At 48.6% G+C, this 230686-nt stretch carries 250 protein-coding genes, 3 tRNA genes, 1 other RNA gene, 3 pseudogenes and 1 riboswitch (2 of these 258 cut by a window edge); of the genes and pseudogenes, 118 read left to right on the plus strand and 139 right to left on the minus strand.

The annotated features are described in order from the left end of the window. From NWE93_00755 to NWE93_00790, 8 genes and pseudogenes are all read left to right on the plus strand, one after another. Window positions 1–501: the 3' portion of a hypothetical protein gene (locus NWE93_00755; GenBank protein ID MCW3998753.1), read on the plus strand. Its footprint begins 42 nt before the window's first position; only the last 501 of its 543 coding nucleotides appear in the window; its start codon lies off the left edge, out of view; it ends in the stop codon at window positions 499–501. A 1-nt stretch (window position 502) separates the two neighbouring features. Then, on the plus strand, window positions 503–2089 hold the full coding sequence (locus NWE93_00760; GenBank protein ID MCW3998754.1) for a hypothetical protein: 1587 nt from the start codon (window positions 503–505) through the stop codon (window positions 2087–2089). 9 nt (window positions 2090–2098) lie between these two features. Further along, complete coding sequence (locus NWE93_00765) at window positions 2099–2266, plus strand: hypothetical protein (protein ID MCW3998755.1); 168 nt, start codon at window positions 2099–2101, stop codon at window positions 2264–2266. A gap of 95 nt (window positions 2267–2361) precedes the next feature. Then, a complete protein-coding gene (locus NWE93_00770) occupies window positions 2362–2778 on the plus strand; it encodes a hypothetical protein (GenBank protein MCW3998756.1) in 417 nt (138 codons plus the stop codon). 274 nt (window positions 2779–3052) lie between these two features. Next, window positions 3053–3358, plus strand: coding sequence for a translation initiation factor eIF-1A (eif1A, locus tag NWE93_00775; GenBank protein ID MCW3998757.1), 306 nt, complete (start codon window positions 3053–3055; stop codon window positions 3356–3358). An 11-nt stretch (window positions 3359–3369) separates the two neighbouring features. Next, a complete protein-coding gene (locus tag NWE93_00780) occupies window positions 3370–3540 on the plus strand; it encodes a hypothetical protein (protein MCW3998758.1) in 171 nt (56 codons plus the stop codon). A gap of 17 nt (window positions 3541–3557) precedes the next feature. After that, complete coding sequence (locus NWE93_00785; GenBank protein MCW3998759.1) at window positions 3558–4082, plus strand: hypothetical protein; 525 nt, start codon at window positions 3558–3560, stop codon at window positions 4080–4082. Between the two features lie 118 nt (window positions 4083–4200). Further along, a pseudogene (locus NWE93_00790) lies at window positions 4201–4320 on the plus strand (hypothetical protein). A gap of 114 nt (window positions 4321–4434) precedes the next feature. Here the strand turns inward: NWE93_00790 and NWE93_00795 are convergent. Then, window positions 4435–4695 carry a 50S ribosomal protein L35ae gene (locus NWE93_00795; protein ID MCW3998760.1) on the minus strand — a complete coding sequence of 87 codons (261 nt, stop codon included), beginning with the start codon at window positions 4693–4695 and terminating at the stop codon, window positions 4435–4437. A gap of 144 nt (window positions 4696–4839) precedes the next feature. On the opposite strand from NWE93_00795, the gene NWE93_00800 reads away from it, so the two are divergent. After that, complete coding sequence (locus NWE93_00800; protein ID MCW3998761.1) at window positions 4840–5433, plus strand: hypothetical protein; 594 nt, start codon at window positions 4840–4842, stop codon at window positions 5431–5433. 8 nt (window positions 5434–5441) lie between these two features. Here NWE93_00800 and NWE93_00805 read toward each other — a convergent pair whose 3' ends face one another. The 4 genes from NWE93_00805 to NWE93_00820 form a co-directional block, all read right to left on the minus strand. After that, entirely contained in the window at window positions 5442–5717 is a 276-nt protein-coding gene (locus NWE93_00805) for a hypothetical protein (protein ID MCW3998762.1), read from the minus strand. 76 nt (window positions 5718–5793) lie between these two features. After that, window positions 5794–6717 (minus strand): YihY/virulence factor BrkB family protein, encoded by a 924-nt coding sequence (locus NWE93_00810; protein MCW3998763.1) that lies wholly within the window; start codon window positions 6715–6717, stop codon window positions 5794–5796. Between the two features lie 33 nt (window positions 6718–6750). Next, complete coding sequence (locus NWE93_00815; GenBank protein MCW3998764.1) at window positions 6751–7149, minus strand: hypothetical protein; 399 nt, start codon at window positions 7147–7149, stop codon at window positions 6751–6753. Then, a complete protein-coding gene (locus NWE93_00820) occupies window positions 7130–7372 on the minus strand; it encodes a hypothetical protein (GenBank protein MCW3998765.1) in 243 nt (80 codons plus the stop codon). Before NWE93_00820 ends, NWE93_00815 begins: the two co-directional genes overlap by 20 nt. Before the next feature lie 134 nt (window positions 7373–7506). Between NWE93_00820 and NWE93_00825 the strand changes: the two genes are divergently transcribed. From NWE93_00825 to NWE93_00845, 5 genes are read left to right on the plus strand one after another with little or no spacing between them, the layout of a single operon-like run. After that, complete coding sequence (locus NWE93_00825; protein ID MCW3998766.1) at window positions 7507–8214, plus strand: hypothetical protein; 708 nt, start codon at window positions 7507–7509, stop codon at window positions 8212–8214. Between the two features lie 10 nt (window positions 8215–8224). Beyond that, window positions 8225–8539, plus strand: a complete 315-nt coding sequence (locus NWE93_00830; GenBank protein ID MCW3998767.1) for a hypothetical protein — start codon at window positions 8225–8227, stop codon at window positions 8537–8539. A 45-nt stretch (window positions 8540–8584) separates the two neighbouring features. Beyond that, entirely contained in the window at window positions 8585–8770 is a 186-nt protein-coding gene (locus NWE93_00835) for a hypothetical protein (GenBank protein ID MCW3998768.1), read from the plus strand. 9 nt (window positions 8771–8779) lie between these two features. Then, window positions 8780–9331: a nucleotidyl transferase AbiEii/AbiGii toxin family protein gene (locus NWE93_00840; GenBank protein ID MCW3998769.1), complete on the plus strand. Its 552-nt coding sequence runs from the start codon at window positions 8780–8782 to the stop codon at window positions 9329–9331. A 37-nt stretch (window positions 9332–9368) separates the two neighbouring features. Beyond that, complete coding sequence (locus tag NWE93_00845) at window positions 9369–9884, plus strand: hypothetical protein (GenBank protein ID MCW3998770.1); 516 nt, start codon at window positions 9369–9371, stop codon at window positions 9882–9884. Here the strand turns inward: NWE93_00845 and NWE93_00850 are convergent. Next, window positions 9881–10279 carry an ester cyclase gene (locus NWE93_00850; GenBank protein ID MCW3998771.1) on the minus strand — a complete coding sequence of 133 codons (399 nt, stop codon included), beginning with the start codon at window positions 10277–10279 and terminating at the stop codon, window positions 9881–9883. The two genes, NWE93_00845 and NWE93_00850, sit on opposite strands and share 4 nt — an antisense overlap. A 522-nt stretch (window positions 10280–10801) precedes the next feature. Between NWE93_00850 and NWE93_00855 the strand changes: the two genes are divergently transcribed. Then, complete coding sequence (locus NWE93_00855; GenBank protein ID MCW3998772.1) at window positions 10802–10927, plus strand: hypothetical protein; 126 nt, start codon at window positions 10802–10804, stop codon at window positions 10925–10927. Window positions 10928–11092: 165 nt separating this feature from the next. On the opposite strand, the gene NWE93_00860 is transcribed toward NWE93_00855, so the two are convergent. Both NWE93_00860 and NWE93_00865 read right to left on the minus strand, forming a co-directional pair. Then, a complete protein-coding gene (locus NWE93_00860; protein MCW3998773.1) occupies window positions 11093–12523 on the minus strand; it encodes a hypothetical protein in 1431 nt (476 codons plus the stop codon). 69 nt (window positions 12524–12592) lie between these two features. Beyond that, complete coding sequence (locus tag NWE93_00865) at window positions 12593–15619, minus strand: hypothetical protein (protein MCW3998774.1); 3027 nt, start codon at window positions 15617–15619, stop codon at window positions 12593–12595. 164 nt (window positions 15620–15783) lie between these two features. Here NWE93_00865 and NWE93_00870 point away from each other — a divergent pair, with 164 nt between their 5' ends. From NWE93_00870 to NWE93_00885, 4 genes and pseudogenes are all read left to right on the plus strand, one after another. Further along, the gene (locus tag NWE93_00870) at window positions 15784–15909 is read left to right on the plus strand and encodes a hypothetical protein (protein MCW3998775.1); all 126 of its coding nucleotides are present in this window, start codon (window positions 15784–15786) and stop codon (window positions 15907–15909) included. 64 nt (window positions 15910–15973) lie between these two features. Next, complete coding sequence (locus NWE93_00875; GenBank protein ID MCW3998776.1) at window positions 15974–16852, plus strand: class I SAM-dependent methyltransferase; 879 nt, start codon at window positions 15974–15976, stop codon at window positions 16850–16852. A 245-nt stretch (window positions 16853–17097) separates the two neighbouring features. Continuing rightward, window positions 17098–19581: pseudogene (locus NWE93_00880) on the plus strand (cation-transporting P-type ATPase). Between the two features lie 102 nt (window positions 19582–19683). Next, window positions 19684–20265 carry a hypothetical protein gene (locus tag NWE93_00885; GenBank protein ID MCW3998777.1) on the plus strand — a complete coding sequence of 194 codons (582 nt, stop codon included), beginning with the start codon at window positions 19684–19686 and terminating at the stop codon, window positions 20263–20265. Here NWE93_00885 and NWE93_00890 read toward each other — a convergent pair. After that, window positions 20262–21791 (minus strand): PAS domain-containing protein, encoded by a 1530-nt coding sequence (locus tag NWE93_00890; GenBank protein ID MCW3998778.1) that lies wholly within the window; start codon window positions 21789–21791, stop codon window positions 20262–20264. The genes NWE93_00885 and NWE93_00890 overlap by 4 nt on opposite strands. Before the next feature lie 181 nt (window positions 21792–21972). Here NWE93_00890 and NWE93_00895 point away from each other — a divergent pair, with 181 nt between their 5' ends. The 5 genes from NWE93_00895 (at window position 21973) to NWE93_00915 (ending at window position 24022) form a co-directional block, all read left to right on the plus strand. Next, a complete protein-coding gene (locus NWE93_00895; GenBank protein MCW3998779.1) occupies window positions 21973–22281 on the plus strand; it encodes a UPF0175 family protein in 309 nt (102 codons plus the stop codon). 5 nt (window positions 22282–22286) lie between these two features. Continuing rightward, window positions 22287–22832: a hypothetical protein gene (locus tag NWE93_00900; protein ID MCW3998780.1), complete on the plus strand. Its 546-nt coding sequence runs from the start codon at window positions 22287–22289 to the stop codon at window positions 22830–22832. 61 nt (window positions 22833–22893) lie between these two features. After that, the gene (locus tag NWE93_00905; protein MCW3998781.1) at window positions 22894–23163 is read left to right on the plus strand and encodes a hypothetical protein; all 270 of its coding nucleotides are present in this window, start codon (window positions 22894–22896) and stop codon (window positions 23161–23163) included. After that, a complete protein-coding gene (locus NWE93_00910; protein ID MCW3998782.1) occupies window positions 23123–23392 on the plus strand; it encodes a type II toxin-antitoxin system RelE/ParE family toxin in 270 nt (89 codons plus the stop codon). Before NWE93_00905 ends, NWE93_00910 begins: the two co-directional genes overlap by 41 nt. A gap of 339 nt (window positions 23393–23731) precedes the next feature. Continuing rightward, window positions 23732–24022, plus strand: coding sequence for a nucleotidyltransferase family protein (locus tag NWE93_00915; GenBank protein ID MCW3998783.1), 291 nt, complete (start codon window positions 23732–23734; stop codon window positions 24020–24022). A gap of 201 nt (window positions 24023–24223) precedes the next feature. On the opposite strand, the gene NWE93_00920 is transcribed toward NWE93_00915, so the two are convergent. Continuing rightward, window positions 24224–24754 (minus strand): hypothetical protein, encoded by a 531-nt coding sequence (locus tag NWE93_00920; GenBank protein ID MCW3998784.1) that lies wholly within the window; start codon window positions 24752–24754, stop codon window positions 24224–24226. Continuing rightward, complete coding sequence (locus tag NWE93_00925) at window positions 24751–25596, minus strand: ParA family protein (GenBank protein MCW3998785.1); 846 nt, start codon at window positions 25594–25596, stop codon at window positions 24751–24753. Before NWE93_00925 ends, NWE93_00920 begins: the two co-directional genes overlap by 4 nt. Before the next feature lie 170 nt (window positions 25597–25766). On the opposite strand from NWE93_00925, the gene NWE93_00930 reads away from it, so the two are divergent. The 6 genes from NWE93_00930 to NWE93_00955 all read left to right on the plus strand — a co-directional run bounded on the left by NWE93_00930 (window position 25767) and on the right by NWE93_00955 (window position 30868). Beyond that, a complete protein-coding gene (locus NWE93_00930; GenBank protein ID MCW3998786.1) occupies window positions 25767–26177 on the plus strand; it encodes a hypothetical protein in 411 nt (136 codons plus the stop codon). After that, window positions 26174–26422: a hypothetical protein gene (locus tag NWE93_00935; protein MCW3998787.1), complete on the plus strand. Its 249-nt coding sequence runs from the start codon at window positions 26174–26176 to the stop codon at window positions 26420–26422. Before NWE93_00930 ends, NWE93_00935 begins: the two co-directional genes overlap by 4 nt. Before the next feature lie 84 nt (window positions 26423–26506). Further along, window positions 26507–26770, plus strand: a complete 264-nt coding sequence (locus NWE93_00940) for a hypothetical protein (protein MCW3998788.1) — start codon at window positions 26507–26509, stop codon at window positions 26768–26770. After that, window positions 26767–28128, plus strand: coding sequence for a phage terminase large subunit (locus tag NWE93_00945; protein ID MCW3998789.1), 1362 nt, complete (start codon window positions 26767–26769; stop codon window positions 28126–28128). The genes NWE93_00940 and NWE93_00945 overlap by 4 nt, the downstream gene beginning before the upstream one ends. Further along, a complete protein-coding gene (locus tag NWE93_00950) occupies window positions 28125–29570 on the plus strand; it encodes a GNAT family N-acetyltransferase (GenBank protein MCW3998790.1) in 1446 nt (481 codons plus the stop codon). Before NWE93_00945 ends, NWE93_00950 begins: the two co-directional genes overlap by 4 nt. A 47-nt stretch (window positions 29571–29617) precedes the next feature. Continuing rightward, window positions 29618–30868, plus strand: coding sequence for a hypothetical protein (locus NWE93_00955; GenBank protein MCW3998791.1), 1251 nt, complete (start codon window positions 29618–29620; stop codon window positions 30866–30868). Window positions 30869–30873: 5 nt separating this feature from the next. On the opposite strand, the gene ffs is transcribed toward NWE93_00955, so the two are convergent. Continuing rightward, an RNA gene (gene ffs / locus NWE93_00960) (signal recognition particle sRNA) lies at window positions 30874–31189 on the minus strand. 87 nt (window positions 31190–31276) lie between these two features. Between ffs and NWE93_00965 the strand changes: the two genes are divergently transcribed. Continuing rightward, window positions 31277–31438, plus strand: a complete 162-nt coding sequence (locus NWE93_00965; protein MCW3998792.1) for a hypothetical protein — start codon at window positions 31277–31279, stop codon at window positions 31436–31438. Window positions 31439–31546: 108 nt separating this feature from the next. Here the strand turns inward: NWE93_00965 and trpA are convergent, their stop codons facing one another. The 7 genes from trpA to NWE93_01000 all read right to left on the minus strand — a co-directional run bounded on the left by trpA (window position 31547) and on the right by NWE93_01000 (window position 37749). Next, window positions 31547–32347: a tryptophan synthase subunit alpha gene (trpA, locus tag NWE93_00970; GenBank protein ID MCW3998793.1), complete on the minus strand. Its 801-nt coding sequence runs from the start codon at window positions 32345–32347 to the stop codon at window positions 31547–31549. Continuing rightward, window positions 32344–33540 (minus strand): tryptophan synthase subunit beta, encoded by a 1197-nt coding sequence (gene trpB / locus NWE93_00975; GenBank protein ID MCW3998794.1) that lies wholly within the window; start codon window positions 33538–33540, stop codon window positions 32344–32346. The genes trpA and trpB overlap by 4 nt, the downstream gene beginning before the upstream one ends. Then, entirely contained in the window at window positions 33537–34313 is a 777-nt protein-coding gene (locus tag NWE93_00980; GenBank protein ID MCW3998795.1) for an indole-3-glycerol-phosphate synthase, read from the minus strand. Before NWE93_00980 ends, trpB begins: the two co-directional genes overlap by 4 nt. Beyond that, on the minus strand, window positions 34310–35362 hold the full coding sequence (gene trpD / locus NWE93_00985; GenBank protein ID MCW3998796.1) for an anthranilate phosphoribosyltransferase: 1053 nt from the start codon (window positions 35360–35362) through the stop codon (window positions 34310–34312). The genes NWE93_00980 and trpD overlap by 4 nt, the downstream gene beginning before the upstream one ends. Next, window positions 35359–35943 carry an aminodeoxychorismate/anthranilate synthase component II gene (locus tag NWE93_00990; GenBank protein MCW3998797.1) on the minus strand — a complete coding sequence of 195 codons (585 nt, stop codon included), beginning with the start codon at window positions 35941–35943 and terminating at the stop codon, window positions 35359–35361. Before NWE93_00990 ends, trpD begins: the two co-directional genes overlap by 4 nt. Then, window positions 35940–37343, minus strand: coding sequence for an anthranilate synthase component I (trpE, locus tag NWE93_00995; protein ID MCW3998798.1), 1404 nt, complete (start codon window positions 37341–37343; stop codon window positions 35940–35942). The genes NWE93_00990 and trpE overlap by 4 nt, the downstream gene beginning before the upstream one ends. A gap of 85 nt (window positions 37344–37428) precedes the next feature. After that, complete coding sequence (locus NWE93_01000) at window positions 37429–37749, minus strand: divalent-cation tolerance protein CutA (protein MCW3998799.1); 321 nt, start codon at window positions 37747–37749, stop codon at window positions 37429–37431. A gap of 71 nt (window positions 37750–37820) precedes the next feature. Here NWE93_01000 and NWE93_01005 point away from each other — a divergent pair, with 71 nt between their 5' ends. Further along, a complete protein-coding gene (locus NWE93_01005; protein MCW3998800.1) occupies window positions 37821–38591 on the plus strand; it encodes an archaeal proteasome endopeptidase complex subunit alpha in 771 nt (256 codons plus the stop codon). A 93-nt stretch (window positions 38592–38684) separates the two neighbouring features. Next, complete coding sequence (locus NWE93_01010) at window positions 38685–39185, plus strand: DUF5752 family protein (GenBank protein MCW3998801.1); 501 nt, start codon at window positions 38685–38687, stop codon at window positions 39183–39185. Here the strand turns inward: NWE93_01010 and tsaA are convergent. Then, window positions 39182–39640 carry a tRNA (N6-threonylcarbamoyladenosine(37)-N6)-methyltransferase TrmO gene (gene tsaA, locus NWE93_01015; GenBank protein MCW3998802.1) on the minus strand — a complete coding sequence of 153 codons (459 nt, stop codon included), beginning with the start codon at window positions 39638–39640 and terminating at the stop codon, window positions 39182–39184. The genes NWE93_01010 and tsaA overlap by 4 nt on opposite strands. Before the next feature lie 51 nt (window positions 39641–39691). Beyond that, window positions 39692–40333, minus strand: a complete 642-nt coding sequence (locus tag NWE93_01020; GenBank protein ID MCW3998803.1) for a hypothetical protein — start codon at window positions 40331–40333, stop codon at window positions 39692–39694. Between the two features lie 286 nt (window positions 40334–40619). On the opposite strand from NWE93_01020, the gene NWE93_01025 reads away from it, so the two are divergent. Continuing rightward, window positions 40620–40763 carry a DNA-directed RNA polymerase gene (locus NWE93_01025; GenBank protein ID MCW3998804.1) on the plus strand — a complete coding sequence of 48 codons (144 nt, stop codon included), beginning with the start codon at window positions 40620–40622 and terminating at the stop codon, window positions 40761–40763. A gap of 320 nt (window positions 40764–41083) precedes the next feature. Here NWE93_01025 and NWE93_01030 read toward each other — a convergent pair whose 3' ends face one another. Continuing rightward, window positions 41084–41263, minus strand: a complete 180-nt coding sequence (locus NWE93_01030; protein ID MCW3998805.1) for a hypothetical protein — start codon at window positions 41261–41263, stop codon at window positions 41084–41086. Window positions 41264–41405: 142 nt separating this feature from the next. Between NWE93_01030 and NWE93_01035 the strand changes: the two genes are divergently transcribed. The 4 genes from NWE93_01035 to NWE93_01050 all read left to right on the plus strand — a co-directional run bounded on the left by NWE93_01035 (window position 41406) and on the right by NWE93_01050 (window position 44445). Beyond that, window positions 41406–42185: a hypothetical protein gene (locus tag NWE93_01035; protein MCW3998806.1), complete on the plus strand. Its 780-nt coding sequence runs from the start codon at window positions 41406–41408 to the stop codon at window positions 42183–42185. A gap of 174 nt (window positions 42186–42359) precedes the next feature. Next, window positions 42360–43049 carry a glycosyltransferase family 2 protein gene (locus NWE93_01040; GenBank protein ID MCW3998807.1) on the plus strand — a complete coding sequence of 230 codons (690 nt, stop codon included), beginning with the start codon at window positions 42360–42362 and terminating at the stop codon, window positions 43047–43049. A gap of 427 nt (window positions 43050–43476) precedes the next feature. Next, complete coding sequence (locus NWE93_01045) at window positions 43477–43740, plus strand: hypothetical protein (GenBank protein MCW3998808.1); 264 nt, start codon at window positions 43477–43479, stop codon at window positions 43738–43740. Window positions 43741–43815: 75 nt separating this feature from the next. Further along, window positions 43816–44445: a hypothetical protein gene (locus NWE93_01050; protein MCW3998809.1), complete on the plus strand. Its 630-nt coding sequence runs from the start codon at window positions 43816–43818 to the stop codon at window positions 44443–44445. 108 nt (window positions 44446–44553) lie between these two features. Here the strand turns inward: NWE93_01050 and NWE93_01055 are convergent, their stop codons facing one another. Then, window positions 44554–44727, minus strand: coding sequence for a hypothetical protein (locus tag NWE93_01055; protein MCW3998810.1), 174 nt, complete (start codon window positions 44725–44727; stop codon window positions 44554–44556). Window positions 44728–45064: 337 nt separating this feature from the next. Here NWE93_01055 and rpsJ point away from each other — a divergent pair, with 337 nt between their 5' ends. Both rpsJ and NWE93_01065 read left to right on the plus strand, forming a co-directional pair. Further along, entirely contained in the window at window positions 45065–45373 is a 309-nt protein-coding gene (gene rpsJ / locus NWE93_01060; GenBank protein ID MCW3998811.1) for a 30S ribosomal protein S10, read from the plus strand. Between the two features lie 87 nt (window positions 45374–45460). Beyond that, window positions 45461–45628, plus strand: a complete 168-nt coding sequence (locus tag NWE93_01065) for a hypothetical protein (protein MCW3998812.1) — start codon at window positions 45461–45463, stop codon at window positions 45626–45628. Window positions 45629–45635: 7 nt separating this feature from the next. On the opposite strand, the gene NWE93_01070 is transcribed toward NWE93_01065, so the two are convergent. Beyond that, window positions 45636–46442: a hypothetical protein gene (locus tag NWE93_01070; protein MCW3998813.1), complete on the minus strand. Its 807-nt coding sequence runs from the start codon at window positions 46440–46442 to the stop codon at window positions 45636–45638. Between the two features lie 149 nt (window positions 46443–46591). Here NWE93_01070 and NWE93_01075 point away from each other — a divergent pair, with 149 nt between their 5' ends. The 6 genes from NWE93_01075 to NWE93_01100 all read left to right on the plus strand — a co-directional run bounded on the left by NWE93_01075 (window position 46592) and on the right by NWE93_01100 (window position 53999). Continuing rightward, on the plus strand, window positions 46592–46813 hold the full coding sequence (locus tag NWE93_01075) for a DUF4145 domain-containing protein (protein ID MCW3998814.1): 222 nt from the start codon (window positions 46592–46594) through the stop codon (window positions 46811–46813). After that, on the plus strand, window positions 46785–47183 hold the full coding sequence (locus NWE93_01080; protein ID MCW3998815.1) for a type II toxin-antitoxin system VapC family toxin: 399 nt from the start codon (window positions 46785–46787) through the stop codon (window positions 47181–47183). Before NWE93_01075 ends, NWE93_01080 begins: the two co-directional genes overlap by 29 nt. Window positions 47184–47272: 89 nt before the next feature. After that, on the plus strand, window positions 47273–48484 hold the full coding sequence (locus NWE93_01085; GenBank protein ID MCW3998816.1) for a DNA repair exonuclease: 1212 nt from the start codon (window positions 47273–47275) through the stop codon (window positions 48482–48484). Further along, complete coding sequence (locus tag NWE93_01090) at window positions 48481–50574, plus strand: SMC family ATPase (GenBank protein MCW3998817.1); 2094 nt, start codon at window positions 48481–48483, stop codon at window positions 50572–50574. The genes NWE93_01085 and NWE93_01090 overlap by 4 nt, the downstream gene beginning before the upstream one ends. A 422-nt stretch (window positions 50575–50996) precedes the next feature. Continuing rightward, the gene (locus tag NWE93_01095) at window positions 50997–52490 is read left to right on the plus strand and encodes a hypothetical protein (protein ID MCW3998818.1); all 1494 of its coding nucleotides are present in this window, start codon (window positions 50997–50999) and stop codon (window positions 52488–52490) included. A gap of 48 nt (window positions 52491–52538) precedes the next feature. Then, on the plus strand, window positions 52539–53999 hold the full coding sequence (locus NWE93_01100; protein MCW3998819.1) for a glycosyltransferase: 1461 nt from the start codon (window positions 52539–52541) through the stop codon (window positions 53997–53999). A gap of 4 nt (window positions 54000–54003) precedes the next feature. On the opposite strand, the gene NWE93_01105 is transcribed toward NWE93_01100, so the two are convergent. After that, window positions 54004–54753 (minus strand): glycoside hydrolase family 16 protein, encoded by a 750-nt coding sequence (locus tag NWE93_01105; protein MCW3998820.1) that lies wholly within the window; start codon window positions 54751–54753, stop codon window positions 54004–54006. A 295-nt stretch (window positions 54754–55048) separates the two neighbouring features. Between NWE93_01105 and NWE93_01110 the strand changes: the two genes are divergently transcribed. After that, window positions 55049–55555: a hypothetical protein gene (locus NWE93_01110; protein ID MCW3998821.1), complete on the plus strand. Its 507-nt coding sequence runs from the start codon at window positions 55049–55051 to the stop codon at window positions 55553–55555. Window positions 55556–55614: 59 nt separating this feature from the next. Here NWE93_01110 and NWE93_01115 read toward each other — a convergent pair whose 3' ends face one another. After that, complete coding sequence (locus NWE93_01115; GenBank protein ID MCW3998822.1) at window positions 55615–56445, minus strand: winged helix-turn-helix transcriptional regulator; 831 nt, start codon at window positions 56443–56445, stop codon at window positions 55615–55617. Between the two features lie 102 nt (window positions 56446–56547). Between NWE93_01115 and NWE93_01120 the strand changes: the two genes are divergently transcribed. From NWE93_01120 to NWE93_01150, 7 genes and pseudogenes are all read left to right on the plus strand, one after another. Further along, entirely contained in the window at window positions 56548–57513 is a 966-nt protein-coding gene (locus NWE93_01120; GenBank protein ID MCW3998823.1) for a helical backbone metal receptor, read from the plus strand. A 28-nt stretch (window positions 57514–57541) separates the two neighbouring features. Then, entirely contained in the window at window positions 57542–58618 is a 1077-nt protein-coding gene (locus NWE93_01125; GenBank protein MCW3998824.1) for an iron ABC transporter permease, read from the plus strand. A 4-nt stretch (window positions 58619–58622) separates the two neighbouring features. Next, a complete protein-coding gene (locus NWE93_01130; protein ID MCW3998825.1) occupies window positions 58623–59933 on the plus strand; it encodes an ABC transporter ATP-binding protein in 1311 nt (436 codons plus the stop codon). 108 nt (window positions 59934–60041) lie between these two features. Continuing rightward, window positions 60042–60695: pseudogene (locus NWE93_01135) on the plus strand (energy-coupling factor ABC transporter permease). A gap of 66 nt (window positions 60696–60761) precedes the next feature. Then, window positions 60762–61835, plus strand: coding sequence for a cobalt ECF transporter T component CbiQ (gene cbiQ, locus NWE93_01140; protein ID MCW3998826.1), 1074 nt, complete (start codon window positions 60762–60764; stop codon window positions 61833–61835). Between the two features lies 1 nt (window position 61836). Then, on the plus strand, window positions 61837–62691 hold the full coding sequence (locus NWE93_01145) for an ATP-binding cassette domain-containing protein (protein MCW3998827.1): 855 nt from the start codon (window positions 61837–61839) through the stop codon (window positions 62689–62691). 8 nt (window positions 62692–62699) lie between these two features. Beyond that, window positions 62700–63407: a nickel/cobalt transporter gene (locus NWE93_01150; protein MCW3998828.1), complete on the plus strand. Its 708-nt coding sequence runs from the start codon at window positions 62700–62702 to the stop codon at window positions 63405–63407. An 88-nt stretch (window positions 63408–63495) separates the two neighbouring features. On the opposite strand, the gene NWE93_01155 is transcribed toward NWE93_01150, so the two are convergent. The 10 genes from NWE93_01155 to hemA are packed head-to-tail and all read right to left on the minus strand — an operon-like array spanning window position 63496 to window position 71899. After that, complete coding sequence (locus NWE93_01155; protein MCW3998829.1) at window positions 63496–63750, minus strand: hypothetical protein; 255 nt, start codon at window positions 63748–63750, stop codon at window positions 63496–63498. Between the two features lie 39 nt (window positions 63751–63789). After that, window positions 63790–64506, minus strand: a complete 717-nt coding sequence (gene cobJ / locus NWE93_01160; protein MCW3998830.1) for a precorrin-3B C(17)-methyltransferase — start codon at window positions 64504–64506, stop codon at window positions 63790–63792. Window positions 64507–64517: 11 nt separating this feature from the next. Further along, complete coding sequence (locus tag NWE93_01165) at window positions 64518–65606, minus strand: cobalamin biosynthesis protein (protein MCW3998831.1); 1089 nt, start codon at window positions 65604–65606, stop codon at window positions 64518–64520. Continuing rightward, window positions 65607–66371, minus strand: a complete 765-nt coding sequence (cobM, locus tag NWE93_01170; protein ID MCW3998832.1) for a precorrin-4 C(11)-methyltransferase — start codon at window positions 66369–66371, stop codon at window positions 65607–65609. After that, complete coding sequence (gene cobI / locus NWE93_01175) at window positions 66368–67138, minus strand: precorrin-2 C(20)-methyltransferase (GenBank protein MCW3998833.1); 771 nt, start codon at window positions 67136–67138, stop codon at window positions 66368–66370. The genes cobM and cobI overlap by 4 nt, the downstream gene beginning before the upstream one ends. A gap of 12 nt (window positions 67139–67150) precedes the next feature. Continuing rightward, window positions 67151–67756, minus strand: a complete 606-nt coding sequence (cbiT, locus tag NWE93_01180) for a precorrin-6Y C5,15-methyltransferase (decarboxylating) subunit CbiT (GenBank protein ID MCW3998834.1) — start codon at window positions 67754–67756, stop codon at window positions 67151–67153. Beyond that, on the minus strand, window positions 67753–68433 hold the full coding sequence (gene cbiE / locus NWE93_01185; GenBank protein MCW3998835.1) for a precorrin-6y C5,15-methyltransferase (decarboxylating) subunit CbiE: 681 nt from the start codon (window positions 68431–68433) through the stop codon (window positions 67753–67755). The genes cbiT and cbiE overlap by 4 nt, the downstream gene beginning before the upstream one ends. After that, on the minus strand, window positions 68415–69515 hold the full coding sequence (gene cbiD, locus NWE93_01190) for a cobalt-precorrin-5B (C(1))-methyltransferase CbiD (GenBank protein ID MCW3998836.1): 1101 nt from the start codon (window positions 69513–69515) through the stop codon (window positions 68415–68417). Before cbiD ends, cbiE begins: the two co-directional genes overlap by 19 nt. Window positions 69516–69529: 14 nt before the next feature. Then, window positions 69530–70612 carry a sirohydrochlorin nickelochelatase gene (gene cfbA, locus NWE93_01195; GenBank protein MCW3998837.1) on the minus strand — a complete coding sequence of 361 codons (1083 nt, stop codon included), beginning with the start codon at window positions 70610–70612 and terminating at the stop codon, window positions 69530–69532. Next, complete coding sequence (gene hemA, locus NWE93_01200; GenBank protein MCW3998838.1) at window positions 70613–71899, minus strand: glutamyl-tRNA reductase; 1287 nt, start codon at window positions 71897–71899, stop codon at window positions 70613–70615. A 63-nt stretch (window positions 71900–71962) separates the two neighbouring features. Here hemA and NWE93_01205 point away from each other — a divergent pair, with 63 nt between their 5' ends. Genes NWE93_01205 through NWE93_01235 form a run of 7 tightly spaced genes read left to right on the plus strand, consistent with a single transcriptional unit; the run spans window position 71963 to window position 78918 of the window. Continuing rightward, a complete protein-coding gene (locus NWE93_01205; protein MCW3998839.1) occupies window positions 71963–73522 on the plus strand; it encodes an AAA family ATPase in 1560 nt (519 codons plus the stop codon). Then, window positions 73516–74172, plus strand: coding sequence for a bifunctional precorrin-2 dehydrogenase/sirohydrochlorin ferrochelatase (locus NWE93_01210; GenBank protein ID MCW3998840.1), 657 nt, complete (start codon window positions 73516–73518; stop codon window positions 74170–74172). Before NWE93_01205 ends, NWE93_01210 begins: the two co-directional genes overlap by 7 nt. Continuing rightward, complete coding sequence (hemB, locus tag NWE93_01215) at window positions 74169–75143, plus strand: porphobilinogen synthase (protein ID MCW3998841.1); 975 nt, start codon at window positions 74169–74171, stop codon at window positions 75141–75143. Before NWE93_01210 ends, hemB begins: the two co-directional genes overlap by 4 nt. Further along, complete coding sequence (hemL, locus tag NWE93_01220; protein ID MCW3998842.1) at window positions 75131–76444, plus strand: glutamate-1-semialdehyde 2,1-aminomutase; 1314 nt, start codon at window positions 75131–75133, stop codon at window positions 76442–76444. Before hemB ends, hemL begins: the two co-directional genes overlap by 13 nt. Further along, window positions 76441–77376, plus strand: coding sequence for a hydroxymethylbilane synthase (hemC, locus tag NWE93_01225; protein ID MCW3998843.1), 936 nt, complete (start codon window positions 76441–76443; stop codon window positions 77374–77376). Before hemL ends, hemC begins: the two co-directional genes overlap by 4 nt. After that, entirely contained in the window at window positions 77363–78118 is a 756-nt protein-coding gene (gene cobA, locus NWE93_01230; GenBank protein MCW3998844.1) for a uroporphyrinogen-III C-methyltransferase, read from the plus strand. Before hemC ends, cobA begins: the two co-directional genes overlap by 14 nt. Beyond that, window positions 78097–78918, plus strand: a complete 822-nt coding sequence (locus NWE93_01235) for a uroporphyrinogen-III synthase (protein ID MCW3998845.1) — start codon at window positions 78097–78099, stop codon at window positions 78916–78918. The genes cobA and NWE93_01235 overlap by 22 nt, the downstream gene beginning before the upstream one ends. A gap of 27 nt (window positions 78919–78945) precedes the next feature. On the opposite strand, the gene NWE93_01240 is transcribed toward NWE93_01235, so the two are convergent. Further along, window positions 78946–79377: a hypothetical protein gene (locus NWE93_01240; protein ID MCW3998846.1), complete on the minus strand. Its 432-nt coding sequence runs from the start codon at window positions 79375–79377 to the stop codon at window positions 78946–78948. Here NWE93_01240 and NWE93_01245 point away from each other — a divergent pair. Further along, complete coding sequence (locus NWE93_01245) at window positions 79368–80249, plus strand: hypothetical protein (GenBank protein ID MCW3998847.1); 882 nt, start codon at window positions 79368–79370, stop codon at window positions 80247–80249. The two genes, NWE93_01240 and NWE93_01245, sit on opposite strands and share 10 nt — an antisense overlap. 56 nt (window positions 80250–80305) lie before the next feature. Here NWE93_01245 and NWE93_01250 read toward each other — a convergent pair whose 3' ends face one another. The 4 genes from NWE93_01250 to NWE93_01265 form a co-directional block, all read right to left on the minus strand. Further along, window positions 80306–81025: a PH domain-containing protein gene (locus tag NWE93_01250; protein ID MCW3998848.1), complete on the minus strand. Its 720-nt coding sequence runs from the start codon at window positions 81023–81025 to the stop codon at window positions 80306–80308. A gap of 4 nt (window positions 81026–81029) precedes the next feature. Then, window positions 81030–81533, minus strand: a complete 504-nt coding sequence (locus NWE93_01255) for a hypothetical protein (protein MCW3998849.1) — start codon at window positions 81531–81533, stop codon at window positions 81030–81032. Window positions 81534–81674: 141 nt separating this feature from the next. Further along, window positions 81675–81752 (minus strand) — tRNA-Lys (locus NWE93_01260). A gap of 114 nt (window positions 81753–81866) precedes the next feature. Then, window positions 81867–82283 carry a very short patch repair endonuclease gene (locus NWE93_01265; GenBank protein ID MCW3998850.1) on the minus strand — a complete coding sequence of 139 codons (417 nt, stop codon included), beginning with the start codon at window positions 82281–82283 and terminating at the stop codon, window positions 81867–81869. Between the two features lie 112 nt (window positions 82284–82395). Between NWE93_01265 and NWE93_01270 the strand changes: the two genes are divergently transcribed. Genes NWE93_01270 through NWE93_01280 form a run of 3 tightly spaced genes read left to right on the plus strand, consistent with a single transcriptional unit; the run spans window position 82396 to window position 86770 of the window. Continuing rightward, window positions 82396–83601, plus strand: coding sequence for a DNA cytosine methyltransferase (locus tag NWE93_01270; protein MCW3998851.1), 1206 nt, complete (start codon window positions 82396–82398; stop codon window positions 83599–83601). Next, window positions 83598–85889: an ATP-binding protein gene (locus NWE93_01275; GenBank protein MCW3998852.1), complete on the plus strand. Its 2292-nt coding sequence runs from the start codon at window positions 83598–83600 to the stop codon at window positions 85887–85889. The genes NWE93_01270 and NWE93_01275 overlap by 4 nt, the downstream gene beginning before the upstream one ends. Then, entirely contained in the window at window positions 85886–86770 is an 885-nt protein-coding gene (locus NWE93_01280; protein ID MCW3998853.1) for a hypothetical protein, read from the plus strand. Before NWE93_01275 ends, NWE93_01280 begins: the two co-directional genes overlap by 4 nt. A 345-nt stretch (window positions 86771–87115) precedes the next feature. Here NWE93_01280 and rqcH read toward each other — a convergent pair whose 3' ends face one another. Beyond that, window positions 87116–89179 carry a ribosome rescue protein RqcH gene (gene rqcH / locus NWE93_01285; protein MCW3998854.1) on the minus strand — a complete coding sequence of 688 codons (2064 nt, stop codon included), beginning with the start codon at window positions 89177–89179 and terminating at the stop codon, window positions 87116–87118. A gap of 165 nt (window positions 89180–89344) precedes the next feature. Between rqcH and NWE93_01290 the strand changes: the two genes are divergently transcribed. After that, on the plus strand, window positions 89345–89638 hold the full coding sequence (locus tag NWE93_01290) for a hypothetical protein (protein ID MCW3998855.1): 294 nt from the start codon (window positions 89345–89347) through the stop codon (window positions 89636–89638). 10 nt (window positions 89639–89648) lie between these two features. On the opposite strand, the gene NWE93_01295 is transcribed toward NWE93_01290, so the two are convergent. The 4 genes from NWE93_01295 to NWE93_01310 all read right to left on the minus strand — a co-directional run bounded on the left by NWE93_01295 (window position 89649) and on the right by NWE93_01310 (window position 92813). After that, window positions 89649–90107: a hypothetical protein gene (locus tag NWE93_01295; protein ID MCW3998856.1), complete on the minus strand. Its 459-nt coding sequence runs from the start codon at window positions 90105–90107 to the stop codon at window positions 89649–89651. Window positions 90108–90109: 2 nt separating this feature from the next. After that, window positions 90110–91114, minus strand: coding sequence for a DNA repair and recombination protein RadA (gene radA, locus NWE93_01300; protein ID MCW3998857.1), 1005 nt, complete (start codon window positions 91112–91114; stop codon window positions 90110–90112). A 329-nt stretch (window positions 91115–91443) separates the two neighbouring features. Continuing rightward, the gene (locus NWE93_01305) at window positions 91444–91920 is read right to left on the minus strand and encodes a DUF2267 domain-containing protein (protein ID MCW3998858.1); all 477 of its coding nucleotides are present in this window, start codon (window positions 91918–91920) and stop codon (window positions 91444–91446) included. A gap of 86 nt (window positions 91921–92006) precedes the next feature. Further along, window positions 92007–92813, minus strand: a complete 807-nt coding sequence (locus tag NWE93_01310; GenBank protein MCW3998859.1) for a hypothetical protein — start codon at window positions 92811–92813, stop codon at window positions 92007–92009. Between the two features lie 210 nt (window positions 92814–93023). On the opposite strand from NWE93_01310, the gene NWE93_01315 reads away from it, so the two are divergent. Together NWE93_01315 and NWE93_01320 are read left to right on the plus strand one after the other, a co-directional pair. Further along, entirely contained in the window at window positions 93024–93686 is a 663-nt protein-coding gene (locus NWE93_01315) for a phosphoribosyltransferase (GenBank protein ID MCW3998860.1), read from the plus strand. 5 nt (window positions 93687–93691) lie between these two features. Next, window positions 93692–94333: a dienelactone hydrolase family protein gene (locus NWE93_01320; protein ID MCW3998861.1), complete on the plus strand. Its 642-nt coding sequence runs from the start codon at window positions 93692–93694 to the stop codon at window positions 94331–94333. Window position 94334: 1 nt separating this feature from the next. On the opposite strand, the gene NWE93_01325 is transcribed toward NWE93_01320, so the two are convergent. The 3 genes from NWE93_01325 to NWE93_01335 all read right to left on the minus strand — a co-directional run bounded on the left by NWE93_01325 (window position 94335) and on the right by NWE93_01335 (window position 96159). Beyond that, a complete protein-coding gene (locus NWE93_01325; GenBank protein MCW3998862.1) occupies window positions 94335–94763 on the minus strand; it encodes a hypothetical protein in 429 nt (142 codons plus the stop codon). 99 nt (window positions 94764–94862) lie between these two features. Next, window positions 94863–95180 (minus strand): hypothetical protein, encoded by a 318-nt coding sequence (locus NWE93_01330; GenBank protein MCW3998863.1) that lies wholly within the window; start codon window positions 95178–95180, stop codon window positions 94863–94865. Window positions 95181–95322: 142 nt separating this feature from the next. Next, window positions 95323–96159: a zinc-ribbon domain-containing protein gene (locus tag NWE93_01335; GenBank protein ID MCW3998864.1), complete on the minus strand. Its 837-nt coding sequence runs from the start codon at window positions 96157–96159 to the stop codon at window positions 95323–95325. 149 nt (window positions 96160–96308) lie between these two features. Here NWE93_01335 and NWE93_01340 point away from each other — a divergent pair, with 149 nt between their 5' ends. Beyond that, window positions 96309–96500 carry a hypothetical protein gene (locus NWE93_01340; GenBank protein MCW3998865.1) on the plus strand — a complete coding sequence of 64 codons (192 nt, stop codon included), beginning with the start codon at window positions 96309–96311 and terminating at the stop codon, window positions 96498–96500. A gap of 43 nt (window positions 96501–96543) precedes the next feature. Here the strand turns inward: NWE93_01340 and NWE93_01345 are convergent, their stop codons facing one another. Further along, window positions 96544–97278, minus strand: coding sequence for a creatininase family protein (locus NWE93_01345; GenBank protein ID MCW3998866.1), 735 nt, complete (start codon window positions 97276–97278; stop codon window positions 96544–96546). Between the two features lie 183 nt (window positions 97279–97461). Here NWE93_01345 and NWE93_01350 point away from each other — a divergent pair, with 183 nt between their 5' ends. Beyond that, on the plus strand, window positions 97462–98784 hold the full coding sequence (locus NWE93_01350) for a right-handed parallel beta-helix repeat-containing protein (GenBank protein MCW3998867.1): 1323 nt from the start codon (window positions 97462–97464) through the stop codon (window positions 98782–98784). Window positions 98785–98814: 30 nt separating this feature from the next. On the opposite strand, the gene NWE93_01355 is transcribed toward NWE93_01350, so the two are convergent. After that, on the minus strand, window positions 98815–99828 hold the full coding sequence (locus tag NWE93_01355; protein ID MCW3998868.1) for a hypothetical protein: 1014 nt from the start codon (window positions 99826–99828) through the stop codon (window positions 98815–98817). 636 nt (window positions 99829–100464) lie between these two features. On the opposite strand from NWE93_01355, the gene NWE93_01360 reads away from it, so the two are divergent. The 3 genes from NWE93_01360 to NWE93_01370 all read left to right on the plus strand — a co-directional run bounded on the left by NWE93_01360 (window position 100465) and on the right by NWE93_01370 (window position 104234). Next, a complete protein-coding gene (locus NWE93_01360; protein MCW3998869.1) occupies window positions 100465–102987 on the plus strand; it encodes a hypothetical protein in 2523 nt (840 codons plus the stop codon). A gap of 158 nt (window positions 102988–103145) precedes the next feature. Next, on the plus strand, window positions 103146–103577 hold the full coding sequence (locus NWE93_01365; GenBank protein MCW3998870.1) for a fasciclin domain-containing protein: 432 nt from the start codon (window positions 103146–103148) through the stop codon (window positions 103575–103577). Between the two features lie 480 nt (window positions 103578–104057). After that, window positions 104058–104234, plus strand: a complete 177-nt coding sequence (locus NWE93_01370) for a TRAM domain-containing protein (GenBank protein ID MCW3998871.1) — start codon at window positions 104058–104060, stop codon at window positions 104232–104234. Between the two features lie 411 nt (window positions 104235–104645). On the opposite strand, the gene NWE93_01375 is transcribed toward NWE93_01370, so the two are convergent. From NWE93_01375 to NWE93_01400, 6 genes are all read right to left on the minus strand, one after another. Then, window positions 104646–105320 (minus strand): hypothetical protein, encoded by a 675-nt coding sequence (locus tag NWE93_01375; GenBank protein MCW3998872.1) that lies wholly within the window; start codon window positions 105318–105320, stop codon window positions 104646–104648. 245 nt (window positions 105321–105565) lie between these two features. Beyond that, a complete protein-coding gene (locus tag NWE93_01380; protein ID MCW3998873.1) occupies window positions 105566–105709 on the minus strand; it encodes a hypothetical protein in 144 nt (47 codons plus the stop codon). 175 nt (window positions 105710–105884) lie between these two features. Beyond that, entirely contained in the window at window positions 105885–107315 is a 1431-nt protein-coding gene (locus NWE93_01385) for a tyrosine-type recombinase/integrase (protein ID MCW3998874.1), read from the minus strand. Window position 107316: 1 nt separating this feature from the next. Further along, a complete protein-coding gene (locus NWE93_01390; protein MCW3998875.1) occupies window positions 107317–107700 on the minus strand; it encodes a hypothetical protein in 384 nt (127 codons plus the stop codon). Between the two features lie 15 nt (window positions 107701–107715). Then, window positions 107716–107988, minus strand: coding sequence for a hypothetical protein (locus NWE93_01395; protein ID MCW3998876.1), 273 nt, complete (start codon window positions 107986–107988; stop codon window positions 107716–107718). A gap of 12 nt (window positions 107989–108000) precedes the next feature. Then, window positions 108001–108243, minus strand: a complete 243-nt coding sequence (locus NWE93_01400; protein MCW3998877.1) for a hypothetical protein — start codon at window positions 108241–108243, stop codon at window positions 108001–108003. A 704-nt stretch (window positions 108244–108947) separates the two neighbouring features. On the opposite strand from NWE93_01400, the gene NWE93_01405 reads away from it, so the two are divergent. Then, the gene (locus NWE93_01405) at window positions 108948–109439 is read left to right on the plus strand and encodes a hypothetical protein (GenBank protein MCW3998878.1); all 492 of its coding nucleotides are present in this window, start codon (window positions 108948–108950) and stop codon (window positions 109437–109439) included. Between the two features lie 34 nt (window positions 109440–109473). On the opposite strand, the gene NWE93_01410 is transcribed toward NWE93_01405, so the two are convergent. From NWE93_01410 to NWE93_01420, 3 genes are all read right to left on the minus strand, one after another. Then, the gene (locus tag NWE93_01410; protein ID MCW3998879.1) at window positions 109474–109848 is read right to left on the minus strand and encodes a hypothetical protein; all 375 of its coding nucleotides are present in this window, start codon (window positions 109846–109848) and stop codon (window positions 109474–109476) included. A gap of 331 nt (window positions 109849–110179) precedes the next feature. Continuing rightward, complete coding sequence (locus NWE93_01415) at window positions 110180–110374, minus strand: hypothetical protein (GenBank protein MCW3998880.1); 195 nt, start codon at window positions 110372–110374, stop codon at window positions 110180–110182. Between the two features lie 5 nt (window positions 110375–110379). Beyond that, window positions 110380–110646, minus strand: coding sequence for a hypothetical protein (locus tag NWE93_01420; GenBank protein MCW3998881.1), 267 nt, complete (start codon window positions 110644–110646; stop codon window positions 110380–110382). A gap of 283 nt (window positions 110647–110929) precedes the next feature. Between NWE93_01420 and NWE93_01425 the strand changes: the two genes are divergently transcribed. Continuing rightward, entirely contained in the window at window positions 110930–111076 is a 147-nt protein-coding gene (locus NWE93_01425) for a hypothetical protein (protein MCW3998882.1), read from the plus strand. Window positions 111077–111078: 2 nt separating this feature from the next. On the opposite strand, the gene NWE93_01430 is transcribed toward NWE93_01425, so the two are convergent. From NWE93_01430 to NWE93_01440, 3 genes are all read right to left on the minus strand, one after another. After that, on the minus strand, window positions 111079–112770 hold the full coding sequence (locus NWE93_01430) for a DUF262 domain-containing protein (protein MCW3998883.1): 1692 nt from the start codon (window positions 112768–112770) through the stop codon (window positions 111079–111081). A 102-nt stretch (window positions 112771–112872) separates the two neighbouring features. Beyond that, window positions 112873–113745 carry a hypothetical protein gene (locus NWE93_01435; protein MCW3998884.1) on the minus strand — a complete coding sequence of 291 codons (873 nt, stop codon included), beginning with the start codon at window positions 113743–113745 and terminating at the stop codon, window positions 112873–112875. A gap of 28 nt (window positions 113746–113773) precedes the next feature. Continuing rightward, window positions 113774–114028: a hypothetical protein gene (locus NWE93_01440; GenBank protein MCW3998885.1), complete on the minus strand. Its 255-nt coding sequence runs from the start codon at window positions 114026–114028 to the stop codon at window positions 113774–113776. Window positions 114029–114316: 288 nt separating this feature from the next. Here NWE93_01440 and NWE93_01445 point away from each other — a divergent pair, with 288 nt between their 5' ends. From NWE93_01445 to NWE93_01455, 3 genes are read left to right on the plus strand one after another with little or no spacing between them, the layout of a single operon-like run. Next, complete coding sequence (locus tag NWE93_01445; protein ID MCW3998886.1) at window positions 114317–117064, plus strand: ATP-dependent helicase; 2748 nt, start codon at window positions 114317–114319, stop codon at window positions 117062–117064. A gap of 2 nt (window positions 117065–117066) precedes the next feature. Beyond that, window positions 117067–120057: a site-specific DNA-methyltransferase gene (locus NWE93_01450; GenBank protein MCW3998887.1), complete on the plus strand. Its 2991-nt coding sequence runs from the start codon at window positions 117067–117069 to the stop codon at window positions 120055–120057. A 4-nt stretch (window positions 120058–120061) separates the two neighbouring features. Continuing rightward, window positions 120062–123232 (plus strand): DEAD/DEAH box helicase family protein, encoded by a 3171-nt coding sequence (locus NWE93_01455; protein MCW3998888.1) that lies wholly within the window; start codon window positions 120062–120064, stop codon window positions 123230–123232. 4 nt (window positions 123233–123236) lie between these two features. Here the strand turns inward: NWE93_01455 and NWE93_01460 are convergent, their stop codons facing one another. The 29 genes from NWE93_01460 to NWE93_01600 all read right to left on the minus strand — a co-directional run bounded on the left by NWE93_01460 (window position 123237) and on the right by NWE93_01600 (window position 146169). Further along, the gene (locus NWE93_01460) at window positions 123237–123674 is read right to left on the minus strand and encodes a DUF365 domain-containing protein (GenBank protein ID MCW3998889.1); all 438 of its coding nucleotides are present in this window, start codon (window positions 123672–123674) and stop codon (window positions 123237–123239) included. Window positions 123675–123730: 56 nt separating this feature from the next. Next, complete coding sequence (locus NWE93_01465; GenBank protein MCW3998890.1) at window positions 123731–125179, minus strand: ABC transporter ATP-binding protein; 1449 nt, start codon at window positions 125177–125179, stop codon at window positions 123731–123733. 7 nt (window positions 125180–125186) lie between these two features. Continuing rightward, entirely contained in the window at window positions 125187–126605 is a 1419-nt protein-coding gene (locus NWE93_01470; GenBank protein ID MCW3998891.1) for a terminase family protein, read from the minus strand. Further along, window positions 126598–127050 carry a hypothetical protein gene (locus NWE93_01475; GenBank protein ID MCW3998892.1) on the minus strand — a complete coding sequence of 151 codons (453 nt, stop codon included), beginning with the start codon at window positions 127048–127050 and terminating at the stop codon, window positions 126598–126600. Before NWE93_01475 ends, NWE93_01470 begins: the two co-directional genes overlap by 8 nt. Next, window positions 127047–127289, minus strand: a complete 243-nt coding sequence (locus tag NWE93_01480) for a hypothetical protein (GenBank protein MCW3998893.1) — start codon at window positions 127287–127289, stop codon at window positions 127047–127049. Before NWE93_01480 ends, NWE93_01475 begins: the two co-directional genes overlap by 4 nt. Then, window positions 127273–127686, minus strand: coding sequence for a hypothetical protein (locus tag NWE93_01485; protein MCW3998894.1), 414 nt, complete (start codon window positions 127684–127686; stop codon window positions 127273–127275). The genes NWE93_01480 and NWE93_01485 overlap by 17 nt, the downstream gene beginning before the upstream one ends. 8 nt (window positions 127687–127694) lie before the next feature. Then, window positions 127695–129305 carry a hypothetical protein gene (locus NWE93_01490; protein ID MCW3998895.1) on the minus strand — a complete coding sequence of 537 codons (1611 nt, stop codon included), beginning with the start codon at window positions 129303–129305 and terminating at the stop codon, window positions 127695–127697. Further along, complete coding sequence (locus NWE93_01495) at window positions 129302–129850, minus strand: hypothetical protein (GenBank protein ID MCW3998896.1); 549 nt, start codon at window positions 129848–129850, stop codon at window positions 129302–129304. Before NWE93_01495 ends, NWE93_01490 begins: the two co-directional genes overlap by 4 nt. Next, window positions 129847–130191, minus strand: a complete 345-nt coding sequence (locus NWE93_01500; protein MCW3998897.1) for an HK97 gp10 family phage protein — start codon at window positions 130189–130191, stop codon at window positions 129847–129849. The genes NWE93_01495 and NWE93_01500 overlap by 4 nt, the downstream gene beginning before the upstream one ends. Window positions 130192–130270: 79 nt before the next feature. Next, window positions 130271–130735, minus strand: coding sequence for a hypothetical protein (locus tag NWE93_01505; GenBank protein ID MCW3998898.1), 465 nt, complete (start codon window positions 130733–130735; stop codon window positions 130271–130273). Next, window positions 130732–130896 (minus strand): hypothetical protein, encoded by a 165-nt coding sequence (locus NWE93_01510; protein MCW3998899.1) that lies wholly within the window; start codon window positions 130894–130896, stop codon window positions 130732–130734. Before NWE93_01510 ends, NWE93_01505 begins: the two co-directional genes overlap by 4 nt. 11 nt (window positions 130897–130907) lie before the next feature. Then, window positions 130908–131771, minus strand: coding sequence for a phage tail tube protein (locus tag NWE93_01515; GenBank protein MCW3998900.1), 864 nt, complete (start codon window positions 131769–131771; stop codon window positions 130908–130910). Window positions 131772–131787: 16 nt separating this feature from the next. Beyond that, entirely contained in the window at window positions 131788–132804 is a 1017-nt protein-coding gene (locus NWE93_01520) for a hypothetical protein (protein MCW3998901.1), read from the minus strand. Then, on the minus strand, window positions 132801–134192 hold the full coding sequence (locus NWE93_01525) for a hypothetical protein (protein MCW3998902.1): 1392 nt from the start codon (window positions 134190–134192) through the stop codon (window positions 132801–132803). Before NWE93_01525 ends, NWE93_01520 begins: the two co-directional genes overlap by 4 nt. Window positions 134193–134194: 2 nt before the next feature. Beyond that, the gene (locus tag NWE93_01530) at window positions 134195–134545 is read right to left on the minus strand and encodes a hypothetical protein (protein ID MCW3998903.1); all 351 of its coding nucleotides are present in this window, start codon (window positions 134543–134545) and stop codon (window positions 134195–134197) included. A gap of 1 nt (window position 134546) precedes the next feature. Beyond that, entirely contained in the window at window positions 134547–135776 is a 1230-nt protein-coding gene (locus tag NWE93_01535) for a hypothetical protein (GenBank protein ID MCW3998904.1), read from the minus strand. Between the two features lie 68 nt (window positions 135777–135844). Continuing rightward, window positions 135845–136798 carry a hypothetical protein gene (locus NWE93_01540; protein ID MCW3998905.1) on the minus strand — a complete coding sequence of 318 codons (954 nt, stop codon included), beginning with the start codon at window positions 136796–136798 and terminating at the stop codon, window positions 135845–135847. A 5-nt stretch (window positions 136799–136803) separates the two neighbouring features. Further along, window positions 136804–137232, minus strand: coding sequence for a DUF2190 family protein (locus tag NWE93_01545; GenBank protein ID MCW3998906.1), 429 nt, complete (start codon window positions 137230–137232; stop codon window positions 136804–136806). 82 nt (window positions 137233–137314) lie between these two features. Next, window positions 137315–137980 carry a hypothetical protein gene (locus tag NWE93_01550; protein MCW3998907.1) on the minus strand — a complete coding sequence of 222 codons (666 nt, stop codon included), beginning with the start codon at window positions 137978–137980 and terminating at the stop codon, window positions 137315–137317. Window positions 137981–138176: 196 nt separating this feature from the next. Continuing rightward, window positions 138177–138521 carry a hypothetical protein gene (locus NWE93_01555; GenBank protein ID MCW3998908.1) on the minus strand — a complete coding sequence of 115 codons (345 nt, stop codon included), beginning with the start codon at window positions 138519–138521 and terminating at the stop codon, window positions 138177–138179. A 229-nt stretch (window positions 138522–138750) separates the two neighbouring features. After that, window positions 138751–139701, minus strand: a complete 951-nt coding sequence (locus tag NWE93_01560; GenBank protein ID MCW3998909.1) for a hypothetical protein — start codon at window positions 139699–139701, stop codon at window positions 138751–138753. A 167-nt stretch (window positions 139702–139868) separates the two neighbouring features. Next, on the minus strand, window positions 139869–140066 hold the full coding sequence (locus NWE93_01565; protein ID MCW3998910.1) for a LuxR family transcriptional regulator: 198 nt from the start codon (window positions 140064–140066) through the stop codon (window positions 139869–139871). Window position 140067: 1 nt separating this feature from the next. Continuing rightward, window positions 140068–140625: a hypothetical protein gene (locus NWE93_01570; GenBank protein ID MCW3998911.1), complete on the minus strand. Its 558-nt coding sequence runs from the start codon at window positions 140623–140625 to the stop codon at window positions 140068–140070. Window positions 140626–140774: 149 nt separating this feature from the next. Then, on the minus strand, window positions 140775–141725 hold the full coding sequence (locus NWE93_01575) for a hypothetical protein (GenBank protein ID MCW3998912.1): 951 nt from the start codon (window positions 141723–141725) through the stop codon (window positions 140775–140777). 276 nt (window positions 141726–142001) lie between these two features. Beyond that, a complete protein-coding gene (locus NWE93_01580) occupies window positions 142002–143444 on the minus strand; it encodes a hypothetical protein (protein MCW3998913.1) in 1443 nt (480 codons plus the stop codon). Then, a complete protein-coding gene (locus NWE93_01585) occupies window positions 143441–143800 on the minus strand; it encodes a hypothetical protein (GenBank protein MCW3998914.1) in 360 nt (119 codons plus the stop codon). The genes NWE93_01580 and NWE93_01585 overlap by 4 nt, the downstream gene beginning before the upstream one ends. Continuing rightward, the gene (locus NWE93_01590) at window positions 143793–145580 is read right to left on the minus strand and encodes a hypothetical protein (GenBank protein MCW3998915.1); all 1788 of its coding nucleotides are present in this window, start codon (window positions 145578–145580) and stop codon (window positions 143793–143795) included. The genes NWE93_01585 and NWE93_01590 overlap by 8 nt, the downstream gene beginning before the upstream one ends. Window positions 145581–145592: 12 nt before the next feature. Further along, window positions 145593–145964 (minus strand): hypothetical protein, encoded by a 372-nt coding sequence (locus tag NWE93_01595; GenBank protein ID MCW3998916.1) that lies wholly within the window; start codon window positions 145962–145964, stop codon window positions 145593–145595. Then, on the minus strand, window positions 145948–146169 hold the full coding sequence (locus NWE93_01600; protein ID MCW3998917.1) for a ribbon-helix-helix domain-containing protein: 222 nt from the start codon (window positions 146167–146169) through the stop codon (window positions 145948–145950). The genes NWE93_01595 and NWE93_01600 overlap by 17 nt, the downstream gene beginning before the upstream one ends. Window positions 146170–146276: 107 nt before the next feature. On the opposite strand from NWE93_01600, the gene NWE93_01605 reads away from it, so the two are divergent. Both NWE93_01605 and NWE93_01610 read left to right on the plus strand, forming a co-directional pair. Beyond that, the gene (locus NWE93_01605; GenBank protein MCW3998918.1) at window positions 146277–147719 is read left to right on the plus strand and encodes an SWIM zinc finger family protein; all 1443 of its coding nucleotides are present in this window, start codon (window positions 146277–146279) and stop codon (window positions 147717–147719) included. Between the two features lie 773 nt (window positions 147720–148492). Next, on the plus strand, window positions 148493–148714 hold the full coding sequence (locus NWE93_01610; protein MCW3998919.1) for a hypothetical protein: 222 nt from the start codon (window positions 148493–148495) through the stop codon (window positions 148712–148714). A 22-nt stretch (window positions 148715–148736) separates the two neighbouring features. Here the strand turns inward: NWE93_01610 and NWE93_01615 are convergent, their stop codons facing one another. Both NWE93_01615 and NWE93_01620 read right to left on the minus strand, forming a co-directional pair. Then, on the minus strand, window positions 148737–149501 hold the full coding sequence (locus NWE93_01615) for a TdeIII family type II restriction endonuclease (protein MCW3998920.1): 765 nt from the start codon (window positions 149499–149501) through the stop codon (window positions 148737–148739). An 8-nt stretch (window positions 149502–149509) separates the two neighbouring features. After that, a complete protein-coding gene (locus NWE93_01620) occupies window positions 149510–150895 on the minus strand; it encodes a hypothetical protein (protein ID MCW3998921.1) in 1386 nt (461 codons plus the stop codon). Between the two features lie 313 nt (window positions 150896–151208). On the opposite strand from NWE93_01620, the gene NWE93_01625 reads away from it, so the two are divergent. Next, a complete protein-coding gene (locus tag NWE93_01625) occupies window positions 151209–153002 on the plus strand; it encodes a site-specific DNA-methyltransferase (protein MCW3998922.1) in 1794 nt (597 codons plus the stop codon). A 22-nt stretch (window positions 153003–153024) separates the two neighbouring features. On the opposite strand, the gene NWE93_01630 is transcribed toward NWE93_01625, so the two are convergent. Next, complete coding sequence (locus tag NWE93_01630; protein ID MCW3998923.1) at window positions 153025–154296, minus strand: DUF2779 domain-containing protein; 1272 nt, start codon at window positions 154294–154296, stop codon at window positions 153025–153027. Window positions 154297–154730: 434 nt separating this feature from the next. Here NWE93_01630 and NWE93_01635 point away from each other — a divergent pair, with 434 nt between their 5' ends. Next, complete coding sequence (locus tag NWE93_01635) at window positions 154731–155033, plus strand: helix-turn-helix transcriptional regulator (GenBank protein MCW3998924.1); 303 nt, start codon at window positions 154731–154733, stop codon at window positions 155031–155033. Window positions 155034–155174: 141 nt separating this feature from the next. Here NWE93_01635 and NWE93_01640 read toward each other — a convergent pair whose 3' ends face one another. From NWE93_01640 to NWE93_01685, 10 genes are all read right to left on the minus strand, one after another. After that, on the minus strand, window positions 155175–155525 hold the full coding sequence (locus NWE93_01640; GenBank protein MCW3998925.1) for an ASCH domain-containing protein: 351 nt from the start codon (window positions 155523–155525) through the stop codon (window positions 155175–155177). A 549-nt stretch (window positions 155526–156074) separates the two neighbouring features. Further along, complete coding sequence (locus NWE93_01645; protein MCW3998926.1) at window positions 156075–157661, minus strand: hypothetical protein; 1587 nt, start codon at window positions 157659–157661, stop codon at window positions 156075–156077. Then, on the minus strand, window positions 157658–158428 hold the full coding sequence (locus NWE93_01650; protein ID MCW3998927.1) for a hypothetical protein: 771 nt from the start codon (window positions 158426–158428) through the stop codon (window positions 157658–157660). Before NWE93_01650 ends, NWE93_01645 begins: the two co-directional genes overlap by 4 nt. After that, window positions 158428–158790: an HK97 gp10 family phage protein gene (locus NWE93_01655; protein MCW3998928.1), complete on the minus strand. Its 363-nt coding sequence runs from the start codon at window positions 158788–158790 to the stop codon at window positions 158428–158430. Before NWE93_01655 ends, NWE93_01650 begins: the two co-directional genes overlap by 1 nt. Before the next feature lie 15 nt (window positions 158791–158805). Next, on the minus strand, window positions 158806–158988 hold the full coding sequence (locus NWE93_01660; GenBank protein MCW3998929.1) for a hypothetical protein: 183 nt from the start codon (window positions 158986–158988) through the stop codon (window positions 158806–158808). A 5-nt stretch (window positions 158989–158993) separates the two neighbouring features. Further along, on the minus strand, window positions 158994–159332 hold the full coding sequence (locus NWE93_01665) for a hypothetical protein (GenBank protein ID MCW3998930.1): 339 nt from the start codon (window positions 159330–159332) through the stop codon (window positions 158994–158996). Between the two features lie 16 nt (window positions 159333–159348). Continuing rightward, window positions 159349–160212, minus strand: coding sequence for a phage tail tube protein (locus NWE93_01670; GenBank protein ID MCW3998931.1), 864 nt, complete (start codon window positions 160210–160212; stop codon window positions 159349–159351). Window positions 160213–160230: 18 nt separating this feature from the next. Continuing rightward, window positions 160231–160689: a hypothetical protein gene (locus tag NWE93_01675; GenBank protein ID MCW3998932.1), complete on the minus strand. Its 459-nt coding sequence runs from the start codon at window positions 160687–160689 to the stop codon at window positions 160231–160233. Continuing rightward, on the minus strand, window positions 160686–162269 hold the full coding sequence (locus NWE93_01680; GenBank protein ID MCW3998933.1) for a D-glucuronyl C5-epimerase family protein: 1584 nt from the start codon (window positions 162267–162269) through the stop codon (window positions 160686–160688). Before NWE93_01680 ends, NWE93_01675 begins: the two co-directional genes overlap by 4 nt. A 2-nt stretch (window positions 162270–162271) precedes the next feature. Then, complete coding sequence (locus NWE93_01685; protein ID MCW3998934.1) at window positions 162272–162616, minus strand: hypothetical protein; 345 nt, start codon at window positions 162614–162616, stop codon at window positions 162272–162274. Window positions 162617–162873: 257 nt separating this feature from the next. Here NWE93_01685 and NWE93_01690 point away from each other — a divergent pair, with 257 nt between their 5' ends. Further along, the gene (locus tag NWE93_01690; GenBank protein ID MCW3998935.1) at window positions 162874–163554 is read left to right on the plus strand and encodes a hypothetical protein; all 681 of its coding nucleotides are present in this window, start codon (window positions 162874–162876) and stop codon (window positions 163552–163554) included. A gap of 51 nt (window positions 163555–163605) precedes the next feature. Here the strand turns inward: NWE93_01690 and NWE93_01695 are convergent, their stop codons facing one another. Continuing rightward, a complete protein-coding gene (locus tag NWE93_01695; GenBank protein ID MCW3998936.1) occupies window positions 163606–165207 on the minus strand; it encodes a hypothetical protein in 1602 nt (533 codons plus the stop codon). A gap of 252 nt (window positions 165208–165459) precedes the next feature. Between NWE93_01695 and NWE93_01700 the strand changes: the two genes are divergently transcribed. Next, complete coding sequence (locus NWE93_01700) at window positions 165460–166134, plus strand: hypothetical protein (GenBank protein MCW3998937.1); 675 nt, start codon at window positions 165460–165462, stop codon at window positions 166132–166134. 61 nt (window positions 166135–166195) lie between these two features. Here NWE93_01700 and NWE93_01705 read toward each other — a convergent pair whose 3' ends face one another. The 5 genes from NWE93_01705 to NWE93_01725 form a co-directional block, all read right to left on the minus strand. Further along, window positions 166196–167416 (minus strand): hypothetical protein, encoded by a 1221-nt coding sequence (locus NWE93_01705; protein ID MCW3998938.1) that lies wholly within the window; start codon window positions 167414–167416, stop codon window positions 166196–166198. A 60-nt stretch (window positions 167417–167476) separates the two neighbouring features. Beyond that, window positions 167477–168430 (minus strand): phage major capsid protein, encoded by a 954-nt coding sequence (locus NWE93_01710; protein ID MCW3998939.1) that lies wholly within the window; start codon window positions 168428–168430, stop codon window positions 167477–167479. Beyond that, window positions 168430–168855, minus strand: coding sequence for a DUF2190 family protein (locus NWE93_01715; protein MCW3998940.1), 426 nt, complete (start codon window positions 168853–168855; stop codon window positions 168430–168432). Before NWE93_01715 ends, NWE93_01710 begins: the two co-directional genes overlap by 1 nt. A 77-nt stretch (window positions 168856–168932) precedes the next feature. Beyond that, window positions 168933–169145, minus strand: a complete 213-nt coding sequence (locus NWE93_01720; protein ID MCW3998941.1) for a hypothetical protein — start codon at window positions 169143–169145, stop codon at window positions 168933–168935. Then, on the minus strand, window positions 169146–170000 hold the full coding sequence (locus tag NWE93_01725; GenBank protein ID MCW3998942.1) for a hypothetical protein: 855 nt from the start codon (window positions 169998–170000) through the stop codon (window positions 169146–169148). It abuts the gene before it with no gap. An 864-nt stretch (window positions 170001–170864) separates the two neighbouring features. Between NWE93_01725 and NWE93_01730 the strand changes: the two genes are divergently transcribed. Then, window positions 170865–171629, plus strand: coding sequence for a winged helix-turn-helix domain-containing protein (locus NWE93_01730; GenBank protein ID MCW3998943.1), 765 nt, complete (start codon window positions 170865–170867; stop codon window positions 171627–171629). Window positions 171630–171708: 79 nt separating this feature from the next. Here the strand turns inward: NWE93_01730 and NWE93_01735 are convergent, their stop codons facing one another. Beyond that, a complete protein-coding gene (locus tag NWE93_01735; protein ID MCW3998944.1) occupies window positions 171709–171834 on the minus strand; it encodes a hypothetical protein in 126 nt (41 codons plus the stop codon). 368 nt (window positions 171835–172202) lie between these two features. Between NWE93_01735 and NWE93_01740 the strand changes: the two genes are divergently transcribed. Next, window positions 172203–172766 (plus strand): CDP-alcohol phosphatidyltransferase family protein, encoded by a 564-nt coding sequence (locus NWE93_01740; GenBank protein MCW3998945.1) that lies wholly within the window; start codon window positions 172203–172205, stop codon window positions 172764–172766. A 251-nt stretch (window positions 172767–173017) separates the two neighbouring features. Next, window positions 173018–173419, plus strand: coding sequence for a pyridoxamine 5'-phosphate oxidase family protein (locus NWE93_01745; protein ID MCW3998946.1), 402 nt, complete (start codon window positions 173018–173020; stop codon window positions 173417–173419). 223 nt (window positions 173420–173642) lie between these two features. Here NWE93_01745 and NWE93_01750 read toward each other — a convergent pair whose 3' ends face one another. The 9 genes from NWE93_01750 to NWE93_01790 form a co-directional block, all read right to left on the minus strand. Then, entirely contained in the window at window positions 173643–175529 is a 1887-nt protein-coding gene (locus NWE93_01750; protein ID MCW3998947.1) for a PAS domain S-box protein, read from the minus strand. Window positions 175530–175667: 138 nt separating this feature from the next. After that, complete coding sequence (locus NWE93_01755; GenBank protein MCW3998948.1) at window positions 175668–176933, minus strand: terminase large subunit; 1266 nt, start codon at window positions 176931–176933, stop codon at window positions 175668–175670. Beyond that, window positions 176899–177198 carry a hypothetical protein gene (locus NWE93_01760; protein MCW3998949.1) on the minus strand — a complete coding sequence of 100 codons (300 nt, stop codon included), beginning with the start codon at window positions 177196–177198 and terminating at the stop codon, window positions 176899–176901. The genes NWE93_01755 and NWE93_01760 overlap by 35 nt, the downstream gene beginning before the upstream one ends. 261 nt (window positions 177199–177459) lie before the next feature. Further along, the gene (locus NWE93_01765) at window positions 177460–177864 is read right to left on the minus strand and encodes a GNAT family N-acetyltransferase (protein ID MCW3998950.1); all 405 of its coding nucleotides are present in this window, start codon (window positions 177862–177864) and stop codon (window positions 177460–177462) included. Continuing rightward, window positions 177861–178610, minus strand: coding sequence for an ABC transporter ATP-binding protein (locus tag NWE93_01770; GenBank protein ID MCW3998951.1), 750 nt, complete (start codon window positions 178608–178610; stop codon window positions 177861–177863). The genes NWE93_01765 and NWE93_01770 overlap by 4 nt, the downstream gene beginning before the upstream one ends. 13 nt (window positions 178611–178623) lie before the next feature. Then, complete coding sequence (locus NWE93_01775; protein ID MCW3998952.1) at window positions 178624–179190, minus strand: hypothetical protein; 567 nt, start codon at window positions 179188–179190, stop codon at window positions 178624–178626. 2 nt (window positions 179191–179192) lie between these two features. Further along, entirely contained in the window at window positions 179193–179537 is a 345-nt protein-coding gene (locus NWE93_01780; GenBank protein ID MCW3998953.1) for a hypothetical protein, read from the minus strand. A 343-nt stretch (window positions 179538–179880) separates the two neighbouring features. Then, window positions 179881–179958 (minus strand) — tRNA-Lys (locus tag NWE93_01785). 92 nt (window positions 179959–180050) lie between these two features. After that, entirely contained in the window at window positions 180051–180410 is a 360-nt protein-coding gene (locus NWE93_01790) for a PadR family transcriptional regulator (protein ID MCW3998954.1), read from the minus strand. A 375-nt stretch (window positions 180411–180785) separates the two neighbouring features. Between NWE93_01790 and NWE93_01795 the strand changes: the two genes are divergently transcribed. Then, the gene (locus NWE93_01795; protein ID MCW3998955.1) at window positions 180786–182528 is read left to right on the plus strand and encodes a CdvA-like protein; all 1743 of its coding nucleotides are present in this window, start codon (window positions 180786–180788) and stop codon (window positions 182526–182528) included. 80 nt (window positions 182529–182608) lie between these two features. Here the strand turns inward: NWE93_01795 and NWE93_01800 are convergent, their stop codons facing one another. Beyond that, window positions 182609–183343, minus strand: a complete 735-nt coding sequence (locus NWE93_01800; GenBank protein ID MCW3998956.1) for a hypothetical protein — start codon at window positions 183341–183343, stop codon at window positions 182609–182611. A 143-nt stretch (window positions 183344–183486) separates the two neighbouring features. Here NWE93_01800 and NWE93_01805 point away from each other — a divergent pair, with 143 nt between their 5' ends. The 3 genes from NWE93_01805 (at window position 183487) to NWE93_01815 (ending at window position 187042) form a co-directional block, all read left to right on the plus strand. Further along, window positions 183487–183723, plus strand: coding sequence for a hypothetical protein (locus NWE93_01805; protein ID MCW3998957.1), 237 nt, complete (start codon window positions 183487–183489; stop codon window positions 183721–183723). Window positions 183724–183822: 99 nt separating this feature from the next. After that, entirely contained in the window at window positions 183823–186297 is a 2475-nt protein-coding gene (locus NWE93_01810) for a valine--tRNA ligase (protein MCW3998958.1), read from the plus strand. Between the two features lie 10 nt (window positions 186298–186307). After that, window positions 186308–187042 (plus strand): DUF108 domain-containing protein, encoded by a 735-nt coding sequence (locus NWE93_01815; protein ID MCW3998959.1) that lies wholly within the window; start codon window positions 186308–186310, stop codon window positions 187040–187042. Window positions 187043–187135: 93 nt separating this feature from the next. Here the strand turns inward: NWE93_01815 and NWE93_01820 are convergent, their stop codons facing one another. Next, the gene (locus tag NWE93_01820; GenBank protein ID MCW3998960.1) at window positions 187136–188056 is read right to left on the minus strand and encodes a tRNA-dihydrouridine synthase; all 921 of its coding nucleotides are present in this window, start codon (window positions 188054–188056) and stop codon (window positions 187136–187138) included. An 89-nt stretch (window positions 188057–188145) separates the two neighbouring features. Between NWE93_01820 and NWE93_01825 the strand changes: the two genes are divergently transcribed. Continuing rightward, window positions 188146–188574, plus strand: coding sequence for a RidA family protein (locus NWE93_01825; GenBank protein MCW3998961.1), 429 nt, complete (start codon window positions 188146–188148; stop codon window positions 188572–188574). Between the two features lie 132 nt (window positions 188575–188706). Here the strand turns inward: NWE93_01825 and NWE93_01830 are convergent, their stop codons facing one another. Next, window positions 188707–189078 (minus strand): hypothetical protein, encoded by a 372-nt coding sequence (locus NWE93_01830; protein MCW3998962.1) that lies wholly within the window; start codon window positions 189076–189078, stop codon window positions 188707–188709. A 206-nt stretch (window positions 189079–189284) separates the two neighbouring features. Here NWE93_01830 and NWE93_01835 point away from each other — a divergent pair, with 206 nt between their 5' ends. Beyond that, window positions 189285–189473, plus strand: a complete 189-nt coding sequence (locus NWE93_01835; GenBank protein MCW3998963.1) for a hypothetical protein — start codon at window positions 189285–189287, stop codon at window positions 189471–189473. A 114-nt stretch (window positions 189474–189587) separates the two neighbouring features. On the opposite strand, the gene NWE93_01840 is transcribed toward NWE93_01835, so the two are convergent. Beyond that, window positions 189588–190439: a radical SAM protein gene (locus NWE93_01840; GenBank protein MCW3998964.1), complete on the minus strand. Its 852-nt coding sequence runs from the start codon at window positions 190437–190439 to the stop codon at window positions 189588–189590. Window positions 190440–190677: 238 nt separating this feature from the next. Here NWE93_01840 and NWE93_01845 point away from each other — a divergent pair, with 238 nt between their 5' ends. Both NWE93_01845 and NWE93_01850 read left to right on the plus strand, forming a co-directional pair. Further along, the gene (locus tag NWE93_01845; GenBank protein MCW3998965.1) at window positions 190678–192471 is read left to right on the plus strand and encodes a M3 family oligoendopeptidase; all 1794 of its coding nucleotides are present in this window, start codon (window positions 190678–190680) and stop codon (window positions 192469–192471) included. Between the two features lie 124 nt (window positions 192472–192595). After that, entirely contained in the window at window positions 192596–192958 is a 363-nt protein-coding gene (locus tag NWE93_01850; protein ID MCW3998966.1) for a hypothetical protein, read from the plus strand. Window positions 192959–192963: 5 nt separating this feature from the next. On the opposite strand, the gene NWE93_01855 is transcribed toward NWE93_01850, so the two are convergent. Beyond that, the gene (locus tag NWE93_01855) at window positions 192964–193842 is read right to left on the minus strand and encodes a hypothetical protein (protein ID MCW3998967.1); all 879 of its coding nucleotides are present in this window, start codon (window positions 193840–193842) and stop codon (window positions 192964–192966) included. A 214-nt stretch (window positions 193843–194056) separates the two neighbouring features. Between NWE93_01855 and NWE93_01860 the strand changes: the two genes are divergently transcribed. The 3 genes from NWE93_01860 to NWE93_01870 all read left to right on the plus strand — a co-directional run bounded on the left by NWE93_01860 (window position 194057) and on the right by NWE93_01870 (window position 195198). Next, entirely contained in the window at window positions 194057–194386 is a 330-nt protein-coding gene (locus tag NWE93_01860; GenBank protein ID MCW3998968.1) for a PadR family transcriptional regulator, read from the plus strand. A gap of 198 nt (window positions 194387–194584) precedes the next feature. Beyond that, window positions 194585–194920, plus strand: coding sequence for a hypothetical protein (locus tag NWE93_01865; protein MCW3998969.1), 336 nt, complete (start codon window positions 194585–194587; stop codon window positions 194918–194920). Window positions 194921–195063: 143 nt separating this feature from the next. Further along, on the plus strand, window positions 195064–195198 hold the full coding sequence (locus NWE93_01870; protein ID MCW3998970.1) for a hypothetical protein: 135 nt from the start codon (window positions 195064–195066) through the stop codon (window positions 195196–195198). A gap of 34 nt (window positions 195199–195232) precedes the next feature. On the opposite strand, the gene NWE93_01875 is transcribed toward NWE93_01870, so the two are convergent. Together NWE93_01875 and NWE93_01880 are read right to left on the minus strand one after the other, a co-directional pair. Further along, window positions 195233–195739: a 4Fe-4S dicluster domain-containing protein gene (locus NWE93_01875; GenBank protein MCW3998971.1), complete on the minus strand. Its 507-nt coding sequence runs from the start codon at window positions 195737–195739 to the stop codon at window positions 195233–195235. 4 nt (window positions 195740–195743) lie between these two features. Beyond that, a complete protein-coding gene (locus NWE93_01880) occupies window positions 195744–197600 on the minus strand; it encodes an aldehyde ferredoxin oxidoreductase family protein (GenBank protein ID MCW3998972.1) in 1857 nt (618 codons plus the stop codon). Window positions 197601–197857: 257 nt separating this feature from the next. On the opposite strand from NWE93_01880, the gene NWE93_01885 reads away from it, so the two are divergent. Together NWE93_01885 and NWE93_01890 are read left to right on the plus strand one after the other, a co-directional pair. Then, window positions 197858–198913 carry an aminopeptidase P family protein gene (locus NWE93_01885; protein MCW3998973.1) on the plus strand — a complete coding sequence of 352 codons (1056 nt, stop codon included), beginning with the start codon at window positions 197858–197860 and terminating at the stop codon, window positions 198911–198913. A gap of 50 nt (window positions 198914–198963) precedes the next feature. Beyond that, window positions 198964–199536, plus strand: coding sequence for a cysteine hydrolase (locus NWE93_01890; protein MCW3998974.1), 573 nt, complete (start codon window positions 198964–198966; stop codon window positions 199534–199536). Here NWE93_01890 and NWE93_01895 read toward each other — a convergent pair. Further along, window positions 199533–200660, minus strand: coding sequence for a hypothetical protein (locus NWE93_01895; GenBank protein ID MCW3998975.1), 1128 nt, complete (start codon window positions 200658–200660; stop codon window positions 199533–199535). The genes NWE93_01890 and NWE93_01895 overlap by 4 nt on opposite strands. Before the next feature lie 134 nt (window positions 200661–200794). Then, entirely contained in the window at window positions 200795–201004 is a 210-nt protein-coding gene (locus tag NWE93_01900; protein MCW3998976.1) for a hypothetical protein, read from the minus strand. Window positions 201005–201151: 147 nt separating this feature from the next. On the opposite strand from NWE93_01900, the gene NWE93_01905 reads away from it, so the two are divergent. Then, a complete protein-coding gene (locus tag NWE93_01905; GenBank protein ID MCW3998977.1) occupies window positions 201152–201931 on the plus strand; it encodes a hypothetical protein in 780 nt (259 codons plus the stop codon). 13 nt (window positions 201932–201944) lie between these two features. Then, entirely contained in the window at window positions 201945–202421 is a 477-nt protein-coding gene (locus tag NWE93_01910; GenBank protein ID MCW3998978.1) for a hypothetical protein, read from the plus strand. Between the two features lie 231 nt (window positions 202422–202652). Here NWE93_01910 and NWE93_01915 read toward each other — a convergent pair whose 3' ends face one another. Together NWE93_01915 and NWE93_01920 are read right to left on the minus strand one after the other, a co-directional pair. Further along, the gene (locus NWE93_01915) at window positions 202653–203531 is read right to left on the minus strand and encodes a hypothetical protein (GenBank protein ID MCW3998979.1); all 879 of its coding nucleotides are present in this window, start codon (window positions 203529–203531) and stop codon (window positions 202653–202655) included. A gap of 54 nt (window positions 203532–203585) precedes the next feature. Beyond that, entirely contained in the window at window positions 203586–203969 is a 384-nt protein-coding gene (locus NWE93_01920) for a CopG family ribbon-helix-helix protein (GenBank protein MCW3998980.1), read from the minus strand. A gap of 128 nt (window positions 203970–204097) precedes the next feature. Here NWE93_01920 and NWE93_01925 point away from each other — a divergent pair, with 128 nt between their 5' ends. The 4 genes from NWE93_01925 (at window position 204098) to NWE93_01940 (ending at window position 208769) form a co-directional block, all read left to right on the plus strand. Next, a complete protein-coding gene (locus tag NWE93_01925; protein ID MCW3998981.1) occupies window positions 204098–206080 on the plus strand; it encodes a cation-translocating P-type ATPase in 1983 nt (660 codons plus the stop codon). 316 nt (window positions 206081–206396) lie between these two features. Then, window positions 206397–207203: a class I SAM-dependent methyltransferase gene (locus NWE93_01930; protein MCW3998982.1), complete on the plus strand. Its 807-nt coding sequence runs from the start codon at window positions 206397–206399 to the stop codon at window positions 207201–207203. 65 nt (window positions 207204–207268) lie between these two features. Further along, a complete protein-coding gene (locus NWE93_01935) occupies window positions 207269–207772 on the plus strand; it encodes a hypothetical protein (protein MCW3998983.1) in 504 nt (167 codons plus the stop codon). Window positions 207773–207890: 118 nt separating this feature from the next. Beyond that, window positions 207891–208769 carry a RimK family alpha-L-glutamate ligase gene (locus tag NWE93_01940; protein MCW3998984.1) on the plus strand — a complete coding sequence of 293 codons (879 nt, stop codon included), beginning with the start codon at window positions 207891–207893 and terminating at the stop codon, window positions 208767–208769. Here NWE93_01940 and NWE93_01945 read toward each other — a convergent pair. The 5 genes from NWE93_01945 to NWE93_01965 form a co-directional block, all read right to left on the minus strand. After that, complete coding sequence (locus NWE93_01945; protein ID MCW3998985.1) at window positions 208759–209760, minus strand: AIR synthase-related protein; 1002 nt, start codon at window positions 209758–209760, stop codon at window positions 208759–208761. The genes NWE93_01940 and NWE93_01945 overlap by 11 nt on opposite strands. Further along, entirely contained in the window at window positions 209761–210309 is a 549-nt protein-coding gene (thiT, locus tag NWE93_01950) for an energy-coupled thiamine transporter ThiT (protein ID MCW3998986.1), read from the minus strand. Next, window positions 210300–210411: riboswitch (TPP riboswitch) on the minus strand. Its footprint overlaps the gene before it by 10 nt. A gap of 864 nt (window positions 210412–211275) precedes the next feature. Then, on the minus strand, window positions 211276–212340 hold the full coding sequence (locus NWE93_01955; protein ID MCW3998987.1) for an ATP-binding protein: 1065 nt from the start codon (window positions 212338–212340) through the stop codon (window positions 211276–211278). Window positions 212341–212450: 110 nt separating this feature from the next. Beyond that, entirely contained in the window at window positions 212451–213080 is a 630-nt protein-coding gene (locus NWE93_01960; GenBank protein ID MCW3998988.1) for an AAA family ATPase, read from the minus strand. Between the two features lie 14 nt (window positions 213081–213094). Beyond that, window positions 213095–213222, minus strand: a tRNA-Leu gene (locus NWE93_01965). A 154-nt stretch (window positions 213223–213376) separates the two neighbouring features. On the opposite strand from NWE93_01965, the gene NWE93_01970 reads away from it, so the two are divergent. From NWE93_01970 to NWE93_02005, 8 genes are all read left to right on the plus strand, one after another. After that, entirely contained in the window at window positions 213377–214204 is an 828-nt protein-coding gene (locus NWE93_01970) for a hypothetical protein (protein ID MCW3998989.1), read from the plus strand. A 54-nt stretch (window positions 214205–214258) separates the two neighbouring features. Continuing rightward, window positions 214259–215146 (plus strand): site-specific DNA-methyltransferase, encoded by an 888-nt coding sequence (locus tag NWE93_01975; protein MCW3998990.1) that lies wholly within the window; start codon window positions 214259–214261, stop codon window positions 215144–215146. 339 nt (window positions 215147–215485) lie between these two features. Continuing rightward, the gene (locus NWE93_01980; GenBank protein MCW3998991.1) at window positions 215486–215737 is read left to right on the plus strand and encodes a hypothetical protein; all 252 of its coding nucleotides are present in this window, start codon (window positions 215486–215488) and stop codon (window positions 215735–215737) included. 114 nt (window positions 215738–215851) lie between these two features. Then, window positions 215852–216160, plus strand: coding sequence for a hypothetical protein (locus NWE93_01985; protein MCW3998992.1), 309 nt, complete (start codon window positions 215852–215854; stop codon window positions 216158–216160). A gap of 600 nt (window positions 216161–216760) precedes the next feature. Then, the gene (locus NWE93_01990) at window positions 216761–220117 is read left to right on the plus strand and encodes a DNA-directed RNA polymerase subunit B (GenBank protein MCW3998993.1); all 3357 of its coding nucleotides are present in this window, start codon (window positions 216761–216763) and stop codon (window positions 220115–220117) included. A 1-nt stretch (window position 220118) separates the two neighbouring features. Further along, on the plus strand, window positions 220119–223955 hold the full coding sequence (locus NWE93_01995; GenBank protein ID MCW3998994.1) for a DNA-directed RNA polymerase subunit A': 3837 nt from the start codon (window positions 220119–220121) through the stop codon (window positions 223953–223955). Further along, on the plus strand, window positions 223952–224254 hold the full coding sequence (locus NWE93_02000) for a 50S ribosomal protein L30e (protein ID MCW3998995.1): 303 nt from the start codon (window positions 223952–223954) through the stop codon (window positions 224252–224254). The genes NWE93_01995 and NWE93_02000 overlap by 4 nt, the downstream gene beginning before the upstream one ends. Before the next feature lie 40 nt (window positions 224255–224294). Further along, the gene (locus tag NWE93_02005) at window positions 224295–224714 is read left to right on the plus strand and encodes a NusA-like transcription termination signal-binding factor (protein ID MCW3998996.1); all 420 of its coding nucleotides are present in this window, start codon (window positions 224295–224297) and stop codon (window positions 224712–224714) included. 197 nt (window positions 224715–224911) lie between these two features. On the opposite strand, the gene NWE93_02010 is transcribed toward NWE93_02005, so the two are convergent. Then, window positions 224912–225088, minus strand: coding sequence for a hypothetical protein (locus tag NWE93_02010; protein MCW3998997.1), 177 nt, complete (start codon window positions 225086–225088; stop codon window positions 224912–224914). 37 nt (window positions 225089–225125) lie between these two features. On the opposite strand from NWE93_02010, the gene NWE93_02015 reads away from it, so the two are divergent. Beyond that, a complete protein-coding gene (locus NWE93_02015; protein ID MCW3998998.1) occupies window positions 225126–227012 on the plus strand; it encodes a PQQ-binding-like beta-propeller repeat protein in 1887 nt (628 codons plus the stop codon). Between the two features lie 57 nt (window positions 227013–227069). On the opposite strand, the gene NWE93_02020 is transcribed toward NWE93_02015, so the two are convergent. Continuing rightward, window positions 227070–227300, minus strand: coding sequence for a C2H2-type zinc finger protein (locus tag NWE93_02020; GenBank protein ID MCW3998999.1), 231 nt, complete (start codon window positions 227298–227300; stop codon window positions 227070–227072). 214 nt (window positions 227301–227514) lie between these two features. Between NWE93_02020 and NWE93_02025 the strand changes: the two genes are divergently transcribed. The 3 genes in view from NWE93_02025 to NWE93_02035 are tightly spaced (each overlapping or abutting the next) and all read left to right on the plus strand, a layout consistent with a single transcriptional unit that may run on beyond the window. Next, the gene (locus NWE93_02025; GenBank protein MCW3999000.1) at window positions 227515–229434 is read left to right on the plus strand and encodes a hypothetical protein; all 1920 of its coding nucleotides are present in this window, start codon (window positions 227515–227517) and stop codon (window positions 229432–229434) included. Next, window positions 229434–230252: a hypothetical protein gene (locus NWE93_02030; protein MCW3999001.1), complete on the plus strand. Its 819-nt coding sequence runs from the start codon at window positions 229434–229436 to the stop codon at window positions 230250–230252. Before NWE93_02025 ends, NWE93_02030 begins: the two co-directional genes overlap by 1 nt. After that, window positions 230249–230686, plus strand: partial view of a hypothetical protein gene (locus tag NWE93_02035; protein MCW3999002.1) — the 5' portion only. It continues 195 nt past the right edge of the window; 438 of the gene's 633 nt are visible here — the first part of the coding sequence; it begins with the start codon at window positions 230249–230251; the stop codon falls past the right edge of the window. Before NWE93_02030 ends, NWE93_02035 begins: the two co-directional genes overlap by 4 nt.

A 230686-nucleotide genomic window follows, 5' to 3' on the forward strand; every position in this document is an offset into this window, starting at 1 on the left:
CGCGCCAGCAACGAGTTCAGCCGCATCCAAACCGACGCAGAAAACCTTGCTGCCCGCATCCGAACCGTGGGCTCCGCCATCGCAGGCATCGGCGCCGCAGGGACCGCCATCGGCTACGTCGCTAGCCAATTCGGCGTCCTTGACGACAGCCAAACCCGCGTCTTCACCAGCGCCATGATGGTGGTTTCGGTGATGGGCATGTTTATGCGGACCAGCGCCGGAGTCGCCGTTGCACAGAAGGTCTACGCCGCCGCAACCGCCCTTGCCACCGCCGTGCAGAACAGCCTCAACATCAGCTTCGCCACCTTCCTTGCATTGACGGGGGTAGGCATCGCCGTGATTGTTGCAGCCGCCGCAGCCATGTACAGCTTCGCCAACAGCATGAACACCGCCACCTCCAGCGTGGCAAGCTTCAACAGCCAAGCCGCCCAAACCCCCAGTCAAAGTCGAAGCATCGTCCGCAGCGGCGAAGCAGCCCTCTACCGTCGAGGAGTCGAATAAGTTGAGTCTAGATGCGCCCTGTGTCGCCCTTGTCTTGGGGTCGGTTGCGCCTCCGCAGGGGGACGTAGTGGATTTGTCGGTTCATCTGGGCTGCACCCGTGAAGTCGGTAGCTTCGAGGTGGTGCTGGCTAATTGGAACGGCAAATACAGCTCCGGCGGCAGCTACCCCATCACGGTGGGTTCGGATGGCAGCCTCTCGGTGGGCCGAGGCATCAACTGTCCCCTGCTTATGACTCTGCGCGTCGAAAACGTCAAGTACCAGTCCTCGCCCGTCGAGAACTACCTCACGGTGAGTGGCCGCTGCTGGGGCGAACGGCTCTTCCGCCGCGTCGTCACCAAAACCTACGTCAACGCCAAGGGCGAAGACATCGTCAAAGACCTCCTCGACTACTATGTTGGATTAAGCCATGTCCGAGGCGGCGTTGAACTGGTGGAATCAACCGACACAACCTACACGTGCCTCGAATACAGCGACACCCCCGTCATCGATATTCTGCGTGAGATCGCCGACAGCGCCGACAAATCAGGCGTCATTGGCTTTGACTTCCGCGTATCACCCGACGCCAAATTCGAGTTTTTCCCCAAAAACAGCAAAACCAGCGCCGTTAGCCTCTCTGAACGCATCGAAACCAGCGAGTACATCCGTGACATTACCCGCGTGCGCAACCGCGTAACCGTATATGGCGCAGCTGACAAAAGCGTCCCCGCCGACAAGGATCAGTGGACCGAAAGCCTCAGCCCCAGCGGCGGCGCATGGACCGCCCTCTCCGGCAGCCTAAGCCTCGACACAGCCACCCACGTCAAGGGCTCCGCATCCATAAAAACCACTGCCAGTAGCCTCTACTATGCCAGCTGCCAACTTACCCTAAACAGCGGCAGCGAAGTCGACACCGACGCCTACCCCACCCTTAACCTGTGGCTAAGCCGCGACGCAGCATTCAACGGCAACGCAACCATCGTGCTCCATGACATCTACGGCAACCTCGCCTCGCATGAAATGACGGTGGGCAACGAGAAGTGGTTCCAAACCCAGATCGCCGTGGGCGCAAAAAGCGCTGACCAGTGGCAAGCCGTCTCGGATTTCAACTGGAATCTAGTCAAGAGGGTGCAGGTTACGCTGTGGTTTACCGGGGTGGGGTCCGGTAGCTTTTGGGTGGATGGCTTATACTTCGGCGGCAACCGCTACAGCAGCGCTGTGGAAGATTCGGCAAGTCAAGCCACTGTTGGGCTGCGTGAGCTTGTGGAAGTCAACGAGGAACTTGCCAGCGACGCCGAATGCAGTTTCCATGCCAACGCGGTTCTCGTCAACCTCAAGGACCCCGCTGAATCCCTGGTGGTCGAAACCTCAGTGCTTGACTACGGAGCAGCGCCTATTTTGGCGGGCGACAAGGTCTCAGTGGCGTTGCCCAACGAGGGCGTCAGCGGCAGCTTTCGAGTTCAAACCGTCGAGTACCATGTGGACGGCAGAACCCAGACGCTTCACGCTACGCTGGAACTGGGACGCGAAAAACCGTTGCTTGCCGATTACGTCTATGCCCTGCGCAGCAAGACCAGTCAGCTTAGCAGGTACAAAACCGCTAAACTCTAAGGTGACGCTATGAGTAGACGGGTTGTCGTCGAAGTCCGAGAAGACCTGCATCGGGAACTGCGTAAACTCGCCGTGCTAAATGACCTTAAACTCTACGTTGTCACCAACGCGCTGCTTGAGGACATCTTATGTGATGAAGAAAACATTAAACGCTGCTTGAAGCGGCTAAAAATGTAGCTGCAGTATCCCTTTGCTGATTTGTTCCGCAACTTGCTTCACCATACAGATATTAGGTGCATCCGACTCTTCTTGTTTCCTTCAAGTGTTGTTGTATGGTTTGCAAACTACAGGCTTTTAGACGGGATGCAGTGGACAGCAATATGGCATCCAGTTACCGTTTCGCCGTTGTGGATTCCAGCAAAGCAAAAGAGTACCCTGCGAATTTCGTTTGCATGCTGCCCGTAAAGGTCGAGCAGGGCAAAGGAAAAACAGTAACGGTTTTCGGGGAAATATTCGGAGAAAAAAGCATAGAGCTAGCCTTGGATCTTTTGAAGAGCGCACTTGAAAACGAAAGTGACATGGCGATTAAAGCGGAGCTTAACCGCCGCATTAAACTGATTGACCCAAAACAAGCTAACCTAGTGAAGTGCAACGGGTGCAGCAAAACCTTTCAGCCCCGCAGAGTGAGAAAATACAAACAGAACTTTTGTGACGACTGCCTTAAAGCAAAATATGGCATAAAGCACTAGGGTCTTCTTGGATGCTCTTGCGGCGCATTTACGCTTAGTCACCTGCCGTGGGATAGGTAGAAAACAAGCCTTTTTGGAAAAAAGGAAATTTTTTGTTTCTTTTTCCTAAAAAAACCTCAGATGCTCATTATTTGCTGATTTTAAGGGAAAAACGGGTTTTTTCTCTGTATACACTAATATAGTTGATAGAACAATCTATCAGGTACTAGAATTCTTTAGAAGAAGAGGTCTGAGCGCGGCTTTTTCTCCAGATTATTCTTACTGAGGCTCTAAAATGGGTAAAAGAAAAATAACAAACGAAGGCAGCCTAGACAATATGGTTCTTCCCTCATCAAATGATGTCTTGGGCATGGCTATAAAAATGCTGGGCGCCGACCGAATCATGGTTAAATGCCAAGATGGAAACGAACGGTTATGCCGAATTAGAGGTAAACTAAAACGGCGCGTCTGGATAAGAGAAGGCGACATAGTTCTGGTTTCCCCCTGGGATTTTCAAAGCGAGAGTCGAGGCGACATCTTTTGGCGTTACAGAAAAAATCAGTCCGATTGGCTCAGAAACCACAATTACCTAACGATGTAGGAGAATTGTTAATGATTATTCTGAAGTGTAGGGAATGCGGAAATACCTTCCAAAAAGACGGAAACATCATCGAAAACCAGGCGGTATCTTGTCCCATCTGCGACTCTAACTATAGATTAGTAACCAAAGAAGGAAAAGTGTTTCTCGAAGATTTCGAAGAAGAAGACCTCGGCGAAATCTAAAGATAGAGGTGAAATAGATGAATGAAAACAAAACAAACTTTATAATTGCGGTGCGGGGCTACAAAAACGTAAAGAAAGAGAAAACCGCCAACTGCACCGACGTAACAGCCCTAGATAGCCTAAACAATAAAGTGCTTCTACGCGCAATCGAACCGATAGGCAGCGAATGCATCGGCGTCAACGACATTAAAACTATGGCGGAGTACATAAGGCAAGAAAACTTTGACTCGGCAATTCTGATTAGCAGAAAATTCACAGACACCGCTGTTGTTGAAATGGCAAAACATAAAATTCAGCATGTATCCGACGACTACATGCCGCCTTTCCAAATTGAAGAACTATACCATGCGATTATTGGCTGCATAAACAATCAATGCCTCAAAAAATGCGGAAAAGACACCGGAGCGGAATCCGAATGCGGAAAACTTAGTGCGCCATGCAAGATAAGGTCGCTTACAGGCTCAGTTAAATACAACTTTAAGCAGGGAAACGTTGGGTTGCTTAAAAACGACCTTAAGATGGCTTTGGCACTGAATAAATAATCACCATTTAACCTGAATTTTCTATTTCAGGATGCAAACGTTTAATTCCGCCGCGTCCTCTATGGGTGAAGTTAATCACCCGCTATTTTTCATAGCCTAAAATTAACAGGACCATAACATGTCAGAACAAGTCTCAACCGAAATAAAATGTGACGACTGCGGAAAAACCGCCACCGTTCCCTTCAAACCCACTGCCGGTAAACCAGTTTATTGTAGAGAATGCCTAAGTAAGCACCGGGGCGATCGGCGGCCAGAAAATGGAAACCGAACAGAAACTAAACCACAAAACGCGGAAGGCGAAAAACAAGCCTGGTCTAGACGCCGAGAAAGCTGGCGCTGAAAAAGTAAGCGTTTAGCTTACTAATTCAACGATGGTGCCTATCGCTTGGCCTGGAACGGGTCTTGCGAATTTGGCTCTAACCGTACCAGTTCTTCCATGTGTTCCAACAATTTTTCCTTTCCATTCGTCTTTGCCTTTTGTCCAAACTACTTTTTGCCCGACAAGTTTTCCGGCGCTGCCGAAGTCCATGTTGTCAAATTGGATTAAGCATTCTTTTGGCTGCTGGGATTTAGGTCCAGTTCGATAATTGGTTATGCGACCGATAATTTTCATACAATCATTCACCATCTGAGTGCCTCCATGTAATGGTTTCATGCATTTAAAGCTGCACTAAAATAAATGCCAAAGCAAGGCATGTTCAGGCGGTTTTTTAGCTAAATTTTATTTAAAGCGCCCACGCATAATTGTCTGATTACTTTGGCGCTAAACTGCTATCTCCCAGGCAACATGATACTCATCGACGCCTACGGTTGGGGCGATTTGCTACTGGGCGTTGTTGTCGGCGCAGTTAAGCCCCCCCAGCGCATGCTCCTTGAGCGGCGCATCCCCACCTCCGCTTTCCAACCCCCCAACTTCAAAAACAAAAAATACCTTGAAAACGCCAAAAAAATCGCCGACGAAATCCTCACCGTTATGCAGCCCGAAAAAGACACCTGCTTTAAGGTCTGCAGCGAATACGTGCTCTCAGGCGTTATCGGGCATCTGGAGAGCTTGGGCTTTAAGGTGCAGCGGGTCGAATCCACAGGCGAACTTAACCGGCTGGTGGAGGAGGCGTATCTGCGCTGGTGCGTGGAGGTGGGGGTGCCAAGGGAGATGCTTAAGGATCAGCGGCGGTTCTGGAGTTTTCTGGACTGGGTCGCCGAGAAACCGCATGTCCGCGAGGGCCTGGTGAAGACGGGGTGGGCAAGCTGGGAGCAGAAGTGGCGGCTGGAAATCTACCGCAAACACCAAAGCGAATTCCACCCCGACGAATCTAAAACTATCCGTGAAGACCGACAAAGCACCCTATAAGGGGGCGATTAGCTCCATTTTTTCAGGGCTGGAACCGGGATGGTTCTTGTCGCCACGACGCCTTCCACGGGACGCACGATGTCGCCCACGAAATGCAGCGCATTCTCGTTTGTATCCGCCTCAAAAAGCACCATAAAATCCCATTTCCCAAACGCCTGGCAAGCCTCCTGTAGCATCACGCCCTTGAGGGGAGATTGATTCCACTTCATGATTGCCTGGTAGATTCCATCAGCGCCTTTCGAGCCGATTTTTATGAACACAACAAATTTCTGAGCATTCTCCATAAAAAAGACACCATGAAAAAGTGGTTTGCGAGCGCTTTAAGGGTATGTGGCATCCACCCTGCAGCAACAGGCGCCGTTAGTTCCTGTCTGGGATAACTTTGACTTTAACCTCCGCCTTCATCTCCACGTGGTCTATCGGTTCAGTTTCACGTTTTTTGGGTGTTAGCGGCTTGTTTTTGTAGCTGCCAAAAGTCTGCGCGTACACCTTGGAGAATTGGGCGCCGAACAGCACGAAGAGGGCAGTTATGTATATCCACAGAAAAAGAACTATCAGGCTGCCCGCGGTTCCAGCCAACGTGTTGATGTAGAATAAGCTAAGGTAGAGACCGAAAAAAGAGTTAAGCAACGTGAAAACCAAGCCAGTTATCGCCGCGGCAACCCAGACGTCGCGCCACTGCACCTCGGTTTCAGGCAGCGTCTTAAAAACAACGGCGAAAAGCAACGTCGCCAACACGAAAGATAAAACGACCTCAAGCAGCCGGAGTAGAAGCGTGGGGAATCTGCCCAGCAGGGAACTAAAAAGGGCGATAGCTGCATCAGAGAGCACCGTGGAAAACGCGGTCCAAGCCACCACCAAAAGCCCCAGCCCGATGATGGCAGCGAAGGGCACCAGTTTGGCTTTTATGGATTCAGCGATGCCTCTTTTCGGGTGGATTTCCCAGATGACATCGATAGATTTCTGAAGCACCGAAAACGCCCCCACCGCGCCCGATATGGCAAAGACTATGCTAAAGAAGGAGCCGATTATGGAGGTGAGGGGGCTTTGGGCGTTGGTAAGTAGGTCCTCAAGCAGCGCCGCCACGGCTGGACCCACAAGGGTGCTTACTTGGCTAATCAGCTGCGCAAGCGCCTGCTCCTGCCCGTAGAACTGCGCAAACACCGCCACGCCAATCAGGGCTAGGGAGGGCAGCGGCAGGATGATGAAGAAGGCAAGGGCGGCTGCTCGCAGGGTGGCGTCATGTTTCTGCCATCGACTGTAGGTTTCCAGAAGAATTTTCATAAACCCTGCTTTATTCATGGCTTAGCCTACGTTTTAGATGAGTAGTTTTATGGCGGTGTAGAGGCTGTTGAGGGCAACCGCTCTTGTTTTAGTTACTGCCTGCAGAAGTGTCGGGTTCGCTTGGGCGCCTATGGTGACTATGCGGCGGCTCCTATACGACACCGTCAGGGTTACGCCGCTGCTTTTGAGGGTTTCAGCGACGTTTCGGAGGGCGGCAAGGGGGCTCTGAGGGTTCTGGGCGGCATCGGCTTGGCGCAGTTTGGGCGTGAGTTCGCCGCGCATGGCTATCAGTCGCTTTATGAAGGCTTTATCTTGGAGGTCAACTGCAATGAGGTTACTTGTCAAATCCACCCTTAACACCTGCAGCTTACCGGTTGAAAGCAGCACCGTTCCAGACTCGAAAGCCGGTAGGTTACTTTGGGGCGCCTGCATAGGTGGGTTCCTTCCAGTGACGGCTGTTTCTGTGTTTGACGTTAAAGTTGACTTCGCCGCTGACTTCATAGGTGACGTTGCCAAAGCGGAATCTTACAGCCTGCACATCGACCCGCAGGTTGTCTTTGTCGCCGACGATTTTATCGATAATCTCAGTAAAATTATCCGGTTTAATTTTCTGCAAAGTCTCCTGTAGAGAAGTTACCTGATAAGAATCTGCCATAAAACTCGTCTAGACATTAAGGCTGCAAGGGCAATAAATGTTTATCCGATGGCACGGCTGGGGTTTTTCTTGTTTCACCTGATTTAACTTGTTTAGTTTAAGGCGGGTTTTTATAGAACCTAGCTGTATTGGCTTTGCAAGAGAGAGGGATACATCCCAAGTTGACGCTTATCGTTGACGACGCTGGCAGCGGCGATTTACTTTTCGGCGTTGTAGTCGGCGCCTACCATGAAGAAACAGGCGAATTCAAATACGACTTAATCGACGTGAAGTTCTATCAGGACATCTTCCGCGAGAAAGAGTACCTGCAAGAGTCTTCCCGCGTCGTCACAAGACTCGTCGCCAAATTTCCCCTCAAAGAAGACGAGGTTATCCAAATCTGTCAGGGCTGCATCTTTGACGTAGCCGCAGTGGACCTCCAGAAAATCTATGGGGAAGACCGCGTGAAGCGAGTGCATGTTGAAGGCGAGACCCAGCGGCTAGTTGAAATCGCCTACCTCGATGAGATCCGTAACTTAGGCTATGAACCCCTCGCGGAGCGGGATGAGAAGCGGGGCAAAAGCTTCTTCCATATGATGCGCTGGCTCAAAGACAACCCTAAGATGCTACCATACGCCAAAACGGGTTGGCCCAGGCTAAAGAAGTATCAGCTCTTCAAAGCCGCCACAGCTGCAGCCACCTTCACCGCGGTCTGCAGTGAATGCGGCGCCCAATGCGAAGTGCCCTTCCAGCCTAAAGCCGACAAACCCGTGTTCTGCTCAAAATGCTGGTCTAACCATAAACCCGCCCGTAGCAATCGCAAACCCCGCAGAAGCAACAACCCAAGTAAACGTAAAAAATAGGTTAAAAAAAATGAATGTAATATTCGACTTTAACTCAAGCTGGTACATCCTCTTATTCGCGTTCCTTGGCGCATGGGCTCTTTTAATCGTTGCCCGCCGCAAATGGGGCGCAAAGCACGAAGTGAAAGAGCAGGTTTTCCTGGCCTTCGGCGGCATGGCATCGCTTGCTCTGATGGAGTTCTTCGCTGTCTCCACGGGGCTTTGGAACTACACGCCGGGTAACTGGCCGGTGATTCTGTGGCCAACCTACTTCGTTGCTATACTCTTCGGCTACCAGTTGCTACGCTCCATCGAGCATATGCTGCTGCGTCGGCCTGTGATGTAAATTTATTTTAACTACAAGCCGCCATATGCCATGTCGTGGCTCTGTATGGATGAAGAGTGGGAGCGGCTGGGGCATCTGTCCCCCGAAGAGAAAGTGCAGCTATGCATAGACATGACTGATGGCTGCATGCGGGTCTGCGCGGATGGCATACGCCAGCAGTATCCCGGCATCAGCGAAGAGGAGCTTTTAGAGAAGCTGCGTGAACGCATCCAATGGGCAAAAACTCACTGAGGAGTCGTCATGGAAGCCTACTACGCTTTTGTCGGAAAAATCGTTAAAGCGTTTGAGGCATCAGGTTTAAAGTATGCTTTCACGGGTGCGCTAGCTATTAGTTTCTATGGTGTTCCACGGACCACCAGCGACATAGACGTGATTGTCGCGGTCACCGATGAATCAAACCTTAAAGGTAAACTGGCTACTGCTTTACAAAAAGCAGGGATGCACTTTGAGGAACACAAAATTGACTCTGCTTTAACTTCAGGTTTTAGGATAGCGTCGTTTAAAGATAAAACATCCCCATACAGCATCGACATAATCTTTTCCGATTCAGAACTAAAGAGAAAAGCAGGTAAGATTGCGGGGTGTGACACTTTTTTTCAGTCACCTGAGGAGTTGATAGCTGCAAAGCTTCGCATGATAAAGGTAACTTTGCCGCCTGAGCGTGCAGCAAAAGACCGCAAGGACATAGAAGCTATTTTAAAATTCACCCCCGTTGATTTGAAGGCTGTTAGGAAGCGGGCAAAAGAAGACAACACATTAAATGTGTTTGATTCTCTGGGTTTGAAGGCTTAAATCGCTGTTTCACACCTATATTGGTTAGTGTTTTGTGTTGACTCATGTTTGCAGAGATACTTCTTTTGAAACCATCGTGTGGGCAGACCGACCCTGGGTGGTGCCCTCCGCCATCATGCGCACCTTTGCCGTGGTGATGGCTGCCCTATTCTTTCTTTTCCTCGAAATGTACCTAGGCGTCGCCGTAACATTAGTCTATGTTTTACCCATCTACCTCTGGACGCTCTTTATCTTCATCGCAATCTGGGCATTTAGTCTGCTTGACCTGCTTCTTTTCTGGGTGTCCAGCAGTTATGTGCTGCGCAAGGACGGATTGGAGGTGCAGCGGGGCATAATTCGGCTGGATTCCTTTGTGGTTACGCCGCTGGGCTTTGGCGATCTGCGGCTCTACCAGAGTGTAGGCGGCAGAATCTTTGACTACGGAGATTTAGTGATTAACTCGCAGGGGGAACGGCGGGTTCGGCTTGCGCTGGTGCGTTCGCCGTTTCGGGTTGCCCGGCTAATCCGCGAAGTCATGGCTAAACCCACCGTGCGCACACAAAACTCAGCCTAAAACATGGTGTTGCGGTTAGCATGGGGCTCGGGAACCTCTTCCACCACGTCCCAGTGCTCAACTAGTTTGCCGTCCTCTACACGGAAGATATCCACGATGGCTTCTCCGCGGCTGCCCGGATGGGGTTTTAGGTGACTGTGCACCGCGACGTAGTCGCCTTCAGCTATGATACGTTTGAATTCCACGTGGAGGTCGGGGTTGGCTTTTATGTAGGCGCCGGCGTAGGCTATTACGCCTTGGGGTCCGTCGGCTGCGTCGGGGTTATGCTGGCGGTAGCTGGGGCCTATGTACTGGGCGACGGCTTGGGCGGGGTTTTTCTGGTTAAAAATCATGTCGAGGCATTCTTTGGCCAGGCGCTTGTTTTGAGCTAGGTTGGTTGCGGTTTGTGCCTGCATATTGTTTCATCCATGTGTAGGTGGGGCAGTGGGGTTTTAAGGGTGTGTGGGTGTGGCGATGTGGCAGCGGCTTGGCGGCTGCTGTGCCGCGGGCGGGTGGGTTTTCTGTTCAACTGCAAGGTAACTTTTGCATTTGCTGTGCGGTTGTTGGGTTTTTATTAAATGTTATGAACATTTCTCAACACCCTTTATATCCGCCGCCGACCATAGAGGTTGACAGAGCAAAAAAAACCAATCCTCAAGAAAGGTTGGATGACGGCATGTTGGCTCTGGCAGCTATGATCTGCGGCACCTGTGCGCTTTGCCATTCAAATTCATGGGGTATGTCCGTTCTCGCGTTCGGCACGCGTAAACAACAGGCAAAGCAAACGGGACGCAGCATGATTACCGGCTGCCAAGCCAAAACAGCCGCTCCCTGCTCGCACCGCTATACCCCCGCATATGCGTCGCGATATATGTACGTGTTACATAGTTTTATAAACAAAAAATGCAGATGTGCAATGCCCCAACGGAGGCGAAGAAATGCTGAGTAGAGACTGCGACGGCTGCGAGATGCTGCATATGTGCAGCGAGCGATACCGCAAAGTAGGCACCAACGAGAAAGTCTACTGCCCCGACGGCACCGCCCACCTAGTAGACCAAAACTAAACTCCCCCCAACTTTTCTACTTTTATCTGATAACCTAACCGCTTGTTTTCTGTATTAGAATTTGCAGTGGATTGTTGGTTTGGTTTTTTATGACTACGCAAAGCTGCCTTAGTTTATGTTATCCTATGGTTAGGTCTCCTCACGAATTTATGGTTGGTTATGCGCCTAACGATGATGCTTTTTATAATACAAGACAAGAGCACTGCCGATACCAACAATCACTAAAGCAAAAACAACAGCGGCCAGTGTACTATCAAAAGATTCTGGCGAGTTTAATTTGTCTTTTTGAGACTCTGAATCAGGTGATGCTAATTGTGAATTTGACGAGTTCATGGGCAGGGTTATATCAGTGCTTCTAAGGGAAGTTAATGCCCAATCTGGCAGTGTAAAACTAACACTTGAAAAAGGCGCCATTTGGGGGTAATTATCGGTTAAGACAAGGGGAGAGATATTGAAGGAACCGATGTTATCGTAGTTTTTGGTGTCGTTAGCATAAATGATGTATGGGGAATCGCCTACTCCGTCTCTGTCGGTATCAGAACCGTTGTAGTCACTCCAGTAATTGCCTTCCTTGCCATTATCGAGGAAGAGCTCGTGAGTTGTTCTCCAAACCGTAAAGGTTCTCTCTTGGGGAGGCGACCAATAAGGATCGGTGACAAAATCAAAATTGTTATGGTAAAACATGTTATTCCATGCTGCAGGTCCAGCGCTGCCAATGGCTAAACCTTGAAGATAATTCCCCACATAAGTATTATTGCTCGCCAAAATCTTCAAGATGCCCTTGATTGTGTTTGCGGCAACAAAGTTTTGGGTGCTGTTGGGGGCATGTGTGCTTCCGATTTTGACAATAGTCGGGATTTCATTGCCGAGGAGGAGGTTTTGGTTTCCTTCGATTTCAACGCCGCCGAAAGCACTACTGCCGTTAGAAGTTATCATGTTTGATTGGATAACGTTTCGGTCGCCCTTCGCGCTGATGCCTCCGCCCTCGCCAGATACACGGTTGGATTCAATCGTGTTGTATGAACCGATACAGGAAATGAGGTAGCTGCCTGTCCCATTTACATTGTTACCTTTAATTGTCAGACCAGAGCCTATTGAATCGATGCCGCGAAGGGTGCTGTTGATGATTTGTGTTGAGTCAGCTCTTGCTATAACCTTAAGATTCATCACTACACCAATAACCTGAGTTCCCCGATTAGTCAAAGAAATATCGCCGTCGCCTACACTTTCGATTTCTATGTTCGAGATCCTAACATCTACGGCATTGACTTTGATGGCCGAATCATAAGCCATGTAAGAGAAGGTGAATATCTCTTTCTGGATTAATGGTGGAGTTAACATTATCTTGGTAGATTCAGCGCTTTCTCCATTGATGGTGATGGATTTTGTTATAAGCAGAGTGCTATTGGCAGGCCCCTCATAGACGCCGTTTCTAATATAGATCGAATCGCCATTTGTTGCGTTTCCAATAGCTGCGCTCAAAGTCGGGAAATCGTCTGGAACCACCAAAGTCCTAGAATCAGCCCTCACAAACAAGGGCATGATGCCTGATGAAATCAGAAGAAAAACCAGAGGAATAATGCTTAAACGATTCATGAGTAGATATTATCCACTTTTTATATATAAAATTTTGTCCAATTTGCTTAACTAAGGGAAAATGGGGGGCTACGAGTTATAGACTTTTACTGAATCTACAAACAAGTTCACGGGCATATACTCGTAGTTGATTTCAGCCACTATTGCAATGTACCTGAAGTCATTTACAGAGTATCCACCGTCAACCCATCCGGGGAAACCTGACCATTCAAGCCAGCCTTCTTTTGTTATCACCCAGTCATTGTTATTGTTGTAGGAGACGCAAACATAGTAGTGGCTCCAGTAGGTATCGATTGAATAACCGTAAAAGTAAATTTGACCGTGCGCTTCCCTGTTCATTGCGCCGACAATTACGCCTCCATCGCCCTCGTAATACCAACCCCAAATTTGCGCATAATCATTATCATTGCCACTTCCCACCATTCCTTCTGGGTTATCGACGTATCCACTGCCATAATTTGAGCTTGTAACAATCTCTGGTACCCAATAATGGGCAGAGAACTCATTTGGGTCTGGAATTACAAGAACTGAATCAACGTTGAGAAGTGAGGGCTGGCTATCTGCGTAGACGACTATCGCTATGTAATTAAAAAAGCCCTGGTATTCTCCGACATCGATCCATCCGGGCGTGGTTTGAGTTATCCAAAGATTGGAGTTGACTGGGACCCAACCGCTTCCACCATAGTAGGAGACCCATACTTGTACATGACTGTTATACCCCGTGTTGGTATTTCCATAAAGGTATATGTGGCCTATCGGGTTCCATGGTATGGCTCCAACAATTACTGCTTGATCTTCGTCGCCAATTGCATAAAGAGTGGTGAAGCTGTTATCGTTTGAGCCGCCTTCTATGCCGTCAGGATTACTTACGCCTGCATTACCATAAGATGTTGCAGGGCCGTGCTCATTTACAAAATACTGGTATAGATGTATATTTCCGTTGCCATAAACCACCAAAGTACTTCCAGTATACGGGGGATCGTCCCATTCCTGAGTTTGCCAGTTCCATTGCGGCCACACTGCTCCAAAACCGTTATGCAAGTCCGTACTCCCAAATAACTCATTGAAGTTTTTCAACGAAGACTCATCCAAGGCGTCATTAACTGAAATATCGCATGTTAATGCATACCAGAAGAAATTCTCAAGCCACGTCGCATACTTTGGGGATATTCCCTCTATCGTCTGGTCTAAAGCTGCTGAACCGAAAGGAAAGCCGATGTAACAAAAGTTACTCCCATCAGGGGATTGATAACCATCATCACTCAACTCGCCATAATCTTGACCAATCTCGTGACCCGTCCATGCATATGGCATTCCGCGCGCTCGACCAGCTACCTCTCCTTGCCAACTTTGACCAGTTATCGGATTGGTAAGGTTGGCGGAATAACAGGTATTTATGAACGTAAAGAAGGATTTTCCTGCAGAAGTCACGCTTGATATGTTCATATCATAGACGGCGTTTTCCTTAACCGTAGCTGGATTACTGGCAGTTCCAACACGTGTGCCAATATTATCTTCGAAGCAGAAATGAAATTCATTTGAAGCCCCCGGGAAGTTCCACTCGTTTCCGACACCATGGTCAAAATCGAGTACTGCAGTAAGGGCGTAATTTGTTTCAGCATCAGTGAGATTACTTATGATTTTAGTCGCGATTGATCCTGAACCCTGATAATTGTCAGCTGCGTAACCATCATCTTTAAAGTAGTTATTTATTGCGTTGCTACTTATTTGTTGGCGGTTAATTTCATTTTCAGTTTTACGCCAATTATCCCAATCGCCTGGTATTTGAGTATCATTTGCACCAGTACTTTCTGCACCCCAGATCAAGGACCGTCTCGTTGGCTCGACAGCCCCTACAGTATACATAGAACCCAACAGCGTCGAAAAAGACAACAAAAGGCAAAGCAGTAATCCGCTAAGCTTCAATGACTGTCTACGCACGTTTTTCTGCTTCAACCAAATAGGCGCAACTCCAAGCGTAAACAATACAAGGGCGAAAAGAGGCACAAAGATGCTTCCTACGGAACTTGTTTCGGCTGCATTTGGATTCTCTGTTGGGTCAACCGCGGCGACTTGATCTGCTGGTGGATCAATTGTTGATATTCTCTCATGAATATAACAGACTTCCCCCGTATCAGCCCAGACATAAACGTCTATTCCATAGACATTGCCCGGGTAGAATTTATCAAGGCTAATCCACACGTGCCGCATAGGGTAAAGCGCCAGTGGATCAAAACCCCGTGTCGTATTAGCATCGACGCTACTAGCAAAAACTGTCTGGATTACCATTGCATTGGCAATTTGGAAATTCATTACCTCAACAGTAGAGTTATCAGATTTCATGTTCCAATTGAAATTTGTGACTGCATTTGAAGCGATATCGATGGCTTGTTTTTCAGTGACCTTCACGGATGTGCTAGCAACGTTGTAAATGTCCCAGTTATCGATAAAGTAGCTTAAGACACCACTTTTGTAGCCCAAAGCTACGCATTTGTTGGGGGCCTCGATGCCGTTAGATATATATGTCCACTTATATACTGTTAACCCGTCTGTAACATTGACCTCAAGCTGTACGTTGTCTTTAGTTACTGTAATGTTATCGTCTTCTATGTTGTTAAGCATTGAGCTTAGTTGATCATAAAACGGTTTTCCACTCAGACTTCGATAGTTATTAAGAAAGGTTTTGGCTGTTTCAGCTACATCGATTACTCGCAAATTTCCGTTGGCGAATTCAAATTGTTTTTCTGCCAATTTGGTTATGACTGGTGTTCCCCGATTTTCCAGCATATACATCATTCGTAAATCGCCGTTTATGAAGGAACAGAGCGCATCAACTTTACTGTCATTGGCTTCTAATAGGTAGCGCACGTTGTCTTGGGGAACAACACCCATATAGGTATCTTGAGCGCCCTCTTTTATTGTAGCGTTGAATTTTGCCATGTTTAGATTTAAAGCATTGTGTAGGGTGGATAGCCCTTTTTCTTGAAGGGTAGGCTGTGCAGCTTGTGCATCAGGCATTATTGAGGAATAAACAATAGAGCTAATTAGTGCAGCAAGAATTAATGTAAAAAGTTGTTTTTGCGCTTTTTTCACCATTGTCTTTTTACTCCTAAAGCCAATGCTTTTCAATTATTCTATTTAGCCCATGTTTGCTTATAAAACATTCTATAGTTTGATTGTTTAAGTTCCTGTTTGAAGTCAGAAAAACTCATTGTGTTCTCCCTTATGCCGACCTGCAATGCCCCAACGGAGGCGAAGAAATGCTGAGTAGAGACTGCGACGGCTGCGAGATGCTGCATATGTGCAGCGAGCGATACCGCAAAGTAGGCACCAACGAGAAAGTCTACTGCCCCGACGGCACAGCCCATCTAGTAGACCAAAACTAAACTCTTTTTCTTTATTATGGTTTTATATACTTAACCGGTTATCTTGTTTTGAGAGGGGTATTCTTTGAGTAGGCTATCCTCGGCAGTAAGAAGGTTGCCTTTTGGGTTAGGGAACCATTTTCCCAGCAAACTCAAGGCTGCATACCGGTTCTCTGTGGCGAAGTTGGGGATAAAAAATGCTCGGCTAAAAGTCGATATTTACGATTTCAAGAAGCCGGAGCGGATCGGCCAGGTGTTTTTAGCACCCTCGGACATGCCCATATCTGATAGGCTGTTTCTTTACTCATTTATCCGATCAGTCAAGCCCCAGCGGGTGCTGGAAATCGGAGTTTTAGGCGGGGGCTCCGCGTTGATTATGACCAGCGCCATGGAAGACAACGGGGTTGGCCAGATGGCGGGAATCGACCCTGCACCGCAGGTTCTTTTTGATGCGAAACGGTTCTTTGGCAGGTACCATCTCATCAAGGGATATTCGCCTCAAGCCGTTGGCTCTGCGGTGGAGAAGCTGGGCGGCAAGGTGGATGTGGCGTTAATCGATGGGCTCCATACTTACAGTCAAGTTTCCGCTGATTTGATGGGCGTGCTCCCCTACATGGCAAATGACGGGTATATTCTGCTGCATGACTCCTTCCACTATGGCATCTACTGTGCAACCGAGCGGTTTCTCTTGGAGAACACGCAGGTGGTTGATTGCGGATTGTTAAGTGTGTCTCCGCAGCTTCATGAAGACCCAAATGTCGCTTACGGCGGAATCAGGGTGCTGCGTGTCTCCTCAAGCAAAGGACATGTGCTAAACAAGTTACATCAAGCATATTCTGCTGCAAAGTTAACGCCTCCCACTCTTGACGACGAAATCTTGGACCATGACGGCTATGCCTGCACAAAAATTAAGCCCTGCCCCCGATGCAGTCGAAAGCAGCAACAAAAAAGTAGCTTGTCTTAATTTATCGTAACTTAGCCGCAAAATCGGAAAAAGTCGCTCATGTAACCAGCCAGAGTGCGCTAGAACATCTACTTCCCGACTAAACATGGCCTAGTACCAAACTACCTTCCTCTTCGTTTTATTTATTCACCGTAAAACCGCTTACTATGCAAGATAAACTCCACAGATCAGCTTTTATTATGCCTAACGACACTACTTTTGGGGAATAACCAACGGAGAAGCCGCTCAAGCCCCCTCATGCTTTTTCAGCCGAAGAAGTGTTCAGTAGCCTTGATGCCACACCTCAGGGGCTCACAGAAGAGCAAGCTCAAAAGCGGCTAGCTCAATACGGAAAAAACACCCTAAAAGAAGAAAAAATCAGTAAAACCAAACTGTTCCTGCGCCAATTCGCCAACATACTCATCTATGTCCTGATAGCTGCAGCGGTGATTACCCTTATACTTGGCGAACTGGTCGATTTCGCCCTCATAATCTCGATAGTGCTAATAAACAGCTTCATCGGGTTCTGGCAGGAGCTAAAAGCAGAAGCATCCATCCTTGCCCTCAAGAAGTTAACGGAGAGCAAACTTCGAGTGCTGCGCGACGGAAAAATCGTTGATGTTGCCTCCTCTGAGGTGGTTCCCGGCGATGTTTTAGTTGTATATGAGGGCGACGTGGTAACGGCGGATGCGCGGCTTTTCGAGAGCCACAGCATCATGGTGGATGAGGCGTCGATTACCGGCGAGTCGCTTCCGGTGTCCAAGGATCCCTCGTTGGTTTTGGATGCTTCGGCGATGCCCTATGAGTGGGAAAACGTGCTGCTTACGGGCACGACGGTTACGCGGGGTTCTGGTAGAGCCGTTGTTACAGCCACAGGCCAAAATACGTATCTGGCGGGGTTGGCTGAGAAGTCTAAAGCTGGATCCCCCGACAGCCCGCTTACAAGATCCCTTAAGTCCTTTACAGAAAAGTACCTCGTGATTCTGCTGGTCTTCTTTGTTATCATCGGCGTCTACGATTACTTGAACGGCCGCGCATTAATCGATGTAGCCTACATCCTTGTAGCTCAACTGGTATCCTCTGTACCTGAAGGCTTACCCATAGTCGTCACTGTTATAATGGTGGTCGGCGCAGTTGCGTTAAGTAAAAAGAAAACGCTAACCCGCTATCTTCCATCCGTGGAAACCCTGGGCAGCGCAACGGTTATTGCTTCAGATAAAACCGGAACCATAACGCAGGGCAAACTGATAGTGAAACGCTCCTACACCAACCGCCTTGGCACATTAAAAATCGCGGCTGCCCTCTGCAACGACGCCAAAGACGGGGTGGGTGATCCACTCGACATTGCCCTGACTAAATGGGTGAAGAATCATCAAGAAATCAGGGAGCGGCATCCCCGCGTTTGGTCTTATCCTTTTGATACTAAACTCAAACTTATGGCCACAGTTAACGAGGTTTCAGGTAAGCAGCGGCTACTTGTGAAGGGCGCCTATGAGGAGTTGCTTAAACTGGCAGAGGACCGCGGCGAGTTTTCGAAGGCAGAAGCCATCCTGACTGAGATGGCGGACAATGGCCTGCGTGTAATCGCCTTCGGTGAAGGTGAATGGAGCGGGAAGGAGCCTTCAGGCTGGCGACTGCGCCTCATCGGTTTAGTTGGGTTTTTGGATCCGCCTAAAGACGGCGTTAAGGGTGCGGTGCTCACGGCTAAGAAGGCGGGAATCCGCGTGGTTATGATAACCGGCGACTACGCCTTGACAGCCCGCGCGGTAGCCAGGGAAGTGGGCATCTGGCATGAAGGCGACCAAGTATTAACTGGGCAGGAAGTTTCAAAACTCGACGATACCCAGCTCTACGCGGCCCTCAAGCACACCACGGTTTTAGCCCGCATTATCCCCGAGCAGAAATACCGCATTGTAAAGCTGCTGCAGTCTAGGGGTGAAATCGTGGCGGTTACCGGCGACGGAGTGAACGATGTTCCAGCGCTCAAAGCTGCTGATTTAGGAATCGCCATGGGTTCAGGCACAGAGGCAGCCAAAAGCGTCTCTAAGATGATAATCGTCGATAACAACCTCACCGTCATCGTTGACGCCATACGAACCGGCAGGGTGACTGCGTCGAATGTTCGCAAAGTAATCTACTACCTCCTCGCCACCAACATGCACCAAATCTTCTTGCTTTCCCTCGCCATTTTCTCGGGTTTGCCCCTGCCGCTGGACCCGATAATGATTCTCTGGATTAACCTTGTGACTGACGGCACACAGGACAAAACCTTCCCCTTCATCAAGGAGGAAGAGGGCGTTATGGAGAAGCCGCCTGTGAAGCCCGGCAAGCAGTTCTTTGATCGGCGGCAGATAGCCCGAATAATGGTTTTCGGCGCCGTCATGGGTATAGCGAGTTTTCTTCTGTTTGTTTATTTGCTGGGCGTCACCTCCTACGTGGTCGCGTCCTCGATCACATTTGTGGGGGTTGTTATTCCTCAGTGGGTGAACGGTATACAGGCGCAGAAGGAAAAGGAGCCTTTCTTTAAGAATATCCGCCGCAGCTTAACCATCAACCCCTACATTTTCCTTGGAGCCGGAATAGGCTTGATACTGCAGCTGTTCGCAATCTACCTTGTTCCCGGGTGGTTTAATATGGTGCCTCTTGGGGTTGATCAGTGGATTTATCCGCTTGCTCTTGTGGTTCTTGCCTTCTTGGTGATTGAAATAAGAAAGGCCGTCGAGTACTATGTGCTTGAGAAAAACAAGTAGTGTTACGCGGGGCATCCTTGAGAGGCGGCAGGCATTCTACTCTGGTTACATCCACCGTTTTGGCTCAATCCGTTGGGTGAAAACCGCGGCTATAGCTAACGAATGAAAAAGCAGAAATCTATCCCCTCCAAATATCATAGCGAAGTCGTGAAACGTTTGGATAAGCCTGATTATTTGATGTGGAGCAAAAAATACGATAAAGCCTACGGCTACTTGGCGCAGCGTGAGCGGGAACTGGGCGCGAAGTTCCGCAAAAACAAAGCCCTCACCATCAAGGACCTCTCGGCGGTGGCGGAGTGGAAATTTAAATCTGAACCCGACAAGCTCACCCGCGCCCTGGAGCTTGTGAGTCGCAACAGCGAGGAACGCGTCGTGCGCATCAGCAGCCAAATCCTAAATTTACCCGACGCCGACGACGCCTACCGCCTCACCTGCCTCACCTCGCTGGAGGGCGTCTCGCCGGTGCTTGCCAGCATCATCCTCTCGTTCTTTGACCCTGCCCGCTACGGAGTCTTCGACCACGCGGTCTGGAAGGCGCTTCTGGGCACCCCGCCGCCGGGGCTCTACACCGCCCAAAACTACCAGCGGCTACTGCAAGCATTGCGTAAAACCGCGGCGAAACATAACTTGGACGCACGCGTCATCGATAAGGCGCTCTACAGAAAAGCCAACGAGCAAACCTAAACGTGGCGTTCAAGGGGCAGCTCCACAAAAAACTTGGTGCCTACCCCCACCTTGCTTTGGAAGCTTATGGTGCCGCCCTGCGCCTCAACTAGCCGTTTCACCACCGCTAACCCCAGTCCTTGCCCCTTGGCTTTGGTGGTGTACATCGGCGTGAACAGTTTCGCCTGGACCTCAGGGGGTATTCCTACGCCTGTGTCGGCTACGGTGATGCAGACGAGGCGGGGTTTCTTATGTGCGGTGACGCCGAGTTCGCCGCCGCTGGGCATGGCTTGGATAGCGTTGTTGATGAGGTTAGTTAGGGTGCGCCTCAGAAAGGTGGGGTCGACACTTATGTTAGGCAGGTTTTCTGAGTGGATGGCGATTTTGATGTTTTCGGGGATAAGTACTGTCTGCATCACTTCCAAGATGAGGCTTTCCAGGTTTACCTGCTGGTACTCGGGGCTTAGTTTGCGGGAGTAATCCTGCAGGTCCGCCACGATCTTGTTGATGTAGGTGATGTTGGCTTCGATGCTTGCAAGGCTCTCGAAGATCTCCTGTTTTGACTGATTCTGCGGCAGCGCTTCCGCCTCGGTTTTTATAAGGTAAACATCGCCTGTGAGCGCCTGCAGCGGATTGCGGATGTCATGGCCCACCATCCCCGCCATCTGCCCAATAGCCGCTAACCGCTCATACTCAACCAGCTGCCTTGTACGCTGCTCCACCAGTTCCTCAAGGCGCCTGCTGTACTGCTCGATTTGCTGGCGGTCATGGGTACGCTGGGTTATGTCGCGGATGCCGCCGACGAAATGTACGGTTTTGCCGGTTTGGTCTTTTATGGCTTTCGCGGTGTCTTTGACGACTATGTAGACGCCGTTTTTGTGGCGGAAGCGGTAGGTGAGGCTGTAGCGGTCTATGTTGGGGTCGCTGGCGGCTTGTCTCCATTGGGCAACCACCTCTTTGACGTCGTCGGGGTGTATGCGGCTCATAACCCAGTCAATGGTAAGGTCCGATGAGGTGCTGTTAAAGCCCGTGACTGTTTCTTCGCCGCTTATCGCTTGTACCCTGTGGGTTTGGAGATCGTATTCGTAAACCATCACGTTCGCTGCCTCTGCCACAGCTCGGAACCGCTCCATGCTTTTCCTAAGCGCCTCCTCAGCTTCCCACTGCTCCGTCACATCCTGATCTACGCCGACGACGACTTTGGCTTTGCCCTCCCCTGTTACCTGCACCACCTGGCGCTGGGAATGCAGATGCCGCACTGAACCGTCGGGGCGGATTATGCGGTAATCAAACTCTTCCCGATGATTCAGCGGCGAATTAAACATGGTTTGAGCGTTCTTCATGGCTGCTTCTCGGTCCTGAGGATGGATGTAGCTTGTGTATTCTTCCCATCCTAATCCGGGGACTGTGGGTTTGACGCCGAAGACGCGGAACATCCCCGGAGACCAGAGGGCGCATGTTTGGGCGGTGTCGAGTTGCCAGCTGCCGAAATGCGCGACTTGCTCGGCGAGGGAGAGCAGCTTGGTGTTTTCGCTTGCAACCGCCAAAGGGACGGGGCTGAGGGGTTGTTGAGGGGATTGTTTGTTTTTTTGTTTTGACGAAGAATTTGCTGCTTCATTCAACGTGAAGACATGTATTCTAGGACTGAACAACTAAAAAAATCTTTCAAGGAGGAAACCCGCACAAGTTTTATGTATTACAATGTATTCTCGGTATGGTGTGGTAAATTTGACTGAAACCGAACAAACCAACATCGTCACCCTGCGCCTCAGCAAACAAAGCCTCAGCCGAATCCAAGCCATCCAGAAACTCGAAAACGTCGACCGCACCAGTCTCTTCAAAGAATTCATCGAAGACGGCCTACGCAAACGAGTCCTGCATTATTACCGGCAAGGCAAACTCACCCAGCGATGCGCCGCCGAACTCTTAGGAATCACCCTGCGGGAATTCCTCAAGTTGCTCGAAGCAGAGGGCATCACCATAAACTGGGACTCAGAGGGCATCAAACGGTACATGCAGGAAAAGTACGGAGAATAAGCCCTTTGCCGCGGGTTGTCTCTGACTCGGGACCGCTAATCCACCTATCCCAGATAGGCAGGCTCCAGATTCTAAAGCACCTCTTCGGCGAAATACTGGTAGCTGACAGAGTTAAAGTGGAGGTTGTTGATGAAGGCCTCAGCCATGGATATCTGGATGCAAAAGCTATCGGGGAAGCATTCGAAGCGGGATGGATAAAGCTGGAAACGCTGCCGGCGCCTGCATTAAAGAAGGCTGCAAAGCTGGCTGAGGGCGAAGGAATTTCCCTTGCGGATGCCCAAGTGATCCTCTATGCGGAGGAGAAAAAAGCGCTGTTTCTCACCGACGACGCAGTTCTCTCTAAACTTGCCGAGATGTATGGCCTAAAAACGTGGGGTACCTGGACGCTGCTTCTGGAAGCCCTGAGCAGAAAACTGATTTCCGCCGCTGAGTTGGAGAAGGCGATGGAGGAGCTGGGCAAAAGCAAGTTTAAGCTTAATCCCCAGCAGCAACAGGAAATACTAGACGCAGCCAAGCACATCCAAAGTCGAACAGGGGCAATAAACCAATGACAACTGTTATTGGTTAAAGTTATTAGGTGGCGTCGTCGATAATACTTTTGAGAGGGCGACTTTGACCACTGAAGTTAGTTTAGACAAAGTTTACCAAGAAGTCAAACGCATGCGCCGTGAACTCAAAACCATAGAGAACTCTTTAGACAGCCTGCTTGAATCCCTTATTCCCGAGGGCAGAGAACTCAGCGCCCAAGAAGTTAAAGAGCTTGACGAGATAAGCGCAGAGATGGATGCGGGCGAATGTGTTTCTTTAGAGGAAGTTGTGGCGAAATGCGAGGCGCCTAAACGTGGCAAAGTACACACTAAGGTTTCACAGAAAAATCGATAAATTCCTCTCAGAACTCGACTCGAAAAGGCGCCGCCAACTCGCCGAGGACATAATGTGCCTGCAGACTTTTCCCCAATTCAGCAAGCACCTTGACATCGAAAAGATGAGGGGCCGCAAAAACACCTACCGTCTACGCACCGATGACTTCAGAGTCCTCTTTGAGGTTAACAAGACGGCACAGACAATTAATGTTCTTAAAATCGATCGCAGAGAACAGGCATACAAATGACCAAGAAAAAGGTAGTTGCTATTAGATATTGGCAACAAGAAATTCGACTTGAATGTTATCACTTGCAGGGGAGAGACAAAAAACATGGTGCAGAAAGATGAAGAACTCATACCTTTAAAGGACCTGCTGGAAGAGTGCCCCCTAAGCCAGCAACCCGAGGAGAAAACCTTCTACAAAAAGCGCCCTCCCAAACACTGCCCAAATTGCGGCTCAACCAACATCCACAATCAAGAACTGGAGTCGCGCCACCGCACCTCCGAGCTCTACGACACCTACTGCCATGACTGCGGATGGAGCGGCGACATCTCACCCGACATACCACTCGACCAAGAGAAGACTCTGCGGGAAATAATCACAACAATACAAACCCTAAAGCCCACCCTATCCGAAAAATACGGCGTAGAAACCATCGGCGTCTTCGGCTCCTACGTCCACGGTGAACAAACCCCAAAAAGCGACATAGATATACTCGTAAGCTTCAAAAATGACTTCTCAATTGGGCTCTTTAAATTCATGGAACTGGAAGAATTCTTAACCGATAACCTCGGCGTAAAAGTAGATTTAGTATCCAAAGACGCCCTCAAACCCCACATAGGCGAAAACATCCAAAAAGAAGTAACAATAATTTAACGGTGCTGCTTGCAAAAAATGTTCGCAGTTAGCGAACAGATAAGCGCCAGCCAAATACGCCACCCCACCATTAAAAAAACAACCGCAAAAAGAGTTAAAATGGAGATTATCTATCACCAACATACTTTTAGGCGTAAAAATATTACAATCGTAATAGAATTAAAAGCAAAGTGCTAAAAAGACTATTGCTGTTAGCCATAGTTAAGGGCTTAAGGGCTTATTTGACCGAGCCATACCTTTTGTAATAATCTCACTCCACTGGGACAATGAACTATCTGACTGGCCCTGTTTAATCAATTCATCAAGCAGCCTCTTTAGTTGTTCAGGTTGCAGTTCCATAAGCGCATAGGTTAATTGCGAGATTACTTTTGACCTAGAATTACCCTTTATTTCAGGCAGATTATTTTCAATAGCAAACATTTGGACGTCTTTCATAGTAGATAAAATTCTACGTTCCTTAAACTCATCAAGGAACTTGTGTATTATTTGGTATTTCTCTGGTTGCGTTTCCTTTAGACTTTCAAGCCCCGGAGTTAAAGGTCTTCGGTTTGCTAAATTAGCGCGACCAACCGCGGCGGTAGTCAACAAGGCATTAGCTAATTTCTCTGTAAATTCAGGAGTGCAGATCCGCTTCGCCAATTTTTCAAATGGCTCTGGGCCGTATTTTTTGAGGAGTTTCGCGAGATCTGCTATTAGTTCATATTCCTTTTCTTTGCTTGTTTCTTCTATCATAGACCAACTATTCCAGCTACCTCATTTACTACTTTACTAAGTTTATTCACCTGAGTTATTCGAGAATATGAAGTCCCTCTGAGAGACTTTCCTTCTCTCGCTGATTTTGCAATTGACCTAGAGTATGGAATCTCATTCTTAAGAATGTACCACCCAAAATTATTACATTCCTCTGCAACTTCGGCTTTGGCCCTTTTTTCCTCAGGGGAGTAATTGGATGTGAAATTAAAAACTACCCCAGCGACCTTAGGCGCCTTCTTGCGAGTGTTGCTTTCGAACTCAGTCAAGGAGTTGTTTAGCAAGGGCAAGCCAATTGAGGATAAGTACTCAGGCTTTACGGGGATTAACAAATAATCACTCGTTAAATAGGCGGCTGTAGTAAAAACGGACTCGGTCGGTGGGCAATCGATCAAAATAACATCATAGTCACTTTCAATGGCAGACACAACCTGGGAAAGGAAATATTCTTTTTGACTAGGATTTCTAATCGAGAATGCAAGCTCAAGTCGTGATGGTATTAAATCGATCAAACTATTTGAATAATAGGGATACTTTTTTGCATGGAATAAGACGGACGTTGGATCAAGAGGTTTTGGCGGAGGATATCCGGGTACATGGACATTCTGTTCAAAAATATGCCAAGTTGTCGGAAAGTTGTTCGTCAATATGTCAGATTTATATCTAGTTGCCCCCAACAAATATTGGCTGACATTAAACTGAGGGTCCAAGTCTACCACGAGCACTTTCTTACAATTCATAGCTAACTCGTAAGCAAGTTGAGCTGTGAGCGTTGACTTGCCTACGCCCCCTTTCATATTAACCATCGAAATTTTCTTAGCCATCGCTTTACTCCTCCGGTAATCATATTGCTGCCAGAACATTTAAACTTTAAACATTTTACCGAAAAATCAGTCTACTTGGTTAATTTTTAAATTGCAAAATTTACGAATTGATGAATTTCGTGAGTATTTATATTTACGATTCACCATTGCTTCTTGAGGACGTAAGTACCTTGAAAGATAAACAAGTTGAATCTCAAATCAGAAGCTTAGCAGGCGGCGACCTCGTCTGCATCGAGTGGAGCGACGCCAGCATCGGCAAGTCGCTATCCAATGGCTTAGGCGGCATTGATGTGCCCGTGCGCAGCTGGGGCGTGTTCATCGGCGTCTTGGGCAGGCGTCGGGAGCATGTGGTTTTGGCTCAGAACTGCTTTCGCTACAGCGACGGCCTCTACGACATCGACTACACGGCGGTGCCGCTGTCTTGGGTGGCAAACGCGCAGGTCATCGAGCAGGGCTATGTCGGCGGCGAAGAAGCCCGCGTTTTGCTTAACAGCTTCACACTTAACCAGAAAGCCAAGGGCGAGGGTGAAAAGACCTTTAACCGGGGCAGATGTAGCCAGCGGAGGCTGAAGAATCATTGACGGATTGGGTTAAAAAGGCCCTTACCCGCAGGGGCAAAGGCCGAAAAGGGCTGTCGGAAGAGGCGGAGCCGGATGCGCGGCTGGTGTTGGGCACCAAATTCGCCATCGCCGCCATTTTCTGCCTGTCTGCGTTGGAGGTTGCCAATTTGGCTTTTTTGGGCGCCTGGAACAGTGAGGTTTTCGCGGCGGTTACAGGACTAACTGGAACCGTCACTGGGATTTTGATTTCGCAGAAGTCCAGCTAGGAGCGGGTTTTTTTGGCTGAAGAAGCCGCAGGCCAAACACGGGTTCAACCCCCAGTTGACTCTATAAATAGAGGGGGGGTAGACGTGGCAGAGCAACAGCAACGTTCCACCAAAGAACTCATCGAAAAAGAATGGAAAATAATCGAGGAACTCCACCAAATCGCCAAAAAAACAAACAGCGAAAAAACAAAGGCCTTCTACTATCAAACCCTCGCAGGCCACATCCGCACGCTTGCCATACTCCTAAAACTCCTCGGAGAACCAGAGCAAACCCAGGACCTCGCCAAAATCCTAAGCCAAATCACCAAAGAAGCAAAAACCATGGCAAAGAGGCTACGGCAAAAATGAGCCAACGAAACGCGCTACAGAGGCTAACTGAAGAACCCAGCCTCTTTGCGCAGCTGCTTTTAGACTTCAAACCCTTCCCCTACCAAGAACGCCTGCTAAACGACCCATCCGAGCGCATCATCGCCTGCATGGGGCGACAGACTGGCAAAACCACAACCATCGCCACCAAAGCCATCCACTACGCCTACACCCACCCCAAAACGACAACTCTTATTGTTTCGCCGTCGCTGCGCCAGAGCATGATAATGTTCGACAAAATCCTCAGCTTCACTCAGGGCAGCCCATATCTCAAAAAAAGCGTAAAACGCAAAACCCGCACCCTAATCAAACTCTCAACCGGCTCACAGATAATCGCCCTGCCATGCAGCGAGCACATGCTCCGCGGCTACACGGCTAATCTGGCAATCTGCGACGAAGCCTCCTTTATCCCCGAGTCAATAATTACCGAAATCATTTTTCCAATGATAAGCACCACAAAGGGCACCACGATTCTGCTCTCGACGCCCTGGGACAAAAACCACTTCTTCTACAAAGCCTTCCTCAACCCCACCTACAGCAGCCACAAAATCCCCTCAACCCAAAACCCCCTCATCCCCCCAGAGTTTCTGGCGGAAATGAAGCAAACCATGACGGAAGACGCCTACAAACGAGAATACGAGGCGGAATTCACTGAAGCGGCGTCTTGCTATTTCCAGCAGGAACTCATCCGCAGATGTATAGAAAAAGCCCAGCACCTCAACCTTGAACCATACCAAAACATCGAACAAACCATTCCAAGAGGCGACTACTACGCTGGGCTGGACTTGGGCAAGATGCAGGATTTCAGCGTCCTTGTAGTTGTTCAGAAAACGCAGGAGCACCTAAAAGTGGTTTATACCCACCAGTTCCCCCTAGAGACGCCCTACACTGAAGTCATAAACTTCCTCCTCGCCGCTGACCAGAAATTCATGTTCAAAAAGCTCTTAGCTGACCAAACCGGTATCGGCGAACCCATCCTTGAAAGCATCCAAACTCAAGGCATAACCTCAGCAGAAGGCTTAACCCTCACCCAGGACAGCAAAACCGAGCTCCTCACCTACCTTAAACTGCTCATGGAACAAAACAGCTTAGCCATCGCCTACAACAAGAACCTCTGCCAACAAATCAACGACCAACAGTACAGCTACGGCAAAAACGGCAAACTAACCTTCAACCACCCACCCAACGCACATGACGATATGCTCTGGGCACTGGCACTTGCCGTTTACGCCTCAAAATCGCAGGTTACACCGAAGCTTTGGGTTGTAGCCAAAACAAGCAGGCTGCAGAGGATGAAGCAGAGGTTAATGTCACGTAAAGTTGGAGGTGTAGGATTGTGACCAGACGCAGACAGGAACACTTCCATATTACACAGCTCAAACGCACCTATAACCGCGAAACAGACACCTTCACGGTTAACATAAGCTACGAAACCGCGCCTACAGTGCTAACTGAGCGCACCAAAGAGGTCGCAGAGGCTTTTGGGCTCGGAGCAGACCAAACCCACAAATTCATACTCTATGACAACGTCAACATCAAAATTCGACCCACCGATGTTGTCCTCATAACCGGCGACAGCGGAAGCGGCAAATCTGCGCTGCTAAAAGCCCTCAAAGCGGATTTAGGCGAGCAAGTAGCCGACGCAAAAGCCCTCTCCATCCAGCCCGAGCAGCCCATTATCGAAACCGTCGGCGCAAACACTACAGAAGCCATCGGAGCCCTCAGCCAAGTCGGCTTAAATGACGCCTTCATTTTTCTCCGCCCTTACAGCCAACTCAGCGATGGGCAGAAACACCGTTACCAAGCTGCACAGCTAGCCGCATCGATGAAGCCTTTTTGGGTAATCGACGAGTTTACAAGTACCCTGGATAGGGACACAGCCAAGATTTTAGCGTTTAACCTCCAAAAGTTAGCCCGTAAAAGTGGCAAAGTAATCATCGCAGCTACTACTCACCGTGACCTCCTCAAAGACTTTGCACCAAACGTACATATCCACAAACGCTATGGCAAAGAGGTAACTGTGCGTTATTACCCCAAAGCCAAAGCAAAACAGTGCTCACTCACAAAGCAGATGACGATAACACAGGGCACAGCAGCCGAATACAACGCCCTCTGCGAATTCCACTACCGCGCCCACCGAACACCGCCAACACGCAAAATCTTCACCCTTAAACGCAGAGGTGAACTTTGCGGAGTTATCGTTTACTGTTATCCGCCGCCGATGTGTTTTGGGCGAAGCAAAGTTTGGAAGGGCAGCATGGAGGAGCTGCAGCGGGAAATCAGCGTAATCAGCCGAGTAGTAGTCCACCCTAAGTACCGCAGCATCGGCTTAGGCGAAAAACTCGTCAGAGACACATTGCCTTTCGCTGGGACGCCCTGTGTTGAAGCAGTTGCGGTCATGGCAAAATACAACCCGTTCTTTGAGAAAGCAGGAATGCAAAAAATCGCAGAAAGCCGACCCAGCAAAGCCGTCACCCAAGCACTGGCAAAGCTGGAGGATTTGGGTTTTGATGTGATGCTAATGGGCTCAGCAACCTACAACCAACAAAAAATAGCCCAAACCGGCACCCAGCCCCTCCTAGACATCTTAACTGAGCTTTCCAAGAGCGACGGCGGAATCAGACGCAGATTAGCCTCCACCAAAAACCCCTACCCAAGCCACACCGAAGCCGCAGAGAAAATCGCCGCCTACACCCCCCAGGAGCTAGCAGAGGCGTTAAAAAGGCTCAGCTTCGCATGCCAAACAAAAACCTACCTATTTTGGGCAAAAGTCCCCATTTAACAGCTTTCCAAGTAAACGTTATAAGCAGAGCGGTCCACTCTGAAACTATGGATCGAAAAGCAGTTTTTTCAGGGTTTCTAATCCTAATAATCGCTTTTTCATCAATCCTTATGTTTTCGCAGACCTCATCGGCGCAGGCCAGCGGAACAGACACCAGAGGCAAAATAGCCTCAGATACCACTTGGACTAAAACGGGCAGCCCCTACAGTCTTAGCGGGCCTGTCGCAGTCATGGACGGCGCGACCCTAAGAGTTGAGCCGGGCGTAGTCATCAACCTTAACAGCTACTACATGCAGGTCAACGGCACCTTAACCGCTATAGGCTCAGGCTCGGAGCCAATCTACATTAACGATGGCAGCAGCTTCGACCTTCTTAATCCCTTTGGCCCAGCCGACCCCGCTGGTATAACCTTTTACACCCAAAGCACAGACTGCGCTTTAGACTACGTGGTATTCAATCACACACAAGTTGAGGTGGATAGCGCCGCCAGAATAGCACATTCAAAAGGCGGTTCGGTAATAATCAGCGGCAACCCCACATTAACGGGCAACTCAGAAATGTCAATCACCGCTTTCGGAGGCAGCCCCACAATAACAGGTAACACCCTAAACAGTCGAATCATCATTTATCAGGGTTCACCCATCATAACCAACAACCAAATCGCCTGCAACGGCATGGGGATCTTTTTAGGATTCAAACATGGTCTACTGAAAACCGATACACCCATCATCAACGGCAACACCATAACCGGAACTTTCACGCCAGCTATCTACGTGACTGGTTCAGCAACTGTTCAAAATAACCTTATTGTGGGCTCCGGCAGCTCCATAGGCATCACCGTTAATGGTGGACAGGACGGCGCAGGAGTAATCAGCATCCAGCACAACACCATAGTGGGCTGCCAAACTGGACTACAAATCGGAGAAACAACAGGCACTCTGACATTCAGCAACAACAACATCCAAAACATCACATCCAACTATGTCTACAGCCAATCCTCAAGCAGCTTCAGTCTAGCCAACAACTACTGGGGAACCACAGACACCCAAACAATCAACAACGGCATCTACGACGGCAAATACGACTTCAACATAGGTGACATAACCATAGACCCTATTTTAACCGTGCCAGACCAAACTGCACCCACAGCGCCAACACCCACAAGCACCACCCAACCGACGCCGTCACCCTCCGTCCCCGAATACCCCATCACCGTCATCTTGCTCTTCGCAATTCTTGCAACCACACTAACAGCTTCAGTTTACGCTAAAAAGTCAAAGCCGCGCCTTGAAATTTAGAGTAGCGATGGACCGCTGCGGTTTGACGCCTAGACTCCGCCTGGAGACTTCAAGCCCTACACTCGTACCCGCATCCCCTTGAGCGCATAACGTCCAAACTTAGGTTGCTCTCTCCCGAGCCTAGCCGGGTTCGCCTGCTAAACAACGAAACAGCTTCCCTACGGAAACTGCCCGTTGACCGCCAGCCCCAAAGGACAGATAGTCACTGGTTCGGAGGTGAAACTCCAGGCGGCCTTTGACGCCTCATCCGCAGATGTCAGCCCGTCATGTAGAGGATTTACGGATATAATGGACCCCTGACCCACCGCCTAAGATCCATCGCCGCAAATAGAGTGGCTAGTCCAACTTTAAAACTTATGCCAAAAGGAACAGGTGGCGAGACCTGAAACATCGTTTTTGGTTTGCTGGATGAAAATTCTAATTAAGCATGAAATTGTAGCCACATTGCAGTGGGACGCAATGAGCACAAAAACCAAACTTAGATGCAAAGCCTGTGGTCGACCAATAACCCAGCAGGTCCATGATAACTGCGACGGCATGTGCCTTGAATGCTGGGATGACGAAGGCTAACGGTTAGAGCGCAGCATCCTAGAACATTTTTTTATTTGTCCCATAGATATCGATTTTTTTAGATTGAATGTCAACTCAACCTAAAAATTATGCCAAAAAAAATGGGCGTTAGGTTTTCGCTGCGGTTTTGAGGGCGGAACCGGCGGCATGGAGCTGGCTAAGCATGTCGGGTTGGTTTTGGGCGATGATGTTGATGAATGCGCTGCCCACGATGACTGCGTCTGCGCCTGCCCCGATGACCCGCTGAACATGCTCGGGCTTGGAGATGCCAAACCCAACTGCCAATGGCACCTTCCCCTCTGTGTAGGGCTGCACCCTTCGGATAAGCTGCACTGTCGAATCCGCCATGCTGCTCTGGGCACCCGTGACGCCGAACCGCGACACCAAATACAGAAAACCTGAGGAGGCATCCACGATTCTGCTCAGGCGCTCATTTGAGGTAGCTGGAGACGCAAGGAAAACGGTGTCCAAGCCCTGCGCCGCCGCGGCTCTGCGGTAATCCGAGGCTTCCTCCACGGGCAAGTCGGGCACGATGAAGCCGTCTACGCCCGCATTTTTGGCTGCTGTCAGGAAACCGTCGAGTCCAACGTGCAATATGGGGTTGTAGTAGGTCATGATTACCAGCGGGATGTCATGCTGCGCTTTGATTTCAGCTGCGATCTCCAACACCCGCATCGGCGTAGTACCCGCGTTCAGTGCGCGTAGGCTCGCATCTTGGATTGTTGGCCCATCCGCTATGGGGTCGGAAAAGGGCAGCCCAAGCTCAAGTATGTCTACGCCGCCCCGTATGAGGGCATCGGCGATTTTGGGGGTCTGCTCGGGAGTGGGGTCGCCTGCGGTTATGTAGCCGATCAGCAAACCCTGTCTTGCCGCTTTGGCTTTCTGGAAGATTTGGCTTATTTTACTCATATTTCTGCACCTATGAATTTCGCTATGGTTTCCACGTCTTTGTCGCCGCGTCCCGAAAGGGTCACGACGACGGATTGATCTTTGCGCATCTGAGGCGCCAGCTTCACCGCATATGCCAGTGCATGCGAAGACTCCAACGCGGGGAGGATGCCTTCTTCTTTGCAGAGCAAAAGGAAAGCGTCGGCGGCTTCTTTGTCGGTTGCGTAAGCGTACTCTGCCCGCCGAATGGTTTTGAGGAACGAATGTTCGGGTCCCACGCCGGGGTAATCGAGTCCCGCGGAGAGGCTGGTGGTGTTCTGGATTTGCCCGTTTTTGTCCTGCAGTATGTAGGTGTACATGCCATGGAAGACGCCTTCGCTGCCCGCAGCCAACGTCGCCGCATGCCGCCCTGACTCGATGCCTTCGCCTGCGGCTTCTACGCCGATGAGCTTCACGTCCAAATCGTCTTCGAAGGGATAAAACGTGCCCATCGCGTTGCTGCCGCCGCCCACGCAGGCCACCAATGCATCTGGGATGCCGCCGGTTTTGGCTTTGAATTGCTGCTTGATTTCTTTGCCAATTACGCTTTGGAAGTCCCGCACAATCATCGGGTAAGGATGCGGCCCCATCGTTGAGCCGATGAGGTAATATGTGCTTTCAAGGTTGGTTACCCAGTCGCGGAATGCCTCGTTGATGCTGTCCTTGAGCGTTTTGGAGCCGGATTCAACCGGGTGCACCTCGGCATCCATCAGTTTCATGCGGAAAACATTTAGTCTCTGCCGCTCGCAGTCCTCGGTGCCCATAAACACTACGGCTTTAAGCCCCAAAGCTGCGCAGGCAATAGCTGTTGCCACGCCATGCTGCCCCGCGCCTGTCTCGGCGATAACCCGGTTTTTGCCCATCCGCTTAGCCAGCAGCGCCTGACCCAGCGTGTTGTTGATTTTATGTGCGCCTCCATGGGCGAGGTCTTCACGTTTAAGGTAGATTTTTGCCCCGCCCAGCTTGCGGGTGAGGTTCTCGGCAAGGTAGAGCGGTGTCGGTCGCCCCACGAATTCAGCCAGGTAATAGTCGAGTTGCCGCTGGAACTGGGGGTCAGCTTTGGCTTCCAAGTAGGCTTTTTCAAGTTGGGTGATGGCTTCCATGAGGATTTCGGGGACAAAGCGTCCGCCGTATTTACCGTATTTGCCATCGACTGGGTAGCTGCTTAACTTCATGCTTGCACAAACTCCTTAACTTTCAATTCAACATTCTCAGTTACCATGATGCTTGAGCCAACCAAAAACCCGTCTGCGCCGCATCCGCGGAGAAACTGCAGGTCAGAGGCCGTTTGGATGCCGCTTTCCGATATCACGGTTTTGCCGTGTTTGCCTTGACGCTGTAGGATGGTTTTGGTGGTGTCTAAGTTGATTTTCAGCGTCGCTAAATCCCGGTTGTTGATGCCTACCAAATCCGCTTTGGTCTGGACCGCTTTTAGGTACTCCTCTTGGGTGTGCGCCTCCAGCAGCACCTCCAGTCCGTAGCCGTGCGCATCCGCGATTGCCTCGTCAACGCCAAATGCACAGTAGCCCCGCTCAAAAAGCGCCTCAATCAGCAACACCGCATTAGCGCCCAGCTTGGAGGCGACCTCGATTTGTTTGTGCACCAAAACAATATCCTTCATGAGGATAGGCAAATTTGTGGCTGATCGCGCTTGGCTAAGCGCCGATAGGGAACCGTTGAAGTGTTTGGGTTCAGTGAGCACCGATAACCCTGCGGCGCCGCCCCGCTGCATCGCATGCGCCAGCGCTGAGGCATCTATGCTGCCGCGGATGGCGCCGGCGGAGGGGGAAGCCGCCTTAATTTCCGCTATAACCGCGTTGGCTTTAGCCGTTAAAACCGCTGCTTTGAGGCTGGCGCGGACGGGCTTTACGGTTCGGTAATGCTTGTAGTATCCGCCTTCGATGCTGTCTAAGGCATCCTTTGCGAGCATGTCTAGGAAATCTGTCATTGCTGCTCATACTCCTCAAGCTTCTGCAAGTCTCCACCTGACAATTCAACTAATCTCCTTAGTTTACTGTAAGCAGCACCGCTTTTGATAGATTTTTGGGCAAGCTCCCTGCCCTCCCCAAACGATGCGGCTTTTCCGCCCACCATGATGCCTGCGGCGGCGTTGACCAGCACAATGTCGGCTTTCGCCGTGCCCAAGTCCTCGCCGGCGATGATTTTAAGCGTAACCCGCGCGCTTTCTATCGCCGAGTGGCATTGCAGGCTGGCAACCTCAGCTTTTTTTACCCCCAAATCCCTCGGTGACAGCGTGGTTTCTGTGACTTGGCCGTCTTTTAAGTGGGCAACCGCGGTTTTCCCAACCGTGGAAATTTCGTCGAGCCCATCGAGGCCATGCACCACCATTGCTTCTTGGCAGCCCAGCTTTCCCAGCGCCGATGCCAGCGGAACCGCAAGTTTAGAGTCGTAGACGCCTAAAAGTTGCGAGGAGGCGTTAGCGGGGTTAGTTAAGGGTCCAAGCATGTTGAAGACGGTTCGGATGCCGATTTCGCGTCTCACCGGCGCCACGTGTTTCATGGCTGGGTGGAAGGCTGGTGCAAACATGAAGCCCACGCCGACCTCCTCGATGGCGGCTTCAATTGTTTCCGGCGATTGGGATAGGTTGAATCCCAGCTGCTCCAGCACATCGGCGCTGCCGCTGCAGGAGGTGACGGAGCGGTTGCCATGCTTAGCCACTGCAACGCCTGCGCCTGCAATCACAAACGCGGCGGCGGTGCTCACGTTAAAGGTTTTGAGTTTGTCACCGCCTGTGCCGCAGGTGTCCACTAGGCGCCCCGCGACTTTGGGGTGGATTTGGCGGCAGTGCATGCGCATCACGGAGGCGAAGGCGTAGAGTTCCTCTGCGGATTCGCCCTTGAGGCGTAGCGCGGTGAGGAATGATGCGGTTTGGGCGCTGGTGGCTTGTCCAGTCATGATTTCCGCCATAACCGCTTCAGCCTCGCTGGTGCTGAGGGATTTGCCTTCCATCAGCTGGGCTATGCTTTGCTGTATCATGGCTTTGCCTCCAGAAAGTTATGGATGATTGTTTTGCCGTCTTCGCAAAGTATGGATTCAGGGTGAAATTGGACTCCGTAAATGGGGTATTTTCGGTGGCGTACCCCCATGATTTCGCTGTCGTCGATGGCTTCAGCGATGATTTCAAGGCAACCTGGGATGCTGCTGCGTTCCCCAGCCAGCGAGTGGTATCTTGTGGCGTTGAAGGGGTTGCGGACTCCGCGGAAGATGCCTTCGCCGCTGTGGCGTATGCTGCAGGTTTTGCCATGCATGAGTTTTTTTGCGTGGATGACTTTGCCGCCGTAGCTGTAGATTATGCCCTGATGGCCAAGGCAAACGCCCAAGGTTGGAATGTCTGGGCTGAGGGTTTGGAGGATGGCTTTGCAGACGCCGAAGAATTTGTCGTCTTCTGGGTTGCCTGGGCCAGGCGAGATGACGATGCGGTCAGGCTTGAGCTTTGCGGCTTCCTCAAGCGTGATTTGGTCGTTTCTGTAAACCACCACTTCGGCGCCTTGCTCACCGATGTACTGGACGAGGTTGTAGACGAAGCTGTCATAGTTGTCGATTACCAAAACTTTCATTGAATTTTGCCTCCTGATGCATGCTGCAGCGCCTTCATGAGCGCTTCAGCTTTGTGTTCGGTTTCAACCCACTCTTTTTCGGGCACTGAATCTGCCACGATGCCTGCGCCCGCTTGGATATAGGCGGTGTTGCCTTCGGCGAAGAGGGTGCGGATGGTTATGGCGAAGTCTGCGTTGCCGTTGCAGCTAAAATAGCCTACGGCGCCTGCGTATGGTCCACGATGGGATGGTTCAAGTTCCTCGATGATTTCCATAGCTCGGACTTTTGGGGCGCCAGAAACTGTGCCCGCTGGAAAAACCGCCTTTAGTGCATCAAAGCTTTCTAAACCATCTTTGAGGTCGCCGACGACTTGGGAAACGATGTGCTGGACATGGCTGAACTGGTGAACCTGCATGAATTCGGGGACGGAGACGCTGCCGTTTTTGCTGATTCTGCCGATGTCGTTTCGCGCTAAATCCACGAGCATCACATGTTCAGCGCGTTCCTTTTCGTCCATCAGTAGCTCCTCGCCCAGGCGCCTGTTCTCCGCGGGATCCGCCGTGTAGGGTACGGTGCCTGCGATTGGGAAAGTCATGACTTTACGTTTGTCTACACGTATTAGCATCTCGGGGCTGGCACCTACGATTTGGCGGCTGCCCGATTTGTAGAAGAACATATAGGGTGAAGGGTTGATTTGGCGTAGGCTCCGATAGAAGCTGAGTAGGCTGCCGCTGAAGCTGAATTGGAAGCGTTTGGAAGGCACAACCTGGAAGATGTCGCCTTCAACGATGTACTTTTTAGCTTTTGCCACTGCAGCCTCAAAATCAGCCTTTCCGACATTAACGCTGGGCGCGGTGAAACTGAAATCTTCCTCCCCCGCAGGCGCCTCACTTAGCAGGGCCTCCAGCGCCTTCAGCCGATTTTCGCCCCGAAAATAGTAGTAAGCCTGATTTATGGTATGGTCAAAAACAACGCCATCCTCAAAAATCCCCATATCCACATCAGGGAACCCTAACACATCGGGTTTGTGGGATGGCACCTTTTCGATGTAGCGGATTGCATCGTAGCTTATGTATCCCAATGCGCCGCCGACGAATCGGAAATCCACCATGTCGTTGGCGTAGGGTGCCATGTGCTGCTGTATGGTTTGGAGGGGGTCGCTGGTTTGCTGGGTGGTGGTTTTGCCTGTTTGTGTGTCGGTTATGGTTAGGTTGCCGTTTTTGGCGGTTATGGTGGTTTTGGGGTCGAAGCCTATGAAGCTGTATTGGGCGAGTTTCTTGGGTCCTTCGATGGATTCAAGGAGGTAGGCGGTTGGGTATTTCTGGTGGAGTTTTGAGAATAAGGTGAGGGGCTGGTTTGTGTAGTTAAATTTGAGGTAGTTTAATGGTTTGGTTGGTGTTGGCGTGCTGCCAAAGGCGATTCCCCATTTTGATCATGCTCCAGTATAGTTCACAACCATACAGCAACGTATTATTTAAGGCTTGTCTGAACAGAAATGTACATGGCTACTTGAGGGTACTCCCCAACCAAGCCAAATAATCCGCCGAACCCGCCACCACAGGCAACGCCAAAACCTCCGGTACCTCATAACTATGCAGCGCCTTCACCCTCACCGCCACTTCCCCAAACAAATCCGCCCTTGACTTCATCACCACCAAGCACTCCTCAGTGCGGTCGATTTTGCCCATCCAGCTAAAGCAGGACACCACTGGGCTGATGATGTTGGCGCAGGCAATCAGCTTCTCGCTAAGGAGGGTTTGGCTGATTTTTTCGGCTTCCGTCTGATCTTTTGTGGTGACTAAAACGATGATGAACTCAGAATTCAAAGTTATACCTAAATGTAATCTGCGGTTTGGTCGTAAAATAGTTGCCTCTTTGTTGGTGCATGCTTATATGGGTGTCAACTCACGTTCTCTATCAGCTTAAAGAGGTTAACGATATGGCTGCATTTGCTAGACCGGGAGCATACGACTACACAAACACTACCTTCTCGCCTGACGGGCGACTTTACCAGGTTGAGTACGCGATGGAATTAGTTAACCGCGGAGCAACAATAGTGGGCATTCAATGCGTTGACGGCGTGGTTTTGGGTTCTGAAGAAAACAATGAAGAGCTTGAGGAAAATGGCAGTTCATGGAAGATATTTCCCATAGACCAGCATATCGGGGCAGTCATCGTCGGTTTAAGTTCCGACGCACGAGTGCTAATCAAGCAAGCCCGCATAGACGCCCAAAGCAACAGGTTAACCTACGATGAACCCATCGACGTGGAAACGGTGACCTCAAAAATCTGTGACGCCCAACAGGTCTACACGCAGCATGGCGGCGGCCGACCTTTCGGCGTTTCGATGATTTTGGGCGGTGTAGACAAATCCGGTGTACATGTCATCGCAACCCACCCCAGCGGTACGTACCGTGGATACAAAGCCACTGCGCAGGGCGCTGGCAGAGAAACCGCCTTAGCAATTCTTCAAGAGCAGTACCGTTCAGGATTAACGCTTCAGGAAGGCACAGTGTTGGCTGTGAAATGCTTGGTTAAAGCACTCAAGGCACGGCAGTTGCCGCTGGGAATCAAAATCGCGGTTGTGCCCACCTCAACCAAGACGCTGAGTATGTTGCCAGACGATACAGTGGCAGGCTACATCAAAGAGGTAAATTCAAACACCTAAACCCCCTGATGGTTCACCCATAAAATTCGAGTAATCGATGGATTGACACATTTAAATTACTCGTTTTCCATCTTTAGTATCGAGGCGACGTTCTTGAATGAGGAGCACCTTAAAATTCTAAAGACCATGCATGAAGCCACAAGCCGCATGGACATCAACATGTTCGCGCAAGCCATCAACCTGACCCCCAACCAAACGATGGCTCAAGTGCAAAAGCTAGCTGCCGAGGGCTTTCTGCACCGGGTCGGCGCAGGCTACGGCTTAACCGAGAAAGGCAAAAACGCCCTCAAACTCTCCCAGCAGGTGCCCGAGGATAAATCCTTCCAGTTCTACATCGGCATGGATTTGCCGCTGGGTTTTAGCGCACGTTCCCTGGAGGAATTCTATCGGTTGGCAAGGCAGGTGTGTTCTGACTCGCTTGATTTCCACCTTTATCGCGGCGACTTTGAAGGTTGGTTCCGCAGTGTGCTGGGGGATGGGGAGTTGGCGGATGAAGTGGCGGCTTTGAAGGCGGAGGCGCTTAATGGTGAGGCTCTGCGTAAGGCGCTGCTTAAAGTCATCGATGCACGCTACGGCATAAATGAGTTGCTTTAGGGTTCAGTGTAGAGTTTAATCCACCAGTTCGGCGCATACGCTTTTTCGGGTTTATCGTAGGGGTCATAGGGTTTGATGTCAAGGATTGGGGTGCCGTCGAATGCATCTAAGCCCTGAACGGTTAAAACGTTGCCTTCGACTTTTACGAGTTCAACGATGGTTAACCCCACGGGGTTGGGGCGAAACATGGTTCGGGTGCCAAAGAGCCCCATGAGGGGTAAATCCGCTTTGGCTTTAGGGTGTATCTGCATGTTTATAGGCTGATCTTTTGGCAGCTGGTTGAAGTAGAAGAGCACATAGATGTGGGAAAACCCCTCCAATCCCCGCAGAGCCATCGACAGCTGCGGCTGCAGGACAAGCTGGGAGGTGACCGATGAGGATTTGACTTCCTCTTTGGAGGCTGCGGTTTTCACGTAGCCGATGGGATGCAGGATAATTTGCGGGTTAGAAGACATGTTCTCGCCTATCCAGTGGAGACAACTGGCCTATTTAAGGGTCAGGGCAGCTTAGGAAATCGTGGCGAGCGGCTTAACCGCCGTGGACTCCTGCACGTTAAGTTGACCGTTTTTGCCCAGCCGCAACTGTTTTTCGCCGCGGAAAAGGCACACCTGCGCATTTTTAAGTTCAAAGCAGTCGCCGATGTTGATGGAGCCGATTTGGCCTTCCCAGAGGCACAGCTTGATCCTGCCGGTTTCATCCCCGACCAAAGCGTTTACGACCATGACGGTGTTTCCGAATTGGGTATGCACCTGTGCAGGCTTGGGGATTTCGATAACTTGGGCTTTGATGTTTATGTGCTTCATGCCTGCGCGTAAGTCGTTGATGTGGCAGTAGACGGCTTCGGTGTTTTGTTTAGCGATTTTCTTTTTGATTTTGTCGGTGCTCATCCAGCTTTCAAAGGGGTTGTCTTTGCGGAGCAGGAATTGTTCTTGGACGCGGAACTGCGCGACGACATCGTTGTCTTTGGTTATGAGGAAGATGGTTTCGCCCTTGACTTTGCCGCGGTACTCGATGGTTAGGGTGCCGCAGGTGGATTTTTCGTTTTTGCTGGCTTGGACGAGGGCTTGGAAGACTTCGTTGGGGTAAATGCTGTATTTTACTGACAGCAAAGCCAAATGTTCGCCTAAAGTGGATTTTTTCTGCCTCAATTAGCCTCTCTTATCCCTGCGGTTGTTATGAGAAAAAGCAGCTTGTTAGACCGCGTTTCGTTCTTTTTCTCATGATGTAGCTTCACTATATGGGTGTTCTTACTATATTAGGTTGACTATTCATGCTCTGGGCGCCTAGGGCTTTGGTTGGTGAGCGTTTAGGCGTGTTGCTGCACGTTTTTTGTGTCGGCGGAATCGGCTAATTTATAAGCCTCGAGTTGTTTTATGTGGAGGTAATGCGCGGAGAAATCTACGCAGCAATATAGTAGGAGTTGAAACAGCTAAAATGTCATATGGTAACAGAGAGATGCACAAGGCAACTTGCGCCGACTGCGGAAAAGAATGTGATGTTCCTTTCAAGCCAGACGGAACAAGGCCAGTGTATTGCCGAGAATGCTACTCTAAACGTAGACCACCACGAAGATACTAAGCGTAAGTCTTGGCATCTTTCCATAAAGTAAATTTTCTTTTTTATTTTTTGTAATTAATTTTTTGCGCTCTGCTGCTCCATTCCCTATAGCCCCCTCTATTTATAGTCTCAATGAATGTTAACTGCTCGGTTTGGTTTGCCAACAAATGCGGTATATGTGCGTAATGGCTTGGTTGAGTGTTGAAGAATACAGCTGGGGAGTGGGCAGTTGCCGCCAAAAGCTGTCGGAAAAAATTTGCTTCACCAGTTTCTGTTTGCGACGGCGATATGCAAGGTGTCTTGGTAGTCTAACTTGTTGTTCATTGATTCTACAGCGTTTGCTAGGTGACCTCTAAATAGTAATGTTGCTTCCATCGTTTCTCTATTTTCTCTCTTCCGTATTGATCGAGGTCTTCAGGCCATTCTTTTGCGTGTACTATGCCGTAGTATTTATCAGCTGTGGACTTTGCGTTCGCTCTTGGTTTTTTAGGCATTCTTGAGTCGCCTTTCTCTATCGTCAACTATAACTCTGCCCAGACTAATATTTGGCCTGAAATTAAAGATTCCCAACTAATCTGATCCCCAGCCCAGCTCCTGAGAAACATGAGCGCTAAATTCTTAAGCGTAGCTTGGCATGAAGATACCTGACAGGAGCAATCCAGTTTGAAGCAGTTTCTCTTAACTCCAGCGGCGGGCAAACGCCTCATCGCCAAAACCCTTGCCAATCACCCAGCCATACGCAAAGCCGTCAAAAGCGGAGTCGTCGTGGTCGTGGCAGGAACCACCAACGGCTACGTCGCCGAAGAAATCCTCAAAAACTACCGACTCGCCGACGACTTCTCCCGCAGGCACTTCTTCCGCGGCTTAAATTTGCCCCATAATCTGCCCGTGACGGCAGAGGGCAGGCTGACCGATGAAAGCAAGTTTCCCGGAGACGTCGTCATTGACCACGGCGTGTGGCAACGCGGCAAATCGCTGGGCGACGTTGTGGATAGCCTCCGTGAGGGCGACGTCATCGTTAAGGGCGCCAACGCGCTGGATTTAGCTCATAGGCAAGCGGCGGTGCTGGTGGGTCACCCCAAAGCAGGAACCATCGGCTTAGCCATACCTGCCATCGTGGGGCGACGTGTACACCTCATCGTGCCCGTTGGACTCGAAAAACGCATTGACGGCAACCTAGATGAGCTTGCCTCAAAGCTTAACTCGCCCGGCGCAGGCGGCTACCGACTAATGCCCTTGCCCGCGGCGGAAATCTTCACTGAACTCGACGCTTTGGCGGCTTTGACGGCGGCGAATGTGGAGTTGATTGCGGCAGGCGGCGTCTGCGGTGCGGAGGGGGCTGTGTGGCTGGCGGTAAGCGGTGAACCTGAGCAGGAGGAGTTTGCGGCGCAGGTTATCGCGTCGGTGGAGAATGAAGCGCCCTTCACCGCTGACCTTCTGTAACTTGAAGTGCGTTGCCTCTGGCTAATCAGCGGGCTTGGGCTTGGCTGATAGTCCTTTTTTGGGCATATTCTTTTTTCTGCAATATTTTGGCTTTTTTCTTAGGGCTTTAAAAGCCTGTTTCCCAGAGTAAAAGGTTAGGAATCGATAAGCAGGAATGTTTTCGAGGTATTCTTCATGGAACTAAATTCTAGCATATCCGTAGTTATTGCAACCTTAAACGAGGAAGCAGGGATAGGCCCCACCGTAGATGAAATGCAGAAAGTTTTAGTTAACCCCTACTTGGTCGTGGTTGACGGCAACAGCGTCGACCGGACTATAGAGATCGCCAAGAACAGAGGCGCCGACGTTATGCTCCAGCAGGGCAAAGGAAAAGGCGACGCCATGTTCCAGGGCATGAAGGGCTTAACCTCCAAGGTACCCTACATCGTGTTCACCGACGCAGACTACACTTACCCGGCGGAGTATGTTCCTGAAATGCTTGAGATACTGGACCGCGAACCAGACGTCGGCATGGTCATCGGTAACCGCTTTAAAGGTAACTATAACACTTCTAAGTCCGTTTTTAACCCGTTTTATGTTGGGAATAAGCTTTTGGCTTTTGCTCAGCTAGTTATGAATGGTGTTAAGCTTGAAGATCCACTGTCGGGTTTGCGGGTGGTGCGCAGCGAGGTTGTGGATGGCTGGCACCCTAAGAGTAAGGGTTTTGATGTTGAAGCCGAGATGAATGCGCTTGTAGAACGCAAAGGATACCGCATCGTTGAGGTCCCCATCGATTACCGCAGCCGGATGGGCGAAAAGAAGCTCAAGCTCCGACATGGCCTAGGCATCATGAAGCGCATCTTCTCTGAATCTTTCACCTACTAACCTAACCCCTTGAGGTAGCGGCACAAAGAGCACAATAGGGCCCCAGTGGGCAAAATCAGGTTTTGGCGGTTCATATTTCATCCAGAATGCTTCCGCCGCATCAGATTCTATATAGTTTATTTTGATATCTATAGATTATTTGTGCAACTCTTAATACTTTTCGAGCGTCAATATAGTTCGCCGAGAAATTGCAAGCCAACAACAAGTGTGTAGAGCCGCTCGGCGAATCCCGCTCGATAGACCGAGTAATCCCGAGTAGTTCCCTTTTCTGCCCAATTGTCGGGCGCGGATTCGCTGAGCAATCAATTTTTGCCCAATCAGCTGCGTGATGGTTTAGACCGGTTATTTCGGATACTGTTTCTGTTTCCAGTTTATCCCTTCACAAATATTAAGTATCAATAAAGCAGCAGTTTACTTTGCGGTAACCATGACGCTAACCATAGACGCCAAAACCACCATCCGCATACGCCTGCTAATTCACAGCGCAGGCCTCAGCTGTCTAGGCGGCGCCATCTTCCTGCAGATTCTGGTGTTCACCAACATTCTGGGGCAGGGCTACTTTAGGGCAGTGGAAACCAATTCCTCCATCCTTGCCTTCGAGTTGTTTCTGACGGCTTTCACCGCGGTTTACTTCATCTATCTCTACCAGGGCACAATCCGCCAGGCTCTTAAGGGCCACCCTTCCCGTTAGGTCTTAATCTGCAACATCAACATACCCTGAAACGCATGGGAAACTTCAAAAGTAACCCAAAGCCATTGATGAATAATGATTCCTGTTCTAAACGTTAATTGGCAAAGCCCAGCAACCGACTATTCCCCCAGCGAACGCGACGCAGACGTGCTCTCGCTGCTGGAAACCGAAGACCTCTCCGTCTTCACCTTCGATGGGCTTAAACGCAGAACAGGCCTTCACCCCGAAATCCTCTCCCGCATCCTCAATCGTCTAGAAGAGGAAGGCATAGTCAAAAAGGAAAGCGACGGCTACCGCGTAACCCCCAAAATCACGCAGCTAAAACTCCAGCCCCCTCGCACCGAAGTTCCCTCTACGCCGCTTATCCAGACGTTTCTGCCCTCGGATCTGCTGACGGCTCAGCTTATTGTTTCGCTTCGGGGCAAATGGTTTGGGTCTTTGCGGTGGATGGGTATGTCTGAGAACAGCCGGGGCGTGACCCTTAAATGGATAACGGAGGATGGCGCGATCCAGATTGCCGCTAACATCCAGGGGACAGCGCTTAACATAGAAGCCAAGTTCTTAACCAGCAACAACCTTAACGCGGCGCTTAAAGCCTCCTATCAGCTTATGTCGCTTATCGGCAAATTATGCATTGTTTCCAGTCGCCCTGCTGTTGCCCAAAACGTCGGGTACTTCGGCGGCGGCTACTACATGCCTGCTTAGCTGATTCTAGCAAGCAAGCGCCAACAGAAACCCACATGGGGATTTTCTTTAAATTATTCAGAAAAAAGAAGTATGGATGTTAATTGTTTTTTCTTGTTTGGAGCCGAGTTACTGGATTGCCGATATGAGGCACACCCTGCCGGGGCTGGGAAATACGCTGGAGTTGTCGATTAGGTGTGCGGTGCCGTCGGGGCAGTAGACTTTGTCGCCTGGTACGGCTCGCCGGTAACGTGTGATGCATTCTTTTAGTTTGGAGCATCCGTCACAGTCTCTTGAGAGCATTTTTGTTTCATCTCCACTTATTCAATTTTTAATGCCTCTGCGCCGCCTATAGAGGTAGCCCATATAAAATATATAGTGAATATAGACAAATATGGTTAAAATCTCCAAAACCAGCATCCAAAACACTAAATACAGCGTCAAAGCAAACACGAAACATCACCCGGCAGCAACCCACCGCTGAAGCCTCGGCTGCGCGGAGCAGAAAAGTTGCCTCGAAGAACTCCCCTGTTGAGTGCAGGGTTTATCTTTGTGCGACGAAAGGTTTTAATGTCCCCTTTAAGTCTCATAGGTGCACCAACGTATATTAAACGGCAAAACAATGGATTGATGGACCAATATGGTTAGAAAAGCAAGAATACGCCTCACAAGCACCGATTACGAGAAACTAGAAGAGGTTTGCGGAGAACTCCGAAGCATCGCCCAGAAAACAGGCGTAAAAATGAACGGTCCAGTCCCGCTACCGACTAAGCGCCTACGTGTCCCAGTCCTAAAAGCGCCCTCCGGCTCGGGCACCGCCACGTGGGACAGATGGGAAATGCGCATCCACAAGCGCCTCATCGACATCGACTCAGAAGAGCGTGTCATGCGCCGCATCATGCGTATCCGTGTACCTGAAGAGGTCCACGTTACAATCGAGCTAATCTAAAAACCCCTTTAACTTTTTAGTAATCGCTTCTCCCCTTCAGCGTACGCTTTAAATTCCCTTATTGCATGCAGCTTTTGAGGTGAACCTTTGAAGGAATGGCGATGCATAATAGTTGGGCACCACGATAACGTGGGCAGTGCGATTGCGGAGTGGGAAGCGCAGGGATGGCGGCTGCATACCTATAATACGGCCGGCATGGGCGGCACTTACAATTACACCGTTAACCATTACTTGCTGTTTGTCCGCGGCGAATAAGCCTCATCTAGAAGAAAACCAGCCAGCCCGTAATCGCCGTTAAAACCGCTGCGGGAATAAACGCTGCTACCCAAACCGCTTTGTTGAGCATGAATATCTTGTATCCATCCAGGATTCCAAAGGGAACAAGGTTAAAGATAGACATAAACGCGTTTAAGTAGGCTGCAAACACAAACACCAGGGTATATTCGCTGAAGGGTAATCCGAAAACAAGCGCAAGAAACGTCGTGGCAAGTATCATGTTGGTTATGACGCCTGCAACAGAGATTTTCACCATATCCTTAGCGGTGGGCGCGTTACCTCCAATCATCATCGCGCCGGGTGCAATCAGCTTGAAGGGCAAAAACACCGCGGCAAACGTTAAAACCGCTCCCCAGGTGGTTAATCGGAACTCTGCCCACATGCCGGCTTTCTGCGCGTAAACCTTGTGGGCGATTTCATGCACCAGAAAAGACGCCGTTAGAATCAATGCGAAAGCTGATATGGCAAGCCAGCTCCAGCTGAAACTGTAGAGCGCCATCGAGTAGCCGATTCCGATGACTAGCGCCGCTGCGATTGCGATGTGTTTGAGTTCTTTTTGGCTCCAGCGTATGTGGTATTTGGGTTTGTAGCTGTCGGGGCCAAGCGCGTAGCTGTAGTTGTAGCTGTTATATGCCTGCTGAGTCATCACCCGCTGCTGCGTCTGCGATTTGGCGTTGCTGATTCCTCGGCACAGGTGGTTTTCTGGCAGGCGGTGTGCACTGCAGAATTGTCCACCGCAGAAGGGACAGCGGAACGGCATCATGGTTTCTGTGTCGCAGACTTGGCATTTCATCGTTCTGGCGCCTTTTCCATGTTAATGGAAAGGGTATCTTATATTTTTACGCCAAAAAATTCCTCAATTTGCTGGATTTTTGCGTGGTGTCGTTATTCTTAAATACGCTGTATACAATATTGTCTTATCTGTATACGAAGGATGGATTGATGACAACCGAAGTCTTATCTGTTAGAGTCAAAAAAGGACTTAAAGACGAGGCAGAAAAATTGGGAATAGACGTTAAAGCAGTCGTGGAAAAGACCTTAACAGACTTGGTAGCTAACAAAAAATCAAAAGCGCAGCAAATCGCTAAGGAACTTCAAGAAGCCATGGACGTTACACCGGAAGAGTGGGCTGCCGATGTCAGAGCGACAAGGGACGAAATGTAAGTTTCTAATAGATACATCCGCGCTCTATCCTCTGCTGCTTTCAGGCGTTCCCCTTAACGCCGAGGATTATGCAGTAAGCGCCTTAACCAAGTATGAAATCGGGAATGTATTGTGGAAAGAAACCCGGCAGGGCAGGATGAAAAACCCTCAGTTAGCCACAACAGCTTTCTCAAAAGCAATGCAGACATTAACCGTTCTTGAACTTGACTCGATAGCTAACGTCTTGGCGCTTGCAATAGAGCGAAACCTCGCTTTCTACGATGCTTCCTATGCGTATTTAGCTGAAAAAGAAGGCTTAAAACTAGTTACACAAGATACCGAGTTACTAAAGAAATGCAAAGTCGCTATTTCAAAAGAACAAATACTGTAGGCAACCGCCCTCCCCCATATTGAACAGCTAGGGCATAAATGCTTTAAAATAACCGAGCCATAACAGAGAGCAGGAAATAGAGGGGAGTCTTGCCGCTGAAGCCATTTAGCTTTATCCACGCATCCGACCTGCATCTGGGTTACTCACAGTACGGCCTGGAAGCCCGCCGCCAAGACTTCGACAACGCCTTTAGCGAACTCGTCGAGAAAGCCCTCGAACTAAAACCTGACTTCATAATTATCGCCGGCGACCTCTTCCATCAGCCCCGCCCCAGCAACCACACCTTGGAAAACACCATCCGCAGCTTCAAACGCCTCAAAGACGCCCAAATCCCCGTTTTAACCGTCGACGGCAGCCACGACTCGGCGCCCAACACCATAACCAGCACCATCCTCTACCCCCTCGACAGCGCCGGCTTAATCTATCATCTGCCACGGCACCGCGGCGCATGCTGGAGCCTCCCGGGCTGCTGCTACGTCTATGGTATCCCTAACTACCATAACCGCCACAAAACCGACGAGGCCCTGCCCCGCTTCATGGAGGAAAACCCCCCCTCCCCCCAGACGGGCCTAGTCAACGTCTTTGTTCTGCATGGCGCCGTTGATTTGCCTGAGGTAAAGCCCCCTTACATCGAGGCTGAAATCAGCCCTGATTTGCTACCCGGCGGCTTTTGCTACTATGCGGCGGGGCATGTGCATGACCGCTACAGTTGCAGCTTCAAAGATGGCAGGCTAGTGTACAGCGGATGCACCGAAACCGTCAGCTACGGCGAAGCACAAATCCAGAAGGGCTTCTACCATGTCCACGTGGACGCGTATGGGCAGGTTAAACCTGAGCTTGTTGAGCTTACCACGCCGCGGCATTTTCTTATTCTGGAACAGGATTTCTCGGGGATGGCGGCTGCATCAATCACCGAGCAGGCAGCGCAGATGGTGCGGGAAGCCGACGAAGCCGACGCAGTAATCATCCCCGTTTTGAAGGGCATTTTGCCCGCGGAGGCCAGCCGCACCGAGGTGGATGTGCCTAAAATCCGCTGCGCCGCCCAGAAAGCGCTGCTGGTGCATCCTATCGTGCAGCTTAAGGAAACCGCGGTTGCCGACGAGGTGGTGCGCTCCATTTTCGAGGCGGAATTCAAGGACCTGCGAACCAAGGCACATGAGTATTTTGTGCAGATATTTTCTGACCGCTACGGCCCGGAGGAAGCTGAGCGAATCGCTAAGGGCGCGTTGGCGCTGATTGAGCCGCTTACCCGCAAACAAGACGAGAAGGTTAAGCAAGCCATCGAGGAGTTGACGCAGTGAAAATCGACGTCGTGCAGCTTGAGAACATACGCAGCCACACCAAATCCACCGTGCCCTTCACAAGGGGCTTTAACTGCGTCGTCGGCGGGGTAGGCTGCGGCAAATCCAGTTTGCTCTACGCCGTGGATTTTGCGCTCTTCGGAGACACAATCGGCAGCAAAAGCTTTGAGTATCTGCTCCGCGAGGGCGCTGAGGCATGCAGGGTTACTTTGCAGTTTACCCAAAACGGCGGAACCTACAAGCTTACGCGGGGACTGCGGAGAAGGGGCAAAAGCATCACTCAGGAGCCCGAGCAGCTTCGGCTCTACCAGGACGAGCAGCTCCTGGCCAGCATGAAAAACGAAGCCATCGCCGAGCAGCTTAAAGCCATCACGGGGCTGGACAGGGAGCTTTACCGCGAAATCGTCTGGTTCCGCCAGGAACACCTAAAAGAGCTGCTGGATGCTACGCCAAGGGATAGGCAGCGTAAACTCGATGGGCTGTTTGGTTTATCTGACTACGAGGTAGCATGGAGCGGTATAGCCCAGTATCAACGTGACTACGAAACCGAAAAGCGCGTCTACGAAAAAGACCCCGATGTCAACGGCATCGAAAAACTCAACGCGGAATACAACCGTGCCAGCGAGGAATTCACGTTGCTGGAGATGGAGCTGGAGGAGGCCGCCCAGAAACTCGCAGTGGCAAAGCATCTGCTGGAGGACGCCGAGGGCAACCTGCGGCGGATGGAGGAGAAAAAACTCGCCATCGAGGAGCTTAAGCGCAGAGAAGCCCGCCTCAACGCAGACATCGCTAACGTGACGCGGAATCTGTCTTCGCTTGCAGAGCGGGTTGAGGGCAAAAAAACCATACTTGCGAATTTGCAGTCCCGGCAGGTTTCGCTGGATAGTCAAGCTAAGCTGTGTCTGGGCAAACTTGAAGCCTCAGGGTTGCCTACAAACCTGCCTACCGAGCAGATATCGCTGTATCTATCTGGGTTTGATGAAAAAATCACTTCTATGCGTGCCGAGCAGGAAGCCACTTCTCGGAGTATCCAGCAGGACCAGAAGCGGCTGACGCAGCTCGGCAACGGCGAAGGCGAATGTCCCCTGTGCAGTCAGCCCCTATCAGGCGATTATCGAACCGAGCTTTTACACACTATCCAGTATGAGAATGTCGAGCGGCAAAAAGTCATCAACCGCCTCCGATTAGACGTTGCTGACCTGCAGAAGGCTAAATCAGTTGCCAACGATGCCTACCTGAACCTGCAAACCTGCCTAACCAACAGCGCCAACCTGAAGGCGCGGATCACCGAGGAGGAAGGCAACCTCAAAAACCTCGCCGGCGAACTTGAAGAGCAGCAACGCCAAGACGCGGTCCAGAGGCGCGAACTTGAGTTGCTTGTGGCTGAAATCGCCAAGTTTGACCTCTCTGAGTTGGAGGCGGCTAAGGGCAAAAAAGAGCAGGCACTGCGGGGAGTGTATTCGGTGGAGTCGGAGCTGCGCACCAAAGAGAACCGCAAATCCGATTTGTCCCGCCGCTTAGACGACACCAAAGAGCGCATTGACGCTGCGCAGGTGAAGCTGGACCGCATGGACAAGATCCGGCGGACCGTGGAGCTTCTGGGCGCCGTCCGTGATGCCTACCGTAGCATCCAGCCTAGGCTCCGCGGCGAATTCGTGAAGGTTCTACGCAGTTTTGTCCAGCAGATTCTTGACAGTTTAGTCGGCGGCGAAGCCCCCATGCTTAACGTGGTTATAGATGAATCCTACACGCCCTACGTTAGGAGCGAGGCGGGGGTGGACCGTGAAGTAGCAAACCTCTCTGGCGGCGAACGTACCCTTATGGCGTTTGCTTACCGCTTGGGGCTGGGGCAGCTGATTATGCAGAACCGCACGGGGCATGGGTTGAGCATGCTTATGCTTGATGAACCCACCGAGAATTTAGGCAGCGAAGACGGCAGCATCGAGCGGCTGGCGGAGGCTATTAGCCGATTCAAGGCGATTGAGCAGATTGTGGCGGTGACGCATAGTGAAGCCTTTGCAGCTAAGGGCGACCACGTGGTGGTCCTGGAGAAGGAAGCGGGTATTAGTAAGCTTTCGATTGAGCGGTGATTCGGGCTTTTTTTGGAATAAGTGCGCTTGCTTAATTGCTTGGTATGCATTTGCTGATGCGCTGCCTCGTTTGCTTATCCCTGAGGTTAATTTATGCGAATTGGCGTTCGCATCCATGCCTAATTGGCTTTGCTAAATCAAGAGCCAAAACGCAGCCTCCCTCTCGCCGCTGTGTTGAGCTTGGCAAAATCTGCAAACCTGGCTTTTCAAAAACCCTTAATTTCTATCCTCCCACATGGAGGCTGATATTGCAGCGTAGACTTCAACTCTTCCCCTGCAGAGTCGCAGCCGGTTAAGAAGGCTCAATTGGTATCTAGGAAAGGAAAAAAATTGGCAACCAAAACATCTCCAACTTCACATTCAGCAGGCAGATTCGGTGCCCGCGAAATTTCAGTTTACAGTTCCATGCAGGTTGAGCAGCCATGATTACCGTAACCTCTTTTGTTGCTCCCCTCATCGTCTTCTTCTCCGCCATGGTTATCGGCGCATTATTCAGCCTACTCCCCATAAAACCCCCCCAACGCAAACCCATCCCCCTGGTCTTCTTCGGCATGATAGCGGGTGTGCTCTCGTTTGTGTTGGCAGCGTGGTTTAGCGGCGCCATCTACTCGCTTTGGCTTTTCCAGAGCTTCGCGGCGCTATTTACCGAAGTAGGCATAGCGATAATCAAGTATAACTCTCAGCTAGTCGCCCTGGTCATTTTGGTGGCGGCAATCGAGGTGGGTTTAGCAGCGGGTTTTGGCATAGCTTTCAAGCTTGATTCCAACCGAAAACAGGAATCAGCAAATGGAAAAGACGCAGCAGCTCCCTTATCAAACGGCAACATCGCTGCCCCGCTTGCCCAGCCCCAATCCGCCGTCTCCCCCGTCGGCATGGACGAGGACATAATTGGCGCCGCTGAGGATCAAGCTCTCCGCAGAGACGAGCAAAGCATGATGGAGCTTTTCCTCTACGGCAAAGTCAACCAGATCGTACCCACCGTTGACCCCACTAAACCGGAAGGTTACAGCTATGAGGGTATTCCGCAGCTTGATTGGGACACCAAGCATTCACGTCAGGTTCTGGATGCGCTTGTACGCAAGGGCTTCCTCACCGCGGAACTCACTGACAAAGTCATCGTCTGCGGCACCTGCGGTTCAGGCAGCATCCGCATAAGAAAAACCTGCCCCGAATGCAACTCGCTGCGTCTGCATAAAGAAGCCCTCATCGAGCACTTCGCCTGCGGCGCGGTGGAGCGGCAAAGCGCCTTTGAAACCAAAACCGGCGATTTAATCTGCCCTAAATGCAAAGCTAAACTCAACCTCATCGGCTCCGACTACCGCATGCTGCCGCCAGCCTACAAATGCGCCAGCTGCAACAGCCTAAACAGCGAACCCCAGCTGATCATCAAATGCGACGACTGCGGCGCAACCGCCGACATCGACGATGAACCCGAAATCTTCCTCTACAAATACGCCGCCAACCCCCAGTTGCCCCTAAAGGAACTCCAGCAAATCAAACCCGTCGACGTCTGCGCCAAATACTTCAAGTCGCTGGGCTACAGCATCGTTGCCCCCGCGGTGGTTAGCGGCCGCTCGGGCACCCAGCATCTCTTTGATATGTTGGTTTTGGGCAGAGTCGGCTGGGTTGACCCCCAACAGAACGGGAATATGCCTCAGAAACCCGACAACGGCAACACCGCAGTGGAGGTAGTCATCTCAGGCAAACCCGTTAAACTCGAGGAGATCACGCGGATATACGGCAAAATCAGCGACATCGACAGCGACTTTCTGCTCTTCGTTATCCCGGGCCTTACGCCCAGCGCACGGAACTATGCGGAGGCATATGGAATGAAGGTTAGTGTTGGCAAAAACATCGAGGAAGCCTTGGCGAATTCCAAAATCCCCAAAGCCAACGGTGGAGAAGAAAAACCATGAGTACCCCCGACGCAGCCGCCTCAACCTATCCTTTTCCGGTTGATTAATGTGCAACGCCAAACCGTCCTCTACGGCGCACTCGTCGTCGTCACGTTATCGGTTGCCTCCCTGCTCATCGGAACCATCGACATCGTCGTAGCCATGGCATGCGCCTTAGGAGCCGACCTCTACGTCATCGGGTTATCCAAGCAGAAGCAAAGGCATTTTGTAGGCAGCCGCTTCGCGCCACTTCTGCTGGTCGCCGTGATTCCCGCCTGCGCCTCAGCGGTGCTTTACTTCTTTGGCTTTTTAGGCGGCTCCCTCTACGAGGGCATTTACCGCACAGCCACCACCACCGGCTTTAGCGTTGCCTTCTTCATCACCTCCTACCCCATCATCCCCGCCGCCAAATTCAAGCAGCTCGAAGACCACCTCCCCGACAACCATGCCTCCCCGTTGGTGTCGATTTTGGTGCCTGCCTACAACGAGCAGGGCGTTATCTCCCGCACCCTAACCAGCCTCGTCAACCTCAAATATGAACATAAAGAAATCATAGTCATCGACGACGGCTCAAGCGACCTCACGCGGTTTGTAGCTAAGGGATACGAGGACCAAGGCGTCAAAGTAGTCACTAAGCCCAACGGCGGCAAAGCCTCCGCACTCAACTATGGCTTGCTCTTCGCTAAAGGCGACATAGTCATCACCATAGATGCCGACAGCATGGTTACCCGCGACGCCGTTAACAAAATCGTGCAGGCGATGGAAAGCGACCCCAACAACGTCGCCGTCGCAGGCAACATAAAAGTCCTCAACAGCAAATCCACCCTCACCAAAATCCAGGAACTCGAATACATCATGGCAATCAACACCATCCGCCGCGCATTCGCCCTCTTTGGCGCAGTCATGGTTATACCCGGAGCCTTCGGGGCATTCAAAAAGAAAACCGTTATGGAAGTAGGCGGATACGACACTGATACCGTCACCGAGGACTTCGACATAACCATCAAGCTGCTGAAAACCCGCGGCGCCGTCAGCTCCAGCTCCACCGCACATGCCTACACAGAGGTGCCCTCGTCTTGGAAGGCGCTCTATAAGCAGAGGGTAAGATGGGGCACCGGCACCTTCCAAACCCTCATCAAGCACAAGGACATCTTTGCCAACAGCCGCTACGGCGCATTGCACAGCTTCGTGTTCCCCATTATGCTTTTCTCGCTGTTTAATCCACTGGCAAGCTTCATTGCGTTGGGCGCAGGGTTGATGCTGGCGCTCACCGGCGGATTTCTGTTGTTTGCGCGGATGATGGTTATGTTTATGCTGATTCAACTCTTCGTTTCGCTGCTTGCCCTCTCCATCGATAACGAGGGTAACGGCTTAGCGGTGTACTCGCCCTTCTTTGTCTTCATCTATAAGCAATTCATCGACTACGTTACAGTGGTCTCTATCATTAAGGCGCTTACTGGGAAAGAGAAAAAATGGCATAAACTGCAGCGGGAAGACGGCATGGAAGCCATCCGGGTCCGCGCAGGCTAAACCACTAGGGGATATACTGGAAGCTCTTGATGACAATTTCAACGGGTTGCCCATTTGAGGGCGCTTGGCCATTGTAGAGCCACAGGTTCATGTGGGCTTTAACGCCTGTAGCTGAGACTTGGCTGTTGCTGGTGAAGGACTTGATGATGTTGCCTGCTGGTTCCGATCCGAGGGGGTAGTGTCCTCCGAAGCTTTCAAAGTAGACTGATTTGGGGGTCCATTTGAAGTAGTGGGTGGTGTAGTCGCCGTATAACTGGAAGTTAAAGCTCCGCTGGTTTCTGTCCTCCACGTAGGGCTTAGGCTGCACTGTGAACCAGCCGTTTCTGTAGTTGCTTTCGCCCCATTTGGAGAATTCTATGTCCACTTCATGCCAGTCATCCTTGTAGGCGAATAAGCCCAAAACCACGTTTTTGTCGAGGTTGTCGGTGCGGCTGGCAAGGTAGAAGACGTAGGTGCCGTATCCGAAGGTTTGGGTGCAGGTTACCTCCGCGCAGTTCCATCTGCCGTTGCTGTAGGTGATTTTAAGATGCAGATAACCGTTGGAGTCAACCCAGACGTTTTGGGGGCTGCTGCTCCAGTAGTTGGGTCCGGGGTGGGCGCGTTGCTGGCTGTTTTCGATGTACCAGGTGTAGCCTGAGAACTGTATGGTGTTGGGTGCTGCGGCTGCGGTTGGTGTGTTGGATGTTAAGCCTAGGTAGAGGGGTGCAAGCAATGTGAGGGCCAAGATTATTGTGGTTGATGCGGTTTTTTGCATGGGTTTCACGGCGGCTATGTCTGCTTTTTTTGTACTTAAGGTATCTTATCAAGCGACTTAGGGTTTTGTTGCAATAAAATGAATTAACCTTGTCGGCTTGGAGGGTCCTAAATGGCTGGGTGTTTTACGCTAAAAATAGCCATTTACATAGCATTTTTTTCATGGAATAAATGCGTTTTTCATCGGTTTTTTATTTAAAACAGTCTTTTTTAGTAAAAGTTATTCAGGCTCTGAATAGTTTGGAAAAGCTTATATTGAATTTTAACTAAAAGGAAGTTAGCACTCGGTGATCTAGTTGAATAAAAAAACAATATACATTATCGTTGCGGTTTTAGTCGTCGTGATTGTTGTTGGCGTTGCAGGCGTTATGCTACTAAATAACGGTGGCACCCCCCCTGAAGCCACCCCCACACCCACTCCAGCGCCAAGCATTGCAGACGCGGAAACATTGACTTTCAGTGCCAACGTCACAAGCCAAGGACAAACTACAGAATACAAATGGTATGGCAAAGACATGCAATCAGATGCAGTAGTGCGTGTTGATCTAGCAACCTACGCCTACATCCTCGACACTGCTAGTGAAAAGTCATGGATAAGCACAGACAGCGGAGCGACATGGACAGCATCTACTTATGCAACTGACTATGCAGCATGGGGCGGCTATTGGACAGAATACACGGGTAAACTTGCCGGCTGGACAAGTGGCGACGTAAGCTACGAAAACTCCGCCGGAGAAGCAATCGTTCTCTTCAACATAACCATCGATCCCACAATCCCCGATACAACCTTTGCAACAAGTTAAACCGATTTGTTGGTAATCCACCAACATTTCTCCTTTTTTATTCTCATGATTAGTGTTAGTTATGTTTGGGTTGCATCTATAACTTCATACATAATGCTGCCCGCCGTTTTCATGTTGATTTGGTCGATTTCCTGAATCATGCGGTTCACCATCCGCCCCACCACCAAAACCAACACGTTAAGCCCACGCGAAGCAGCGATGGAGGCTGAGCGGCCGATTCCAAACTCAATATCCGCGTCCCTGCCCATCTTTGCCAGAACCGCCCTGCCCACTGCGCCCATGACGCCAACGCGGTCAGGCTTGAACTCTTCAAAGAGCGCCCGCACCTTCACTATGTCGGTTGCGTGGGAGCCGCCTTTGCGTATGCTGGGAAGCTTAACGATGAGAATTTTGCCCTGCTCAACGTGGACTGCGCCGTGTAGGTCTCTGAGCCCCAAATCTTCACCTGTCTGGGCGTCGGCGAGTGCGATGCCCCTGGCTTGGGTTTGGGGGCTGCTGGATGGTATGGTGTACATGACGCCTTCCCGCATGACCAGCCCCACTTCTTCCCCCGCCTTTACAGGCGCGGTGGCTATGGCGGGCCAGGCATGCTCGATTTTGAGGTCATGCTTGACTTCGTTAACGTAGGCTTCTAGGTTGCGCATGTCATCTCGGAGTTTGATGATGCCTTTTGGGGTGAGGCGGTAGTCGGCTCGTTCGCTGCCTGCTTCAAGGAGGCCTTCTCGGCTGAGTTTCTTGAAGTATTTGCTGATGGCTTGGATGGTGATGCCGAGTTTGTCGCTGATGTCTTTTTGTTTGATGTGGGGTTGGTTGCGCATGATTTCGAGGAGGATTTGGAATTTGGTGAATTCGCCTTTGTCTTTGAGGAGGATGTTTTGGGGCTGCTTCATGTTGTTTCAACTTGAATTTAACCTTAGTTAAACAAAAATTAATAAGCTTTGGGTTGGATAAACCAACCCCATATAGGGAACTAACATGAGGGACAAATCACCTTGAAATCATACATAAAATATGTAGCAGTATTGTTAACCGTAGTCATAATCGCCTCAGGCGCAGTAATCTACGTTAACTCCACAAACCCAAACACCACACAAAACGGAAGCATAACCATAGTAGACGACCAAGGGTACACAACCACCTTCTCAGAGGTACCCCAACGCATTGTCTCGTTGGCGCCCAGCGTCACACCCATCCTCTACGAAATAGGCGTAGGCGACAAAGTAGTCGGCTTAACACAATACGACGATTCCCCCTACAACTTCACCGCCTGGTTTGACGCTGGAAACATGACCTGTGTCGGCGGCTTCTCCACCCCCAACCTTGAAACCATCGCCACACTTGAGCCCGACGTAATATTCACAACCGATGTCAACGAAGAAACGATACCTAACATGCGTGAACTCGGCTACAAAGTCATAGTGCTGAGCGCTTCAAGCGTCGAAGACATATACAACGACATCGGATTAGTCGGAAACGCCACAGGCGCTGCCGCCAAAGCCACTGAAGTCATCACAGATTTGCGTTCACAGATAAGCGAGATACAAGCCACCATCGAAGCAGCCCACATCACCGAGAAACCGACAGTTTACTATGAGGTTTACTGCTCTGACTCAGGAATCATGACTGCTGGATCAACCACATGGATAAACGACGTCATCGGTCTCGCCGGCGGAGTCAACATCTTCAATGATCAAGCACAGGAATTTCCATACACCAGCTCAGAAGTCGTCGTTCAACGTAACCCAGGCGTCATCATTCTGCCGACTAACATGGGCACTGGAGCACCCTCCTACGGCAGCGTCGCTGACGTCAAAGCTAGAAGCGGCTGGAGCTCCATCGACGCCATCAAAAACGACCGCCTATACGTCATTGACCAGGATATCATGAGTGAGCCAGGAATAAGAGTCGCGGATCAGGTTCAAGCTGTAGCAGCTTGTCTTTACCCGCAACTTTTTTAGTTCCTCCTCCTCATTTTAGGGGAAAACCGTGACAAGCAACATAGAAACCGCGTATTCGAAGCGTTCAAAGCGTTGGAAACTAATCCTGGCTTTGCTTGTCATCGGCCTATTTTTCACAGTCATTGTTTCTTTAAACATCGGTTACGCACCGATCTCTTTCTCAGAGATCTTGGCAATACTGGGCAGGCAGATTCCCCTGCTTAACACCTCCATCCACTCCTCCTCGATTCTTCCAAGCACCGCAGCCATAATTCTCGACATCCGCTTACCCCGCGTTTTAGCCGCCGTCGTCATCGGCGCCGGTTTAGCCGCTTCAGGCGTCCTCTACCAGGGCGTATTTAAGAATCCGATGGCTGACCCCTACGTGCTGGGGGTATCCGCAGGCGCGTCAGTGGGAGCAGGCGTCGGAATACTGTTTGGTTCGGGCCTTAGCCTGCTGGGGTTCCCGATTGCCCAGACAGCGGCGTTCATCGCTGCATTAGCCACGGTGTTTATCGTCTATAACATCTCCCGAGTCGGCTCTAGGGTGCCTGAGATGACGCTTCTGCTTTCAGGAATCGCCATAACGATCTTTCTCTCCGCCGTTTACCAGATTATGCAGGTTGTTTCAACCAACTTTGAACTCCACGCGCTCGTCAGCTACATGATCGGCGGCATATCAAACGTGGGTTGGAGCGCTATCTGGAAGATAACTCCCTTCATCATAGTCGGCATAGTGCTCTCCTACATCTTCGCCCGGGACCTAAACATGATATCGCTAGGCGAAGACACTGCTCAGCATCTGGGCGTAAACACCGAGCGCACCAAAAAGATACTGCTGACTTTGGGTGCAATGATGACTGCCGCCGCGGTTTCAATCAGTGGCCTCATCGGGTTTGTGGGCTTGATGATACCGCATATTACGCGGTTGCTGATGGGCCCGGATCATAGGCTGCTGCTTCCCGCGTCGGTTGTTGTAGGCGCAATTTTCCTTGTTGTCTGCGACGCCTTAGCTAGAGTTATCACTGGCGCTGCAGAGTTGCCCGTCGGCGTGATAACCGCCATCGCGGGGGGACCCTTCTTTATTTTCCTGCTTCGAAGAAAGAAGATGAATTATAGGATGTGAGGGCATGGTGACGTTAAGCGTAAATGGAGTAGAATGCCGCTACGGCTCCATCAAAATCTTACAGGACATCAGCTTAGACGTCAAGCCCGGCGATTTCGTAGGTATCCTTGGCCCCAACGGCTCAGGCAAAACCACCCTCCTTAAAAGCATAAGCCGAGTGCTCAAGCCCCATGGCGGCTCCATACTCATCGACAAAGACGACATTTACCGGCTTAAACCGATGGATGTTGCTAAGAAGATGGCGGTGGTTCCCCAGGACAGCATGGTCGGCTTCAACTTCTCGGTGATGGATGTTGTGCTGATGGGCCGCAACCCCCATCTGGGGCAATTCCAGATGGAGTCAGCAAAAGACGTCGATGTCGCCCGAAAAGCGATGATGTTGACTAACACCTGGAAATTAGCCAGCCGATCCGTGCAGGAGCTAAGCGGCGGCGAGCGGCAACGTGTAATCATTGCCCGCGCGATAGCGCAGGAACCCAAAATACTGCTTTTAGATGAACCCATGAATAACCTGGACATAATTAATCAGCTGGAAATCATGGATTTGGTGAAGAGCCTCTGCGTTAAGCATGACTTAGCGGTTTTAGCGGTTATCCATGACTTAAACATGGCGGCTCGATACTGCACCTCGGTATTGATGCTTAAGGAAGGAAAAGTCTTCGCCGCCGGCGTAGTTGACAAGGTTTTGACCAGCGAGAACATACGCAGCGTCTTCTCAGTGGATGCGTTGGTGCGCAAAAACTTTGTAACTAACTCCCTTGATATTGTTCCACTTTCCCCCCGGAGAGCTAATGTGGAGCAGAAATGCAGTATCCACTTGATCTGCGGCGCCGGAACGGGAACGATGCTGATGAAGACTCTGGTGGATGAGGGCTACTCCGTCACGGCAGGCGTCCTCAACCAGCTAGACTCAGATTACGAGGCCTGCCAGATGCTTAAGGTCCCCGTGGTGATGGATGCCCCCTTCTCAGCCATAACCAACGACGCCTACAACTCGAACCTGGAAGTCATCGCCAACGCAAGCATCGTGGTTTTAACTTCTGTTCCCTTCGGCTTAGGCAACCTTAAGAACCTGGAGGCTGCCAAAGAGGCGCTGAGGCGCGGCATCCCCGTCTACGTTATAGATGAGGTGCCTATAGAGAATCGGGACTTCACTGGCGGGAAAGCCACGGAGCTTATGCGTGGTTTGAGGCGGGATGGCGCTGTTTTTGTTGCTCAGCCCTCGGATATTTTTGGGTTGCTTAAGGTTTCTGAGGCTAAGCAGGTTGGGTTGCCTGAGCGGTCTTTGGCGGGTCATTTGAAAGAGAAAGCTTAGTGCCGTTTGGCGGGCAAGAACATCAAGTAAACCTGAGGTTAACTTGGGTTAAACGAAAATTTATATGGGTTTATGGATGGATTATCCAAAAGAGAGGGAAACTAAAACCTGCACATAATGGAAGGCTTCCTACCCCACCCATGGTGGGAATTCTGGTGGGCAATCACCATACCCATCGTTGCCTACGGAATCTATCGGATGGCCAAAATCGCCAAAAACAACCCTGAAGCCAAACCGCTCCTAGCCCTCATGGGCGCATTCATATTCGTGGTCTCAGCGCTCAAGCTGCCCTCAGTTTTCGGAAGCAGCAGCCACCCCACAGGCTCCGGCTTAGCCTCCATTGTTTTTGGACCCGCCGTAGCCTCTGTATTATCCCTTATCGCACTGATCTTCCAAGCCACCCTGCTCGCACACGGAGGCATCACGACCTTGGGCGCCAACGTCTTCTCCATGGGCATCATGGGGCCAATCGTGGCATGGATTATATGGGTGATCTGCAAAAAAATTCGGGTTCCCACTCAAGCTGCAGTATTCCTTGCGGTAGCTCTAAGCGACCTCTTCACCTACGTTACCACTTCCTTCCAGCTGGCGCTTGCGTTTCCTGGCATAGGCTTTGCAGAATCCTTCCTTACCTTCGTTGGAATATTTGCCGTCACACAAATCCCCCTTGCCATCGGCGAAGGAATCTTAGCTATATTCATCTTTGAGTTCTTAACAAAATACAAAAGCCAAATCCTCACCTCACTAAAGGTTCTGCGTTCCCCCATCACTGGACTAGGCGAGAAAGAGTTCCACCTTAAAAAACAGCATTATGCAATCTTAATCATCATACTTTTGGCGCTGTTTATTCTGCCGCTTATCTTGGTCTCCACAAACATGGCTGGGACTGACGACGCCGCAGCCAACATTATCACCGCTCAAGGCTACACGCCATGGTTCACCCCGGTCCTGGAATTGCCTGAAGAGTTCATTGAGGTGCTTTTCGGGGTGCAAGCCCTCATCGGCGCCTCCATAATCGCCTACATAGTGATAAAGACAAGACGCAAAAACAAACAGCAACCCCGCGTCCACCATGGACATATGCACCGCCGCAGAAGCAATGAAGGCCATGCCAACCTATCCGCTCAAATCGACCGCTACGCCTACATCAACCAATTGGCAAAAACTAGCCCCGCCACCAAAATCTTCTTCGCAGCTTCCCTGCTCCTGTTAAGCGTTCTCTCACCCAACCCTGTGGTGCCTATAACCGTCTTTGTCATATCCCTTATCTTAATCTTGGCGGTAGCGCAGATTCCAATCCGCTTCTACTTCAACCTCTTCCTCTACCCCCTCGCGTTCGCCGGCTTAAGCTGCACATTTATCGCTTTGTTCTTCGGCAACCAGGCACCGCTTGTGGAGGTTCCGTTCCCATGGTTCACCTGGACCATCTACACCAACGGCATAACTATCGCCTTAGCCACATTCTTCCGGGTTCTAGGCGCCATCTCAGCCCTATTCTTTTTGGTGCTAACAACCACAATGAACGACCTCTTCATAAGCCTAAGAAAAATCCGTGTGCCCAAAGTGCTAATCGAAATCAGCCTGCTAATCTACCGCTACATATTCGTCTTCATGGAAGTCGCCGCCAAAATGACCACCGCACAGAAGCTGCGCCTGGGGCAGACCGGCTACCTGAAACGTATCCGCCAAACTTCGCTTCTCGCAGCCAACCTCTTTGTCCGCACGTTGGAGCAGGGAGAACGCACCTTTACGGCTATGAACGCAAGGGGCTACGATGGAAACATCCGTGTCCTTGAAGACCAACCTAAATCCAACTGGGTAACCATCGCAGGCATAATTGTTCTGGACGTTATGTTTACCCTTATCGCATTAAACATAATTCACATTTGGAGTTTCTGGTAAAATGTTGTTTAGAATAGAAAACCTTGTTCACGAATACTCCGACGGCACCGTAGCCCTCGATGACATATCAATAAGCTTTGACCATGCAGAACGCATAGCGCTCCTTGGCACCAACGGCTCAGGAAAAACCACCCTGCTAAACCACCTAAACGGCATCTTAAAGCCCACCAGCGGCAGAATCTTTTTCGATGACAAGCCACTACAATATAATGCCAAATCGCTGCTGGAACTGCGACGACGCGTCGGCTTCGTCTTCCAAGACCCCAACGACCAACTATTCGCCCCAACTGTCAAACAGGATGTTGCGTTCGGACCATTAAACTTGGGCTATACCTCCGAGCATGTTAAGGAACTGGTAGATGAAGCCCTCACAATTGTTGGCATGTCTGAGTATGCCGATAAGCCCCCTCACTTCTTAAGCGGCGGCCAAAAAAAACGTGTAGCTCTAGCCGGCGTGCTTGCTATGCAGCCTGAAGTCATCATAATGGACGAGCCAACCTCCAGCCTTGACCCACGCGCCACAAGCGAGATCCTGCATTTACTACTGCAGCTTAACAAAGAGAAAAGTATAACGCTGCTTCTGGCAACCCATGACGTGGATTTGGTGCCGTTGTTCGCCAGCAAAATGTATGTGCTTGACAAAGGCAAACTTGTATCTGTAGGTACTCCAAGGGAAAGTTTCTCGAACGCCGAGTTAATCCGCAAAGTTAACCTCCGCTCGCCCCGCTTAACCCACCTCTTTGAGGTGCTTAAAACCGAAGATCACCTGCCCATCTCCGATCAGCTACCCCTCACCATCGGTGAAGCCCGAAAAGAAATTCTTAGGCTTTTAAGCATGAATGACAATTCCAAATAGGCTGTAAAATGAGTGCCTTTGAAGCAACCTTAGTGGGCGTCGTAGTCATCGGGTTACTGCATGGGCTTGAGCCGGGGCACGGCTGGCCTCTGGCGCTGCTTTACTCCGCCAAAACCACCCGCCCCACCTTCTATGCGTTTGTAAGCTCCGCGATTCTGGCGGGAGCGCATTTCGTATCCTCCATTGCGGTGGTGCTCATCTACTTAGTGGTGAGTGTTTTCTATGATTTCTCCAGTCCCATCCTTAGCTACATCGCTGCTGTGGTTTTGGTGATTTTAGGCGTCCGGATGCTGCTGGAGAAAGTGAAACCCGAGTTGGAGGCGCAGCATGGGCACTTCCACGACAACGCCCGCGAATTAACCCATATCCACCAGCATGACCACGGCGAAGGCGAAGTCCACAGCCACGAGCACCTGCACCCCAAACGGCTGAATATGAGCCTCTGGAAGCTGGCGAGTTGCGCGTTTGTTTTGGGGTTTGCGCATGAGGAAGAGTTTGCGTTGTTGGCGTTGGCGGTGGGCGGGGTGAGTCCATTGTTGTTGATGGCTTCGTATGGGGTGGCGGTGGCGGCTGGGCTTATCGGTGTGACGCTGCTGGGCGTAGTGATGTATGAGCGCGTCAAGGACCGCATTGCTCGCTTCGAGAAGTATATTCCTAAGGTCAGCGGCGCTATCTTGCTGGCTATGGCGGCGGCGATGGTGCTGGGCGTTCTATGAATATCAATCACTTGTTTTTGCCATAATTTTCTTTAACTTCACATGTTTAACAAATCCCATGGATTATTCGAAAGCGCGAAGGAAACGACTAAAGGCTGCTTTGGCGGAGGCTGAAGCATTTAGAACTGAGCTTGCCAAGAAAACTGGCAATACCCGTCCCGCAGCCGAGATAATTAGAGAAGACCGCGACCACGGTCACTAAAAAGCTTGGTTTTTCCAGTCTTTTTTGTTCTGCTTGTGACAGGTTGCACAACCAGCCTGCAATATGCCTTAACGCCTGATGCCAAAAAGCATTGTTCTGTGCAATCCGCTGGTTGTTGTTGAGTAAAGAGGGGTCCTCCACAACAACAACTATAGAAAAAGGCTAACACAGACTTTGCTGTTATGTTTTGAGGTCGTAGCCTCTCTGCGTTACCATTTTTCCGTTAACCACCTTTGTCGCGGAGTTACCTACCACGATGGTTGTAACCATGTCGATGTCGCAGCCCAGCATCTCCTTAAGCGTGGTTATAGTGTAGGTTTGCCCTTCACGCCCCGCCTGGCGCACGATGCCAACGGGCGTCTCAGGCTTTAAGTGCCTCATCATGATTTCGTATGCCTTCGCTAAGGGCTCGATGCGTCCCTGACTCTGAGGATTATACAGCACAATCGACATGTCCGCCTGCGAAGCCAGTTCCAGCCGCCGCTCGATTTTCTCCCACGGCGTCAGCAAGTCACTTAGGCTGATAACGGCGAAGTCGCTTACCAGCGGCGCACCAAGAATAGCTGAGGCGGCGGTGGCTGCGGTTACTCCGGGCACGATTTCCACTTGCACGGGTGCTTTGTCCTGCGCGGCAACTTCAAGTACAATGCCTGCCATGCCGTAGACGCCGGGGTCGCCGCTTGAAACCATGACTACCTGCTTGCCCTCTTTTGCCCTGTCCACTGCGGTTTTAGCGCGGTCCACCTCTTTGCCCATGGTGCCTGAAACCACTTCTGCGTCGCTTCGGATGAGCTGCGCGATGAGTTTGATGTATGTGCCGTAGCCTACCACTACGTCGGCGGCTTGGATTTCCCCTTTAGCCTTCGGCGTGAGATGCTCGGGGCAGCCGGGTCCAATCCCGACTACGCTTACTCGCCCTCGGCTATCGCCACTGTGACTCCGTTGCGCTTGGTTTTCTTTAGAATCAACTTCGCATTTTTTCCCGCTATCAATATTGCTGCTCGTTCACATACTCCTCCTACACCGATTTTTTCTTGAACCATCGCTGAATCAGGCGACAATTCTGAACTGTCTACTGCCCGAAGAGCCTCTACGCTTAAAAACTCCAGTGGCGCCCCAAGCTTTTTAACTGCATCAAGCATCGGCAACGAATCCTGCTTGATATCCACCGTTGCAAAGCGATACACCCTTGCCAGCGGCACATGCACCTGCTCCAGCGCTGTGTCGACGGCTTCGATGATGGCGTCCATGGATGCGTCTTTGCGTGCGCCCAACCCAACCACCACCTGCCTTGTCTTAAGGATAGCAAAGGGCTTAACGAACTTGGTAATCGTGAGTGGTTCATGACTGATTATGACGCCTGCATCGTAGCTGCTATTGATGATATCCAGCGCCTCCACGCCATTCTCCGCCAGCTTCACCTCATAACCCGCCAACGCATTCGGCGGAATCTTTGCGTCGCCCACCAGCACAAGCACCAATCGGTCGCCGTTGACGATGGCGGAGTTGACGCCTACGAGGCTGTCGGGGTTCTGGATAATTAAGTGGAGGGCTTTAGCGAATTCTTCCACGCTGAGTTTTCCCACGGAGTCAGTGGCGGTGGTTACCACGGGGATGGCGTTTATGCCTTTGGCGACGATGTGGGCTAAATCGTTGGCGCCGCCCAGATGCCCCGAGAGGAGGCTGATGGCGAATTTGCCTGCTGCATCCACACTCACCACTGCGGGGTCGGTTAGTTTGCTTTCCAGAAGCGGCGCAACCGAGCGGATGATGATGCCGGTTGCCATAACCGCCACTAAACCGTCGACTTTGCTGTAGATGTCCTTGATGAACTCCGTCAGCTTCTTATCGATGGCTACTACGCCGTTTTGGCTGTATTTATGGGGCGCATAAACCGTGCATGGTACCCTAGCTATATCCAGCGTTTTTTGGATTTTAAGCGCGGTTTCGACGCCTCGTCTTGTAACTGCGATGACTGCTATGCCCTTTTCATACATTTACTCTTCGCCTTTACGGAAACCCGTGGTGAATTTAGGGTCATAAAGCTTAGATAAATCATACGCCTGCGGGTCTAAGACTTTTCCAACAAAAATCAGCGCTGTCTGCGTAATCCCCTCCGCATGGACCTTCTCGACGATGTCGGCGAGGGTGCCTTTAACGATTTTCTGGTCCGGCCATGTGGCTTTGTAGACCACCTGGCAGGGAGTGGTTTTGGGGTAGCTGCCCTTCACTAAATCCTCAACAACCCGGGCAATATGGGGGGTGCCCAGGAAAATTACCATGGTGGCTTGATGCGCGGCGAGTTTGCGGATGCTTTCAGCTTCGGGAACAGGCGTGCGTCCCTCGGGGCGCGTGATGATGACGGTTTGGCTGATGTTTGGAAGGGTTAATTCGCGGTTTAACGCGGCGGCTCCGCCGAGTAGGCAGCTGACGCCTGGGATGCGGAAGTACTCGATGCCCTCTTTATCCAGCGCAGTCATGACTTCCTGTATGGCGCCGTAGAAGCTTGGGTCGCCGTCGTGGAGGCGCACAACCCGTTTGCCAGCTTGGATGCCCTGCACCATAACTTTAAGCATTTCCGGAAGCCCCATCTCTGCGCTGTCATAGAGCTCCGCTTCTTTCTTGCAGTACTTGAGGTACTCGGGGTTAAGCAGGCTGCCTGTGTAGATGACTACGTCGGCTTGCTCAAGCCACCTTTTGCCTTTAAGCGTGATGAGTTCGGGGTCGCCGGAGCCGGCGCCGATGAATACAACCTTATTCATTTCCTGTAGCCTCCGTTTCCGTTCTTCCAGTGAATAGGAACCTGGCTTTTCTTGACGATGGCAACCGAGAAGTAATCCTCCGAGACATCCCAATCCTTAACCTCGCCGAGTTTGCCCACAACCACCTTTTCCTCGGGAAGAGTACAGCGTTTGACGAGGGCGATGGTGGAGTTCTCCGTGAAGCCAGATTTAAGCAGGATGGGAACGAATTCTTTGATGTGAAATGCGCATTTCATGAACACCAGGTTCTCGGCGTGTTTGGCTGCGTCTTCCAGGTGGGCTGGGCTTAGATCGGTGGGGATGATGGTGACGACTTCTTCTTTCTCCGCTAAAGGCAGCTTGCTGCTGGCTGCAACCGCGGTGACTGAGGTGACGCCGGGGATGATTTCCATCTCAATTTCAGGGTAAGTTTCCTTGACGAATTCGTAGAGGTAGAGGAAGGTGCTGTAGAGCATGGGGTCACCCAGCGTAATGAAGACCACGCTGCCTTTTCTGGCTCTGTCCGCGACTAGGGCGGCGTTTTCTGCCCAGAGCCTGCGGTTGTTAAGTTCATCTTTATTCATGGGGAATATGAGTTCAAGGATTTCAGGGGGCACGTCCCGCTCAGCCAAAATGGGCTGTATCATGCTTAGGGCCATGCTGGGTTTCTGCGCCTGCGATTTAGGTACGCAGATAACGTCTGCTGCTTTAAGTGCCTTCGCCGCTTTTAGCGTGATAAGTTCGGGGTCGCCTGGACCAACGCCGATGCCTATGAATACGCCGACCATACATGTTTTCTCCTAAATTTTTGTTGCGGAAACTATCGTGACTGGGTTTCTTGCCAGCATCATGGTTCCACTGTTAATCTGTTTTCCCTTAGCCACCGATATAGCTGCCACGTCGATGTCGACAAACCGCAGCGCCTTAAGCTCATCGACGGCGACGGTTGCCGTCTCTAGGAGGATGGCGTTCACCACGATTCTGCCGTTGGGGTTAAGTTTAGCGTTGGCAAACTGGAGGATAGGTCGCAGCGACACGCCGCCTCCGCCTACCAGAAACGCATCTGCCCGGGGCAGGCTAAGCAGCGCACCCGGCGCCTTACCCAACGTAACCGACACCTGGTTTTCGACGGCGAATTTATGCACGTTGCTTTTGGTTAACTCTACAGCATTGGGGTCTTCGTCTAAGGCGTAGACTCTGCCTTTGCTGCCTACCTGCAGCGCTGCCTCCACGGTTAAGCCGCCTGTGCCGCAGCCCACGTCAACCACCACTGCGCCCTCGCTTAGCCGTGCTTTGCTGATGGTGATTACCCTGATTTCCTCTTTAGTTGGCCCTGGAACCTTCTCGTTTTGGTTGAACGCTTCATCGGGGATCCCAGGCGTCTTGTAGATCCATTCTTTAGTCATTGCATTTTACTTCCGTTAACCTGATCCTGAATTACCATGATGCAAAGCGGCCAAAACCGCTGGTCCCCTAAATCGCCCAGGCGGGTGGAGAGCACTTTTTCGTCGGGCAAAGTGAGGTTTTCGCAGATAAACACATGGGTTTTGCTGTCGAGGCCCTCTTTGATGAGGTACTCTGCGATGTCGCTGGGCGAGAACCCCCGCATGTCAGGGAGAACCATTGCGGTTTTGCCCTCTTTAAGGCATGCTGCGAGTTGCTGCTTGTCTTTTTGGGTTTGTTTGCCTTCATGAAACGTGAATATGGCGGCATCTTGCCAGCTTAGGTTCAGCCGGGCGGCGCATGCCTGGATGGAGCTGATGCCTGGCACAACGCAGATGTCGCTTGGCTGGAATAAACCGCTCTCTACTGCGGTGTGAAGCAGCCCCGAAAACCCTGGGTCACCCACCGAAAGCAACGCGACGTTTTTGTCTTCTTTCAGGGCTTGGGCTGCCTGTTTTAGCGTGTCGTAGAGGGTTTTGGCGGTGAAAACCACTGCTTCGCCTTGGATGTCGCCGTGCATAAGCTCAACGGTTCTCTGGGAACCCAAAACCACATCTGCCTGCTGCACCGCTTTTCTGGCCGCTGCAGTCACATAATCCTGTGAACCTGGCCCGACGCCTACTATAACAAGTTTTGCCATGGCTTATTGCTCCGTGCATTTTGGTCCATGCCCAGGACTTCCCCGTCCATGGCGACGATTACCACGCTTATCTTTATCTTATTTTCCACTCGCTCACACACGCGCTCATGCACACGCTCTGCAACGCGGTTGTAGGTGGCTTCAACCAGTCCTGCCTTTTGGAGGATTTGGGTTGCTTCGTCGGTGGTGTTTGCCTTCAGCAGCTTCTGGATGGTTTGGGTGTCTGCTCCAGCGGCGCCCGCGTAGGCTGCGATGACTTCGTTGCGTGCGTCGCCGACTTTGTGGTGAGTGTTAAATAGCCGCGCCGCCAGCTTGACAAGTTTGCCTGAATGCCCCAGCATCACGATTTCGCCCACGCCCCTCTCGACGGCTTTATCAAGCATGTAGCCGACGAAGTCGCCGGTCTGCACAATCGCGTCTTCGGGCACCCCAAACTTTTCTTTGGCTATGCGTTCGCCGATGTTGCCGGGGACGCAGAGGATGCGTTTGTAGCCGCCTGCGAGGGCCACGTCGATTTGGGGAACCAGCGAGCGGCGGCAGGCTTCCATCGAGTAGGGCTTCACGACGCCTGTGGTGCCTAGAATTGAGACGCCGCCCTGTATGCCCAGTTTATCGTTCATGGTTTTCTTGGTGATGCTGGCGCCTTGGGGTGCGCTGATAACTACCTCGGCGCCTCTGCCCTCGGGGAGGACTTCTTGGACTGCCTGGATAATCATGGCCCGGGGCACGGGGTTTATGGCGCCTTCGCCGATGGGCACCTGCAAACCGGGCTTTGTGACTACGCCGATGCCTTCGCCGCTTTTAACGGTGACTTTTCCGTCGCCTGTGAGTTTGACGGTGGCGACGATTTCCATCTTGTCGGTGGCATCGATGTCTTGCCCCGCATCCTTCACCGTGACTGCCTCTGCGGTGTCCAAGGAAAGTTTGCGGCTGCTCTTCACCGTCAACTCAAACCGCAAGCCAATCGGCGTCGGGATAACAACGCGGTCCACTGGCATACCCAAGGCTGCGATTGCCGCGGCTTTAGCTGCTGCCGCCGCCGTTGCCCCCGTGGTGATGCCGTATTTAAGAAACCGCGCCATTCTGCCTGTCGCCCCTAAGGTTTTGCTTCTGCCATATTAAGTAGGGCATTAAAGATGGCGACGGCGATGGTGCTGCTTCCTTTACGTCCCTTAGTGATTATGTAGGGTACCTGCAGCTTGGTGATGGCCTCTTTAGATTCTGCAGCTCCGACATATCCAACGGGCACAGCCACAACCAAGGCAGGTTTCACTTTGCCTTTTTCAATTTGGTCAGCTAATTCGAAGGCTGCAGTAGGCGCGTTTCCAATTAAAAAGATGGCGCCTTCTGCTCCATCGGCTACAGCTAAACGTACCGCGGCGCTTGACCGGGTAATTTCTTCTTCAATGGCAAGTTTGCTAGCGCGTTGATCATCGATGAACGTTAAGATTCTCCCGCCGAACCGTTGTACTCTACCCTCGTGGATGCCTGCCTTAATCATCTTCGTATCCGTGAATACCTTCGCTCCAGCCTTAATTGCCGCAACACCCGCCTCAACGGCTCCGTCGCTTATGACGAGTAATTTAGCGAATTCTGGGTCGGCGGTGGTGTGCACGACGCGCTCAATGATGGGGATTTGGTTTTTTGGTGCTTTTGAGAGGACACCTTGGATTTCGGGGCGAATGAGTTTCATGCTTTGGTCGTAGATTTTGGAGGAGGTGGCAGGGTAAGTCGTGACGGGTGCGGCTTTGAAGGGTGCGTGGTGGTGGTTCCAGTCGTGGCCTAACGCTTTGAGTGCTTTCTCTTCGAGTATAACTGCAATGCATTCGTCTGCCCCGATGGGTTCGCCATAGAATAGTTGGATGCCTTTTTGGGAAAGCTGTGATTCCTTGTCTTTGACTTCAATCATTTCAGGAATCTCTTTGGTTGTATGTACCCCCGACGCTAGAAACACGGGAACTAACACGATTTTGTCGACTTTTTTTCTGGTTAAATTATCGATCGCTTCGGAGATGGTGGGGGGGTTGCGTATCATAAACGCGATTTCCACCTGTCTAAATGATGAGCGTTCCCGAAGTATATCGGCTAGCTTCTCGAGGTTTTCTTGGTTATGCGGTAGTTTGCTGCCGTGTCCGATGAGAATTAAACCGACATTGTCAAGAGCTAACGATTTTGGCAATTAATTCTTCTCCGTTTTCTCAAACAATTTAGCCGCTGCCTCAATGGCTTTTTTATCACCTGTCTTAGCAGCTGCTCTGAGGTTCTCAACTACTGGAATAAAGGTTTGCTTAAGCAAAATCGAGGTTAAATCGTTAAGAACACGCCTTTGGTGTTCATCGAGGTCACCCATCATGGTTAAGGCGGTGCTAAGTTCTCTCTGGCGGACCTGCTCGGCCTGCGAGAGAATCTCCGAGATCATGAGTCTGACGCTGAGGCTTTTCATGTCCTCCTCGAGCCCGGGCAGTTCTTGGTCGAGCAGGATTTGAGCGGCTTCTATGGCTCTTTGCCGCTGCTCCTTATTCTTGTCAGCGATCATCTGTAAATCATCGATGCAGTAGAGTTCGGTGCCTTTGACTTCGGCAACGCTTTGTTCGACGTTGCGGGGATTGGAGATGTCGATGATCATCATGAACTGGGGGTTTCTGCGCATTGCCATCAGCCTTGTGATGGCTTCTTTGGTTAACAGGTAATGCGGCGCGGATGTTGAGCAGATGACGACGTCAGCGTCAGTCATGACTTCGTCGAATCGGTCCCAATGCACTGCCTGCCCCCCGAGGTCGGCGGCGAGTTTGACGGCTCGGTCGTAGGTGCGGTTAGCGATGAAGATGGGACTTAAACAGCGCCGGGCAAGCGCTTTCGAAACCAGCGTTCCGATTTCGCCAGCGCCCATAACCAAGATTTTCTTGGATTCGAGGTTTCTCAGAATAGTGAGGGCAAGCTCGACGGCTGCGGAGCCGATGGAGACGGCACCTTTGTTGATGCCTGTCTCGCTGCGGACTCGGCGCCCAACTGTCATGGCTCGGTTGAAAAGGTGTTTAAGGATGGGCCCGAGGGTTTTTGCGTTATCGGCTAGGATGTAGGCGTCCCAGACTTGGTTTAGGATCTGGTCTTCGCCGATAACCATGGATTCCATGCCTGAGGTGACGCGGAGCAGATGGTTGAAGGCGTCGTTGTCGTAGCTGACCTCTAAGGCTTCTGCTATTTCCCCGCGGTGTTCTTTGGCTCGATTAAGCAGCCACTGTCTGGCTGATTCAGCGGCGCCTTGGGGGTTTTCGGCTACAAGATAGATTTCTGTGCGGTTGCATGTCTGCAGGTAGAGGCATTCTTCGATGCCTTCTATGGTTTTTAGTTCGGTGAGGGCTTGGGTTTTCTCTTGGAAGGCGACTGCTTCCAGTAGCATAACGCGGGCTGTTTTGTGCGTTATGCGGAGGTTGATGACGTGGTCTACCTTCGCCGAAGCATGCATGGATGGATAAACCGACCGGCTTAAATATAACGTTTGCGGTAAATACCCCGACGGGCAAAACCAATGAATCCACCACGCAGAATCGGCTTAGCATACCTACAAGGAGCGCTTCCATGCTTCGAAAACTTCGGAAACCTCCCCACCGACCTCCTAGGACCCACCGCACAACTCGACGGCAAACCCGCCTCACAAGTCCTCGACATGCTAATCATACCCGGCGGCAGCCTCGTGGAATCCGCAAGCGTCAACCCCGCCGTCACACGAGAAATCGTAAAGATGGCCGATGAAGGCAAATATATTTTGGGCATCTGCTCGGGTCTTCAGGTACTCGCCAAGGAAACCGACGTGGGGCGCCTCTCCACCATACCCATCAGGCGGCAGGGCATCGGCCTATTAGACGCCAAAGTTTCCCCCCTCATATGCACCGACCGCGTAACCGCCGACGTCGTGGAGGCCAGCTTCCTCACCGGCGAAGTCGGCGCGCAGGTCCGGGGGTTCCACTGCCACACCTATGGCGAGATGAAACTGGGCGGCGGCGCCAAACCCATCCTCATCAGCCACGCCCAGTACATCAACTACTTTGTCAAAGGCAGAGACCTGGTTTCAGGGGTTTCAAACAAAGCCGGCAACGTCGTAGGCGTCTTCATCCATGGTTTACTCGATAACAACCCCGCAATAACCACGGGCATTCTTAACTCGCTTGACCTAACCCAAAAGGACCTGTCAGCCATCAAGGCGGCTAACGCTAAACTGCTGGAGAGCATCAAGGGCGAAGTCGGCGTCTCCACAGGCATCCATCAGCCGCCCCCCGTGGAAACCAAGCCCAAGCTGCTGCTGATAACGGCGTTGGCTAGTGGTTCAGGGAAAACCTTTGTTGTAACAGGAATCGCTGGAGCCCTCAAGAAACGCGGCTACAAAGTCGGCATAATCAAGGTCGGCGGCGACATCCGCGACGCGGTGCCCTCACTCTATTTGCTGAAAGAGCCCATGCGGGAGTATTCCTCGATTAGGGTTGGGCAAAGCGGCTGGGTGACTCCCCGGCAAGCCATCGAAAACGCCTCGCAAGACTACAATTTTCTGATTGTGGAAGGCGCCATGAGTGCCTTCACTGGATTGCTAAACACCAAATACGATCGGCCCATGTCAACTGTCGAAGTGGCGGCGGCGTTGGGTGCCTCAACGGTTCTGGTGGTGGCCTGCGACCAAGAAGGCCTCGAAGGCGCCCTGCTTGATACCCTCAACAACATCGTTGCCCTCAAACGCTTAGGCGTTAACCCCACCGGCGTGATACTAAACAAGCTTCACGTCAGCTACATGACCAAAGAAACCGTGGCTATGATGCAGCGGGCCTTTGGAGAAGTCGGCGTGCAGATTATAGGTATGGTTCCCCGTTTGGACCTGCAGCGCCGCGGCATGATTCCCGAGGTGGAAATCCGCTATGAGGATTTCTGTGCACAGGCCTTGGAAGCTGCGGAAAAGAGCCTCAACTTTGATTTGCTCACCCAGTTAGCCCTGCCGCCTAAGCCCGTGGAAGTTGATTATGATGTTTTTCCGGAGAAATTCAAAAACCTCTTAACCAACTACCGCCTTAACGGTTCAGCAGGTGCAAGCAAAGAGTGCTAATCGACCTCAAATTAACCGGGAAAACCGTTATGGTAGTTGGAGGCGGCGCAGAAGCCCACCGTAAACTCCAAGGCATACTGGATTCAGAGGCGAAAATCTGGGTTATCAGCCGCGACTTTGTCGAGCCCATCCAAAAGCTGGGGCAGGAAAAACGGGTTGCGCTGCTCAAAACCGGCATCAAGGATGCCCAGGCGTTCGTTGATAGCCTCAGCCCCAAACCCTACATTCTGCTCGCCGCCACCAACGACGGCGCCCTCAACGCGGGGCTAATTAAAGCCGCCAAGTTCTATGGCTGCATGGTTTACAGCGTCGATGACCCCTCGGCGAGCGATTTTATTTTGCCTGCGGTGGCACATGTCGGCGACGTGAAGATAGCGGTTTCCACAGGCGGCAAGAGCCCAGCGGTGGCGCATGTGCTGCGGGAACGCATCGAGAAACTGGTCACGCCGATGGATCTGCTCTCGATTCAGCTGCAGGAGAAAGCCCGCGCGGTCCTCAAAGAGAAGGTGTCTGACTCGGAGAAGCGGAGCCAGATGTTATATGAAATTCTTGGCAGTGAAGAAATCAAAAAGGCGTTATCTGAGGGCAAATTAGCTGAAGCTGAAACTTTAGCGTTGGCATTAATCAATAAAGAGGAGAATCAAGTATGAGTTTTCCAACCGTGCGAATGAGGCGGCTGCGCAGAACAGCTGCGCTGCGTCAGATGCTAAACCAAGTTACCCTTAACCCCGCGCACCTCATCTATCCCATCTTCGTCGAGGAAGCCATCCAAAACCCCGTCGCTATCCCCTCTATGCCCGGCTACAGCCGACTTCCCCTCTCCATGGTTGCAGAGGAGGGCAAAGAGGCGCTGTCGCAGGGCTGCAGAAGCGTGCTGCTATTTGGCATACCCGCAAAGAAGGATGAGCAAGGCACCTCCGCCTACGCCAAAGACGGCGTGGTCCAAAACGCCATCCGCGAACTCAAAGCCGCCCGCGGCGAGGACCTGGTGGTAATCGGCGACGTGTGCCTCTGTGAGTACATGAGCCACGGCCACTGCGGCATAGTAAAGGATGGGCAAGTCCAAAATGACGCTACCTTGGAGCTTTTAGGCAGAATCGCCGTCAGCTACGCCGAGGCAGGCGTCGACATCGTTGCGCCCTCCGCGATGATGGATGGGCAAGTCGCCGCCATCCGCGAGGCACTTGACGAGGCAGGCTACGATCAAACCCCAATTATGGCTTACGCCGCCAAGTATGCCTCGGGCTTTTATGGTCCCTTCCGCGACGCCGCGGATTCCACGCCCAAGTTCGGTGACCGCCGCAGTTACCAGATGAGCCAGGGCAGCCCCGAGGAGGCGCTGCGTGAGATGGAACTCGACATCGAGGAAGGCGCCGACATGATTATGGTTAAGCCCGCATTGGCATACCTTGACATAGTGGCGCTTGCCAAAGCCAGCTTCAACGTGCCCATCGTCGCCTACAATGTCAGCGGCGAATACAGCATGGTTAAAGCCGCCGCAGCCAACGGCTGGGTAGACGAGAAAACCCTCATCCGCGAAATCCTGGGTGGAATGAAGCGGGCAGGCGCCGACCTCATCATAACCTACCACGCTAAAGACGCAAAAGCATGGTTGAAGTAGCCTTGACATCTAAATCTGAAGTGCTCTTCCGTAGAGCCCAAAAAATCTTGCCCGGCGGCGTAAACAGCCCCGTCCGCGCCTACGACCCTTACCCCTTCTTTGTCGAGCATGCAGCGGGCTCCAAACTCTATGACGCCGACGGCAAAGCCTACGTCGACTACTGCAACGCCTACGGCGCCCTGCTTTTGGGGCATGCCAACAGCGAAATCCTCGACGCAGTCAAAGCGCAAATGTCAAAAGGGACACTTTACGGTGCACCAACCGAGTTGGAAGTGGCCTTCGCCGAGGCAATCAGCAAAGCCTCGCCCTGCATGGAGATGCTGCGCCTCGTCAGTACAGGCACAGAAGCCACCATGCATGCCATCCGAGCTGCACGCGGATACACAGACCGCAAAAAAATCATCAAATTCGACGGTTGCTTCCACGGCAGCCACGACAACGTCTTGGTCAAGGCAGGGTCGGGAGCCGCCACTTTTGGCGCTCCAAACTCGCTTGGGGTTCCCGAAGAAACCACCCAAAACACCATCGTTCTACCCTACAACGACGTGGAAGCTTTAGAGGCGACGTTTAAGAGTGAGGGAAACCAGATTGCCGCAGTTATCGTCGAGCCCGTTATGGGAAACGTCGGCTTAATTTTGCCCAAAAAAGACTATTTGCAAACCCTGCGCAAAATCACCGCCGTCAACGGCACCATTTTGATTTTTGACGAAATCATCACTGGCTTTCGCCTCTCTTTGGGCGGGGCTCAGGAACTCTTCGGCGTTCAACCCGACATGGCGACGCTGGGCAAGGTGCTCGGCGGCGGGTTCCCTCTGGCGGCGTTTGGCGGCAAAAAAGAAATCATGCAAAACATCAGCCCCGTGGGCAAAGTGTATCAGGCAGGCACTTTTAGCGGCAACCCCGTGTCGGCATCAGCTGGCATGGCAATCCTTGGCTACCTGACCAAAAACAGAAGCCAAATCTACCCGCGGCTCGAAAAGAACGCCTCCACACTCAAAGCTGCCCTAACCGACCTATCCATCCAACACAAACTCCCCGCTCAGGTCTACAGCATAGCCTCGCTCTACCAAATCTTCTTCACAAAAGACGCGGTCACCGATTACGCCTGCGCCAAACACAGCGACGCAGCCATGTTCACTGCTTACTTCCATGCGTTGCTAAATGAGGGCGTGTTTATTCCGCCATCACAGTGCGAAACCTGCTTCCTATCCGCCGCCCACACCGAAGACGACCTTAAATTTACCATAAACGCCTTCGACAAAGCCCTCGCGGCGGCTGCGAAAACGAGGAAAACCCCATGAAGCTAACCGTCGGAACCAGAGGCAGCAAACTCGCCCTTGCACAGACAAACCGCACATTGGACTGGATAAAAGCCAAAAACCCAGACGTGGAGTTCGAAATCAAAATCATCCACACCATCGGCGACAAAGAACACGGCAAACCCCTCTTCACTATCGACTGCAAGGGCATCTTCGAGAAAGAAATCGACCAAGAAGTTGTGGCTGGAAAAATAGATTTTGCCGTACACAGCCTCAAAGACGTGCCCATCGTGGAGCAGCAAGCAGGCACGGTTTTGGCGGCTATTCCCAAGCGCGATTCGCCCTGTGATGTTTTCATCTCTAACAATCATGTTAAGCTTGCAGAGTTGCCTAAGGGCGCGGTTGTCGGAACAGGCAGCCTGCGGCGGCTAGCAGAAATCAAGTACCTGCGCCCCGACCTAGAAGTGGAGCCCATACGAGGCAACGTGGACACCCGCATCGGTAAAGTCAAAAAAGGCGCAATCGCAGGCATCGTTCTCGCTGAAGCAGGATTGGAACGCATGAACATAACTGGAGAAATCACCCAGCGTCTCTCGCTCGACCAGTTTCCATCCGCAGCGGGGCAAGGCGCGATTGCGGTCGTCGCCAAAGAAGGCAACAGCGAGGTCATCAAAATTTTGCAGTCAATCGAAGACAAAGCAACTCGTGCGGAAATAACCGCTGAACGAAGCCTCGTCCTCAAACTCGAGGGCGGCTGCCGCGTCCCAATCGGCGCAGTCGGCAAAGCAGAAGGCAACAGCCTCACACTCTACGGCAGCATATTCTCGCTTAATGAACGCAAAAAAATCAGTGCATCCGAAAAAGGGTCTCTGGCGCAGGCTGAGGAACTCGGAGCTAAAGTCGGCGAAGACCTCATAGCGCAGGGCGCAAAGGATTTTGAGAAGGAGTGGAGAGAAAAGTATGGCGTTTGGTAAAGTCTACCTTGTCGGTGCGGGTCCAGGCGACCCCAAACTGCTCACAGTAAAAGCCGTTGAAATCATCAAACAAGCAGACGTTCTAATTTATGACCGCTTGGGCGTCAGCGACGAAGTCCTCAACATGGCACCCGAAAAAGCTGAGCGGATATTCGTGGGCAAACGAACCGGTCTGCATGAGGTGCCCCAGGACCAAATTACAAACAAAATCGTAGAGAAAGCCAAAGAAGGCGGCAGGGTGGTGCGGCTCAAAGGCGGCGACCCCTTCATCTTCGGGCGGGGCGGCGAAGAAGCCGAGGCGCTGGTGGCGGAGGGCATTGAATTCGAGATTGTGCCCGGAGTCAGCTCATCGGTTGCAGCCCCAATGTATGCGGGCATACCGCTTACGCACCGTGATTACGCAGCCTCAGTCGCTATAATTACAGGTCACCGTGCAGGCGACGCTGAGAAACCCGTGGACTGGGTCAAAATCGCAGGCGCAGTAGACACCATGGTCATCTTGATGGGCGTCGAATCGTTGGAGGGCATCGTTGGCAAACTGCTTGCAGGCGGCATAAACCCAGACAGGCCAGTTGCCATGATTGAATCTGGCACGCTACCGCAGCAGCGCACCCTCATAGCCACCTTGGGCACCGTGATCACAGAAGCGCAAAAGCAGCAGATTAAGCCGCCCTCAGTCATCCTCATCGGCGAAGTAGCCACTTTAGGCAGGAAACTTGCATGGTTCAAACAGCCCCTCTGAAAGGAAGAGTCGTCGCCATCACCCGCCCAGCGGGGCAAGCTGAGGAAGCAGGCGAGCTAATCCGCGCAAAAGGCGGTGTACCCTACTATATCCCCGCCATAGACATCAAATCCCTAAGCAACCCCGAGCCAGTGAAGAAATTCATCGCTGAACTGTGCGCTGGAAAAGTGGACTACACTATTTTGATGAGTACCAACGGCGTTAAATACCTCTTCGAGGCAGCCCAGGGCATAGGGCAAACCCAAATGTTGCATGAGGGCTTAGCGAAATCCTGTGTTATGGCTGTTGGACCCAAAACCGCCGAGGCAATTCAGGCGCTTGGGCTGCGGGTGGATTTGGTGCCTCAGAAGTACAGCGGTGAAGGCTTGCTGGAGGCTCTCAAAGAAGCAGACCTTACAGGGAAAAGAATTCGCATGCCCAGAACCAGCAATGCCCCTCCGATGCTCGGTGAAGCCCTTAAAGCCAGGGGCGCGGATGTGGAGGAAATCTACGTTTACGAGTCAGGTTTACCGGTGGATGAAGCACTAAAAACCAAATTTTACGACGACTTGGTTAGTGGGCGCATAAATGCAGTTCTCTTCGGCAGCGGGTTGAGCGCCAAAAACATCTTCAAAATGCTCGCCGAAAAAGCAGACATAGAGCAGCTACGCAAAATCCTCGCCGAAAAAGTCACGGTCGTGGCCATCGGACCCACCACCGCGCGGGCTCTCGAGGAACTCGACGTGAGAGTCGATGTGGTGCCAAAGGATTACCTCTTCGAAAATGCGTTGAACGCTTTAGCTGGGCACTGGGCAGTTTAGGGCGCCGCTGTAGCTGCGTGGGCACAGTCACTTACGTTTAACTTCAAAGCCGCCCCCCATTAAATAGTTCATTAACAGGTTTTTTATGGAGGTGGATGTATGGAAGCAGCGGATAAAACTGGCAAAGTCAAATTGACCATGGAGCTTGAAATTAACCCTGCCGCGATGGAGCTGATCAAGGAGAATATGAGTCACATGATGGAGTATGCTTCTCAGATGGGTTGGCGGCAGGGCGGGAAAGGCAAGTCCGGTGAGGGCGGCATGGGCATGATGCATCATGGCGGTCAAGAGTAGCGCAGATTTTTTGCTCTCTGTATAGTCGCCGCTGGTGGCAGGTTTCCGTTTTCTTTTTTTAGTTTGATTGCCGCCTTGACCTGCAGATAAGCAGACTTTTTGATTTAAATTCAAGGCGACGCTCTGAAGTTTTATTAGCTTTGAGGCTATTACGAATGCCTGCAATGTCAAACCCCTTCTCTCTTGGTGAAAAAGCCGCTGCCTACGATAAAGTCGGCACCAGCAAACACGAAGTCACCCAAGCCCTAGCTGCGCTTAAACAGCTACGAGACAAGTATCCCTTCAGCGAGAACCTCTGCAGCATCGAGTGGCTTGACCCCGACCGACTCTACAAAGTTAACCCCGACGAAGTCGGCGAATTCTTCCAGCTGCTCGAGAAAGCCCTCCGACCCGTCAGCTACTCGAATCAGAGCAGCAGCAACATCTACCGCAACGCCCGCCTCCAAATCGGCGAATTCAAAAAGCTGTTGCGCCTCGCCGTGGATGACCGCAGATCCCTCTCTGAGAAAGTCGATGCCCACTGGGAACGCATAGGCGGCGTGGGGCAGGATAAGCTGTTGCCTAAACGGATTATTTACTGCTTTAACGAGGAGAAGGGGTCTGTGGCGCCTGTTTTTAGCAATCATCATCTGCGGCACTTCGTGGGGCGCATCGGCGATGCATCCACTGGGCAAACCAAGTATTACTCGCTGGGACAGGAATATCAGCATTTCACCGAGATGCTGCTGAAAGCCAAAAACAGCCTGCCCCAAACCAAAAGCTGGCACAGCCTCTACTTCGGTCGGTTCCTCTACGAGACCTATCCGCCCCCCGACAGCGAACGCATAGGCGTCAACGCAGCGCCCGAACGCAAAATCGCAGCCGCCGTAACCAACGAGCAGCTGGACCTGCAGGGTTTCATGCGGCTTCTGGGCGAGTTGCAGAAGCAGGGCAAAATCGGCGGTGACAAGTTTCGGGAGTACCGCAGCCTCTGGACCTGCCAGCCTAGCGAGCGGGAAGGGTTAACGCAGCGGCTGAGAAAAATGCTTAATCCATAAGCCTATCTGCGCCCAAAAGAAAAAGAGCCTAACAAAAAATCAAAGGAAAAAGGGGGTTAGCGTTGCTTAAGCAAATCACGGATCTCGCGAAGCGTCACCAGAATCTCGTCATCAAGCCCCTCCATGCTGGGAACAGGCTTCTCCGTCGGATAAACCACCTCGGTTCCAGTGGTATAGGGCTCTTTGAATTTGCGCAGCTCCAAGAGGATGAAGTCTCTGACTTCCTCGTAGAACACGATGCCGGCTAGGTTTTCCTCGGGGCCCTTTTGGCTTGCGCCAGAGTACCCTGCGGTTTCAATGTGCACGGAGCCGATTTTGAAGATTCGGTCGAAGGGTCCTGCTTGGCTGGAGATGTTTGTTATGGTTCGGAAGGGCACGTGTCGGCGGGTGATGGTGAATATGCCGCGTTTAGAGTAGATTTCTGGCATGGTGTCGCCGGATTCTGCTTTCACCGAGTACTCTATGCTTCTAAAGTAGATGGGTGTCAATGCAAGGGTGGGTAGGAGCCAAATCAGGTTTAGCCCCACGGTCCAGAGGTTAACGGGTAGGAAGTATTGGTTGATTGTTTGGGTGGCGCTTAGGTTGCCGGGTTCTCCTGCGCCCATATAGGCGATTGCGAGGAAACTTAACACTACGCTTAGGTAAATGATTATGAATGCCAGGATGTTTTGGGTCTGCATCTTGTGGAGGTACGCTTTAGAGGGCTTAAAGATTGTACCGCTTGTTATCTGCTGCTTGGGGGGTCGGATGACTTTTTCTTGAGTGTTCTTGGTCATTTTTTCAGTCACCTCCCCTTCGTTTGTAGCGGGGGATTTCTTTGGCGGCGAGTTTGTTAAAGACGGCGTTGGCTTGCTGTGTCATGGGCAGCTGTTTTTCGTCGGGGCGCAGCGTTAGGTTGTATTCTTCGATGACGGCGTTGAGGGTTTCTCTGCATTCGTTTTCTTTGGGGCATTTTGGGCATTGTTTTCCTGCGTAGGAGTCATGTTTGTACCAGATGATGACGCCTAGTTTTTCGGTGTAGACTATGTAGACTTGGCTGCTGGTTTGGTAGTCGAAGCCGATGAGGAGGCCTTTGTAGTCGAGGAGGGTTTCGATGTCGAGGCGGTGGCTGTTGGCGTGTTCTTGGAGGGTTTTGGCGATTTTTTCTCGGGCGCGGTTGAGGACGCGTGAGGTGTAGGCGGGGCTCCATTGTTGGGTTGGGTGTTGTTGGGCGATTGTGCTGGTGTTTTTTCCTTTTTGGAATTGTTGCCAGATGATTGTTTCGTCTTTTGAGAGGGCGCCCATGTACTCACCGCCATATATTTACCAAAATATAGTAAAGATTTACTATAAAAGCGTTGAGGCAAACAGCCCACCCCCAACCCCAAAACAAACCAAAAAACCATCAAACCCGCCAAAAAACACACCAACCCCCAAAACGGAAAATGGCGGGCCCGACGGGAATTGAACCCGCGACCTAAGGATTAAGAGTCCTCCGCTCTAGCCTGACTGAGCCACGGGCCCACACACTACAACTTCTAAAAACTGTTCCACAGCAAAATATAGAGATTGCGGTACCTCAAACGCGAAAACCTGTTTTTTTGTTTAGCCTATCCCTCGCGGTACAATTTAGCTTGGTTAATGTTGGCTTACCCATTTTCTTTCTTTTATAGTCTTGGCGATTTTCTCAACAACCGAATCAACACTTGCCAGTTCATGTTCCCAAAACCTCAAAACAACCCATCCCTCGTCCGCTAACTTGGCGGTTTTAACCTTATCGCGCTCCTTGTTCTTCTCCAGTTTCGGTTGCCAGTACCCCACGTTTGTTCCGATTTTGTGCGAATGAATAGGGCAACCATGCCAAAAGCAACCATCAACAAAAACAGCGACTCTTTGCTTGGGAAAAGCAATATCAATTTTAGATCGGCCGTACTGGACCCTGAACCGGAAGCCCCGCCGCCAAAGCGCTTTTCTCAGGAGCACCTCTGGTAGGGTGTCTTTCGAGTGAATAGACGCCATTACCTTGGAACGTTTTTCTTTCGTCAGGTTATCCATCGAAAAAGGATATTAAATAATGGTCTATTTGGTCTTTTTTACAAAAGGAATCCAAAACGTATTCATAACCAGACGAAAAATTATATCTACACCTTGCGCACCTTTAATAGGCATGCAAGTTACCAGCCAACGCTCTGCGCCTGTATATATTGATCTCTTTGCGGGTTGCGGAGGCTTATCACTAGGTTTATCAAATGCTGGCTGGCGAGGGTTGTTTGCGATAGAAAAAAACCCTATGGCGTTTAGTACACTGAAGCATAATTTGATTGATAAAGAAAACCACTTTGATTGGCCTGATTGGCTTCCAAAAAAGGAGCATAACATTAACGAAGTTCTAAATAAATTCGAATCAGAATTGTCCAACTTGGGCAGAGTCGATCTTGTGGTTGGCGGACCGCCATGTCAAGGCTTTTCTCTTGCCGGGCGCAGAAATAAGAATGATATTAGGAATACCTTACCGCAATCTTATATAAAATTCGTAAAGATTGTTAAACCTTCTATGGTTTTCTTCGAAAATGTAATAGGGTTTACTATAGGATTCAAGCATAAAAAATCACGAGGCAAAGCTTTTTCAGAGTATGTAGAAAGCGAACTCCGAGCGTTAGGCTATACTGTTAAAAGCGGTATTATCGACTTCTCAGCATATGGGATTCCACAAAGAAGAAAACGATTTATTCTTATAGGGATGCTCAACGGAAACCCAACGCAGTTCTTCCAAAAAATCGTTGAAATGAAAAAAGACTTTTTGACAAGAAAAGGATTAACCGAAAGCACCTCGCTCTATGAGGCAATATCAGATCTAGAAAAAACTCATGGCCAGCGATTTTCCTCGGATTGCCCCGCATTCATGGAAGGGGTTTATGGAGAAATAACAAGCCCCTATCAACAACTAATGAGGGTTCAAAGATCAGGTCTATTGCCTGATAGTCATAGGTTCGCTCGGCATAATAAAAAAACTGTTGATCGGTGGATACAAGTTTTAGCAAATTGCCCAAGAGACGTTGTACTCTCGGAAGAATGGAAAAAAACGTTCAATCTGAAAAAGAAAAGTATCACACCGCTTGATTGCAAATCAACTTGCCCAACTCTTACGACGTTGCCAGACGATTATATTCATTATTCGGAACCACGTATACTCACGGTTCGAGAGTATGCAAGGATTCAGTCCTTCCCTGATTGGTATGAGTTCAGAGGAAAATATACCACTGGTGGTAGACAAAGAAAACTCGAAGTACCCCGATATACGCAAGTTGGGAATGCTGTTCCACCATTGTTTGCTGAACTTAGTGGAGAAATATTGGAGAAAATGTTGAGTTGATTGAAGAGCAAGTACAGTTTAGGATAAGTTCAGAACTTAAAAATATAATCGGTAGGGACCTAATTACTGATGATTTTATCGCTATCTATGAACTTGTTAAAAATTCCTACGACGCTAACGCCCAAAATGTGGAACTAAATTTCAAACGAATTCGAGATTTTACCTGGCGTACAACAGCCAAAATTTTCGTCAAAGACGATGGCGATGGAATGTCATACATGGATTTCCATGAAAAATGGTTGTTAGTTGGTTACTCAAGAAAACGCGAAAACGAGAAAACTCTTGAGAGCGATGATTATCGTGATAAAATAATTAAAAAAAGAGCTTTGGCTGGTGCAAAGGGCATCGGTCGTTTCTCGTGTGATCGTCTTGGCAGCAAATTACGGCTTTACTCAAAGCGTGCTGACGAAAATTTCTTCCATTGTCTTACAATGGATTGGGATAAGTTCGAACAGGATCCAACAAAAGAATTTCAAAGTATCAACGTGAAATATGAACAAAGAGAAACACTTAACATTGAAATCGATGTGACTAATTTTACAAAAGGCACAATTCTTGAGGTTTCAGCTCTTCGTGAACCATGGGAAAGAGAAAAATTGCTAAAACTGAAATCCCAACTCCAACGATTGATAAACCCAGAAGCAATCGTTGAAACTGAAGGTTTCACTATCAAACTGATAGCGGAAGAGTTTATTGCAGAGGATAAAAAATATGTTGATTTTTTTGAGAAGGTTAATGGTGAAATTAAGAATATATTGTTTGAAAAATTGGGAATAAAAACTACACACATTAAGTGCACAGTTGATGCAGAAGGAGAAAAAATTACAACTGAATTAAACGATAAAAGCGTTTTCATTTATAACATAAAAGAGGATAATAATTATAAACCCTTGCATAACGTTATCATAAACCTTTTTTACCTAAATGTTCAAGCTAAAACCGCTTTCACTAAATTAATGGGTCTTGAACCTGTAAACTATGGCTCAGTTTTTTTCTATAAAAATGGCATTAAAATAAACCCTTGTGGAAATTTCGGTGATGACTGGCTAGGCCTAGATAAACGAAAAACACAGGGCACAAAACGGTATTTTGGAAACAGAGATGTAATGGGTCGTATAGAAGTAATTGGATATCAACCAAATTTTAAAGAGGTTTCAAGTCGAGACGGTGGCGTAGTTAGAACGCCAGAAGTCGAGCTTCTTATCGAACTGTTCAAGGAAAAAGTGTTGATTAGACTTGAGAAATATGTCGTTGAGGGCATTAATTGGGATTCAGAGACAGAACCAAAGAGCGATGAGGATATAAAAGTAGATACTTTTAAACTCGTTACAAAACTCGTCGAAAGTGCAAAAGAGAGCGGACAAACGATTTCTTTTAACAAAGATTTATTGGAAATATATTCGCAGAAGCAAATTGAACGCACTCCTGAAATCATGAAAAATATTGAATCGCTGAAAGAGCACCTCAACTCTGAGGAAGCAAAGGACTATTTGGATTTGCAAGCAAAAAGTGCCGTATCTTCATTTCGAGCGCTAAAACGAAAACAGCGCGATTTAGAAAGAGACATAAAGCTTAAGGAACAACAGGCATTGTTCTTGGATAGGGTTGCTGGAGAAGAAAAAAAAGAGATTTTAGCGGTTCAGCACCAAATAGGGCTTGGTGCTTTGTTAATACGGAAGTATCTCCTACCGCTGAGAGGAAAAATAGTAAGAGATGAACGAATACCACGCGATGAATTGTTGTTTGCTATAGAAAATGTATTGCTCCAAACTCAGATAATGGCTTCAATGTCAAGAGAACAATTCATTTCCAAAGCTAGATTTAAGCTTTCATCTGAGGAAATAAACGAAGACCTGTCGCTGTACATTCAACAGTACATCGAGCGTGTTTACATCCCCTTTAATAATAAAGAGCTTGACGAAAAGCAGGTAACCATTAAAGTTAATCGGCCCGAGAATGTTGTATTCAAGCGAATTTTTGACGCCATGAAAATTGTAGTCATTATTGATAATCTTATTAGCAATTCCACTAAAGCAAAGAGCAAAAACATTGAAATCAGTATTTCTTGCCCCGATGAGCGCTTTCTTGAGATTAGATTCAGAGACGATGGCATTGGTATTTCTGATAATGACTTGAAAAATATCTTCAAGTTCGGATATACGACAACCGGCGGAAATGGCATCGGCCTTTATCATATTAAAAAAATAATGGCTGAGTATGGTTCGATAAAAGTTAATAATCATCTCGAAAAAGGGGTAGAGTTTCTATTGAGGGTGAATAAGAATTGATTTTAGAATATAATATTCTTTGGTTTGAAAATAGAACTGACTATTATGAATTATGCAAGCCAAATATCGCAGAGTATTTATCGAATCTTGGATTTAGCCCATCATTCTTCTATTTTAAGGATGGTTCTGAAATAGCTGATCTCACAAAAAGAAAAGATTTAGACCTAATTTTGATTGACCAGAATTTGAGATTTAACTTTAGAGGCGACGATTTGGTCAGTTCATTGAGGAAGGAGGGTTTGTTTACCGAGGTCATTCTCTATTCTCAATATAGAGATTTTGAGGAGAATATTACAAAGAATCTTGACGGTGTATACTATACAGATAGAGAACATTTGGAAGAGAAAGCTCAAAAAGTTATAGAAATGACCTTGCGGCGAGATTTAGATATGAGTAATATACGCGGAACTTTTATCGCTGAGACAATTTATGCAGCCAGTCAAATGGAAGAGCTTATAACTAAAATTTTCCAATTATCTGAGCCCCTCTCTTCTTTTCTAAAAGAGCAGATGCAAGACGAGAATTTTAGTGACTTCTTAAAATACAAAATAATAAAACGTTATTTAAGTGAAGAGATAAAATTGGCCAACATGGAAATCACTGCATGCGGAAAAGCCGTGGACCCTAAGTTGATAGAAAGACGAGATAGGCTTGTTAAAATGGATGTAGATTTTAATAATTTCAAAGATGACATAATTGAATTTAGAAACCAGTTAGCGCATGGCAAAAAATGTGAAGATAAGCGAAATGTTTTAGTCATTAAAAGTAAGAATAACCACAATTTACATGAACAACCTTTTGATATAGAATACTGTAAGGGGAAAAGAAATCTGTTCAAGGAGTACTCAAAACTACTCCAAGAAATACACTCAATTATTTAATATGAAACAAGCGATCAAATGTTAGTAAAGAAAATATTCTAAATGTTGTTACAGTGTGGCGGGGTTTTTTGGGCCTTTCTGTGGGGTTGTGTGTGGTACAAAACTCTTTTTTTGTGTGTGGTGCTTTTTTGTTTTGGTGACGGGTGGACCTTGTCTGTTTGGGGGGGCCATGCTAGTGTCCCGTTGCATTGTGCTTGTCTTTGGTTTTCTGTTGTTTGCTTTGGTTGCTTTTTATAAGGGGAGGGAGGTCGTTGTGGAGTAGCTGACGTCGCTTCTATGTTGCTATAAATAGAGGGGGGGTAGAGGCTGCTGAGCACGCGCGGTTGGTCTGTGTTTGCTTGGAGGTTAGGGGGTTGTGGCTTTGGGGTTGAGGGCGCCTTTGGTGTAGGGGATGTATTCGCGGATTTGCTCTATGCTGGTTTTGCCGGCTTTGATGCGTTGCTCGCGGCTGAGTTTAGCGGTTAAGGCCCGCAGGACCAGCTGGAGCAGCTCCTTACCCTGATAATCCCCCGGCTGGATGACCACGTAGGTTTTGGTTTTCGCCCGCACCGAATCCACCGGGCCCCCCACAAACGCGGCTTCCTCGCCCACGCAGATGCCCACGGCAACCCGAAGCGGCGTATTGCGAAACCAGTTCCTTTTGCCAACCACAAAAAAGGCTCCATGCGGCACCGACTCCCCGCTGGGGCCACTCTTGCTAAGCTGATCCACCCTGACCCAGTACACGTCTGCGGCGCCGGCGCCCTCGCGCCAAGCACGCGAATAAGACGCAGCTGCCTCAGCTGCCTCCAACAGCGCCTGCCCAGAAACTTCGCGTCCCTCCGCCTTCACCACCACAAAGGGCGAACCCGCGATTTCAGCATGGAACACCACGTCCTCGGCGGATGTGTGCTTTTTTATCAGCACCTCGTTACTCACCGTGTCCTTGCCCGCCACCACCAAGAACCCGTCGGAGCTGGTGAAGTGACGGAATTTCTCGTACCACTGCCGCGTCTCCATTTCCTCTTTACGCTTCGAGAGCGCCTCCATGATTTCAGCGGGTTTAAGGCTCCTAAGCCTCTCCGCCTCCAAAAGCTCCGCCTCCGCCTCGCCGAGTTTGCGTCTAGAGTCATAGAGCGCCGCCATCGCGCCCTGCGCCTTCTGCTTAGCGCGTTTGCCCCGCTCATAGTACTCGTTAGCATTATCGAAAAGCGACAGACGCAAACAAAAACTCAAACGCAAACCCTCAAGATTCATGTTAAAAGCCATGTTTTTCCCATCAAAAGACTCCACATACGCCATCGGCAACTTACCCTGCTTTTTGGCAGCCAACACCTGCCCGACGATGGCTTCCCAAGCATACCCCTGAGAGCTGGCTTTAAGCAAAGTCTCCTGGAAGCTCTCAAGCTCATTGAAGTGGGCGTAGATGACATCGCCGATTTGTCGGTCATGCTCGGATTTGGCTTCGTCCTCAGCGATGGATTTCTCCTGCTCAGCAACCATCCGCTTCAACCGAGCGGCTTCAGCTTTAAGTTTATCAACCTCTATGGTTCCCGCCGCCCGCTCCACGGCGGTTACATGCAGATAGAACTCGTCGAGTGCCGCGTTGAAGGATTCAAACGGCTGGGTTCTGTAGCCCTCATAGCGCCTAAGCTTCAGCGGCGTAACATCAAGGTAGCTGCCTTCCGAGTCTTGGATTATGCCTGGCTCAAATTTGCCCTCCATAACAGGCGCAAGCAAGCTCTGCAGGGCACCGAAAACCGCGTCAGTCTCCTCTGGCTTGAGGCTTATGCAGGGCCTACTCTTCTCCACACCGGCCCTAAGCAAAATCTCCTCCGCATACACGCCGCCCACACCCAGAAACCGGGCCAAAAACCGCACTGCCTCCACCTCGCCTGCGGCATTTAGCCCCTCCTTGAGCACCTCAAGGGTGGCTTGGAAGGGGTTAATTCCGCTTTGAGGCGGATACTCCAGCGTCAAACCCCGTAGGATATCGCGGTCACGCATCTTCTTGAAAGCTAACGCCTGCACAATCACGTTTTGCTCGTTGATGAGGATAAAGTTGCCATCCCCGAAGAGCTCCACCACCAGCCGCAGCATCCCCGTTTTTGTTTCAAAACTCAATGTTACAATGCGTTCGAACCCGTATTGTTCGATGCCGCGGAACCAGGAGTCGCGGAGGTACTTGCGCAGCATCATGCAGAACGGCGGCGGCTCAGCGGGGCTTTCTTCGGCGTAGGCGGTTTGGTGGATGCGTTTGCCTGCTTCTATGGCGAGGCGGAGGGGGGCTTTGTCGGTTTTGTGGAGTTTGAACACGAGGGTTTTTTCTGTGAACTGGTAGATGTTGTTGACTCGGCTGTCGGCTACTGTGGATTGGAATTCTTTGACGGCTGCTGCTATGTCAAAGCTGGTGAAATCTTTTTTGCGCATACCTATCCGCTGCGTTACTTAGTTATCTGCCCTAAAAAACAGTTTGCACCAAACCCCTCTTTATGCGGGGTTTAGGGTCTTTGGCGTGGCAGAAACAGTTAATACTTAGGCATCTTTTTTAAGGGAGAACAAAATATATGTCTGCCAAGGATTAGGATTTCAAACATGACTCCTGTAGTTCAACTTTACTGGATTCGGGTTGCGTTGGGTTTAGTGGCTGCCGCCATATCCGCGGTGATAGCGGCGCTTTTTGGCACCTTAACTGACATCACCTGGCTGGTAAACAGCATAACCGTTGCCCTGCTCGTCTACTTCATAACCTACTATATCCTAAAAGCAGCGTATCAGAAGAAAATCGAGCAGGCCTCAAAGATCCTCAGCACAGGCATCGGCATGTACTTCTTCACCTGGATAGCCTTCTTTGTCCTCATCTACACAGCTATCCAAATCATGATCTAAAAAAAGAGATTTACTCTATTTTTGGTTCCTCGTCACCCTTGAAAAAGTTGGCGATGGTGGCTTGGCTCTTGTCACTGCGCAGCGTCTCGATCTTGTCCTCTTCGCCCTTGTCGGCCTTGGGTGCAGGAGCCTCTATGCGGCAGAGGATACGCATGCAATCTGCCCACGCGGAAAAATAGCCCCGATCGAAGTCGCCGTGTAACCCGTTTCCCATGTGGGCAAGGAACTCTTTGCGGTAGCTGTTTAATGCGACTTTATCAGTTAAATCCAGCTTGGAGAAGAAGGCGTAGTCGTCGTTGGTGTTTTTGCGGGAGAGATACATTCCGTAGAGTGCACGGAAGTAGCCGCGGTTCCAGTCGGTTTTCTGCATTTTCTGCTTAACACGTTCCAGTTCACGTTCTGCCTCAGCGAATTGCCTGGCGATTATAAGCTGGAAGTACCTTGTCACTAATGCTTGTGCAATCGGCATAGTTAGCGTCCACGGGTTGTTTTGGTTGCTTTCTCTTCCTCAGAGACATCTTCTATTCCGTTCTCGGTGACTTTAAGGATTTCCTCTCCCTCAGGCAAATATGGACTTGAAACCAGCCTTGCGATACGGATGGGTCCATGGGATGCACGGCGCAGGTAAACGCGGGTGTGGCTTGTGTGGCCGACGATGTTGCCGCCGATGGGGTGGATGGCGTCTCCGAAGAACTGGTCGGGTTTAGCCATAACCTGGTTGGTGACGACTGCGACAGCGTTGAATGCCCGTGCGAGAGCGACGAGTTTATGCATGTGTTTGTTTAGTCTCTGCTGACGCGAGGCAAGCATTTCTCTGCCGATGTATTCACTTCGGAAATGCGCGGTTAATGAGTCAATGATGATGAGGCGTATGTTGTTGGCTTTGATGATTTCGTCGGCGTTTTCAAGCAGAAACATTTGGTGGTCGCTGGTGTAGGCTTCAGCGTAAATGATGTTTTTGACGGCTTCCTCAGGGTCTAATCCAGCGAACTTGGCCATCTGCACGATGCGTTCCAGCCGAAAAGTGTTTTCTGTATCCACGTAGAGGGCTGCGCCGCTGAGTCCTCCGCGTTCAGGCGGAAGCTGCACGTTAATGCAGAGTTGATGGCACATCTGGCTTTTGCCGCTGCCGTATTCCCCGTAGAATTCCGTTATAGTTTGGGTTTCCAAGCCGCCGTCCACGATTTTATCCAGAGCTTTGCTTCCTGTGCTTAGTCGCAGGACGGTTTTGCGCATCTTGAAGAGTTCGTCTGCGCGGATAAATGCTATGCCCACAGAGGAGCGCGCTGCTTCGATGATTTGGAAGGCTTTCTTTTCGCTGACACCGACGGGCTCGAGTTCGCGGCTAGTCGCCATCGCCAACGATTCGACGGTGTGGTAGCCGAGTTCGCGGAGTTTCTGGGCGGTTGCGGGACCCACGCCGGGGAGATCCTCGATGAACTCGTATTTTTTCTTGTTTGCTTCCATCTGCAGCATTTTTTCGCTTTTTTCTTCTTCCTGCGGTTCCTCTGGCAGGTTAAAGTCGGTGTCTTCTGACATGGTTTTCACAGCTTAGCTTGATGTGTCGCTGGGCATATTTAAAACAATTGAATAAACTGCTTTTTCAATCAGTGGAGGGGTCACTGAAAGTGAACCTCACGACAAAATGAGCTTTCGTTTCGTTTCAAAAGGTTTGTTTGCTCTACAGGGGTCTCGCTTGCTCTGCCACCTCTACCCCCCTCTATTTATAGCAACATAGAAGCGGCATCTGCTGCTCCACCAACCTCTCCCTCCCCTTATATAAAGCCGCACAAAGATCCGTTTAGCTAGTAAACTGGGATTTCTGTTTTGCCCGAAGCCGTCTCTGCCTCCGGCGCAGTTTGAAACAGCCGCCTAATCTTATGCGGCATCGTCGAGGCGATTTTCTGTATTTCTCCGCCGCCCATCCGCCGGGTCAGCACCGCCGCCACAGCCTCAACCACTTCCTCTGCGTCGATGATGTCGCCCTGCGAATCATAATTCGCCTGCACATAGAGCAGAAACTCGTCGGCATCCCGCAGCTTCACTGGCTTCTCCCTAAGTGTATAGCCGTCAAGAAGCATCCCCTTCATGATAAGCGGCAGGTTCGCTGTGAGGTGCATGACTTCTTCGATGGTGGAGCGGTCGCGGATGGTTTGCAGCACGGCTTTGGTGGCTTTGTAGGCGTCGCTGCGGCGTTCCCAACCCAGCTCGGTTTGGATGTCGTCTAGCCACTCTATGGTGTTCTGGATTGCCCTGTCAAGAGCCAAAATTTTGGTTGACAAACATTCACGTCCAAGATGCTTGACAGGGGGTATGGCATAAAGGTTTGTGGGTGCATCATGTAGGCTACTTCTTTAAGCTGATATGGTTAGGCATGGGGCTGCCGTAGATTTCTCGGGCGTTTCTTGAAGTAAACCAGCAATATACCGCCAGCAATCGCCAGAGCCACTAACACTGCGGCTGCGACGGTGGCGAAGGGGAAAGGCTCTGGTTCCGCCACGTTAAACTCGACCGTCAGCGAATAGGGCCCCCTCACTGTGCCAACGGTGACAGTTACTTTGTGGTTTCCAATTGGTAAATCAGTTAAAGTAATGTTCCCAGTAATCCTTCCGTCCTTGACTGGGGCGCTATTAAAATCGTCTAGCAGATAAAGAACCCAGTTGATTTTTTCGGTGCTGGCAAATGTCAGGGCAACGTCGGTTTTGTTGCTGCCATCTACGGTGTAGGTTATGTTCTGGGGGGATAGCAAGGTGATTGGGTTTTTGAATTGCGTATCTATCATGAACTCCTTTGAGGCCGACATTTCGGTGCCTGCGTGGTCCTGCGAATAAACCGTAATCGTATGATTGCCTTCCATTAAATCCTTCAGAACCCCGGTGACTCGAAAAGTGTAACCGCCCACATCGTTCTCCCGCGTCAAATCAGTTAATGTAACGTTTGAGGCGCCGTCTAGGCTGTAGAGGAAACGCACGACCTCGGTGGAGCCGTTGCGAACCAACGCGGAGAAGCTCAGGGGGATGGTGGTGTTTGTGTAGACCTTCCAATCAGTCGGCGACTCCACAACCAGCCATGGTCCAACAAAGAAATTAGCTTGCGCCACCTCAAATTCGCTCAGCCCCGCGGATGAGATGAGAAGCACTGACAAGGCAAGTGCTATGGGAAGGGGTTTATTCAAGTCTTTGTCTCCACCGATATTGCTGATTCCGGGCTGGTTTTAAAGTGTTTTCGTCAAGAAACTTTGACTGGCATTCACAAACAATTTTGACTAACATTTTTTCTTCAGTTCAGAGGCATTACCATACTTTGTTGTCTTCTTGCGTAACTAACTAGTTTTATATCCAAACTCTCTCATAATTAATGTCGAATGTAGCTTGAGGTTTTGGTTATGACTTATTTTTCTGATCGCGTAGATGCTGGTAAGCGTTTAGCTGCTGCCCTTGAGGGTTTCTCCCGCGGCGGCGTTGTCCTTGCGATTCCACGGGGCGGTGTAGTTGTGGGCTACGAGATAGCTAAGGCGCTGGGGTTGCCGCTGGACATAATTATCCCGCATAAACTGGGTGCGCCCGACAACCCAGAGTTGGCGATTGGCGCCATAGCTGAAGACGGCACCGCCATCATAGACGATGACTTGGTCACCTACATGGGCGTCACCGAGGAATACATCGCTGAGGAAAGCGAGCGACAGAAACAGGAGATTCGCCGCCGCCTCGAACTATACCGCCAAACCCGCGCCGAACCCAACCTAACTGGGCGGGATGTGATTGTTGTAGATGATGGCATCGCCACGGGCTCCACGATGAAGGCGGCTTTAGCTTCGGTGAAGAACCGGGGAGCAGCAAGCGTAACCGTCGCGGTGCCGGTGGGGCCTCCCTCAACCATACAGGAGCTCAAGCAACTTGCAGACCGCGTCGTATGCCTCTATACCCCTGAGTATTTCCAGGCCATCGGGCAATTCTATCGGGACTTTAACCAGACCAGCGATGAAGAAGTCATCGGGCTTCTCAAAGATGGCAACCAGCGCCCAAAGCAGGGGGTGGCTGCGGTTTGAGCGAAATGGAAATGACCCTTAGAATCCCCGTTGGCTCCGCTGAGGTTGAGGGAAACCTGTTTTTGCCCTCTGGCACCCACGGCGTGGTGGTGTTTGCCCATGGCAGCGGAAGCAGCCGCTTTAGCCCCCGCAACCAATACGTCGCCAAAGAATTCAACAAAGCCCAGCTGGGTACGCTGCTGTTTGATTTGCTTACACCCGACGAGGAAGAGGAGGATGCGCTGACGGCGCAGTACCGCTTTGACATTCCCCTGTTGGCTGGGCGGCTGGTTGGCGTGACGCAATGGCTAAAAAATGATTCTAACACAAATCAGCTTGCCCTCGGCTACTTCGGAGCCAGCACGGGCGCGGCTGCAGCGTTGATGGCGGCTGCCAAGATGCCCAGTGATGTGGCTGCGGTGGTTTCCCGCGGCGGAAGACCTGACTTGGCAGGTGAATTTCTCTCTGATGTTCAGGCGCCGACGCTGCTGCTGGTAGGGGGTTTAGATGAGGAAGTTATCGATCTTAACCGTCAGGCTATGCGTCAGATGACAAACAAGAATCGCCTCGTCATAGTGGAGGGCGCCACGCATCTTTTTGAGGAACCCGGCAAACTCGAGGAAGTATCTAAGCTTTCGATGGATTGGTTTAGCCGCTACCTACGCTAATCTACTGGGCTTTAGGCTGATGCATCATCTTAAACAACGCATAATTCTCAGCCATATCCGCGGAGTAGAGGATGCTGAAAGCCAAAACCGCCTCCAATGGAACGTTCATGTACACTTTATCGCCTTGGGGTTGCAGCGCATTCTTCTCGGAAGTTAAAACGACGTTTAAGATGTCGCCTATTTCCAATTCGTCGCCTACAGGGTGGCCATCGGTGGTTTGCTCGTCGAGGGGGATGGCGGTTTTCCACGCGTTTGGACCGAAATCAATAATCACGTAGGGGCGTCCAAGCTGAAGCAGCGAGGAAACAGATATGGAGGGCATGCACTGTTGGCATTGGCCGGCAAGCTCGTTCATTTCGGTTTGGCTAAGGGGCACTACAAGAACTTTATGTTTTATGCTGGATTGATCTGTTACCGTAAAAAACTGCATATAAACCACAAATGGTTAATCATGTCTGGGGCTTTAACTTTTTCTATACGGCACCTCACGTAGAAGAGAGGAGAAAAAAAATGTGCGGTTCTTTGGCTTTTAGTTTTGGGGCGGTGGCGGCGGGGGCGAGTTGCTTGGGGCGTTGTTGTTGACGGTTACGTTGACGTGCACGTCTTGTTTCTTGTCTTTTTTAGTGAACATCATCAGAACCGTGAAGATGAGCCATGCGATGAAGCCGTAGATGACGCCGTTGAAGACCGAGATGATTGCGGTGACTGCGTCGACTGCGCCGCCTACAAAGTAGCCTGAGGCGGCTTCGGTGCCGGGTAATACCGTGTTGTAGATTGCTTGTCCGGGCGGTATTGCGGTGTTGCCTAGGGTTAAGACGACTAAAAGGGCAAAGATTGCCAGAAACACTAATGCTCCTTTAATACTCCATGCCTCCAAGCGCTTATTCAATTGCTGAAGATATAAGCTTTTTCGGCTTAACCAAGCCGCCTGCGACCCAGCATCCATTAAAACTCGTCAAATGCAAAACAAAAAAGGAAAAGAGGGCAAACTAAAACTTGATATTCACGGTCTTGGAGATGTAACCAAACGGCATCTTTACCCGATCGCCATATGCCCGTTTAAGCAGGTCAGTGTGGCCGCTGTTCTTGTCCATTCGAAACACATATTTGCCCATGCTGGAGCGGATTTCCGCTTCAAACTCATCCCGCTGATTCTGCTCGTAGCCGCCGCCTTTAAGGTGCACTTTGATTTCGTTTATGCTGTTGTTGTCGAGGGCAAAGTTGCCGGGGGTCTCCGATAAAATCGCGTCAGGAGGCATCGTGAGGTAGCGGCCGGTGAAGCCGAAGGTGTTTTTCAGCTGGTTAGCCCACTGCCCAAAGAAGCCTTTGCCATCCGCTTTAGCTTGATCTCTTGCTTGCTGCGCCGCATCCGTCACCATTTGGCTGGTGATCTGCGCAAAAATCAGCCGCTGAGACGTAACTACACCTGCATAGCTGTCGTATCGGCCAAGAGACTTCATCCTGCGCAACAAGATGACGCCATAGGTTTCTTCGCCGCTGGCCTGCGGCAACCGCTGAGGCGCTGGAGCTGAGGGCTGTGACGGCATCGCTGCTGGCGCAACTGACGAAGGCATGGCTGGCGCGGCGGGTGCAGGCGTCGGTGCTGCCGGCGGAGGCGGCGGTGGCGGTGGTGGAGGCACAGTGCTGAATGCGGGAGGCGCCGTGTAGTCTGAGGGGGGATTGTAGGCTGCCTGGGCTGGGCTGCTACTGATTTTGGGGCTAGGCTCGGTTGCTGGCGGCGGGGCTTGGGTAAGTGGGGCGCCGCAGCGTCCGCAGAATTTTGCGTTCGGAGTTATCTGGTTTCCACATTTTCCACAGTAAGGCATGCTGATTCACTGGTTAGCTATTGCTTTTCAGATACTAAAAAGCTTTCACCAACCTTCCTCCGCGGCTGCTGTCAACGGTTGCGTCCCCAGAAATCTTATATAAGGTCCCGAATTATTTTCTAGGTAGCGATTTTTTAGAAGGTGATTTTTTGGTTAAAAAACAAGGCGAACAATATCGTTGTGATGAATGCGGACTTGTCGTGATTGTTCAAGATCCATGCGGCTGCGAAGACACCTGTGAACTGGTTTGCTGCGGCGAACCCATGGAGGAAGTTAGCGCCTCAGAAAAGAAATCCTCATCAAAATCCTCTGCCCCCGCAAAAGCACCCAAGAAAGCCTAAGCTGCAGAGCATAAATCATCCTTTTCCTTTTTTCTCCTGAAAGTTACTCTTTTAGGGCACTGACCAATTTTTCCACTTCAGCGATGATGTACATGTTTAGTTTGTGTCCAATCTCCGCTGACGCAGCCGTGGGGTCGCCGTTGACTCCCTCGGGGAAGTACTCTTCAGGATGCGCCACCACCTCAAACCGTGGCAGATTCCAAACCCCCGCTTTTCCCTTTGACTTCACCAACTGGGGCGCAATATCCATCACCCTAGCCGTCTCAAGGGTGCCCGCATGTCCGTCTCCGGAAGCCGCATACTTGAAACCCACTTCCTCAGCGAAGTCAAAATCCGAAAGCACCATTATCCGCACCTGCTTCTGCTCGCCCTTAGCAACCACGTCCTGCGCCGCCAACCGAAGAGCAACCATATGCGAGTTGCCCGCGTGCCCGCTCATAACGATGATTCTGTGGAAGCCCCACCGCACAAGCTCCGAGAGCACATCATGTGCCAGATGGTAGAGCGTGTCGAATTGGATGGTGAGGGTGCCGGGGAAGTTGCGGGTGGCGTTGCAGATGCCGTAGCGGAGGGGAGGCGCGATTAGAGCGCCCGTTTTTTTAGCCACCTCTACCGCAACATATTCGGGTTGGATGCAGTCGGTGCAGAGTGGCAGGTGTTCGCCGTGTTCCTCGATGCTGCCTATGGGGAAAATTATGACTTTGCCTTCTTGGGCTGCTTGGGCGGCTTCGAAGGTGCTTAGCTCGTCAAGCCAGAGGTGCTGTTTTTTGGTTGCCATATCTGTAGTCAGAACGCGGCGCTTTTTCTACTTTTTGGCGCAGGTTATCCTCCATAAACCTCTGTTTTCGACAAGCCGCCGCATCCGCAAAATATGACACACCAGCTTTGATACGCTAAAGGCAATGGGGCATCCAAGCTCGATAATTTAAGCTTCTCTGAGAATAGATTAGTGGTTTTGGTTATGAGTCCTATTAAGAAGTATGAGCGTAGACGCTCCTCAGCTCTGTTTGATGTATCTGACTTTGCCGCGGCAGGCGACGGAGAAGCCGACGACAGCAAAGCCATAAACGACGCGATTTCAGCTGCAGCAGAAGCTGAAGGCGGAACTGTCCTTTTCTCCAAAGGCACCTACAGATGCCTAGCTATTCGACCTAAAAGCGCGGTTACCTTGCAGGGGCAGGGCTGGGGCGAAACCATCCTTAAGGGCTTTGATGACAAAAGCAACAGCGCCATAATCGACGGCACAGGCTACTTCTCCTACAAATCTCCTTTAACCGAATTTAACATGTATGACTTAGAGCTGGACGGCAAAGACATGAACCGAAGCGGCTACCACTACAACAGAAAAGGAATCGGCAACCAATGGATGAAAAACGCAGTTTTCAGAAGCGTCTTTGTCCACGACACCCCCGCCACAGCATTTGGCACCGACTTCACCATCAACGTCTACTTCATGGATTGCCTATGTACGGACTGCGGCACAGCTGGCGTTGTCGGCAACGGCGTGGGCAGCAACGGCTTTGGCATCGGCGTCAGCGACGTAACAGAGGTGGTGGTTTTCTCCGGCTGCCAAGCACTGGGGATAGCTAACAACGGCTTTACACTTGAGGCGCAGATAACGCAGGGCATCGGATACGCCAACATCACCGACTGCTACACTGAACGCTGTGGCAACGCGGGTTACTCGAATTCGGGGTCAAAGGGCGTAAACATCAAGGGTTGCACTGACAGCAGAAGCAAATACGGCGTGTACATAAGCTCGAATGCTTCCCAACCCGGCGACCAAACGATAATTACAGACAGCGAATTCATACATCAGCAGAGCCACGGCGTATACTCTGATTTGCCAATTAACAATCATCTTACCGTTAAGGGCTGCCTATTCACTGAATGCGGCGGCTCAGCCATCAAAAGCCTGGGTAGTTACTGCAGCTATTCAGATAACACCTTCAAAGGCTGCAGAGAAGCCACCGTAATCTGTCAGCCCGCCGGCGGCGCTGTGGGAAAAGGCTACCTGATAGCTAACAACCTGGTTTTAAACGGAGTTTCCACGGGTATACTTATCGACTCCTCTGATCAGGAAATCATCGGTTTACTAGTTAAAGGCAACATAATCCTCGATTGCAAGGGCGTGGGGATAAAGGCTGTATGCAAGCCCGGCGTTGCGTCCGGCAACTATACTGCTTCGGTTATCGAGGGCAACGTGCTAAACGGCAATGCTGAGCCGCAAGTGGATGTTTTAGGCGCTTCCGCTGGGCTGACTGTTAAGAATAACTATCAATGACCCCTCGTCAGTTGTTCAAAAAAAGCCAAGTTAACCTCTGAAGATATATAACAATAGGAAGAAAAGCAGGGGAATTATGATTGACAGAAGGAATCCCCAGCGGTTAACTGCCCTGGTTTGTTTCTCTTTTTTATAGTGGAAGTACTGCACGAAACCCGCGATGGTTACCATCAGGTTCAACGTTATGAAAACTAGGATAGAGAGCAAAAATAATCCGTAAATCGAGATGGTTGAAGAGGGTGGAACGCTGGCGCTTACCGTGAAATTGTAGAGCAGCGTGGTGACCAACATGGAAGTGTTCAAGCCTAGCCGTAACCCCACCGATGCAGGGTCTTTTAGGCTGAACAGGAAAGAAAAAGCTGAGACTATCGCGAAAATTGCTGGGGGAATCATGCTCTGGATGCTTGAGAGTATGAGTTGTCTATGCTGGGTTATTGTCATTTCTGCCCTGGGTAACTCTACCCCCAAGGGGTAAACATGGCTTGAGGTAGTTAAATTTACATTCGTGGTTACCCACCCTGAATTTTTAAAGCTTGAATCAAGGCCAGTTTGATTTACTAGCCATTCAAGCTCCGTATCGTAGCCGTGGGTAATTAGCTCTATGATTACTTTTATGTCGATGGAGTCAAGGGGGAAATCCTTGGCGTCCGGGGGAGTATTGCAGACCGCTGTAATCCGATAAATCTCATATTTCACTTGACTTGTCCGGTCGCTGCTTACCAGAACTGTAGTAGCAGGGTTAACGGGGTAGCCATTGAGTAAGTACCAATCGATGGTTGTTATGTTTGGGTCAATCCAGAAGAAATACAGAAACATATCCAAAGTGTAGGTGCCTGATCTATACTCATAAGTGTAGATGTTGTTTAACCAGACGCCTACAAACACTTGGTTATTTTCAAGGGTTCCGGATGGTGCTTCGAATGCGGGTGGCTGTGGGGTTTGAGCGCTTGTTTGTGTAGGCAGGAGAAAAAGCATGGAGGCGGCAACTAAGCACAGGCCAAGTTTATTGGCTATCTTTTTCTTTTCTCCGTGTTGTTTCTTCATGCTTCTCGATCCAATGGTTTGCTATAAAAGGAGATTATCTCTAACTGTGGGGGTTGCAGTCGATATCCCTTAAGTGCAGGATAAAAATGGCGATCAATCTGTGGAACAACAAGCATTGCCAAAGGTAAGACACGTTAACTTGGGGTATAAGCCTTTGTGGCTACTTCACATTACTTACAAAGCATACAAAGGCAATGACGGGGGCTTTCTGAATGGCTTGGACATCTATCGACGTGTGCAGTCACCTGGTGCTCATGATTATACTGTGATTGCGCCTGCAAACTCACCGATGGAGCAATAATCACTCGGTGCCTGATTCTTGTAGCGCTAAATTTTCTAGCACGGTAAAGTGGGGCTGTTTGAAGGAAAAGTTAGGGTCAGATTCTGTATATGAATAAAATGAGGGGGCGGTAAAGAAAGGGGCTGCGTAGTTGGCGGATGGTATAAAATTTTTATTCCCTTGGTTCGAAGCGTTCTTATTTTGTACTTTAATTATCTTCTATTTTCAAAATTGTATATTTAAACAACTATAATTTACTAAAGGATGCTTATTAGAAAAGCTTTTAAGCCAAACTCAATAGATGGAAAAAGGTATAGTTCCAAAAAAACTATACGTAATCTTTAGGAGAAAAATGAATGCATAAACACAAAATCTTAGTGGCAATTAGCGTAGTTATAGCTCTGACAATGATCCTGCCAATCAGCTTCATGCCAACAACCGATGCAGCCGAAATCAAAATGAAATCATACCCCTTCATAGGTGCAATGCCCAACCCCATCGGAGTAAACCAAGAAACATTACTCCATGTCGGTATATCAGCGCAGACAGCCTGGCCTCAAGTAGGCTGGGAAGGAATCACAGTAACAGTCACCAAACCCGACGGAACCAACCAAACCCTAGGTCCCTTTACTACTGACACAACAGGCGGAACAGGAACCAACTTTGTTCCAACAGTAGCAGGCACATACTACCTGACAACTAACTTCCCCGAGCAAAAATGCAAATATGCCGCAGCAGGCATACCCGCAAACACCACGATGCTCGCTAGCCAAAGCGAACCCCTAGCCCTAGTCGTAACAGAAGAACCCCGAACATTCTATCCCGATGACCCCTTACCCACCGAATACTGGAGTCGACCCATCAACACACAACTGAGAGGATGGGGCGCAATCGCTGGCAACTGGCTGACAACACCCAACAACAGATACGCACCCTACAATGACGCCCCCGAATCGCCGCACGTGCTTTGGGCACAACCCCTTGCAGAAGGCGGTGTAGTCGGCGGAGACTTAGGAGCAAACGGCTATGAAACAGGCGACGCATACGAAGGCAAATACGTCGGCAACGTAATCATCAACGGCGTAATATACTTCAACCGGCAAATCGCACAAAACGCAATGGCTGACTTCAACAGCTCCACCATCCAGCAAACCGTAGTCGCAATGGACCTGCGGACAGGCGAAATAATCTGGGAACAAGTTCTCGGAAACAATGAACGCGTTGCATTTGGTCAAACGATGTACTGGCAGACCATGAACATGTATGGCGGCTTTGCTTATCTTTGGACGACAGTTGGGACAACTTGGAATGCATACGACCCCTTGACTGGACGCTGGGAATGGAGCATAAAAGATGTTCCTTCAGGCACACGCGTGTATGGTCCTAACGGAGAAATCCTGATCTACACGGTAAACTCAGCAAGCGGCTGGATGACACAGTGGAATTCAACAACAGTCGGATACAAAACCTACTATGACTACTACATGTTAACTCCATCTACACAGGCAGTAGCGGGCTACTACTCGGAGCGATGGCGACCACAAGGCATAGTCTTCAACGCATCAAAAGGATACGATTGGAACGTAACCATATCTAAAGGCTTACCTGGAAGCGCAAACGGATACTTCCCCGGTGACGTGATCACAGGCGGAAACATAAACGCCACAGGAAAAGTCGTTGACGAAAAAATATCGATGTGGGCAATCAGCCTCAAAGACGGACAAGTCGGTACATTACTCTACAACAAAACATGGCAGCCTCCAGCGGGCGGATTAACATTGTCTTTCGGCGCAAGAAACGAAGTAGATGATTTAATAACCGTGCGTGCAAAAGAAATCGCAGCTTTCTTCGGCTTTAACATGCATACCGGCGAGTTCCTGTGGGGACCAACAGACTCCAGAGGATACATGGACTGGTTTATGGGTGGACCTGCAGGCGAAAACGGAATGATGGCTAATGGCATACTCTACTTAGGCACTGTCGCGGGCTCACTGCAAGCAATCGATGTTACAAACGGTGAAACCCTATGGACCTACAACATGTCGCAACCTTACACTGAACTAATGTGGGGCGGAGACAAATGGCCAATCGAATTCGGCTTCATTTCAGACGATAAAGTATACCTTTACCACTCTGAACACTCAGGTAACAGTCCCCTGCCAAGAGGCGCACCATTCGTTTGCCTTAATGCAACAACGGGCGATGTTATCTTTAGAGTCGACGGCTTAATCCGAGCTACCACATGGGGCGGCGACCCAATGATTGCAGATAGCGTCATAGTCGAATTCAACACATACGACAACCAACTATACGCTGTCGGCAAAGGCCCAAGCAAAACCACCATAACAGCCCCCAGCATAAGCGTTCCAGCAACCTCACAAGTTGTGGTAAGCGGCTATGTCACCGACATTTCAGCAGGCACAGAAGAATTCGCAAGAACCACAAGGTTCCCCAACGGTGTTCCAGCGGTTTCCGACGAAAGCATGGGTGCATGGATGAAATACGTGTACCAGCAATTCGCACGCCCCACTGATGCAACAGGCGTTCCAGTGACCCTTAGCGTGTTGGACTCAAACGGCAACTACCGAGACATTGGATCCACCACAACAGACGCTGACGGCTTCTACAGCTTCAACTGGACCCCCGATATACCCGGCAAATACACAGTCTATGCAAGCTTTGAAGGTTCAGCATCGTATTACCCCTCGCATGCAGTAGCATCTTTCGTAGCAGAGGAAGCACAGCCAACCGTAACTGCACAGCCAACAGCAACATTGCCACCACTTGACACCTACCTTATTGCTATGGGCGCAGCAATCCTGATCGCTATAGCAGTAGTCGGTGCTCTTATCCTGATGGCGATAAAGAAGCGGCCATAAAACAAAAACTTCCCTTTTCCTTTTTTTATTTTTTAAACTCGAAAACAATTTCATTTGTAGCATTCGGGTGTGATTGTCCTCCTGCAATCACATAATTTCTTTAGAGGCAACAGCTGCACAATCTGATGTTGTATTAGCAGAAAGTGAGGTGAATTTGTATGGCTGATATCGTTGATATCGCAATCTCTGCAGGTAACTTCAAAACTTTGGTGACTGCCGTTCAAGCAGCTGGATTGGTGGATACATTAAAAAGCCCCGGTCCATTCACGGTGTTTGCTCCAACCGATGAGGCCTTCGGAAAGCTGCCCGCGGGAACAGTTGATGGTCTCCTTAAGGATATTCCCAAGCTGAAATCAATCTTGACTTATCATGTTGTATCAGGAAAAGTCACTTTGGCTGATGTGGCTAAGCTTAAAACCGCCAAGACTGTTGAAGGCGAAGACGTTAAAGTTGACGCTCACCGATGGCACGGTCATAGTCTGCCCAAAATCAATGATGCAAATATTGTGAAAGCGGACATTATGGCAGATAACGGCGTAATTCATGTTATAGACAAAGTTTTGATGCCGCCGATGGAGATGGCACACTAAACTGCCGCAGCGTATTGATTCTACAGCTTCAACTGAATTCCTGGTGGGAAATAGGTCGCCCTATGCTATGAAGCATCGTTAATCCTGTTACATAAAGATTTTTTTTATACTTTTTATATCGAATGCTTATTCTGAAAACGAAGACTTCCGCGCATTTTGGCGATGAAAAACCAAGGCTTAATTTTTTCAAGCAAGTCCAAATAACCGCCCAATTATATCATTACAAATTTGATTTAACTAACACTTGAATAGCTAAGTCTAAGAATACTCTAGTGTCTACTTCCAAGACAATTACCCCTAAGAATCCTAACATAATTCTTAATTTTTGCCGAAAACCCCTGGCAATTTTACGTAACACTTAAGCAGTGCGAAACATTACATAACTGCTATTACGAAAGGAGAGCCCGTTTCATCAGTCCAAAAAAAAGAAGCCCGAGAAATGCCAAAAATAAACGCCATAAAGTAGAATGCCCCGTTGTAATTGGCGGCGAATATGAGGTCGAAATCACTGAAATAATGTCCAACGGTGAAGGTTTAGCCGCCGTTAAGGGCTTTTGGATTTTTGTACCTAACGTGAAAGTAGGGGATAAGGTTAACGTAAAAGTCACTTCTATTGATTCGGTTAGCGCCGACGCTGAAGTAATCAACCAAAATTGACCTCTTGGCAGGGCTCTGGGCCCCGAAAAAGGCGCAAACCCAAAACGGCCACAATCTTTCCCAAATCACAGAGGGCATATGGTGAAGAGTTTTATCCCCAAACGCAAAAAGTTATTCGCAAGATTCCCAGAAATTCAGTCCCAACTGCACTGAGAAGCACACAAAGGCTCATAGGAGAAATCGCGGCGCTTGACGCCAAAGTACCAAGACCCGTAAAAAAAGTGATACCGCTGATAATGCCCGCGTCGAGAACAGCACTTGCCCAATCAAACTTGCCTTTACTATCCCTGTGACCTTGCACGCTAAGATGAATCTTGGAAGCCAGCGCCTCATAGTTCAGTTTGAACATTGCCGTATCAAACAATCCCTTCTTAAAGTTGCCAATATAACACTTAACATATAAAACAAAGGTCACTTACTCAAGTTAGCGGTTTTCCGATACCTAACTATCAAAGTAACAAGCAAGATAGATAAGAGCAAAGGCACAATCACCAACCAAGAGAACTCTGGAACGGTTGGGGTAGGCGATGGTGAATCAGAGGTTGCTGGCATCTTAAAGGTCTGGGTTGGGCTCCAATCGCTTCTTTCACCAACGAATTTGAAATCATATGTAGGAAAGCCTGCGCCTCTCATGCCTGAGGGGTTCTTTTCGAAGTATCCAAGAAGCCCCTGAATCTGTATATCAATCTGCCCTTCCTCTGGAATATTCTTGGGCAAGAACGTTAATGATACAACCGTATAATCAGTAGTTGAAGCGTTGATTATGTTTGATAGGTCTATAGCACTTGGAATAATAATGTAATTGCCAAATTCGTTAAACGGATAATAGCTCCATCGGTCGTTCCCATAGGTAGGTTTGTATCTGAAGTTATAGAATGACGCTCCGTTATTTTTGATTGTCGCGTCTATTGTTTTGTTATCGACATGATAACCTGGAACTGTAGTTACCGTTGTTTTGTTCGTATAGGGATCTGTAGTTGATTTGGTTGTTGGTGGCACATCATACGAATGGTCTACAAGTTCCAAAGTAAATTCAGGCGGTTTAACGATTGTTTGAGCGAAAACTGGTTGGACAACAATAAACATAGGGATAACTAGCAAAATTATAAGTGACGAACAAAAATTTTTGCTAATTAAATCCATAATTACCAATGGAGAATGCTCTAATATGAAGTTTCCTGCAAAACGATTTCAACGCCGCTTAGTCTCCGCGTGAAATAAGGAATGTCTACGCAATTAAGCATGCCCAACAGCTACCCGGCGCCGGTGTGACCAGACTTGGCGAAATGGAACCTGCAAAACCTCTCCTGGCCGCACCCAGCGCTTTTTAGTCACGCCCACTCTAACTTGACTTTTTCCACCTGAATATGCGCTGGTATGCAGAAAAACGTTTTCGCCCGCACCTCAACCAACCCATCCTGCGCGCCAGAGAGAACCTCCACGGGATAAATGCCCTTGAGGTAAAACTCAGTCATGGAGTTTTCTCCTGCAGAGCATCCGCTGTAAATAAACGAAATTACTGAGAATTAAGGGAAATCTGCTTAAAAATAAAAAGAAAGGGAAAAGGACGGTACAAATGAATGTAAATATTGGCGGGTCCGACGGTTGTAGACCACATATGCACGAAAGAATACTAGATTTTTGGGGTATTTAGGTAGCCTCCTTACGGATAATCTGCTTAAGATTCTCTGCAAGAATCGAGAGCTGATGATTCTGCGTCTGATCCTGTGTTTCTGTGTGGTTGCCTCGGATGAGCGCGTCTTTGGATAGGATTTCTTCTGGGTTTCCTCCCCATGCACGTATGATCTCTTTGAGTTGGTCGATGCGGTTGGCTTGTGTTTTAGGTCTAATCGCTAATCCTGCAGTCTGGTAGAGATTTCTTAGGGTTTCTATGCCTAAGCTCTGCACGTCTTCATAGGTGTTGATTGTGTGTCCCATCATGTACTCGATGATTTCGCTGTCGATTTTTGCTGTGCTGAGTTGGCTTCGGAAGAATTTTCTTAAGCTGTGAGTCCTAACTGTGTACATCCAACTGTTGGGTAGTTTTTTAGAGACGTTGGTGCTGACTGCTAAAGTGTGTACTATGTGTCTGATGGCTTTCTCGCTGACGCCTAATACTCTGTCTGTGACTTGTTGGTTTCGGATGAGTGGGGATTCGTCTGTTAAGGTTTCTGGTGGCATTGATCTGCCGCCTCTTTGTCTGTCTTGAAGGTACAGTTTTAGCAGTTGGCATGCTTCTGCGTTTATGAAGGTGTCGTAGTCGTGGTATTTTCCTTTGGTTATTGCGGCTTCGACGTGTATGTGGATTGGTACTCTGCCTGCTTCGTAGTCTTCTTTTATATGTCGGTATTTGAGTTTGGAAAAGGTTCCTTCACGGAATGCGCCTGAGGTGATGGCTGCAATGATGAATGCTTCTCGTACTGCAGCTTTGTCTAGCATAGTCGCGATTTCTTCGGGTTTTGGCGCTCGGTCTTTGTAGGTTACTTTGCGGCTTAGCGGTTCGTCGAGTTCAACTTTTTTTACTCCATTAACTCGGTAGAAGGTTTTTATGGATTTTATGTGGTTGCTGACTGCGCCTGAGCTGAGGTCTTGGTCTTGGAGGTGGGCTAAGTAGTCGCTTAAGAATTCGCAGTGGCTTTGTACTTTTAGGGGGTCGGGGATTGCACCTACGGGTTTGACGTCTTGGATGATTGCATCGGGGTTGTGGCCTAACCATTCCGCGTATTTTTTAGTTTTAGTTGTGTAAATTATGCAGCTGGCGTGTGATGCTGAGCAGTGGCGTAGAAAGTGCCGTGCGATTTTTAGCATACTTTGGTATTCAAAGATGTATGGGATTATGCTTGACTGGTTTCTTAGGCATGAGCGTATGATGTAGTCTACGAGTCCTTTTTCTTGGGCTGCCAAGATTTTGCTGAGTTGTATGGTTATGGGCTGTCGGAGTTTCCAGCCGTCGATGCTTCGCTCAATGGTGACTGTGTCGCCTTGGATTATGAGCGGTAGGTTGAGGCTTTTTAGTTCTTCAACGGAGAGGTTGCGGTTGCGGGTTATAGCGGAGGCTAAAGGTGCTGTGCGTTGTAGCAATCTAGTTTTCTCCTTTGGAGCTTTTTGCTCTTTTTAGAGTTTTTCGCTCCGTTGGTCGGAACGCATACTCAGGTTCTTGTTTGTCGTGTTTGCTTTTTAAATTCAACTCAGACGAAAACAATACCATGCGCACAACATCCGATTTTAGCAGTACTAACCCCGAAGCTTTAGGGTCGCCTCCATGCAGCGTTGGAGGTCCAGCATCCCGATCATAAGAAATAATGATGTAGGTCTCCGCCTCATAGACCAGCCAGCCGACGGCTTCTCTGACTTGCGGTTGCATCGTAAGAGCGGAAGTGCGATTATACATGACGTGGTCTATGTACCTGACGAAGACTACTTTTTTAAAGAAAGAATCGGTTTGCTCGTCGGTGGGCTCAGGCATCGGTTTTGCTCCAATTTATTGGTTCAGGGTTTTGTGGTTGCCGAAAAAGAGGATAGGTTTGCCTTTGACGTCCTGCAGATAGGTCACTGGAAACATTTTTTGGAAGATGTCAAGGGCTGCCTGGTTCTCAAAGACCGGGACAGCGTACTGCGACGCCTTGTCTAAGTGTTCTTGGCAGAAAGGAGCGGCTAGCCGTGTTCTTCCGCTCTCGTAAAAGGCATATCCGCTAAGACCAGCCGTTGGGTTTCCGCAGACAATGCAACGTTTGCGATTCAGCCGTCTCCTCAAGGTCTTCGCTTCCTACTTGAAGAATTGGTCGTCTCGCATGTTTTCGCTGATTTGGATATAACGGCGTTTCTTGCAGAAATCCAAAATTTTAGTTAGCAACGGGTCATTGCCAGCCGTGAACTCTTTTTTGAAGCCGATCCGTCCGGTTTGAACTCTTATCTCAATGATTCCATCGTTGCTAAGCAGCTGGTAGAAACCCAATTTTTCTCCAGCATATTCCTCAAGGACATCCCAGTCCTCAATCAAATTTACCAACTTATTTGCACCTAAACGGTCTTGCAGGCTAGGCGTAAAAACTATCTATCAACGAAAAGCCATGATGGCTTTGTGAGTGCCGAAAAGCCAAGTGTCAAAAAACGTACATATAAAATGCAGTTAATAGGGCTACCTTGGGTTAGTTTGGAAAAGTGTGTCATTAAGCCTTTTGTAGTGTGATTTTGTCGCCGTCTAAAATCCAAACAACCCTGTCTGTTTCGGTTATCTGAAGTTTTTCCCTTACTTCGCTAGGAACTGTTGTTTGGAACCTGCTTGTTAAATTGGTCACGGCTAGAATTTTCAAATAGACCACATGTTGTACGTATGAAAATCAATATTAATTGTTAATGCAATGGAAACAATATAAGTATTGGAAATAATGAAAGTATTAATCAAGCGCTAAAAAGCGGGCGAGGCGATTAAAATTAGCGACAAAAAAGAAAAACCAAAAACCGAATGCATCGAAGTCACCGGCATGGAACCACACAAACGACGCCTAATATTCATAGATGGCATGAATAGAACTGGCTTTTCAGCTTTTATCAAACATACACAAGACAATCAAACCTATTACGTCTTCATTTACGAAAAAGCGCTCTGACCTAAAGGTTAGTTAAATTCTGCAGTAAAAGGCAGCAACGCAAAGCCTTTAAAAAAGGTTACAGCCTAGAATAGCCTAACTTAGCTTAAAAAAAGTGATTTAGATGAAGGCTGACAATCAGTACATTGGAGAAATAGGCGTTCATTTAGTCGCTGCCAAAATATCTCAGATGAAGTTAATTGCTCTAACTACATCAAGGAATTGCAAGGGCTATGATATTGTGGTTTTGGAACCAACGACAAATAAAGGCATAGGTTTACAGGTCAAATCCAATCTTGACAAAGATTTCCCTGTAATGCAAAGCTTTCTGAAAGATTACGACGTTGAAATAAAAAAGAAAATAATCATGGATTATGTTTTCGTTGACCTCTCAGATATGGAAAAACCCAGATTTTTTGTCCTCTCGAAAGATGAAACCAAAAGGGTTCTAAAAGAATCAATAGAATATTACATCAACAATAGCAAACACAGGATACCAATTGAAGAAATGATAAAGAATGAGACGTCTAAGCAACAATGGACAATTTATGTCGATGACCTAATTCCATTTGAGAATAACTGGAAAACCATAACTAACAATCTGCAAAGCAAATAGTAACAGGACAACCGCTGGAAACATCGCCTTGGAATCACAGTAAATCGATCAAGTTAGATAGTTGTTCGTCTGTGGCGCTTTCGAGAAATTCTTCAATGTTCCTCTGGTCTAGCTTCAAAGCAGCTTTTCCTTTAACTGTAATTCTGTATAGTTCTGAAGGCCACCCGGGTTTAGTGAGCTTCTCGCCTTCTTTGGCAATCCAGCCGCCCCCTTCCAAGAAATCTACACGTCTATAAATCGTCTTAACATCCTTATCCCTAAAACCCTTCGTACTCCTAACTATCAAAAACAAGTCATATTTGGCTAAAAGCTGCCCCGAGAAAAGAATCAGCAATATGACGCGGTTTAGGGTCGCCTCTTTCCCACTGAACACCTTAAGCGGCGTACCCCCGCATTTCTTCCGCGCCAAAGTTTTCTGCTCTCCCCTCAACTTTGAAGCGAAGATAGAGAGCGTTGGAAGTAGGCTATCACATTAACCCATAATTTTTCAGGCGCTAATCTCGCGGCAAAATGCTTCTAGTCTAGAAATGCCTTAGGGCAAAATTCAGAGACCCGCCTTTAAATAGCAACTTTGCTAGCTCTATGTAAAAAAAGCCGAGTGACCGCTGAATCTACACTGACTTTTATCGACGTTTTACCGAGCGCAATTTTAGGTATTTCTAGACTAGAAACGTTTTGACGGGTACCTTTCTAGACTAGAAAAGCCAAATCTCCCCTAGAAAAACAAGTGCGGCGGCAAATTATTGAGGCTGTTTTTCGATTAGCATGATATGGGTTATGTTGCCTTCACGGGTAGCCTTAATCTCCAACTGCCGATTCCTTAAGCACCTCACTAATTCATGAAGCTCCTTGGGCAAACGAAGATACACCTCTTCATACTCCCGCACGCCCCTCTTGCCATCTTTTTTGATAACATAAAATCCAAGTTTAACCAAAAACCTCACTTCCCAGTGGGCTGCAGAGAAAGCAACAACTCGATGATCTGAAGCTTACCCTTCTCAGTAATCTGAACAAGAGGCTCATCATCAACAGATGGATTGTAAACTATTTTTACGAAGCCAAGCTGCTGAAACCTTCCAAGAAGCGGCGTAACATCAATTGAGTCCTTAAGCTTGGCTGTTATACTCGATAGCTTAACTCCTCGGTTGTAGGCTTCCATGGCTGGTGCTTCTAAGTCATCAAGCATACAGAGAATATTACCCTCCATAATCCGCTAATCCCTCAAGACGCAATCATTAACGGAGAGCGCATAAAAAGCCAAAGATACAACTACTCTGCAGAACCGTGGAGGGTTGAGTGAAAGTAAGATGCCGTTTATTTTATAACTTAATGCAACAAATTATCGGTAGGTGTCCCTTTGAAGACCATACGGGTATCCGATAGCGTCCACCAAAAACTCACCCGCCTACTAGGAGAACGGATGGCTAAGACAGGTAAAGCTCAAACCTTCAATGATGTAATAAATGACCTGCTGGAAAGGAGTCAGGAATATGCAGCCCACTGAGAAGCATAAATGTTCAGTATGTGGTAAAGAAATCTCCAAAGACGAGTACGAAAATCATGACGAAATGTGTTGGGAATGCTGGGACGATCGGTTAACCGAAGAATCCGACAGCATGTTTGATGAGTTAATGTAACCTCACTCACGGTAAACCAGTATTTCCCTCACGATGTCATATATCATCTTGCGCCTGGTGTTGACAAAGCGTTCAAAATTTTCAGGCTTATGAAGCTCTGGATTTTCAGGGATACAGTTTCGTTTAAGGAAGTCAGGCTGCTCTGCAATCGCTTGTGGGAAGTACTCTTCAGGCATAATGGCTGTTTTTTGAATGTTGAGCGTTTTTTCCAAGAACATATAATTGCCTATGTTGTTCACCATTGCGCTAGGATACTTGTACTTGTTTGTCATTTTGCTTCTCGGAAAAATATGGTCGATTTCGGGAGAATTGCAGACAAGCGTAGGCTGGAAGTTCATTGTTTTGTTGCTAAATAGATACAATAGGTTAAGAATCAAATGATCGTGAGAATCGATCGTATACTGATCAACCGCTACATTGCGCTTCAGTTTGACCATTACGTCTTCGAGTTCTTTGTATGGGAAGTAATCTGGGTTTGGATTTGTCATAAGAACGACTTTGGTGTTGTCTATAACACGATCCGCTTGGCCGCTAAAGTTACCGTTTAAAAGCGTTTTATACAACCATGTCTGCATGTTATATTTGAGCTTGGGAGAGTTTACTTTGCAGTCATGGATTCCCGCAAAGACAATTATGGGAATTAAAGCGTTATAGCTTGGAAGTATAGCAGCGGAAGTTATCCTTGAGTAATCTAAGAAATCTTGTAACCAGCGAAAACTAGCTTCAAATTTTGGCCAGATATCCTTTATGTACTCAAGTGTTTTTTCTCCTTCTATGCCCTTGAATTTAGCAACTTCATATTTCGCACCTCTTCCTGACCAAACGAGGGCAGTTTTAAGAATGAAGTCCTTATCAAAGAAGAAAGTTCCTTGCCGATTCATTGAAGATAGTAGGTTCTCAAAGTTCTCCTCTGCGTTGTCCCAGTTAAGTTTGATAAGTGAGAACATCAAATCGGATTTACTTAACATCGTTCCGCCAGAATTGGACCTAACGAATATCTCAAGTACCTCATCGTAGGTATATTTATTTGCAACGCTATCGATCGGATAATAAAATATTAATTCTAAAGCGGAGAAAAGGTTCTTAATTTTACCTACGTTATCGTCAACTATTTCTTCTACAGCTTTTGTTTCCTCAGTAGTCCAACCCATCCCCTTAAGTATCGTTCTCTTTATTTCGGTTGGCGATTCATCACTAAGGACGATACTCTTCAGTAAAAACCAATAGTGTTCTTTTGACTTATTTTGAGTGTCTGCCTCTTCTTTGGTCATATATTCTACTAAATACTTTAGTTCATTCTTTCCATCAATGACGGTATTACGACCGCTAAGAAGGTCAAAATACAATTCTCGACCATTGTATGTACCCTTAAGGGCTATATACAATGCCTGTAGACGTTGCTGGCCATCTAAAACCAGCCACTTTTCTTTATTGTTATATTCGCTTGTTTTGAGATATGTTTCTTTTACATTCATTCCTTCGACATAATTATCTATGAATTTGCGTATCTGTACTTCTTCTCTTGTTCGCCAGAAGAGTAGAGTGTTAATAGGATATTCTCGCATTATGGAGTCAAAAAAACCTTTAACTTGATCGTATTTCCAAACAAACGGCCGTTGAATGTGAGGTAGCAATAATTTTTTTTCATCGATCATTTCTACCGCATGTCTCATACTCATGCTTTCATACTTCATCGTATACCCTCAGAATGACTGTTGTGTTGTGGCTTTTTTCTATATAAGACCTTGCACAGAATTCTGTCCTTGAAATCTACTTGTGAGAAGGTGTCTTATTCGCTATTTATTCAGAAGCACCAGTCTATCGGTTAGATTCTTTCGGTCTTGTTGATTTTTTTGCCACTGATCTCTATAGGTTCGCCATTCTTCCGCTGAGATTTTCTCTTTCCTTCTTAGCTCAGTCAGTAGATTCATGAATTTACCGAATTCTTGTTGCTGCTCAAGCACTGCTACGTCTCGTTTCTGTTTTTGCTCAGTCAGCGTTGAAGTGGTTTTTTGCGGCGGTGGATAAGTTTGGTAGAGGAACCAACAGAAGTAAGTTATTTCCCATTGTTTGGTTGCGAGAGTACTATCTTTTGCTTTGAATAGTTCGTCTGTTAGGAATTCGTATTTTTCTCCCAAACTAAGAGTATCATAATTAAAAGGAAATTGTGGCTTTTCTAAAATGGTGTTCATGAAGTATTCGAGATGAGCGGTGCTGAAAATGGGAAGCACCAAGCCGGTTTCATAGTTGAAGCAGAAGATGATTTTCTTTGCTATGTGGCTATCTCCACCCAAGCCCTTAATTTCTTTCCATGGGCCATCAACTTTTTCAGCCAATGTTTTTTCGGGGTCTACTACGATATAAAGCAGTTCCTTGAAGGTGCTTAATTGCCTTTGGATATTATAATAGACCTCATTTGTGTACAAGATGAGGTGCCCTAAGTTGTCAAGGTGGTACTGGATGTAGAGGAAAAAGTCTCCGGTGCTGCCATCGCTGTTAAAAACATCTTTCTCACTAAAGTTATCTATCGAGTCGGGGTTTTGCTGAAATGGGTATTTTTCTTTAAACACTTGTAGTTTTTCTATGGCAGCGTCAACTTTGCTCTTGATTACGCCTTCTTTGTCAAAAGTTTTTGCTTGGTCAATTACCGAGTGTTTCAGAACAGCCATATAACAACGCTTCCAATGGACTTGAAACCTAAGTTGCTAGAGGTTCCATTGCTTTTTCAAGAATCTCTTGATATTGGCTCCATTCGACTGTGTAACCATAATATAGACATTCGTTTGCCTTGTCAAAGAATGAAAGCTCATCTAGCGGAATGTTTCGAGGATAGAGTCTAGCGCTCTCAATATAGTATAAGTACTTACCATCAGGGTCTTTCTTTTTATTTCTAACAAATCCGTCGCCGATGAGGTACCATTTGTTTGTTTCATCTTTGAAGGCCCAAACCATAATATCCCCTTTTACCGCTAACTTGGAGCCATGACGATATGGTTGATCAGCAGTAATGAAATGTCGCGATAGAAAGGACCTAAATTGAGCTATACCATAAGGGAATTCTAACCGACCATCTTGACTTTTTATTACATTTGTAAATATTCGAATTTTCATAGACCCGTATTTATCGCGTTTAATTTTTAAGCTTTAAGGAGATTGACCTTCAAGTTATGGCTTACCTGTAGCTAAAATACGCAAATCTCTTATGTCTTAACGCTCGAATTGTTTAGACGGCAAACTCCCATGTCTGGTAACAATGCATTAGTAGAAAAAATCCTCAACACACCAAAACCATTATCCGACGACCAAAAAAAGGCTGTCCTGTCCGAATCCCGCTACAACCGCATAATTGCAGGCGCCGGTGCAGGAAAAACTGAAACCCTGACTAGACGCATTGTCTATCTTTTGGCAGTTAAAGAAGTGCCTCCCGCAGCGATTGTTGCGTTCACTTTTACTGAGAAAGCTGCGCAGAGCATGAAAAGCCGCGTTTACCAGCGTGTGGGCGAGATTTGTGGAGAGAAAGCCACCGCCAACTTGGGCGAGATGTATATTGGCACTATCCATGCTTATGCAAAAAGAGTTCTTGAAGACCATTTCCGCTTTGGAAACTACAACGTGTTAGATGATAATCAGGAAATTGCTTTTCTTTTGCGGCATGGTTGGGGAATGGGGCTTCATATTCCGGGTACTTCGTATTCTGCTTGTATTCGTGATTTTCTGCGGACTGTTAACATGGCTTGGGATGAGTTGTTAGATGAGAATGAACTCAAGAAGCGGGCACCTGAATTCTTTAGGAAAATGAAAAAGTACGAGGATCTTTTGAAGCAGCACCGCTTGCTGACTTTTGGCAGGATTATCTATGAGGCCGTTTTGAAGTTAAGGCAAGACCCGGACACTTTGAATCAGGTGAAGTATCTTCTTGTTGATGAGTATCAGGACATTAACCGTGCTCAAGCTGAACTAATAGAGTATGTCGGCAGAAGCGGCGGTGTTTTCGTTGTCGGTGACCCAAGGCAGAGCATCTATCAATGGCGTGGTTCAGATGAACGATTCTTTTCCTCGTTTACAGAAAAATTTCCCGATGCCTTACCAATTAGTATTAATGAGAATCGTAGAAGCACTAAACGAATAGTTAGAAATGCTAACAAGTTCGCTGATAGTTTTGAGCGAGCGCATTATGAAGCAATGGATGCCACTCGATCTGAAGAGGGTTTTGTTGCCATCGCTTGCAGTGAAACGCCTGAGACGGAGGCTGTCTGGATTGTTGATCAGATTCAAGCTCTTATGAAGGCGAATGAAGGCTTAAAGTTCTCGGATTTTGGTATTCTCACCCGAAGCGTCAGTACATCAGCGGGTCCATTGATTGATGTGTTCAAAGATAGACGTATCCCCTACATTGTGGGCGGCAAAGTTGGTCTCTTCAAGAGAGACGAAGCGCAAGCATTAGGGCGAATATTTGCTTGGTTCTCTGAGGACGGCTTTTGGACACAAGACCCATACAAATGGGGCGAGAAAATTACTGGTGTTGATTTGTTGATTTCAGCGCTGGTTTATTGGGATACAGCGCATGGTCATGGCCACCCGAAAGATGCTGAAAAAAGGTTACGAGAAATTAAGGCTGATTTGAACTCTGCTAAATCAACCTATAGCAACTTTACCAAAATCTACTATGACGTTCTGAATGCTTTAGGCTTTGATTGTTTAGATTACTCCGACCGCAACGATGGAGCTATAATGGCTAACTTGGGTCGGTTCAACAATCTCTTAACTGACTTTGAGTCGGCTAACCGAATTGGCGGTCACAGTCCAAAGTGGATTCGAGACCTCAAAGACTTATGCTGGTTCATGAGCACCTACGCGATTTCTGCATATGAAGAGCAACCCTCAGACGATATCAGAGGCGTTGACGCAGTTCAAGTAATGACTGTTCACCAAGCCAAGGGTCTAGAATGGCCTGCAGTTTTTCTTTTTGCCACAGTGAACACTCGCTTTCCGTCCCGCATGGTTGGACGTCCACAAGATTGGTGCGACGTTCCCCGAAACATGTTTGACGTTGCCAGGTATGAAAGTGATATTGATGATGAGCGTCGGCTTTTTTACGTCGCCATTACTCGTGCTAAGGATGCCTTGATCGTTAGTCACTTCTCGAAAATCAACAAGAACTGCTCACGTAGTGACTTTGTTGATTCAATGGATTTAGCTTATACTGTTCCGTTGAATGATGGAGAAGCGATTCCGCCTATTGTTTTGTATCCGGGCACTTCCTCCGATGAGATTCAGACGTATTCAGCAGGAGAAATAGTCACCTTTGGCATCTGTCCGCACATGTACCTTTTGCGAGAGCTTTGGGGTTACCAGCCACAGCTTGACCCCGCACTTGGATATGGAAATGCAATGCACTATTGTCTAAAGAGGGCGGGTGAACTTGTCCAAGAAGGTTACAGTCCTGTCAGTGCGGTTGCTACAAGCGTCGAAGAAGACTTTCACATGCCCTTTGTCGGCGGCAGTGTATTTGATAACTTTAAGAACAGCGCAAAGAAGCGTCTGGTTAATTTTTCGCAAAAATATGGTGATGACTTAAAGCGCATAGAAGAAGTTGAGTACCGAATCGAGTTTCCGATCAACGACGACGGCGTCACAAGCGCAACCATAATGGGCAAAGTCGATGTTATCCTCAAGAATGGCGGAGAACTAGAAGTCAGAGACTACAAAAGCTCAGAAGAAGCCCGAACCCTAGAAGAAGTCTCAACTCAAATCCAGCTGTACACAACAGGCCTAAAAACCATGGGCAGACCCGTTTCAAGCGGCTCCGTAGCGTACCTTGACGAAGCAGATGTGAAACCCGTTGATGTCTCCGACCAAAGTCTAACTACAGCGAAACAAAATGCACAAAAGGTTGTAGAGCATATAGCTAAACGCAAGTTTAATCCCACACCAGGCAAAAGCTGCGAGCGGTGTGACCAAAGCCAAATATGCAGATGGAGGAAGTAGTTGTGGTTCAGATTGAAGAGGATGTTAGAGAAAAAGTCAAGAGCTTGTTGCGGGAGCTTTTCCAGTTTGATAACCAAGACCTTGATTTTGGCATTTACCGCATTATGAATTTTAAACGCAAAGAGATTGAGAAGTTCATAGAGCAAGATTTGATTGCAGAAGCTGAAAGGCAGTTCCAGGAATACAGCCAAGTTGGGCAGGCTGATTTAAAGAATGAAGTCGAGCGGCTAAAGGCAGAGATTGTTCGTGATTTTGGTGAAGGCACAATAGACAGCGAAGGAAAGGTAAAGAAGAATTCGGATTCACCAAAAGTCAAGCTGTATGATGAACGAAAGAAGCTTCTTGAACAAGCTCAACTTACGCAAACTCAGGTAAGCGACGTCTTTAACCATATTTATGAATTTTTCTCTCGATATTATGATAGAGGCGATTTTATCCCCAAGCGCCGCTATGGTGGAAAAAACAAGTACTATATCCCATACAATGGCGAAGAGGTAGCACTCTACTGGGCAACAAAAAACATGTATTACGTTAAAACTGGCGAATATTTCAATAAATATAGTTTCAGAACTGGACGGTATTTAATAACGCTGGTTCTTTCGGAGGCCAAGGTTGAGGTAGGAAATTCAAAAGGAGAAAAGAAGTACTTCTTACTTTTGCCCGATAATCCTGTGACCATCAACGAGGAAGCAGGCTTAGTGGAAATTAGGTTTAATTATAGAGGACTAACTGATGAAGAGTCTTCAAGACTTGGCAAGCAGGATATTCAAGTAGCACTTATCAATACTGCCTTTGAACAAATTGCAGCTTCGGTAGCTAAAAGTTCGGTCGCAAGCATACTTAAACCCAGAGCGGAAGAGGAAAAGTCCCCACTAGAAAAGCACCTTAATAGCTATGTAGAGCGTAACACAAGGGATTTCTTCATCCATACCAATCTGAAAGGATTCCTTGAAAGTGAGATAGATTTTTACCTCAAAAATGAAGTGTGGAGCCTAAGCGAACTTGAAGCAATAAACGAAAATAAGGCTAGGCTTCTTGCAGCAAAAGCAAAAGCCATTCACAACATCGCAACAAAAATTATAGAGTTCCTTGATCAGATTGAGAATTTCCAAAAGAAGCTCTATGAGAAAAAGAAACTTGTTTTGAGTACCAACTATTGTATGACGCTTGACCGAGTGCCCTCTGAGTTTTATGATGAAATAGGAAAAAACGAACGCCAAGTTCAGGAATGGAAGCAACTTTTCAAACTTGATGAAATCACAAAAGGTTCATTTTATAATACTCGTAATAAGCAAACTCTACCAGTTGATTTCCTCAAACAATACAAGTATCTTGTCGTAGATACAGTATTCTTTCCTCAAGATTTCAAGGACCGCTTGCTACAACAAGTAGATAACGTTGACGAGTTCATCGAAGGGCTGATGATTAAAGGCGATAACTTCCAAGCATTACGATTATTAGAACCAAAATTTAGTGAAAAAGTAACTTGTGTCTACATAGATCCGCCATATAATTTAGGTGGAGACGATTTTCTCTATAAAGATAATTACCAGCATTCAAGCTGGTTAACGATGATGAAATCATGCCTTGAACAGGCTACGGCGTTATTGAAAGCTGAAGGATCCATTTTTACTAGTATTGACGACACAGAACAATCTCGTCTAAGAGAGCTGCAAAATACAATTTTTGGGCAAGATAACTTTGTTACAAATATTATTTGGCAGAAAAAATACTCACCGCAAAATGATGCTAAATGGTTTTCTGACAACCACGATTTCATAATTTGTTATGCAAAGAAAAAAGAACTTTGGCGTCCCAATCTACTGCCCAGAACTGATAAGCAGAACGATCGTTATAAAAATCCAGATAATGATTATCGTGGTCTATGGAAACCAAGCGGGCTGGATGTTAAAACATATTCCGCGGCGTATGACTATCCTATTACAACACCCTCAGGAAGAGTTGTGAACCCTCCAGCTGGTGCTTGTTGGCGTGTGCCTCCTAAAAGATTCAAAGAACTAGTTCAGGACAAAAGGATTTGGTTTGGAGAGGATGGAAACAATGTGCCATGTATTAAGAGATTCCTTAGTGAAGTTAAGGAAGGAATAACTCCATTAACTATTTGGACATATCAAGAAGTTGGACATAATCAAGAGGGCAAGCAAGAACTCAAAGCAATGATTTCTGAAGGAGAAATATTCAATACGCCCAAAGCCAAGCGATTGCTCAAGAGAATTATAACAATAGGTGCCAGTAGTAATTCCATAATCTTGGATTTCTTCGCTGGTTCAGGAACAACCGCCGAGGCAACATTGGACTTAAACATGGAAGACTCTGGAAAAAGGAAATATATCCTTGTGGAGACTGGCGATTATTTTGAGTCAACTATGAAACGGCGCATCCAAAAAGCAATGTTTTCAAGTGTATGGAAAGACGGAATACCTCAAGCAACCAATGGAAAAAGTCACTGTTTCAAATATCAATATATTGAAAATTACGAGGACACTTTAAACAACATTATAGTCAAAGAATCTGATAAAACCGCTCAAGAAACTCTTGACCGGTTCGAAGACTACTTCTTACGTTACATGCTTGATTACGAGACTAAGGAAAGCTCCACAAGACTTATGATGGACAGTTTCGAGAAGCCGTTTGATTATAAAATAAGAGTAGTAAATAGCATTGAGGAGAAGACAATTACTGTTGATTTGGTTGAAACATTCAATTATCTTCTTGGATTGTCGGTGGAAAAAATTCAACGGTTTGTCGATGGTGGACGCGTTTACAAGGTGGTAATTGGCAAACTGGAAAATAATAACCTCTGCATTATCTGGAGAGACCTATACCGTATCAACCCTGAAGAGGATAAAGCATTCATTGAAAATAAAATTTTATCAAACAAGGGCTTTGACAGAATATACTTGAACGGCGATAGTCTCCTTAAAAATGCACTTCCAATTGAGTCTGAATTTAAGAGGCTAATGGGAGCATAACCTCATGCCTAAAGCAAGCCAAGTATCCGCTGAACTAAAAACTCGATTTAACTTAGAGAATCATTTACTACTTGCTCAATTCATAGCTAATAAGATAGGTTTTCATAAAGTCTCGGACATCAAACAGTTCAGTGATGTTAATGAGGGCATTGGCGAAGACGGTAGAAGCTACATGTACCATAACCTTCTTTCAAAGAAAGGCAACACTATTCCAATAGACAAGCTAGGGCAGTACGATGAAAATATTTGTAGGTATTTTCAGAGATTAAAAAAGAATCGAGGAGATCGGTTATCATTCAAATATTATCAATATTTGGCGTTGCTTTTTTCTGAAATATATTTAGACAACTATTTCCAAAATCCTATAAAATTTCTAAACGAATTAAACCAATGGGTAGATGAGTCTAAATCAGATAATTATTTCTCTAGACGTCCAGACTTGCAAAAAATTGCATACTGGATGGCAACGGGTAGCGGAAAAACCCTGATCATGCATGCAAATTATTGGCAGTTTTTAGCGTATAACAAAGGGCCTAACAAAATAGACTATGAAAACATAATCCTCATCACAACAGGCGACCCAATGTCGAAACAGCACCTGGATGAACTCAAGGCAAGTGGAATACCTTCAATGCTCTTCCAAGGTGAAAATGGCGGTTATTTTGAAGCTGACAAAAGTAATGTCAAAGTAATAAGTATTCATAAATTGCGTGAAGAGAAAAAGGGCGAAGGCGTTACAATAGACATTTCTACTTTTGGTAGAAAAAATCTTCTCTTTGTAGATGAAGGTCACAAAGGCCAAAAAACCAGATCGGAAAAAAAAGACGAAATGAAATGGAAAAATATTCGTGAAAAATTAGGCAAAGATGGTTTTACCTTTGAATACAGTGCAACTTTCGGGCAAGTTGTTGATAACCCCAATGAGGAATCATTCAAGGAATATTCCAAAGCAATAATTTTTGACTACTCATACAAACACTTCCATGGTGATGGCTACGGTAAAGAATTCAGTATAATAAATATGGGCAAAAAAGAATTTACCGAAAAACAAACAAGAACCCTTCTTCTTGCCAATGCTATAGCCTTCTACGAACAACTCGTGCAATATAGACAAGCAGGTATTCAAGTTAAAGAATACAATATAGAAAAACCTTTATGGATATTTATCGGAAGCAAAGTGCAAAAAGAAGCATCTGATGTATTCAAAGTCGTCCAATTCCTAAATTGGCTACTTTGTGGAAACCAAGCTGAAATTCAAGAGTTAATCGGTAACATCTTGAAGGGTCAATCGGGAATAATAGCTAACAACAAAGACGTATTTGCTCTTAGAAACCCTGAAAGAAACTTCGCTTATTTCAGAGAAAAAGGCATATCCACTTACGAAATTTACAACGGCATCTTTACCGACATATTTTATACTTCTCCTCAAGACACCGGTAACAAGCTCCATTTGATAGACCTAAAAGAAACTGAAGGAGAAATCGGTTTAAGCACTGGAACAGCGCTGAAATATTTTGCCGTTATCAATATTGGTGATAAACGCGATTTCCTTAAGATGGTTGAAGAGGAATCAAAAGATATTATCGTTCAGAGAGCAGTGATTAGCAACTCTCTTTTTGAAGACATAAATAAACCAGACTCAACCGTAAACATGCTTATTGGTTCCAGAAAATTTGCTGAAGGATGGAACTCCTGGCGAGTATCCACGATGAGCTTGCTATATGTTGGAGAAGGCGCTGGACCACAAATCATACAACTATTCGGTAGGGGAGTGAGGTTAAAGGGAAAAGACTTTGGCTTAAAGAGAAGCCAACCACCACGTCCACCGTACATAGAACTCCTTGAGACACTTCATATCTTTGGTATCCAAGCAAACTATATGGAGAAATTCAAAAAAATTATGGATGACGAGGGCGTTTTTAACTATGAAATTCCACTCCCAACCAAAAAAATAGAACCCTTTCCAACGGACCTGCAAATCATAGGTTTAAAACAAGGCTGGTCATTCGACCAAGAACTCCTACGACTCGAACCGACTATAGACATAAAGCTTGACATGATGCCGCCTGCCTTCATTATGGATAGCAGAGGCGACAGCATGCATGACCGAACCAATAAAGCAACGACAATGGCACCGCAAATTATAAGGAAAGAAATTCTCGACATTCTAGATTGGGATGATATCTTTTACAGAATACTAGAATACAAGAATGAACGGGGATTCTTCAACATAGCCATCACCAAAGAAGCCCTAAAAAACATCATATACACCCAAAAATACAAACTACTCTGCGACCCTGAGTTAATAGAACCAAAAACATTCCAAGCCATAGAACAAACCACCGACATAGTTACGCTTCTGCTTCAAAAATACCTAATTCTCTACTACTCAAAGAAAAGAAATGCAGCCGAAAAAACCCACATAGAACTCAAACCACTCAAACAAGAAGACGAAAACATTCTAACCATGTACCGAATCCAATTAGATGAAGAAGACCAAGCCCTAGCTAATCACATTCAAAATCTTATTGATACCGGGATAATCTATTCCTCAGCAACCAAGCAAACACTTAGCACCGACCTCAAAACCTATTTGCCAGGTCAAACACCAGTAACCTTTGATAAGGCATACTTCCAAGGTCACCTATATCAACCTCTATTGGCAAAACAAGGTAACTCAAACATAGTAACGGTACCCACTGGTCTTAATACAGGCGAAGCAACTTTCGTTGAAGACCTTAAAAACTACATTAACACACACCAAACAGGCGCTGAAATCTATCTCTTGCGAAACCTTACAAGAAGCAAAGGCGTCGGCTTCTATGAAGCACACTCATTCTATCCTGATTTTATCTTATGGGTAAAGAAAGGGCAACAACAAATCATTGTTTTCATAGATCCAAAAGGCTTAATCCATATGGATATAGACGACCCCAAACTCAAGTTACATGAATTCTTAAAAAACGAGATAGAGAAAGAAATCGGCAACCCCAACATAAAGCTGGATGCATTCGTAATCTCAGTTACACCATTTAGAAGCTTTGCTGCAGTACATGGACCACACCTAACGATGGATAAACTAGAGGAGGAGAAACATATTCTATTTCAATCAACAGATGCATCTGTCCCCAACAAGTCATGTATAGACAGAATGTTCAAAATTATCGGAATTTAATTTCCTAGTTAGTTTTGAGCAATTCTCTATAGTTTTCTTTCGTTAAGTAAATGCCCGACATACTGATAGGTCTTTCAAAAAATTTAGGTTTCGCATATCTTCTTAATTTTGAAAGAACAAGAACAAGCATCTTTTTAGAGGAGTCCCTATTTGGTTGAAGATGAATATACTCTTCCAGTTCAGTCTCATTTAGAAATACCTGTCTGCCGTATTTTTGCAATACTTCAGTTGGTGTAAGTAAACTAATCTCTTCGATCGTTCCCTCTCCAACTATTTCCTTGGATGCTTCAGAAGCGTAGAATAAGACGCGATGCTTAATTGACAATCTCAAAAGACCATTCCTGGCAACATACTTAACGAAAACATTCCTTTTTTCCACTAACAATCTGTCAACTAAATGTTTGGGCACTGGAAAGATGATGCCAGCAACTTCCCCGCTCATTAACTGATCATCCTTTCATTTTGTGGCTTAACGTCTATATTACTTTGCCCTAGATTCTAAGCGCTGATTATCTTACGATCCCAAAAGAGGTAGACTTTTTTTTGGGAAAGCATTCCTACCAGTTTTATCAGTCTGCAAAGTTCGGGTAATTCGGCTTTATGCATAGAGGCAACATAGTCGGTGACCTTTCCAAAGGGCTGATGTCGGCTACTTGCAAATTCCCTTCTAAAACGGGTATGCTTGTTTTTGATAAAAGCTTCTTTGAGTTGGTTGAGCTGCTCTGGTTGCAGGCTCTCAAGCTTCGCCAAGACGTATCGTTCGCTAGCTAGGAGTTGCGTATCAAACCCTAATTCGGATAGCGCTTTAGAAACGCTGGATATACCTTCTACCGTTTGTTGCTGGGCTATTTTTTGCATCCCCGCTTTCTCAGCGAATGGGCTATACTTTGCCATAACTGCGATCAACTCGACGTATCGGGTGCCGACCAGCGGCATTGTCTCACGGATGAGTTTGGCGCCTAAGCCTACCGTGCGGTATTTTGGGTGGATAACTACTCGATTGATTATACTTAGTTGTTTGTTCATTTCTTGAATAGTCATTCTCGGCAGTACCATTCGTCTTCCGTAGCATGCGGGTGGTGGGTAACTATAGACTATGACGCCACAGAGCTCGTCGCCTCTTACTAGGCGGAAGATTTTTCGTGGAACCGCAACCTTGTGCCCTCGGTAATGGAAGCTGCTTAGTTTTTGCCAGTCTTCTCTGGTGCCTTCTTCAATCCGCATTTCTTGGATTAGGCTGCACTCGGCGGCTGGAGTGTTTGGGGTATATTCTATTTTGATTTCTTCCCCAAACCGCTTGCGGACCAATACGCTGGGTTTGAGGTCCTCTTGGAGGTCGCTGTGGGTTGTGGCTGCTATGACTGCTTTTCCTTGTTGTCGTGCAATCTTTTGCAGGTTGTAAGCGATGATTTTTGCGGTGTCTCGGTCTAAGCATGCGGCGAATTCATCCATAAGCCACCACTGCTTGCCGCTTTCGATTAGTTTGGCGATTCTGTAACGGTACTTCTGGCCATCACTCAATTGGCTGTATGTGCGCAGGAAAAGGAAAGCATCGTTTAAACCGACTTTGCTTAGCAGCTCTAAGCCTTCTTCGACTGTGGCGCCGACGGTCTCGATCAATGGCTTCTCCGTGTCCACTGCCACTTCTGACAAGTCAATAGCTTCATCGCCCAAATCTGCCTTGATCGCTCGTAGTAAAACGCTTTTGCCGCTGCCGCTATCCCCCGTAATGTAGACGATGTCTTGAGGCCCAATCTTCAGTTCAGCATCCAAGACCTTGAACTTCTGTGCATCGTCGATGCCTAATCCGAAAGCTTCAGCTACAACAAGGCTTCTTGGAGTCGGCTTGGTGTGGGTTTCGTAGCTTATGTTGAATGTGAACTTGCCTTCCGTTCGGTCGTAGATTCGTCGGAATTGTCTTATGTGAAAGTCTCTTTGTCGTCTCATTTCTTGGTCACCTTGGAATAACTGTTAAGAATGGTTCGGGTTCCATCTGCACTGTTGCGAATACTGCTAGCGCTATACTCCAAAATACGTCGTCATGGGTGCCGTTTGGGTGCGAGTAGCCTATTGCACCATCCTTGCGTAGGTCATAGCGTTCCACGTTTAGCTCGGTGCATAGGTCTCCTCTGTATGGTCGCTCCCAGTTGAGCAGTGGATAGTAGAATTGTTTGTTCATCATGCGCTGTTTGAGTAAGCTTGCCATTTCGCTTTTTCTGGGTACGCTAAAGTTGACGCCTTCAGCGTTCTCGATGCCTGCAGTTTGCATGTCGGCTATGATGCTTGGGCCTTCCCGGGTGAAGTCTATTCTTATTTTTTGGAATCCGCCCCATCTGTCCTGCAGCGCTTTTAGATAACCGAGAACTTGAGCGTAGAGTGTGGGCTGCTGGAAAATCTTCAGGTGCCGAAGAAATAGCTTATCATTTAGGCGCTCAACTACCGAGAGCACGCAGTAATCTCTGGTTTGTGCCAAGTCGAGTCCAGCAAAGAAATCCCCTTCACATTCAACCTCAGGATTGAATTCCTGCAAGTCAAACCCACAATTCTTCACTGTACCAACGCAAGAGACGATTAGGCTTTGAGCCAGCCAAACGTCTTCATCCTCTGCCCACTCAGCTTCCATCTCTCTACGCCAACGCTGGGGATCATCCCCGAACTGACGCTTAATCTTCTCAACAATCGCAGGCTTAAGCGGACCATTAGGTTCAAGGGCATTACTCCACCGAACATGCGACCGTGCAAAATCGGAATAGTCTTTGTGGTTGCACATTTTCCAAAACAGCGAATCCGTATTCCAAGGCGTTGACGTCGCGATTAGTTTGCCGTTGGTTGTTCCAAGCGTAAACAGGATTGCATCATAGAGTTCTTCGTCGTTTGGAACGAAATTGGCTTCTTCGATCCAGATTACTTTGAAGGTTGGTCCTCTGATTGTGTCGGGGTTGTTTGGGAAGGCTTCTATCATGCTGCTATTTGGCAATGTAATCCTTGTTTTTTGGATGTGCAAGCCGGGCTGCTGCGGAAGCTTTCGACAGAAACCGCCCATGCGTCGTATGTTGAGTTTGGTTTGGCGCCAGCTTGGACCAACAATCGCTATGTAACTGTCAGGATGCTCCCATGCATACTTGAGAAGCAACGCTGAAACTGAAAAGCTCTTTCCAGTCTGGCGTGCCCAACGTACAGCGGTGAACTGGTTCTTCTCAAACATCTCCGCAAGTTCCATTTGATAACGGTAAGGCGTAAAACCGAAGACTTGTTCAAAGAAGCTCTTAACGTCGCTCCTTAGACTTTGGACTTTGCGTTCACCTAGCTCTTCGGCAGCCGCTATGTCAGAACGTAGGCCTGCCCGTTCTTCAAGGAGTCGATCTTTATGCATTGCTCTGGGACTTTTTGAGAAGTTCCGCATACTTTTTTCTAGCCTCCATTAATTCCTCTTCCATTTCCCGATAGTGAACATACTCAGCAAACCGCTCCTGGTACACCTTAACACCCGCGATTATGCCGCGTAAACGCAAAACCTCAGCCTTATCCAGCCCCGGCGTCTTTAATGCCTCCAATGCGGCTGCAAGAATCTTTAGCGTCTCCTCAATGCTGGGCAAGTCTTGGGGAAGCGCTAGTTCGGTAGAACAACAACAATTGGAATTTTTCGGCTGTTGTTGTTCTTTCAGTAAACCGAATTTTAGGAGCTTTTGCCGTATGGCTTCTTCAGTATAGCGACCATCAAAACTGAACACTAAGACTCTAAGCTCAGTAGTCCCCGACTGGTACCAATCTCGGAGTTTACTCTCATCTTCTGCAGGCCAAGGTTTACCCTTCGTCATGTTTTCTGCCCCACAAACAACCCAATCACAGTACCGCTTAGTCCGGTGATTGAAGCAAAAATCTCAGCGTTCCAGGTATGCAAGATGATTAAGTGGGCCAGCTCAAGAGTTGACATAAACGCCGTCATGCCTATGGCGAATTTGACGCCCAACACCAACTTAGCGGGCGGCTCTTCTGCGATGTAGCGCCCTCTCTCAAAGCGTCTGCGAGTTAAGGCGCGTTTAATAGGGTCTGCCATCGATACTCAACCTCCGCTGCGCAAGTGCTCTTCGGAAAGTTCTTGGGCGATTCATGGAGCGGTGCCCGCCCATCATGAAACTGTTAACAAGCCTGCTAGCCGAATCGGTCGGAATATGCTCTTTAACCAAAACTGTTACGCCAAGTGCCCAACCGATGGGTATGGCGGTGTAGTCTAAGTCGAATAGGCCATCGGCATAGCGGAAACTGTTCTGTGCAATCACGATATGCTTAATTTTGTCACCGATTAAACCGACGAATATGCCCCAACTTTTCACTGGAACGTCGATGGTCATGCCTGAGCCGCTACTTTTACCGACCGATGCATCGCACCAGTCGACGGCGATTAGATCGCCGGGTTTAATGTTTTCAAAGAGTTTCAGAATTTGCTTACTCATTTTCGAGGTCACCGTCTTGCCTTGTAGTTGCTTAGGGCGTCCGTCCTAGCTCTCAAGGCATAAATCCAGTCAGCCATCAGCTGCTTCTGATAGCCAAGATTCAAAGCAACATCCAACGTGTTGTTGTCTGCCAACAAGTGATAGTCCACGCTTTTGACAAGGAAACTAACAGAGGAGATGCTTTCGTTTGGCAGAGTTACCGAAATCATATCGCCCGGCAAAATGGGCGAGGTACCATAATCGATTAAGGTGCTTTTTATGACCAACGACGTTTTAGCCTGTTTCTTGTAAGCCAGTATTGATTTGGCTCTGAGCATGCATTCGTTGTCGCTGTAGAGGTCCTCGACGATGTCTACGTATTGTCGTTCGCCATAGCTGGCAATGCTTGCCGCATCGGTTTGCACATTGCTGTACCTTGCACCGGTGAAGTAGAGTTGGCCATGCCACACTTGGCCGCTCACTCCAGGAGTAGCCAGATAAGCCGTGACGGTCACCGTGCGGATGTTCGCCCAATCAAAATCGCTGGGAGCGGCCCAGTCTGTTGCATGGTCGACGCCGACGTCTAGCTGGAATGTTGACCAATCGTTACTTGCAGATATGCTGTTGACGGTTGAGAGGTTACGCCCACAGACTCGCGACGAGGAATCGTGCAGGATCACCAAGAAGCCATCGGACTTGACAAGGTCGTCCCGTAGCAGTGCTAGGAACAGTTTGGGGTACATGTTGCCGTTTACAGTTGCAGTAAAATAGAAGATGCTCACGGCGTTGTAGGCGGCGCCCGTGGTGTTCTTGACGCTTGAAACGGCAGAACCATACACTTTGGTGGCGTCCAAGGAGAGGGAGCCGCCATAGCCTGTCCAGTAACCACTGGCTGGGTTGAGACTTTCGACCGTTTCGTCAACATCTATGGGCGTGCTTTTAGTGGCAGCACCATAAATGGTAACTTTGTTTCTAACAGAGAGGATATCCGATTCCGTTTCTGCCTCTTCAATGCGGTCAATTAGGCTGACGGAGCTTGTTTTGGCGCCTCTATGGAAGAATTCAAAGCGACCATCCGGTGCAACCCTGAAATCGTATCCGATTGCACCTGCTTTATCACTATCCTGAGCGATTTGTTTGAGGATTTCCCAAGCCTGCTTATTCTCATAATCCAAGCGGGTGAAGGTCGTATCGGTGTTTTCAACCAGCTCAACAGCGTTTCTCACATGAGGCAGACCCGAATGATAATCCAGCAGATGCTTGACTATGTCCTCGCCTTTCATGAGGGCGTAGCCTTCGGTGACGTATTCACGGAATAACCGCTCACCCCAGTCACGACCAGAAACAGTGACATAATGCTCGGTAGCGTTTGACTGGAACTTCATGTTCTCGTTTCGTGTGGTAATGAGCTGAGGACAATTAGCACCTCGACCCATCATAATGTAGCCGTCCTCGCCCAGCGCGATTGGAGAGCCGCTTGGGCTGTATTTGCCGTTCCAATTTTGGAGACGATAGGCGAAACTGCTGACTTCCTCGGTTCCGCCCAAGTGCACGGATAGCTCCTGAATGTCCGCTTGATTAATCGGACCGCCCATTGCCCCAGAATAGAGAGTGACGGAGGGCGTTGCTGGTTCGCTCATGTGTCCTCGACTCCTTGGCGGTAGATCGCCATGTCACCCGATCGCACAATGCCCCGAGTAGCGGTTGAGGTTTGGCTTGCTGTGGAGTTGAAGTTCTGCATGCTTGAAGTTGCCGCGTTCATGCTGTTGGCAAAGCTGTACATTGCAACTGCAGCAGCCGCTATAACAGCGATACCCACGCCAGTGAGAGCCAAAAAGGTTCCGTAACTGATGTTTAGGGCATTCTGTGCAGCTGTGGCAACCCAACAAGCAGCAGAGTAAACTTTCTGGGCAACAGCAACACCCACACTGGTAGTCATGAAGGTGCCCATGACCGTGACAACCATCATGGCGCTGTTGAAAACCTTAGCCTGAGCGTCATCGAGCAATCCGAATTGGTTGGCTATGTAGCCTATTGCCATGCCCGAAGCGCCGATTCCCGAGATTGCAGCGCCTAAACTCTTAATGCGGGCACTTAGGGCTTCAGCGTCAGTTCGGATTCTTCCAAACTCGTTACTTGCACGGTTAACAGCCCGAATAGTAACAGCTATTTCTCTAAAACTCAAAGTCCAGCCTCCGCTTTAGCTTGCTCGATAGCTGAGACTATGACTACTTCTAGTTCTGGCAGATACTGCTGAATTGCTGGGTAAAGGTAAGGATGTGCCTGCATGTATTTGGTGCCCAACTCAACGAAGAGGGCATATGTGGCGTCTGCCCCGATTTCAGCAACCCATTCCTGAATCTTTGCATAGATGCTACTTCGAAGATAACCTGTCCGAACGGGAACAAGGCGCATGGCTTCGGCTTTAACGTCTGCAGCCCAGCTAGCCAAAAAGCTGTGGACCTGACGCTGCATGCCTGAATCTAACCTTTGCATAGCTGTCTTGAATTCTTCTACGCCCTGAATGTCGCAGGTTACTTCTAGTGCCGTTTTGCTTCACGCTCCGCTTTCCGTTTCTCTTCTTCAGCAACTTCATCCATTACGTTCAAGATGTGGCAGAACTCCTGCACTGTTCGGGCTGGCTGTTTAGCGAGTTGGGTTGGTGTCCATCCGAAGGTTTGGCATAGCCTAAACTCGACAAGAGTGCTGTGCGGCTTTCCTCGTCTAATTGCTCTAGTAAAAAACGCAAATCCTCCCGCGACATGCCGTTTAGCTTGTTGACTACTTTAGAGAAGAGTTCTCCAAGCTCGATGGGTATGCCGTCTTCTTCGCCCAGCAGCTTTTCCAGCGTGATGGGATGGGTTTGGGGTTGTCCATGCATGCTTGCCATGATGGTTTCTGCTTGTATAGAGATGAAATCGCTGCTCTCCACATCGCCGGACAGCTTGTTGTATTTAGTGTGTTTTTGGATTATGCGGTTGCGTTTTGCCCAAGTTATCTCTTTGAAAACGTACTTGCCTTGGTATTCTTCGCCGAATCGGTTGTCAATTTCTAAGGTTTCTTGCTTCATGCTTGTGCCATCTCTAAAACTTTTAGACGTGCCTCTATCGCCGTCTCCAAATCAGCCAAAAAAGCCTCCTGTAAATCCAAAGGAAGCTGGCTAATCCGTTTGGTAAAACGGTTCATCAGAGCAATCGTCTGCACATAAATTCTGATTTCATTTTTTGGCATAATTTTTGCTCCTATGAAATCGTTAACGGTCCTCTAGCCGTGAAGGGCACCTTAGCGTAGATCAAGTCCTCGGATTTGCCGCTCAAAGAGAAATCTTCCCACTTGGTGTGCTCAACGCTCACTTTATTGGCACCGCCTAACCCAAATTCTAAACTGGATTGCTCAGTGTCAGCTAATACGTCGTCGGCTTCTTGCTTGCTCTCAAACTCAAAATTCAGTTCCCCAGTCAGTAGCCGTTTACCCCACGTGAGGTACTTTGCCAAGTGCCCGTTGGTTGACCTTATGACTGGGACAGGTTTGCAGCTGTTTTCTATCTGCAGTTTCCAAGAAGTGACTCGCTCGCAGGTTACACCGCCGATTTTGACATAGCTTTCACTACCAGAGACGGCACCGGCATAATCGGTGTATGAAGCTCCGGTAATTTTTGCGGTGGTGACTTCGACGTCTTGGGCTGGAAACTCGGCTTCGCACTCCAAAATGCCGTCAATGTCGCATGTTAGAGTAGCTTTGTCGAATCTGGCGCCTTTGTAGAGTAGGCTTATGATGTCGGTTGCTGTGGCGAAAATGTCTTTGTAGTAGAGCACTTGAAGGGAAAGGCTGACGTTGAGTTCTTGTTTGACGTACTGGAGAAAGTTGATGGGTGCATCCGATGGGATGGGGTACTTGATTTTTAGGAGCGGCTGTCTTAAGCCACGCTTTAATGCAACCAAATCGATGGCGCCGGTGCCTGAGACTTTGATGTTGTTTGGGTTTATGTCTGGGTCGAGGCTGCTGCAGGAGTGCCCAAGCATCGCTGGGCTAGCTGGAACCACGCCGAAGGTGCCCTCCGGTACATAATAGAACTTTTCTTGATCGCTATGATAGGTGTCCACCATGTTTTTTCACCTGTGACTATGAGATCGTAACTGACTCGAAGAGCCATGCCACGGTTACGATTTCTTCTTTGTAGAGAAACGGCTTAACGTCAACTACATCGACGTCTCGGTAACTGTGCACATCGCAGAACGTTATGCCCCGCACGTCAACGGTTGATTGGACAAAATCGCAGTACAAAACGGCAGGCGAGACCCCGTTTGACGGGTTGGTTGTCTTTGCCATCAGGTATAGAAAGCCGTCATCGTTGACGTAGTTCGTCAAGTTCGACGTTAGAGTGATAGTCAGGGTTTCATCTGTCCCTGAAACGCCGGTTTGTGGGTTGCTCCAAGCGCCTGCTAAGTTAGCCCATACTTTTAGGGTAACGCCGTTTCCCGTTGGAGATAGCCCAAAACCTTCAAACGCCAAAACTACACGCTTTAAACACTGCTTTCTGGCTTCGTTTCGACGCTCTCCAGCTTTGGCGCCCATTTTGAAGCGGAAAAACATAAACGCAAACTCGCCATTGCCAGTTGCGCTTTTGGAGTGCCTGACGTCGTCGCTTCCCCAAAGATTCGCATACTCGGGATTCGTCAATTCTGCCCAAGCAGCGTTTAATGGCTCTAGCTCGGTTGTAGATGCTGCACTATAGGCCTTGTGAGTTGTAGATGTCGAGTCAATCGGGTAAAAGTTGTAAAGTGTCCTATAGGGCAGGTTGCGGTTTTCGGGAATAATCAATAGCAGCTGCTCAAGCACTTTGTCCCGCATGACTCTGCCGATGTCTGAGCTTGCAGACGGCTTGTCAACGGTAGTTACGGTTGCTCGGAGGGAGTAAATGCGTCTTCTTAGTTTGCCGTCTAAGGTGTGTTTCTGCGCTTGGCAGGGCTCAGAGGTTTTGGAGACGGTGATTTGGGCGTCGTAGTCTTTGAGCAGTTCCCGATCATAATTTGCTTGAGAGCAAAGGACACGGGCTAAGCCGCCGTCATCCTTGACAACTCTTATTCGAGATTCGATTAATCGCAGAACTGTTATGACGGGGTTTTCTACTTCGCTCAACTTGCGATTAGCCTCCTTGCGACGCTTTTGAAGTAGAACCGCTGATTCGCAAACGTGAAGGGCGTTACTGTTTGGATTTCGTAGTCTTCGCCCTGGCGCCTAATCTTGTCGTGCACTCGGACTGGAAGAAAAGTGTACAATGCCAAGTAGTCGTTCAGGTAATAGCCCGCTTCCAACATTACTTGCTCGGCTTTGAGTGAGGAAACAGCCGCTAGCAAATCCAAAGATTCGCCATAAGTCACTGTTGCAGCGGCTTCTCTGACAGGATAGAGCGTGACTGTTTCGCCCTTAGCTTTCAGAATCTTGGTGAACTGGGTTACGGGTTCCTCGTAATGGAGGAAAAGCTCGGCTAGCCAGCTAACTGTAACCAAAGCCTGCTTGTTCTCTACGTAGCTGTAGTCTGTGTGTTTGGCGCCCCAGAACATGAATTCCGCTGCGTGTTTGCTGATGACTTCTACGCTGAGTTTTAGGCTTGGCTTGTCGTGGTTGCTACGGATTTTCCAAAGGATCCCACTTGTGACGGCATCGTAGTAGTCGCAGGCTGAAAATCGGCTAACGACATCTATGTAGCCAGCCCAGCAAACTGCAGGGTCATAAGCTGGATACTTGGCGCTAGCTCTAATGTTGTTCAGGCTGTTGTAGACCTTTTGGCAGCTAATACTCCAGCCCTCAACCGCATACATCCCCAGCAAGGCATAGGCGAAAGGGTCATCGTAAACCTCATTCTCGGTTAAGCCTACTCTGTGCCATTTGCCGTCTGCTGGGTCAAAGTTTAACCAGAGATTCTCAAAACCAAATCGGAGAAAGCCAATTGCTTTGCTCATTATGCTTTGGTAGACTGAAACGTTTGGGATGTCGTGCTTTTCGGCCAGCATCTTTAAGCCAATCAAGCCATAGAGGCATTCAACATCCAATTGCAGAAGCCATGCATCGCCAATCGTTACTGCTCTTGCAAAGCCGCCGTAGGCCTGCTGGTCCTGCATGATTTTGAGAAAAGTTCCTCCGGCTAGCTTAGCAGCTTCCAAATAACGGGCATCGTCGGTAAGTTCGTAGGCGCTAAGTAGTGACGGAATGACTCGGCAAGCATCGACACTGTAATAGTAGGTGCTTTCCTCTGCACTTTTGAAGCCGCCATAAGCCTTACGTGCAGGGTCAAGGCACTGCTGGGTTAAAGCCCAATTAGCTAAACTCACGATTTTGGCGTAAATGTCGGCTTTTCTATTCTCAAATTGCGGAGCAGAGTAGGCATCATAGAGAAAGTCTATGGCGAAGCTAGCCGCCAGAACTCCCTTGCCATAAGCTGGGTCAGGTGTGCTTGGTGGAATAACATAGACGTTGGGCGCGTAGTCCATAACGAATTGGTAGTAGGCTTCAGGAACATTTCCCATAGCTAAGCGCTCCCCACATAAGGTGTTTTTAGGCCTGCAAGAAGGCGCTCAAACTCTGCCTGCAACACAGCTAAGCTCGGTAATGAAGAGTTAGAACTGCTCAAATCGCCGACACTGAAGTTTAAGCCGATTACTGAGCCGCCTGTCAAATAGCAGACCGCATAAATGGCAGCCAAAACGGTGATGGCTTCTTTTTCTGTCTCGCCGCAGTTTGAATAATCAATTTGCGAGTTCAGTTCAAGCCCTAACGTGACTGCGGCACGCTTAACCATCTTGAGCACTTTGGCGTCGGGAATGTCTGAGTCGGCTATGTGCAAAACGTCTCTGACGTCATCGACAGTTACGCTTGCCATATTAGGTGCCTCCTTCGGTCTTAATGGCATTGGCTTCTTTAGTATCCCAGAGTTCCCAACCGAACTTGACAGCGTTCTTTCGGAACTCTTCGGCTCTTACCAGCCCAAGCTCAGCCGCTCTGATCAGATCGGCGGGCACAAGCTCAGGCGTTTCGGGACTCCCAAAATTCAGCCTAACCTTAGCCTTAGTAGCATCAAAACCAGCCTGCGATACCGTGACAGCGAAGATTTCTTTCTCAACTTGACGCTTGATGTACCGCTGGACGGGTTTTATGAGCATGTCCTGAAGGTCTAAGGCTGCCCTAGCCGACGCTTCAGTGAATCCTGGAGTGCTAAACAATCTTGGCAGAGGCGTCTCGCATCCGAGGTAGAACTGGTTTACCATGTGATCAATGTAATACTCAAAACGTGCCCTTGGGTCAATGGATACTGGGTAGACGCCGACGGATTTGGCGCCACTGAAAAGCCATTGCCCCTCTTCCGGGCGATTCTTAATCGCAGACTCATACTTTTTGATGGTATCCTCTTTCTGGCCTTCAAGTTGGACAACGACGTCAGGACCAGCGTACTTAACAAAGATGTTTGGCAGAATCTTCTCTATTTTGGCTTTCATCCAAGCATACGAGGGGCGCTTATCCGTGTCAACAGTCAAAGTATGCAATAGAACCTGCAGCAAGCCAACGCCGAACCCAGATGGAACATCACCGTTTAGGCGCCAGTGGATGACAGCTTCGGGCTTTAGCTCGTTTCCAGCGTTTCCGCTGTAGGTGGCTTGAAGCTGGTAGCCCGTGACTTTATAGGGAATTTTTAGGGTAGGAACAGAGCTTAGCCCAATGCGTTGGACTGAATCAATCGGCATACGCAGCATGTCGGCTAGCCGTTCAGGTGCGAGTTTTAGCCAGAAATCGTTACCACAAGCAATCAGAGGCTTAGCCATATCGTTTAGTAAGCCATCAAGGTTGACGTCTTCACAGAACCGGTCCACTGCTGCTTTGGCTTCGGCTGCTTTGTCGTATTTCTCGTCAACAGTGGTGTAAAAGCCCATGCCAACCGTTGAAGCCGCCAGCAGGTCCACGCTGCTTTTGCAGGTTGGGTCACGGTCATAGAGCTTCATGACGTCGGCTAGTGGGATGCATGAGGTGTCAAAGAATACTCTATCCTTTGGCGATGCCACGCCTGACGCGGGTACATAGGAGAGTACTTCACGGATTTTTCTTAAGACATTACTCATGCAGGATAAACCTCAAAGGATTGTTTGTTTCCCAAAAAAGAGGGATGAAAAATTGTCGTTAGAGCAGCTTAGGTCATGGTCTGCTTTACGTTGGTTATTCGGGCAATAGCTTTGGATCGGAGGATGCCAGCGCCAAATCGTGTGGTTCCACGCACGCCGTACTTACCTGTTTTGACGTCTTCCCAGTCTTCCACAGTAACGTCTCGCCGCAGAAGCATAACAGACGCCACTCTGGTATCAATTGCATACATGGTTCCATTGGGTACCAGAGTGCTCGATTGCACTGTCATGCCAAGTACGCTGCCGATGGTGCCTTGTGCGATGTCGGTTTCACTGCTTGGCAGGTACACGGATTTTACGAATTTGTCATCGTTTAGCAGCTGGTGCAGTTGCATCTCGTTAACAGCTAACACGTTGGGTCGCCAGTGTTCTCTTCGAACCGCCTCATGCAAACTCAACAGCGACGCCCAGCTAGCGACAAGACCTCCGCCAGCCAGTTCTGCGCCTGTTGCTAAATCTGCGGCTTGAACTGCAGCGTACAATGCCAAGATTACTTCGGTTTCGTTTTGTCCAAGTGCTCTACCTACGTTGTCAACGGCTTTGCTCATAACGTTCCAAGTGGCATCTTCGAGGTATTCGCGGGACCATTCATCAGAGGATTCGGCTAGCTGGTTAGTGTAGATGTCTACTGTGGAGGGTTTCTTTGAGCTTAGCCTTGTTACTGCGCCTTCTGCATAGCGGTAGCCAACTGCGCCTGCGTCAAGTGGAAAACGCTCCATCGCCTCGCTGGTGGGCATGACGGTGATTATGTTTCTGCCAATCAGCTCAGGCCATGCAGCATCCACCATCGTGTCGTGCATTCTGCCAAGGGCGCTTGCCATGTCGCTGAAGAAGCCTTCTTTGACACCCATCTGCGAGTAGCGTTTTAGGAATGGGTGATCGGCTTTCTGCTTGAGCTTCTCATAGACTTCTCGCTGATCGTTTTGCTTTGCCATTAGGGCTTCAAAAAGTCGAGGTTTCAATGTTATCACTTCTCCACGTCGATGAATAGTAGGTCGCCGTCTGTTGTTGTGGATTCTAGGGCTGTGCCGAGTTTGCGGTTGTAGAATATGGTGTAGGTTGCTGCGCCGCCTTCGTTGACTGCTTGGTCAACCAGTGGGGCTACTTTGTTGCTTCCAGCTGCGCAGACGGCTTTTCCGCGTGTTATGGCTCCATTTGCTGCGACTTTTACTCTGCCACGTTTGAGTACCGGACACATTTCCGCTGCCAGCACCGTTTTGGTTGCTACTCCGATGGCGTCGTCTCCGCCTGGACTTGATGAGACCTTGTCGTCGGCGCTCAAGTAGACGGGTGAGCCTTTGGTGATGCCGGCGGCGGCTTCAAAAGATTCGATTATGGCGTTTGGGTCGTCTGTTTCTCCTGCAGCCATCCAAGCTTTGCTTGTTCTATCAGTCATCTAATCAATTTGATTCTCTGTTTTGAATTTCCCAAAGTTCGTCCTTTGGTACTCTCCCTCATAGAAATGAGCATAAACACAGCTAGCTGCCTCCCGCCTTCTGCTCTAACTGCTGAACTACTCGCCGTAGCTCTTGACACATGCGCTGCGGTCCAAGACTCCAACTTCTCTGAACCATCGTCGAGGGCAGAACAGCTTCAACCATTTTGGCTACTTCAGATACAGCTATCATTTTAGGAGGATTCTTCAGCAAGCCATCAATGGGGACTTGTTTGCGCAGGTCCTCGATGGTCTTTTGCGCCTCAGTTAACTTACCCTCTGTTTGAGTCAGTTTTTCTAGAACTTGCACGTTAGTTTCGGGAATACCTGGTACTGCTACGAGGCTTAACTCGGCGTTATGCAAGCCATGGGGAATTTTGCCATCTACCAGATCGACGGCTTCGTAGTCTGCGCCGACGCTGACGTGCTGGATTAGGCCTTTGCGGATTTTCTCAACAGTTGGCTCATCGTAGATTTCTGCTTCATACCAGAGGTTGTGGCCATCCCAATCGGTCTTAGTCACCTTGCCGATAGCGTTGGGAACCGCAACATGCTCAATGTAGACTGGAGCGCTTGCCAATTTGTTCGTGAAGGCTTGCAGCTCCTCGCTGGTGTAGATGTTGTGGTTTCGACTCATGCCACTACACATGGCTACGCCCCGAATCTGCAAAGGTTTGCCGGACGCAGCCTCAAGAACTTTGAAAGGCAAAAGAGAAGCTACATGCTCCCTAAGCCGCTTGCACTCTTTACAACCAACGCCATCCTGAGACATAACAATCGCAAAATAAGCCGTAACTAAAGATTAATGGCTTGAGAGCCTAAACACGATAATATCACAAACACGATATTTCAGTATAGCTTAATAATCGTGCGGCTCAATCAATCAATAAAATTGGAAAAATGAATTAAAATAGTTGTTTGGCGTTTTTCAGGTCTCTCATTGCACTTTTAAGCGCTTTCGGCATATCTTCTAGATAAATTGAGTTGCGTCTAATACCTTCTTGAACCAATCCAGCCGCTATAAGTGAAGTGCCAAGAACATCGCTTACTATAGGTTCAGGAAATACGATTAATGCCATTCCAGCTTTAATGAGGTAGTTTTTATTTCCGCTCTTGGAAAGCTTGTTTATAGATCCGGCGCTTTTTTGGGTAGCTTTCATTGATTGCTTAACGTCATTAAACGTTTCAACGTGAGTTTGGGTTACCTCTTTGACCGTTGGAGCAAGTTTTCCAAGTTCTTTCGTGCTCATTATATTTCAATCCTTAAATCACAAAGTATTGGTCTTCGAAGGCATAAGCTTTCTTCAAGAATTGAACAAGAAATTGGCTCCTTTTAAGAACACGAAGCTAAATAGTTTAGCTTAGAATATCAATTCTGTGTAGCATAACACTCCTGTTTAACACTAAAACTAAATTTTATCCTGTGCTCTAACAAGTTTTAATTTAAGTTCAAAGCGATTTCTGGAAAGAGGAAAGAAATTAAATGCCAACCGCTTCAAACAAGTATTGAATCAGAACAAAAAGCGCATATGCCCCAATTAGTAAAATCGCATCTTTCTTGTTAAGATCGCCGTCTCTCGAACGTAAATAGACGAACACCGCTGACGCTGCCACAAACACTCCAGTAACTATTGGAGAAGCCAGACTAGGCAGTCTGATAGGGTGAATAATTGCGATAATACCTATGGTTAAAAGTGAATCAGCAAGTACGTTTCCCAAAATGTTACCGATACCAATGGAACCTTCCGTTTCCGAGGCACGTATTGCAAATGCCATCTCAGGCAAACAAGTGCCAATAGCAACAACAAGGCCAATTAAAAACAAGGGCAAACCAAGTACTTGACTTAATTCCTGTGCTGAATCAGTTACAAGTGAACTGCCTATGAATAAAACGGTAATTCCAATAATTAAAAGAAAGATAGTTATGCCTAATCGAACTACTCTTTTTGATAATCGCATTCGCTCGGCAACTTCTCTGCCTCCATGGCCACTTTTAAGCAGCCAAATAACATAGATCACAAAAGCAACTACCAATATTCCGCCGTCGATGGTTGATATTTCTCCATCAAAAAGCAGAAATACAGGAAGGAGTACAGCGATGAAAGAGATTCGCAAATTTTTGAGCATATCCCGTGTCATCTTTTGCTCTCCTGCAATCAAGACCACAACCCCAATGACTAATGTTAAGTCGGCAACGTTTGCTCCAAAAATTAATCCTAAACCGAAAGTTGATGACTCTCCAAGAGCCGACAAGATACCGATAGACAATTCGGGCAAAACTGCTAGTGTACCAGCTATGACTACACCCACAACAAATGCTGATAGCCGAAAGAATTTGGATAATCCTAAAAGCCGCTTGATTGCTTCATCAGCGCCATAAACAACTATGGCAATTCCAGCAAGAAGGATAAGAAGCGTTTCCCACGGCATTTTATATCAAAAGCAGTTCACACACATTTTATTTAAGTGAATCGCGCATGATGCCGCTATTAATCCATACGACGTGTAACTCGAAAACTTAATCGGTTCCCTCACCCAAAATTAGGTAGAACGGTAGCTCTATTAAAACAATCTCATGCACTCTGTTCTTGAAGTCTTCATGGAGGCGGCCGCTGGAATTTGAGTTGGTCGATAAACTCTAAATCAGCTCGTGCATGTTCTATCTTCTTTGATGCGTTCTTTCTTGAACGCTTTACATTTGGCATTTCCATATTCAATTTTCTCGCAATCCGATAATCGCTCAAGCCCTGTGCATGTAACCGTAGAATCTGCTTTTCACGCTCAGTCAATGCCAAACTATGTCTCCTCCTCAGAAGCGCTGTGTATAGTCACGCCTTCGGCTAGCAAGTCTTTCTCTGATGCTTTGTAGGCGTCTACGCCGAAGCTTGTCATAGCCCAGCACCATCCCCGCCGCTCAACAACCGCTGAATCCAATTCTTTAGCCAGTCGCTTATTCATGCGAACGATCCTGCGGGTTACCTGATGGCGGGCAATCTTGAATTCAGCAAGCTTGGCGGCTATGTCTTTAGGCAGCAATCCGGGAGCACCTGCTTCATACAACAGTTGAAGAATTGCCTTGTCAATCTCGTCTTTACATGCTGCCTCTTCGATAAGCGACTTCTCAAAATGCAAGGAATCCTTCAGGCCAGCAAAGATAACACGGAGTAGCAACTTGATTTCGGCAACATCGCGGTCGAGTTTCTTATCCTTGGCAAGTAGGTACTTGAGTTTCCCCACCTTGTCGGCTTGGCTACGCTTAGCTTTTGGCGCTTTTTGGGCTGAAATTGGCATGTTTTGAACAGGTTTATCGCTTGCTTCCATGTCAAAATGCACACTCCAAGGTTTTTGCTCCATTAACGCACGTGACTTTTAGCACTCGGCAATCTACACCAAGCAACCGTAGAACAGCAACTTCCAAAAAGCATGGACTTTTCCCATACCCTCGGCATACCGCTAAAAGTGCTTTTGAACAGGTTTCCACAGCCAAAAACACCCTAACCCGCCTAAGAGACATAGCTGTTACCTCCATCACCCGAAGCTTTAGCCACGCCTTGGCTGCCTTCGGGATCAGCAAGCTTGCAGAGGACCTCAGCAACTTTCGCTATGTCATAGCCCATCTTGTCAAGTTTGGTTAGGCTGCCCGCGATTTTTTCCAAATCGTAAAGGACGTTGCCCATTTGCCCCTCAAGCTTTTTGACGCGCTCCGGCATCAGCAAATACTCGACAGCGGCGTCACGGCCAAGGTGATCCAGTTCGCCTTCGTCTTCTCCCGGGCTATCATCAATAACCCGTTTAGGCGAACTCACTGTAAAATATCGGTTCAAGAGATTGGCGACTGGGTCATCAATGCCCAGTTCATGGCGCTTGTTAATCTGCCCCTCACCCAAAACGCAACCATACTTACTGGATAAGCCCTTAGCGACTCGGTCAGCCAAGTTCTTTGCCAACGTCACAAGCTCTCCCGGGCTGCGACCATACAGAGTTTCTACATGAACAATCCAAGACGTCGTCGTATGCCTCACTTTGACGCCTTGTTCTAATCCCAAAAGTGCGGTCCAGTTCTGCATCTCTATTCGCCTAAAATCAGCCTGTGGATAGACGCCCTCTCGTAACACTGGAAACTTGAAGAAACACCGATGCAACCGAAAGACGCCGCTGCTAAAGAGGACGCCCTCACATGATATGAGAAAGTTTTGACCTTTCTCGGTTAACTCGTAATCAACAAAGTTACTGCGCTTAAGTCGGCGGATTAAGCCTGCCTTTTCCATCTTTTTTACATAGTAATCGACGTGCTGTTTGCTCCATCCACGGGCACGCCCTATTTTGGCAGGGTACATTTTGACCTCTATACCCTTGAGGATGGGTAGGACACGGGAGCGTACAGTAGAGAAGTCAAATTTGACTTTGGACTTTGAAACGCCAATATTTTGACTTCTATCAGGTTGCTCAGCCAAAAACTTAGCGCCTCCTGGATTGCTTAAAATTATCGCAGGCATCAGAAGAAGCCACACGGCCTACTGAACGTCTGCCCTGCATTATTGGTTCACTGCAGCGCCCGCACCAAAAAACACAATCCATACAAAGAAAAACTTGGGCAGCTGACGATTTAGCGCCTAACGTAGAACCTTCTAAATGCTTAGAAAAACAAGTTAGAATAAAAGAAAAAAGGCTAGTATTATTTCGTACATATGATGGCGGGTCCGACGGTTATCGACCGTATATAGGTTCATTTATACCGCAGCCTCCTCTTTGATTAGCTGCCTAAGCTCGTTTCGCAGAACAGCCAACTGATGTTCAGCGATGTCTTTTTTCTCTGTAGTTGCTCCTTGGGTAAGTGCATCTCTGTTTAGAATCTGCTCCGGGTTCTCGCCTAAAGCCCGTATCATTTCCTTAATGGTTTCTAGTTTGCTGTGTTGGGTCTTGGGTCTTATAGCTAATCCTGCAGCTGCGTAGATGCTTCTGAGTTTCTCCATGCCTAAGCTTTGGATGTCGTGGTAGGTGTCGGGGATGTGACCCATCATGTAGTCAACGTATGATTCTTGGACTCCTAAGGCGATCATTTGTGTTTTGAAGTATTTGCGTATGCTATGGGTTCTAAGCTCGTAGTATCTGCCCATGGCTGGCTTGATTAAACCTGCTTCTAAGTAGAGGGTATGGACAATTTTGCGTATTTGTTTTGGCGTGACTCCTTTGACTCTGTCGTTCTTGTTTGCGTCTCGGATGAGCGGTGAGTTATCGGTGATTTCCTCTGGCTTCATGTATTTGTTTTTGCCTGCTCTGTAGTCGGCGCTGCCTTTGCGTCTCTGCTCCAAGTACAGTTTTAGGTAGTTTGCTGCTTCGGGACCGAGGAAGGTATCGTAATCGCCGTATTTGCCTTTGGTGATTTCCGCTTCAACGTGGATGTGAACGGGGATTCTGTTGGCTTCGAGGTCTTCTTTGACGTGTCGATAGAGTAGTTTTGAAAAAGTTTCTTCCCTAAAGCCGCCGAGGGCAAAGGCTGAAATGATGAATTTCTCTCTTAGGTCGGCTAAGTCAAGCAGTTTGGCAAGTTCCTCTGGTTTGGGTGCTCGGTCTTTGTAGGTTACGCGGCGGCTGAGTGGCTCTGAAAGCTCGATTTTTATTCCGTTGACTCGGTAGAAGGTTTTGACGCTTTTGACGTAGTTGTTTACAGCGCCCGGTTTTAGGCCATCGTCTTGAAGCTGTGCTAAGTAATCGTTGAGGTATCCCGTATGGTTCTGAACTCTTAATGGATCGGGGATGTTGCCGACTGGTTTTAGGTCTGCTATTAGGAGGTCTGGGCTGTAGCCGAGCCAAACTGAGTATTTCTGCACATGGACGGTGTAGCTGCGGCAGCTGTTATGGGATCCGCTGCAGTGTCGTAGAAAGTGTCTAGCCATTTTGATGATACTTTGGTTGTCAAATACAAATGGGAGTAGTGCTGGTCGCTCGCTGATAAAGGCGTTGATGATGTATGCAACTAAACCTTTTTCTCTAGCTGATAGCATCTTTTGTAGGTTGATCTCGACAGGTTGCTTGAGCTTGTAGCCTCTGATGCTTTGTTCGAAGAAGACGGAGTCGCCTTGGATTTTCATTGGTAAGTTTAGGCTTTTGAGTTCTTCAAGTGTTAGTTGGCGGTTGATAGTTATAGGCTTCGCTAATGTCTGCGGTATCATTTGGTTTTCATCTCTTTGTGAGTTTTTCGCTCCGATGGTCGGAACGCATACTCATCTACTTGTTTAGGCTGTTTGCAATTTAAATTCAACTCAGGACTTGCAGGCAGTTTTTGAAGTTCCAAGATGTCTGATTTTAGCAGGACAAGCCCTGAGGCTTTGGGGTCGCCACCGTGCAGGGTAGGTGGTCCAGCGTCTCGGTCCCAGCAAAGAGTGATGTAATTGTCGCATTCGTAGATGAGCCATCCGATTGCTTCTCGAACCTGCGGCTGCATGGATAGAGCTGAAGAGCGGTTGTAGAGAACATGATCAACATACCGGACAAATACCAGCTCTTGCTTGTCGGCGTTTTTAACCATTATTGCTCAACCTCTCGGAAAGTTTTACTCCGCAGGGACCGCACAGGAAGCCCCATGAATCGTCAAATTCGGTGACTTGCCAGTCCATTCGTCCTTTGGCTCCGCAGCATACACATGTCTCTATCCCGAAATCCATGGTTAGGCGGCATACGCTCTTAGCTTTCAACGCCAACTCGTCTAAGGTGTATGTTCCAGTGTTCCCAAGTTGCACAACTTTAGTGGAAGCCACCGCTGTTTCTTCAGTTTTCTGAGGTTCTAAAAAGGGCTTGTTTTGGTTAATACTGCTTGTTTCTTTGACTACGTCGTTTGGTTTAGGTGTGGTGGTCTCTGTGGGGGTTTGGATTGTTTGGAACTTTGGAACAAGCTGGCAGGCGTATTTCTTTGCGATACGCTTGAGCTTTTCTTTATCAAAACTGTAAACCCAAGCTGGGCCATCCTGCAGTCTAGCTTTGGTTTTTTTGCCGTTTAGCACTTCTCGAAGCCTGTAGCCTATCTTTTGCTTAGTTACTTCTCCAAACTCGGGGGTGTCCATCTTGTTGGGTTTTTTGTCGTCGAGTTTGCCTTCTAAATCCTTAACCAATCCATCCCATATGTCTGAGGAGGCAAGAGGGGTTTCTGGGTTGTATAGTTCGCAGATTACCTTAACGAGGTGGCCTTCCAGGGTGTTGGTTTTCTCGCTCAATCGGTCTTTTTGTAGTTGCTCTAGCTGTGCTCTGAGGTCTTTTTCGATGGTTAAGCCTGTAGTAACTTGGATGACTGGCTTCCATAGTTCTTTGAGGCGTCCTTTTACTGGTAGTTCGATTTCTGGGAGTTCTGCTTCTATGGTTGATAGACGCCATTTTAGGAGAATATTTCTTAGTTCTTTTAGGCGGGTTTCGTCGTCTTTGTTTAAGTCTGCCCAGTCTTTTGTTGGGTAGCCCTCTGTCATGGGAATGAATATGAAGCGTTCCAGTAGGCCTTTGACGTGGGGCATTTCTTCAGCTGCGCAGGCTTTGAAGCAGAAGACGCGGAAGTATTTGATGAAGCGCTTGTTCTGTGTAAGCATTGTTCGGGGGACGACGGCGCCTTTTTTGTAGCCTGCTTTGTAGATTTTGGCTTTATCGAGGTCCTTGTAGAGTCCCTGCGCCTCGTCTTCGAGGATAGTTCCGGGTGTGTCAGAATCGTCTAGGTAGCCGTAGACGTCGGCTGAGGGGATCGTGACGCCTAACATCGGGCGGTAGCATAACCAGTTAAACAGGCTTAAGGCGACAGTTTTGCCGCTCTCATTATCCCCAACAAAGTAGACGTAGGGAACTGTTCGCATTTTCTCCTGTTGATAACTTAGCAAAACACAGGCGGCCAAGTAGTCCTTCCATGTTGACTCTAAATCAAGGAACAGGCCAAACTCTTCTCTAACTTTCCAGTACAGTTCCTCATTGGTAGGCAGGTTGCCTTCATAGTAGCTGTAGGGTTCATAGGGGAACTCGTCTGGGTACTCTTTGGGCAAGAAGACTTCTTCTTCAACGGTAACTTCTTCACATATCCTGAAGTTGCCGTCTTTTACTGTCAAGAAGGCTGGTTTTCCGCTGGCATATATTGCCTCGAAGAATCCCTGCTCAGCATTGCCGCTTGATTTATGCAGTTTGGGCTTGTCTTTACCTTTGGGAAAAAAGTCTTCGCACGCGGGGTCCGTCTTTTTTATTATGCCTTTGACTATGTCGTCGTAGTATGTGCATGGGCTCTCTTTATCTTTCCAGTTGGCGCAGTCCCCGCATTTCTTACCTTTTCCCCGTTGGACCATTGTTATAGCTCCTTAGGATTTGGGTTTGAGTTTTTGGCGATAGATTTTGTCTTCTCCGTATAGCCAGTAGCTGTATTGGTAGCCTTCACAATGGTAGCGGTCTTGGATGGTTGCGTTGCCGCCTTTTAGGATGTTATAGACGCTACTCCACTTGTCAACTGGGTTGCTTTGTTTGTAGGCGATTTCGTATGTGCCTAGTTTGGCGCTTTGCTGGGCTTCGAATTTTAGGATGTTAAAGTTTGATTCTTGGACTACGATGGTTTGTTTGGTTTCTTCTGACTTGCATCCAGCTGGCGCTAGTTTGTCTATGTATTGGTTTGCTGCGTCGGCAAGCATTAGGCTGGCGTCTCTTAATTTAACCAGAAACTCAACTTGCTTGTCCATGGCTTATTCCTCGGTCGCTGTTTTCTCTGCGTTCCTCACTAGCGGTGTTTACTGGTTCTGGGAAAAACCCTAACTCTGTTAGTTGTTTTCGTACGGCTTCCCGTATGAAGTCACTTCTGTCGATGCCTCTTCTTTCTGCTATGCCGTCTATGAGGCTGACGAGTTTTGTTTCCTCTCTAAAGACTACCCATTTTTCCTTTTTCATGGGAATTCACGTTGTAAACATAGGCTTGGCGTCAGATTTCCTTTGCAGGTGATACTTTTACGGATAGAATTTATAAGAGAGGGTGACACTTTGTAAAATTTAGAGAAATGAAGCAAACGATACCTCGCAAAGAAGCTTACCTAAAAGAGCACGGCATATACCCGGAATCTTATAGAGGATTTAAGCGATCGCTTAAGAAAAATTTTAGAAAACGCAAAGACTTACTCAGTAAAACAAAGATAAGAGAATCAACGGGGCAACGTCCGGAAGTAGTGGAAAAATATCTTAAAGCTATGGTAGAACTCGGGGATATTAGGACATGTGAGGCTTTCTATCTTGGCTGCTCACTCCTTGAATTAATAATCGCGGATTTTCCGCATGGAATGGTAACTTTTTGTCCAACATGTAACGAGGAAATAATACTTCCGCCGAGTGAAATTGAGCTTTTATGTAAATGCGGCATCCATTATACAAAACAAGCTTCAAGATGGGTATACAAGCCTCGAATAGAATATTTAGGGAACGCTTCTTGGAGACTGGAGAGCCTTACTCACCCCGGTAAGGAGTTCTATGAAGTTAGGCCGTTTGATGATTACTGTTCATGTCCTCATCATTCCATTCGAGGAGCACACTGCAAACACCTAACACAGGTCACAGAACTGGTTGCAAACATAATCTCCGAAGAGATAATCGGAGACAGTAAATTCAAGGCTACTGGCGGCTTAATCGTAATTGCAACCGCCTTGGATAGACTATTGGACCGTCGCAAAAAATTAAAGCAATTGACTTACCGAATGTTGGGGAACGCTATGGAAAAGAGTGGACTAAACTCTTCCAAGGCAGCGTTGGCTCGAATTATTTCTGACTTGGCAAAAAAACAAGCTGTTAGCAGAACTCACCTTCCGCTATCATACATAGAAGGCAAAACATTAATTGACCTAAACCCAGCGATATTGAAGCGTTTTCGTGAGCTAGATAAATCGATTATTGACAGTTATACTAAAAGCTTCATAGTCCAGTTGCTGGAGCATAGGACGCCTTTTTTGAAGCTTGATAACGTTGAGTACCCAGATATAATTCTCCCAAATGGCGAGTTTGACCTTTCAGTGGATGTAAACTATTGTTTTCCCAAGCCTACCCCAGTCCGACTGGAGTTGAGTGATGCCCAAAGTCACACGATATTACGTTCCTTCACGGTACGCTTGAATGGTGAAGATGTAAGAAGTATTCCGTTAAAATTAAGCTCCCTTGAAATGCAGGCATGGGTTCCTCAAATCGAACTCTATTGTCAAGACGATAAAAAGGAGTGGCACTTAGTCGACCATTATTTAGCCGGCAGGCCAATTGTCGCCCCTAAAATAATAATGAGAAAAACTGTAGCTGGTCTCTATGAAGTCGAAAGTTTCACCCAACCAGGCAAGTTTTATGAAGTTGATTATATACGAAAAAAATGCACTTGTCCAGCTTATTCTTGGAACCAACCATGCAAGCATCTGGAGCTTGTAAAAGACCTACACTTTTCACATTTAACTAACGTTATGAATGGATAAGTAGGAATGCCTGCGAAATTAATTGGGGAATCTTTAGGCTAAAAGGATAGTTTGGGTTTCGAGAAAAAGAGAAGTGACTACTACAACCTCATTAAGACGTCGGCCTAATCTATTTGTCTGCAATTAAATAAGCCGCATACAAGCGGCCAAAAACAGGAAAAATCAATATAGTACCCATCGTTAGATTAGCTTACATGCTATTGTTATTCCTACCCCAAGAAACATTATTCCTAGAATTTCAGCTTCAAAACGGTTCAGGATGGTTAACCAGCCACCGTCTAATCCTATGCGAGCACCCCCGTGGCCAGCTAGAAGGACATACACCAGTTACTTATCCCCTTAAGGATTTTCAAAAAGCTCAACTAAAGGGTCCAATGCTGACTGTTTTTTTTAGCGATAGAAGAGACGCCAAAATCAAGTTGACAGAGAGTAATAATCTTCTTTTACAAGAAATTAAAGAGTATATTGAGAAAGCGAGCCTAAATTGGAAGTAAGTGACAAGTCAACAATAGTTTTAAGAACCGTAGAAACAGGCAGGCAAGCCATTAGGAATGGCCAATGAGCGCTCATAGGAGAGCGCTATGTTAGACCACCATATTGCACTCAAGCGAAAAATTGAGGAACTATCTAAAGGTGTTCTTTCGTTGCGAGTATATGACTCATACCTTTCATTTAGACGCCTTCATTGCCGCAACAACGAATATAATTAACTATCTATTGAATATCTTTAAAATAGCAAAAAAGATAATTAAAGTAAGAGAGTACTCCTTAACATGCGAAAATCTCCAAAACCTAAACGCTATTACTCTATTAATGTGAAGATACCAGAACCATTCATTAAAATAATTGATGCTAATCTCTTAGATGGTAAAGCCCTAAGTTCAGAGTATGTAAGCAGAGCGCATTTTGTAGAAATGGCGGTTCTTGAGAAACTCTTGAAGTTTAATTTAGTCGATGAAAAATTGGCGCTTGATATAAAGAAAAGACGTGAGTAAACTGTTGGGAGATAAAGTGGTTTTATCGACCCACAGCTTCGTCAATTTTTGGCTTAAGCATCAAGCCAACTTCCTTAAAAACAGCAAGTAAATCTTCATAAACTGGTTCTGCTGCAACAAAATTCCAAAAATCTGAACCAACCATTAACTCACCGTCATCATATAAATTGGTCGAAGTCCAACGCGCATAAGGTTGTGGGTGATACGGATTATAAGGAATTGCCAAACCAGTATTGACAATTGCTTGCTTGTTTATGCTGAGTCGCAGTGCCGTCCAGCGTAATAGCTTCTTTTTTAGCGTTCTAAACTCTTTTATGTTACCTTTAGGGCTCGTAACATCAAAATAAAACTCCTCTCCTGTAGGCTTTTTAATAAAAACATCAACAATACTCTCCGGGTCTTGATCTGCTTTGCCTGGTAATATGCTGCTTTTTATAGCGGTAACTTGACTTTCTTTTCGTCCGGATTGCCCAATTTTCAATATATCAAGATGCATTTGGTTGATTAATATTTCCGTTTTAACATCTATCTCACCCAATAAAACGTATTGTCGCTCGGCATGATATCCAGCATTTTTTTCTGCAAGTAGCACAGCCATTTGTTCATAGATCGAAGTGCCAAAGGAAGTATAAAATGATTGAATGAGAGATGCGGTGTTTACTATCTTTTTTGAAAAAATAGCCTCAAAGAAAGGCTTTGATTCGGACTCAGGGTTATAATTTTCGATTTTTTCTTCTATGCAATTGATCAGTATATTTTTTAATTCCTCTCTAACTTGATTTTTCATAACTGACTTTACTCCTCTTTACTCTTTTCCGCCAGTTGCTCTTCGAGTTTCTTTATTGTTTCTTCCAACTCCTGTATTTTGTGCGTTTGATCCTGACTAATTAAGTCTTCAACTTCTTCCAACCCTTTGATGTAGGGGTAATAAGTAACAGTATTATCGTCTCTCACGTCTTGCTTGCTATTCTTATCCTTTAGCGCACAAGCAAGATGGAAATGGTAAAGCTTTGCATCATATTCTAGATGCATAATATGGGTTTTTGGTTCTCTAATTCCATTTACTGATGCATAAGGGCAATCACCATGCCTTATCTCCTCAGGTTTGTAAATTGTGCATTTTTCAATGCAGTTTAGAGGTTCTGAGGGGTGTGTGATATGGAAATCCAGGTCTTTCCATTTACCAATCACTACTGGGCAAAAAAGAATCCATTTGCCACAGATGGGGCACCGTTTAGGATTATCAGCATTTGATTTAGTTGCGATTGTAATGCCTGTAAGGTTTGAGAATCTTGTTGATTGTGTTTCTTTTCCTCCACCCACCTCAACTCCAATTGCTTTTTTCCGTGGCGAAACCTCTATTTCTTCATCCTCTTCCGTTTGCTCCTCTTTTTCCGGTGCGGCTATAGCAAAAGTTTCATCTTTAAAATTGAATGGAACAATCACATAGTCTGGGACTTTTAATGAATTATCATAATCACCTGAAATGAGTTCTTGTGTGAGTAATAACGGCCAAACATAGCCAACTTTTTGTCTTAATAAATAAGCATAGACAAGCAATTCACCCCAAAGGCCTACTTGTTTTGGCAAAAGTGAATCATACCATTTAGCTAATCGATTGTGTGCCTCGTTTATGGCTTGGTCTGGTTTCTTTTTGGTAGATAGAAGCTTAATGACTTTTGCACTTGGTTCAAACTGCTCTAATGGCAATCCTATTGCACCATTGTAGGCTTTGAGTGCTTCGTTCTCTTCCTCCCTTTCATCATCCTTAATGTAGTCTTGACCAATGGATGACTCGAGCTCTTCTAATACTTTTTTTCTTAATGGCGCATTAACGGTTAAACTATCGAACAACATAAGTTGGTTGGTGAGAAGAAGAACTGTTTCTATAAATGATTGCATACTTTCCTTGCTACGTGTCGCATAGAAGTAGGCTCTTCCAGCTATAATATAGGTAATAACGTCTGAGAGAATCATTTGCCGGCCATAGCTTCGAGTTTTTCCGCCAACATAAAGCTCTTCTGATAATTTGGTTTTAATTTTACCCTGTAGTGCAAAGGAGTCAGCCTCATTAAGTCTTTTTCTTAAGTAAAGGTATAACTCCTTGTCATCATGCTCTTGCTCGGAAAAGACTTTATCAACCGTTTGCAGGTGCTTAACCGATTTAGTCAACTTCTTCAACAATACATCCATTAGGTAATACCAACTGAGCTACCGATACCTTACACAATCACTTCTTTTACCATTTAAATTTTGGCAAGAACTGGCAATCCTAATTAGAAAGTTTTGACAATCACCATTCGATAAAAATGAACAAAGTCATCAAAGTTAACGATGAAAACTACAAGGCGTTGCTTTCAATAATACATGAGTTAGAAAGTCAAAAGAACGAACGACTGAGCTTTGATGACGCTATTTCCCTTTTAGTTATTGAGCACAAACAGGGAAAAAATTAAAATAGTTACAAAGTAACTAAGTAACTCGGTGTACTGTAGTGCAGGAAAAAGATTTATTGACCATCAAGGAGGCTGCAGAAAAAGCCGCCGTATATAGGAAACGACCAGTTAAACCGCATAATATCGCTTATCTCGTTAACTACGCAAAAATTCACAGCTATGACAAAGAGGGAAATGAAAGAAATGCTCTAAACGGTGAAACACTGGTCTCTTGGAAGGAATTAAAGGAATATTACGATATTTACAGTAGAGAAAGAGAATACAAAGAAGCATTAGGTGACCATATAAATTGGAGCCTAAGCTTTGAGGATGTACCCGAATCAGAGAGCACAAAACATGTTCACCGTTTGCACCCCTATAAAGGAAAATTCATTCCACAACTCGTAGAATATTTTCTGAACGACAAAGTTAATGGTTTTAAAAAAGAAGTGTATTTCCAAAAAGGCGATACAATTTTAGACCCCTTCGCCGGTTCTGGCACCACTCTGGTAGAATGTTTCGAACTTGGCTTAAACTCAATTGGGCTTGATATTTCAAAATTCAACTGCATGATTATAAAAGCCAAGACCGAAAAATATAACCTAAATGGTCTTGATAAGACACTCTTGTCTGCAGCGAATGCAACAATAGACTTTAGTTTAAAAGGTACATGGGGCTTATCTCAGCAAAAGCTTGACGCAGAACTAAGCCGCGTAAACAAGGTCTATTTTACTAACCCAGAATTCAAATTCTTAGTTGGGAATTTACGCAAGTTTAGAGATGCAGTTCAAAAGACTGCTAAGGTGTCGAATAAACACAATGGAATCGACCCCCTAAGTGAAGCATTAAAAAAACTCGACTCTGAAAAAGAAAACTTGCTTCAAAAGGTCATAGACTTTATCACTGCAAGAGATGTTGATATGACCTTTACAATTGATGCTCAAAACATTATGTTCCTTGAAGATCAATTTACTAGTTTATATTCAACAAAAATTTTGGATACCTTGAAGATAACCCCAAGTAAGCAAAGTAAGTTAATGGCTGATTTTACAAGTGATGCTTCCGAATGTTTTCTCACAGCATGGTATACCCAAAGACAAAGGTCTGAAATGCAATACTACCTTTCTCAAATTGACCGTGTTACCAATCCAAAAGTTCAAGATTTAATGCGTGTAATCCTTTCAAGAACTATAAGGTCCTGTAGAGCAACGACTCATAGTGACTTAGCTACCTTAACAGAACCTCAAACAAAACCCTACTATTGCACAAAACATTACAAGATTTGCACCCCTGTAACGACAATTGCCAGCCATCTGAAGAGATATACTATTGATACTCTTACACGGCTTGAAGCATTCTCAAAGCTTAGACAAGATGTATTCTCTGACGTTATAAATGCTGACGCGCGAGTAGTTGATATCTTTTCTTGTGTTAGAGATAATAATCTAGCCTTCGCTAAAATCCTTAAGGAAAGGAAAATAGCTGGAATCTTTACCTCACCGCCATATGTTGGACAAATCGATTATCATGAGCAGCACGCATATGCATACGAACTTTTTGACATAGAAAGGAAGGATGCTTTGGAGATAGGACGGCAAGAAATGGGTACAGGTAAAAGAGCTCAAAATGACTACGTGGAAGGTATTTCAGAAGTTCTCATCAACTGTCAGAAGTATTTGAAAGATAATTTTTCAATATTTATTGTAGCAAATGACAACAGAAACTTGTATGGAACAATTGCTGAAAAAGCTAATTTGAGAATAATTGAGACTTTCTATCGACCAGTTCTTAACAGAACTGAGCGAGATAAACAACCATACTCAGAAGCGATTTTCCATATGAAAGCGAAGTGAGATTGGTACCTTTGTAAGGTCATCAGACATAGGACATCAATTCCTTATGAATCTCAACCATTGCAAGTGTATCACGCTCACAATATCTAAGAAGGTCTTGGCGAACTTTTTGCACTTTCTCACCTTTTATTTTTCCTAATGCCATGTAAGTAAAAGCTGCAGTAGCCACTCCACCGTTTCTTATTTCTAAATCGTCATATGAAAGCTTAGGTACAAGAGTGGGCAGAACTACTTTGATTGAGGTACTTCCATAAAAATTAGGATGGTAGAACGATTGGGTAATAATTGCAAGTAGATCGACCAATCGGCCTGTTACTTCATTAAGGGCTTGTGCGAGGTCGGGGTACAGAGACGCCATCGCTTTTATTTTTCCATTTTCAAAGCCTGAATATACTATTACGCTTCCCTGCCCAGCCAAGTCTTTGATTAAATTTTCTGCAAGTTCCCTTCTACAATCTTGAAGAGGATCAGCTAAATACTCAAGGTGGTTAGTTATTTTGCCTACTGTTGAACAGACGTGTATAGAGTATTGGGAGAGAATAGGTTCCCAGGGAGCAACATTCTGGTAAATTGGTATTGCTGTCGAAAGCGTTTCAAAGTCGAGATAATAAGCAGGGAAAATAATCCTATCGAGTGTTTCCTTTAATTCCTTCCCAACGAATGGTTTTTGGCTTCTAACGCAATTACGAACTCTCGATTGAAATGGCGAAAGATCGAAGTCTTCTGGTATTTGCTCTATACGCGAGTATCCTTCTTCCATAAGTTTTGTAAACTTAGACTTGCTTATCCGTGGAATCTCTAAGATGTAGTTCTTTATACCCGAACCAGTACATTGCTCAAAAACAGGGCAGGCTTTACACTCAAACTTTAATGCAGAAGTTGGTTTGGAATCAGTACTTGTTTCCAGGTCGATTTTTTGTCTTAAACCTTCAAATATTGCTGCTTTTTTCTGCACTTCCTCAGTATGGTCTATCTCTGTAAATAATTTTTCAGTAGACATGCCCAGTCTATATTCTTTTGATAATAACATCAATGAAACTTTTGAAATCGGAATATTGGCTCGTAATATGACCATTAATGTATATGCCATGTCATCGACAAATTCATTTTTATCATTCACGCTATCTTTAACTTCAATAATTTGCCACTTATCACCATCCCTCTTTAGTGCATCAACTCTTACATTCATATTATCGGCTGTAAAGGCTGCCTCAAAAATGACATTTACTTGGGGTTTTTTCATTAAGCGTATAGTTGTTTGAGAAGCGGTTACTATATTGGTATCCTCAATCAATATGCCTTCATGAAAAACGGAATGTGCTCTATTTCCAACGTCAATTCCTTGCTCCCTTTGGAGTTGGTCAAAAATAGTATCGTTAATGCTTAGATCGATCTGTTTATTCCGTATTAGCCATCCTAATGTCGTACAGAAGTTAACGCTTTTTAAGAACGTGAACTTGTTTAAGTTGGGCAAGCGGTAAGTCACTTAATGATATTATTTCGTTTCTTAGCTTAAACCTATTGTGAATGCCTTTTGATCAGTAACTGCGATCGTGAAACAAAGTTGTAGCATATACCTCTCGATCAAACACCTAACGGTAAATTTGGACGATGCCGGCCTATTGCACTTAATTGTAAAGAATTTATTGTTATTATTTTAAACTATCATAGAAGAGTTTATGCCACCGCTATAACACTCAAACGGGAAATCATGGTGGAAGATTGAAGTTGGCTAATGAACTGCGAGAAAATGAAAATAATGTGGAGCTTATTGATCGCTGGAACTTTCTTATCCTTTGGAATCTAAAAGACGAACCATTACGGTTTACAGAGTTCAAACGGATTGAAGGAATTAGTACTAAAACTATCTCAAACCGTCTTAAGGTATTAGAGAGTTATAGATTAATAAATAGAGTAATTTATGCTGAGGTGCCTCAAAGAGTTGAATATTCATTAACAGAGAAAGGTAAAACTCTTATTCCAATTATTGATGATTTCTTTAATTGGGGTAAAACCGTTTTAAGGAAATAGGAAACCCCTTGAATGTGTACTATTCACCCGAAAGTCTCACTTTAGTGCACAACCCATCCGAACATCAAATCAGTGTTCCCCGTCGAAGCAACCGAACTAACGCTGAATCAAAAAAAAATTTGAACAGGTGCGCTTTAATCATTAAGCCAATCGCACTTTTACTGAGCCATAGGAACGAGGATAAGTTAACCTGTCGGAACTGGGCTCGACCTTTGTGAGAACTAAAGCGTAGAGATACGGCTTGTCTCTCCAGCGTTGCTCAATAAAGTCGTTGGCTAAATGTTTGTTATTATACCGCTTCATTTGAAGAACGGTTTTTTTCTTAATCTCTGAAACCGTTGCATAACCCAAAACCACTCCACCATATCCAAGTGCAATTCTGTCGCCTTCTTGAAAAAGTGGTTTGGTTCTAATCTCCCAAACTTTCAATCCATCTAAGATCAAGTTAAGGTACTTCTTTTTAATAATCAAGCAATACTCAACGTTGCTCACAGATTTTTCCCGATTGGAATCTAGCAGGTTATCCTTTTAGCATTTTCCATCCTGCGCTCGTTAAAAAGGGAGTGAATGCTTCCAATTTAACGCAATTTTAGCCCCCAAACTTCAAAAGAATATGTGTGGATGCTTACTGATTGTTTACTTTTCTAGTAACAGGATCACACCAGTTACAGTAGATGCTAATGTAGTAGCCAGACTTTACTTTAATTTCCAGCGGTATCGGCAGGTTACATATGCTACACTGCTGTGACGCCTTCATGCAAGCGACCTTTTTAGGTTTAAAAGACTTATTACTACCTCTAAATTACACCGATAAATCCATTCCTAAGAAAAATTGTTTTTAGAACCACCTCTACCATCCTAAAAGCTCACTGCTGAGGTGCTTTCAATAGGAGCATATTTAATGACTTTGTGCTGCGGGCTTGTATCTCGCGTTAGGCTTAACGTACATAAGCCAGAAACCCGCACCCTGTGCTTCCAAAACATAGTTTGTCTCAGTTGCCTCTTGTAACGCTAAAACCATGTCAGCGTCCACTTTTAAGGTCACCGTCTTGTCTTTAGGGCATCAGTCCTAGCTCTCAAAGCATAAATCCAGTCGGCCATCAACTGTTTCTGATAGCCAAGATTGAGACTAATGTCCAGAGTGTTGTTTTCTGCCAGAACATGATATTCCACACTTTTGACTAGGAAGCTCACCGAGGATATGTTTTCGTTTGGCAGAGTTACCGCAATCATATCGCCGGGCAAAATGGGTGTAGTACCGTAATCAATCAGGGTGCTTTTTAGGACCAAGGAAGTTTTGATTTGTTTCTTGTAGGCCAGAATGGATTTGGCTCTAAGCATACATTCATTGTCGCTGTAGAGGTCCTCTACGATATCAACGTACTGGCGCTCGCCATAACGGGAAATACTGGCGGCGTCCTGTTGTATGTTGCTGTAGCGACCTTTGCCAAAATAGAGGTTACCGTACCAGATGTTGCCTGCAGTACCGGGTGTTGTGACGGCGCTGTAAATGTAGAAGGTTTTAACCTGCGTCCAGTCAAAGGAAAGGGGAATGTTCCAGTTCTCAGAGCTATCGCCCACGGCTATCTCGTAGGGCGTCCATTCGTTCTCGCCGACGTTACTGAGGGTTTGGCTTGCGGTAGCTCCCCAAGCGTCATAGATTACGATACGTGTGCCGTCGCTTTTCATGTTGGCGTCACGGAATAGGGCAAGAATCAGCGCAGGGTACAGGTCTGTGTTTACTGGCGTGATAAAAGTGAAGATTGTTACGGCTTCCAGATTCGCGCCTGAGTTATTTTTGACACTGGAGGTTGCGGTGCCGTATTTCTTGGTTGCATCGAGGCTAAGTGTTCCATAGAAGCCCGTCCAAGTGCCACTGGTAGGAGTGAGACTTTCAACCGTTTCATCAGCATCTATAGGTGTACTTTTAGTAGCAGCTCCATAAATGGTAACTTTGTTTCTAACCGAGAGAATATCCGATTCCGTCTCTGCCTCTTCAATACGGTCAATTAGGCTTACAGAGCTTGTCTTAGCACCTCTATGGAAAAATTCAAAGCGCCCATCTGGAGCAACCCTAAAATCGTAACCGATAGCACCCGCTTTGTCACTGTCCTGAGCAATTTGCTTGAGAATGTCCCAAGCCTGCTTATTCTCATAATCCAAGCGGGTAAAGGTTGTGTCCGTGCTTTCAACCAAATCAGCGCCATTTCTTATATGGGGAAGCCCTGAATGATAGTCAAGAATATGCTTGACAATGTCTTCGCCCTTCATGAGAGCATAGCCTTCGGTGACGTACTCACGGAATAACCGCTCGCCCCAGTCACGTCCAGAAACAGTAACATAGTGCTCTATGGGGTTTGACTGGAACTTCATGTTCTCGTTTCGTGTGGTGATAAGTTGAGGGCAATTGGCGCCTCGACCCATTAGGATATAACCGTCTTCGCCGAGGGCAATCGGAGAGCCATTGGGGCTGTATTTGCCGTTCCAGTTTTGGAGTCTATAGGCAAAGCTGCTGACTTCGTCGGTTCCACCTAAGTGCACAGTTAATTCCTGGATATCGGCTTGGTTTATTGGACCGCCTGTTGCACCAGAATAGAGAGTTATAGAGGGAGGCGCAGGTGAACTCAAGTATCTTCGACTCCTTGACGATAAATTGCCATATCGCCAGACCTCACGATACCTCGTGTAACAGTTGGGGTTTGACTAGCTGCAGAGTTATAGGAGTTAACGCTGTCAGTTGCCTTGTTCATCTGCGAGGCAAAGTAGGCCATGGCAGCCGCGGCGGCGATGATTACGCCGATACCCACGCCTGTTAGAGCTAAAAACGTAGCTTGGCTGATGTTTAGGGCATTCTGAATTGCAGTTGCAACACCAGTAATGGCGGATTTAACGCCGAGGGCTGCACCTGAAGCGGTTACGGCACCAGCGGTTGCCGTCTCGGTTGTGCCTTCAACAGCAACAGCAGCCGCGTGCCCCGTTGACATAACCGTCATAAAATTAATCATTTTAGCGCAGCTAGAGCCTATTTGAACCATCAATAGGACAGTGCGAATATACTTGCTTGTCTGTGAGTCAACCACGCCGAAATCTTGAGCTAAACTCGTAAGTTGACTACCTATGAGGGCAGTTTCCCTTATGCCGCCCGCTACTTTGGTAAGGCTAACAGTTGTTGCCTCTGCCTCGCTCTGCATGGTGTTGAAACTGGAACTTGCACTGCGAACGTTACCGCCCATCTCTGAGGCTGCGAAACCAACTTGGTTAAAACTCATCGATACGCCCGTGGAGGTTGCCCTGATATTCTCGCCCATGCTGGCGGCGTCTGTACTGATGTTTTCAAAAGTTGGCGATGCTTCGTTAACCATGCGGACGGTGCCAGTTATTTCGCCTAGACTCATTAAGCGACCTCCTCAACGGACCGCTGGATCGCTTCGCTGATGAAGGCGGGAAGTTGCGGCAGAACCTCTTGTAGGGATCGGGTCAAGAAAAGGTGCGGCTGAATGCGGCTAGTGCCCAACTCCTGAAAAGCAGCATAAGACGCGGAAGCGCAAAGCTCGATTTGCCATTGCTGCGCCTTAGCGTAAATAGTGCTCTGCAGGTACCCCGTCCGAACGGGCACTAACTGCCGAGCACGTAGGACCATGGCGTTTGCCGCCTGCACGAGAGCATCTTGAACGGCGTCCTGTATGGCCTGGTCTACCTTTTGGATTCTATCCCTGAAATCTTGGTCGTTAATCTCTAAGGTAAACTCAATGCTCACCTGCTGCACCTCATTTTAGTGGGTTTGCCGCTTGGCTTTGTCCAACTCTTCTTTTGCCTGTCTGTCCACTTCGCCGAGGATGACAAGGAACTCCTGCAAGACTTTGGCTGGCTGCTGGGCGAGTTGACGAGGAGTCCAACCGAACTCTTTGCAAAACCGAAAAGAAGTGATTGAAGGATGCGGCTTGCCACGTCTCATCGCCCTTAGGAGTTTTTTGTTTCCTCAAGCGAGACTACGTTAAGCTTGTTTACGGCTTTGCTTAGCAGTTCTCCGAGTGCAATGGGTATGCCGTCGTCGGCTTCACTTAGGAGTTTTGCGAGAGTCAATGGGTTGGTTTGGGGTTGTTCTTTGAGGCTTGCCCAGATGGTTTCCGCTTGAATGGCTATGAAATCGCTGTTCACTACCTGCCCAGTCACTGGATGGTACTTTGTGTGTTTTTGGATGATGCGGCTGCGCTTTGCCCAAGATAGCTCGCTGAAGATGTATTTTCCGGCGAATTCTTGGCCGTATTCTTTACCTACTTCTAACGATTCGGTTTTCACGTTTTTCACCTCAGTTTCAGCTAATGATGATGTCACGAGCGGTAAATGACGCCTTGAGGCTGACAAGGTCCTCAATTTTTGTGGGGATACTGGCTTTGTCCCATTTGCAGTTTTTGAAAAGGGCGCTGTTACTACCGCCAAGCCCAAATTTTAGACTAAATTCAGCGTCGTTTACTATATCGGTGTATTCTTGGATGCTCTCAAACTCAAAGACTAACTCGCCCGATAATCCACGTTGCTTTTCTTGAAGGTACTTCAACAAATAGCCGGTGGCGTTGATGACGGGGAGGCGTTTGAGGTTGTTTTCGATGGTAAACTTCCAGTCAGTCACGCGGTCGATAGCAACAAGGCTGGAACCATCAGCTGCTCCTTTCTGCACGTAGCTATCATACCATGGAACTGCGCTTGCATAGTCAGCGTAAGTTGCACCCGTGATTTTAGCAGTGCCAGTTGAGACGTTTTGCCCGATTAAGTCAGCCGTAGCTTTAATGACATCCTCGATTGAGCATTCAACGGTTACTTTGTCCATCCTGCAGCCAGTATGTAACAGTTCAATGACGTTGGTTGGGGCGGAGAAAACGCCTTTGTAATAGAGAACTTCGATGCTGGCGGAGTTCAGCGAGGTAATCAACTGCAAAAAGCTAATGGGGGCATCGCTTGGAAGAGCATAGGAAACTTTCAGCCCGACTTTTCGTAAGCCTTTGCGTAGTGTAGCGGGGTCTCGTGAACCCACGCCGCGAATAGCCATCAGTCCAGGGTCTAGGGATGGCTCAATGTTATCTGCCGTAGCTAGACCCAGCATTGTGGGATTGGACGGAGTGGTTCCGTATGTTGCCTCTTGGACGTAGTAGAGTTTTGATTCGTGCGCTCCATACGACATTTTTTACATTTCTCCTGTTTAAGTGACTGTGACATACTCGAAAACCCAAGTTTTCAAGGTAAACTCGGTTCGCCAAACAAACGGCTTCACATCCACGATGTCGGCGTCTCGGAAAGAAACAATATCGACATAGGCTATGTCGGGAACCTTGGTTCTGTTTTCTCGTATAACTCGGTTGATTTCTAAACGCATTTTTTGGCGAATGCTCTGCCCCGACTCCGCGCCGCCCTTCTCAGTTACCCAAACGTTAACCTTGGGCGAACCTACGATAAGCCGTTGAGACGCCGAAAGCCCCAACTTACGATCTACAACGCTGCCTAAGCCGACGGTAACCTGTGCATCGTAGGTTTTGAGGAGTTCTCGATCAAACCACTCGCGACTCACCGAGACTTTACCTAAGGACTCATCGTCCTTCACTAGCCGAATATTAGTCTGCAGAAAAGAAACCAGTGCCGCAACAAGATCCACGCTGCTCATGTGTTAAGAAGCCTCCTGCAGACGCTCTTGAAATATTCAGGGTCGCCATTAACGGCGAAAGGCTGGGCTGTCTGTACTTCATAATCAAAGCCAGCCCGCCGAACCTTGTCATGCATGCGGAAAGGTGCGAGGCTATAAACGGTGATGTAATCCTGCATTGTGTAGCTGACCTCAAAAATAAGTTCCCCCGCAGGGCCATTAGCAACGACAGCTTTGACCGTTAAAACATCGCCGTAACTGGCGTTATTGCCGATAGCCTGCAAAGGATAAATTGATAGGTTCTCACCTTTGCTCGCCAAGATTCGGGTAAAAGGTGAAGCGGGGTAGGCGTAGTTTAAGAAGAGCTGAGCAAGCCAACTGACATTCGCCATCGCTTTGGCAGGCGTAATGGATGAGTAATCCGTGAAAAGCGTTCCCCAATTCATAAACTCGGTCTGATACTTTTCGGCGATTAAGGCGCTAAAGTATAAGCTGGGTTTATCATGGGCTGTTCGAATTCGCCAAAGAATGCCGCTTGTGATGACGTCATAGTAGGAACAGGCGGGATAACGGTTTTTGACGTCAATATAGCCCGGCCAACAGATAGCTGGATTATAGGCGGGGTATTCAGCGGGGGCTCTGATGCCTTGAAGGTTGCTGTAAACGTTTTTGCAAGTGTTGCTCCAACCCTCGTAAACATAGAGTCCAAGCAGGGCAAAGCCTAGCGAGTCATCGTAGATTTCGTTCTCGTTTAAACCGACGCGGTGCCATTCGCCGTCTGCTGGCTCAAAGTAAAGCCAAAGATTCTCCATGCCCTCCCGAAGGAAGGCGATGGCTTTGTCTGCAATTGCCCGGTACTGCGAGGCGTTTTGGGCGTCGATGTCGGCGAGATTTTTGAGCCCTACTAAGCAATAGAGATTTTCGACGTCTAGCTCCAAAAGCCAGTTATCATCTATCGTTACTGCCCTGGCAAAGCCGCCGTAAGTCTGTTGGTTTTGGACTGTTTTGAGAAAAGATCCTCCGCATAGCTTCGCGGCGTCCAAATAGTCGCTATGGCCTGTAAGTTGATATGCTTCGAGGAGAGCGAGGATGCATCTGCTCGCGTCAATACTCCAATATTGTGGGCTGCCTTCAGCGCTTGCAAATCCGCCATAGGCTTTCTTAGCTGAATTGCTGCATTGCTGAGTTAAAATCCAGTCTGCTAACTCTACGATTTTGGCGAGGATTGCACTTTGCTGACCCGCGAATTGAGCGGCAGTGTAGGCTTGGGCTAAGAAGTCGATAGCGAAAGAAGCGGACATGACGCCTCGCCCGTAAGCGGGTTCAGGACTCTCCACTTTTCCAGCGTTGGCAGCATAGTAGGTTCTCTGCAGGTTGCTTTGCATAGTTACGACGTTACCCAAAACTGAGGCCACAGTGTTCCATTCGCTACCACCTGAGTCGCTAATCTGCACGGGGTAACCAGCCTCAAACTTCGAACTATCCGCCACCATGACGTTCTTTTGCCCAGCCACAGCACTAACCAAAGCAGTAGGCACAACGTAAACAAACGGCGCATAGTGCATCACAAACTGAAAATAGGCATCAGGCACAGTGCCCATGGCTAAGCCACCCCAACATAGGGCGTCTTGAGTTTGTCTAGCAGACGGGAAAACTCGCCTTGAAGCACATCTAAGCTGGGCGTATTAGAAGACTGAGTAACATTAAGGTCGCCCACTTGAAAGTTTAACCCCACAGCCGACCCGCCAGATAAGAAACAGACGCCATAAATGGCCGCCAAGAGTGTAATGGCTTCTTTTTGTGCGTCACTGCAGTTTGAGGAGTCAATAGTTGTCGAGGTTTCAAGCCCTAAAGTCAAAGCTGCACGCTTAATCATCTTCTGGATTTTAGCATCTGGAATATCAGAATCGCCAACATTGAGAGCATCCCAGACGTCCGCAACCGACACGGCAGCCAAAGCAAACTAAACCTCAAACCATAGTGAGTTTGAAGTTACGGAATGAACTGCATAAAAGACTTAACATATAGCCAGTTTCAGAAGTTCTTACTTCTAAGGCGGATACGTAACAAAGCCTCGCCTGCCTTAGCTATGTATGAACCCTTGAAGTACATAGAGGCCACCACAAACATACAGTTTACCGAAAAAAATATTGCCACGTATCAACATCTTGGAATAACACTCTTGGGACCACTATGGAAAGGCTAATGGAGAATGCATTCAAGCCATTTGAGGGACTTATAGATCAAAAGGATTTCAACGGCTTTTTTAATAGTTTTCCCAATGCTGAAGAGAAAAAACATTTTGCACGCGCAAGCTTCATGCTTCAACGGGCGACGAAGTGCAAGAAATGCGATTCCGATATAGCTATAGCTTTGCTCTGCTCCTCAGTCGAGGCGATTAGTGCCGGAAAATCAATCATATTCAAGGACTGGTTACTTGGGCAATCAATTAATAATCTCGCAAACAAAGACGAACGCGAAGTAAGGAATGAGATTAATAAGTCATATGAAGCTTTCTTGAAGTCCAAAGAACGAGAGGGTATAGCTTTTAACTTTTGGCAGTTCATAACGAGCCATTGCCCCACAGGATTGAGAAAGCCACCGATAATTGTTTACAAAGGTGAGGGAGATCCATTTGATATTACTATAAAGGGATTATACTCTCGATTTAGATCACTTTTCCTCCATGAAGGTGTTGGTTTCGCTGGAATCGCTGATGAGAAACACGTTGATGAAGAAGGCGAGGAGATTCAAATGATTGCCATTCCACTGCTTTTGAAGATGGGGAATGCGTATGTTTCAGTCGAATTAACAAAAATAAAAGATTGGTTTTATGAAGTCGTGGTAAATAGTCTATTGTCGTATCTTAAGGAACAGAAGAAATAGTGGAAATTAATGCCTGATTTTATTCTTGGCAATTATTTGCGTGGGATTGATTTAACTGCTCGGCGACAGTGGAACAAAGATATTTGGTTCTTCTTTTGACCATTGCATGAACGGCGGTCTGATTTTTTGAATAATCATTTCAGCTTCTTCCCACGCTTCATCCTCGACGCAGTATGTAACTTCCATTAGAGCATCTGCATATTTTGGATTTTCCAGTTTTGAGGATGACTTGAAGGCTTTTTCAATAGCATAGTTTTCCCATTTTCTGTCTTTAATTTCTGATGCTTCGTCAACTATCCAGAGGTAAGCTTTCATTATTAAAAAGTCGGAGAGGTTGGAATCCGTAATTGCCGTCTTTGACTTAGCGATTGCATCCAGTTCTTTTTCTTTATCGCCTCGAAAATGATATGCTTTGGCAATAAAAGCCCATTCCATTCCTACATCAAAGGAATCCTTAGTTTCTTCAAACACGGCTAGTGACTTTTTTAAGTAACTTAAGAATTTTTTTGGCTTGTTCTTGAGGCGGTAATTGCAGGCAATGTTGTGAAGACATATTCCTTTGTCTATCGGTTCGATGTTTGGCATTTTGAGGCATTCTTCGAGAATGTAGATCGCTGAGTCATACTGCTTCAGCGCAGAAAATGTCTCGCCAGCCTTGAAAGCATAGTCAGCTATCTTTACGGGGTTCTTTATCCAGCGAATGTTAGCCTTAATTGCTTCTTCAGCATCTTTTCTTTTGTACTTTATTGGATATTTTCTTTTGAGCAGCTGCTCCTTGATTGTCGCTGACTTGATAGTACGATACCACTTTAACGCTATCGAGTTTTCGATAAGAGTAAAGAAAATTTCAAGAAGTGAACCGCCATGCTCAATGTGCGGAACCAGCCATTGATTTTCTTTGGCTTGCCCGTATTTGTTGGTGATTATTTGAAGCGAAACTTTTTGGTACTCCCAGAAACGTTCGAGGCACGTTATATCTGTGGATTCGACCAGTCTTAGGGCAGCGGTTGAATAGTGTATTCTATCAACCATTGCTTCATACGGAAACCTTGCAGCCTCTTGAACTAACTGCAGTTCTAGAGCAACAGCACCCTCAAGCTCTCCAATTTCGGACATATCGCTAAAAGTTGTTGAGTATCGCCGTTCCTTCTTGCTTTGTTTACCTCGTCCTTTTTTGTAGACCATTAGAGGGTTGAAAAAGATTTCAGGATGGTCTTTTCTGACTCGTCTAAGGTTGCGGTCTGACTGCCATTTATCTTGAAGGCTTAATGGCGGCATGTTTTTCGTCGACTTGTCGGCTGCCTTATACGGCATTGCTTTTTCTGGATGGAGCAAGTCGAGGAGTACTAAGTAGCCTATTTCCCTGAGTTGATTATTGAACCAGTTTTTCCTTAAAAGTTCCCGTTTCCTTACGAATCGGTAGAAGCCAAAATCTACCTCTCTATTCAAGAGAAAGTTGGATTCGTGGGCAAAGTTAGCGAGTATCTTCTTTCTCGCTTCAGCGTCGCTTGGGTCTACTTCCTTAAGCTTCTCAGCTGAGTATAACGCACGCCTGAAGTCCATTCGCATGCCTGGTTTCTGAATAAATTCTTTGATCGGTTGACTTTGTTCAGCGCTCATCGGTATTACAGAAAAAGAGGGGGTATTTGTCATTTTGCCAAATCCCCTTTACTTGTGGTTCCTTGAAGCGCCGTATCGCCAATTGTTCGAGTTCATTTGGTTGCTTTTATTTTCATTTGATGCTTTTTGTTCTTGGTTGGTCACATTATTGGCCTCCAAGCTTAATTGGGCTAGAAAACTATTAGGAAAGTCGGACAGGATTCGCTAAAAAAGCCGAATTTTGCCTTTAGGCAAGCGTTATAAGCAGAATAGATAGAAAGACAAAGTCAAATAATGGGATACGCGGTGGATAATCAAAGGTTTGGAATTAAGCTCCCTGACAGGGATGTAGAAAAGGTACTTTATGCTGTTAGGAGTAGCTCTGGATTTGTTGTTGGAGTCCCAAACTCAAATCGCCATTTGACTTTAATTCCTGAAGGAGAGTCGTTATCAGTTCATTTGACCTATCCGCCCGACAAGAGAATTCATCTCGGGCGAATTGATATACCAAGTTTAGCAAAAAAAGTTCTTTCTGAGTTCATCGTTCCAACCGAAATCCCCGAACCGGCTAGGGATGATAATGTTCTATACTTCACTGAAGAGTTTTCCAATTTGTTTAATTCGCTTGAAAAGTCATTGATAAGGAAGTCAGCAAACAAAGATTTGTCCTATCTTGATATTGACGGCCTGACTTTAGCGGCACCATCGCTTTTTCAGCCGGTTGTTTCTTCACCTCAAAGATACTTTGGCAGAAGTTCGGCTTCGGATTTTCTATCTAACAGCGAGACCTCGTTTGGGCTACTTGATTATGCGATACCAGTTGTCAAATGTGACGGTGACCTTTTTCGAATGAGCTTGCCCTTCATCACCAGCCCTGACCCGATTTCATCTATGCTTGATAGTTTAGGCTTGAAGGGATTAGGGATGAATATCATAAGTGAAGATATACTCAAATGTCTGAATGTGGAACAACTTTTCTAGCTGCTCTGTCGAAGGGTTCAATGCTTAGCTCAGGATACTTCCAGATTAGGTACTTTCTCGGTCAGGGTGTTTTTGGCGGAGCGTTGTCGTCCCACAATTCCCAGCCTAAAACTTTCACTGCATTCTTGCGGAACTCATCCGGTCTAATAAGGTTCTTTTCAGCCGCAGCAATCAAATCAGAAGGAACCAACTCCGGCGTTTCGGGGCTACCATAATTCAACCTCGCCTTAGCCTTAACTGGATCAAGCCCAGCTTGAGTAATAATAGGCAAGAAAAGTTCCCGCTCCACTTGACGCTTAATGTAACGTTGAACTGGTTTTATGAGCATATCCTGCAGGTCGAGGGCTGCTCTAGCCGATGCCTCGGTAAAGCCAGGAGTGCTAAAAAGTCGCGGCAGAGGCGTTTCCAAGCCCAGATAGAACTGATTAATGATATGATCGACGTAGTAAGCAAAACCAGAGCGAGGGTCAATCGTAACAGGCTTCACATCGATTTTTTTGTTATAGAATAGCCAAGCGCCCTCTTCATCCCGATTCTTAATTGCCTGCTCAAACTGCTTGCAGGTTTGCTCATCGACACCCTCCAACATCGCCAAAACGTCAGGTCCAGCATATTTCTCAAAAATCTTGGGCATTATACGCTCGATTTTAGCTTTCATCCAAGCAACAGCCGGGCGCTTATCCGAATCAACGGTCAATGTGTGCAAAAGCACCTGCAGCAAGCCAACCCCATAGCCAGAGGGAATATCGCCGTCTAAGCGCCAGTGAATAACCGCTTCTGGCTTTAATTCCCCGTCTTGATTGCTATTGCCGCGATAGCTGCTTTTTAGCTGATAGCCTGTGACCTTGTAAGGAAGCTTTAGGTTGGGAACACTACTAAGCCCTATGCGCTGGACAGCATCGATGGGCATGCGTAAGGTTTCGGTGAGTTTGTCAGGAGTTAATTTAAGCCAAAAATCGTTCCCGCAGCCAATCAGCGGCTTAGCCATATCATTTAGCAAGCCGTCCAAGTTGACCTCTTCGCAGAAATTGTCCACGATGGCTTTGGCTTCCTTTGCCTTATCATAGGTTTCGTCCACGGTAGTGTAGAAGCCCATGCCAACTGTGGAGGCAGCCAATAGGTCCACGCTTGCCTTGCAGGTTGGGTCACGTTCATAGAGTTTCATAACATCAATTAGGGGAATGCATGAAGTGTCAAAGAATACTCTACCATTTGGCTTTGCCACGCCTGAAACAGGCGCATAATAGAGGACCTCACGGATTTTTCTGTAAACGCTACTCAATGCTTAGACCCCGAAAGATTTGATACCCAAAAAAAGGGAAAAAAACGGCGAATGCACCGCTTAAGTGATTGTCGTCTTGATGTTTGTCATTCTTGCAATGCCTTTGGAATCCAGGACGCCTAGTCCGAAGCGAGTTGTGGCTCTGACACCGTATTTGCCGTTCTTGACATCTTCCCAGTCCTCGACAGTTACGTCTCGGCGCAGAAGCATCGCGGAGGCAACACGGGTATCGATGGCGAATGCAACACCGTTGGTGACAAGTGGGCTTGAAACAATCTTCATGCCTAAAGCGCCACTAACAACGCCAGCTTCGAGGTCAGTTTGTGCGGAAGGTAAAGACTGTGCGTTTGTGAAAGTGCTATCGTTGAGGAGTTGCGCAACCTGCATATCATTTAGGGCGATAACAGTTGCTCTGCGCTTCTCAGACTTAACAGCATGCCACAAGCTAAGCAGTTTTGTCCAACTCATCACAGTACCGCCACCCGCCAAATCTGCGCCAGTAGCTAAATCAGCAGCTAAAACAGCAGTGTATAGTGCCAGAATCTTCTCGGTTTCTTTGACTCCTAAAGCGTTACCGATGTTCTGTGTTGCACGGTCCATGACGTTCCAAGATGCGTCTTCAAGGTATTCCCTGGTCCACTCGTCTGAAGAATCTGCCAGAATGTTTGCGTTGATGTCAACAGTTGAGGCTTTTTTGCCTGAGAGCCGGGTAACTGTGCCTTCAGCGTATTCGTAAGCAACTGCGCCTGCATCGATTGGGAAGCGTTCCATGGCTTCGTTGGTTGGCATTACGTTGATTATGCTACGGCCAATCATTTCGGGCCATGCAGCATCAACCATCGTATCGTGCATTCTGCCAAGAGCGCCTGACATATCGCTGAAAAAGCCTTCCTTCACGCCCAAAGCGGAATATCGCTTCAGGAATGGATGGTCGGTTTTCAGCTTGAGCTTCTCCATGACTTCTTTGAATCCGGCGTCTTTCTGCATCAATGACTCGTAAAGTTTCGGCTTCATTATCGCACCTCAATAAACAGTAGGTCAGTATCTTGCGCAGCAGTCTCTAGTGCATAGCCAAGTTTGCGGTTGAAGAAAATTGTGTATTTCGCCGCTCCGCCTTCGTCAACAGCTTGGTCGACAAGTTGAATCACTTTGCCAGCGGCAGCACTGCAAACCGCTGTTCCTCTTGTTATAGCGCCGCCAGCTGTCACTTTGACTCTGCCACGGGTTAGCACTGGGCACTGTTGACCAGTTAGAACGGTTTTTGTCGCAATTCCTATCGCGTTGTCTCCGCCTGGGCTGGTGGAAACCTTATCGTCTGCACTCAAGTAAACCGGTGAGCCTTTGGTGATGCCTGCAGCCGCTTCAAAAGATTCGATAACGGCATTTGGGTCGTCAGTTTCGCCTACAGCCATCCAAGATTTTCCAGTTAGATCAGTCATTTGAAATCAATCTCCCTGTTTTTGCGTTCACACCAGTTCGTCCTGGCGCTACTAGCCCCACACAAGTGAGCATAAAACTAAGGGCCTCCAGCTTTAGCGGCAGCCTTTTTTGGCTTCGCTTGTAGTTCCTTAACTTGGGCTTCTAACTGCTGAATTCGCTTGTACATATTGCGGACAACGCGACCAAGCATTTCGTTATGAGGTATTGCTCTGCTTGCAAATTCGATGACGGCGTCAGCTTCCGCATCATCGACTTCGTGAAGTTGTCCCTCGGCAGATTTCTCAGCCATTTACTTGCTACCTTCCATATCCTCAAGTTTATGGATAACACGCTGCAGGTCCTGACACATACGTTGAGGGCCAAGTCTCCATGAACGCTGAATCATTGGCGCAGGTAGCACTTCCTTAACCATCTTGACAGCTTCAGAAACCGGCATTAGTTTGGATGGGTTCTTGAGCAAGTCCACACCGGGTACAAGCTGCTTTAGCTGCTCAACTGTCCTGTTGGCTTCTGCAAGTTTACCCTCTGCAGCCACCAACTTACCTTCAGTTTCCGAAAGCTTCGTTTTTATACCGTCTATTTCAAGGGAATTTTTCTCGCCGATCTTAGCAGCGACTTTCTCAGCGACACTTTCAATGTCTTTTTCGTCCAACCCCTCAACTCCATTACGAAGGCTCTCTAAAACTTGGATGTTGGTTTCGGGAATACCGGGCACTGCAACAAGCGACATCTCCGCGTTATGCAATCCATGCGGCACATTCGCTGAATCAAGGGTGTCGTAGTCTGCCCCAACACTCACATGCTGAATCAAGCCATTTCGGATTTTTTCAGCAATAGTGGGGTCGTAAATCTCCGCCTCATACAGCAAGCCTTTGGTTTGAGCGTCAAAAGTGCAGTTAGTGACCTTTCCAATGGCGTTGTTAACGGTTACATGCTCAAGATAGAGAGGTGACCCGATGAGTTTAGGAGCAAAAGCCTGTAGTTCCTCAGGGGTGTAAACGTTATGGTTACGGGACATACCCGCAGTCATAGCAACGCCAGCAATCCGTAGAGGCTTGCCCTCAGTGGCTTCCAGCACTCTAAACGGCAGAATCGAAGCTATATGTTCATGCAACGGCTTGTTTTTTCCTGAACCTTCACTCAAGCGGCAACAGACCCAAATGCGGTCAACCCGGGGAAAAACAGCAAGCCCGCAGCCCCGGGGAGAGGTCAAAGCTTACCGCTTTCCCCAGAGCTGTCTACACAAAATAGCGCTATCACTAAACAGTCCTTATAAGAATTAACATATAGCTAAACGCCATTTCTGTCAAATCTTTGATAAAAACATCTTTAGATTGCTGACTTATAGTAGAGAACGCTGAAAAACTTGCTAATTTATTAGCTTGTAAACCACCGTTTCTCATCGAAGTAGGCTAGTTTTCCCACTTTTGACACTTTTATTTAAAATACAAAGGATTTTTCCCATGTAGATTGAGGACTCTATGGGGGAGTTTGCGGTGGGAGATTTCACACTTCTGGAAAGAGAACCTTTACTTTTTCTGTCACTTCAATAGCTCCCACCTGTTTGAAAATGTTGATTTTATCAGTTACATTCCAGTACTCTGCGAGTTTGCCATCAACGATGCCGTAGATATCAATAGCTTTCGATGTTATCTTTTAGCGTGCGCTTTCAAATATATAGCGCATTCCAGTACGTACCCATAACGTAGAACCGGGTTTCCAAGTAGCTATATTCTTTTTTCGAATCTTCACAAGCGTCTACGACAATATGTCCCATTTGTTTTTGCTTATACATATAGCTCACTCCAATACTTGCCCATTATGTAGAATCTGGTTTCTGTGTAGCTCGATTCTTCATTTGAAGCTTCACAAGCGTTTAGGACAATATGTCCCATTTGTTCTTGTTTATTCATTTTTTGCATGTGTTTTTCATCATCAAAACTACATAAAGCACCAATATGGATATATACCTTTAGGGAAGTAGAATATACAAAAAGAGATGTAGAAAATGGTAACTGCAACCCAAAACGAGGAGTCTATGATCGACTTATTGAATGACCTCAGGCAAGAGGTAAAGAGCTTAAGAAATGACATGAATCTAATCGAGGAATCAGTCTTAAAGCAACGCTTAAAGGCAATCGAAGAAACCCTATCCCAAAATCACCTAGTGGTCTACGCTCAGCAAAGATCTGAAAACATTAACGAAGATCTTTCACGCAGCCTTAAACCAGATTGCGATAATAAAACCAAATGCTTAGAATATTTTCAAGCAAAAATTGACGACAGCACCCGAGCAATTAAAGAATCAGGAGCAAAAAAAGCAATATCCGATATTGAGGACAAAATTGCCGAGAACGAGTTAATGCTTGAAAAAACCAGAGGTCAAAAATGCGAAGCTTGTTTTGGGAACTTCCACAAGAAACTAAAACGTGAAAAGAGGGCCTATCAAGAAATCGTTCTAGTAGAAGACATAAACAAACCCGAGAGTGCTGAGGCGTTAGATATTCAGTTTCTCGTGAACGATTTGTTTGAACCACTCGCAAATTGTTCGCGCCTTAAAATTCTCTTGTCAGTTTGTGAAGGGAAAAAGAGCTTTTCTGAATTGTCTAAAATTGTAAATCTTAAGGCAGGTCACCTGGCTTTTCATCTTAAGAAACTTGCGGATGCAAGGCTGATAGCACAGGAAGCATCCAAAGGAGATTATGTTGCTACTCAAAGGGGACTTGGTTTCATTAAGAAAATGAGTTCTTTTTCAAACCTTGACACAGTATAAATAGTCTCCAATTTACTTTCTTTACTTTATTGATTTTAATGGATTGCCGGGCATCCATCCTTCACCGCCGCTTAACTTTTTAAGTATATAGCTCATTCCAGTACTTACCCATAACGTAAAATCTATTTTCCAAGTAGCTTGATTCTTCTTTAAAATCTTCACAAGCGTTTACGACAATATGTCCAATTTGTTCTTGCTTATTCATTTTTCCACCTCTATTTCTCTTTTTATCAAAGGAATAATGGAAGATTAAGCTTTGTTTGCATGGTTCACCAGCTTTTTGGTGTCTTACACTGCTGGCATTCCACTTGTTGAGAAAACGAATGCTTTCTGGTCGGTGACTTGAATTGCTTCTGCTACTTTCTGAGTATGATTATGATGAAAAGGGATAGCACTTTATTTCCTTTTTTTAGATCGCGCGTGCGTTTATAACTCAAGTAAATGGTCGGATGGAATTCCGCTTCCCCAACGATAATTTGAGTAGGGAATTATTTTTCCCTAAAAGTATATTATGTGTCACTTATTGTTTTTCACAAAAAGGGCGACAAACAGAGCGGGTATAGAGGATACAGGATGACTACTTGCAAACCTGACCGATTAGTTACTTTATGCACAAATAATGTATGTAAGAAACGTTTGCGTTATTTACCATCGGTCATTACCAGTTTGCGGTTGTTTGCTCTGCCACTAATTATTTATTCATTGAGCATGAACATTACTGTATTCGGCGCTTTTTTCGCTCTTTTTGCCATAGCCACAGACGTTGCCGACGGCTACCTAGCCAGACACTTAGGTTTTTCCTCGCAATTTGGCGCAAATTTTGATGTTGCAGTTGATTTTGTTTTCATTGCAGGAGTATTCTACTACTTTTTATTACAAGGGCTATATCCGATATGGGTGTTTGTATGTATTATATTCATGTTTACGCAGTTTGTAATTACGAGCAAACTTTCTAAAGTATTTTATGACCCGTTAGGCAAATACTATGGCAGTTTCCTCTATGGAGCAATAGTATTAACTATTTTTTCACTCGGAACATTTGCGAATGACCTAATAGCGTTGTTACTTGCCGGTCTCACATTAGCTTCTGTGACTAGCAGAACTCTTTACTTAATAAAACGGCTTAACAGGAAATGACGCCCCTCAAAAGTACGTGGGAGTGTGGTTTATTTGCTTAAAGAGCTTCTTCTACCCTGTTAATGTCTGCTCTGAGGTTTTTGACTTCTTTTCTCAAATCGTTTAGTGCTTCAACCAAGTTATCTTGATTCAGGTCCTTACTGCTTTGTTCCATTAAACTCTGTTTTCTTTACCAGCGTTGAGTATATTTTAATTACCTAAAAGTATATAAGAGTATTTCAGTTTGCTTTCATTAGTAGGATGTGTGAATTTTGGTAAATATACCTAAAGAAGTAATGGATGTTTTAAGTGCAAGTGATTCAGCGAAAATGATAGCAACTGTAGACGCTAAAGGCATTCCAAACGTAGTTCCAATGTGGAGCTTTGTAGCAGTGGACCCCGAAACTATTGCGTTCGCAGAAGTTTTCATCATAAAAACAAAAGAAAACCTTGAAAAAAACAAGCAGGTTGCTATTGCCGTGTTCAAAGGACCAATGACAGGTTACCAGCTAAAAGGAACCTTCGGCGGTTTCCAAACAAGTGGACCAATTTTTGAAGACTTCGCAAAGAAGAGTATGGAAACCTCGAAGATGAAAATAAAAAGTGTTGGCATAATAAAAGTAGACGCAGTTTTCGCTGCTTCGCCAGGACAAGGTAGCAAAAAGTTGGCATAACCTAAACCAACACACCTTTTTCCTTTTTTTAGACAGTATTGAAAGTTTAGGACTCACACTACAGAGTAAGAAAATGGGTGAAGATTCTAAACCAGTTCTAGTAAAGTTTGTCCCGAACCATTTGATAAACCAGTTAAAAGTTTTACATTCGTCTTTTGAAGGACAAGTCAAAACTAATTACCACTGTGATTGAAAGCCGGAGGCTCAAATCCACCCTATTCCATCAAGGGTTCAATGGAAACTCGATAACGAATTTTGTTCCCTTACCCTCTTCACTCTCAAAATTTATTCTACCATTCAAAGCTTCTACCATCCGTTTGATTGACACCAAGCCATATCCTTGTCCCTTCTTCTTAGTGGTAAAAAGTGGAGTAAATAACTTCTTTTGGGTTTCCTTTGACATTCCTACTCCAGTATCTTGAACAGTAATCACCGCATTATTCGCTTGTTTTGATAATGCGACAATTAATCTACCACCATTGGGCATAGCTTGGACAGCATTGTTTATCAGATTAACCATAATACGTCTAAGGAAATCCAAATCGACCTTAACAGTGAGCGAGGGCACATTACAAATCGTTTGCTGCTCAATAGCGCTCGGTATTTGCACTGAGGAAACAGTTTCGGGTACTGCTTTGCAAATGTTAACTTGAACTAACTCAGGCTTGAGAGGTTTAGACATTTCCTGAAGGTCCCCAACGATTTTTTCAATATACACAGTTTGCTTCTCTATATCTTCGACGTTTTCTTTAATTGCCTGCCCTTGCTCAGTTATAGGAAGCTCTTCCAGTTCCATCTTTGCCAGATAAACATCGCTTGCAATGGCTTGAAGCGGATTGCGTATGTCATGACCGACCATACCCGCAACCTGTCCAATGGTTGCAAGCTGCTCAGTAGCTCTTAACCTATCAAGCCTTTCTTGGGCTATCTTTTCCAGATTATGCGAATACTTCTGAATCTTATCTTGGAGTTTTCTCAACTCAGTGATGTCTACGTTTGATTCAAAAATTTCTGCAATATTCCTACCAGTGCCAAATCTAGCAAGCCAATAGCTTCTGACAATTATAGATTTACCATCTTTAGTTCTATGCATAAGTTGTCCTGTCCAGAAGGTATCTCTTGTTAGTTTATTCATAATCTCTTCGAATGGCTCTGGAAATTGCGTTTCAAACAGCCGATGAGTCTTCTCGCCGATGGCTTCTTCTTTAGTCCACCCATAGACACGTTGAGCACCTTTACTCCAAAAAGTAATAGTACCATCTACCTTTCTCACGATAGTAGCGTTAGGGCTAAGATCAATAAGATCAGCTTGTTTTCTGATAGCTTCTTCATTTTGCTTGCGTTCGGTTACATCGTTGAGTGTTGTTAGAAGGTGCGGAGTGCCTCTGAAGCTTATAACCACTGACGAAAATTCTATAGTTATTTTCTTTCCGTTTTTATGTTTGCTTTCTATTTCCGCATTATAAACGGCACCTTTTTCAAAAATATTTTGATACATAGCCGCCGCTTTTTCCGGATCAACGTCTAATCCCAATTCGGCGGTGTTGCGACCGATGAGTTCTTCTCTGCTATAGCCATATAGTCGGAGAAAAGCGTTGTTGACATCAACAAAAGTTTGGTCACTTACACATTGAATAACCATTGGCTGTGGGCTGTCATAGAAAGCTTTAGAGAAACGTTCTTCACTAGCCCGTAGGGCTTCTTCAGCTTCTTTACGTTCTGCTATATCTTCAAAAATTTCAATTGCTCCCACTACTTTGCCGTTGTGATCCTTGACTGGAGTTGCACTACCAAGTATAGGGTAACTTTTCCCATCAGGTCGTTCAAGTGTTAACTCAACATCTTGTACATTTTCGGCGCGCAGAGCCCGATATACTGGTAACTCATTTAATGGGAAGGGTGAACCATCAAGTCTTTTTGGCTTAACCTTTGCTACGTTCTCTTCTAAGGTTTGGTGGGCTGAATTGAACCCATACAGCTCAGCAGCACGTTTGTTGACAAATGAAAACTTGCCATTCGGTGATTCTGAAATAACTATCGCTACGGGAATGATATCCAAAATAGCCCTAGAATCAATGTTTTCAATAAAACTTCGCTGCTGCTTCGTCATCAAGTTTACCAGAAAAAATTGCTACTAACAATTGATTAAATACTCATACTAAAGTACTTCGCTACTGGGTTGAGGGCGCACGCTAAAATGTGTCCCAGTCTACACCTTTTCTGTTAGGACGTCGCTATTTAGAGGGCTTCAACGCCTAACAACATACAAAAACGGCTTCTCTTCCTGTTCAAGCGGTAAACTGTATCGCAAAGCATCGGTCGCATGGTCGTTTTCCTTAACGTCTTCCCGATACTCCAACAATTCACTAATTAGATTGACGCAACGTTTACCTACAAACTGGCGGGGGTTCCCGTCGCTCGCAGGTGTTAGGCGGCTTCCAAGTTCCCGCAGCCCATCTTCACGTTTGAAAGTATAGGGCTTAGCGTCTAACCCTGCACGGCAAAGCTTCAGAATCGACTGAGGAAAGCGGGCGTCACACCAAAACGTTCCCTTCCCCCATTCTTCTTGCAATTCTTTGGCTGCCTCAGCTAATTCTTCATCTGTGGTCTCGCGTTTATAAAATTCATCTACTGCGTAGGCTCTGCCGTCAGGGTCAAAAGCGTTCACCACAATAGCGGAGGGTGCACTCCAACCGAAGTCAACGCCAAAGCTAACCCTATCAATCAACGCCTTATCGGTCAATTCCCGAATATGCTTTGAAGAGTCAAAGGGCAAGCTACCTGCGGCGACGGTGGCGAATTTGCCGTAGATGAAGCGGTCAGCTAAGCCGCCGGTGTGGGTTCGCACAATTTCTGTTAGGAATTCTTTGGGTAGGGTTGGGTTTTCAAAGATGCTCCACCGGTAAATTCGCATGTCAGGCGAATTAGTCACAGGGTTTTCAGTGATATTGTAGAGTGGGCTGCCGGGGGAATCGGTTGTCGTAGTGAGCCAAACAGCCGGGTTAATCGAAACCATACAGCGGCCACTTTTGCGAAGCCTACGCACAACTGTAAGCCATGCAGTATCGAAATGGCGGACTAGCCGTGCCTCATCGATATGCGCATAATCGACGTTTGGGCCCTCGGCTTTTTCTGGATCGTCCAGCGAGACAAACCACCATTGCGAACCGTTAAACCAATCCAGCCGCAAGTCGCCACGGTTAAAGTCCGCTACATAGGGATTTTGGGTAAACGGGTAGCGGCAACCAAAGAAGTCTTTGCTCTCCAACGTTGGGAAAAGAATGCGCTTCATCATTGGGTAAGATGGCTCAAAAATGAAGCCAACGCTCTCAGGATAATCTAGAGCCCAGCGGATGTCTTCGGCTAGTCCGCATTTTGTCTTTCCTGAACCGGTTCCACAGAGGCAGGCCCGTTGGCTATAGACGCCTTTACCAGCGTGAAAAGGAAGCTGTGCAGGATGCGGACAATACCGCAGAAAATCAGTGCCCGGCGTCAGATTCAGCTTTTGCGGCATCCTTCTCAGCCCTTTGTGCTTCAGCAAATTTGGCGTAGGCAGCCTTTATTTCAGGCGACGCCTCAAATGGCATAGCCAAACTAACCGCTGATTGAATAATCTCGGGTTTTCTCTCAATCAACCCGAGTTCCTGCCCAACCTTAATTTGCTCGACGGTAATTTTGAGAGCAGTATTTAGAGCTCCAATCTTCACAAACTTATCTTTGACACTTAGAGGCTTCTTATCATCGCTCTCAGTTAGAAGACCCATGGCTTCGCGGTTCAAGAAGTCCAACCGCGCTCGCAGAATAGACGCTAGTACCTCATCTTGTTCGAAAGCATGGACCCAGGTTTTCATCCGTTTATGGTCTTTGTAGATTACCCATTCGCTAACATGGAACTCAGCACTTAAAGTCTGTACAATAGCGCTTAGCGAGTTCCCAACGGCTAATAGCCGAAGCATTCTTTGGCGTCGCTTAAACAACTCAGGTTCCATTGGGTACCCCCATATTTTGGACACAATTGTCCAATAAAACGAAAGAAAAAGTCATGGTTTAGGCGCTCCCATATTTAGAACATACCTTAACGTGACTGTCAAACGACCTCTACTATTCGCTTTAACAAGCCCCCGGTTTATTCTTGTGTTACCTCTTCCAAAACTACCATGCCCAAACCGCTTAACCTTCCAATTCGACAAACCACGTGCAAGCTGAGGATTGCTTGTTACAATATAGAAAGGACGTTTAGTCTGCCGTGTATAGAGATCTGCCATAAAATCCAGCAGACGCTTACCTACGCCAATACCTTGATAATCGGGCAGGACAACAAGCCTGCTGACCCGATAATACTGAACCTTCATGTGCACATTAGCAACTGCAATAAACGCAATGGGTTTACCCCCATATTTGGCGACATAACACCTGACGCCAGCCCCAAGCTTTTTGGTATTCAAATAGTGATGTTCCCTAAACACCTGCCACATGGCAAGGTTGCACTTATGCACTGATAGGTTGATTGGCGGGTGACGTCGTTTTTTTTTACAACCTTAACTTGGGTTCCTGAAGCCGTTTTATGGTCCTGTAATGTGCCCGTGAAATCCCAAAAAACGTTAGCGTCCACATCATAGACCCAGTCAGGCTCAAGCCAATCGAGCACATCAACATGGCAGGTTACGGCGATAAACTGTTTCCCAGTGTGCTTGCGAACAGCGTGGCTAATCGCGTAGCTGCCAATTTGGGCAACAGTGCGATCTACCGTGCTTGTGAACTCATCGAAGACCACCAAGTTCTGGGGAAGACAAAGCGCATGGGCAATATCGACGCGCATCTTTTGCCCTTGGCTCAATACCGCATAGCTTTTCAGCCATGAAGGCGGCTCGTTAAAGCCACTACTAGACAAAGCGGTGCCGATGTCCTTGACGCTAAGTTCAGGTGGGAAATCGTTGAGAAAACACGATTCTTTATAGCGCTCGCGCAAATCAGCAAAATAAGCTTCAGGCCACTGATGACGGGCTATGCTTGTTTTCCCGCTACCGCTGGACCCTACAATAACGCCGATCTGCCAATTCAAACCCTCAATTGGAAGGCTTCCGCAGATGTGTTTCTCTAACTTGACATCTTTGAGGTCATAGGTGCCTTTAACGGCTTCTTCACGGAAAGAATTGCCAGCTTGCCACCGGTGAGTAAAATCAAAATCCAATCTGAAAGCCCTCCTAAAGGTTTAGAACCCGAACCTTCCAACTCTTGCCCTGCAACTCTTCTAGCTTGGCTTTCTGGTCGGTTTCATCCTTGCATTCCACAACTAACTCGTAAGTTTCAGGGATAATGGAAACCTTCTCGTGCTCATCCCTTAATGTTTCAGGCAGCTTTTCCCCGATCGAATCAAGAAAACATTCTAACTCTTGGCGTTGGCCTAACTCGATGATGCGCTGCCATTCCTCTTCTTCCAGTTCCTTGTTGTGCTTGCCCTTCAATTCGTTAGCGATCAATCTAAGTCGGCGTCGCTGCACGTCAGTAAGGTCTTTCATACGGTATACTGGCGCATAAAACTCTCCATGGGCAATGCAGACGCTAACCCGCTGCTCCCCATCAGTAAAAACGCCATCTTGGTTTGTTAGGATGGGGTCAGTCCAACCAAACTCCTGTAAACTTTTCCAAAGTTCTTCTTTTTGTTTGTTCGTCATCCTGTTTGGGTTGTTGCCATCCGACCGCAAAAGCCTAATGTCTTCAAGAATAGGCTTCATGAAGTCAGGTACACGCAAAGTTGTCTTAGCTTCCAAGTCTAGCAGCTCCCAACGGTTTTTTGGACAAGCCCTCTTTTAGTCGCTAAGATCCCCAGAAACTCAGCCCCAACTGCGCTGAGAAGCACACAAAGGCTCATAGGGGAAATGGCGGCGCTAGACGCCAAAGTACCGAGCCCTGTGAAAAATGTGATACCGCTGATTATAGCCGCATCCAAAACCGCGCTGGTCCAATCGAACTTTCCCTGTTTATCTCTATGACCCCGCATACTGAGGTGAATCTTGCAGACGAAGTTCTCATAGTTCAGTTTGAGCATTGCTGTATCAAACAATCCCTTCTTAGGCGTTGCCAATATAACAGTTAACATATAGTCAAGCATGCCCAAGAGCTACCCGACGCTTATGTGACCAAACGTGTCTAAAGGGGACCTTCAAAACCTCGCCCTTTCTAACCCAGCGCTTCTGCGTTACACCGACTCGAACCTGGCGTTTTCCATCCGAATATGCGCTCGTGTGCAAAAAAGTGTTTTTCGCTCGAACCTCAACTAACCCATCCTGCACGCCAGAAAGAACCTCCACGGGATAAATGCCCTTGAAGTAAAACTCAGTCATGGAGTTTTCTCCTGCAGAGCATCCGCTGTAAATAGGGTTAAATTATGGAGAATTGGCGGAAATCTACTAAAAAAGAAAAAGAAAGGGAAAAAGGACGGTACAAATGAACGTAAATATTGGCGGGTCCGACGGGAGTTGAACCCGCGACCCTCGGATTAAAAGTCCGATGCTCTAGCCTGACTGAGCTACGGACCCGCGCTTATTCGTTGCGGCTGATAGGAAAATACGTGGGGGTTTTTTAGTATTTCGTTTCTTACTTGGACAAAAAGTGATGGTTGGGGGCTTGTTTAGCCTTTGAGGATAGTGGCTAGGAAGCTTTTGATTTTTTCGTGGGAGTTGAGGATGGTTTGGATGGTTTTGGCGCCTTTTTCGGTGAGTTTGTAGACGCGTTTGCGTTCTATCCAGGCTCCTTCGACGAGGCTGTTTCTTTCCAGTGAATAGAGAAGTGAGTAGACGGTTCCTGAGCTGACGAGGAAGCCGTATTTGAGGTGGATGAATGAGATGACGTCGTATCCGCTTATGGGTCCGTTTTGGAGTTCTGCCATGATGATGGTGTCTAGGAAGCTTTTGATGACTCGTTCATGCATTTTTTTGATTATGCGTGCTTCGGATTTTTCTCCGTTTACTGTTATTGTTAACGCTACCATGTTTATACACTCACTTGGATGTTTAATCATGTTTAGATATATAAGGTTAATTCGGATTTAGAATAAACAAGTAATAACAAAGCAAAAAAATGATGATGCGCCGAGCACAGAAAACTTATCCGAAAACGTGCCGCAAACGGATTTACAGCGACCTACAGAAAACCAAAAAATACACAAAAACATGTAAAGAAAACGTGGCCCTGCCCCAAAAAAATTTACTTAACTATGACCAAAAAACCCTGAGCGCAAGGCAGCTTTTAACATCAACATATCCAAATTCAGGCGCCCAAAACGGTTTCTAATAGCTACCGATATATGTACATGTTAACAAACGTTATCTCCTATTTTGCAATAACCACTTGCGGTGCCAATAAATTGATTTCATGGAAATACACATTCAAAAAATTAAATGAAGAATACCAACTCGCCACAAAAAAGAAGCAAGCTCTAGACAACCTTTGCTCATCAGGAAAAATTTCTCAATCAACCCGTGACGCATTCACAAACGACATAGTTAAAGCAATCGAGGAAATCGAAAGGCAACGCCAAGACCTCGCAACGAAAATGCAGGCAAAAACCCAGGAACTGGAAAACCAAATCAAGACTCTGGAAATGTTGTTGGCAAACTATGAAATTCAGCATGTCGTAGGAGAAATCGACGACGAAATTTACACTCGGGAATTAACGCTCCTCTCAACTAGCCTTGAAACAACACGTAACGAGCTGGGCGTAATTAAGGATGCAACAAACCAGCTTTTTCCCGCTCCCGCAGTAGAAGCTCCAATTGCTTGTGCTCCGGTAGCTGCTGCTCCAGTCGTTGAAGCTTCAGTTGCGCCAGTAGAATCAACTCCTGTTGAAGTTCCGGTTGAAACTGCCACAATCGAACCCGCACTAGTGGAAACAGCTACAGCCGAACCAGCACCAGTTGTTGAAGTAGCCGTCGAAGCTGCAGTCGTTGAGGCTCCAGTCGAAGAAGCTCCAGCAGTTGAAGTCGCAGTTGAAGTTGCCCCCGCAGAAGCAGTTGTTGAGGCCCCAGTTGAAGCTGCCCCAATAGAAGCTCCAGTTGCTGAGGCGGCGGTGGTTGAGGCCACTGTTGAAGCGCCCGCAGTCGAGGCGGCTCCAGTTGAGGAAGCTGCAGTCATCGTTGAGGAAGCGCCAGTAGCAGTTGCCGCTCCGGTTGAAATGCCCGTTGAGGCAGTAGCTGTTGAAGCTCCCGCAGTTGAGGAAGCCCCCATTGAGGCTCCAGCTGAAGCAGTCATAGTTGAAGAAGCAGTAATCGAAGCCCCAGTTGAAGTAGCCCCTGAAGCTGTAGCTGTTGAGGCTCCAGTGGAAGAGGCAGCGCCGATTGAAGCTCCCGTCGAGGCAGCCCCAATCGAAGCTGCACCCATCGAGGCTCCAGTAGAAGTTGCCCCCGCCGAAGCGCCAGTTGAAATCGCCCCCCAAGAAACAATCGTTGCAGAAGCCGCCCCAGTTGAAGCTGCTCCAGAGGAAATCGTGATCGAAGCTCCCGCAGTTGAGGAAGCCCCAATTGAAACGCCAGTGGCTGAGGCAGCCATTGTTGAAGAAGCTCCAGCTGCACCTGCTGAAGAGATCTTGGTAAATCAAATCGAGGCAGAAGTAGCTGTTGCTGAGCCAGCAGTCATTGAAGTTCCAGTTGAGGAAGCCGCTGTCATCGTTGAGGAAGTTGCCCCAGTTGAGGAGGCTGCAGTTGAGGTTCCAGTAGTGGAGGCCCCAGCAGTTGAGTCTGCCCCAGTTGAGGTTCCCGTCGAGGCTGCTCCAATCGAGCAAGCACCCATCGAAGCCCCAATCGAGGAAGCTCCCGCAGAAATCGTTGCACCCGAAGTAATCGTAACCGAAGCAGCGCCAGAGCCAACTGTTGAAGTTCCCCTGCAGGCATTCGAAGTCACTGAGCATGCCTCCGTCGAAACCACCCTTGAGAAACTGATGGAACAGGCAATTGAAGACCAACTTGTTGAACCAGTCGTCGTGGAGGAGGCCCACATTCCAGCCCACCCTTTAGAAGCGCCCACGGAGGCGCCTTCCGAAGAAGCGGCGACCGACGAGGCCGACCAAACCCCCCCAGCAGAAGAAAGCGAAGAAGACACAACTAACCAATAAGCTAACTTAGCTTCTTTTTCTTTTTTGTTTAATTTCTCTTTTGTTTTTATTTGATTAGTTTTGCTGAAATTGTCGTTTTGCTAGGTGAATCCTGTTTTTTCGTCTATCCAAACTGCCCATTTAGGCTTGTTAAAGCCGTTGCGTTTACCCATCCAGTACCCCCAAGCCGCACCCAACGCAGGCGCAACAACCAGCATGAATACCCAGTATTCGGTGGTCCAGAAGTACCTGAGCATTGGACGGGCAAATGTGGCCACCACTAAACCCACCCCCAAGAAGGCTATATCAAAAGCCAAGATTGCTCCGCCGAATGGGTACACTATACGCATACGTTTTTTCATGCGGTCCGAGCCCGGCGGAGGCGGATTCACCATCGATCTGTACCCGAAATATGACATAGGCAAAAACATGGCGCAGGCGATGCATGCTTGGATAAGCCGCATAGAGGTCACGTACCCCAGAAAATACAATACCACAAAGCTTGCCAGGATCACAACTTGCCCCACAGCTAAAAGGGACCAGTAGATTTTTTGGGCTCTGCGTTTGCGTGCCACATCGGCTTCCGCGGGGAAACTATGCAGAACAGATGAGGCGACTTTTCCTTTTTCGGTAAGCATGTACTGCCCCGACTCGTTTTTGGCGATGAGGTCGCCGAGGACTTTAAGGTGATAGTTTAGGAGTCCGGTGCTGCCTGTTTCGCTGGCTTCAAGCAGCTCGGTGTAGGAGACTGCGCCTTTGGCGTCGAGGATGCCGATTATGGTTTGGCGGTTTCCGTCTTTGAGTATCTTGTGGAGTGAGGATAAACCAGAGTCCATAGGTAACCTTTGGCGTTGTCGAATTTAGGGGTTTTTGACTAAATCCGCAGTCAAAGCGCTTCGAGGTGGGTTCCACCCAAAAACTGCCGGTCAAGATTACTTTATATGTTGCCGTGTGCTCCAAGCAGATGGAAGTTTTCTTTATGCCAAATCATTTATCAGCTGCACTTAAGGTCCTTGGCCAAGCAGCCTTCGTTTTTGGGCTGCTATCATGGTCATATGGTGTGCTTGTGCAGGTCACCCATCCCGAATGGCTGCCCCTGGGGCTATCACACCTAACGCGGTGGATTCGAGTTGACACTTTTACAATGGTTTCCTTTGTGGTTGCTGCTTCAGGCTTTGTCGTTTGGCGAGTAACTGAAGAAAACCATCTCCTGTAAACCTTGCGGTATCTATGATACGGTGTTGCATCGGGGTAATGTTTTTAGGTGCTATTTCCGTCTTGCTAAAGTCAAACAGTAACATCTGGACTGATTTGCATGCAGCCTATGCCTAAAGACTACAACTTCACAGAGATCGAAGCCAAATGGCAAGCTAAATGGGAAGAAATGGGCGTTAACCACTACGACTGGAACGACACAGCCCGCGTACCCTTCAGCATCGACACTCCTCCGCCTTACCCCTCAGGCGAACTCCACATGGGCAACGTTTTGAACTGGACCTACTTTGACATGGTAGCCCGATTCAAGCGTATGCAGGGTTTTAACGTGCTGTTTCCGCAGGGCTGGGACTGCCATGGCCTCGGCATAGAAATCCAAGTTGAGAAAGCCAATAACATCCGCAAACGCGACTTGCCCCCTGACCAGTTCCGGGGCATGTGCATGGCGCTGGTGGAGAAGTACATTGCCATGATGAAGGAAGGCATCCTCAAACTGGGCTGCAGCATCGACTGGTCCACCGAGTACAAAACCATGAACCCCGATTACTGGCGTCGCACCCAACTTAGCTTCATCCAGCTTTACCAGAAGGGCTTCATGTATCAGGGCACGCACCCCGTCAACTGGTGCCCAAGAGACGAAACCGCCATAGCCGACGCCGAAGTCGACCACATAAAACGGGAAGGCACCCTCCACTACATCAGATTTCACCTTGCCGGCAGCGACGAGTACCTGCTCATCGCCACCTCCCGCCCCGAATTCATCCCCGCCTGCGTCGCAGTCGAAGTTAACCCCAAAGACGAGCGCTACGGCAAATATGTGGGCAGAAAAATATCGGTGCCGCTGATGAACCGCGAGGTCACCATCATCGCCGACGAAGCCGTCGACCCCAGCTTCGGAACCGGAGCGATGCAGATCTGCACCTACGGCGACAAAGAAGACGTGAAAACCGTCATAAAACACAAGCTCCCCGTGATTCGCCTCATCACCCAGAATGGGCAAATCAGCGAGGCAGGCTGCAAATACGCTGGGCTCTACGTTAATCAGGCACGCGCCGCCATCGTGGAGGACCTTAAAGCCGCGGGTTTGCTGGAGAAAAGCGAGAAGACCCAGCAGGAAGTCGGCGTCTGCGACCGCTGCAAAGCCCTCGTTGAAATCCTCGAGGTTAAGCAGTGGTTCATGAAGACCATGGAGTTAACCGACGCCGTAGAGAAGAACGCTAACGAAATCACCTGGTACCCCGATTACATGCGTAACCGCCTCATCGACTGGGCAAAAGCGCTGGACTGGGACTGGGTTATCAGCCGCCAGCGGCTTTTTGCGACTCCGATTCCAGTGTGGTACTGCCGGGGCTGCGGCGAAGTCATCGTTGCCAAACCCGAATGGGTGCCCATCGACCCTAAACTTGAAGGTCCACGCATCGAGGCATGTCCCAGATGCGGCGGCAAAGACTTCCGCCCCGAAGTCGACGTCATGGACACGTGGATGGATAGCTCCATCACCTGCGCCGTTCACGCCGGCTGGCCGGACCGAGCGGATTGGCGTCGCCTCTTCCCCGCCAGCATGCATCCCTCCGGCACCGACATCATCCGCACCTGGGCATACTACCTCATGGTCCGCCACCTCGCCCTCTTCGATCAGCGCCCCTTCAACAGCGTACTGATAAACGGTATGGTGTTGGGTGCGGACGGACGCAAAATGAGCAAATCCCTCAAAAACTACGCTGCCGCACCCGAAACCCTGGGCAAATTCGGCGCCGACGCGGTTCGTCAGTGGGCAGCGGGTGGAGGAGCAACCGGCTCAGATATTCCCTACCGCGTGCAGGATGTGGAGTATGGCAGGCGTTTTCTGGTGAAGCTCTGGAACGCCTCTGGCTTTGCTAGCAAACTGCTGGAAAACTATAAGCCAATTAACTCAGAGGGTATCCCCGGCGAAATTGCCCTTGAAGTTCTCGATAAGTGGATGATCAGTAAAACAGAAAAGCTCACCCAGAAAGTAACCGAGGAACTCGAGAAATGCCAGTTTAACGTAGCCATCGAGGATGTACGTAACTTCTTCTGGCATGTTTTCTGCGATTACTATTTGGAAGCTGTTAAAGACCGCCTCTACAACCCCTCCTTAGAGGGCTCATCTAAGAGACTGGCGGCTCAGTACACGCTCCACGAAGTGATGTATCGTATGCTCCAGTTGCTGGCGCCGTTTGTGCCCCATGTTACCGAGGAGATCTATCAGTACATGTACAGAGAAGCCAAAGGCTTTGAAAGCATCCAAATATCGAAATGGCCCAAATTCAACCCCTCACTGGTGGATGAGGCCGCTGAAAAAGACGGCGACTTAATCACCGCAGTCATGAGTGAGGTGCGCCGGGACAAAGCAGAAAAGAAGCTGCCGCTAAACGCCCCCGTCAAGAGCCTCAGAATCTATGTGCCCGACGATGGAGCAGCCGTCGCCATCCGGCAGGGATGCGCCGACATAGCCGCCACCCTAAAAATCGAGACCATCAGAGTTATGGCTGAGAAGCACAGTGAAGGCAGACGCGTCGGCCAAAGCGAAGTCTACCTTGAAACCGACTACTGAGGCAAAGCATATGACCGTTAGGGTTGGCTTGATTGGATGCGGCGCCATCGGCACAGTGCTCGCGGAAGCCATCGAACGCAAACTTGTAGTCTGCGATGAACTGGTAGTTTTCGATGTGGACGCCGCCAAAGCCGAAAAACTCAAAGCGGCACTTCGGTTTCCAGTAAAAATCGCCCAGAGTTTGGAGGAGCTGCTCTCCGCCGAGCCAAGAGTGGTTGTGGAAGCCGCGGGGCAGGGCGCAGTCCGCCAGTACTACCAGATGCTCCTCGATTCGGGTGCAGAGCTGATTTTCATGAGCACCGGTGCGCTTCTCGAATTCGACACCTCTAATTCCCGGGTGCATTACCCCGCGGGCGCCATCGGGGGCCTAGACGCCATTGCCGCAGCAGCCAACGCCGGCATAGAGGAAATCACGTTGACTACCCGCAAGAGCCCTAAGGCGCTGGGCAAACCCGTCATGGAGGAAACCGTTACCTTCCAGGGTTATGCAGAAGAAGCCGCCCGCCAGTTTCCACGGGAAATGAACGTCGCCGCCACCCTGGCTTTAACTGTGCGACCCGTAAAAGTCCAAGTCAAAGTCGTCATCGACCCCCAAACCACCCGCAACACCCACGAAATCCACGTAAAGTGGCGTTACGGCGAAATGAACCTCAAATTCGCTAACATGCCCCACCCCGACAACCCGCATACGAGTGCACTGGCGGCATGGGCTGCCATTAGGCTGCTGCAAACTTTGCTTCATTAATGAATAGGTGACAATGAAAAGGAGCTTTACCTAAACAGGCACCGTCACAGGCCCTTACGCGGTGAACCTCAAATCAGCCGAAGCAACAACCCCTTATTCCAGCGAACTCACAAAATCCTCCACGGCCCTTATGGTTTTGCAGTTCATAACCGCCCGTGTGTTCTGCGTTGTCTTGAAGCCCTTGAGCATCCAAAACACGTGTTCACGCACTTCCTGAGCCGAGCCTCGACGCTCAAACTCGCGGTAAAGTTCGATGAACCGCAGAATCTGCCGCTTAATTCCCCCGTTGCCAAGCTGGGCTTTGGTGGCGTCAAAAATCCATGGGCGATCCCGGGCGCCTCTGCCCACCATCACCAGATCGCAGCCTGTCCGCTCCAAAAGCGAAACCCCCTCGGCGTAGCTGGTGACGTCGCCGTTAGCCATCATGGGGATGGTGAGTTTCTCTTTTATTTGCTTCATAATGTTCCAGTTTACTTTTCCGCCAAGTTTCTGCTGGGCGTTCCTGCCGTGAATGCAAAGCGCCGCTATCCCCGCGTTTTCCAAGCTCTTAGCCACCTCCATAGCGACAATGCTTTGACTATCCAATCCTATGCGCATCTTCACCGTCACGGGCTTCTCAGTGGCATCCACCATAGCTCGGACCAAGGTTTCGAGGCGAGCGGGGTCAGAGAGCAAGTAGGCACCGTAGCCCTTTTCCAAAAACTCCTTTTCGCTACAACCAACATTTAGGTCAATAATGTCAGCGAAGTCCTCTACAAGCTTGACGCTTTTTACTAATGATTCCTTGTGGTTGCCGATTAGCTGGACAGTGACAGGGCGTTCGGCGTCGTGGATGTTTAGGATTTCTTTAACTTCGCTTTTTTGGCGGTTTTTGACGATGTCAGTGTCGATCATCTGTGTATAGATGAGGGCAGCGTGGTTTTCTTTGCAGAGCATTCGAAAAGCGGTGCAGTTAACCGCCGCCATAGGTGCAAGAACGAATCGCCCAGATATGTCTACGTCGCCGATTTTCATGGTGGCTTAAATTATGTTTGAGCTACGCTTTAACCTTACGTCAAACAACAAAAAAGATTAACGCCAACGCAACTTTCTAGAACAGGGAAGTGAGCATTTTGGAAATTAACCACATCAACCCACAAAGCTTAGCTGCCCCAAGAGGCTACTCACATGCCATATCCGTCGAGGGCAACTACAGAACCATCTACATCGGCGGGCAAAACGCAGTTAACGAAAAAGGAAACGTCGTCGGAGAAAACAGCCTAAAGGAGCAGACAATAAAGGTCTTAGAGAACATCGAAAAAATCCTCATGGAAGCAGACGCTAAACTCGAAGACATCGTGAAATTCAACATCTACCTTGTGGAAGGTCAAAAGCCACAGGAGGGCTTTGAGGCTTTCCAGCAGAAATGGCGCAGCCAGAAGGCTCCTGTAATTACGGTTGTGTTTGTGGCGGGTTTAGGTAATCCCAATTGGCTGGTGGAGATTGAGGCTGTAGCAGTTACACCAACAAAGCATAATGCCAAACTAGTTTAATGCCGCTTACTACCAAAGCGGTAACGCTCAGTTTAATTCGTAGTATTTCTTGAATTTCGGCGTTTCCAAAGTAGATAATACAAGTTCCCTAATATCAGCGGGCAAATGGCTAATTTGCCATTCCCGTTCCGCTTAAACCCTGCCCCCCGCCGCCGCCACCGCTTTAAGCCCATACAGTGCAGGGCCAAGCGCGTGGTCAGCCATATGCGCAGTTGCCGCCGCGTGGCCGACGGCGCGGGCAACCGCTGCCGCCGCTGGACTGGATGATTCACGTGCCACCGTGTGTGCAGCAACAGCAGACGCCCTCGCCATGCCCACCGTTGCCTCTCCCCGAGCCCATGCCTCCGCGGTGTCAAGCGCTTTTTGCAGCTGCATGTCAACTTCGCCGCCTAGAAGAGGCAGCACATGTGTTGCGCAGGCGATTGCCCACTGCATCAGCAGCTGATGCTGCATCGGCGTAAGGGAGCCGCCTCTGTGCTCTGCCACAAACCGTCTGTCCCGCATATGCTTCACATCCTGTTTTTTAAGGGTAGTTAGAGCCTTAAGGCTTTCCGCTGCGCAATGCAGCAAAATAAGAGGGTTTACAGAAAGGTTAATACCTCAGATCTGCTATATGGTAGCAGACAAGTAAGCTGTTTCTATATAGTTGATAACAACTACACTCGACATGCTTAATTGCTTAAGAAACAAAATTTAACGGAGGAAAAACCATGAAAAACAGAACCATACCTGTAGCATCGATGCTGTTCACTTGCCCTCAATGCGACGCAAGATTCGAATTCGACGCTGTCGGCGAATACGAGCTGGTTCCCTGCCCCGTCTGCGGAACCCGCCATGTCACCGTCAAAGTAGGCAGCAAACTAACGCTGCAACCATCAGAGATAGCACTCCTGTGCTAAAAACCAGCAATCGGGCAAAACCCAATTGACTTGGCCTCTCCATACCTTTTTGTTAAATCCCAAAATTTTTTGATAATTAATTACTGAAAAGAGAAGGCTTCACTTATAGCCGATCTATGCATCACCCAAAAATGGGGAAGGGTAGAGGCGAACCTCAGTTGCGCAGACATCTTCACAGGCACGGCAAACCCGCCTAAGCTCCTGCGAAGTCGGCGCTGCTAAACCCGCATATGCTTCTGCCTCAGAGAGGGGTACCACATTCATTCTGTAAGCGCCTAAGCTCCTCACGATCCTTGCAACCTCAACCAGATGCGCCGAATTCACCTTGGGGATGTAGGTGCTGTCCACTTCCACCATCATGCCTGCGTCGGCTGCGTTGCGGATGCCCTCAAGCTGATTCAGACTCAGCACCTCAAAGGCTTCCCCGCCACGCACTGTCCTGCCGTTTAAGCGGACAAACGAGTAAATCTTCGCGCCCACCTTAGCGTCAACGGCGTTTACCGAGACTTTGATTGCGCCTACACCTAAATCCTCTAGGACCGCGAGGTTTCGGGGGAGCAGCAACCCGTTTGTAGCCACGCACCTTGTCAGGTAGGGGAATTCCCGCTGGATTTTCTTGAGTACCTCAAAGGTGACTTCGCTGGCTAAGGCTTCGCCTGACCCCGAAATCTCTACTGTCCGCAAATCAGGGTTGCTTTTAGCTGCATACCTGATTGCCGAGAGGGCTTTTCTGGCGCTTGCCACTTCAGATTTATAGTTGGAATCGCAATAGCGGCAGCCGACGTTGCTTGGGGAGACCAAAGCTATGTTCAGCCTGCTAAATCCGTAGCGGACTTGGCCGTCTATTCTCGTATGCTCCTTACGCATGCGGGCGCAACTGGTTTTTTGCGCTTCGGATTCTAGGTAGCCCAGCATGGGGGCGCTGAGGGCTACGCTTTCTTCTTGGCATACTGCGATTTGTTTCATGTTTGTTTACCTCGGTAGCTATTGGAGGGCGTTGACTTTTAAAAGGATAGTTGAGAAGAATTCACAACTGTGCATAAAAATGCATATTTGCTGCACATAATTACGCAACACTGACGTCTGAGCATGCAAAGATCCATTGCTGCAGCCCGTATCTAAACACATGCAAACAATTCAAAGCTTAATGGAAAGCATAATGCAAAATAACCCAGCCAGCAACTATCATAGAGAGGCACATAAAATGAGCACACAGCAAACCAGATGGAACCTAAATGAACTCTACAGCTGCATAACAGACCCCGAAATCCAAACAACCATAACAAAAACCACCGCCCAAGCAGACAGCTTCGAGCAGAAGTACCGCGGCAAAATCGCATCTCTCTCCGCAGAGCAGCTACTGGAGTGCCTCCGAGAAGTAGAAGCCTTCAACTTGGCCTTCAGCAACTTAACACTCTACTCAAGCCTATGCTTCGCAGCCGACATGACCCAGCCGCAGGCACAATCACTAAACGACAAAGTCAACAAGCTGGAAGCCCAAATCAGCAAACAACTCGCCTTCTACACATTGGAACTGGGCACTCTCCTCAAAAACAGCCCTCAACTTATCCAAGCACCGCAGTTGGCAAACTATAGGCATATGCTGGAGCGCATGCAACGACGCATTCCGCATCAGCTCAGCGAAGTCGAAGAGCAACTTATCATCGAAAAAGACCAGTTCGGCGTGTATGCTTGGGAGGAACTGCAGAGTAAGTGGCTGAACACGCGTCTCTTCGAAGTGAACGTGCAAGGCGAGAAAAAAACCCTCAACTATGGTGAAGCCAACGGGCTACTGCCTCATCCCGACCGCGCCACCCGCGAATCCGCCAACCGCTCCATCTATGGATTGCTGGGCAAGGACGGCGAGATATTTTCCGCGGCGCTGCGCAGTATTTGTAACGACTGGGTCACCGTATGTAAGCGTCGCAAATACGGTTCGCCCATGGAGCCCAGTCTCATCAGCAACGACACCCAACAGCCCATAATCGATAGTCTTCTATGCACCGTCGAGGAGGGAGCCTCGGCTTATAGACGCTACCTTAAACTGAAGGCGAATTTGATGGAGCTGCCGGTTCTTGCTAATTACGATTTACTTGCGCCCCTGCCGGAGGCTAAAGAACTTAAATTCAGCTACCCGCAAGCCCAAGACATCATAGCTCAAGCCTACAGCCGCTTCGACCCCCACTACGCCTCGGCGGTGAAGGAAATGTTTACCAAGTGCCACATCGATGCGGAGCCACGGTTTGGTAAACGCAACGGCGCCTTCTGCGCAAGCTACGCCAGCGGCAAATCCGCCTATATCCTGCAGAGCTTCAACGGCACCCTAAGTGACGTCTTCACGTTGGCGCATGAACTGGGACATGCCACCCACGACTGGTACATGACTCGAAACCAAACTTTCCTCAACATCCACGTGCCCTCTATCGTCGCGGAAACCGCCTCCATCTTCGGCGAACTACTACTCACCGACTTGATGCTGGAGAACGCCAAGTCCGATGCTGAACGCAGAACCCTGCTCTGTCTGGTTTTAGATGAGGCGGGGATGACGGCGTTTCAGGTTACAGCCAGGGTTTGGTTTGAGCAGGCACTCTACGCATCTATAGAAAACGATGAGTTCCTCGATTACCCAACCATCTGCCGCCTCTGGACCACGGCGCGAAACCGTATCTTCGGCGATGCGGTAACGTGGCTGCCTGAGATGGATGCGGAATGGACCATGAAACCCCACTATTACATGGCGAACTACCGCTTCTACAATTACCCCTACGTCTACGCCCAGATGTTTGTCTACAGCCTCTACGAACGTTACCTCGAGGAGGGCAAAGCGTTTGTGCCTAAACTTGTGGAGTTGCTCTCGGCAGGCAGCAGTAAATCGCCAACTGAACTGGGCGCCACCGTCGGATTAGATTTGGCGAAACCTGATTTCTGGCGTGGAGGACTCAGGGTGTTTGAGCGTTTCATCGGTGATTTGGAGAAAACGGTAACTGGGCAACGTTGAATTGATATTTTAAAACCAGATTTATTCATGTTCGAAATGACAAGTATTTTTGCTTCATAAGTTATTATTTACTCTAACGCCAATGGGTAAGGGGGAACCTATAGGTATGGCTGTGGAGTTGAAGATGGAAGACCAAGGTGAACAGCTTAAGACATTCGATGAAATCGTCTTGGAATCCATCGATGAAATCCTTAATGCAATCGGCGGTTCAGCGAAAAACGCGATTTATCTCTACATTACCCGAAGGCTCGGAGTAAGCAGAGAGCAGTTGCCATACAGAATCACCGCCTTAGCCGAAACCTTAACAGGCATTTTTGGCGCTGGTTCACGACCCCTTGAACTAGCCATAATCAGGAAAATTGAGGAAAAAGCCAAAATCAGCTACCCCTTGCCTGCCCAAGCAATTTCCCTCCAAGACTGCATAGTCTTTCTAAGACACCAGTATGAATCATCAAAACGGTGCTATCCAAGCAGCATAGATCGCTAACGCGGTTATTCATAACTGACGCTGGACAGCAGCTTAGCGAAGAGCCAATCTAAAACCGATACCAAAGCACCATAATTGGTCCATATGGCAACTTTTTTCTGTTTCTTTTTATGGCCCATCTCGATTACAGCGTCGTTTCCATTGAAAGCAATCAACAGCTCGTTTCTGTCAGAAACTATAAAGCTGGAGACGTTTTGGGCCTCAACAACTTGATGTTTCTCGTGGGGCCACTTGATTTTCCCCAGAAAATAGGTGCTTTTCTGTGAAAGCGACGTCAGCAACTTCACATTGAGCTCTTGCCGCCATTTTAGCTTGTCAAAGAATCCGCCGAAGTAGAAGTCAGCTATGTACTCGTCGGATATGAAGATCTGCAGCTCCTTGGAGGTTCGCTCAAGGATTTCGTTGGCTTTTTGAATTATCTGCTGTTCACTTTCAAGTTTCTGAAAAAGCTCCTTTTTGGCAGCTTCACATTTCCCCAGAGGCATAACTGCCCAAAGCCCCGCTATAACCTCCTTTTGGTTCTCGAGCAAACGCAGTTTTGTCCGCTGACCTTCGATAAGCAAATCTATTGCTTCGTTTATGGGGACCGCCGAGAACTTTATGGGTTTTTTAAGTAAGAGAAAAACCAGACCCTTCTTTTCTAGGTGACGAAGTATCCGGTAGGTTTCTGTGCGGCGGATTTTTACTTCATTAGTTATGTCTTTGGCTTTTCTGGGGCCGGTCTTGGCGAGGTGCAGATAAACCCTGGTTTCGCTTTTAAGCAAGCCGAAGCTTTCCAGCGCTTCCTCGACTGAGGGCACGGTAGGGGGTCTATCGTTTGGAGCTATGGTGGTTTTGGGGTGTATTGGGTTGGGGGCGTTAACTGGGGTTGTGGCGAGCTCCATTTGGCATCACGGGTTGGTTAGTCTAGGTTGATGCCTGCTATACTATAGTCTTATTAATTTGGGGTCTTAACTGGAAGGCTTTCACATTCCAAATAATAGTATGAACCGAAATAGCCAGATTGCGTCCAGTCGCCGCGCACACCTGTGTGCAGCGGAGATGATACACACTTATCGTCAAATAAAATAACCCAATAAGCCATAAGAGGCACAGCACATGAAACCCAAAACCACAGAGGACCTAAGAGCAAGAACCATCAAGACCTACTCAGACATACTCATCCTAAAATACCTAAACCATCAGCCCCAAAGCAGCGGCTACGACATCCTCAAACACTTCTACGGCGCACACAACCTCGTTTTTAGCCCCGGAACCATCTACCACGAAATCTACAAGCTTGAACGACAGAAGCTAATAACAAGCGACGGAGACGAAAGCGGAAGGATGTATAGTCTAACGTCGGATGGGAGCCGAGCTCTTGCAGCAGCGGTCGGCGAAAAAAAGCATATTCAGGAATTAATCTCAGCGATTTTCTCGGAAAACTAACCAATTTTAGAGGCAAAATGAAGCAGAAGCGTTTTCATATTTAGCATAGGCATGTACAAACGCGGCTAGTCAGAATGAAAAAGTTTATAGTGTTACCATAAAGATGCGGACGCAAAAAAGTGAAATGGCGGATAAAATGGAGAGTTGTTGCCGCTAAAGCTTTTGTTCAGGTACACCGTAGTAAGTGTGTGATACAAGTTGGAAACCGCCAAGCACACCGCTAAAGCGCTGCATGAGTTAACAGACACCTACGTAGAAACCTACCATGCAATAAAAACCACAGCGAAAGACACCGCAAACACCAAGAAGCTCTGGCGGGAAGGCAACAAATCCAGCCTCATAAAAATTGGCGTAGCATGCATCGTGTTCCCTGATCCCTCTCCAGTAGGGGAAATCATAGGTGCAGGCTTTCTGGTCGCGGGAGCTGTCCAGACGGGCATACGGAACAGGGCAGCATACGTTGGGGACATCAAAAAGAACATCGAGGGCACATTAAAAGAGATAAACCGCACTAATGGCGAAATCCGAATTTAACGCAATAGGCTCTTTGCGGTAAAGCGCCATCTACCAGTGCCTGATCCGAGCAGTTTATGACTGATTTGAGGCAGCCACATACATTTATCAACGCAGACTACTCTGGGTTTGCGTTGCTTTGGCTTCTTTGGAGGTGACTTGTTTTGGTGGAAAAGAAGGTTCCTGAACCCGAAAGGACCATCGAAGGCAAATACAGATGCCGCGCAGATAAACAAGAATTTAAATCACGTGAAGACTATGAAGCACACTGTGAAGAAGAGCATCCGGGTGGAATGTAGAAGAAACAAAAATTTGTTGGGCAAAAAAGCCCATTTACTGTTGCTGTTTCTCTTCTTTTTCTTGGAAGAGCTTCTTGATTGCGCTGATGCGGGCCTTCTGCGCGAGGACATCGCTTGTAACGACGGTTAAGGCTTCTTCAGGGCACCACTTAACGCACTGTGGGCCTTCCTCTTTGTCCTTGCAGAGGTCACAGACATAGACTACCTTGGTTTCGGGGTGCAGCATCATGGCGCCGTAGTCGCAGGCTTCAATGCACCAGCCGCAGCCGTTGCATTTGTCTTTGTCGAGCACGATGTTGCCTGTGTCCTCGGCCTGTGAGAGCGCATCTCGTGGGCAGGCGGCAACACAGGCGGGGTCCTCGCAGAGTCTGCAGGTAACGGCCATGTTAGCCAGTTGGTTAACGCGGACTAGTCGGATGCGTGATTTGATTGGGTTGAAGGCTTTCTCCTTGTTCATCGAGCAAGCGTATTCGCAGATTTGGCAGCCAACACATTTTTCGGGGTCAGCGGAAATGAATTTTCTCTGGTGGATTTTAACCATTTTTTTATGCCTCTTTTCCTTCGACTATACTTGCGAATTCCTGTAACCCTAACTTTTGGAGTTTAGTTTTAGGTGGAACTCCCTCAACGGTCCAGCCGCGCGCTTGATAGTAGTCATCAAGCATCAAATCCAACTCCTCCTGAGTGACAACGGAGCCCTTGGCGGGTCCATCGTCGGGAACAGGCTGATTCATTACCTTCCAGGGAAGAGTGTCGTCGCTTCGGCTTAAGCCCTCTCGGAGGTTAATGAGTTTAGCAAGGGTGTTGACACGTTCACCTGCCATAGCGAGTTCATCGGCGGTCATCTCTACGCCTGTGGTGGCGCTGTAGAGTTTAGCCATTTCCGCCAGCTCCTTGTAGAAGGTGCCCTTAGAGTTCTTGCACACGATAAGCGAATCGATTACTGCAAAGATGTCCTCGTTGTCCTTGACAAGTTGACCTCTGCCCTTCTCAGCTTTGAAGCGATCCACCTTGCCTTTAATGTCAAGTGCGTAGACGCCGCTTCGGTTATGGTCGGCTCCTCGGAAGGAAACCGCAGCAGCCAACGCGGCTGTTTTGAGGCATCTTAAGTCGTAGCCTGTGACTTCGAGACCCTTGATTTGCTGGGCGAGTTCAGCGGCGTTTTTGCCGATTTTGGCTGCGGCAGCTTTTGAGCCGTCTGCGAGCCATTCGCCGATGCCTTCGCGTTTACCGATTTTCTCGATGAGTGTGATGACTGCTTCTGCGTTGCCGAAGTGAGCATCGACTCCGCCGAGTTCTTCATGTGTGATGAGGCCTTTTTCGTGGCAGTCCATCAGAAAACTGATGGTTACTCCGGTGCTTGTTGCGTCGAGGCCATAGTAGTTGCAGAGGTCAGCGGCTTTGATGATGGCGTCGAGTTTGTCTACGCCGCAGTTGGGGCCAAGCGCCCAAAGGTTATCGTATTCCATGCGGGCTACGGTGCCTTTGTAGGGGCCTTCCCGTATGAGCGCTTCGTGCTCACAGCGCATGGCGCAGCTGTTGCAGCCGATGATTTTGGCGATGAATCGTTCGTTGAGGACTTCGCCGCTTACTTTTTCTGCTTCATCGAAATGTGCGTTGGTGTAGTTGTTTGTGGGCATGCAGAAAAGCGAGTTGTTAATCATGACGTTCTCAACTGAGCCCAACGTGCGGTACTTCTGTGCTGCGGGACCCTTCATGCGTTCATGGAATTCCTTAACCATTTCCATGAATTCTTCAGGTTTCGCGACGGCTATGTCGCGTGTTCCGCGTACAGCTATGGCTTTAAGGTTCTTGCTGCCCATAACAGCGCCTAAACCGGTTCTGCCTGCCGCACGTGTTTTCTCGTTAATTATAGAGGCGATCTTGGATTGTTTTTCTCCTGCTAAACCGATTGATGCGACGCGGATGTAGTAGTCGCCGATTTCGTCTTTTATTGCGTCCTCGGTTTCTCCGGGCGACCTCCCCCAGATGTTTGCGGCGTCAAGCAGTTGGATGGATTCATCATCTATCCAAATATAACTGGGCTTCTCGGCTTTGCCGGTTAAAACGATGGCGTCGTAGCCTGCTCGTTTGAGTTCAGCGCCGAATGTGCCGTGGCTGACTGCTTCGGCGACACCGCCTGTTTGGGGAGATTTAGATATGAAGGCGTGACCGTTGCCTCCGGTGGGAAACATTGTTCCCGATACGGGTCCAACGGATAGGACGAGCGGGTTGTCCGCGCTTAGCGGGTCAACTCCTGCTTTTGAGTTGGATAAGTAGAGTTTCATGCCTAAGCCGATGCCGCCGACATATTTTTTGGCGGTTTCCTCGCTTAGTTTTTCAATGCGGGTTTTCCCTGTTGTTAAATCAACGTATAGAACTCTTCCTGCGTAACCGAGCAAACCTTGCATCTCTCCAAGAGTTTTTAAGGAATATTTAGGAAGTTGAACAGTATATTAAGCTAATGGGTTCTGAGGCTAAAAATTCATGGCTTTTTATGCAAAAGCGGCAGCTGCAACTCACAGTTTGACACATAAACAAGTAGAATGCGGCTTGCTAAAAAAGGGCAAAGTCTTTACAGAGCAGCCACAAACCCAAGACAAAGAAGCGAAAACTTAAACCAACCCCGCTATATCTGCCTCAGTAAAGGCGAATTACATTGAGGCGAACCGACAAATTTTGGCATCTGGCCGCAGAACAAAGTAAACCCGAAACCTTTGCAGTCTTCAATCCAGTCAACATCATCTACTTCACGGGTTTCTCGGGTGCAACCGCGTTGCTTCTCACCCCGGAGGGGGAAGGCGTCCTTTACGTTTCAGGCACCAACTATCAGCAGGCTAAAGCCGAAGTCAAAGGCTACACTGTGGAACTGATAAAACGTGGCGAGCAGGTCATGCAGAAAATCGCGCAGCAACCCCGAATGGGGAAACTTGCTGTAGATACGCTGTCAATTGAGGGCTGGAGGCAGCTGGCCAAAGAGGTCGGGGGAGAAGAACACCTTGAATCAGTCTTCCAGGTTTTTCGTCAACTACGAGAAGTAAAGGACGCAGAGGAAATCGGGCTTATCTGCGGGGCATGCAGGATGGCTGACGCCGGCATAAAAGCCGCATCAGAAATTATCCGGCCGGGGGTAACCCAGAAGCAGATAGCAGCCGAAGCCGAATACGCCATGCGCAAAGCAGGATCAGATGGCGTCGCATTCGAAACCATCGTTTCAGCAGGTGAATGCTGCGCTTTCCCACATGGCACCAGCCACGATAAAGTGGTCTGTGAAGGCGACTTTGTCACGGTTGATTTAGGCGCCACCAACCAGTTTTACCGCTCAGACATCACCCGCACCTTCATCGCCGGCAAAGCCACTGAGAAGCAACGGAAAATCTATCAGGCAGTGCAGCTGGCGCATCAGCGCGGCTACGAAAAGATTGCATCGGGGGTTTTGGCGCAGAAGGTAGATTGGGCTGCTTGGCGGGTTATCGAGCGGGCTGGGTACGGCGACTATTTCGTGCATAACCTTGGGCATGGCGTGGGCTTAGAGGTGCATGAGGCGCCGGTTCTGGGCCCCGAAAGCAAGGATGTGCTGCAGGCAGGTAACGTTGTTACGGATGAACCGGGGATTTATCTGCCGGGTTACGGCGGCGTACGCATCGAAGACACCGTGCTTGTCACCAAGTCGGGCGCACAGAAACTCACGACCGCCCCCTACATGCAGCTGTAGGCAAAACCTAAAAGGGCACAGCAGGCTTTCTATAGTGGGCGAATTTTTTGATTGCAAACCCAGCAGTTATTCTGGTAGATGTCCAAAACGACTTTGTCACGGGTCCGCTTAAAACCCGACGCGCCCCCAACGTAATCGAGCCCCTAAAGCGGCTGGTGGTGGCTGCCCGCCTAAACAGTGTGCCCGTCATATTCAGCATCGACGCACATTACCCGCAGGATGTGGAGGTGGTGGAGAAATGGGGGGTACACGCCATCAAGGGCACCGAGGGCGCCAAGGTAATAGCTGAGTTGGCGCCTCAGGAAGACAGAGACTACATCGTGGAGAAACGCACCTACAGCGGCTTCTACGAGACGGGGCTTGATCCGCTTCTGCGCAGCCTATATGGCGGCGACGGCGTTAGAACCGTGATTCTGGGTGGCTTGCATACTAACATGTGTATTCGACATACCTCGGCGGATGCGTTTTTCCGTGGCTACCGCATAGTCGTCGCAAGCGATGGCGTGGAAGCCTTCACCGAAAAAGACCACATCGAGGGACTCAAGTATTTAGAATATGTCTACAATGCCAAGGTCATGGCTGTTAACGAAATCATCAGGGAAATAGTTCGCCAGCCAAGCTAGGTTACTGTGCTGTTCCACAAATAAGTTTGGCTGTACTTGCCCGCGTAGCTAAAATGGGGGTCCTCGTAGATCACGTCAAGCTTCAACCCGTACTTGTCTATCAGCGTATTTAGGTTAGATAGGATTTGGGGTGCCTTCTCATCTTCATCCCAGAGCCCCCAGATGCGGTCGCTGGAGATGTACTCGTTACGCCTCATGCCCCAGCCATAGTCCCTTGGCAGAACCAGCGCCGCCTCCGCGTGCCCGCCATTTTTTCTTGGGGAAGCCTGTATGTCATTCCAGAATTGCTCCATAGCCTCGAAATGCTTCTCGGATAGGATGCCGTAGGGGTTGCCGGCGGGGGCAGTGGGGTAGTTGAAGACAACCACGTATTTGGCGCCTGCCTGATACGACAGCTGCATTTCGCGGTAGATTTCCTGCGGGGCAGCCAGGTAAGGCTGCGTCGAGTAAGTCCACGTTATTATGGTGCCCCAGTCTTTGCCCTGCACGTTTGCGGCGCCCCGGCACAGCGCAATCTGCTGAACTGAACTGGCGTTCCAGCCTAACTCAGCAAACACCGTGTCGTATCCCGCCTGGTAATCCCACCAGTAAAGGGCAAAATCGGAGGTGAACAGATTGATCCCATGGGTTTTTGCATCTAGGGTGCTGTTGGTTGAGCTTATGTTTTCGATAAACTGGTTTGCGGCGTCGCTGTAGTCGGCGGCGGATGTTACGGTGTTGTTAACCATCTCGATTTGTTTTCCTCCCGGTTCATCTCGGAGGTGAATGCCTAAGAATTTGTCGCCCCATCGCTGATGCGCTGACTCTATCCACTCCTGATGCCAAGGGTAACGTATGCGGGAAATAAAATCGAAGTAAACCACGAACTTGAGGTTAGCCCCCGCGGCGTAGTCGCAGACTTCAGTTAACGCTGTTTCGTTGGTGGTTAAATCAAACGAGTTGATTAGAAAAAAGTTCGTGTATGGTTTTACTTTGTCAATTAAGGCTTTGGCTTGCTCTGCGTCTTCGCCGCCGTAGGAGACGCCGAAGTAGAATTCGTCGCCTTTGACGCCTAGCTGCATGTAAACGACTGCTATCGCTGCAACGCCCACTATGGCTGCCAAAACTGCGGCTTTAAATTTCATGAGTATCTAATTGGAAACCACGAATTGCACATAAAAACGTTAGCAAAATCCAAGGATGGTAACGATTACGCTCTTGAGTGGCCAAGACTGCTTTACTGCTACAGCGCAAACCAAACCCCTCGGCGGAGAGCATGCTAAGAGCTTCTGGTTCTGTCGGTTTCTGTCACCGCGGAGCCAATCAGCGCCCCCAGCCCCAACGCCACCGCGGCTATGGCGAAGGTTTCATGATGCAAATCGCTGATTTGGAACCACACCCCAAAGCTCAGCTTCTGATCGAGCAGTATCAGAAACCCTAAAACGAAAAAGACGGCGGCGACTAAACCTGCGACCCAACGCTTAAACACCTAAAATCTCCCCATATAACTTGGGGGCGGATGACTTTAAAGCTAACTGCCAAAACGATTATTGGGGTGTTCTTTTTGAGAACGGCTTTGTTCTGAGGGGAGCATTATATGCCGCCTTGCCTGATAGGGTAGCGGTGAAAAACCAAAATGAAAATCGAAAAAAAACTAATCCTATGCAGCATACTCGCCATAGCAATCGGAATAGCAACCGTCATACCATTAGCTTATCTGATGTCTCCTGCGCAAGCGCAAACAGACACCAACGACCAACCCCAATTCAACTTTGACATGCCATACGCCTATGTCCGCGACGTCTGGGACAACAGTACTCTAACCCAGGATACCTACGGATGGGCATTCGCATTTACCTTTAAAACATCACCCGCCTTCGAGCTGACCGACGACTCAGTTGCCTACTACGAAACCTACAGGGCCGAATTAACCTCAGAGAAAGGCTCAATAGCAAATATTAGCCTAAAAGCAATGGCTACCTCATATACCCCTCAATCAAACACAAACGGAAGCGTATCAGTATCTACCTCATATACCGGTGAAAACATCTCAGATGCCAGTGCGTTAAACGACTTCGCACTATACTATGACCAAAGCTGGCATAACTTTACCTACGGCGATACAGAAGGAAGCGCAGGCGGCTACAACGACAGCGTAGCTACCAACTACAGAAACGGTTTCGGCGATAACTGGAACCTATCTTCTGGCTCACCAGAGTCCTTAACCCTAACGATTTACCGCGAAACTTGGATAATCCGAACTGTCAACTCAACTGAGATACATGTTGCAGGACCAGAAGCAATCCAGACGATTCAACTGCAGAGATACGGCAACGGCTTCATCTACAACACCGTTATCCCACAGGACGAAATGGATGCGATCAATCCTCTGTTTCCAGCATATAAAATCAAGTAGTGAGGCTACATGCATGGCGGGTGCGAACAGCGAGGAATTAGAAGGCAACACATTAAGCGTCTACGCATACATCGTTCGCGCAGCTAAACCAGTCGGCACCAGAGACGTAACCCGAGGCGCAGAACTCAGCAGTACCAGCGTCGCATTTCGGCACCTGCAGAAACTTGAAAGCATGGGGTTAATCGAGAAGAACAGCTACGGCGACTATATCCTTAAGGAAAAAGCAAACATCACTGGGCACGTGTGGGTCGGCAAAAACCTCGTACCCAGACTGATGTTTTACTCCTTCTTTTTTATGGGCGCATTCGCCGCAGAAGTAAGTATACTATTGCTCAGTTTAGTAATTAAGGGTTTAGTGATTCAGAGCAGCTTCCTTTTCCTCACTGGCATGACGGCGGTGGCGATGGCGCTGTTCTTTGCCGAGGGCATGGCGCTGTATCGCAAGAGCAGCCCAAGGGGCAACGGCGAATCCAAAAGCCCCCAGAGCTAACCAAGAAACCGCACCATCCATAGCGTCACACGTACATAATAAACACTAAACCCGAACGAAAAAGCTTTAAACCTTAACAGCAAAATTGCTGCGCGGAGAAGACCTAAAACGAAGAGAATCCCGCTCTTCGAGTTCGAAGTACCAAACTACAAGAAACGGTCAATCGGACTCGCAGCAAAAAAACAAACACGATAAAGCCGCCACTTGAGGCGAATCAAACCTAAGTGTGCTTTACTTAGGGTTTTTCCTCGACTTATTAAATGAACTCACCGCTTTTCGCTTCACTAAAATAGCCGCTGCCACCAAAACCACACCGACCACAACAGGAATCAGCCAAACCAAATCAGCGTCGCCGCCGGTCGGAGGCAAAGTGGCGCCGGGAACCTCGTCTACATCAGCGCCCGAGAAAACCACCGCTAAATCCCCCGGCAGCGCCTCGCCAAATTGAGAATGCATCTCCACCAAGACCACAGATACATTTTCCTCGGTGGTTTGGCTGAAGTTTTCGGGTTGCCACTGATTCGGGGCGGATTGCGGCGGTGCAGTGTAAACTTGGACCTCGCCTGGGGGTTTTTGGAAGTAGAAGGTAAAGTAGGCGGTGGATTGGGGGCTCTGCGCTGAGAGGTAGGGGCTTATGTTTAGGTCATAGAGGAAGATGGAGCTGCCGTTTATCTGCTCGATGGGGTGCTCGTAGTGGATGCTGAGCAGAAAACTTTCTTTTGCATTGTCGATGGTGCAGTAGATCATGGTCCAGTTGCCGATGGCTGTTTGATGCCGCTCTGAAGCGGGGTAATCAGACCAGCCGAGTTCATGGCCGTCAACGGAGACATGGATGTTGGTTGCGTTAGGCGGCATCGGATAGAGCATCGGTAGAGCTGCGCTAAAGCCGCAGTCATTGCCTTTCAGGCTGATGGGGTAGGAACCGTCGATTTTTGCCCACCAAACCCCGTCTACATCGACGATGGTGTAGTTAACGTACTCAACAGGCATGCTCAGAGGGGGAAATCCGCCGCCTGGGTTAGCGGATGTGGATTCATAAAACGTTAGGCTGCCCAACGCTGAAGTTAACAGCGCCAAAACCAGAGCCGCCGCCAACGCATTTTGCTTCATAAGCAACAACGGATAGGAAGCGGTGGTTGCTTTTTATTCTTTTGCAAACTTGCCTTAGAGCAGCATAAACATGGATTTAACCTGTTCAATCCCATGCATGCCCCGCAAACGGTTTATAAGACTTAGAATTCGGCCGTTGTTTCCCTGTGTAATGAAGATTTCTAAGCAGTATCTCTCGCCGATGTGGCGATGCACATTCTCGATTACCACATCATCGAATTCGTGGCGTAACTCGGTTATTTTTAAATCAACGTCTTTTCGGGCATAATCACAGGTCACCATTATGGTGGCTGCGACATCGTCGGTCTGTAGCAGCGCTAATTCGGATTCGGAAATTAAGCCGCGTATGGCGTCCCGGAAGGCTTCTGAGCGGCTGTAGTAGCCTTTGGTTGCCATGAAGTCTTCAAATTTTCGCAGTAATTCGGGCGGTAAGGTTATGCTGATTACGGTCGTTTATATCCACCATCATGTTTTTATTAATATTTACATTAACTGTTAATAGCTAATTAATATTTTTACATAGCGGTTTAGCACTAACCTAATATAACCTGCTTAGTTATGGGAAAATGATTAACATGGGAACCTGCGAAGAAAAACCTGAACCCGAACCAGTCATTATTGGCGAGGAAGAAGAAAACAGGCGGGTGCTGGTGGCATTCGCAGTCTGGTTAGGCTTAACCATGCTCATCGCCGGCGCCTTGGACATCTTTTTAGGCGGCATCCCGCTGGGTTTCAGCTTGCCACTCCTAGGCGTCCCAGTTACCGTATCCATGATTCTCTACTACGGCGCCGTCTTAACAGTAGCCATCTACATCGGCGTAGTAGGCATAAAAGAACTCGCCATAGAACGCCGCTTCAGCGTCGAGTTCCTCATGGCAGTCGCAGGGTTAGGTGCGTTGGCGCTGGATTACCGCTTCGAAGCCGCCACGGTGCTGTTTCTGTACTGTATCGCGGAGTACTTTGAAGGCTACATCCAGACAAGGGCTAGACGGACAGTGGAGAAAATCAGCAAAGTCCTCCCCGAAAACGCACGTGCCATCCGCGGAGGCAAAGAAACCAGCGTTAACGTAAAAGAAGTTGAAATAAACGAAATTATCCTCGTTAAGCCAGGGGAACGCATACCGCTCGACGGCAATGTAGTCGAGGGCTTCTCGCATGTTGACCAGGCGTTGGTGACGGGCGAATCGGTTCCTGTGCCTAAAAGAGTCAACGACTGCGTCTATGCAGGCACCCTAAACAGCGGCGGCGTATTGAAGATTCAAATCACCAAAAAAGCCAGCGAAACCCTGGTTTCCCGCATCGTGCAGCTTGTGGTGGAATCCCAGAAGAGCAAAGCCTCCATCGAGCGTTTGGTAGACCGCTTCGCCAAGTTCTATGTCCCAATCGTGATTTTGCTGGCGGTTTTCACGGCGCTGGTTTTACCGTTTATTTTTCCGTTGCCTGAAAATAACTTTCAAGAATGGTTTTACCGCTCACTGATTCTGCTGGTGGTATCTTGCCCCAGCGCCTTCATCATTTCGGTGCCCGCCACCATCTTCGTCGCCATCACCGTTGCAGCTAAACGCGGAGTCATAATCAAAGGCGGAGTGTTCATCGAGAAACTAGCAAGGGTCAAACGTGTAGTCTTCGATAAAACCGGCACGCTCACGCTTGGGCGGCAAGCGGTGCATGAGGTGCGCCGAGTAGACATTTCCCGCGCGGAGGATGAGGCGGTGATGTATGCGGCGGCGCTTGACCAGTACAGTAACCACCCAATCGCGCAGGCAATTGTGCGACGGGCCACCCAACGCGGCATCGACCTAAGCAAAGTTAAAGTCACAGACGTAGTGGAGGTGCCCGGTAAAGGCATCGTGGGCCAAGTCAACGATAAACACGTGGCCATCGGTAACCCAGAGTTTATGCGGGAGCTGGGCTGCGACTGCGCAGAGGCTTTCGAGATCACCGCTGGCGACATACATACGGCAGTCTGCATTTCCGTGGGTAAAACGGGGCTGGCCACTGTGTGCGTGGTGGATGAGGTGCGGGAGGACGCGTTGGCCTCGGTAAGTCAACTTAAAGCGCAGGGCATCAAAACCGCCATGCTAACAGGTGACAAACAATCCATAGCCCAGGACACCGCCAATTCAGTCGGCATAGAAGAAGTGTATGCTGAGCTGTTTCCCGAGGACAAGCTGAGGTGCATACAGGACATGAAGGGCAAAGATGGCTTGGTGGCGATGGTGGGCGACGGCGTCAACGATGCACCTGCCCTGGCATCGTCAGATGTAGGCATCGCGATGGGTGCCCGCGGAGTCGACGTGGCGCTGGAATCCGCCGACGTGGTGCTTGTGAGAGATGAACTTGCGCAGATTCCCTATCTGCTAAGGCTCAGCGAGAAAGCCATGGTGGTGGCTAAACAGAACATCGCTGCCTCGCTGGTTATAAAATTCATTTTAGGCGGCTTGGGATTGTTGGGGCTTACGCCGCTGTGGTTCACGGTGGCGGCAGGAGACGACGGCGTCACGATGCTGCTGCTCCTAAACACGTTAAGGCTGGAACGAATCAAGTAGCCTCGTTTCTCAGCCAACCAATCCTCGCTACAATAGAAATCAAATATTTTGGTTCTGCTTGTGGCAGGCTCCACAACCAGCCTGCAATATGCCTAAACGCCCGACGCAGAAAAGCATTGTTTTAGGCAAACCACAGGTTGTTGTTGTGTAAAGAGTGGTCTCCCACAACAACAACTAAAGAAAAACTAACAGTCAACTGAAAAGTCGGCCGCCATCAGTCTTGGCTGCAAAACCATTTCTGGGCAACCTGGAAGGATTCAAATATAAAGCTGCATCTAGAAATATCGTAACTATTTTTAGTCGGGAGCGCCGGCAAATGCAGAAAGCAAGCATTCTTTCAGTTTACATGAAGCAGCATGGAGTAGCTAAAACAGCCTCTTTAATCTATAACCTAACGGTTCACTCCAACAAAAAAAAGTTGCCTAACTACCAAAGTTACCTGCCGCTGTTTACAGAAAGGACGGGGCTGGAGATTGGTGGACCGAGCAGGTTCTTTGAAAATAGGCTACCCATATATGAGGTTGCGAAATCGGTGGACTGCGTGAATTTCTCGTCAGAAACAATCTGGCAGGGCAAGGTTTTGGAGGGTCAAAGCTACCGATACCACAAAGACCAGGTGGGGCACCAATACATCTGTGACGCAGTTGACTTATCAGGTATTCAAGATAAAAAATACGATTTCTGCTTATCATCCAACGTGCTGGAGCATATCTGTAACCCCCTAAGGGCAGTTGAGGAATGGCTAAGAATCCTAAAAGACGACGGCTTACTTTTGCTTGTGCTGCCCCGAAAAGAATTCAACTTCGACCACAACCGCCCCGTCACATCCCTTGAGCATCTGCAGAGCGACTACCACAACCGTGTCGGCGAAGACGATGCAAGCCATGTAGATGAGGTCCTTAACCTGCATGATTTAGCCCTAGATCCCCTGGGCGGCAGCTACGAGTCGTTTAAGCAGCGATGCATGAACAATTACCAGAACCGCGCAATCCATCAGCATGTTTTCGACTTAACGCTGCTCCATCAAATATTTAACCTCTATAAACTGCGCTGTTTGGAATCCACCACCGTTAGAGATTCCTACGTTATAGTCGGCAGAAAACAGGCTAATCAGGTATCTTGAAGGCGCCTACTATCTGGGTCGCCGCTGTGAAATATTAATAAGGGCTGGTTCTGCATTACACCCTTATGCCCAAGCAGCCCAACAGCAAACCTAAATCCAAAGTGAAGCCTAAAGCAAAACAGAAACCCAAGGTCACTGAGGCTCCAGGGATAACAACCTCGAAAACCTACTGGATCGTGCTGGTCGTTATCATGGCTGTTTTTGTCTCTATTTTGGGTGCGGTGTCGGGTTTGGAACTGGCACAGATTGCGGCTTTGGACATCGCCGTTGCCGTCGCGATTGCGCTTGTAGGCTACCTCCGCGTGACGCCATCTAAGCTATCTATCAGCAAACGCGCCACCTTCATCTTCGCGGGCACCTCAATCATCGGCTTTGGCATATGGGCCCTCGTCTCGCTCTTAATAACAGCCGGCGGCGGGTTAATGCAGCTGGGAGAACTCCTTGGTGGACAACTCTTTATCGTAGCCAGCCTTGCCATTTGCCTCTCGCTGGGAGCCTTTGCAGGCGAATTAATTGGGCAGAACCGCAGGGTACAGGAGCGGCTTTTCCCGCCAAAAATGGATAACTAAGCCAGCAGCCAAGCGCAACTGCTTTTCCTTTGATGAAGCCCATAACTCGAAGCTTTGCCTCCGCGGAAGCTTTAAGAGCACAGCCATCAGCATTTCCTATCCATAAGGACCGACCCCAATGAAATTCGGCATCATGACACGCAACCCAGAAGCGTGGAGCAGCACACAGGTCCGCGAAGCCCTTACCCGCCGCGGAATCCCCTATGAATGCTTCACGTTTCCCCGTTTAGTAGCGCGATTAGCCTACAAACCCTACTTCAAAATTAACAATACAAGCATCATTGATGACCTTGACGCCCTCATCATCCGCCCTATCGGGCGAGGCAGCCTCGAGGAACTGGTTTTCCGCATGGATATGCTCTACAAGCTCGAGCGACAGGGCTTCTACATCGTGAACCCGCCCGCGGCGATTGAGCACTGCGTCGATAAATACGATATCCTCGCGTTGCTCGAAGACGTCGGCGTTCCTGTTCCCCGCACCCTCGCCACTGAAAGCGTCAATGAAGCCATCAGAGCCTTCAACGAACTCGGAGGCGACGTAGTCGTTAAACCCATCTTTGGCAGCCGAGGTCAAGGCGCAACACGCGTCAACGACATAGACATCGCAGACACAATTTTTAAAGCAATAACCTTCCATCACGGCGTCATCTATATGCAGGAATTCGTCGAGCATGGCTTTAGCGACATCCGCGCCTTCGTCATCGGCGACCGCGTGGTAGCATCTATGCGTCGGGTGGCAACAGGCTGGAAAACCAACTATAGCCGAGGTGCGCGTCCTGCACCCGCAAAAATAAGCAAGGAATTCGAGGACCTCGCCGTCAAAGCCTCCAAGGCGGTAGGCTGCAAGATCGCTGGCGTAGACATCCTTGAGGGACCAAAAGGACCATGCATCGTGGATGTCAATAGCCAACCCGGCTGGAAGGGACTGCAGGTGGTAGCGGACATAAACATCGGTGACGAAATCGTCGAGTACGTGCTGGCTGAGCTTAAGAAGTAGCGGCAAGCATCATGGTGTAGGGGTCGTCGGCGGCGGCTGGAAAAGGCCCCTGCAGGTTATCCCTATGCAGAACCCGCGCTTTTTTGTTTGTGAATTCGCCTATGAAATACGCAGTTAAGCCCAGTTGCTGCAGCGCCTTTGTTACACTCTGCTTTGCCTTTGGATGAATCGCCCCCAGAATCGTGCCGGTTGAAGAGAACGCCAGCACCTGCGCGTCGCTGAGCCCAAAATGCCCCTGCAGCGCCAACGCCTCAGATGGAACCGCAATTTCGTTCCAGTGAACTTCAAAGCCGACTTTTGATGCAGCCGCCAACTCGTTTAGCGCCGCCACAAAGCCGCCCTCCGTCGCGTCATGGAGGGCATGTACGCCTTCGATTTTCGCCAGCACCTGCGCCTCTTTAACGCAGCTTTGCATGGCGATAAGTTGGGCGTATTTTTTCTGTTTTTCTGCCCCGAAGAGCTTCTGCGCCATCTCTGGGTGGGCTAATGCATAGTTGGTGATGGTTTCGACGCCCAGGGGCTTGGTGCATAAAATTAGGTCGCCTGCTTCTGCATCCCCCGAGGTTTTCAAATGCTTTGGGTCAACTTCGCCGTAGACAGTGCAGACACCCAGCAAATCGTTGAGGCTATCATACATGCCTGTGTGTCCGCGGACGATGGCTACGCCGAGTTCGTCGGCGGCGCGGCAGGTTTGCTCCATAACCCTCTGGAACCGCAAGGGGTCGGTTGGGCGGGGCCCCAGCAGCGTGATGGTGCAGAATTGGGGTTTAGCGCCTGACAGCGCCACGTCTGAGGCGGCGTAGTTTATCAGCAGCCACCCGAACCATTCCTCAGGTACGCCCGTGCAGGGGTCAGCTGCAACCGCCACCATGAGGTCGCCGATGCGGTGTATGCCGGAGTCGTAGCCGATTTGGGGCGGCACCAGCACTCTTTGGTCGCATTGGATGCAGTTGAGCATTTTCTGTAGGTCTTTAGCTGCGAGTTTTCCCATTTACATGTACGCCTTCAATGCTTTGCTTGCCTGCAGCAGGAAAACCGCAAAAACGGTGATTCCCAGCTCAGGCAGCATGTAGCTTCCATTGTAGACTGCCGAGTAAACGTAGGGGTCTATGTTTGGCGCATAGATGGGTGCCCAGTACACGACGCCCGAGATGAAACTTAGCATAAACCGCAGTGAAACAGCCACGGCGGCTCCGAGCGCGGGGTACTTTGGGAAGAAGCCAGCCAAGCCCAAGACGCCGAATGCAAGGGGATAATCCAGCAGCACCTGCACGGGGTCGATTGCATAGGGCAACAGGGCGAATTGGATAAGGCCGTAGATGACGGCGGTGACGACTCCTACTTTGGGTCCTCTGCGCAGCGAGAGCCAAATGATGGGCACCATCGACGCCAACGTTATGGAGCCACCCTGCGGCATCACGTAGACCACTATGGTGCTAAGCGCCGTAGCCAACGCGGTGAAGATTGCGGCTTCAGCTAAAACTTTAGGGTTTCTAAAGGAATTTGGGTTCTTATATTCACTTTTATACGGTGTGTCCACTTGTGTTTCCCTCCGCCAGTATTACCTGGTTCAGGTTCGTCGGGTCGACAGAAGGTACTGTCCTCTCAGCCGGATCATTCACCAGCTCCCCAAGAACTAAACAAACAATGCAGGCTTGAGCCATATAGGTTTTGCGTGATTAAGCGGGCGGGCTTTCAGGGGCAACCTGTCAGAGCTGACTCAGCCAAGAGCTCCGCAAAAACCAGCTTTTGCTCCCGCTCTGCTCGATTCTATGTTTTCTCCATGCCAACGATGAATATCCTTATACACAAAAACACCGAAAAACAGCACACTCGGCGTCAATAGGGTTTTGTGGCTACAAACGGAGGCACCCGACGACAAAAGGCGTCTGCTCTTGCCAGCCCCATTTTTTGTATAGTTGTTGTTGTGGGGGATCCCTCTTTATTCAACAACAACCCGCGGACTGAGCAAATCAATGCTTTTTGGCAGCAGGCGCTGGGGCCTATTGCAGGCTGGTTGTGCAATCAGCCACAAGCAGAACAGCACCCAATTATGGCGCTTCAAGCCGATTCTGCAAGAACCTTGGCTCTTTTGACTGTTAACGGTCCTGCAAAAACATTACCGACAACGAGGCGCCTCCAACGTAGTTGCCCGCTGAGTTTTTCGGTTTTCCGACTCTATTACGCTGTTCCATTAGAGGCATAATGGGGTGATGTTGAAAAGGGTGGTGCTAGGGGCAGGATTCGAACCTGCGAACCCCTGCGGGAAAGGAGTTGCTTTATGTGTTGTAAACTTTTCTGCCAATAATCCGAATAATTACCTTTTGATTTGATACTTGGTAGATTTCCCTATAAACGCCAGTTTAGGCAACTCTTCCGCAACTACTTTTGAGTTTTATGTCTTGGCGTGTTTTTTCCACCAACCAATCGAGTTTTCCAGAACGAAAATGCCTTAAAATGCAGCATCTACCGATAGCTTGCGTATGTCTTGGCTTCTTCAAGGACGTTAAATATCATAAAAAGAATTTAAATTATCAATAAAATTCATCTTTAGCTCATTCATGAACTCTTCGTCTTTTTCAATATCTTCCTTAAGAATTTTTTCGCAAATTGACTTAGCTATTGTGGTTTTACGTCCTCTTTCTTTAATTTTCTTGATTACTTCTTCGTCAGTTTTTTGTTCCAGTTCTTCTTTAGGGATATGCAGTACCTCGGATAAGATGTCTCGAGGTATATAATTTTCAATCTCTTTTCTTTTTAAAACCCAAGTCTTGATTCCTGAAGCTTTACATTTATTCGTGAATGTCATCAGAAGCTCTTTGTTTTTATCTTTTTCAATGTTATCCAAGTCAATGATGAATAGGGATTTTCTGGCAATTTTTTTTATAGTTTCCGGTTCAAGGAATTCAAGATTTCCTTTTCCACCAAAATGTATTAAGCCAATATTCGTTGATGCCATCTTAATATCGTCTACAAAAAATTGTAACCACTTGCAAATGTATTCCTTGTCAGCCGGACCCTCGTACCAAATTATTGCATCGTATAAGATTGCATCCAACCCGTTGCTTCCTATTTCTCTTAATGCTAAGTCGATTTCTTTTCCTGAGATATTTCTCACCCTTTCATTCGTGTGAAGAAAGATAGTATCTACATAAGACGGATCGATAAAAATTGGAGAATGGGTAGCACAAATGATTTGAATATCATGTTTACGTTTGAAAAGAACTTCTCTGAGTGATTTTGCAGCGCCAGGATGTAGGTGCGATTCAGGCTCATCTATCGTCAGAATGTCGCCAGGACAACATGAACTTAATTGTAAAATAGTTTTTAGGCCAAAGAGCATTCCATCTGACAATTTTTCGAGAGGGAACCATTCTTCTCCGTCGCCAAGCTTAACAACAATATTGGTGTCATCCGGCTGGCTGCCTTTCCTTGGCTTCTTAATTTCTATTTTGCTTCTAAAAATCTCTTTAAACATCTCACTGACTGCAACCAACCTTTCGCTGCAGCACAACAAACAATATTCTAAATGCTCTTCGAGGTTAGAACCATCTGACTCTAGTTTTGCCATTGACCAAATATTTTTCTCTTGTTTAAAAGATTGTAAACTTGATACTGATTTAATAAAAACAGATCCAATAACAAAAGCTAAAAAAATTGAGTCTACGCAGTCTGTTTTTTCTAACCACTCATAAAATAGTTCTTCCGAAGCAACACCTCTTTTTTCTCATTATTTAACAAGGTAAATTTGAAGCGGGGCCCATCAGATAGACTGAGACTCATATCGATGCACAGGTATTTCGCCTGATCCAAAACGTCTCGGTACGTAAGCGTGCCATAGTTATTCCTTGATGTTTTGATTGCCGTATGTAGTGCATCAGTCATTATGTCTTTAAGAGGTTTTTTCTTTATTACTTCAATCTCCATTTTTATTTTTTTATCTATAAAATCATCCTGTTTACCACTAGTTCTTCTTAACGAATCTTCATATGACAAAAGTAACGTTTCTAATACTCTTTCGTCTGAGAATACGTCCAAGATGCTCGAAGTTAATCTAAAAGTATAGGCTGTCTCTATCGAAATTTCCCTTAGTGGTACTCTATTCGGCTTAAAATATGCAGAAACGTCTTGAATGTCATGCATTCGATTTGAACCAAGTAGGGATAGAGCGCTAATAATGGTCGATTTTCCGCTGGAATTAGGTCCTGTTAAGGATGTCCATTTTGAGAATCCTTCGCTTGTATAGTTACTCAATCCTCTAAAGTTGCTAATCTCCAGTTTCTCGAGGAATACACCCAATTTTCCTTCCACCGAAATAGTACTTGTGGTGCTACGGGCAGGATTCGAACCTGCGAACCCCTGCGGGAAAGGATATCCCATCCGTGGGGCCAGACCTGCCGGCCAAACGTTGATCTTGAGTCCTTCACCTTTGACCTGGCTTGGTTACCGTAGCCCAGTGCAGTACAAAGGTTTGGGTTCTGGCTTATTAATCATTTCCCATCCCCCCAGTTGGCAAGCGTTGGGGTTTGTCAAGAAATGTAGACTAAGCCTTGTCAAGAAACCTATACAAGAACCCATAAATCCAAAAGAAAACTCTGCCATTAACCATGAAACACGCATGCAAAATCTTCACGGTTGCCCTTGTGCTTGTACTGGCAGCTTCCACCTCACTGCTGGCTGCCATGGCATCAGCTGAGGTATCGGTTCCTTCGGTTCCCCAGTTCAGCCTCCCCGTCGTCGACAACTCCCGCTATGTACCCGAAACCTTCACCACCGACTCCTACACCGGCCAAACCACCAGCCAAGGCGGCTACACCTTGGAGAACATAACGGTGCAGGTTACGATTAAAAATCAGCCTTTCACCTCCAGCCTCCTCCCAGACGGCAACGTAACCCAGCTCCGTTATGCGGTACGCTTCAAGGGCCACTTTGATGGCTGGTCGGGTTCCTCTGAGCAGGTTGCCTATGCAGTTCAGGTCTCCGGCAAGGGCGAAACGGTGGTTGAGTATTTCAAGGGCTGGAGCGGATATTCCAGTTCCGGCTATCAGCAGCTGCCCAACATAGACGGAGCCCAAGTTGACTTCCAAGTGAAAGCGCAGGTAGGCTACGACTACAGCTACAACTCAGGCGACGGCTACCCCTTCCCCCTCCACGACTTCAATGTTCTAGCCGAAAGCAGCTGGAGCGATATCCAAACAGTAATTCTCCCCGGCGCAGATGACCCCGCCCCACAGCCGACCTCTACTCCCCTGCAGGTAACATCGCCGCAGTATCCCCAGCCCACCGAAAACGCCGCGTTGCCCCCTCAGCAATCTAATCCAGAAGGGTTCGCTGAAATCAACCTTGACAGCGATGTGCTCCTTCAGGCAGCGGTGTTGGCCGTGGTGCTTGTTGTGGTCGCCGCCTTGATTGTTGTCATGGTGCGTCCCCGCTAGGCTGCCGGCTTTAACCGCAAAGGTAAAAACCTCATATGGCGATAGTTAAGCTGCATGCCCACTGCGCACCGTATTATCTTAGGCAGCAGCCAAAACATGAGTGAACTCAGCAGCGGCTCCGTCGAGTTGATGGTGACTTCGCCGCCTTACCCCATGATTGCGATGTGGGACCAAATTTTCTGTCAAGCTGACCCCCAGATTGCCGCTCTTTGGCAAAAGCTGGAGGCGAACGGCAGCGATGGAGCGGTGCGGCAAATCTACGATGCCATGCACAGCTACCTGGGCAAAGTCTGGGCTGAAACCTACCGCGTCCTCGTCGAGGGCGGCATAGCAGCCATAAACATCGGCGACGCTACCCGCCGCATAAACGGCAGATTCCAGCTTTTCCCCAACCACAGCCGCATCATCGAGGTCTGCGAGCAAATCGGCTTCACCACCCTACCATATATACTCTGGAAGAAACCCACCACCAAACCAACCTACAAGGGCAAAGGCGCCTTTCTAGGCTCAGGCTTTCTGCCACCCAACGCCTACGTTACTTTGGACTGCGAGTTTATTCTGCTGTTCCGCAAGGGGGCACTGCGCAAGTTCCCGCCTCACCATGAGTTGCGCTATGAGAGCCAATTCAGCAAGGCGCAGCGGGACGAGTGGTTTAGCCAGATTTGGGATTTTAAGGGTGCCCGGCAAACTGACTCTGAGCTGGAGCGGCGTACAGGGGCTTTTCCCGATGAGGTCGCAGAGCGGCTTATTCGGATGTTTAGTGTACGCGGCGAAACTGTGCTTGATCCCTTTTTGGGTTCGGGCACCACTATGAAGGCGGCGATGCAAACGGGGCGCTGCTGTGTGGGGTATGAGCTTGATGTGCGGCTTTTGAATGTGATTGAGGCAAAGATCGCTGGCTGCAGCGGTGGAGAAGCCAAAGTTACCGTTACACAGCGGTAGACGCGTGTCGGCGATTGCTGCAGGCCTGGTCAGGTTCCTTTATCGTTGATTGTGGTGTTGCTGGTGGGCACCAACACAGATTTATTAGCTGTTTTCCAGTGCCTTTGAATGGTGAATACTTTGCGTTTAAAGAAAATACTGCTTGTCGCCGGCCTCGGCGCCGCCGTAGGCGTCGGTTTAGGGTTATTTGTTGCATCCGCTAAAAAAGAGAAGCACAAACGCAATTTTTTCTGCTAAGCTTCTCCTCAATGGCTCTTGGCGGAGCCTGCCTGTTGCTGCTTGCATGCACCCACATACGTTAATACCCCTAAAAGCCCCTGCATAGACTGAGGTTTTGGTTTGTCAGAAAACACATCGGACGATTTAGTCGGTTCAGAAGGCAAGGTGGGAGAACCCAAGCATACAACGGGCCACAGCACAGCGGTTGCCAAGATGGGCGAGGGCGAGTTCATGTGCCCAGAATGCGGCAAAACATTCACTGTCCAAGACGCCGCGGAGAAGCACCTGCATCTAGTCCACATGAAGCATCTGCGCAGTGAACACAACGAATTCCACGATAGAGACGTCGACACAATGCATGTTGAGGCGTAGCCTAAAAATCGGCAGATTCTGCAGGTTCAAAAAAAGCAATTTATGGAAAAAAAGAGCCGTTCGGCAAATTTTTAATATTCCCCCTACCTCTTTTAGGCGAAAGAGCCGCTAACCATGGGCAAAGACCGCTCGGAGAACAAACCATACGGCTTTGGCAACACCAACCGCCGCTTCCCCAACCCCAAACGCCAAAAAGCCAGCGTAGCCAAGGACCGATTCGCATTTGATCAAGCGTTGGCGGGGCATGATTGCCGGAAGCTGGGGCGGGGCGGCGACTTTGTGGTGCAGCGGCGCGATTTCTTGGGTGAGAAGGAAGGGGACCCGACGGTGGTGGAGGTTAAGTCGGGCGGTTCGAGGTTGACGGAGGCGCAGATGCAGCGTAAGAGGCAGCTGAGGGGTCGCTACAGAATCGTTCGGTACTGAGCCGGCGGGGCAGTTGACTGGAAAACTTTTGTTTTTTCATGCGTCTGCTGGAGGGATGTCGCTGTTGCTTTGCATATGCAGTCCCCCTGCGTTTCCTGCTCATCAGTTGCCTATCTATAAATAAGGGGGGTAATGTCTGCAGATGCGCTTAACGTTTATCAAATAAGCGTATGCAGCATTTTTTCTCGTACCCCATGCTTTTCGGCTGCTGTTTGCGCCCTAAACTGCCCTGTTTCCCCGCGTCATCTTGTTAACCCGCCGCTTTTAGGCTGCATTTTTGGTTTCAGAGGCTTATGCTTTCTCTTTTAGCCTTTTTGTCCCTGCAACGCGGGCGCCGCTGGTTTTTTTCTACTGAGTGCTCAAGGAAAGTTTAGGCGCCCTTTGCTTCTCGCGCATTGTGAACGACAAGGTTTATTAGTTAGCTACGCAGCTTCTGTTTGTGCTCTTGAAAAACTTTAGTGAACCCTTTTGTCCGTTGGATGATTCCAGCATCGGGGGAACTGCAAGGTTGAAAAATATGCCAAGTTACAAATCTCAATCACAATTATCAACTTATTTTAACTGCATGGGAGAAAAAAGAAATTGACAACTCTTCAGAAAATCCAAAAAGAAGACCTTCAATACCTCCTCAAAACGTTCTTTAACGAAAAAGGGCTCGTCCGCCAGCACCTCGACAGCTACAACGAATTCATCGACCATGGACTCCAAGAAGTCGTTGACGAAGTAGCTGAAATCCCCATTGAAGTGCCCGAGAACCCCTACAAGGTTAAACTCGGCCAAATCTGGGTCATCGACCCCCAGAGCCGCATCACCGGTCCCTACGCCACCGAAGTAGATGGCACAAAACATGAAATTTACCCTATGGAAGCACGCCTCAGAAACTTGGCGTACTCCGCCCCCATCGCGCTGGAGATGACCCCCGTCATCGATGGCCGCGAACAGGACACAGAGTTAGTCTTCATCGGCAACATCCCCGTTATGCTGAAGAGCAAACTTTGCTTCCTCAGTCAGCTTAGCCGCGAGGAACTTATCGCTGCAGGCGAAGACCCCGATGACCCCGGAGGATACTTCGTGGTAAACGGCTCAGAACGCGTCATCGTCGCCATGGAAGACCTTGCACCTAACCGCGTCATCGTCGACATAGACGACAAAGGCACCAGCCCCGTTTTCCAAGCCAAAATCTTCTCCACCACCGTGGGCTTCCGCGCACGCATCGAACTTAAACTCAAATCAGACGACGCAATCTACGTCACCATGCCCGGTGTCCCCACCGAAATCCCCTTCGTCGTCATCATGCGCGCACTCTCCATGGAGAAAGACAAAGACATCGCCGAAGCCGTCTCGCTGGACAACGAGCTCCAAACCCAACTGGGCGCATCATTCGAAAAAGCCATCGGCGTAGACACACCCCAAGACGCCATCTTATTCATCGGCAACCGCGTTGCCCACGGCCAAGTTGAAGAATACCGCCTCCAGAAAGCCGAAACCGCCTTGGATAAGAACTTCTTGCCTCACCTGGGCAGAAGCGACAAGAACCGCAAAGAAAAAGCCATCTTCCTAGGCGAAATGGCATACCGCGTCATCCAACTTAAAACGGGCAGACGCCAACCAGACGACAAAGACCACTTCAAAAACAAACGTCTCCGACTCGGCGGCCCACTCCTAGCTGACTTGTTCCGCGTATCCTTCCGCAACCTCACACGCGACATCAAATACCAGCTTGAACGCATCGGCGTTAAAGGCCCCATCATCACTGTCTCCGCCGCAGTGCGCCCCGGCATCATCACAGAACGTTTCCAGCATGCGCTGGCAACGGGCAACTGGGGCAGAGGCAGAGTCGGCATCACCCAGCTTCTGGACCGAACCAACTACATCTCCACCTTAAGCCACCTTAGGCGTCTTCAGTCGCCGCTGAGCAGAAGCCAACCTAACTTCGAAGCCAGAGACTTACACCCCACCCACTGGGGACGCTTATGCCCCAACGAGACCCCTGAAGGCTCAAACTGTGGCCTCGTAAAGAACCTCGCCTTATCCGCATCCATCGCCGTCGGCGTTAACCCCGACCGCATCCGCCAGCTACTCTTCGAAATGGGCACTGTCCCAGCATACGAAGCCTCAAACGAGCTGCGCATAAACGGCGCCAAAGTCTTCGTTGATGGCAACATCATCGGCTACTGCAACAATGCAGCGGCGATGGTGGCTTCTTTCCGCCAGAAACGCCGCTTAGGCGAAGTCTCAACGGAAGTCAACGTCACCTACTTCTCGAAGCAGCAAACCGAAACCGAGGAAGTCCATGCTAACTGCGACGAAGGCAGAGTCCGCCGCCCACTCATCATCGTGGAAAACGGGATGCCTAAGCTGCAGAGCAAACACTTCGAAAAAATCGGTTTGGGCGAATGGACATGGGACGACGTCGTCAAAAACGGCTTAGTCGAATACCTCGACGCTGAGGAAGAAGAAAATGCCTACATAGCCCTCGACTACGAAGCCGTCACACCCGAAACCACCCACTCAGAAATCGCCACCTTCACCATCCTTGGCATCTGCGCCTCCACCATCCCCTACCCTGAACATAACCAGTCGCCCCGCAACTCATACCAAGCCGCCATGGCAAAGCAGGCGCTGGGCGTCTACGGCACAAACTTCCATCACCGCGTCGACAGCCGCAGCCACATCCTCCACTACCCCCAGGTGCCGCTGGTGCAAACCGAAAACATGGATGTGATGGGCTACAAGCAGCGCCCCACAGGCCAGAACTGCGTTGTTGCAGTGCTCAGCTTCGAGGGCTACAACATGGAAGACGCCATCATATTCAACAAAGCATCAATAGAACGCGGATTGGCACGCAGCACCTTCTACCGCATCTACGAAGCCGAATGCCGCCAGTACCTGGGTGGCTTAAAGGACCAGTTCAGAATTCCCGAGCCGGGAACCCGCGGCTACAGAGGCGAACAATACTACCGCCTGCTGGAACCCGACGGAATCATCGGACTCGAATCACAAGTTGTCGGCGGAGACGTGCTTATCGGAAGAATCAGCCCGCCAAGGTTCCTTGAGGAATACAAGGAATTCGAAGTTAAAGGCCCCAGCATGCGCGACACCTCCGTGGACATGCGTCCCAGCGAAACAGGCATCGTCGACGGCATCTTCATCACCGAAAGCGGCGAAGGCAGCCAACTCGTCAAAGTCCGCGTACGCGACCAACGCATCCCTGAACTCGGCGACAAATTCGCCAGCCGCCACGGCCAGAAAGGCGTCATCGGACTCATCGTGCCACAGGAAGATTTACCCTTCACCGAAGACGGCATGGTCCCCGACCTCATCATTAACCCGCACGCTATCCCCAGCCGTATGACCATCGGACAATTCATCGAATCCTTAGCCGGAAAAGCAGCCGCAGCCCGAGGCAAACCAGGCGACGGCACACCCTTCGCTAACGAAGGCCCCGACGAAGTACGCAAAAACCTCACCAAACTCGGCTTCAGCCACACAGGCAGCGAAGTCTTCTACAACGGCACCAGCGGCGAAAAATTCGTCGCCGACGTCTTCGTGGGCATAGTTTACTACCAGAAACTCCACCATATGGTCGCTGACAAAATCCACGCTCGCGCCCGAGGTCAAGTGCAGATGCTTACACGGCAGCCAACTGAAGGTCGCGCTCGCGGTGGCGGTCTGAGATTCGGAGAAATGGAGCGAGACTGCCTCATCGGCCACGGCGCCGCTATGCTGCTGCGTGACAGGCTGCTGGAGGAATCCGACAAGTACACGCTCTACATCTGCGAGAACTGCGGACAAATCGCCTACTTTGACATGAAGCAGAGGCGTTATGTCTGCAAGATCTGCGATGAGAAAGCAAAAATCGCCCCAGTTATCGTGTCATACGCTTTCAAGCTTCTTCTGCAGGAGCTTCAGAGCCTATGTATCACACCTAAACTAAGACTTAAGGAGAAGGCATAAGATGGCATCGGAAGAATTAATCCATAAAGTAGTAGATGAAATCTCATTCGGACTCATCTCACCAAAAGATCTGCGTAAACAATCCGTCGTGGAAGTGCAAACCCCCGATACATACGACGAAGACGGCGCCCCCATCACCGCTGGCCTCATGGATGGACGATTAGGCACTCTTGAGCCGCGTCAACGCTGCAAAACCTGCGGCAACACCGCCATCAGATGCCCCGGACACTTCGGACACATCGAACTCGCCGTTCCCATCGTACACATTGAATTCACCAAAATCATCTTTGACATGCTTAAATCCACCTGCCGCACCTGCGGACGAATCCTGCTCAGCGAAGACGCAGCTAAAAAGGCTCGCCAGCGCATTGAACGCTTCAATGAACTTTTGGGCAACATACCTGACGAAGTCTACAAGGAAATTATGACTGACATCAAAGCTAAACAGTGCCCCTACTGCGCTGCGCCCCAATTCAAAATCACCTTCGAGAAGCCAACTAAATTCATCGAGCAAACCGAAGCAGGCTCTGAGCCGCTTACCCCCAGCATGATCCGTGAAAGGCTCGAGCGTATCTCAGATGAGGACCTTGAAGTTTTAGGTTTCAACCCCAAAGTCGCCCGCCCCGAATGGATGGTTCTTCAGGTGCTGCCTGTGCCGCCAGTTTATGTGCGTCCATCCATCACATTGGAATCCGGCATCCGCAGCGAAGACGACTTAACCCACAAACTCGTGGACATCATCCGCATTAACCAGCGCCTCAAAGAAAACATGGAGGCAGGCGCCCCCACACTCATCATCCAAGACCTCAGCGAACTGCTGCAGTACCACGTTACCACCTACTTTAACAACGAAGCCTCCGGTATTCCGCCGGCACGCCACCGCAGCGGGCGCGCACTCAAAACCCTCAGCCAGCGTCTGAAGGGCAAAGAGGGCAGGTTCCGAAGCAACCTCAGCGGCAAACGCGTTGACTTCTCCGCACGCACCGTCATCTCGCCCGACCCTAACCTTGACATTAACGAAGTCGGTGTCCCCCGCGACGTCGCCATGCGCCTCAGCGTTCCAGAGAAAGTTACTGCCTGGAACATCGAGGAGATGAAGCGGCTTGTGGTAAACGGGCCCGAACAGTACCCTGGCGCACTCTACATCATCCGCCCAGACGGCAAACGCATCCGCCTCGAATTCGTCGTGGACCGCACAAAAATCGCGGAAGCAGTAGAATTGGGCTTTGTGGTTGAACGCCACCTCAAAAACGGCGACATAGCAATCTTTAACCGGCAGCCCTCGCTTCACCGCATGTCCATCATGGCTCACTACGTCAGAGTTTTGCCCTACAAGACTTTCCGTATGCACCTCTGTGTCTGCCCACCCTACAACGCAGACTTCGACGGCGACGAAATGAACCTCCACGTGCCCCAAAGTGAAGAAGCCCGAACAGAATCGCTTCTGCTTATGCAGGTGCAGGACCAAATTCTCTCGCCCAGATTCGGCGGACCCATCATCGGCGCCATCAGAGACTTCATCACAAGCGCCTATTACTTCACCAAACGAGGCAACTACCTGACCCGCGGCCAAGTTGACCGTATCTTAACCACCACTAACTTCACCGGCGATTTACCTGAGCCTGAAATCAAAGAGCCAGTTCCCCTCTGGTCAGGCAAACAAATCTTCAGCCTCTTCCTACCCAAAACACTAAACTACATCCTGAAAGCCAACATCTGTCAAGGCTGCACTAAATGCGAAGAAGAACTCTGCAAATTCGATGCCTACGTGGTCGTCAGAAACGGGCAACTCGTCAGCGGCATCATCGACCGCCGAAGCATCGGCTCTGAACAATCTGAAAGTTTGCTTCACAGAATCATCAAAGACTACGGCACACAGGCAGGCCGAGAATTCCTCAACAACATCACCCACATGCTTAAAACCTTCATTTCGCTACGCGGCTTCAGCTACACCTACGAGCAACTGGTACTTTCGCCCCGCGCCCGCAGCCGAATGGCAAAAACTATGGAGCGCACCCAAAAGAAAATCGACGAACACATCGTTAACTTCCAAAACGGCACTCTTCCGCGTCTTCCTGGCCAAACCATGGAGGAATCTTTCGAAATCTATGTCATGCATGAGTTATCGATTGCCCGAGACGAATCAGGCAAGATTGCAGACGACGACTTCACGCTGGAGAACGCGGGCATCGTTATGACCCGAACCGGCGCGAGAGGCAGCAGCCTCAACATCGGCCAGATGGCGGCTTGTGTCGGTCAACAGTCAGTCCGAGGCAAACGTATCCTGAGAGGCTACGCGAACCGTGCGTTGCCCCACTTTAAACCCAACGATCCCCTGCCACGGGCCAGAGGCTTTGTCTACAACAGTTACCAGACGGGTCTGGATGCAATCGAGTTCTTCTTCCACGCTATGGGTGGCAGAGAAGGTCTCGTCGACACAGCCGTCCGCACCCAGCAGAGCGGTTACATGCAGCGCCGCCTCATCAACGCACTCGAGCACATCAGATTAGAATACGACTCAACAGTCCGCGACAGCGCCGGCGACATCATCCAGTTCCGCTACGGCGAAGACGGCGTGGACCCAGCAAAAAGCGACCACGGCAAAGCAGTCAACGTCAGCCGACTCATCGACCAGGTCCGTCTTGGCGAAGAGAAAGGCGCTGAACCAGCCTCCACAGACTTCATCAAGAAGCAGCTTAAAAGCGTCGAGGAACAGATCACCCCGATTCTTCTAGCACAGCTTAAACAGAACTTCAACAAAACCAAACTCAGCGAGAAAGCAGTGGAGAAAGCCGTCACCATAACCGCCCAGCAGTACAAACGTGCCTTGATGGAGCCAGGCGAAGCAGTCGGCATAGTCGCAGCGCAGTCAATCGGGGAACCCGGTACACAGATGACTCTTAGAACCTTCCACTATGCAGGTGTCAAAGAACAAAACGTCACCTTAGGCTTGCCGCGGCTCATCGAAATCGTGGATGCACGCAGAATCCCATCTACCCCCATTCAGACCATCTATCTGATGGGTGAACACGGCAAGAGCAAAGAAGCCGCAGTTGAAGTTGCACGCCACATCATCTACACATCCGTCGAGAACCTGGCTTCAGCTATCTATGAGGACCCTGTACGCGAGGAAATCATCATTGAACTTAACAAGCAGATGATGGCTGACCGCAACATCACCATGGAAGAACTCCAGAATCGGCTTGAGCTGCAGAACGCCACCGTCACAGTCACCGACACCACCGTGGAAATCAAGCCCAAGAAGGCTGAGCAGATAAAACGTATGCTGACAAAGATCCCCGGATTCCAAGTTAAAGGTGTGCCAGACATTAAACGTGTCCTAGTCACTGAGGAAAGCGGCGAATGGGTCATCCGAACCGACGGCTCCAACCTTGCAAAGGTGCTGGAGGTCGAAGGAGTCGACACCTCACGCACAACCACCAACAACATCCACGAAATCGCCAAGACATTGGGCGTTGAAGCCTCACGTAACGCATTAGTCCACGAAGCCAAGGGTGTCCTGGAAGACCAGGGCCTTGACGTTGACGTCCGCCACGTTATGCTCGTTGCAGACATGATGACTACCACTGGAGATGTGCAGCAGATCGGTCGCCATGGCATCAGCGGCAAAAAAGCCAGTGTGCTCGCGCGCGCCGCATTCGAAATTACCGTTCCTAACATCGTTGAAGCCGCCGTGAAAGGTGAAAGTGATCCTTTGGCTGGCGTGACAGAAAACGTTATAGTTGGGCAATCCATACCAATCGGGACGGGCTTAGTTGAACTGTACATGTCAACGTTTGAGCGTCAAAGTAAAGATGGAGGAAAAACAGAAGCATGATAGACATAGATAAAGCGTTAGCGTCCGCAGTTAAAACAGGTAAGGTATCCTTCGGAGCCAACACCGCCCTGCAAAACGCCAAAACCGGCAAAGCTAAGATGATTGTTTTAGCCGCAAACTGCCCAAAAGACATAAAAGAACAGATAGAATACTATGGAGAAATCTCGAAGGTTCCCGTTGTAACCTACAAGGGCAGTTCGATGGATTTGGCTGAAGTCTGCAAGAAGCTATTCATAATCTCTGCGATGAGCATACGCGAAACCGGGGACTCAGATATTCTCAAAGTAATCGAACAGTAATATAAATAATGGAGGAAAAAAACTGACAACTGGCATAAAGATCACCTGCGACGAAATGCGCTACATAGCTCTCTTTGAAAGCATCAGCGGCGCCAGCGTGAAAGACTGCATCATCGACGAAGAACAGGAACGCGCCATCTTCATCGTTAACCAAGGCCAAGTGGGCGTCGCCATCGGCAAAGGCGGACGCAACATCCACACCCTGGAACGCATGACCGGCAAAAAACACGAAATCATCGAGTACAGCGAAGACCCCGTTACATTCATGAAGAATGCCCTTAAACCCGCAGCAGTCCGCGAAATCCGCGTAACCGAACGCACCGACGGCAAAAAGATGGCAGTCATCACAGTTAACCCTAAAGATAAGGGCGTCGCGATAGGTAAAAACGGCAAGAACGCTGAACGTTTGCGCTTTTTGGCAAAACGGTACTTTGACATCCAGAACGTAAGCATCACCTAAGCTCAGACCGCAAAATCGGCTGGCTAGGCGATGAAACGCTGCTGGCTACCTTGGGTATTGTTAAACCTAAATGGCATGGCTGGTGCACTTCTTTCGCTTAGTCTATAGGGTGGGTTCTGTTTAGTCCAGAAATGTTGACTAAGTTTTGTCTATAAATCTTGACAAGAAACCTTTTATCTAAAACGCTGATTCAGCGGCTAGTGGTGATAACCCATGAAATGTGCCCTATCAGCTTCAGTTTTAATTCTTTCCTGTTTAATGCTGATTAGTTTTTCAGCCTCAACCTTTTCTCTGCCAACCGCAAAAGCAGACTCCTCAAACACAAAAACCCTGGAGCTCTGCTCTTTCAGTGCTGCCACGGCTTCGCTGGTCACCAGTCCCAGCCACGCCAGCGGCTGCGCTGCTAAGCTATTGATTCCTCAAGGTGCCCCTCAGGGTTCAGGCTGCATGGCACTTTACCCCTGTAACCTCACGCTGTATTCTCTGCTGTCCTTCCAAGTTATGACCTCCTATAGCAGTGCCCTACCCCGATTCGTAATCCTCCTCGACAACAACAGCGACGCCAGCGCAGACATCCTTTTACTTAGCGATTATCAATCCGCCAGCAACGGAGCATGGGTGTCCTCTCAGGGAGGCGAGCGATGGGGCTGGACAGAAGCAAACCAAAACTTAACAGCTTATGGCTCAACGTGGAGTGAACTGGGCTACTGGAAACTGCGTTATGGGAACGCCACCGTGGTCTATGTCGGGGTTGCTTTGGAGTACTGGGCGGTTGCAGACGCAAACGGTTTAGGTCAACCTCTCTATGCCGACGAGCTTACCCTAAACGGCGTGACCTACCGCATCGCAAACGGCGCCTCTGCCCAGCCAGATGATTGGGCTATGTATCGCCATGACCTCCAGCGCACGGGGGCTTCAAGTTCAGCTGTTTCCACTGGGCAGCTTGCCTGGAGATTCTTCACAGGTAACTCTCCGGCTTCGCCATCGCTTGCTGATCGGCTCCGAGCTTCCCCCACAGTGGCTGATGGAGTCCTCTATATGGGTTCAAACAGCAGCCGCTTCTATGCCCTAAACGCGTCGTCTGGCAGTCAAATCTGGGCTGTTAACGTCGGCGTAAACATAGATTCCTCCGCTGCGGTTGCTAACGGCGTGGTTTATGTTGGGCTACTCTGGGATGGACACCATGGCTACGTTGATGCCTTTAACGCCACCAATGGCGCGCTTATCTGGCAGTATGTGACTAGCGGCGGCGTCGAGTCTTCCCCGGCGGTTGTCGATGGCGTGGTTTATGTGGGCACGGTAGCGGGTTATGTGCATGCGCTTAACGCTTCCAGCGGCGCTCAAATGTGGTCTTACCGAACAGGCGGCCAAGTGTTTTCTTCGCCCAACTTCGTTGACGGCGTCCTCTATGTGGGGTCACTTGATGGCTGCGTCTACGCTTTAAACGCGGCAAATGGCGACTGTATCTGGGCTTCTTATTTCGGTAGCCAAGTTTACTCTTCCCCCGTCGTGGTTGATGGCGTCATCTACGTCTGCACCGACACGGGAAACGTCTATGCGCTAAGCGCGGTGGATGGAAGCGTGATCTGGCAAGCCTACGTTGGCAGCGGCAACGACCACACTGATTCCTCACCTGCAGTTGCTCACGGCATCGTCTACGTCGGCGCCCGCAACGGATTCTACGCATTCAACGCCACTTCTGGTCAGCAACTTTGGTTCTTCAACTCGCCCTACACCGCTCGCCACTACACAGGCTACTTCTATTCTTCCCCAACCGTGGCTGGCGACGTTGTCTACTGCGGCTATGAAGACAGCCGTCTATTCGCCCTAAACGCCTACAACGGCTCCATAGTCTGGAGCTACCTCACCGGCGGCTTTCTGTTTTCTTCGCCAGTCATCGTGGACGGCGTCGTCTACATTGGCTCCTACGACGGATACATCTATGCATTAGGCTACACTGGAGCAGCCCACCTGCAGACAATCATCCCCGAATCCACGCCTTCCTCCTCCGCTACGCCAGCCCCCTCCTCTACAGCTTCCCAGTCAAATTCGCCAACAGCTACCCCCACCCCTGCTGCTGTATCTGAGCCAGCTCAAAACGAGCCGCAAACAATTGAGCAGACCCAACCGGACTTAATTTCTCAGAGTCAACCTCTGCAGCCCCAAGCCACAGTTGCCCCCTCAAACCCTGTCTGGATTAACTGGTACATACTTGCCGGAATAGTCGCTGCAGCCCTGGCAGCGCTGATATCGCTTCTAATCGTTTTTAAACCCTCTGCCGCACAGAAAAACCTCTAGCTCCATCTTTAGATTTTTTTCTGCACTCTGGGAGAAGGCATCTTTAGGTTTTTCCATTTAAACTTGCTTTTTGGGGCTCTGATGCGTCGTCTGCGTATGCAGCGTTAACTCTTCTCGGGTGTTGAAGGCTTTGCCGCATAGTGAGCAGCTAAACCTTGTGGGTATGGGGATGGTTTCGGGTGGCGGCGGGCTTGGCGGCGGCTCAGGAGGCATCGGCGGCAGATTGTCCGATACGTTTTCTATGGGTTCGATTGGCCTTTTGGGGTAGGGATAGTCGGGTTCACTCATTTTTTTTACCACGATAGGGGAGAATGGGGGTTTTGATAAGGCTTTGTGGGTGCTCCGCGGCGGCTACATCGCGATGCATTTTGCCTGCGGAATGTGTAAACCCTCCAGTATTCAGGTTTCTTGTTGCCTGAATTTCGCTTCGGTTTTGCCTAATTAGTTAAATAAGAGAGGCTTGCACTATCTATTTTCCAACAGTAGAGGCAAAGTATCAGTTATGCTTATTCGTGAACTTATCGTTGAAAACTTCATGAGCTACGAATACGCCCGCGTCCCCTTCAAACAGGGCGTTAACGTAATCGGGGGACCCAACGGCGCAGGCAAATCCAGCCTGCTGCTAGCCATATCTGTTGGGCTAGGGCAAACCTACACTGAACGCAGCCGCAAACTCAGCGACCTCATCCGCTGGGGCCAAGACCAAGCGCGGGTAACCTTGATTCTGGATAACAGCAAACAGGGCAGCCGACGCCCCGAACCCAAATACCAAAAAGACCAGCTTTTCCTCACCCGCATCCTACGACGCGACGGCAAATACTGGTTTGAACTCGAAAACCGCGCCGCCTCAAAACAGGACGTTGAGCGGCTGCTGGGCAAATTCGGCGTGGACCCCGACAACATGCTCATCATCATGCATCAGAACATGGTGGAGCAGTTCAGCGTACAAAGCAACATCGACAAGCTCCGCATGGTCGAGGACGCCGTGGGGCTTGCGCCCTTCCGCAACAACGTGGTGGAAGCCAAAACCAAACTCACCCGCATCCTCAGCCAAGAAGAATCCGTGGGCAAACTGCTTGAGCAAGCCGAGCAAACCCTTCATTACTGGCGGGAGCAGTACGAGCGGTTCCAGGAGAAAAAGCAGCTGCAGCTCAAACGGAGCTTTCTGGATCGCGAGTTGCTGTGGGCGGAGGTGGAGCGCCGCGAGGACATCGCAAAGAGCCTGCAGGCAAGCTTTAACAAGGCTCAGCAGGCACTGGGCAAAATCGAGGATCAACGCCAAGCCATAATCGGCGAACTCGACGGGCAAACCGAGGAGCAGCAGACGCTGAAAACCCAAATCAGGGGCGTGTTTGATGAGCGATTGGAGCTTGAACGCAAAATCGCCCAGAACCAAAGCAGCCTCAGCCTCATAGAGCAGCTGCTAAGTGAAGTGCAGCTCATTGAATCCCTCGCTGACCCTGGCCAGTTTAAGCTGCTGCGCGCCGAGAGCCTGCGTGAGATGCTGGATGTATCCCAGCAGCAAATAAAGAAAGCCGCCGCGCAAGTTGAGGTTAACCAGAAAAAGCAGCTTAGCCTCGAGAATTCCGCTGACAAAATCGGCACCGCAGCGCTGGATAGGCGCGTTAATTTGGCGCTTTTGGATTTTAAGCGTGACCGCGCCGTCAACGAGCAGAAAGCCGTCGAGAAGTCGCTGCGTGAAGCCCAGGAGAACCTCGCTGAGGCAGTGGCTAAAGCCCAACTGAGCGGTGAACGCATCGCCGTGCTTAAATCCCCCAGCGAAATCCAAGAGGAGATGGGGCAAACCAACGGGCACCTCGCCGCGCTTGCCTCGGTTTCGGAGGAGATTGAGCGGCAATACGAATCCTACTCAAAACTTTACCTTGAACTAAAAGAGAAGGCGCAGCTGGTGGCTGAGAACAGAGAGAAAACCCTACAGGAAGTCAAGACGCGGCTGCAGGCTTGGCGAAGCGTCATCGAGGAGTTGCTTGACCGCGTTAACATAGAGTACCAGCGTATCATGAGCCAAACCCTCGCCACCGGGGAAGTGCAGCTTTCCAACAGAGAGGAAATCGAAACGGCGGGGCTGGAGATTTATGTGGGCTTTAAAGGCAGCAAACCCGTTGCTTTGGATGCTTACACGCAGAGCGGCGGCGAACGCACCACCGCAACCATGGGCTTTCTGCTGGCGCTTCAGCAGCATGTCCGCAGCCCCTTCCGCGCCGTCGACGAATACGACATCCACATGGACCCCAAAAACCGCGAAATGATCGCCAAAGTGCTTGTCGCCATAATTAAGGATGCGGCGGCGCAGTACGTGGTGATTACGCCCAGCCAAATTACCTTTGCCCAAAAGGACGCCAACGTCATCACCGTGCAGAACCTTGAGGGAAAAAGCCTCGTGCGTGAGGTCGCTGCCTGATGCCGCAGGAAATAGCGGAGAAGCGGCTGGGCAAGGAGCGGCTGCAGCGCATCATCGAAATGTGCTTGGCTATCGAGAGCCGCCAAGTTGACCCCTTCACGCTGGAAGTCGATGAGATAGTTAAGGTGGTGCATGCGTATTTTCCGCATTGGCAGCACCCCGACGAACTGCGTCTCGACGCCGAAGCCCTCCATCACCTCGCCACCGTCATCAAAATGCAGAGCGAATGGGTCAAACAGCGCTCCTCCGCCCTATACACTGACCCTTTTCTTATGGAGGAGAAAATCCGCCAAACCAGCCGCGAGGCAATGGTGGATGTTTTCCTGTCAGCTTGGTCGCCGATTGTGGATTCCGAGCAGCTTAGCCTCCACGCCCTCGCGCAGGGACTGCTCTACTGGGATGCGCTGCCGCCGCTGGGCGACCGCTGGAAAAGCATCGATGTCTCCGCGGTGGAGATGGGCTCTGTGAGCCGCGAGGAGATGGTGAAAGCCCGCGTTTTGGGCGACCGCGAATTCGGCGAGGAACTCACCTGCTACTGGCAGGAACTTAAAGCCAAAGCAGCGCCAAACGGCAAAATACCGTATTGGGACTTCATCGGCGCCGACACCTACGAGCAAACCGTGCAACGCGCATTCCTCACAGCGTTTCTAGTCACTTACGGCTACGCCACCTTGGAAATCGACCGCCTCGAAGAAACCGTAGCCATCATCCCCTACGAGGAGCCCCATGAAGCCGCGCTAACAGTGCAGTCCACATCGGTGCCCATCGCGGTGCCATTTGAGGACTGGCAAAAATGGAAGGAAGGCAAACAGCCATGAGTCAACGCAAAAAAGGCATATACGCAGGCAAAATCAAAAAAGCAGCGCAGCTGCTCCTCTACAAACGCCACGCTAAACCCGGCGTAAAAGGCTGGGAGCTACATAAGGCAGTGGGCGCGGATTACCCTAAGGTTCTTGAGGTGCTGGAGGATTATTTGGCGCCTCTGGATTTGCAGGTTAAAACCGTGTTTGAGGAAGAAAAAACCCCCGATAAGCCCAGCCTTGAGGAGCTGGATAAGGCACGGTTTTTTGTGGTGCTGCGTGACGTAGCTACCAAGGATAAGCTGATGGGCTGGCGCATCGACGATTTGGCAGGTTTAGCGGTGACAATCAGCTTTATCATCAGCAAAAAAGGGCAGGTGCCCCGCAAAGACGTCGAGGCATTGCTCTCCGAGAAGATCCCGAACTGGAAAGTGGGCCTCAACCTTGACCGG

The sequence above is a fragment of the Candidatus Bathyarchaeota archaeon genome, from assembly GCA_026014735.1.
Taxonomy (GTDB): domain Archaea; phylum Thermoproteota; class Bathyarchaeia; order Bathyarchaeales; family Bathycorpusculaceae; genus Bathycorpusculum.

Excerpts from the sequence above, each read along its gene's own strand:
- NWE93_00945 (MCW3998789.1), top strand. The coding sequence starts at position 26,767 with ATGAGCCAACGAAACGCGCTACAGAGGCTAACTGAAGAACCCAGCCTC.
- NWE93_01860 (MCW3998968.1), top strand. The coding sequence starts at position 194,057 with ATGAAACCCAAAACCACAGAGGACCTAAGAGCAAGAACCATCAAGACC.
- NWE93_01590 (MCW3998915.1), bottom strand. The coding sequence starts at position 145,580 with ATGGTCCAACGGGGAAAAGGTAAGAAATGCGGGGACTGCGCCAACTGG.
- NWE93_01680 (MCW3998933.1), bottom strand. The coding sequence starts at position 162,269 with ATGGGCACTGTGCCTGATGCCTATTTTCAGTTTGTGATGCACTATGCG.
- NWE93_01245 (MCW3998847.1), top strand. The coding sequence starts at position 79,368 with ATGCCTGCAATGTCAAACCCCTTCTCTCTTGGTGAAAAAGCCGCTGCC.
- NWE93_01895 (MCW3998975.1), bottom strand. The coding sequence starts at position 200,660 with ATGAAATTTAAAGCCGCAGTTTTGGCAGCCATAGTGGGCGTTGCAGCG.
- NWE93_01985 (MCW3998992.1), top strand. The coding sequence starts at position 215,852 with ATGGGCAAAGACCGCTCGGAGAACAAACCATACGGCTTTGGCAACACC.
- NWE93_01970 (MCW3998989.1), top strand. The coding sequence starts at position 213,377 with ATGAAACACGCATGCAAAATCTTCACGGTTGCCCTTGTGCTTGTACTG.
- NWE93_01360 (MCW3998869.1), top strand. The coding sequence starts at position 100,465 with ATGCATAAACACAAAATCTTAGTGGCAATTAGCGTAGTTATAGCTCTG.
- NWE93_02000 (MCW3998995.1), top strand. The coding sequence starts at position 223,952 with ATGATAGACATAGATAAAGCGTTAGCGTCCGCAGTTAAAACAGGTAAG.
- NWE93_02030 (MCW3999001.1), top strand. The coding sequence starts at position 229,434 with ATGCCGCAGGAAATAGCGGAGAAGCGGCTGGGCAAGGAGCGGCTGCAG.
- NWE93_01080 (MCW3998815.1), top strand. The coding sequence starts at position 46,785 with ATGTCAGAGCGACAAGGGACGAAATGTAAGTTTCTAATAGATACATCC.
- NWE93_01040 (MCW3998807.1), top strand. The coding sequence starts at position 42,360 with ATGGAACTAAATTCTAGCATATCCGTAGTTATTGCAACCTTAAACGAG.
- trpA (MCW3998793.1), bottom strand. The coding sequence starts at position 32,347 with ATGAGTAAAATAAGCCAAATCTTCCAGAAAGCCAAAGCGGCAAGACAG.
- NWE93_01115 (MCW3998822.1), bottom strand. The coding sequence starts at position 56,445 with ATGAAGCAGCCCCAAAACATCCTCCTCAAAGACAAAGGCGAATTCACC.
- NWE93_01730 (MCW3998943.1), top strand. The coding sequence starts at position 170,865 with ATGGTAACTGCAACCCAAAACGAGGAGTCTATGATCGACTTATTGAAT.
- NWE93_01405 (MCW3998878.1), top strand. The coding sequence starts at position 108,948 with ATGAAGGCTGACAATCAGTACATTGGAGAAATAGGCGTTCATTTAGTC.
- NWE93_02020 (MCW3998999.1), bottom strand. The coding sequence starts at position 227,300 with ATGAGTGAACCCGACTATCCCTACCCCAAAAGGCCAATCGAACCCATA.
- NWE93_01545 (MCW3998906.1), bottom strand. The coding sequence starts at position 137,232 with ATGACTGATAGAACAAGCAAAGCTTGGATGGCTGCAGGAGAAACAGAC.
- NWE93_00840 (MCW3998769.1), top strand. The coding sequence starts at position 8,780 with ATGGAAGCCTACTACGCTTTTGTCGGAAAAATCGTTAAAGCGTTTGAG.
- NWE93_01290 (MCW3998855.1), top strand. The coding sequence starts at position 89,345 with ATGACTCCTGTAGTTCAACTTTACTGGATTCGGGTTGCGTTGGGTTTA.
- NWE93_01105 (MCW3998820.1), bottom strand. The coding sequence starts at position 54,753 with ATGCAAAAAACCGCATCAACCACAATAATCTTGGCCCTCACATTGCTT.
- NWE93_01530 (MCW3998903.1), bottom strand. The coding sequence starts at position 134,545 with ATGGCAAGCGTAACTGTCGATGACGTCAGAGACGTTTTGCACATAGCC.
- NWE93_00855 (MCW3998772.1), top strand. The coding sequence starts at position 10,802 with ATGCTGAGTAGAGACTGCGACGGCTGCGAGATGCTGCATATGTGCAGC.
- radA (MCW3998857.1), bottom strand. The coding sequence starts at position 91,114 with ATGCTGCAGATGGAAGCAAACAAGAAAAAATACGAGTTCATCGAGGAT.
- NWE93_01055 (MCW3998810.1), bottom strand. The coding sequence starts at position 44,727 with ATGCTCTCAAGAGACTGTGACGGATGCTCCAAACTAAAAGAATGCATC.
- NWE93_01600 (MCW3998917.1), bottom strand. The coding sequence starts at position 146,169 with ATGAAAAAGGAAAAATGGGTAGTCTTTAGAGAGGAAACAAAACTCGTC.
- NWE93_01095 (MCW3998818.1), top strand. The coding sequence starts at position 50,997 with ATGATTACCGTAACCTCTTTTGTTGCTCCCCTCATCGTCTTCTTCTCC.
- NWE93_01835 (MCW3998963.1), top strand. The coding sequence starts at position 189,285 with ATGAAAAACAGAACCATACCTGTAGCATCGATGCTGTTCACTTGCCCT.
- rqcH (MCW3998854.1), bottom strand. The coding sequence starts at position 89,179 with ATGCGCAAAAAAGATTTCACCAGCTTTGACATAGCAGCAGCCGTCAAA.
- hemA (MCW3998838.1), bottom strand. The coding sequence starts at position 71,899 with ATGCATGCTTCGGCGAAGGTAGACCACGTCATCAACCTCCGCATAACG.
- NWE93_01430 (MCW3998883.1), bottom strand. The coding sequence starts at position 112,770 with ATGAAGTATGAAAGCATGAGTATGAGACATGCGGTAGAAATGATCGAT.
- NWE93_01815 (MCW3998959.1), top strand. The coding sequence starts at position 186,308 with ATGACCGTTAGGGTTGGCTTGATTGGATGCGGCGCCATCGGCACAGTG.
- NWE93_00770 (MCW3998756.1), top strand. The coding sequence starts at position 2,362 with ATGGTTTGCAAACTACAGGCTTTTAGACGGGATGCAGTGGACAGCAAT.
- hemC (MCW3998843.1), top strand. The coding sequence starts at position 76,441 with ATGAAGCTAACCGTCGGAACCAGAGGCAGCAAACTCGCCCTTGCACAG.
- NWE93_01045 (MCW3998808.1), top strand. The coding sequence starts at position 43,477 with ATGACGCTAACCATAGACGCCAAAACCACCATCCGCATACGCCTGCTA.
- NWE93_01510 (MCW3998899.1), bottom strand. The coding sequence starts at position 130,896 with ATGCCAAAAAATGAAATCAGAATTTATGTGCAGACGATTGCTCTGATG.
- NWE93_01910 (MCW3998978.1), top strand. The coding sequence starts at position 201,945 with ATGGCGGGTGCGAACAGCGAGGAATTAGAAGGCAACACATTAAGCGTC.
- NWE93_00820 (MCW3998765.1), bottom strand. The coding sequence starts at position 7,372 with ATGGCAGATTCTTATCAGGTAACTTCTCTACAGGAGACTTTGCAGAAA.
- NWE93_01690 (MCW3998935.1), top strand. The coding sequence starts at position 162,874 with ATGGAGAATGCATTCAAGCCATTTGAGGGACTTATAGATCAAAAGGAT.
- NWE93_01250 (MCW3998848.1), bottom strand. The coding sequence starts at position 81,025 with ATGACCAAGAACACTCAAGAAAAAGTCATCCGACCCCCCAAGCAGCAG.
- trpD (MCW3998796.1), bottom strand. The coding sequence starts at position 35,362 with ATGATACAGCAAAGCATAGCCCAGCTGATGGAAGGCAAATCCCTCAGC.
- NWE93_01660 (MCW3998929.1), bottom strand. The coding sequence starts at position 158,988 with ATGAGACGTGGCAAGCCGCATCCTTCAATCACTTCTTTTCGGTTTTGC.
- NWE93_01915 (MCW3998979.1), bottom strand. The coding sequence starts at position 203,531 with ATGAAGCAAAATGCGTTGGCGGCGGCTCTGGTTTTGGCGCTGTTAACT.
- NWE93_01050 (MCW3998809.1), top strand. The coding sequence starts at position 43,816 with ATGATTCCTGTTCTAAACGTTAATTGGCAAAGCCCAGCAACCGACTAT.
- NWE93_01930 (MCW3998982.1), top strand. The coding sequence starts at position 206,397 with ATGCAGAAAGCAAGCATTCTTTCAGTTTACATGAAGCAGCATGGAGTA.
- NWE93_01820 (MCW3998960.1), bottom strand. The coding sequence starts at position 188,056 with ATGAAAATCGGCGACGTAGACATATCTGGGCGATTCGTTCTTGCACCT.
- NWE93_01350 (MCW3998867.1), top strand. The coding sequence starts at position 97,462 with ATGAGTCCTATTAAGAAGTATGAGCGTAGACGCTCCTCAGCTCTGTTT.
- NWE93_01165 (MCW3998831.1), bottom strand. The coding sequence starts at position 65,606 with ATGTATGAAAAGGGCATAGCAGTCATCGCAGTTACAAGACGAGGCGTC.
- NWE93_01595 (MCW3998916.1), bottom strand. The coding sequence starts at position 145,964 with ATGGACAAGCAAGTTGAGTTTCTGGTTAAATTAAGAGACGCCAGCCTA.
- NWE93_01845 (MCW3998965.1), top strand. The coding sequence starts at position 190,678 with ATGAGCACACAGCAAACCAGATGGAACCTAAATGAACTCTACAGCTGC.
- NWE93_00990 (MCW3998797.1), bottom strand. The coding sequence starts at position 35,943 with ATGAAAGTTTTGGTAATCGACAACTATGACAGCTTCGTCTACAACCTC.
- NWE93_01470 (MCW3998891.1), bottom strand. The coding sequence starts at position 126,605 with ATGCATAAAGATCGACTCCTTGAAGAACGGGCAGGCCTACGTTCTGAC.
- NWE93_01855 (MCW3998967.1), bottom strand. The coding sequence starts at position 193,842 with ATGGAGCTCGCCACAACCCCAGTTAACGCCCCCAACCCAATACACCCC.
- NWE93_00920 (MCW3998784.1), bottom strand. The coding sequence starts at position 24,754 with ATGATAGAAGAAACAAGCAAAGAAAAGGAATATGAACTAATAGCAGAT.
- NWE93_01805 (MCW3998957.1), top strand. The coding sequence starts at position 183,487 with ATGCCAAATCATTTATCAGCTGCACTTAAGGTCCTTGGCCAAGCAGCC.
- cobA (MCW3998844.1), top strand. The coding sequence starts at position 77,363 with ATGGCGTTTGGTAAAGTCTACCTTGTCGGTGCGGGTCCAGGCGACCCC.
- tsaA (MCW3998802.1), bottom strand. The coding sequence starts at position 39,640 with ATGTCTTCTAACCCGCAAATTATCCTGCATCCCATCGGCTACGTGAAA.
- cbiT (MCW3998834.1), bottom strand. The coding sequence starts at position 67,756 with ATGACTAAAGAATGGATCTACAAGACGCCTGGGATCCCCGATGAAGCG.
- NWE93_01315 (MCW3998860.1), top strand. The coding sequence starts at position 93,024 with ATGACTTATTTTTCTGATCGCGTAGATGCTGGTAAGCGTTTAGCTGCT.
- NWE93_01830 (MCW3998962.1), bottom strand. The coding sequence starts at position 189,078 with ATGCGGGACAGACGGTTTGTGGCAGAGCACAGAGGCGGCTCCCTTACG.
- NWE93_01560 (MCW3998909.1), bottom strand. The coding sequence starts at position 139,701 with ATGCCGTGGGAAACGCTTCTTATCCTTCTTGCTGGAATTGCCATAGTT.
- cobM (MCW3998832.1), bottom strand. The coding sequence starts at position 66,371 with ATGAATAAGGTTGTATTCATCGGCGCCGGCTCCGGCGACCCCGAACTC.
- NWE93_00925 (MCW3998785.1), bottom strand. The coding sequence starts at position 25,596 with ATGGCTAAGAAAATTTCGATGGTTAATATGAAAGGGGGCGTAGGCAAG.
- NWE93_01800 (MCW3998956.1), bottom strand. The coding sequence starts at position 183,343 with ATGGACTCTGGTTTATCCTCACTCCACAAGATACTCAAAGACGGAAAC.
- NWE93_01580 (MCW3998913.1), bottom strand. The coding sequence starts at position 143,444 with ATGATACCGCAGACATTAGCGAAGCCTATAACTATCAACCGCCAACTA.
- NWE93_00865 (MCW3998774.1), bottom strand. The coding sequence starts at position 15,619 with ATGGTGAAAAAAGCGCAAAAACAACTTTTTACATTAATTCTTGCTGCA.
- NWE93_01445 (MCW3998886.1), top strand. The coding sequence starts at position 114,317 with ATGTCTGGTAACAATGCATTAGTAGAAAAAATCCTCAACACACCAAAA.
- NWE93_01320 (MCW3998861.1), top strand. The coding sequence starts at position 93,692 with ATGGAAATGACCCTTAGAATCCCCGTTGGCTCCGCTGAGGTTGAGGGA.
- NWE93_01490 (MCW3998895.1), bottom strand. The coding sequence starts at position 129,305 with ATGAGCGAACCAGCAACGCCCTCCGTCACTCTCTATTCTGGGGCAATG.
- NWE93_01420 (MCW3998881.1), bottom strand. The coding sequence starts at position 110,646 with ATGGAGGGTAATATTCTCTGTATGCTTGATGACTTAGAAGCACCAGCC.
- hemB (MCW3998841.1), top strand. The coding sequence starts at position 74,169 with ATGAGTTTTCCAACCGTGCGAATGAGGCGGCTGCGCAGAACAGCTGCG.
- NWE93_01925 (MCW3998981.1), top strand. The coding sequence starts at position 204,098 with ATGATTAACATGGGAACCTGCGAAGAAAAACCTGAACCCGAACCAGTC.
- NWE93_01465 (MCW3998890.1), bottom strand. The coding sequence starts at position 125,179 with ATGAGACGACAAAGAGACTTTCACATAAGACAATTCCGACGAATCTAC.
- NWE93_00785 (MCW3998759.1), top strand. The coding sequence starts at position 3,558 with ATGAATGAAAACAAAACAAACTTTATAATTGCGGTGCGGGGCTACAAA.
- NWE93_00965 (MCW3998792.1), top strand. The coding sequence starts at position 31,277 with ATGAAAATTCTAATTAAGCATGAAATTGTAGCCACATTGCAGTGGGAC.
- NWE93_01145 (MCW3998827.1), top strand. The coding sequence starts at position 61,837 with ATGTTGTTTAGAATAGAAAACCTTGTTCACGAATACTCCGACGGCACC.
- NWE93_01585 (MCW3998914.1), bottom strand. The coding sequence starts at position 143,800 with ATGGTTAAAAACGCCGACAAGCAAGAGCTGGTATTTGTCCGGTATGTT.
- NWE93_01615 (MCW3998920.1), bottom strand. The coding sequence starts at position 149,501 with ATGAAAAATCAAGTTAGAGAGGAATTAAAAAATATACTGATCAATTGC.
- NWE93_01075 (MCW3998814.1), top strand. The coding sequence starts at position 46,592 with ATGACAACCGAAGTCTTATCTGTTAGAGTCAAAAAAGGACTTAAAGAC.
- rpsJ (MCW3998811.1), top strand. The coding sequence starts at position 45,065 with ATGGTTAGAAAAGCAAGAATACGCCTCACAAGCACCGATTACGAGAAA.
- NWE93_01605 (MCW3998918.1), top strand. The coding sequence starts at position 146,277 with ATGAAGCAAACGATACCTCGCAAAGAAGCTTACCTAAAAGAGCACGGC.
- NWE93_01955 (MCW3998987.1), bottom strand. The coding sequence starts at position 212,340 with ATGGCAAAACTAGAGTCAGATGGTTCTAACCTCGAAGAGCATTTAGAA.
- NWE93_01940 (MCW3998984.1), top strand. The coding sequence starts at position 207,891 with ATGAAATTCGGCATCATGACACGCAACCCAGAAGCGTGGAGCAGCACA.
- NWE93_01740 (MCW3998945.1), top strand. The coding sequence starts at position 172,203 with ATGACTACTTGCAAACCTGACCGATTAGTTACTTTATGCACAAATAAT.
- NWE93_01460 (MCW3998889.1), bottom strand. The coding sequence starts at position 123,674 with ATGAGCGGGGAAGTTGCTGGCATCATCTTTCCAGTGCCCAAACATTTA.
- NWE93_01270 (MCW3998851.1), top strand. The coding sequence starts at position 82,396 with ATGCAAGTTACCAGCCAACGCTCTGCGCCTGTATATATTGATCTCTTT.
- NWE93_01675 (MCW3998932.1), bottom strand. The coding sequence starts at position 160,689 with ATGAGCAGCGTGGATCTTGTTGCGGCACTGGTTTCTTTTCTGCAGACT.
- NWE93_01335 (MCW3998864.1), bottom strand. The coding sequence starts at position 96,159 with ATGCCTTACTGTGGAAAATGTGGAAACCAGATAACTCCGAACGCAAAA.
- NWE93_00870 (MCW3998775.1), top strand. The coding sequence starts at position 15,784 with ATGCTGAGTAGAGACTGCGACGGCTGCGAGATGCTGCATATGTGCAGC.
- NWE93_01570 (MCW3998911.1), bottom strand. The coding sequence starts at position 140,625 with ATGGAGCAAAAACCTTGGAGTGTGCATTTTGACATGGAAGCAAGCGAT.
- trpB (MCW3998794.1), bottom strand. The coding sequence starts at position 33,540 with ATGAAGTTAAGCAGCTACCCAGTCGATGGCAAATACGGTAAATACGGC.
- NWE93_01735 (MCW3998944.1), bottom strand. The coding sequence starts at position 171,834 with ATGAATAAGCAAGAACAAATTGGACATATTGTCGTAAACGCTTGTGAA.
- NWE93_00830 (MCW3998767.1), top strand. The coding sequence starts at position 8,225 with ATGAATGTAATATTCGACTTTAACTCAAGCTGGTACATCCTCTTATTC.
- NWE93_01710 (MCW3998939.1), bottom strand. The coding sequence starts at position 168,430 with ATGAAGCCGAAACTTTACGAGTCATTGATGCAGAAAGACGCCGGATTC.
- NWE93_01755 (MCW3998948.1), bottom strand. The coding sequence starts at position 176,933 with ATGCCGCAAAAGCTGAATCTGACGCCGGGCACTGATTTTCTGCGGTAT.
- NWE93_00850 (MCW3998771.1), bottom strand. The coding sequence starts at position 10,279 with ATGCAGGCACAAACCGCAACCAACCTAGCTCAAAACAAGCGCCTGGCC.
- NWE93_00765 (MCW3998755.1), top strand. The coding sequence starts at position 2,099 with ATGAGTAGACGGGTTGTCGTCGAAGTCCGAGAAGACCTGCATCGGGAA.
- NWE93_02025 (MCW3999000.1), top strand. The coding sequence starts at position 227,515 with ATGCTTATTCGTGAACTTATCGTTGAAAACTTCATGAGCTACGAATAC.
- NWE93_01810 (MCW3998958.1), top strand. The coding sequence starts at position 183,823 with ATGCAGCCTATGCCTAAAGACTACAACTTCACAGAGATCGAAGCCAAA.
- NWE93_01505 (MCW3998898.1), bottom strand. The coding sequence starts at position 130,735 with ATGAAGCAAGAAACCTTAGAAATTGACAACCGATTCGGCGAAGAATAC.
- NWE93_00780 (MCW3998758.1), top strand. The coding sequence starts at position 3,370 with ATGATTATTCTGAAGTGTAGGGAATGCGGAAATACCTTCCAAAAAGAC.
- eif1A (MCW3998757.1), top strand. The coding sequence starts at position 3,053 with ATGGGTAAAAGAAAAATAACAAACGAAGGCAGCCTAGACAATATGGTT.
- NWE93_01345 (MCW3998866.1), bottom strand. The coding sequence starts at position 97,278 with ATGGCAACCAAAAAACAGCACCTCTGGCTTGACGAGCTAAGCACCTTC.
- NWE93_01905 (MCW3998977.1), top strand. The coding sequence starts at position 201,152 with ATGAAAATCGAAAAAAAACTAATCCTATGCAGCATACTCGCCATAGCA.
- NWE93_01515 (MCW3998900.1), bottom strand. The coding sequence starts at position 131,771 with ATGGTGGACACCTATCATAGCGATCAAGAAAAGTTCTATTATGTACCG.
- NWE93_00980 (MCW3998795.1), bottom strand. The coding sequence starts at position 34,313 with ATGACAGATTTCCTAGACATGCTCGCAAAGGATGCCTTAGACAGCATC.
- NWE93_01475 (MCW3998892.1), bottom strand. The coding sequence starts at position 127,050 with ATGACGAAGGGTAAACCTTGGCCTGCAGAAGATGAGAGTAAACTCCGA.
- NWE93_01365 (MCW3998870.1), top strand. The coding sequence starts at position 103,146 with ATGGCTGATATCGTTGATATCGCAATCTCTGCAGGTAACTTCAAAACT.
- NWE93_00860 (MCW3998773.1), bottom strand. The coding sequence starts at position 12,523 with ATGAATCGTTTAAGCATTATTCCTCTGGTTTTTCTTCTGATTTCATCA.
- NWE93_01535 (MCW3998904.1), bottom strand. The coding sequence starts at position 135,776 with ATGAGTAATGTCTTAAGAAAAATCCGTGAAGTACTCTCCTATGTACCC.
- NWE93_00835 (MCW3998768.1), top strand. The coding sequence starts at position 8,585 with ATGGATGAAGAGTGGGAGCGGCTGGGGCATCTGTCCCCCGAAGAGAAA.
- NWE93_01265 (MCW3998850.1), bottom strand. The coding sequence starts at position 82,283 with ATGGATAACCTGACGAAAGAAAAACGTTCCAAGGTAATGGCGTCTATT.
- NWE93_01525 (MCW3998902.1), bottom strand. The coding sequence starts at position 134,192 with ATGGGAAATGTTCCTGAAGCCTACTACCAATTCGTTATGGACTACGCG.
- NWE93_01995 (MCW3998994.1), top strand. The coding sequence starts at position 220,119 with ATGGCATCGGAAGAATTAATCCATAAAGTAGTAGATGAAATCTCATTC.
- NWE93_01790 (MCW3998954.1), bottom strand. The coding sequence starts at position 180,410 with ATGGTAGCGTTAACAATAACAGTAAACGGAGAAAAATCCGAAGCACGC.
- NWE93_01945 (MCW3998985.1), bottom strand. The coding sequence starts at position 209,760 with ATGGGAAAACTCGCAGCTAAAGACCTACAGAAAATGCTCAACTGCATC.
- NWE93_01840 (MCW3998964.1), bottom strand. The coding sequence starts at position 190,439 with ATGAAACAAATCGCAGTATGCCAAGAAGAAAGCGTAGCCCTCAGCGCC.
- NWE93_01975 (MCW3998990.1), top strand. The coding sequence starts at position 214,259 with ATGCCCACTGCGCACCGTATTATCTTAGGCAGCAGCCAAAACATGAGT.
- NWE93_01485 (MCW3998894.1), bottom strand. The coding sequence starts at position 127,686 with ATGAGTAAGCAAATTCTGAAACTCTTTGAAAACATTAAACCCGGCGAT.
- NWE93_01390 (MCW3998875.1), bottom strand. The coding sequence starts at position 107,700 with ATGCCTGAGCCCACCGACGAGCAAACCGATTCTTTCTTTAAAAAAGTA.
- NWE93_01355 (MCW3998868.1), bottom strand. The coding sequence starts at position 99,828 with ATGAAGAAACAACACGGAGAAAAGAAAAAGATAGCCAATAAACTTGGC.
- NWE93_01750 (MCW3998947.1), bottom strand. The coding sequence starts at position 175,529 with ATGACGAAGCAGCAGCGAAGTTTTATTGAAAACATTGATTCTAGGGCT.
- NWE93_01380 (MCW3998873.1), bottom strand. The coding sequence starts at position 105,709 with ATGACTGAGTTTTACCTCAAGGGCATTTATCCCGTGGAGGTTCTCTCT.
- NWE93_01235 (MCW3998845.1), top strand. The coding sequence starts at position 78,097 with ATGGTTCAAACAGCCCCTCTGAAAGGAAGAGTCGTCGCCATCACCCGC.
- NWE93_00815 (MCW3998764.1), bottom strand. The coding sequence starts at position 7,149 with ATGCAGGCGCCCCAAAGTAACCTACCGGCTTTCGAGTCTGGAACGGTG.
- NWE93_01025 (MCW3998804.1), top strand. The coding sequence starts at position 40,620 with ATGTCATATGGTAACAGAGAGATGCACAAGGCAACTTGCGCCGACTGC.
- hemL (MCW3998842.1), top strand. The coding sequence starts at position 75,131 with ATGGTTGAAGTAGCCTTGACATCTAAATCTGAAGTGCTCTTCCGTAGA.
- NWE93_01935 (MCW3998983.1), top strand. The coding sequence starts at position 207,269 with ATGCCCAAGCAGCCCAACAGCAAACCTAAATCCAAAGTGAAGCCTAAA.
- NWE93_01455 (MCW3998888.1), top strand. The coding sequence starts at position 120,062 with ATGCCTAAAGCAAGCCAAGTATCCGCTGAACTAAAAACTCGATTTAAC.
- NWE93_01295 (MCW3998856.1), bottom strand. The coding sequence starts at position 90,107 with ATGCCGATTGCACAAGCATTAGTGACAAGGTACTTCCAGCTTATAATC.
- NWE93_01130 (MCW3998825.1), top strand. The coding sequence starts at position 58,623 with ATGGTGACGTTAAGCGTAAATGGAGTAGAATGCCGCTACGGCTCCATC.
- cbiD (MCW3998836.1), bottom strand. The coding sequence starts at position 69,515 with ATGGCGCGGTTTCTTAAATACGGCATCACCACGGGGGCAACGGCGGCG.
- NWE93_01650 (MCW3998927.1), bottom strand. The coding sequence starts at position 158,428 with ATGAGTCTAGGCGAAATAACTGGCACCGTCCGCATGGTTAACGAAGCA.
- NWE93_01695 (MCW3998936.1), bottom strand. The coding sequence starts at position 165,207 with ATGACAAATACCCCCTCTTTTTCTGTAATACCGATGAGCGCTGAACAA.
- cbiE (MCW3998835.1), bottom strand. The coding sequence starts at position 68,433 with ATGGCAAAACTTGTTATAGTAGGCGTCGGGCCAGGTTCACAGGATTAT.
- NWE93_01555 (MCW3998908.1), bottom strand. The coding sequence starts at position 138,521 with ATGAGCACGAAAGAACTTGGAAAACTTGCTCCAACGGTCAAAGAGGTA.
- NWE93_00805 (MCW3998762.1), bottom strand. The coding sequence starts at position 5,717 with ATGGAGAATGCTCAGAAATTTGTTGTGTTCATAAAAATCGGCTCGAAA.
- NWE93_01070 (MCW3998813.1), bottom strand. The coding sequence starts at position 46,442 with ATGAAATGCCAAGTCTGCGACACAGAAACCATGATGCCGTTCCGCTGT.
- NWE93_00810 (MCW3998763.1), bottom strand. The coding sequence starts at position 6,717 with ATGAAAATTCTTCTGGAAACCTACAGTCGATGGCAGAAACATGACGCC.
- NWE93_01720 (MCW3998941.1), bottom strand. The coding sequence starts at position 169,145 with ATGGCTGAGAAATCTGCCGAGGGACAACTTCACGAAGTCGATGATGCG.
- NWE93_01480 (MCW3998893.1), bottom strand. The coding sequence starts at position 127,289 with ATGGCAGACCCTATTAAACGCGCCTTAACTCGCAGACGCTTTGAGAGA.
- NWE93_00795 (MCW3998760.1), bottom strand. The coding sequence starts at position 4,695 with ATGAAAATTATCGGTCGCATAACCAATTATCGAACTGGACCTAAATCC.
- NWE93_00885 (MCW3998777.1), top strand. The coding sequence starts at position 19,684 with ATGAAAAAGCAGAAATCTATCCCCTCCAAATATCATAGCGAAGTCGTG.
- cobI (MCW3998833.1), bottom strand. The coding sequence starts at position 67,138 with ATGGTCGGCGTATTCATAGGCATCGGCGTTGGTCCAGGCGACCCCGAA.
- NWE93_01435 (MCW3998884.1), bottom strand. The coding sequence starts at position 113,745 with ATGGCTGTTCTGAAACACTCGGTAATTGACCAAGCAAAAACTTTTGAC.
- NWE93_01875 (MCW3998971.1), bottom strand. The coding sequence starts at position 195,739 with ATGGTTAAAATCCACCAGAGAAAATTCATTTCCGCTGACCCCGAAAAA.
- NWE93_00955 (MCW3998791.1), top strand. The coding sequence starts at position 29,618 with ATGGATCGAAAAGCAGTTTTTTCAGGGTTTCTAATCCTAATAATCGCT.
- NWE93_01440 (MCW3998885.1), bottom strand. The coding sequence starts at position 114,028 with ATGGTTTGGGCCTTCAAAGATGAAACAAACAAATGGTACCTCATCGGC.
- NWE93_01425 (MCW3998882.1), top strand. The coding sequence starts at position 110,930 with ATGCAGCCCACTGAGAAGCATAAATGTTCAGTATGTGGTAAAGAAATC.
- NWE93_01255 (MCW3998849.1), bottom strand. The coding sequence starts at position 81,533 with ATGGGCGCCCTCTCAAAAGACGAAACAATCATCTGGCAACAATTCCAA.
- NWE93_01610 (MCW3998919.1), top strand. The coding sequence starts at position 148,493 with ATGCGAAAATCTCCAAAACCTAAACGCTATTACTCTATTAATGTGAAG.
- NWE93_01150 (MCW3998828.1), top strand. The coding sequence starts at position 62,700 with ATGAGTGCCTTTGAAGCAACCTTAGTGGGCGTCGTAGTCATCGGGTTA.
- NWE93_01375 (MCW3998872.1), bottom strand. The coding sequence starts at position 105,320 with ATGTTTATTGTTGTCCAACCAGTTTTCGCTCAAACAATCGTTAAACCG.
- NWE93_01850 (MCW3998966.1), top strand. The coding sequence starts at position 192,596 with ATGGAAGACCAAGGTGAACAGCTTAAGACATTCGATGAAATCGTCTTG.
- NWE93_01715 (MCW3998940.1), bottom strand. The coding sequence starts at position 168,855 with ATGACTGATCTAACTGGAAAATCTTGGATGGCTGTAGGCGAAACTGAC.
- NWE93_01325 (MCW3998862.1), bottom strand. The coding sequence starts at position 94,763 with ATGCAGTTTTTTACGGTAACAGATCAATCCAGCATAAAACATAAAGTT.
- NWE93_01205 (MCW3998839.1), top strand. The coding sequence starts at position 71,963 with ATGAATCCACCACGCAGAATCGGCTTAGCATACCTACAAGGAGCGCTT.
- NWE93_01670 (MCW3998931.1), bottom strand. The coding sequence starts at position 160,212 with ATGTCGTATGGAGCGCACGAATCAAAACTCTACTACGTCCAAGAGGCA.